This window comes from Gemmatimonadota bacterium (genome assembly GCA_016712265.1).
Taxonomy (GTDB): Bacteria; Gemmatimonadota; Gemmatimonadetes; order Gemmatimonadales; family Gemmatimonadaceae; genus RBC101.
Window position 1 is genome coordinate 1 of sequence record JADJRJ010000028.1, and the last position, 230,686, is coordinate 230,686.

At 67.4% G+C, this 230,686-nt stretch carries 197 protein-coding genes and 5 pseudogenes (1 of these 202 cut by a window edge); 96 read left to right on the top strand and 106 right to left on the bottom strand.

All coding sequences use genetic code 11. The annotated features are described in order from the left end of the window. Positions 1 to 467: 467 nt before the first annotated feature. The 3 genes and pseudogenes from IPK85_06920 to IPK85_06930 all read right to left on the bottom strand — a co-directional run bounded on the left by IPK85_06920 (position 468) and on the right by IPK85_06930 (position 4,740). The gene (locus IPK85_06920) at positions 468 to 623 is read right to left on the bottom strand and encodes a hypothetical protein (protein MBK8247110.1); all 156 of its coding nucleotides are present in this window, start codon (positions 621 to 623) and stop codon (positions 468 to 470) included. Between the two features lie 1,512 nt (positions 624 to 2,135). Continuing rightward, positions 2,136 to 2,339, bottom strand: a complete 204-nt coding sequence (locus IPK85_06925; protein ID MBK8247111.1) for a hypothetical protein — start codon at positions 2,337 to 2,339, stop codon at positions 2,136 to 2,138. Between the two features lie 1,281 nt (positions 2,340 to 3,620). After that, positions 3,621 to 4,740, bottom strand: a pseudogene (locus tag IPK85_06930) (IS3 family transposase). A gap of 1,435 nt (positions 4,741 to 6,175) precedes the next feature. On the opposite strand from IPK85_06930, the gene IPK85_06935 reads away from it, so the two are divergent. Continuing rightward, entirely contained in the window at positions 6,176 to 7,219 is a 1,044-nt protein-coding gene (locus IPK85_06935) for an AAA family ATPase (protein MBK8247112.1), read from the top strand. Further along, positions 7,216 to 8,982, top strand: a complete 1,767-nt coding sequence (locus IPK85_06940) for an AAA family ATPase (protein ID MBK8247113.1) — start codon at positions 7,216 to 7,218, stop codon at positions 8,980 to 8,982. Before IPK85_06935 ends, IPK85_06940 begins: the two co-directional genes overlap by 4 nt. Positions 8,983 to 9,022: 40 nt before the next feature. Here the strand turns inward: IPK85_06940 and IPK85_06945 are convergent, their stop codons facing one another. From IPK85_06945 to IPK85_06955, 3 genes are all read right to left on the bottom strand, one after another. Next, the gene (locus IPK85_06945) at positions 9,023 to 9,655 is read right to left on the bottom strand and encodes a hypothetical protein (protein ID MBK8247114.1); all 633 of its coding nucleotides are present in this window, start codon (positions 9,653 to 9,655) and stop codon (positions 9,023 to 9,025) included. Positions 9,656 to 9,775: 120 nt separating this feature from the next. Then, on the bottom strand, positions 9,776 to 10,186 hold the full coding sequence (locus tag IPK85_06950) for a hypothetical protein (protein ID MBK8247115.1): 411 nt from the start codon (positions 10,184 to 10,186) through the stop codon (positions 9,776 to 9,778). A 115-nt stretch (positions 10,187 to 10,301) separates the two neighbouring features. Further along, a complete protein-coding gene (locus IPK85_06955) occupies positions 10,302 to 10,718 on the bottom strand; it encodes a hypothetical protein (protein MBK8247116.1) in 417 nt (138 codons plus the stop codon). Between the two features lie 715 nt (positions 10,719 to 11,433). Here IPK85_06955 and IPK85_06960 point away from each other — a divergent pair. The 8 genes and pseudogenes from IPK85_06960 to IPK85_06995 all read left to right on the top strand — a co-directional run bounded on the left by IPK85_06960 (position 11,434) and on the right by IPK85_06995 (position 19,397). Continuing rightward, complete coding sequence (locus IPK85_06960) at positions 11,434 to 12,354, top strand: hypothetical protein (protein MBK8247117.1); 921 nt, start codon at positions 11,434 to 11,436, stop codon at positions 12,352 to 12,354. A 583-nt stretch (positions 12,355 to 12,937) separates the two neighbouring features. Then, on the top strand, positions 12,938 to 13,414 hold the full coding sequence (locus IPK85_06965; protein MBK8247118.1) for a hypothetical protein: 477 nt from the start codon (positions 12,938 to 12,940) through the stop codon (positions 13,412 to 13,414). A 202-nt stretch (positions 13,415 to 13,616) separates the two neighbouring features. Continuing rightward, a complete protein-coding gene (locus IPK85_06970) occupies positions 13,617 to 13,868 on the top strand; it encodes a lipocalin-like domain-containing protein (GenBank protein MBK8247119.1) in 252 nt (83 codons plus the stop codon). Continuing rightward, positions 13,753 to 14,022, top strand: coding sequence for a lipocalin-like domain-containing protein (locus tag IPK85_06975; GenBank protein MBK8247120.1), 270 nt, complete (start codon positions 13,753 to 13,755; stop codon positions 14,020 to 14,022). The genes IPK85_06970 and IPK85_06975 overlap by 116 nt, the downstream gene beginning before the upstream one ends. Positions 14,023 to 14,165: 143 nt before the next feature. Beyond that, positions 14,166 to 16,311, top strand: a pseudogene (locus IPK85_06980) (S9 family peptidase). 222 nt (positions 16,312 to 16,533) lie between these two features. After that, complete coding sequence (locus tag IPK85_06985; protein MBK8247121.1) at positions 16,534 to 17,043, top strand: AsnC family protein; 510 nt, start codon at positions 16,534 to 16,536, stop codon at positions 17,041 to 17,043. Positions 17,044 to 17,066: 23 nt separating this feature from the next. Further along, complete coding sequence (locus IPK85_06990; GenBank protein ID MBK8247122.1) at positions 17,067 to 17,744, top strand: hypothetical protein; 678 nt, start codon at positions 17,067 to 17,069, stop codon at positions 17,742 to 17,744. A gap of 159 nt (positions 17,745 to 17,903) precedes the next feature. Continuing rightward, the gene (locus tag IPK85_06995; GenBank protein ID MBK8247123.1) at positions 17,904 to 19,397 is read left to right on the top strand and encodes a peptidase S10; all 1,494 of its coding nucleotides are present in this window, start codon (positions 17,904 to 17,906) and stop codon (positions 19,395 to 19,397) included. Between the two features lie 55 nt (positions 19,398 to 19,452). On the opposite strand, the gene IPK85_07000 is transcribed toward IPK85_06995, so the two are convergent. Together IPK85_07000 and IPK85_07005 are read right to left on the bottom strand one after the other, a co-directional pair. Next, entirely contained in the window at positions 19,453 to 20,616 is a 1,164-nt protein-coding gene (locus tag IPK85_07000) for an ATP-binding protein (GenBank protein MBK8247124.1), read from the bottom strand. Between the two features lie 126 nt (positions 20,617 to 20,742). After that, positions 20,743 to 23,499, bottom strand: coding sequence for a right-handed parallel beta-helix repeat-containing protein (locus tag IPK85_07005; GenBank protein MBK8247125.1), 2,757 nt, complete (start codon positions 23,497 to 23,499; stop codon positions 20,743 to 20,745). A 299-nt stretch (positions 23,500 to 23,798) separates the two neighbouring features. Here IPK85_07005 and IPK85_07010 point away from each other — a divergent pair, with 299 nt between their 5' ends. Next, a complete protein-coding gene (locus tag IPK85_07010) occupies positions 23,799 to 24,977 on the top strand; it encodes a hypothetical protein (GenBank protein ID MBK8247126.1) in 1,179 nt (392 codons plus the stop codon). Between the two features lie 170 nt (positions 24,978 to 25,147). Then, the gene (locus IPK85_07015) at positions 25,148 to 25,390 is read left to right on the top strand and encodes an antitoxin (protein ID MBK8247127.1); all 243 of its coding nucleotides are present in this window, start codon (positions 25,148 to 25,150) and stop codon (positions 25,388 to 25,390) included. A gap of 133 nt (positions 25,391 to 25,523) precedes the next feature. Here the strand turns inward: IPK85_07015 and IPK85_07020 are convergent, their stop codons facing one another. The 3 genes from IPK85_07020 to IPK85_07030 all read right to left on the bottom strand — a co-directional run bounded on the left by IPK85_07020 (position 25,524) and on the right by IPK85_07030 (position 28,386). Then, a complete protein-coding gene (locus tag IPK85_07020) occupies positions 25,524 to 25,673 on the bottom strand; it encodes a hypothetical protein (GenBank protein ID MBK8247128.1) in 150 nt (49 codons plus the stop codon). A gap of 66 nt (positions 25,674 to 25,739) precedes the next feature. Further along, complete coding sequence (locus IPK85_07025; GenBank protein ID MBK8247129.1) at positions 25,740 to 27,119, bottom strand: serine hydrolase; 1,380 nt, start codon at positions 27,117 to 27,119, stop codon at positions 25,740 to 25,742. A gap of 91 nt (positions 27,120 to 27,210) precedes the next feature. Next, entirely contained in the window at positions 27,211 to 28,386 is a 1,176-nt protein-coding gene (locus tag IPK85_07030; GenBank protein MBK8247130.1) for an ATP-binding protein, read from the bottom strand. A 154-nt stretch (positions 28,387 to 28,540) separates the two neighbouring features. Here IPK85_07030 and IPK85_07035 point away from each other — a divergent pair, with 154 nt between their 5' ends. Both IPK85_07035 and IPK85_07040 read left to right on the top strand, forming a co-directional pair. Beyond that, complete coding sequence (locus tag IPK85_07035; GenBank protein MBK8247131.1) at positions 28,541 to 29,017, top strand: (2Fe-2S)-binding protein; 477 nt, start codon at positions 28,541 to 28,543, stop codon at positions 29,015 to 29,017. Positions 29,018 to 29,037: 20 nt separating this feature from the next. Beyond that, a complete protein-coding gene (locus IPK85_07040) occupies positions 29,038 to 31,254 on the top strand; it encodes a xanthine dehydrogenase family protein molybdopterin-binding subunit (GenBank protein MBK8247132.1) in 2,217 nt (738 codons plus the stop codon). Between the two features lie 236 nt (positions 31,255 to 31,490). On the opposite strand, the gene IPK85_07045 is transcribed toward IPK85_07040, so the two are convergent. The 5 genes from IPK85_07045 to IPK85_07065 all read right to left on the bottom strand — a co-directional run bounded on the left by IPK85_07045 (position 31,491) and on the right by IPK85_07065 (position 35,721). Further along, positions 31,491 to 31,934: a PIN domain-containing protein gene (locus tag IPK85_07045; protein MBK8247133.1), complete on the bottom strand. Its 444-nt coding sequence runs from the start codon at positions 31,932 to 31,934 to the stop codon at positions 31,491 to 31,493. After that, positions 31,935 to 32,162 (bottom strand): ribbon-helix-helix protein, CopG family, encoded by a 228-nt coding sequence (locus IPK85_07050; GenBank protein ID MBK8247134.1) that lies wholly within the window; start codon positions 32,160 to 32,162, stop codon positions 31,935 to 31,937. A 241-nt stretch (positions 32,163 to 32,403) separates the two neighbouring features. Continuing rightward, on the bottom strand, positions 32,404 to 33,324 hold the full coding sequence (locus IPK85_07055; GenBank protein MBK8247135.1) for a pyridoxal-phosphate dependent enzyme: 921 nt from the start codon (positions 33,322 to 33,324) through the stop codon (positions 32,404 to 32,406). Then, entirely contained in the window at positions 33,321 to 34,235 is a 915-nt protein-coding gene (mmuM, locus tag IPK85_07060; protein ID MBK8247136.1) for a homocysteine S-methyltransferase, read from the bottom strand. The genes IPK85_07055 and mmuM overlap by 4 nt, the downstream gene beginning before the upstream one ends. Before the next feature lie 4 nt (positions 34,236 to 34,239). Next, entirely contained in the window at positions 34,240 to 35,721 is a 1,482-nt protein-coding gene (locus IPK85_07065; GenBank protein MBK8247137.1) for an aminotransferase class V-fold PLP-dependent enzyme, read from the bottom strand. A gap of 43 nt (positions 35,722 to 35,764) precedes the next feature. Between IPK85_07065 and IPK85_07070 the strand changes: the two genes are divergently transcribed. From IPK85_07070 to IPK85_07100, 7 genes are all read left to right on the top strand, one after another. Further along, positions 35,765 to 36,334 (top strand): MFS transporter, encoded by a 570-nt coding sequence (locus tag IPK85_07070; protein ID MBK8247138.1) that lies wholly within the window; start codon positions 35,765 to 35,767, stop codon positions 36,332 to 36,334. 181 nt (positions 36,335 to 36,515) lie between these two features. Further along, complete coding sequence (locus tag IPK85_07075) at positions 36,516 to 37,346, top strand: hypothetical protein (GenBank protein ID MBK8247139.1); 831 nt, start codon at positions 36,516 to 36,518, stop codon at positions 37,344 to 37,346. A gap of 95 nt (positions 37,347 to 37,441) precedes the next feature. Further along, positions 37,442 to 39,352, top strand: coding sequence for a hypothetical protein (locus IPK85_07080; GenBank protein MBK8247140.1), 1,911 nt, complete (start codon positions 37,442 to 37,444; stop codon positions 39,350 to 39,352). A 164-nt stretch (positions 39,353 to 39,516) separates the two neighbouring features. After that, positions 39,517 to 39,954, top strand: coding sequence for a hypothetical protein (locus IPK85_07085; protein ID MBK8247141.1), 438 nt, complete (start codon positions 39,517 to 39,519; stop codon positions 39,952 to 39,954). Between the two features lie 134 nt (positions 39,955 to 40,088). Continuing rightward, on the top strand, positions 40,089 to 40,256 hold the full coding sequence (locus tag IPK85_07090) for a hypothetical protein (GenBank protein MBK8247142.1): 168 nt from the start codon (positions 40,089 to 40,091) through the stop codon (positions 40,254 to 40,256). Positions 40,257 to 40,271: 15 nt separating this feature from the next. Next, the gene (locus IPK85_07095) at positions 40,272 to 41,684 is read left to right on the top strand and encodes a phosphoribosyltransferase (protein ID MBK8247143.1); all 1,413 of its coding nucleotides are present in this window, start codon (positions 40,272 to 40,274) and stop codon (positions 41,682 to 41,684) included. Positions 41,685 to 41,709: 25 nt separating this feature from the next. After that, on the top strand, positions 41,710 to 44,319 hold the full coding sequence (locus IPK85_07100) for a serine/threonine protein kinase (protein ID MBK8247144.1): 2,610 nt from the start codon (positions 41,710 to 41,712) through the stop codon (positions 44,317 to 44,319). Positions 44,320 to 44,335: 16 nt separating this feature from the next. Here IPK85_07100 and IPK85_07105 read toward each other — a convergent pair whose 3' ends face one another. The 3 genes from IPK85_07105 to IPK85_07115 form a co-directional block, all read right to left on the bottom strand. After that, on the bottom strand, positions 44,336 to 44,866 hold the full coding sequence (locus IPK85_07105; GenBank protein MBK8247145.1) for a sigma-70 family RNA polymerase sigma factor: 531 nt from the start codon (positions 44,864 to 44,866) through the stop codon (positions 44,336 to 44,338). A 175-nt stretch (positions 44,867 to 45,041) separates the two neighbouring features. Continuing rightward, entirely contained in the window at positions 45,042 to 46,418 is a 1,377-nt protein-coding gene (locus IPK85_07110; protein ID MBK8247146.1) for an Ig-like domain-containing protein, read from the bottom strand. A gap of 73 nt (positions 46,419 to 46,491) precedes the next feature. Further along, positions 46,492 to 47,952 carry a PQQ-dependent sugar dehydrogenase gene (locus IPK85_07115; protein ID MBK8247147.1) on the bottom strand — a complete coding sequence of 487 codons (1,461 nt, stop codon included), beginning with the start codon at positions 47,950 to 47,952 and terminating at the stop codon, positions 46,492 to 46,494. A 149-nt stretch (positions 47,953 to 48,101) separates the two neighbouring features. On the opposite strand from IPK85_07115, the gene IPK85_07120 reads away from it, so the two are divergent. The 7 genes and pseudogenes from IPK85_07120 to IPK85_07150 all read left to right on the top strand — a co-directional run bounded on the left by IPK85_07120 (position 48,102) and on the right by IPK85_07150 (position 56,621). Then, positions 48,102 to 50,522 (top strand): TonB-dependent receptor, encoded by a 2,421-nt coding sequence (locus IPK85_07120; GenBank protein MBK8247148.1) that lies wholly within the window; start codon positions 48,102 to 48,104, stop codon positions 50,520 to 50,522. Between the two features lie 36 nt (positions 50,523 to 50,558). Continuing rightward, positions 50,559 to 50,756 (top strand): hypothetical protein, encoded by a 198-nt coding sequence (locus IPK85_07125; protein ID MBK8247149.1) that lies wholly within the window; start codon positions 50,559 to 50,561, stop codon positions 50,754 to 50,756. After that, positions 50,753 to 50,968 (top strand): hypothetical protein, encoded by a 216-nt coding sequence (locus tag IPK85_07130; protein MBK8247150.1) that lies wholly within the window; start codon positions 50,753 to 50,755, stop codon positions 50,966 to 50,968. Before IPK85_07125 ends, IPK85_07130 begins: the two co-directional genes overlap by 4 nt. Positions 50,969 to 50,993: 25 nt before the next feature. Next, a complete protein-coding gene (locus IPK85_07135) occupies positions 50,994 to 53,084 on the top strand; it encodes a DUF2723 domain-containing protein (protein MBK8247151.1) in 2,091 nt (696 codons plus the stop codon). 585 nt (positions 53,085 to 53,669) lie between these two features. After that, positions 53,670 to 54,122, top strand: a pseudogene (locus IPK85_07140) (lamin tail domain-containing protein). 690 nt (positions 54,123 to 54,812) lie between these two features. Then, positions 54,813 to 55,253, top strand: a pseudogene (locus tag IPK85_07145) (lamin tail domain-containing protein). A gap of 33 nt (positions 55,254 to 55,286) precedes the next feature. Then, positions 55,287 to 56,621 (top strand): lamin tail domain-containing protein, encoded by a 1,335-nt coding sequence (locus tag IPK85_07150; protein ID MBK8247152.1) that lies wholly within the window; start codon positions 55,287 to 55,289, stop codon positions 56,619 to 56,621. 44 nt (positions 56,622 to 56,665) lie between these two features. On the opposite strand, the gene IPK85_07155 is transcribed toward IPK85_07150, so the two are convergent. Next, a complete protein-coding gene (locus tag IPK85_07155) occupies positions 56,666 to 57,256 on the bottom strand; it encodes a hypothetical protein (protein MBK8247153.1) in 591 nt (196 codons plus the stop codon). 181 nt (positions 57,257 to 57,437) lie between these two features. Here IPK85_07155 and IPK85_07160 point away from each other — a divergent pair, with 181 nt between their 5' ends. Beyond that, a complete protein-coding gene (locus tag IPK85_07160; GenBank protein MBK8247154.1) occupies positions 57,438 to 57,842 on the top strand; it encodes a DoxX family protein in 405 nt (134 codons plus the stop codon). Here IPK85_07160 and IPK85_07165 read toward each other — a convergent pair. Together IPK85_07165 and IPK85_07170 are read right to left on the bottom strand one after the other, a co-directional pair. Next, positions 57,839 to 58,264, bottom strand: a complete 426-nt coding sequence (locus IPK85_07165) for a DoxX family protein (protein ID MBK8247155.1) — start codon at positions 58,262 to 58,264, stop codon at positions 57,839 to 57,841. The genes IPK85_07160 and IPK85_07165 overlap by 4 nt on opposite strands. A gap of 171 nt (positions 58,265 to 58,435) precedes the next feature. Beyond that, positions 58,436 to 59,227 carry an AraC family transcriptional regulator gene (locus tag IPK85_07170; protein ID MBK8247156.1) on the bottom strand — a complete coding sequence of 264 codons (792 nt, stop codon included), beginning with the start codon at positions 59,225 to 59,227 and terminating at the stop codon, positions 58,436 to 58,438. A gap of 100 nt (positions 59,228 to 59,327) precedes the next feature. On the opposite strand from IPK85_07170, the gene IPK85_07175 reads away from it, so the two are divergent. Together IPK85_07175 and IPK85_07180 are read left to right on the top strand one after the other, a co-directional pair. Then, complete coding sequence (locus tag IPK85_07175) at positions 59,328 to 59,921, top strand: hypothetical protein (protein MBK8247157.1); 594 nt, start codon at positions 59,328 to 59,330, stop codon at positions 59,919 to 59,921. Continuing rightward, complete coding sequence (locus tag IPK85_07180) at positions 59,918 to 60,256, top strand: hypothetical protein (protein ID MBK8247158.1); 339 nt, start codon at positions 59,918 to 59,920, stop codon at positions 60,254 to 60,256. The genes IPK85_07175 and IPK85_07180 overlap by 4 nt, the downstream gene beginning before the upstream one ends. Before the next feature lie 32 nt (positions 60,257 to 60,288). Here IPK85_07180 and IPK85_07185 read toward each other — a convergent pair. From IPK85_07185 to IPK85_07215, 7 genes and pseudogenes are all read right to left on the bottom strand, one after another. Further along, positions 60,289 to 60,908 (bottom strand): annotated as a pseudogene (locus IPK85_07185) (YdeI/OmpD-associated family protein). A gap of 39 nt (positions 60,909 to 60,947) precedes the next feature. After that, a complete protein-coding gene (locus tag IPK85_07190; protein MBK8247159.1) occupies positions 60,948 to 61,604 on the bottom strand; it encodes a hypothetical protein in 657 nt (218 codons plus the stop codon). A 35-nt stretch (positions 61,605 to 61,639) separates the two neighbouring features. Continuing rightward, a complete protein-coding gene (locus IPK85_07195; protein MBK8247160.1) occupies positions 61,640 to 62,224 on the bottom strand; it encodes a DinB family protein in 585 nt (194 codons plus the stop codon). 42 nt (positions 62,225 to 62,266) lie between these two features. Then, on the bottom strand, positions 62,267 to 62,752 hold the full coding sequence (locus IPK85_07200; protein MBK8247161.1) for a nuclear transport factor 2 family protein: 486 nt from the start codon (positions 62,750 to 62,752) through the stop codon (positions 62,267 to 62,269). 61 nt (positions 62,753 to 62,813) lie between these two features. Continuing rightward, positions 62,814 to 63,551, bottom strand: a complete 738-nt coding sequence (locus tag IPK85_07205; protein ID MBK8247162.1) for an FtsX-like permease family protein — start codon at positions 63,549 to 63,551, stop codon at positions 62,814 to 62,816. A gap of 66 nt (positions 63,552 to 63,617) precedes the next feature. After that, positions 63,618 to 65,477 carry an ABC transporter permease gene (locus IPK85_07210; protein ID MBK8247163.1) on the bottom strand — a complete coding sequence of 620 codons (1,860 nt, stop codon included), beginning with the start codon at positions 65,475 to 65,477 and terminating at the stop codon, positions 63,618 to 63,620. Then, on the bottom strand, positions 65,470 to 65,817 hold the full coding sequence (locus IPK85_07215; GenBank protein MBK8247164.1) for a PadR family transcriptional regulator: 348 nt from the start codon (positions 65,815 to 65,817) through the stop codon (positions 65,470 to 65,472). Before IPK85_07215 ends, IPK85_07210 begins: the two co-directional genes overlap by 8 nt. A gap of 140 nt (positions 65,818 to 65,957) precedes the next feature. On the opposite strand from IPK85_07215, the gene IPK85_07220 reads away from it, so the two are divergent. The 5 genes from IPK85_07220 to IPK85_07240 all read left to right on the top strand — a co-directional run bounded on the left by IPK85_07220 (position 65,958) and on the right by IPK85_07240 (position 69,934). Beyond that, complete coding sequence (locus tag IPK85_07220; protein MBK8247165.1) at positions 65,958 to 66,572, top strand: bifunctional phosphoribosyl-AMP cyclohydrolase/phosphoribosyl-ATP diphosphatase HisIE; 615 nt, start codon at positions 65,958 to 65,960, stop codon at positions 66,570 to 66,572. Between the two features lie 141 nt (positions 66,573 to 66,713). After that, complete coding sequence (locus tag IPK85_07225) at positions 66,714 to 67,556, top strand: serine/threonine protein kinase (protein MBK8247166.1); 843 nt, start codon at positions 66,714 to 66,716, stop codon at positions 67,554 to 67,556. Next, positions 67,525 to 68,643 (top strand): hypothetical protein, encoded by a 1,119-nt coding sequence (locus IPK85_07230; GenBank protein ID MBK8247167.1) that lies wholly within the window; start codon positions 67,525 to 67,527, stop codon positions 68,641 to 68,643. Before IPK85_07225 ends, IPK85_07230 begins: the two co-directional genes overlap by 32 nt. Before the next feature lie 138 nt (positions 68,644 to 68,781). Continuing rightward, positions 68,782 to 69,228: a hypothetical protein gene (locus tag IPK85_07235; protein MBK8247168.1), complete on the top strand. Its 447-nt coding sequence runs from the start codon at positions 68,782 to 68,784 to the stop codon at positions 69,226 to 69,228. Continuing rightward, the gene (locus tag IPK85_07240) at positions 69,221 to 69,934 is read left to right on the top strand and encodes a zf-TFIIB domain-containing protein (GenBank protein ID MBK8247169.1); all 714 of its coding nucleotides are present in this window, start codon (positions 69,221 to 69,223) and stop codon (positions 69,932 to 69,934) included. The genes IPK85_07235 and IPK85_07240 overlap by 8 nt, the downstream gene beginning before the upstream one ends. 109 nt (positions 69,935 to 70,043) lie before the next feature. Here the strand turns inward: IPK85_07240 and IPK85_07245 are convergent, their stop codons facing one another. Then, positions 70,044 to 70,625: a sigma-70 family RNA polymerase sigma factor gene (locus IPK85_07245; protein MBK8247170.1), complete on the bottom strand. Its 582-nt coding sequence runs from the start codon at positions 70,623 to 70,625 to the stop codon at positions 70,044 to 70,046. A 60-nt stretch (positions 70,626 to 70,685) separates the two neighbouring features. Here IPK85_07245 and IPK85_07250 point away from each other — a divergent pair, with 60 nt between their 5' ends. Continuing rightward, positions 70,686 to 72,464, top strand: coding sequence for a serine/threonine protein kinase (locus IPK85_07250; GenBank protein ID MBK8247171.1), 1,779 nt, complete (start codon positions 70,686 to 70,688; stop codon positions 72,462 to 72,464). After that, positions 72,380 to 73,387: a tetratricopeptide repeat protein gene (locus IPK85_07255; GenBank protein MBK8247172.1), complete on the top strand. Its 1,008-nt coding sequence runs from the start codon at positions 72,380 to 72,382 to the stop codon at positions 73,385 to 73,387. The genes IPK85_07250 and IPK85_07255 overlap by 85 nt, the downstream gene beginning before the upstream one ends. Before the next feature lie 61 nt (positions 73,388 to 73,448). On the opposite strand, the gene IPK85_07260 is transcribed toward IPK85_07255, so the two are convergent. The 3 genes from IPK85_07260 to katG form a co-directional block, all read right to left on the bottom strand. After that, the gene (locus IPK85_07260) at positions 73,449 to 75,692 is read right to left on the bottom strand and encodes a hypothetical protein (GenBank protein MBK8247173.1); all 2,244 of its coding nucleotides are present in this window, start codon (positions 75,690 to 75,692) and stop codon (positions 73,449 to 73,451) included. Between the two features lie 165 nt (positions 75,693 to 75,857). Further along, positions 75,858 to 76,877 (bottom strand): hypothetical protein, encoded by a 1,020-nt coding sequence (locus IPK85_07265; protein ID MBK8247174.1) that lies wholly within the window; start codon positions 76,875 to 76,877, stop codon positions 75,858 to 75,860. Positions 76,878 to 76,988: 111 nt separating this feature from the next. Continuing rightward, positions 76,989 to 79,190: a catalase/peroxidase HPI gene (katG, locus tag IPK85_07270; GenBank protein ID MBK8247175.1), complete on the bottom strand. Its 2,202-nt coding sequence runs from the start codon at positions 79,188 to 79,190 to the stop codon at positions 76,989 to 76,991. 161 nt (positions 79,191 to 79,351) lie between these two features. Here katG and IPK85_07275 point away from each other — a divergent pair, with 161 nt between their 5' ends. After that, positions 79,352 to 80,125, top strand: a complete 774-nt coding sequence (locus tag IPK85_07275) for a LysR family transcriptional regulator (GenBank protein MBK8247176.1) — start codon at positions 79,352 to 79,354, stop codon at positions 80,123 to 80,125. A gap of 175 nt (positions 80,126 to 80,300) precedes the next feature. Here IPK85_07275 and IPK85_07280 read toward each other — a convergent pair whose 3' ends face one another. Both IPK85_07280 and IPK85_07285 read right to left on the bottom strand, forming a co-directional pair. Beyond that, a complete protein-coding gene (locus tag IPK85_07280; GenBank protein ID MBK8247177.1) occupies positions 80,301 to 81,686 on the bottom strand; it encodes an insulinase family protein in 1,386 nt (461 codons plus the stop codon). After that, on the bottom strand, positions 81,683 to 83,071 hold the full coding sequence (locus IPK85_07285; GenBank protein ID MBK8247178.1) for an insulinase family protein: 1,389 nt from the start codon (positions 83,069 to 83,071) through the stop codon (positions 81,683 to 81,685). The genes IPK85_07280 and IPK85_07285 overlap by 4 nt, the downstream gene beginning before the upstream one ends. Before the next feature lie 120 nt (positions 83,072 to 83,191). On the opposite strand from IPK85_07285, the gene murB reads away from it, so the two are divergent. Then, complete coding sequence (murB, locus tag IPK85_07290) at positions 83,192 to 84,139, top strand: UDP-N-acetylmuramate dehydrogenase (GenBank protein ID MBK8247179.1); 948 nt, start codon at positions 83,192 to 83,194, stop codon at positions 84,137 to 84,139. 48 nt (positions 84,140 to 84,187) lie between these two features. On the opposite strand, the gene IPK85_07295 is transcribed toward murB, so the two are convergent. Further along, positions 84,188 to 85,774: a PDZ domain-containing protein gene (locus IPK85_07295; protein ID MBK8247180.1), complete on the bottom strand. Its 1,587-nt coding sequence runs from the start codon at positions 85,772 to 85,774 to the stop codon at positions 84,188 to 84,190. Between the two features lie 195 nt (positions 85,775 to 85,969). On the opposite strand from IPK85_07295, the gene IPK85_07300 reads away from it, so the two are divergent. Next, positions 85,970 to 87,163, top strand: a complete 1,194-nt coding sequence (locus tag IPK85_07300; protein ID MBK8247181.1) for a hypothetical protein — start codon at positions 85,970 to 85,972, stop codon at positions 87,161 to 87,163. 58 nt (positions 87,164 to 87,221) lie between these two features. Here the strand turns inward: IPK85_07300 and IPK85_07305 are convergent, their stop codons facing one another. Then, positions 87,222 to 87,833, bottom strand: coding sequence for a hypothetical protein (locus IPK85_07305; protein MBK8247182.1), 612 nt, complete (start codon positions 87,831 to 87,833; stop codon positions 87,222 to 87,224). 278 nt (positions 87,834 to 88,111) lie between these two features. On the opposite strand from IPK85_07305, the gene IPK85_07310 reads away from it, so the two are divergent. The 3 genes from IPK85_07310 to IPK85_07320 all read left to right on the top strand — a co-directional run bounded on the left by IPK85_07310 (position 88,112) and on the right by IPK85_07320 (position 90,688). Beyond that, complete coding sequence (locus tag IPK85_07310) at positions 88,112 to 88,876, top strand: response regulator transcription factor (protein ID MBK8247183.1); 765 nt, start codon at positions 88,112 to 88,114, stop codon at positions 88,874 to 88,876. Then, complete coding sequence (locus tag IPK85_07315; protein MBK8247184.1) at positions 88,873 to 90,006, top strand: histidine kinase; 1,134 nt, start codon at positions 88,873 to 88,875, stop codon at positions 90,004 to 90,006. The genes IPK85_07310 and IPK85_07315 overlap by 4 nt, the downstream gene beginning before the upstream one ends. Positions 90,007 to 90,130: 124 nt before the next feature. Then, entirely contained in the window at positions 90,131 to 90,688 is a 558-nt protein-coding gene (locus IPK85_07320) for a pyridoxamine 5'-phosphate oxidase family protein (protein ID MBK8247185.1), read from the top strand. Positions 90,689 to 90,704: 16 nt separating this feature from the next. Here the strand turns inward: IPK85_07320 and IPK85_07325 are convergent, their stop codons facing one another. After that, a complete protein-coding gene (locus IPK85_07325; GenBank protein ID MBK8247186.1) occupies positions 90,705 to 91,715 on the bottom strand; it encodes a hypothetical protein in 1,011 nt (336 codons plus the stop codon). Between the two features lie 78 nt (positions 91,716 to 91,793). On the opposite strand from IPK85_07325, the gene IPK85_07330 reads away from it, so the two are divergent. The 6 genes from IPK85_07330 to IPK85_07355 are packed head-to-tail and all read left to right on the top strand — an operon-like array spanning position 91,794 to position 96,304. Further along, positions 91,794 to 92,081, top strand: coding sequence for a hypothetical protein (locus IPK85_07330; protein ID MBK8247187.1), 288 nt, complete (start codon positions 91,794 to 91,796; stop codon positions 92,079 to 92,081). Continuing rightward, on the top strand, positions 92,081 to 92,641 hold the full coding sequence (locus IPK85_07335; GenBank protein ID MBK8247188.1) for an AraC family transcriptional regulator: 561 nt from the start codon (positions 92,081 to 92,083) through the stop codon (positions 92,639 to 92,641). Before IPK85_07330 ends, IPK85_07335 begins: the two co-directional genes overlap by 1 nt. A 17-nt stretch (positions 92,642 to 92,658) precedes the next feature. Beyond that, a complete protein-coding gene (locus tag IPK85_07340; GenBank protein MBK8247189.1) occupies positions 92,659 to 93,093 on the top strand; it encodes an SRPBCC domain-containing protein in 435 nt (144 codons plus the stop codon). Beyond that, entirely contained in the window at positions 93,090 to 93,506 is a 417-nt protein-coding gene (locus IPK85_07345) for a hypothetical protein (GenBank protein MBK8247190.1), read from the top strand. Before IPK85_07340 ends, IPK85_07345 begins: the two co-directional genes overlap by 4 nt. 54 nt (positions 93,507 to 93,560) lie before the next feature. Further along, positions 93,561 to 94,160, top strand: coding sequence for a GNAT family N-acetyltransferase (locus IPK85_07350; protein MBK8247191.1), 600 nt, complete (start codon positions 93,561 to 93,563; stop codon positions 94,158 to 94,160). Between the two features lie 56 nt (positions 94,161 to 94,216). After that, positions 94,217 to 96,304 (top strand): hypothetical protein, encoded by a 2,088-nt coding sequence (locus tag IPK85_07355; protein ID MBK8247192.1) that lies wholly within the window; start codon positions 94,217 to 94,219, stop codon positions 96,302 to 96,304. A gap of 5 nt (positions 96,305 to 96,309) precedes the next feature. Here IPK85_07355 and IPK85_07360 read toward each other — a convergent pair whose 3' ends face one another. Genes IPK85_07360 through IPK85_07370 form a run of 3 tightly spaced genes read right to left on the bottom strand, consistent with a single transcriptional unit; the run spans position 96,310 to position 100,970 of the window. Then, complete coding sequence (locus IPK85_07360) at positions 96,310 to 97,095, bottom strand: RDD family protein (protein MBK8247193.1); 786 nt, start codon at positions 97,093 to 97,095, stop codon at positions 96,310 to 96,312. 21 nt (positions 97,096 to 97,116) lie between these two features. Continuing rightward, a complete protein-coding gene (locus tag IPK85_07365; GenBank protein ID MBK8247194.1) occupies positions 97,117 to 99,582 on the bottom strand; it encodes a hypothetical protein in 2,466 nt (821 codons plus the stop codon). After that, a complete protein-coding gene (locus tag IPK85_07370; GenBank protein ID MBK8247195.1) occupies positions 99,579 to 100,970 on the bottom strand; it encodes a toll/interleukin-1 receptor domain-containing protein in 1,392 nt (463 codons plus the stop codon). Before IPK85_07370 ends, IPK85_07365 begins: the two co-directional genes overlap by 4 nt. A gap of 227 nt (positions 100,971 to 101,197) precedes the next feature. Between IPK85_07370 and IPK85_07375 the strand changes: the two genes are divergently transcribed. Continuing rightward, positions 101,198 to 102,646: a hypothetical protein gene (locus IPK85_07375; protein ID MBK8247196.1), complete on the top strand. Its 1,449-nt coding sequence runs from the start codon at positions 101,198 to 101,200 to the stop codon at positions 102,644 to 102,646. Positions 102,647 to 102,812: 166 nt separating this feature from the next. After that, the gene (locus IPK85_07380; protein MBK8247197.1) at positions 102,813 to 104,480 is read left to right on the top strand and encodes an Ig-like domain-containing protein; all 1,668 of its coding nucleotides are present in this window, start codon (positions 102,813 to 102,815) and stop codon (positions 104,478 to 104,480) included. A gap of 64 nt (positions 104,481 to 104,544) precedes the next feature. Here the strand turns inward: IPK85_07380 and IPK85_07385 are convergent, their stop codons facing one another. Both IPK85_07385 and IPK85_07390 read right to left on the bottom strand, forming a co-directional pair. Further along, a complete protein-coding gene (locus tag IPK85_07385) occupies positions 104,545 to 105,114 on the bottom strand; it encodes a DsrE family protein (protein ID MBK8247198.1) in 570 nt (189 codons plus the stop codon). Positions 105,115 to 105,279: 165 nt separating this feature from the next. Next, positions 105,280 to 105,687 carry a hypothetical protein gene (locus IPK85_07390; protein ID MBK8247199.1) on the bottom strand — a complete coding sequence of 136 codons (408 nt, stop codon included), beginning with the start codon at positions 105,685 to 105,687 and terminating at the stop codon, positions 105,280 to 105,282. Positions 105,688 to 105,771: 84 nt separating this feature from the next. On the opposite strand from IPK85_07390, the gene IPK85_07395 reads away from it, so the two are divergent. Continuing rightward, positions 105,772 to 106,224: a helix-turn-helix transcriptional regulator gene (locus tag IPK85_07395; GenBank protein MBK8247200.1), complete on the top strand. Its 453-nt coding sequence runs from the start codon at positions 105,772 to 105,774 to the stop codon at positions 106,222 to 106,224. 142 nt (positions 106,225 to 106,366) lie between these two features. Further along, positions 106,367 to 106,861 (top strand): DinB family protein, encoded by a 495-nt coding sequence (locus tag IPK85_07400; protein MBK8247201.1) that lies wholly within the window; start codon positions 106,367 to 106,369, stop codon positions 106,859 to 106,861. On the opposite strand, the gene IPK85_07405 is transcribed toward IPK85_07400, so the two are convergent. The 4 genes from IPK85_07405 to IPK85_07420 all read right to left on the bottom strand — a co-directional run bounded on the left by IPK85_07405 (position 106,862) and on the right by IPK85_07420 (position 111,715). Next, positions 106,862 to 108,412, bottom strand: coding sequence for an ATP-dependent DNA helicase RecQ (locus IPK85_07405; protein ID MBK8247202.1), 1,551 nt, complete (start codon positions 108,410 to 108,412; stop codon positions 106,862 to 106,864). It lies immediately after the preceding gene. Between the two features lie 354 nt (positions 108,413 to 108,766). After that, positions 108,767 to 109,057: a type II toxin-antitoxin system prevent-host-death family antitoxin gene (locus tag IPK85_07410; protein ID MBK8247203.1), complete on the bottom strand. Its 291-nt coding sequence runs from the start codon at positions 109,055 to 109,057 to the stop codon at positions 108,767 to 108,769. Positions 109,058 to 109,325: 268 nt separating this feature from the next. Then, complete coding sequence (locus IPK85_07415) at positions 109,326 to 110,459, bottom strand: hypothetical protein (GenBank protein MBK8247204.1); 1,134 nt, start codon at positions 110,457 to 110,459, stop codon at positions 109,326 to 109,328. A gap of 86 nt (positions 110,460 to 110,545) precedes the next feature. Then, positions 110,546 to 111,715, bottom strand: coding sequence for a pyridoxal phosphate-dependent aminotransferase (locus IPK85_07420; protein ID MBK8247205.1), 1,170 nt, complete (start codon positions 111,713 to 111,715; stop codon positions 110,546 to 110,548). A 112-nt stretch (positions 111,716 to 111,827) separates the two neighbouring features. Here IPK85_07420 and IPK85_07425 point away from each other — a divergent pair, with 112 nt between their 5' ends. Together IPK85_07425 and IPK85_07430 are read left to right on the top strand one after the other, a co-directional pair. Beyond that, positions 111,828 to 113,126, top strand: a complete 1,299-nt coding sequence (locus IPK85_07425) for a dicarboxylate/amino acid:cation symporter (GenBank protein ID MBK8247206.1) — start codon at positions 111,828 to 111,830, stop codon at positions 113,124 to 113,126. Continuing rightward, entirely contained in the window at positions 113,123 to 114,220 is a 1,098-nt protein-coding gene (locus tag IPK85_07430; GenBank protein MBK8247207.1) for an alpha/beta hydrolase, read from the top strand. The genes IPK85_07425 and IPK85_07430 overlap by 4 nt, the downstream gene beginning before the upstream one ends. A gap of 55 nt (positions 114,221 to 114,275) precedes the next feature. Here IPK85_07430 and IPK85_07435 read toward each other — a convergent pair whose 3' ends face one another. Next, a complete protein-coding gene (locus IPK85_07435) occupies positions 114,276 to 114,533 on the bottom strand; it encodes a DUF2191 domain-containing protein (GenBank protein MBK8247208.1) in 258 nt (85 codons plus the stop codon). A 189-nt stretch (positions 114,534 to 114,722) separates the two neighbouring features. On the opposite strand from IPK85_07435, the gene IPK85_07440 reads away from it, so the two are divergent. Then, positions 114,723 to 115,511 (top strand): methyltransferase domain-containing protein, encoded by a 789-nt coding sequence (locus tag IPK85_07440; GenBank protein MBK8247209.1) that lies wholly within the window; start codon positions 114,723 to 114,725, stop codon positions 115,509 to 115,511. Between the two features lie 157 nt (positions 115,512 to 115,668). On the opposite strand, the gene IPK85_07445 is transcribed toward IPK85_07440, so the two are convergent. From IPK85_07445 to IPK85_07460, 4 genes are all read right to left on the bottom strand, one after another. Beyond that, positions 115,669 to 116,850 (bottom strand): hypothetical protein, encoded by a 1,182-nt coding sequence (locus tag IPK85_07445; GenBank protein MBK8247210.1) that lies wholly within the window; start codon positions 116,848 to 116,850, stop codon positions 115,669 to 115,671. Between the two features lie 57 nt (positions 116,851 to 116,907). Continuing rightward, positions 116,908 to 119,097, bottom strand: a complete 2,190-nt coding sequence (locus tag IPK85_07450) for a hypothetical protein (protein MBK8247211.1) — start codon at positions 119,095 to 119,097, stop codon at positions 116,908 to 116,910. A 103-nt stretch (positions 119,098 to 119,200) separates the two neighbouring features. Next, on the bottom strand, positions 119,201 to 119,755 hold the full coding sequence (locus IPK85_07455; GenBank protein MBK8247212.1) for a TVP38/TMEM64 family protein: 555 nt from the start codon (positions 119,753 to 119,755) through the stop codon (positions 119,201 to 119,203). 204 nt (positions 119,756 to 119,959) lie between these two features. Continuing rightward, positions 119,960 to 121,486 (bottom strand): peptidase S10, encoded by a 1,527-nt coding sequence (locus tag IPK85_07460; GenBank protein MBK8247213.1) that lies wholly within the window; start codon positions 121,484 to 121,486, stop codon positions 119,960 to 119,962. Here IPK85_07460 and IPK85_07465 point away from each other — a divergent pair. After that, positions 121,485 to 122,675, top strand: a complete 1,191-nt coding sequence (locus IPK85_07465; GenBank protein MBK8247214.1) for a hypothetical protein — start codon at positions 121,485 to 121,487, stop codon at positions 122,673 to 122,675. The two genes, IPK85_07460 and IPK85_07465, sit on opposite strands and share 2 nt — an antisense overlap. 126 nt (positions 122,676 to 122,801) lie before the next feature. On the opposite strand, the gene IPK85_07470 is transcribed toward IPK85_07465, so the two are convergent. From IPK85_07470 to IPK85_07485, 4 genes are all read right to left on the bottom strand, one after another. Then, on the bottom strand, positions 122,802 to 123,338 hold the full coding sequence (locus IPK85_07470) for a fasciclin domain-containing protein (protein MBK8247215.1): 537 nt from the start codon (positions 123,336 to 123,338) through the stop codon (positions 122,802 to 122,804). A 304-nt stretch (positions 123,339 to 123,642) separates the two neighbouring features. Continuing rightward, on the bottom strand, positions 123,643 to 125,058 hold the full coding sequence (gene argH / locus IPK85_07475) for an argininosuccinate lyase (GenBank protein ID MBK8247216.1): 1,416 nt from the start codon (positions 125,056 to 125,058) through the stop codon (positions 123,643 to 123,645). A 4-nt stretch (positions 125,059 to 125,062) separates the two neighbouring features. After that, positions 125,063 to 126,319, bottom strand: a complete 1,257-nt coding sequence (locus tag IPK85_07480; protein ID MBK8247217.1) for an argininosuccinate synthase — start codon at positions 126,317 to 126,319, stop codon at positions 125,063 to 125,065. Between the two features lie 84 nt (positions 126,320 to 126,403). After that, a complete protein-coding gene (locus IPK85_07485) occupies positions 126,404 to 126,862 on the bottom strand; it encodes an arginine repressor (GenBank protein MBK8247218.1) in 459 nt (152 codons plus the stop codon). A gap of 144 nt (positions 126,863 to 127,006) precedes the next feature. Between IPK85_07485 and IPK85_07490 the strand changes: the two genes are divergently transcribed. The 4 genes from IPK85_07490 (at position 127,007) to IPK85_07505 (ending at position 130,808) form a co-directional block, all read left to right on the top strand. After that, on the top strand, positions 127,007 to 127,966 hold the full coding sequence (locus IPK85_07490) for an N-acetyl-gamma-glutamyl-phosphate reductase (protein ID MBK8247219.1): 960 nt from the start codon (positions 127,007 to 127,009) through the stop codon (positions 127,964 to 127,966). After that, entirely contained in the window at positions 127,963 to 128,727 is a 765-nt protein-coding gene (argB, locus tag IPK85_07495) for an acetylglutamate kinase (GenBank protein ID MBK8247220.1), read from the top strand. Before IPK85_07490 ends, argB begins: the two co-directional genes overlap by 4 nt. Positions 128,728 to 128,758: 31 nt before the next feature. Further along, positions 128,759 to 129,943, top strand: coding sequence for an acetylornithine transaminase (locus IPK85_07500; protein ID MBK8247221.1), 1,185 nt, complete (start codon positions 128,759 to 128,761; stop codon positions 129,941 to 129,943). A 199-nt stretch (positions 129,944 to 130,142) separates the two neighbouring features. Further along, the gene (locus tag IPK85_07505) at positions 130,143 to 130,808 is read left to right on the top strand and encodes a nitroreductase family protein (GenBank protein MBK8247222.1); all 666 of its coding nucleotides are present in this window, start codon (positions 130,143 to 130,145) and stop codon (positions 130,806 to 130,808) included. Here the strand turns inward: IPK85_07505 and IPK85_07510 are convergent. Beyond that, on the bottom strand, positions 130,805 to 131,407 hold the full coding sequence (locus IPK85_07510) for an outer membrane beta-barrel protein (GenBank protein ID MBK8247223.1): 603 nt from the start codon (positions 131,405 to 131,407) through the stop codon (positions 130,805 to 130,807). The two genes, IPK85_07505 and IPK85_07510, sit on opposite strands and share 4 nt — an antisense overlap. Positions 131,408 to 131,480: 73 nt before the next feature. Beyond that, positions 131,481 to 133,157 carry a hypothetical protein gene (locus IPK85_07515; GenBank protein ID MBK8247224.1) on the bottom strand — a complete coding sequence of 559 codons (1,677 nt, stop codon included), beginning with the start codon at positions 133,155 to 133,157 and terminating at the stop codon, positions 131,481 to 131,483. A 147-nt stretch (positions 133,158 to 133,304) separates the two neighbouring features. Between IPK85_07515 and moeB the strand changes: the two genes are divergently transcribed. The 6 genes from moeB to IPK85_07545 all read left to right on the top strand — a co-directional run bounded on the left by moeB (position 133,305) and on the right by IPK85_07545 (position 139,006). Beyond that, positions 133,305 to 134,441 (top strand): molybdopterin-synthase adenylyltransferase MoeB, encoded by a 1,137-nt coding sequence (moeB, locus tag IPK85_07520; protein ID MBK8247225.1) that lies wholly within the window; start codon positions 133,305 to 133,307, stop codon positions 134,439 to 134,441. 408 nt (positions 134,442 to 134,849) lie between these two features. Then, positions 134,850 to 135,422, top strand: a complete 573-nt coding sequence (locus tag IPK85_07525) for a hypothetical protein (protein MBK8247226.1) — start codon at positions 134,850 to 134,852, stop codon at positions 135,420 to 135,422. Between the two features lie 27 nt (positions 135,423 to 135,449). Continuing rightward, positions 135,450 to 136,010 (top strand): hypothetical protein, encoded by a 561-nt coding sequence (locus IPK85_07530; GenBank protein MBK8247227.1) that lies wholly within the window; start codon positions 135,450 to 135,452, stop codon positions 136,008 to 136,010. A gap of 8 nt (positions 136,011 to 136,018) precedes the next feature. Then, the gene (locus IPK85_07535; protein ID MBK8247228.1) at positions 136,019 to 136,744 is read left to right on the top strand and encodes a hypothetical protein; all 726 of its coding nucleotides are present in this window, start codon (positions 136,019 to 136,021) and stop codon (positions 136,742 to 136,744) included. 85 nt (positions 136,745 to 136,829) lie between these two features. Beyond that, the gene (locus tag IPK85_07540) at positions 136,830 to 137,399 is read left to right on the top strand and encodes a hypothetical protein (protein MBK8247229.1); all 570 of its coding nucleotides are present in this window, start codon (positions 136,830 to 136,832) and stop codon (positions 137,397 to 137,399) included. After that, positions 137,399 to 139,006 (top strand): hypothetical protein, encoded by a 1,608-nt coding sequence (locus IPK85_07545; protein ID MBK8247230.1) that lies wholly within the window; start codon positions 137,399 to 137,401, stop codon positions 139,004 to 139,006. Before IPK85_07540 ends, IPK85_07545 begins: the two co-directional genes overlap by 1 nt. Here IPK85_07545 and IPK85_07550 read toward each other — a convergent pair. Next, positions 138,994 to 139,428, bottom strand: a complete 435-nt coding sequence (locus IPK85_07550) for a hypothetical protein (protein ID MBK8247231.1) — start codon at positions 139,426 to 139,428, stop codon at positions 138,994 to 138,996. The two genes, IPK85_07545 and IPK85_07550, sit on opposite strands and share 13 nt — an antisense overlap. Positions 139,429 to 139,683: 255 nt before the next feature. On the opposite strand from IPK85_07550, the gene IPK85_07555 reads away from it, so the two are divergent. Continuing rightward, entirely contained in the window at positions 139,684 to 139,962 is a 279-nt protein-coding gene (locus tag IPK85_07555; GenBank protein ID MBK8247232.1) for an oxidative damage protection protein, read from the top strand. Positions 139,963 to 140,125: 163 nt separating this feature from the next. Then, positions 140,126 to 140,434: a hypothetical protein gene (locus IPK85_07560; protein ID MBK8247233.1), complete on the top strand. Its 309-nt coding sequence runs from the start codon at positions 140,126 to 140,128 to the stop codon at positions 140,432 to 140,434. A gap of 55 nt (positions 140,435 to 140,489) precedes the next feature. Here IPK85_07560 and IPK85_07565 read toward each other — a convergent pair whose 3' ends face one another. From IPK85_07565 to IPK85_07625, 13 genes are all read right to left on the bottom strand, one after another. Continuing rightward, positions 140,490 to 140,696 (bottom strand): cold shock domain-containing protein, encoded by a 207-nt coding sequence (locus IPK85_07565; protein MBK8247234.1) that lies wholly within the window; start codon positions 140,694 to 140,696, stop codon positions 140,490 to 140,492. A gap of 668 nt (positions 140,697 to 141,364) precedes the next feature. Further along, the gene (locus tag IPK85_07570; GenBank protein MBK8247235.1) at positions 141,365 to 141,595 is read right to left on the bottom strand and encodes a hypothetical protein; all 231 of its coding nucleotides are present in this window, start codon (positions 141,593 to 141,595) and stop codon (positions 141,365 to 141,367) included. A gap of 6 nt (positions 141,596 to 141,601) precedes the next feature. Continuing rightward, the gene (locus tag IPK85_07575) at positions 141,602 to 142,636 is read right to left on the bottom strand and encodes a paraslipin (protein ID MBK8247236.1); all 1,035 of its coding nucleotides are present in this window, start codon (positions 142,634 to 142,636) and stop codon (positions 141,602 to 141,604) included. A gap of 9 nt (positions 142,637 to 142,645) precedes the next feature. Then, a complete protein-coding gene (locus IPK85_07580) occupies positions 142,646 to 143,704 on the bottom strand; it encodes a PD40 domain-containing protein (protein MBK8247237.1) in 1,059 nt (352 codons plus the stop codon). A 9-nt stretch (positions 143,705 to 143,713) separates the two neighbouring features. Beyond that, positions 143,714 to 145,285, bottom strand: a complete 1,572-nt coding sequence (locus IPK85_07585) for a S41 family peptidase (protein MBK8247238.1) — start codon at positions 145,283 to 145,285, stop codon at positions 143,714 to 143,716. Between the two features lie 216 nt (positions 145,286 to 145,501). Continuing rightward, complete coding sequence (locus IPK85_07590; protein ID MBK8247239.1) at positions 145,502 to 146,398, bottom strand: replication initiator protein A; 897 nt, start codon at positions 146,396 to 146,398, stop codon at positions 145,502 to 145,504. After that, entirely contained in the window at positions 146,395 to 147,093 is a 699-nt protein-coding gene (locus tag IPK85_07595; GenBank protein MBK8247240.1) for an SDR family NAD(P)-dependent oxidoreductase, read from the bottom strand. Before IPK85_07595 ends, IPK85_07590 begins: the two co-directional genes overlap by 4 nt. Further along, positions 147,090 to 147,635 (bottom strand): hypothetical protein, encoded by a 546-nt coding sequence (locus IPK85_07600; GenBank protein ID MBK8247241.1) that lies wholly within the window; start codon positions 147,633 to 147,635, stop codon positions 147,090 to 147,092. The genes IPK85_07595 and IPK85_07600 overlap by 4 nt, the downstream gene beginning before the upstream one ends. 77 nt (positions 147,636 to 147,712) lie before the next feature. After that, positions 147,713 to 148,108 (bottom strand): response regulator, encoded by a 396-nt coding sequence (locus IPK85_07605; GenBank protein MBK8247242.1) that lies wholly within the window; start codon positions 148,106 to 148,108, stop codon positions 147,713 to 147,715. A 58-nt stretch (positions 148,109 to 148,166) separates the two neighbouring features. Beyond that, entirely contained in the window at positions 148,167 to 149,669 is a 1,503-nt protein-coding gene (locus tag IPK85_07610; GenBank protein ID MBK8247243.1) for a PAS domain-containing protein, read from the bottom strand. 76 nt (positions 149,670 to 149,745) lie between these two features. Further along, positions 149,746 to 150,435, bottom strand: a complete 690-nt coding sequence (locus IPK85_07615; protein MBK8247244.1) for a hypothetical protein — start codon at positions 150,433 to 150,435, stop codon at positions 149,746 to 149,748. Between the two features lie 164 nt (positions 150,436 to 150,599). Beyond that, positions 150,600 to 152,099: a PAS domain S-box protein gene (locus IPK85_07620; protein ID MBK8247245.1), complete on the bottom strand. Its 1,500-nt coding sequence runs from the start codon at positions 152,097 to 152,099 to the stop codon at positions 150,600 to 150,602. 158 nt (positions 152,100 to 152,257) lie between these two features. Beyond that, a complete protein-coding gene (locus tag IPK85_07625) occupies positions 152,258 to 153,049 on the bottom strand; it encodes a zinc ribbon domain-containing protein (protein ID MBK8247246.1) in 792 nt (263 codons plus the stop codon). Positions 153,050 to 153,118: 69 nt separating this feature from the next. Between IPK85_07625 and glnA the strand changes: the two genes are divergently transcribed. The 4 genes from glnA (at position 153,119) to IPK85_07645 (ending at position 155,950) form a co-directional block, all read left to right on the top strand. Then, entirely contained in the window at positions 153,119 to 154,462 is a 1,344-nt protein-coding gene (gene glnA, locus IPK85_07630; GenBank protein MBK8247247.1) for a type I glutamate--ammonia ligase, read from the top strand. Positions 154,463 to 154,930: 468 nt separating this feature from the next. Next, positions 154,931 to 155,137 (top strand): DUF2892 domain-containing protein, encoded by a 207-nt coding sequence (locus IPK85_07635; GenBank protein ID MBK8247248.1) that lies wholly within the window; start codon positions 154,931 to 154,933, stop codon positions 155,135 to 155,137. Then, positions 155,119 to 155,700, top strand: coding sequence for an RNA polymerase sigma factor (locus IPK85_07640; protein ID MBK8247249.1), 582 nt, complete (start codon positions 155,119 to 155,121; stop codon positions 155,698 to 155,700). Before IPK85_07635 ends, IPK85_07640 begins: the two co-directional genes overlap by 19 nt. Then, positions 155,687 to 155,950 carry a zf-HC2 domain-containing protein gene (locus IPK85_07645; GenBank protein MBK8247250.1) on the top strand — a complete coding sequence of 88 codons (264 nt, stop codon included), beginning with the start codon at positions 155,687 to 155,689 and terminating at the stop codon, positions 155,948 to 155,950. The genes IPK85_07640 and IPK85_07645 overlap by 14 nt, the downstream gene beginning before the upstream one ends. A gap of 46 nt (positions 155,951 to 155,996) precedes the next feature. Here IPK85_07645 and IPK85_07650 read toward each other — a convergent pair whose 3' ends face one another. Beyond that, positions 155,997 to 156,389: a gamma-glutamylcyclotransferase gene (locus tag IPK85_07650; protein MBK8247251.1), complete on the bottom strand. Its 393-nt coding sequence runs from the start codon at positions 156,387 to 156,389 to the stop codon at positions 155,997 to 155,999. A gap of 107 nt (positions 156,390 to 156,496) precedes the next feature. Between IPK85_07650 and IPK85_07655 the strand changes: the two genes are divergently transcribed. Beyond that, positions 156,497 to 158,590, top strand: a complete 2,094-nt coding sequence (locus IPK85_07655) for a S9 family peptidase (protein ID MBK8247252.1) — start codon at positions 156,497 to 156,499, stop codon at positions 158,588 to 158,590. 16 nt (positions 158,591 to 158,606) lie between these two features. Here the strand turns inward: IPK85_07655 and IPK85_07660 are convergent, their stop codons facing one another. The 7 genes from IPK85_07660 to IPK85_07690 form a co-directional block, all read right to left on the bottom strand. Beyond that, positions 158,607 to 159,467 carry a sulfite exporter TauE/SafE family protein gene (locus IPK85_07660; GenBank protein MBK8247253.1) on the bottom strand — a complete coding sequence of 287 codons (861 nt, stop codon included), beginning with the start codon at positions 159,465 to 159,467 and terminating at the stop codon, positions 158,607 to 158,609. Between the two features lie 136 nt (positions 159,468 to 159,603). Further along, the gene (locus IPK85_07665) at positions 159,604 to 160,029 is read right to left on the bottom strand and encodes a nuclear transport factor 2 family protein (protein MBK8247254.1); all 426 of its coding nucleotides are present in this window, start codon (positions 160,027 to 160,029) and stop codon (positions 159,604 to 159,606) included. Positions 160,030 to 160,058: 29 nt separating this feature from the next. Next, positions 160,059 to 161,003, bottom strand: coding sequence for a serine hydrolase (locus tag IPK85_07670; GenBank protein ID MBK8247255.1), 945 nt, complete (start codon positions 161,001 to 161,003; stop codon positions 160,059 to 160,061). A 102-nt stretch (positions 161,004 to 161,105) separates the two neighbouring features. Then, positions 161,106 to 162,575: an amidohydrolase family protein gene (locus tag IPK85_07675; protein MBK8247256.1), complete on the bottom strand. Its 1,470-nt coding sequence runs from the start codon at positions 162,573 to 162,575 to the stop codon at positions 161,106 to 161,108. Continuing rightward, entirely contained in the window at positions 162,572 to 162,958 is a 387-nt protein-coding gene (locus tag IPK85_07680; protein MBK8247257.1) for a DUF488 family protein, read from the bottom strand. The genes IPK85_07675 and IPK85_07680 overlap by 4 nt, the downstream gene beginning before the upstream one ends. A gap of 173 nt (positions 162,959 to 163,131) precedes the next feature. Next, entirely contained in the window at positions 163,132 to 164,250 is a 1,119-nt protein-coding gene (locus IPK85_07685; GenBank protein ID MBK8247258.1) for an esterase-like activity of phytase family protein, read from the bottom strand. Between the two features lie 359 nt (positions 164,251 to 164,609). Further along, on the bottom strand, positions 164,610 to 167,921 hold the full coding sequence (locus tag IPK85_07690) for a glycosyl hydrolase (GenBank protein MBK8247259.1): 3,312 nt from the start codon (positions 167,919 to 167,921) through the stop codon (positions 164,610 to 164,612). Between the two features lie 247 nt (positions 167,922 to 168,168). Here IPK85_07690 and IPK85_07695 point away from each other — a divergent pair, with 247 nt between their 5' ends. Next, entirely contained in the window at positions 168,169 to 170,166 is a 1,998-nt protein-coding gene (locus tag IPK85_07695) for an Ig-like domain-containing protein (GenBank protein MBK8247260.1), read from the top strand. A gap of 117 nt (positions 170,167 to 170,283) precedes the next feature. On the opposite strand, the gene IPK85_07700 is transcribed toward IPK85_07695, so the two are convergent. Next, on the bottom strand, positions 170,284 to 171,627 hold the full coding sequence (locus tag IPK85_07700; protein MBK8247261.1) for a hypothetical protein: 1,344 nt from the start codon (positions 171,625 to 171,627) through the stop codon (positions 170,284 to 170,286). Between the two features lie 99 nt (positions 171,628 to 171,726). Between IPK85_07700 and IPK85_07705 the strand changes: the two genes are divergently transcribed. From IPK85_07705 to IPK85_07730, 6 genes are all read left to right on the top strand, one after another. Continuing rightward, positions 171,727 to 172,404, top strand: a complete 678-nt coding sequence (locus IPK85_07705) for a TetR/AcrR family transcriptional regulator (GenBank protein ID MBK8247262.1) — start codon at positions 171,727 to 171,729, stop codon at positions 172,402 to 172,404. 1 nt (position 172,405) lies between these two features. Continuing rightward, positions 172,406 to 176,872, top strand: coding sequence for a serine hydrolase (locus tag IPK85_07710; protein MBK8247263.1), 4,467 nt, complete (start codon positions 172,406 to 172,408; stop codon positions 176,870 to 176,872). After that, positions 176,869 to 178,461 (top strand): D-aminoacylase, encoded by a 1,593-nt coding sequence (locus IPK85_07715; GenBank protein ID MBK8247264.1) that lies wholly within the window; start codon positions 176,869 to 176,871, stop codon positions 178,459 to 178,461. Before IPK85_07710 ends, IPK85_07715 begins: the two co-directional genes overlap by 4 nt. 96 nt (positions 178,462 to 178,557) lie before the next feature. Further along, complete coding sequence (locus IPK85_07720) at positions 178,558 to 180,120, top strand: M28 family peptidase (protein ID MBK8247265.1); 1,563 nt, start codon at positions 178,558 to 178,560, stop codon at positions 180,118 to 180,120. 39 nt (positions 180,121 to 180,159) lie between these two features. Next, positions 180,160 to 180,564: a hypothetical protein gene (locus IPK85_07725; protein ID MBK8247266.1), complete on the top strand. Its 405-nt coding sequence runs from the start codon at positions 180,160 to 180,162 to the stop codon at positions 180,562 to 180,564. Beyond that, on the top strand, positions 180,558 to 181,337 hold the full coding sequence (locus IPK85_07730) for an HTTM domain-containing protein (GenBank protein MBK8247267.1): 780 nt from the start codon (positions 180,558 to 180,560) through the stop codon (positions 181,335 to 181,337). The genes IPK85_07725 and IPK85_07730 overlap by 7 nt, the downstream gene beginning before the upstream one ends. A gap of 186 nt (positions 181,338 to 181,523) precedes the next feature. Here the strand turns inward: IPK85_07730 and IPK85_07735 are convergent, their stop codons facing one another. The 6 genes from IPK85_07735 to IPK85_07760 form a co-directional block, all read right to left on the bottom strand. Next, on the bottom strand, positions 181,524 to 182,486 hold the full coding sequence (locus tag IPK85_07735) for a glycosyltransferase family 2 protein (protein MBK8247268.1): 963 nt from the start codon (positions 182,484 to 182,486) through the stop codon (positions 181,524 to 181,526). Between the two features lie 10 nt (positions 182,487 to 182,496). Continuing rightward, entirely contained in the window at positions 182,497 to 184,017 is a 1,521-nt protein-coding gene (locus tag IPK85_07740) for a glycosyltransferase family 39 protein (protein ID MBK8247269.1), read from the bottom strand. Between the two features lie 158 nt (positions 184,018 to 184,175). Continuing rightward, the gene (locus IPK85_07745) at positions 184,176 to 186,227 is read right to left on the bottom strand and encodes a response regulator (GenBank protein MBK8247270.1); all 2,052 of its coding nucleotides are present in this window, start codon (positions 186,225 to 186,227) and stop codon (positions 184,176 to 184,178) included. A 147-nt stretch (positions 186,228 to 186,374) separates the two neighbouring features. Then, positions 186,375 to 186,995 (bottom strand): hypothetical protein, encoded by a 621-nt coding sequence (locus IPK85_07750; GenBank protein ID MBK8247271.1) that lies wholly within the window; start codon positions 186,993 to 186,995, stop codon positions 186,375 to 186,377. A 186-nt stretch (positions 186,996 to 187,181) separates the two neighbouring features. Further along, positions 187,182 to 187,682, bottom strand: coding sequence for a paraquat-inducible protein A (locus IPK85_07755; protein ID MBK8247272.1), 501 nt, complete (start codon positions 187,680 to 187,682; stop codon positions 187,182 to 187,184). A 100-nt stretch (positions 187,683 to 187,782) separates the two neighbouring features. Continuing rightward, on the bottom strand, positions 187,783 to 188,808 hold the full coding sequence (locus IPK85_07760; GenBank protein MBK8247273.1) for a hypothetical protein: 1,026 nt from the start codon (positions 188,806 to 188,808) through the stop codon (positions 187,783 to 187,785). A gap of 90 nt (positions 188,809 to 188,898) precedes the next feature. On the opposite strand from IPK85_07760, the gene IPK85_07765 reads away from it, so the two are divergent. After that, complete coding sequence (locus IPK85_07765; protein MBK8247274.1) at positions 188,899 to 190,116, top strand: GGDEF domain-containing protein; 1,218 nt, start codon at positions 188,899 to 188,901, stop codon at positions 190,114 to 190,116. Positions 190,117 to 190,122: 6 nt separating this feature from the next. On the opposite strand, the gene IPK85_07770 is transcribed toward IPK85_07765, so the two are convergent. The 4 genes from IPK85_07770 to IPK85_07785 all read right to left on the bottom strand — a co-directional run bounded on the left by IPK85_07770 (position 190,123) and on the right by IPK85_07785 (position 194,640). Then, positions 190,123 to 191,172, bottom strand: a complete 1,050-nt coding sequence (locus IPK85_07770; protein MBK8247275.1) for a methyltransferase domain-containing protein — start codon at positions 191,170 to 191,172, stop codon at positions 190,123 to 190,125. 283 nt (positions 191,173 to 191,455) lie between these two features. Continuing rightward, entirely contained in the window at positions 191,456 to 192,493 is a 1,038-nt protein-coding gene (locus IPK85_07775) for an amino acid dehydrogenase (protein MBK8247276.1), read from the bottom strand. Continuing rightward, positions 192,490 to 193,407 carry a creatininase family protein gene (locus tag IPK85_07780; GenBank protein ID MBK8247277.1) on the bottom strand — a complete coding sequence of 306 codons (918 nt, stop codon included), beginning with the start codon at positions 193,405 to 193,407 and terminating at the stop codon, positions 192,490 to 192,492. Before IPK85_07780 ends, IPK85_07775 begins: the two co-directional genes overlap by 4 nt. An 18-nt stretch (positions 193,408 to 193,425) precedes the next feature. Continuing rightward, positions 193,426 to 194,640: an amidohydrolase family protein gene (locus IPK85_07785; protein ID MBK8247278.1), complete on the bottom strand. Its 1,215-nt coding sequence runs from the start codon at positions 194,638 to 194,640 to the stop codon at positions 193,426 to 193,428. A 322-nt stretch (positions 194,641 to 194,962) separates the two neighbouring features. On the opposite strand from IPK85_07785, the gene IPK85_07790 reads away from it, so the two are divergent. Further along, positions 194,963 to 196,057, top strand: a complete 1,095-nt coding sequence (locus IPK85_07790) for an alpha-hydroxy-acid oxidizing protein (GenBank protein MBK8247279.1) — start codon at positions 194,963 to 194,965, stop codon at positions 196,055 to 196,057. 94 nt (positions 196,058 to 196,151) lie between these two features. Then, complete coding sequence (locus IPK85_07795; GenBank protein MBK8247280.1) at positions 196,152 to 197,255, top strand: hypothetical protein; 1,104 nt, start codon at positions 196,152 to 196,154, stop codon at positions 197,253 to 197,255. Here the strand turns inward: IPK85_07795 and IPK85_07800 are convergent, their stop codons facing one another. Beyond that, on the bottom strand, positions 197,256 to 198,428 hold the full coding sequence (locus tag IPK85_07800) for a membrane dipeptidase (GenBank protein ID MBK8247281.1): 1,173 nt from the start codon (positions 198,426 to 198,428) through the stop codon (positions 197,256 to 197,258). A gap of 2 nt (positions 198,429 to 198,430) precedes the next feature. Further along, on the bottom strand, positions 198,431 to 200,350 hold the full coding sequence (locus IPK85_07805; GenBank protein MBK8247282.1) for a S9 family peptidase: 1,920 nt from the start codon (positions 200,348 to 200,350) through the stop codon (positions 198,431 to 198,433). Positions 200,351 to 200,598: 248 nt separating this feature from the next. On the opposite strand from IPK85_07805, the gene IPK85_07810 reads away from it, so the two are divergent. Beyond that, positions 200,599 to 203,550, top strand: a complete 2,952-nt coding sequence (locus IPK85_07810) for a SusC/RagA family TonB-linked outer membrane protein (GenBank protein MBK8247283.1) — start codon at positions 200,599 to 200,601, stop codon at positions 203,548 to 203,550. Between the two features lie 5 nt (positions 203,551 to 203,555). Continuing rightward, the gene (locus tag IPK85_07815; protein MBK8247284.1) at positions 203,556 to 204,989 is read left to right on the top strand and encodes a RagB/SusD family nutrient uptake outer membrane protein; all 1,434 of its coding nucleotides are present in this window, start codon (positions 203,556 to 203,558) and stop codon (positions 204,987 to 204,989) included. 156 nt (positions 204,990 to 205,145) lie between these two features. On the opposite strand, the gene IPK85_07820 is transcribed toward IPK85_07815, so the two are convergent. Next, positions 205,146 to 207,005 (bottom strand): amidase, encoded by a 1,860-nt coding sequence (locus tag IPK85_07820; protein ID MBK8247285.1) that lies wholly within the window; start codon positions 207,003 to 207,005, stop codon positions 205,146 to 205,148. A 38-nt stretch (positions 207,006 to 207,043) separates the two neighbouring features. Then, positions 207,044 to 207,775: a helix-turn-helix transcriptional regulator gene (locus IPK85_07825; protein ID MBK8247286.1), complete on the bottom strand. Its 732-nt coding sequence runs from the start codon at positions 207,773 to 207,775 to the stop codon at positions 207,044 to 207,046. Between the two features lie 94 nt (positions 207,776 to 207,869). Here IPK85_07825 and IPK85_07830 point away from each other — a divergent pair, with 94 nt between their 5' ends. From IPK85_07830 to IPK85_07850, 5 genes are all read left to right on the top strand, one after another. Beyond that, positions 207,870 to 208,043 (top strand): hypothetical protein, encoded by a 174-nt coding sequence (locus IPK85_07830; protein MBK8247287.1) that lies wholly within the window; start codon positions 207,870 to 207,872, stop codon positions 208,041 to 208,043. A 125-nt stretch (positions 208,044 to 208,168) separates the two neighbouring features. Next, a complete protein-coding gene (locus IPK85_07835) occupies positions 208,169 to 208,687 on the top strand; it encodes a hypothetical protein (GenBank protein ID MBK8247288.1) in 519 nt (172 codons plus the stop codon). A 142-nt stretch (positions 208,688 to 208,829) separates the two neighbouring features. Further along, entirely contained in the window at positions 208,830 to 209,171 is a 342-nt protein-coding gene (locus IPK85_07840) for a PadR family transcriptional regulator (protein ID MBK8247289.1), read from the top strand. Beyond that, complete coding sequence (locus tag IPK85_07845; GenBank protein MBK8247290.1) at positions 209,168 to 211,855, top strand: ABC transporter permease; 2,688 nt, start codon at positions 209,168 to 209,170, stop codon at positions 211,853 to 211,855. Before IPK85_07840 ends, IPK85_07845 begins: the two co-directional genes overlap by 4 nt. 45 nt (positions 211,856 to 211,900) lie before the next feature. Beyond that, a complete protein-coding gene (locus IPK85_07850) occupies positions 211,901 to 213,649 on the top strand; it encodes a cation:proton antiporter (GenBank protein MBK8247291.1) in 1,749 nt (582 codons plus the stop codon). An 89-nt stretch (positions 213,650 to 213,738) separates the two neighbouring features. Here the strand turns inward: IPK85_07850 and IPK85_07855 are convergent, their stop codons facing one another. The 3 genes from IPK85_07855 to IPK85_07865 all read right to left on the bottom strand — a co-directional run bounded on the left by IPK85_07855 (position 213,739) and on the right by IPK85_07865 (position 217,665). Further along, entirely contained in the window at positions 213,739 to 216,432 is a 2,694-nt protein-coding gene (locus tag IPK85_07855; GenBank protein MBK8247292.1) for an ABC transporter permease, read from the bottom strand. A 12-nt stretch (positions 216,433 to 216,444) separates the two neighbouring features. Continuing rightward, positions 216,445 to 216,789, bottom strand: coding sequence for a PadR family transcriptional regulator (locus IPK85_07860; protein ID MBK8247293.1), 345 nt, complete (start codon positions 216,787 to 216,789; stop codon positions 216,445 to 216,447). A 132-nt stretch (positions 216,790 to 216,921) separates the two neighbouring features. Then, complete coding sequence (locus tag IPK85_07865; protein ID MBK8247294.1) at positions 216,922 to 217,665, bottom strand: c-type cytochrome; 744 nt, start codon at positions 217,663 to 217,665, stop codon at positions 216,922 to 216,924. Positions 217,666 to 217,902: 237 nt separating this feature from the next. Between IPK85_07865 and IPK85_07870 the strand changes: the two genes are divergently transcribed. Together IPK85_07870 and IPK85_07875 are read left to right on the top strand one after the other, a co-directional pair. Next, the gene (locus tag IPK85_07870) at positions 217,903 to 218,313 is read left to right on the top strand and encodes a VOC family protein (GenBank protein ID MBK8247295.1); all 411 of its coding nucleotides are present in this window, start codon (positions 217,903 to 217,905) and stop codon (positions 218,311 to 218,313) included. Between the two features lie 195 nt (positions 218,314 to 218,508). Beyond that, on the top strand, positions 218,509 to 219,384 hold the full coding sequence (locus IPK85_07875) for a DMT family transporter (GenBank protein MBK8247296.1): 876 nt from the start codon (positions 218,509 to 218,511) through the stop codon (positions 219,382 to 219,384). A 46-nt stretch (positions 219,385 to 219,430) separates the two neighbouring features. On the opposite strand, the gene IPK85_07880 is transcribed toward IPK85_07875, so the two are convergent. The 6 genes from IPK85_07880 to IPK85_07905 form a co-directional block, all read right to left on the bottom strand. Then, entirely contained in the window at positions 219,431 to 219,892 is a 462-nt protein-coding gene (locus IPK85_07880) for a hypothetical protein (GenBank protein ID MBK8247297.1), read from the bottom strand. Between the two features lie 19 nt (positions 219,893 to 219,911). Beyond that, positions 219,912 to 220,568: a hypothetical protein gene (locus tag IPK85_07885; protein ID MBK8247298.1), complete on the bottom strand. Its 657-nt coding sequence runs from the start codon at positions 220,566 to 220,568 to the stop codon at positions 219,912 to 219,914. 87 nt (positions 220,569 to 220,655) lie between these two features. Further along, positions 220,656 to 221,531, bottom strand: a complete 876-nt coding sequence (locus IPK85_07890; GenBank protein MBK8247299.1) for a hypothetical protein — start codon at positions 221,529 to 221,531, stop codon at positions 220,656 to 220,658. 418 nt (positions 221,532 to 221,949) lie between these two features. Further along, positions 221,950 to 222,303 (bottom strand): hypothetical protein, encoded by a 354-nt coding sequence (locus IPK85_07895; protein ID MBK8247300.1) that lies wholly within the window; start codon positions 222,301 to 222,303, stop codon positions 221,950 to 221,952. 76 nt (positions 222,304 to 222,379) lie between these two features. Further along, a complete protein-coding gene (locus IPK85_07900) occupies positions 222,380 to 223,273 on the bottom strand; it encodes a DUF4097 family beta strand repeat protein (protein MBK8247301.1) in 894 nt (297 codons plus the stop codon). Between the two features lie 152 nt (positions 223,274 to 223,425). After that, positions 223,426 to 223,857, bottom strand: a complete 432-nt coding sequence (locus IPK85_07905) for an Hsp20/alpha crystallin family protein (GenBank protein ID MBK8247302.1) — start codon at positions 223,855 to 223,857, stop codon at positions 223,426 to 223,428. 216 nt (positions 223,858 to 224,073) lie between these two features. Between IPK85_07905 and IPK85_07910 the strand changes: the two genes are divergently transcribed. Both IPK85_07910 and IPK85_07915 read left to right on the top strand, forming a co-directional pair. Continuing rightward, on the top strand, positions 224,074 to 226,137 hold the full coding sequence (locus IPK85_07910) for a TonB-dependent receptor (protein ID MBK8247303.1): 2,064 nt from the start codon (positions 224,074 to 224,076) through the stop codon (positions 226,135 to 226,137). Positions 226,138 to 226,142: 5 nt separating this feature from the next. After that, entirely contained in the window at positions 226,143 to 226,754 is a 612-nt protein-coding gene (locus IPK85_07915) for a hypothetical protein (protein ID MBK8247304.1), read from the top strand. A gap of 162 nt (positions 226,755 to 226,916) precedes the next feature. Here IPK85_07915 and IPK85_07920 read toward each other — a convergent pair whose 3' ends face one another. Together IPK85_07920 and IPK85_07925 are read right to left on the bottom strand one after the other, a co-directional pair. Further along, entirely contained in the window at positions 226,917 to 229,853 is a 2,937-nt protein-coding gene (locus IPK85_07920) for a hypothetical protein (protein ID MBK8247305.1), read from the bottom strand. An 82-nt stretch (positions 229,854 to 229,935) separates the two neighbouring features. After that, positions 229,936 to 230,686, bottom strand: the end of a protein-coding gene (locus tag IPK85_07925) for a beta-lactamase family protein (GenBank protein ID MBK8247306.1). It continues 752 nt past the right edge of the window; only the last 751 of its 1,503 coding nucleotides appear in the window; the start codon falls outside the window, past its right edge; the stop codon is at positions 229,936 to 229,938.

Consider the following 230,686-nt stretch of genomic DNA (forward strand, 5'->3'; position numbering starts at 1 on the left):
GCGCAGTTGCTCCAGCTTCCTCGAGGAGCGCAAGCAACCTGCTCGGTTGCTCATCGAGAGTCTGGACGAACAACCGGAGTCTGACCTCAGTGGATCGCCGAGGTGACCCGTCGCGCCGCCGAACTGCGAGAGGGACGCATCGCCGGGGTCCCTCCCGCCCAAGAGGTCTTTGACGCCGCCCGCCGTAGTCTGGCGGCGGGGACGCGGAGTACTATGACCCGGCCTCGCGCGGTCTTGGGGCGGACTTCCTGAACGAGCTGTAGCGTGATGTCGATGGCCGGGCGCTCGTTCAGGCCCGATCAGACGAACGCTGTCCCCCGAACCGCTGGAACGATCAAGTCATCATACTCGTCCGCGATCCGCGCCACACCAACGACCGTGAACATCAGCGCATCGCCTGTCAGCCCCTCGCCGACAATCGCGTGGGTGAACATGATGTCGCCCGCCCCGTCGATGGCTAGCGCCCCTTAGCGCACTGAGAGGTTCGCTTCCAGCAGGAACTTGTGCAGCTCACCGGACTGCTCCGCACCGGTCACAACCCAGCTGAGCGCGCGGACGACGCCTCGCGCGTCGCCGATCCGGTCTTCATGCACCTGCGTCATCGCGGACCCGGTGCGCAACATGAACAGCGGGCGCTCCGGATGCGGCGTGGCCTGTTTCGAACTCGTCGCGGAGAACGGTCGCTACGCGCTCAGGTCGCGCGCTGGGGTTCGGTCTCAAAGAAAGGTGATCGCCATCGCGTGGGGTTCCTATGCGGTGGAAGTACCGCGGTCTGGGGAAGGTGACTCTCAACGACCTGGGCTGGCTGCCATCCATCCGCACTCGGCGCACGCGCCAGTTGGCGAGTGGCACTCGGGAAGATGGCGAACCAGCCGTGCAGCAGCGTTCCTGCTCGATCAAACGCTCCACGGACTCCAGGTTCACGGCACCACCGTTCGGCTTCGCGAACCACGTTGCCACCGGCGCCCCAGCGCAGCTCAACACGATGCTCGGCGAGCCGTCCCGCAGCCGATTGAGCGTGCGCTCGACTATCGGGCGCGCCGGTGGCGGGTTCCCGGTGGGCGAGGTTGCGCACCACCAGGTCAACGGATCCTGCCAGCCGCGCCGAACAGCGACGCCGCCAAGTCGTCGTCCTGGCTGTTTCGTCCCGTCGATGTCTCGAACGAGTGGAAACTCCACCTGCGGGCGATCGGCTTCCACGGACTCGGCGGTGAGGACCACAATCGTGTCGGCGAAGTGCATCCGACGCCCGCGATAGTCCGTGAGCACGGCGCGCGCGCGTGCGTGGCGAACGCACCACGAACGGCGGGTGGGCCGCGTCGATCCGTTCGCAAAGCACGACGGTCCAGGGTTCTCTGCGACGCCACACGAGGGCGTGCTGATCGAGTAGCCGACGCACGAGGGCGGGGAACCCAGGAGGCTCCTGAGCCCGGGCCTGGCCGACAAACGGGAGTAGTCGATGCGTACCACGCGATTGGCGTCGCTGAATACGTGCCGCGTGAGTGCTTGCGCGTGACCCTCATGCGGCCGCCTCGCGGCATCGCCAGCGAGCGCCACGATGAGGTTGGGGCGCGACGCCTGAAGATCGAGGCCGCGCATCGTGAAGCCGAGTCGCTCAACTACGGACTGCACTGAGTCCGCGTCCAATCCGTACTCATCCACCAGGTCGGCGGCGAGCGCCGCGAGAGCGCGTCCGATGGAGCGCCGCTTCCGCCGAGGAGGCGGTCCACGACTTCCGTGGCTGCCTCGACGTCTACCGTCGTGAGACCGGCCGCCAATGCGTGGGCAACCACATGATCCAACAACAGGTCCACCGTTCGTCCGGAAAGCGCCGGTTGGGCATGCGGCGCTCGGCCGTGGTGACTGAAATAATGCCAGGACGTCATCGCTAACCTGGATCCTTTGCGCTTCTGCGTAATAGCCGGAATCCCGCATAGCACATCGAGCGCCATCGTCGGAGTCATCTCGGTGATCCGATCGGCTGAAAACGCCGCGCGAGCGCCTTGTCGCTCTCGATGAAACGGCGATATCATCGTCCGTGGTCGCTGCGATACAGGCACGGCTCCAGCGAGCGGCCAGCGCGGGCTTCAGCATGCTGGCCATGCCGCCCGTGCCCTCGCGACCGCCGGCACCGATCAGCGCGTGCACCTCATCAATAGCACAGGATCACCCCAGGCTGCCATTTGCCTCGGCGACCACCGCTTCCGCATTCGTTTGTCAAGTTCGCCGACCACGCCTGCGCCAGCCACGAGCGCCGAGGGCTGAAGGAGACGATGCGCGCCTGCCAAACGCGGAGGAACAGCGCCGGACGCAATGCGCGCCGCCAACGCCTCGACGATGGCGGTCTTTCCGGTGCCAGCCGGTCCGACGAGGAGGGGGGTTCGGCTTGGTGAGGCGGCAAGGTGAGGATCATGGCATCAACTCCTCATTGCGACCGACGACGAAGCCGAGCTGGATCTTCCCGGGCCGCACGGGTCAAGTCGCGGCCATACCGATCGAGGGGTCGGCGTCGGCCGCCGATGGCGCCGTGGCAGGGCCTCTGGCCGCACGCCTGGTGCTGCGGGCTTGGCGGACGGTTTCCCGGATGGTCGGAATGACCCCAGCGCGCGCTCAGCACCACGGCGAGCAGGTCACGCTCGGTGCCAAGCGCCTTCCTTGGGCGGCGTGTTCACTCGCGCGGTTTACGAGTTCATCTGCCGGGGGAGCGGCAGTCCGGTCCTCCGCGTGCGACGGAGGCGCGGAGCGCGAGCGTCGCCTCCGGAGGTCGAGAGGTGACCCGCACCAGCGACTCAGCCATCGGTCCGTAACGCTCCAGGAGGGCGACGGTCAGACATTAAGTCCGGGGTGCCGCCGTGGCTGGCGGAGAGCTTCAACGAACGCGCGAGAGCGGCAGGGGATAGTGTGGACACTGCGGTGGCCCAGTGAGAACAGGGGTGGAATGCGTCCGAATTTGCTGTTGGACGCGGGTGGCGGGAAGGAGGGATAGATTCGCGACTAACAGCGACAGCCTGGGGGTCCGCAATCAGGTCGAACACTGACAGCGCGCGCGGTGCGGAGGGCCTAACCTGCACGATGAAACTCAGAATCATCATGGGGTGTCTGGCGAACGGGCGGTGCGGTGAACCTTCGAGTAGCCGGATAGGTGACCTCAATTTGTCCGGCGAGCGCCATGCCGGTGTGGGCCCTGTGGAAGCGACCGCCTAACCTGCGTGACATGACCGAGACAACGATGGCGGCTCTCCGTGACGAGAGAATTGGATCGGGACTTCTCTTCGGCAGCTGGTGCGTGGCGCCACAGTCGGGCATCGATAACGGTCGCTCGAGGGCGCATAGAGCCACCACGAGGTGGGTCGCCGGTGGGTAGCGTACGGTGAAGACATTCTCGACCGTGAGCAGGCCGGCCCCTGGGTTGGAGGGGCGACACTCTGCCTCCCTGATGGGTAGTAGACGTACTACGCTTCGTTTGCCCAGTGCCGATACCAGTGGGCCGGGAGGGTGCTAGGTTGCGGGCGATCCCGACGCGGCACATACTGGTTCAGTCCAATTACACGTCTCCGTGCCATCCGCGACTGTTCTGACTCACATTGTTCGTGACGTGACCCCCAGAGTTGGTCCAGACCTTATGTCAGTCCGGTTGGGGTGAGTGATGAATCTGTCCTGCGTCCCAGGGACAACGCAAACTCGCTCGGGGTGCAGTCGTGCAGGCTGCTATGGGGGCGGACCCCGTTGTACTCCACGCGCCACTGCTCAATGATCTCCTGCGCATCGGCCAAGCTCACGAACCAGGACTCGTTCAGGCACTCGTCGCGGAACGTGCCGTTGAAGCGCTCGACGAAGGCGTTCTGCGTCGGCTTCCCTGGGTCAATGAAGCTCAGGGTCACGCCGTGGGTGTAGGCCCACGCGTCCAGCGCGGCGCTCACGAACTCGGGGCCGTTGTCGCACACAATGGCCTGCGGTACGCCCCGCGTAGGCACCAGCCCCTCCAGCACGGCAGCGACCCGCGCGCCCGGCAACGAGAAGTCGACCTCGATCGCCAACGCCTCCCGCGTACAATCATCGACGAGCGTGAAGGCCCGGAACGCGCGCCCGTCGCCCAAGGTGTCGCGCACGAAGTCCATGCTCCACCGTTCGTTGGCGCGAGTCGGCACGGCCAAGGGCGTGCGCGGACCTGGCGCGATGCTTCCGCCGGCGCCGCCGGACCTGCAGTCCCTCCTCCTGATACAGCCGCTGCACGCGTTTGTAGTTGAGCGGGGGCCCCGGCTCGCGCCGCAACACGCGCGTGAGCTGCCGGTAGCCCCATCGCGGCTTCCGCCCCGCGAGCTCCGTCAGGCGCGCGCGCAGCGCGGTGTCGGGCCGCCGCTGCGTCCGATAGCGCTGACTCGAGCGCGCGAAGCCCGTGAAGCGACAGGCCCGGCGCTCCGAGATCCCGGCGGTCTGCGTGGCATGGGTGACGGCCGTCCGCCGGTGCTCGGGCGTCACCACTTTTTTCCCAGCAGATCCTTCACGACCTGGAGATTCAAGGCCTGGTCGGCGACGAGGCGCTTGAGCTGGCGATTCTCCTCCTCGAGGCTCTTGAGCCGCCGCGTCGTGCACCTGCAGTCCGCCGTACTTCTTCTTACAGCGATACAGCGTCACCTCCCTGACGCCGTGCTGCCGGACCAACTCGCTCACCTTGGCCCCCGCCTCCCAGGCGTGGAGCACCTTGATGATCTGCTCGGTCGTGAAGCGACTCTTCCGCATGCCGTCCTCCCGGCGCTCGCCGTGTCGAGGACTGACATAATACCTGGCTCAGCTTTCGGGGGTCACGTCATTCGGGTTACCGCATCCTCAATGCGTGCTGCATTCCGCAATGCCACCGCCTGTCTTGCGGTTGTAGCAGTTTCCGGGTGCGCGACAAACCCGGCGCGCTTCAGCCCTGACATTCCCATGAGATACGTCCTTGGCTCTCGCAGCGGCTGGTGGAAGCAGAGGCCATGATGAAGGACATTGAGAAGGCCCGTGGACGATTGCGTGGCCACCACCACGCGGGGGCGAGTCCCTGAGTTTTGAGTTGCAGAACGCCTACATACGCGCGTACGAGACTCTGGCGGCTGAACTGGAATGGCTGCGTGGGGCGAATGGTATCGGGCCATATCCGTCAGAGCTTCCGACGCTGATCGCCCAAGCTTCGGGTATGGCGACGACGATTCTCCAGAGTGAGCGTACAGCGGCCGCTCGGCCAGCCTCTCGCCCAATGGGGGCTCCGCCGGCGGAACGCGACCAACGCCTTCAGCAACTGAGGGACGAGGTGGCTCGGGCGAAGGGCATGGAGCCGACGCTTCGGTCTCATCAACGTGCGGTACTGGACGCATTTCTAAGCGCAATCGGGCGGCCGACATCCGACGAGATGGTAGCGGAGATGGACGCACATCGTGCACGCGTGACAGAGGCGGACAGGCAGCGTCGCGCACGCTTGGAGCGCGACGGTCCGATGGTCGCGCTCTTCTTCACGGGTTTGCTTGCTGCCTGGTTCTATTCGCAGTCGCGTCTATCGCCCGCAGAGGCACGCCGGCAAATTGACCAAGCCAACGCCGCGGCACGCGCGCTCTGTCCCCCCGGCCGATTCTGGCAACCGAGTGACTTCGCCGTAGGATCGTGCCTGCCATGAGGCAAACCTGCCGATTGGCCAGGCTATGGCATTGGACGCTGGTTCTTCTGCCTGCCTGCGTGTCCTTGCATGGACGTCCATTCATAGGAGAGTCGAAGTCGCGCCAGTGCGCGGCACTCGACAGCTGGCTGGCAAGGATGTACGCCCTAAATCCAGGAGTGGCGTTCAACAACGTCCATGTCAATCTCATCCCAAAGATGGTTGGCCCTGCGTTCAATGATGAGGTCTTTGTCCCAATATTTGGAATCACATTTCAGAAGATGTCGCGGAGTGAGCGCCGAGCGATCGCCCGCCGCCTTCGCGACTGCAGAGTTCAGGCCTGGGCGCAGTACGTGCTGCCTGGTATGCTTGGCGAGAAGTAGGGGTGCGGCGCAGTCCGCCCCGTGTATGGGGTTCGCTATTCATGAGTATCAGCACCCAAACTGGCGCCGCTGCTTTGTTGCTGCGTAACCGGAACGCGTGCGCAGCGCGCGTCAACCTGCGCCGAACAAGGCGAGCGTGCTCGGACACCGCCAGAGCACAGAAGTCGTGAGCGATACACCTACACTTGCCGACCAGCTCGCCGCATACGGCACCGTCCTGACCGACCCCCGATACCTCCCGTCCGAGGTGTTCGTGGACGGACGGGAGGAAACGCTGAGCCAGATACGGACTGCCCTCGGACGACGCGAGGGACCCAGGGCCGTATTGCTTGTCGGCCCATCCGGCGCAGGGAAAACGGCCCTCGTACACGCGCTCGCGCATCACTACCGCAACGAATATCCCGACGAAGCGCACATCGTGCAGCTGAGTGTCACCACTCTGACGAGTGGCACCATGTACGTCGGCGTATGGGAGGAGCGGCTGGCCAAGCTCGTCGAACTGGCCGCCAGAACCTCAACCGTTCTGTACGCGCCGTCACTCGCAGACCTCGCGAGCGCTGGCCGCTGGTCAAAGTCCGACCATAACATGGCAGCCGCGCTCGCCGAGCCGCTCGCGCAGCGCAGGATCACGATGATCGCGGAGAGTACCCCGGAGGCCTATCGCCTCCTGTTGGGCCGCGACCCATCACTTGTCCGTCTGTTCGAGGTCATCCAGGTCCCACCAGCTACGGCCGCAGAAACGCGGCACATTCTCTCAAAGGTGGCCGAACGCGAGGAGAAGGACATCGCCTCCGACGTGATCGATCGTGCCGTTGAGCTGGCAGGTGAATTTCTGATCGGGAGCGCGATGCCGGGAGCCGCGGTGGACTTGCTGCTCCGCGCCATCAACGCGGTGCCGGACTACGAGCCCGCGATCGTGGCGTCGGACCTGCTCGTGACGCTGTCGGCCTCCACCGGCCTTCCGCGCGACTACCTCGATGATGCCATCCCGCTGGACCGCGCGTCGGTACGAACGTTCCTGGAGGCACGGGTCATGGGGCAGCCCGAGGCGGTCGACGCCGCAATGGAACGCGTCGCCCTCATCAAGGCGGGCTTGACCGACCCTGAACGACCCTTTGGTGTCCTGATGTTTGCGGGACCGACCGGGGTGGGAAGACGGAGCTCGCCCGCGCCCTTGCTGAGTTGCTCTTTGGCGACCCGAACCGGATGATCCGCCTGGACATGAGCGAGTTCGCCAAGCCGGACTCGTATGAGCGGCTCATCGGCACGCACTGGCAGCCCGGCGTCCTCACGGATCCGGTGCGCTCGCAGCCCTTCTCCCTCGTCCTCCTCGATGAGATCGAGAAGAGCAGCCTGAATGTCTTCGATCTGTGTCTGCAGCTCTTCGATGCGGGACGGCTTACCGATGGAAAGGGGATCACAGCGGACTTTCGCCGCACGCTGATCATTGTCACCACCAATGTCGGCGCCGTTGTCTCGCGGAAGGGGGCGGTCGGCTTCGTCGAGTCGGCAGCAGCCGCACCGGACCGCGGAGACGCGATCCACGCGGAACGCGAATTGTCGATGGTCTTCCGCCCGGAGTTCCTCAACCGCTTCGACCACATCGTCCGCTTTCGTCCACTGGACGAGCAGGTGGTGGCACGGATCGCGGAGCGCGAGCTGCGCAAGGTGCTCGAGCGTAGCGGGATCCGGCGACGCGGGCTCACGCTGGATGTCGATCCCTCACTCCTGGCCCTGCTGCTTCGCGAGGGATACTCGCCCACGTTTGGCGCCCGCCCACTCAAGCGCGCAGTCGAACGTAAGGTGCTGCTCCCGGTCGCCTGGGCGCTCGCGCGTGGTGAAGCATCCCGTGGCTCGACGATGCGCCTGTCCGCGGTGAGCGGCCAGGTACGCGTGTCGATCGCCCCGCCGGAGGCGCAACACGCTGAGCAGGAGGCTCCCGCGATCGACGAGCTGCAGGAACGCGGGGACCTGCGGCACGCGTCGGCGTTGATGCTCGCCGAGGTGGATGAACTGGTCGAGGCCTTCGCCCCGATGCAGTCGCGGCTGTCGGCGCGGCTCATCGAGAGCTCGTCACCGGGGTTCTACAGCGACCCATCAAGATCCCGCGCCGTGTTGGACGAGATCTACCGACTGGACGGCGCACGACGTGAAGTGCACGAAGTACAGGCAGCCATCGCAGCCTTTGACGAGCGGATGCATCGCGGCGTGCGCGACGAGCGGGAGTTGGCCGTGCTCAATCGGCGTGCCCGCACGCTCGAAGGTCGCCTGGATCACGTGCGGTTCATCGTGTCTTGCGATGACCTCGAAGCACTCGGCGACGCCTATGTCACCATCACGCGACTGCGCAGCAAGGAGCCGTCACTCGATGGGGTCTTCCGTCTCGCGGGAATGTATCGGGCGTTCGCCGAGCGCCGCGGGTTGACCTGTGAAGTGGTGGACGATCGCGCTGATGAACCATCCGGGGAGGAGACGGTCTCTCTCCTCGTCTCCGGGTGCGGGGCCTATGCCTTGCTTCACGGTGAGAGCGGCCTCCACAAGTTCCGTGACGGCGGATCGCCACGCGACGTTCGCGAGACCGTCCGTGTTCTTGTGCAAGGGTTGCCTCTCGCTGCACCCAACCCGCCAGCAGACGCGGTGAGTATCGAGGTGCGGAAGACCGCGCGACCCGGGCGCCTCGTCCGCGCCGTGACACTGGAGGTGCGCCTGCTGCATCGCGCTTCCAAGACCAGCCTGCGAGCAGACTGCGATGGAAGCCGCGACTGGGCGCTCGAGCGGCTGATGCCGCTGCTGTTCGTGCGTGTCGCCGAGTCGTCCACGAACGAGGGGCGAGAGGATCAGCTCGTGCGTCGCTATTCCCTTGGCCCGAATCAGCGCGTGCGCGACATCCGGACCGGATACTCGACCGGACGGCTCGACCGAGTGCTCCGTGGTGACATCGAGCGATTCCTCACGGGGCATCGACGCCGATAGGCGGCGCATCACCGACGCCGGGAAGGGGCGATGAATGTGGCTAGCCTTCGCTCCCTCCGCGACGCTCGTTGCGCGATCGCCATCGGAACCAAAGCGCCGTCGCCGCGCTCGCCAGGACCGCCGCCGTCCCGGCTGCATTCGCCGCGTTGCCGGGTAGCCAATACGGCTGCGTATTCGCCGCCGCCGCGGCCGCAACCGCCAGGTGCACCAGGAGAACGAACCCTCCGACGACCTGCGCGAGCGGTACCTTGACCAGCCGCCCAACAAGGAGATACACCGCCCCGAAGAACACCCCTTCGACGACTCCCTGGTAGTGCCAATAGTCGAACGGAAGGCGGTTGGCGAGCTTGGTGGAGATGCTCACCGTTGGGTACAGGCAAAGGGCGAGCACCCCGTACCGAGCCAATCGCGAGAGCCAGGTGCGCTCCCTGCCGTCGAGGTGCCACCACGCCGTCGGCGCCTTGTCTTTCCCTTCGTGCAGGCTCGCGTGGTCCTCGCGGCGTTCCATGATCTCGACGAAGGCCCGGTCGACAAACTCGGGATCAACCCCGACCTGCTGCGCCGAATCCCGGAGGTCGGCGAGCGTCGTCGATGACCCGAGCTCCTCGGCGAGTTCGATGGCTCGCCGAAGGAGGCGGTCGGCAGTTGCATCCGGGAAGCGAGGAGACGACATGTCGGGATGCGTGCGGGGCGGGGCAGGAGTGTGATGGAATGATGCGCGGGACGTTACCCGACGCGCTATCTCGACGACACACGTTCATCTGGATGGCGCGCGCGAGGCGCCGAGGCCGGACTAGTCGTGCGGGCCAATCAGGAGAATCGGCGACCACGATGTCCGCGGTTCCCCGCCGGATGGGTACTCGCGCCGCAGCACGTATCGCCCCGCAGCCGCGGCCTCGATCGTGGATTCGCTCAGCCCCTCCCCTTCGGCATGCAGCGTGGCCTCCTCCTGCGCCGAGATGGGGGCGAGGTACCACTCCTGCGGGTCCTCGCCGTTGTCCCAGTCGATGCGCTCGGTGAACACGGCGACAAAACGTTGGTTGCAGACGGCGCAGGCGAGGATCCGCACGCGGTAGTGCGACTCGTCGATCAACACGTGCTGCTCCACCATCCGGCTGCGCGCTTGCCACGCCGCGTCCAGCGACGGAGGCCAGCAGGCTTCGCAGCGGATGCCGTGGCGGAGATGCTCAGGAAGGATGTCCATACGCGGGTGCTGTCGGGTCGCAGGTGTTAAGCTGGAGGAGCCGTCTCGAGTGGCTTGTCACAACGCGTGACGCCTGCGTTCAGGGCGAGCGGCGGGCGCCTTCCCCCGGGCTCCGTCAGGGGCTCGGCGCTCCGCCTTGCGTCGCGAGGGTGAACCAGAGCGCGGTGGCCCCACCGGCCAGCGCAGCCGCGATGGCCGCAGCGATCGGCGCACCATCATACAGTCCGTAGCCGCGATCATCCCGCATGGTGGTGATCAAGAGGGCGAGGTGGACGAGGACCAGGTACGCAGAGACCACCTGCGCGACTGGTGCCTTGACGATCCGCGAAACAAGCAAGAGCAGGGCGCCGAAGGTGAGCCCCTCGACCGAATCGTAGTACTGCCATGGGAACGTGAACGAGAAGCGATTCGCCATGGCCAGTGCGGGAATGGCGCAGAGACCCACCACGGCGTGGCGCGCCAGCTGGATGAGCCAGCGATGGGACGACGGCGCAGACTCCGCGCGCTGGGCCGGCGGGGGCGCAGTCGCCACTCGACCCTCCAGGGCCTCCTCCACCGCGCGGTCGACGTACTCGGGCGGAATCCCCAGCTGCTGCGCGGAGTCGCGGAGGTCGGTCAGGGTCGTCGACCCGCTGCGGGTATCGGCGAGCCTCGATCGCTCGCCGGAGGATGCGGTCCGCCGTCTGGTCCGAGAATCGAGGCGATGTCATGCCGTGGGCCTGGCCGGAACCGGGGGTGAGGGGTCAACGCGTCGAGCGCCCCGAAGTCTACTGGATGGCGACCCTGCTGCAGACGCCGGAAACAACTGGCTGTGCCTGGTCTCCCGGTGACCCAGCGGGGGTGCGCACTCTCTGGGGGCGCAGTCTATCGCGGCTCCCATCCGACCATGACGCCAAGCGGAAGACGCCACAAGATCAGCCAATTCGTTATTGCGCAATGACTTACGATCCAACCTCCCGGGAACGATGTAACTTGGTATTGAATTCGAGCGTCTTGAGGTCTAGAGAAATAGACTTTAAATTGCAGAGATGCTATCCAGGCTACTCCTCGAAGACGCACTCTCCCGTGTCGGTGAACGCCTGCACGCCGAAGCCCTGTCGGTCCGGGTGGTCGTTGTCGGCGGGGCGGCGCTCAGCCTCCTCGGCGTCATCAGCCGCTCCACTTCAGACGTCGACATCTTGGCGTGGCAAATGAGACCCTGTGGCCGTTCGTCGAACGTGTTGCGGAACGGCTGAGGGCAGCCCGACATGGATAACATCACGCGGGAACCAGGCACCGCCGATGCCGCCCAGGCGGTGGATGCGCTTTGTGGTGCCCTTGTGGACGTCTGCTGGCGACAATGGGGATCTCTGGGCCGGGCGGCCGCGCCGGCAACGCGGACCATCGTGGATCTCGAGGCCCTGCTGCTCGCCTCCCGTTGGTTCGCGGAGGACGAGCCGCGGCTCTCGTCCGCAGCGACGGACTGGCTCGCCTCGTGGGAGGCGCTGGTCTCGACCCAACGGCTGCGGAACCTCGCCGCCCGGGTCGCGGAGTGGTCGCTCGACGGGCTGGAGGAGCGGGCCCCGCTCGGTCGCGTCGCCGAGCCCAGGCCCCGCGTCCCCAGCGTGCGCGCGAGGCGCGACGCCACCGTGGCGCCGGTGGGGCGATCGGCCGCGACGTTGCAGCTGCGGCTCCGCCTGCTGCTGGGAGTTGGAGCAAAGGCGGACTGCGTGACCCTGCTGCTGGGTCGTAGCGGGGACGAAGCCCTGCCCGACTGGTGCCTGGAGCAGGAGACCGCGTACGGGTCTCACGCCCTGCGCAAGGTCACTCGTGACCTGGCGTGGTCGGGTGTCCTCGCCTCATCGCGTGATGGGCAGCACGGGTTGCGCGATCGGGACACGTGGTGGTCGTTGCTTCAGCTCAACGCGCCGCGCCGGCAGGTGTGGGTGAGCTGGGCGACGGTCTTCTCGTGGGCGGCGGCGTGTCGTAGGGCGATCCGGGGAGCAGCGGCTCGCGACGTGTCGGCGTACGGTCTGGGAGGGCTGCTGGATCACTGCACCGCGGTGCTGGGGGATCCGATGCCGTGGACTGCGCCGCTGCGGATGCTGCCTACGGAACAGCTGACGGGCATTGCAGGGTTCATCGCGCGATGTGTTGAGCTGCAGCAAAAGGTCCGCGACGACGGGTAGGGAGCGGCATGGCGCAGCGCCGCAACGGCGTGGGCGGAGAAGGGGGCATCATTCCCTGTTCCATCCCCGAGCTGGCCAAACACATTGGTCCCCCAGCACGCGAGACCCGTCGCATTTCATGGGGTGACTAATTGACACCGACCGCTTCCTGCTCGTCCAGCTCCCGGTCACGCTCACGGCCGGGCGATTGGTGTGTAGCTCTTCTACGTCGAGCACCAGTATGAGGACGCGTATTGGCGCCATCGCGAGGCGTGGAACTACTACGCGTCGGGGCTGGAGGGGGCGTCGCAGCTTGTGATGCCAGAGTTTCTGCAGTGCTGCACCGCCAACAGCCTCCAGGCGGGGGCGGCTATCGGCCACCAAGCCACACTCGGTTTCGGCCACCAGGCGCTAGACTCCCTCCCGAGGCGCGCCACACTGATTCATCGGGAAGGGCCCATTGACGCAACCGGCTGATATTGAACGCGTCCTTCGCACGCGCCTGGATGACTTGTGCGCCGAAGGGTGGGCCATATTCGAACGTTTCGACCTCGAAGTGCGGGACCACCACTTTCATCCGTTCATTGCGTCAGAGTATGAGGTGGTGCTCGACGCGCTGATGCAATACCGAGGCCAGGGGGTGCGGTTCCTCGAATGGGGATCGGCCTCCGGCGTCATCACCATCATGGCCGACCTGCTTGGCTACAGTGCCAGTGGAATAGAAATCGACGCCTCGCTCGTGCAGACGGCACGGACACTTGCCGAGCAGTTCGATTCAGGCGCGCGGTTTGTGGTCGGCAGTTTCCTGCCGACGGAATATCGATGGCAGCCGGCCAGCGGAGACGGCCGAACCGGCACAGTGGGCAGCGGGCCTTCGGGGTATTCCCAACTCGGGCAGGCGCTGGACGATTTCGACGTGGTCTTCTGCTATCCGTGGGGAGGTGAGGAGCCCATGATGCTCGATTTGATGAAGCGTTATGGCTCTCCTGACGCGGTGCTGCTCATTCATGGCGTGAACGACGGCGTCAAGGCATCTCGCGGCGGGCGTGAGCCGATAGGAGTTTCAATCGGGGTCGGTTGACTCTTCGCCGGGACTACATCGCGATCGCCGACCGCGCGAGGCCCCGACAGGCGTCGGTAGCGGATGTGCAGCGTCAAGCTGCGGCGCACCAACGTGGCCTTCTTGGCGAAGACCTGACCGGTGTGATTTCTTCTCCGCCGGCAGCTGGGCGGGTAGCGTCGAAGCCCAGCGCGCGCCATCCATCGTAGGCAGCTGGCGGCTGGTGTCGATGGCCAGCCCGGACTCCTCAGGGCGCCAACGCCCGGCGTGGGATGAACAGCCGAGTGGTCGCATCATGTACACGGCCGACGGACACATGGCGGCGCAGCTCTACGATACGCGAAGGGCGAAAGTTAGGCTTGAACGTTCCCCAGGCGTCCGCCGAGGCGGCGCGGGCCACGCTGGCGGGCCTCTTCGCCTACTTCGGGCGATACACCATCGACACGGTCACGCGACGGGTTTCGCACCAGGTTGAGGGGGCGTTCCTCCAGGACTGGGTCGGGGCGACCTTGATCCGTGAGTATCGTTTCATCAGCGACAACCTGGTCGAGCTTCGCGTCGTGCACGACGAAGCGGGGCGTACGCCGGCCAACCCGACGGTGCTCGTCTGGGAGCGCGTGGGGCGATGAGCCAAGGCTCAACCCGCGCCTGGTACGTGGGTCGCGGCGCGTTCAACCTCGAACCGCGCCCATCGAGACGGGGCTGCTGCGCGAGACCTGACAGCTCGCGGTTCCTGAGCTACCATCGAGATCTCCATCCAGCCCGCGTGACCATGCTCTCCCTACTCGCCCGCCCCCGGCGCCTCGCCATCGTCGCCGTCGCCGCCGCGCTCGCCACCCTCCCGGTGCGCGCCCAGGGGGCCCTCACCATCGACCAGGTGATGAGCCCCCCGTTCCCCACCAACCTCACGGCCTCGGGGGAGCGCCTGGCCTGGACCCTCAACGAGCGCGGCCAGCGCAACATCTATGTCGCGGAAGGGCCCGCGTTCACAGCCCGACGGCTAACAAACTATCAAGTGGATGATGGCCAGGAACTCTCGGCCGTCACCGTCTCACCCGACGGGCGATGGGTGGTCTACGTGCGCGGCGGCGACTTCGGCTCCAACTGGGACGACGCCCTCCCGGTGAACCCCACCGGCACGCCGATGCCGCAAAAGGTGGAGATGTGGGCGGTCCCGTTCGCGGGAGGCACCCCCATCTCGCTCGGCGACGGACTCAATCCCGTCATCTCGCCCAAGGGCGACATAGTGATCTTCGAGCGCGGTCGCCAGCTCTGGAGCATCGCGATCGATGGAAGCACCCCGGCGCGCAAGCTGTTCGACCAGCGCGGTTCCGCGGGGGACGCGCAGTTCTCGCCGGACGGCAGCCAGATCGCCTTCGTGTCGAACCGCGGCGACCATGCGTACATCGCCATCTATAAGGATGCAAACACGCCGATCCAGTACCTCGCGCCCACGACCAACCGGGACGGCAGCCCGCGCTGGTCGCCGGACGGGACGCGGATCGTCTTCGTGCGACGACCGGGGGCCGGCGGGCCGCCTCCTGGGGACCTCGCCATCCAGCCGAGTCCATGGGCCATCTGGGTTGCTGACGTTCGGACGGGCGAAGCGCGGGAGCGCTGGCGGAGCGAGGCCTCGCTGCGCGGCAGTGTGCCGAGCACGCATGGCGGGACCAACCTGCACTGGGCCGCTGGGGATCGCATCGTCTTCATGTCGATGCAGGACAACTGGTCGCACCTCTACTCGATGACGGCGGGTGGGAGCGATACGCCGATCCTCCTCACCCCAGGGGATCACATCGCCGAGCATGTGATGTTGAGCGCGGATCGTCGCCATCTGTTCTACTCGGGGAACACCGGGACCACGCCAGGAGACATCGATCGGCGCCATGTGGTGCGCGCGGCGGTGGACCGAGTATCGATGGAAGTTCTCACCCCCGGCACGGGGCTGGAGTGGACGCCGGTTCCGCTCGCATCGGGGCGGATCGCGGCCATTGGGGCGACGGCACAGCGTCCCCCGGTGCCCTACGTCTCCGGATGCATCCGTTGGTTCGGCGCGCACCTGGATGGGGGCGGATCGGGTGCCGGCGGAGTTCGATGCGAATCGTTTGGTAACTCCGAAGCAGGTCGTCTATACGTCACCCGATGGCGTGAAGGTCTACGCGCAGCTCTTCGAGCCGGCGGGAGGTGCCGGTGTGCGGCGCCCGGCAGTCGTCTATGTCCACGGCGGGCCGCCGCGCCAGATGCTGCTGGGGTGGCACTACGGTGACTACTACTGGAATGCCTACGCGATGAACCAGTACCTCGCCTCGCGTGGCTTTGTCGTGCTCTCGGTGAACTACCGACTCGGCATCGGCTACGGCCACGACTTCCAGCGGCCACCCAGGGCAGGGATCGCGGGGGCGAGCGAGTACATCGACGTGAAGGCCGCCGGCGAATGGCTACGGCGCCAGCCCGGGGTGGACCCGGCGCGGATCGGGATCTATGGCGGCAGCTACGGCGGGTACCTCACCGCGCTCGCGTTAGGCAGGAACTCCGACCTCTTCGCCGCCGGCGTGGACGTGCACGGCGTACACGACATGACCAGCGAGGGCGGGAGCCGCTTTGGCGGGAACGCCTGGCGCTTCGAGCGTCCCTCGGACATGGTCGATGCGATGGGCAAGATCGCCTGGGAGAGCTCCCCGGTGAGCAGCGTGCCGACGTGGCGGTCGCCGGTGCTGTTCATCCATGCCGACGACGACCGCAATGTGCGCTTCAGCCAGACGGTGGACCTCGTGCAGCGGCTGCGTGCGCGTGGGGTGGAGCTGGAGGAGATCACGATCGTGGATGACACGCACCACTTTATGCAGCACGCGAACCAGAAGCGGGTGAACGTGGCGGTGGCGGGATACCTCGAGAAGAAGCTGAAGCCGGCGATGTGAGGCGGCGGCACGGTGCCGAGCCGAGCGGAGACCACCCGCGGCAGGTCCCGGAGTCCGGTGCGATCCTGGCCACCCCGCAAAGGGAACAGGCGGTTGGCGACATCATGTAAAGCCATCTGCACCAATACGTTACATCGTTCAGCTCGTCTGGAGGCTGGCGCGTGCCCAGCGCTCGCCTCCGATCGTCGTATGGTGTATTCTTCTTTTTAGAATGCGCCACAAATGCGACTAGCCCCCCTCGACCTCGTCGTCGCGCTTCGCCTCCTGCAGGGTGACGCGACCTACCAGCGCCTCGCGCAGGAACTCGGCGTCGCGCCGAGCCAGGTCCATCAGGCCGTGGAGCGACTCCGTATGGCACAGCTCCTTCATCCGGATTCCAAGCGGGTCAATCGACTCGCCCTGGAGGAGTTCCTGCTGCATGGCGCCCGCTACGCCTTTCCTGCGGTCCTCGCGGCATCGGCGCGGGGCGTCCCGACGGCGCACGCCGCCGAGGCACTGTCGTCCGTCTTCGGCACGAGCGACCCCTATGTCTGGCCCTCGCCCGACGGCGAGATGATGGGGCAGGCACTTGAACCGCTGTATCACGGTGCGCCGGGGCTTCGCGAGCGCTCGCCCGAGACGTACCGGCTCCTCACCCTGTTCGACGCGTTCCGCGTGGGTCAAGCGCGGGAGCGCAACGCGGCGCGCGAGCTGTTGCGCCAGGCGATCAAGTCGCCATCGGTCGCCGCGTGAATTCCTCCCACCGGGATGAGGCGGTGCGGCAGAGACTCGCGCGCGTGACGCGGGCACTCGGGCCACTCGCGCAACGGGTGGTCCTCATCGGTGGCTCCATTGCGCCGCTGCTGCACACTGTCTCTCTGATCCGGCGGCCTCGTCCCACGGATGACGTGGACGGTGTGATCGACGCCGAGAACTACGTGGCACACGGTGCGTTGCAGGAAGCCCTGCGTACTGCCGGGTTTTCCGAGGAGATCGCATCGGGGCATTTGGCGCATCGCTGGCGTAGTCCTGATGGCGATCTCATCGATCTTGTGCCCGCGGGCGGGCAGTTCGGCAGCACCGGACAGCCATGGGACGCCATCGCGCTCCGCGAGTTCGACGAGATGGAGATCGCACCAGGGAGCTGGCTGCGGCACGTCCGTGCGCCGGTTCTGCTGGCGATGAAGTTCGCGGCGTTCAGGGACCGCGGCCGCGCGGATCCGCTCTATAGCGCGGACCTGGAGGACATTTGCGCCCTCCTACTGTGTCGCCCCTCTCTTGTCGAAGAGGTTCGCATGGGAAATCCCGACGTCGCGGAGTATGTGGCTGACCAGGTGAGGCTCCTCCTCAAGGAGTTCGCCATTGAGGACCTCGCTGCGGCGCACCTCAACCATGCGTTTGCTCCTTCGGACGCCATACGCCTCGTCATCGAGCGATTGCAGGCCCTGAGCTGAGTGAACACGAACGTCGCCGATGCTGGGCGCTTGCGGTGATTGTCGCGATGCCGATCAGTTCCGCGATCGAAAGCATGTGGTAAGAATGCCGCGTAATTTTACCGCATGCGTTCACGACACCTGGAGCCCATGTTTCCACGCCCCCAGCGCCCCTTCCATATGAAAGCCCCCCAGCGCCTCCTCGCCGCCCTCACCATCCTCGCGATCCCGGTCGTCCTTTCCGCCCAGGAGCCCAAACCGGCAAACTGGACCACACGCCACACCATCCAGGTCGGCGGGCAGGCCGTGGAATACGACGCCACCGTGGGCAGCATCATCCTGCGGGACACAGCCGAGAAGGCGACGGGCGAGCTGTTCTTCACCAGCTACGCTCGCACCAACGCGCCAAACCGCGCAGCGCGTCCGGTGATCTTCTCCTACAACGGCGGCCCGGGCTCAGCTTCGTTCTGGCTGCACATGGGGATCATGGGGCCGCGGCGCGTACGCACGCCGCTTGTTGGGCAACAGGCGCCGCCACCGTACGAGATCGTGGACAACGCCTTCACGCTGCTCGACGTGGCCGACATCGTCATGATCGATCCCATTGGCACCGGTTTCAGCAAGCCGGTGGCGCCGGCGCGCGGCGCGGACTTCTGGGGGCTGGATGAAGATGCGGCGTCGCTCGCGCAGTTCATCCGCCGGTACTTGAGCAAGACCCAGCGATGGAACTCGCCGCGTTACCTCCTGGGCGAGAGTTATGGCACCACGCGGTCTGCCGTGCTCGCCGGCCACCTACAACGCGCCAACATCGACCTCAACGGCATTGTGCTGGTCTCCTCGGTGCTGCAGTTCAACACGCTGCAGTTTGCCCCCGGCGACGACCTGCCGTACATCGTGAACTTTCCGTCATACGCCGTAACCTCGGAGTACCTCGGCAAGCTCCCCGGCGGGAAGCGGAGCGACCTCAAGGCCTTCATGAAGGAAGTCGAAGACTGGTCGTTGACCGAATACGCGACCGCGCTGCTCGCGGCCGGCACGCTCGACCCGGCGCGTCGTCGACAAGTGATCCAGAAGATGCACCAGTACACGGGGCTCGACCCGGTCTTCCTCGATCGTGCGGATCTCCGCGTGACCGCGCCGCAGTACGAGGCGGAGCTGCTGCGCGACAAGGGGCTCGTAGTCGGTCGCCTGGACGCGCGCTTCACCGGGCCAGCCGGCGATGTCCTCTCGCCCAACCCCTCACACGATCCGCAGTCGACCGCACTCTCCTCCGCCTACACGTCGGCCTTCAACGCCTACCTGCGCACCGAACTCGGCTACGACGGCGAGCGCGAGTATGTGCCGAGTGGGGCGACGCCGGGGTGGCGGTGGGCGCGGTCCGGACCCGGCGTGTCGTTCGGGTTCGCGTCGCCTAACGTGGCGCCGGACCTGGCGATGGCGATCCGGCGGAACCCGAAGCTCGAGGTGCTGCTGATCAACGGGATCTATGACCTGGCGACGCCGTACTTCGCGGCGTCGTGGACGATGGACCGGATGGGGCTGCCGCCCGACCTGCGCGACAACATCACGCGCGAGGACTTTCCGGCGGGGCACATGATGTACGTGGAGGAGCCGCTGCTCAAGCAGTGGCGCGAGGTGCTGACGCGCTTCATCGCGCGGACGTCGAAGCGGTAATGCTGCCGGGTCGGGCGGCCAGGTGCGATACTGGTCGCCTGGGCGCGCGCGGGCGTTATGCCGGTCGCCGAGGTACGGCGTCGACGCCGGGGCGCAACTGCCGGAGAAAGGTGTCCACGGGCCAGCAGGGGATGCCGCCAATCTCCAGCTTCTCCTGCCCACGATACAGGAGCATGGGCCGGCATTCCGGGTACTCGGTGACAAACGACCGGAGGCCGCTCAGGTCGGCGGTGCGCACGCGATCCGCGTGCTTGACCTCGAGCGCGAAGAAGTCGCTCTCGCCGTATACCACGAAGTCCACCTCTGTCCCCCCGCGAGTCCGCCAGTACGAAAGATCGAGCGACGTTCCCGAGTAGGCGATCCATGCGCGGAGGTGTTGCGCGACCAGTCCCTCCAGAGCCGCCCCCTCGATCTCGGCTGGGCGATCCAATGGTCCGGATGGGCGCAACGCCCGGAAGACCCCTGCATCAAAGAAGTAGAACTTCGGGTGCGAGACCGTGGCCCGACTGGCGCGCCGGCTGAACACCGGCAGGCGAAAGGCCACCAGGAGGTCGTCCAGGATGTCCACGTAACCTTCCACGACCTTGCGACTCACCGCGGCCTCTCGCGCGACGTTGCTGAGCGTCAGCACACCGCCGTGCGAGAAGCTGATCGCTTCCAGAAATCGCGAGAAGTCGCCGACGTTCCGGACCAAACCCTCGGCGCGCACTTCCTGGTCGACGTACGCTGCGACGTATGCGGACAGGGCGTCGGCCGGGTCTCCCGCACCAACAACCAACGGGACCAGGCCGGTGCGCAGGCGCTCCTCCAACGAGAAGGTGGGAAGCTCCGCCGCGAGGAACGGGTGCATCTCGCGCATGGCCGCACGACCGGCGAGGAGATTGACGCCCCCACGTCGGAGCTTGCGGGCACTGGACCCCGTGAGCACGAACCGCGGCGGGTCGGGCTGTTCGAGCAAGTCGTGTACGACATGGAGCAGCTCCGGTATCCGCTGCACCTCGTCCACCACGACGTCCCGCCGTTCACGGTTCCCGCGCACCAGCTCGCGCAGCCTTTCCGGCCGCGCCGACATCTCCCGGAAGGTCTCCGGCTGGAGGAGGTTGACGGTTAGTGCTTCGGGGAACCGCTGCCGCAGCCAGGTGGTCTTCCCTGTGCCTCGCGGCCCGAGAAGGAAGAAACTCCCGTTCGGCGGGTCGATAAATCTCCCTAGCGGCTCCATAATGAGTCGCAATTTTCACCAGACAGGCACAAAATGCAACTGTCGATCGACTCGCGTCACGTTCCTGGGTCGCCAGCCGAGCTCGATGGGATCAGCTCGGCTGGCGTCACCGTCCGTCCCGTCGCCCTAGTCCGGGCGCCGGTTCGATCCTGACCCGCTGCCGGTCCCGCTGAACTCGAAGGCGCCCTTGTCGCAGGGGCCCTGGCGGGCGTTGCCGCGCTGGTCCGTCGCGGGACACGCGGCGGCAACGGCCGTGTTGATCGCCGGGCTGCCAGTGAGCAGCGCGTGGGTGGGTGTGGGGCCACCGTTCCCCTTGAGCTCCGATTCGACGCCGGGAGCCACGCCCACCTGGTCGGTGGAGACGCTGAACGCGCCACATGAAGCATCGGATGCGAGGTTCCCACCGCCAGATGTCATGGTGCCGGTGCCCAGCAACCCGCAATTCACGGAGGCGCTCCCCACCGTGTTGGCCGCGACGATCGTGTTGGTCACGGTCGTCGGTCCGTTCCAGCTGACAATGCCGCCCCCAGTGGAGTCGGCGGCGTTGCCAAAGAAGGTGCTGTTCACCACCGACGCACTATTGATCGCAAGCAGGCCACCCCCCGCGTGCCGCGAGGTGTTGCGGGAGATGGTGGAGTTCGAGAGCACCAACGCGGCTCCCTGCGTGTTGGTCGCGACGATGCCGCCCCCGCCGAGCGCGGCGATGTTACCGAAGACGGTGGACGACCGGATGGTGGTGTTCCGGACTGCGGCCACACCGCCGCCCTGCCCGGCCGTTGTCTCGTTGCTGTCGACCATCACTTCCTCCAGGAGGACGGCGCCACCGACCAAGAGGAGTCCGCCCCCGGCGCCCGTCGACCGGTTCTTGGTGAAGCGACTCTTCCGGCTCGTCACGGTGGCGGTGAACGCGACCAGGACGCCTCCGCCCGGCCCTGAGGTCACGCGGTTGGACGACACCGTGCTCTCCGTGAGGGTGAGGTTGCCCCCGTCGACATTGAGGGCGCCGCCCTGCGAAACGCCGAGGTTGTTGTGCAGCGTGGACTGCGTGAGGCTCACCTGCACGCCGTTGGTTGCCATATGACCGGCGCCGCCCCGGGCCGCCTGGTTGTCCTCGAGCCGGACGCTGGTCATGGTGAGCGATGCCTGGTCAAACGCGGCGAATCCGCCGCCGAGCCCCGAGGTGCGATTGCCGCTCACCTGCACGTTGGTCAACGCAACGACCGCGGAGTTCTGCGCGAAGAATCCACCGCCGCCGAAGGTCCCGGCGGTGTTCCCGCGAATCGAGCCACCGGTCATCGTGACCCGGGCGTTGCCCCACGCGAAGATGCCCCCGCGACCATTCGTGCTTGAGGTGCTGTTGCTATCTACGCGCGTGCCGCTCAACGTGGCCGTGCCCGTGGTGGCGACCACCAGGCCACCGCCGAGCTGCGCGCTGTTGGAGCTGATCACCGAGTTCACGAGGTCCAGGGACACACTGCCCAGGACGCGCACGCCGCCACCCTCACCGGTCGGGGCGGAATTGCCCCGGATGCTCACGCCGGTCATCGAGACCTGGTCGACCAGTTGCGCCGCCGCCGATCCCTGCCCGGCCGTGAGGTTGGAGGCCGCCGCCTGCAACAGGACACCACCACCCCCGGTGGCGCCGGCCTGGACCTGGTTGTTCTCGATGAGGGTGTTGGTGAGCGCGACGGTGGGCGCATTCAGTGCGTAGATGCCGCCGCCCCAGCCATTGGTCACCGTGTTGTTGCGCACGGCGCCGCCGAGCATGGTGAGCGTGCTCGCTGCCGAGAGGGCGATGCCTCCGCCGGAGACATTCGTGCCATCGGCGATGTTGTTGGCCACCACGACGGTATCGAGCCGCACCTTGCTGGCTCCTCCCACGACGAGGCCACCGCCGCTGGATGCATCAGCCCGATTGTTCTCGATGATCACCTGCTGCAGCGCGACGGTTGCCCCTGCGTCGATGCGAATGCCGCCGCCGGCATTGGCGACGGACCCGTTCCGGACGGTGAGGCCGCGCACGGTCACTGCGATCGCGCCGGAGATGTCGAGTCCGCGACGGCGATTGGCCACGGATCCTGCGGCGTCGAGGATGGTGAGCGATGGCCCGCGGCCGAGCAGATAGATCTCGGTGGTGATGCCAGGGAGCGAACCGCCGAGTCGGATCTGGTCGGCCGTTGTCCCGGTGGCGGACGGGCCCTGGACGAGGATGGTGTCCCGCCCCGCGCGCGCATTGGCGAGTTGGATCGCCTCGCGCAGGGAGCAGTGGCTCCAGCTGCACGCCCCGTCATCGGCGTCATCGGTGGCGCGTACCAGGAGCTCGCCGCGCACGCGGACCTGCACCGTGGCGGTCTTGCTGGAGTCGGCCGCGCTCGCCACCGTGACGGTACAGGTCCGACCGGTGTCCGGTGCGACGTAGGCGACGGTGTTGCCGCTGCCGGGGGTGACGGCGCCGCAGGTCGTGGACCAGAGAATCCGGGTGGAATCGGTCCCGGCCACGGTCGCGGTGAAGGTGGCGGGCTCGCCGCGGAACAGGGTGTCCGACGTTGGTGAGACGGAGAGCGAAACCCCGGTCACGGTCGCCGTCGCACTTGCACTCTTGGTCGGGTCCTGGCTGCTGGTGGCGGTCACGGTGTAGGTGCCACCTGCTGCCGGGGCCTGCCAGGTGACCGTGCTGCCGGTTCCGGCGATGGTCCCGCCGGTGGCGGTCCAGGTGACGGCGGTATTGGTGGCGTTAGTGACGGTCGCCGTGTAGCTCTGCACCCCCCGGGCGCCGAGCGACGAGGTGGTCGGTGAGACCGCCACCTGCACCGGTGGAGGCGGCGGGGGGGGTGGGGGGGCGGCGCTTTCGCCTCCGCCGCAGGCGATCAAGACGGAAGCCATGACAAAGGTGCTAAAACGGATCGGGCTGGGCCGCATTGAGGTGCTCCGGGATTGGCGGGGTCCGGATACAGGCGCAATCAGATGAAAAAGGGCTCATCCGGCGCGGCCAGACGTCAGGGGCCTCGACGTCGCGGGCGATCGCCAGGACGTCCAGGGGCGCCGCGCGGAACCCGACGGCGTGTGCGGCATTGCTGGATGGACGCCGACGGGGAGCGGCCCGGCGGTCAGTAGTGATCCTGGCTACAGTCAGAGTGCCAAGGGCGTCCTACCCTTCGCCTCGTGTCCTCCATCACTCCCGCATGACTCGTCGCCTCCCCTTCCACTACGCCCTCGCCGCCACCATCGCCCTTGGCGGCTGCGATGTCGCCCTGGATGCGCCGCTTTCCCCGGTAGGGCCAAGCGCGACGACCCCCACGGTCGCCGCCATGTTCGAGTTGATTGGCGGGTACCGCCTGGGCGTGGACTACGCGAGCGAGGGACTGGCCATTGTCCCCGATGCCCAGGGGTTCGCGCAAGCGCTCGTTGGAGGTGCCCATGCGCACCAGCGTGGTGTGCATTTGTATGAACTCCCGGGCGCGCCGGGGCCTGGCAACGACGTGAACGCCTACCCGCTCGTGGTCCCGACGCGCACCTGGTCGGTTGCCACGCTCTACCCACGCTGGATGGACGGGCAAACGCTGCGTGACCTGGCGGTCGTTCCGGCGCCCGGTGGCTTCGCCCTGGCCGGGATCGGACGGGTATTCTACAACACCAGCCCGCGAGCCGTCACACAGATCAACGTCCGCGAGATCCGTGCCGTGGACTACGCGTTAGGCGGCACACGCGAGGTGGCGGTGCCCCTGCCGGAGCAGGAATTCACCGGCTTCATCAAGCACGAGGATCGCACCCAGGACCTCCTGGCCATCGGAGGTGGCGCCTACGACTCCGGCCAGGGCTCGGTCGGTGGATTGAGCTACGCGGTGCAAGGTGCGGACGGGGTGTGGCGCCGGCGACTGACGCCGCCATCGTTCGGCGACCTGGCGTCGCCGAGGCTGCCGCGGGACAGCGCGTACTCGTGTCCGGAAGGGCCAAGCTGGGTCTGCATCCCGCCGGCGAATGGGAAGGGGGTCTGGTCCACCGAGCGCATCGGCGGGGGCGGGGTCCGCATCGGGAACACGATCGTCTTCATCGCCACACTCGGCTACGGCCCGCGCACGTACGCGCGCCAGAGCTACACCTTTGGTGATCCGGCGCAGGACCGCGCGGTCGCGTACTTCTTCCAGCAGGATCCCGCGACGCAGGCGGTGACGCTGGCTGCATACGATCGCTGGACCTTTGCGCAGCCGGGCGAGCTGGTGATTGGTGTGGCGCGCGGCCGGTTGCGAGGGGTGAACGAGCCAGTGCTCTTTGTGGCGACGTCGATGGCCTGGGCGCCGAGTGCGGGCGCGGGGAAGGTGGGTACGGTGGTGCACGCGTTCAGGATCACGGCGGGCGGATAGCGTTCGCTCGGCTCCGGAATGAGTCGCGTTTCTCCCCAGGCAGGGGGAAAATGCGACCTTGAGTTCCAGGGCGTACGGGAACCGTCGTGGTGTGGCACCGCGTCATCTGTGCTGTGCACGTCAGCCAGCGACCGCTGACATCTGATGCGTGATGCGATATCATCTGATGCATGCGCACCACCCTCGACATCGCCGACGACGTGCTTCAGGCCGCCAAGGAGCGGGCCCGCCGGGAGAACAAGACGGCGGGTGAGGTCGTCTCGGAGCTGTTGCGGCAGGCACTGACGGTGCCGACATCTGGCGTGGTTCGTGAACCCAAACCGGTGTATGGACTCAAGCCGTTTGCGCGCCGCGGTGGCATCGTCACGAACGAGTTGATCGACCAGCTGCGCAATGAGCCCAACGGTGTGTAGCCCCCTGACGGTGATGTACGGCGGTCGGCTGGTCACCTTCGATGGGGCGATTCCTACCTCAGCGGTCGTCGGCGCCAAGCCCAGGCACCTGTTGAGCCTGTAGCACCCCGGCGCGACATCCGCGTCTCCTACGTCATGGTGACGCCTTCTTCCGTGCCGTGACTGCGCCCGACTTCGCGGGCGGCCGACCCTCTCCCTTGTCCATGACCAGTCGTCGCGCCTTCACATCCACCCGGTAGGCGACATTCGGGTCAAACCGGAACGTTGCCGGCGCATGCAGCACGCGCAGCTTGGCGACCTTCGCGCCGTGATTCCGGCGGGGCGGGAGCGCTGAGGCGCTCCCACCATCCTAGCGCCGGGTGGCCTTCTGCTGCTGTCCGCCCTGGTCCAGCGTGAGCGTCATCGCACCGGTGGAGTCGGCGGCAAACCGCACTTTCGCCGGCACCACCCGCAGGTAGAAGTTTGTCGCCGATTCGGGCCAGAGTCGGAATCGCGGCTGGCCGGTGAGCTGGACGTAGAGCTTGCCTCCGACCTCGCTGATGGCGATCAGGACGCCAGGGGCGAGGGCGTACGACCCCACATATCCGCGCAGTGTCTCGGCGGGCACGGCCACGTTGGCCCGGGCCGGCGTGGGCATCAGCGGGACCGTCGCGTCGACCAGGTGGAGGCCGAGGTCGTCCACGCTGTTGGCCGTGTTAGACCACACCATGGAGTGCGCGCCGGTGGCCGGATCGAAGCCGAAGAAGGTGCGAAAGCCGCCGGTGCCGCCGTTGTGCCAGACGATCGAACGCCCGTTGGCCTCGCGGACGTGCCAGCCGAGCGCGATGCGCATGTTGGGGATCGTCGTTGGGCGGCGTGGTTCGATGGAGAAGGCGATCGCCTTGCCTAACGGCCCGCGGTCGCGATGCGTGACGGCGTCGGCGAACTTGAGCATGTCGCGCGTGGTCGAGCGAAGCGCGCCCGCGCCGGCCATGGTCGGAATGTCCCAGGGGGAGGCTTCCTCCAGGTCGGCGTCGTGCGGGACGGCAAAGCGCGCGGCCTTGTCGGCCGGCATGACGATGAAGGTCTCGGTCATGCCTAACGGCGCGAGCACGCGCTCACGCAGCAGCGCTTCATAGGACTTGCCGGCGCGCAGGCCGAGCACGTGCCCAAGGAGTCCCATCCCGATGTTGGAGTACTCGTAGCGCTCGCCCGGGTCGCGCCGCAGCGTGTGGGCCGACAGGAAGTCGTACATCTGTTGCACGCTGTAGTCGGCATACGGGTTCCGGGGGTCCTTCGGCGTCATGTTGTTGCCGACCGACGGAAGCCCCGAGCTCGCCGTGGCCAGGTCGAGGAGGGTGATCACCTTGCCGTTGCGGCTGGGCATCGTCACCCCGGCCGGCAGGAACTTCTGCACGGGGTCCTCGAGCGCGACCTCGCCCTTGAGCACCATGTCGGCCAACAGGATGTTGGTGAAGACCTTGGTGATGGAGCCGATCTCGAAGAATGATTCGCCGCTGACGGGGCGGCCGTCGCGCTGGGGGCCCCCTGCGGAGACGATGCGATCCCGCTGCCCCTCGCGTACCCCGACCACGATCCCGGTGGCGTAGCCGTTCGCCACTCGCTCGGTGATCCAGCGCTGGATGGCGCTGTCGGCCGGCGGCGACTGTGCCGTCCCAGGGGCTGCCGCGAGCGTCGACAGGACGGCCAGGGTCGTGGCGAGCATTCGGCGAGAGGAGAGAAGGCGCATCGATCGGATGAAGAAAGGGGAGGCAACCGGAATACTAATGAGAACTGACATCAGGCCCGGCGCCGGAGCTGACGGTGTCTGGCCGTCGTGCTCAGACAGTGCTGAGGTCCTGCACCAGTTCTGGCAGCGAGATCGCCGTCACCCCATCACCCATCGGCCACCGGGCCTCCCCGCCATGAACGACGTACGCGGTGCGGGGCGAAAGGTCGGCACACGCGTTCCGAAAGCCGCGTGACACGACGGGCGCATTCGATCGCTTGATCTCGACCACGACGTCCACCGTCCCGCCATGTTCCAGGACGAGGTCCGCCTCCGCGCCCTTCTCCGTCCGAAAGTACATCGGGATGCGATGGGGTCCGGCGGCGGCGATCAGTTGCTCCAGCACAAACCCTTCCCAGCTGGCTCCGGCCACCGGGTGCGACAGGACGTCGTCGATGGTTGTCAGGCCCAGCAGGGCATGGAGGACGCCGCTGTCGCGCAGGTACACCTTGGGGGCGCGCACGAGGCGCTTGCCGATGTGGCCGCTCCATGGTGGGAGTCGACGCACCAGGAGCAGGTCGGCCAGGAGGTCGACGTACCGCGCGACGGCCGGTGCGGATACCTCGAGGCTGGCCGCGAGCCGCGCCTTGTTGAGCTGTGTCCCGTGTGCATGGGCGAGCATTCCCCACAAGCGTCCCACCATCGTCGCCGGCAGGCGCGGGGCAAACATCGGGACATCACGCTCGAGATAACTGCGCACGAAATCGAGTCGCCACTGAAGGCTCTCCGCAGCGTCGCCCGCCAACAAACTCTCCGGAAATCCTCCGCGAACCCAGAGGAGGTCCGTGGCCGGTCCTTCCGGCGGCAGTTCCGTGTTGAGGATCGGCGTCAGCTCCAGGTACGTCGCGCGTCCAGCCAGCGACTCGCCTGCCTGGTGTTGAAGTTCGAGTGACGCCGATCCGAGGAGGAGAAAGTGGCCCGCCTTGTCGCCGGCCGCGCGCCGGTCGTCAATGATGCCCCGCAGGGTCTCGAACAACCCGGGCATGCGGTGGACTTCATCGAGGATGACGAGCTTTCCGGCTTGGGCGCGGAGGTACGTGTCCGCGGTGTCGAGGCGTCTTCGGTCCGCTTCGCGCTCCAGGTCGAGGTACAGGGCACGGTCGCCACGCTCGGCGGCGAGCGCCTTGGCCAGGGTCGTCTTTCCGACCTGCCGGGGGCCGAGCAGGACCACGGCGGGGGTGGCTGCGAGTCGCGCCCTCGTGCGCTCGTGCAAGTCGCGACCAATCATGTCGTAAATGTAACGCCAGACGTTCGATTTACGCCATTGGTCGTGGTCGGCTCTCGGCACCCGGAGCGCCATGGACTCATCGGAAAGACGGTCTGGTCGTCGCCCCGACCCACCGGTAGAGTACGGAGTAGCTCGCCACCCACTCCACGCCGTCATGAAAACCAAGCTCACCGTCAACGGACGGACGCACGAGGTCGATGCGGATCCGGACACGCCCCTCCTCTGGGTATTGCGTGACCACATCGGGCTTACCGGCACCAAGTTCGGCTGCGGGATCGCCCGCTGCGGCGCCTGCACGGTCCATGTCGACGGCCGCGCAGTGCGCAGTTGTCGCCAGGAGCTGCAGGCGGTAGCGACCACGGCCAAGATCACGACGATCGAGGCGTTGGAGCAGGAGGCGCGGGGCAAGGCGCTGCAGGAGGCGTGGATCGAGCACTCCGTCCCGCAGTGCGGCTATTGCCAGAGCGGCTTCCTGATGGCGGCGACGACGCTGCTCGCTCGCACGCCGAACCCGACGGACGCCGAGATCGACACGGCCATCACGAATCTCTGCCGCTGCGGGACGTATCCGCGCATGCGTGCAGCGATCCACGCGGCAGCTCGCCGCCTCACTGCTTCGGAGGCGCCATGAGCACGAAGATCCGGACTCCAATGGACGAAGCCGTGGCCGCGACAAACACTACCGTGCCGCCTGAGGCCAGCAGCGCCACCCCGACGCCTCCGTCTCGCCGCGCCTTCATTACAACCGGCGGGACCGCCCTCGTCCTCGGCTTCGTCGTTCCACGCCTCGCCCGCGCGGAAGGACTCGCGGCAGCGGCCACCGGGGTCATGACGCCCGACGCGGCAGCTGCGGCCGGCGTGCAGCTCAATGCCTTCGTGTCCATCGATACGATGGGGAAGGTGACCCTCGTGACCCATCGCGCCGAGATGGGGCAGGGGGCGTATTCCGTCGTTCCGCAGATCCTCGCCGAGGAGCTGGAGGTCGATATTGCCGCGATTGCCATTGCGGTGGCCGACGGGGACCCGCAGAAGTACGGCAGCCAGATGACCGGCGGGAGTTCGACCGTGCGTGGCGGGATCACGCAGTTGCTCAAGACGGGCGCGACCGCGCGGGACATGCTCGTCCGGGCCGCTGCGGCGAGGTGGAACGTGGCCCCCGATAGCTGCAAGGCGCGGTTAGGCCAGGTGACGCATGCCGCCAGCGGTCGCACGCTGGCGTACGGGGCCCTCGTCGAGGACGCGGCGAAGCTGGTGCCCAACAAGGACGTGCCGCTCAAGGACCGGAAGGACTGGACGGTGATCGGGAAGCCGATCCCCCGGCAAGACACCCCGCTCAAGGTGAACGGCTCGGCCAAGTTCGGGATCGACGTGCGCCTTCCGGGGATGTTGTACGCCGTGGTGGAGCGCTCGCCGCGCTTTGTCGGCAAGGTGAAGCGCTTCGACGCGACGAAGGCGTTGGCGGTGCCAGGGGTCAAGCACGTGGTGAAGACCGAGCGCGACATCTTCGGCAAGATGCGCGAAGGGGTGGCCGTCGTGGCGACGAGCACCTGGGCCGCCATGAAGGGGCGCCGCGCGCTGATCGTGGAATGGGACGATACGGGGATCCCGGAGGTGAGCAGCGCGTCACTGACGGCGGCGATGAAGAGCTCGCTCGCGGGGGCGCCGTTGAGCGCCAAGACCAAGGGGGATGTCGCCGCAGCGTTAGGCACGACCCCGGCAGTGGACGCGACCTACGAGACGCCCTACCAGGCGCATGCCTGCATGGAGCCGATCAACTGCACGGCGCACGTGACCGACACGTCGGCGGAAATCTGGGGACCGGTGCAGGCGCCGGACTGGAACCGCGGGCACCTCGCCGGTGCGCTCAAGCTCCCGATGGACAAGGTGAAGGTGAACATGACCTTCCTCGGCGGCGGCTTTGGCCGGAAGGCGTTCACCGACTTTCCGCTGGAAGCAGCGCTCGTGTCGCGCGCCGTGAAGGCGCCGGTGCAGGTGGTGTGGAGCCGGGAGGACGACCTGAGCGTGGGTCCGTTCCGCCCAGGAGCGATGTACCACCTGCGTGGCGCCCTCAAGGACGGGAAGATTTCGGCCATCGAGGCAACCATGGCCGCGCAGAACCTGATGGAGCAGGAGCCGGGCGACACGCCGAAGAAACCGAACGACAACGTGACCGAGGGACTTCCCGAGACGTATCTCGAGACGATCCCGAACTACCGGTTTGGCGACATCCCGTTGGTCGCACCGGTGCCGGTGATGTGGTGGCGTTCGGTGTACTCGTCGACCAATGGGTTTGCGTACGAGAGCTTCCTCGACGAGATGGCGCGGGCCGCGAAGATGGACCCGATCGCGTTCCGCCGGCAGCACTTCGATTCGCCGCGCCTACATGCCCTGGCCGACAAGCTGGAGGCGGTGAGCGGGTGGAAGCAGCGCAAGGCCGGTGAGGGCTTCGGGATGTCGCTCACCTACTGCTTCAGTTCGTGGGCGGCCCACGTGGTGAAGGTGTCGAAGGCGAGGAACGCGATCCGCATCGAGAAGGTGTGGACGGTGATCGACTGCGGCGTGGCGGTGAACCCCGACGTGATCCGCCAACAGGTGGAGGGGAGCATCGTCATGGCGTTAGGCGCGGCGACGACGCACGAGGTCGCGTTTGCGGCCGGCAGTGCGACCAAGAAGAACTTCGACACATATCCGCTGCCGCGGTTGCGCGACATCCCGCCCATCGAGGTCCACATCATGGACAACGGAGAGGCGGCTGGTGGGGTGGGTGAGCCGGGACTTCCCGGTTTGACTCCCGCGCTCACCAACGCGATCTACGACCTCACGGGGACGCGGATCCGGAAGCTGCCGTTCGACCTGGCGAAGGTGTAGCCGCACGCCGGAATACCATGAAAATCCTGCACGTGATGACCGATGTTCATGGTGTTCCACGGGCGTGATCACCAGGACTGCCCTCCCTGAGCTCATCCGGGCGGGGTTGCCTGATCCCGAGTGGTCCTTGTTGACTGCTCCCCGAGTCGGACCGTCCCGCCATGCCCAAGCTCGCGCTCGATGCGGTAGCGGCCGGGCCGGGCGGCGGTGCGCTGGTCGGATCCGATCGACCTCCCCTAGGGATCGGCCACGAGGGGGTCCACAACCTCAAGGAAGGAAAACCGGTGGAAATCCGTGTCGCGCGTGCAAATGCGCCGGATACCATGCTCGCGCATGAGCACGGCGGTCTCCGCATCGTGCCAGAGATTGCCCGTCAGCGCCGGGATCGTGGCGGCCAGATCGCTCAGGATCTCGCCATGCCGGTCACCAGGCACCAACATGGACACGCTCGGTGCGGCCGTCAGCGCTCGCAGGAACTCCGCCGCGGCGCGAGACTCCCATGGCTTCCGGAGCACGCGCGGGTGCGTGACCACCCGCAGGAACTCGTAGCAGATCCCCCACGTCAGAAACCACGCGCCGCGCCCCGCGCGCCATTGCTCGATCAGCGCGCGACATCGCGTGTGTTCCGGCGCGTGCTCGTCCGATGCGTACACGAGCACGTTGGTGTCCACGACGAACACCTATCGACCTTCCATCGCACGATACAGCGCATCCCGATCTGCGATGTCCACCAGCGCGCCACCGCTGTTGAACGTCGGCAGCGGCGGCAGTTCCGTGCGTTCGGGGCGAGACCGGAGCAGGTCGCGGAGCGCCGTTTCGACAAGTTCCGACATCGTGCGCCCGGTGCGCGCGGCTTCGCGCTTGAGGCGCACCATCACCGAGTCGTCGATGTTAAGCGTGGTCTTCATATGGTTTACCATATCGGCGATATGGGTGCACGTCAAGGCGCGACGGCGAGGGTGAACCCTGCCCGCACAGTGACGACTTCTTCGAGGAATTGCGTCGCAAGGTGGGCGGATGACCACGTCCTCGCCCATGATCAGTCGCAATGCCGCCGCAGGCGCGACCTCGTGCGGCGCAGCCCGTCCCTCATCTAGCCTGTGCGTTGCGCCCCAGCACGTAGGGTCGTTGAGAACGGCCCGGAGACCACTACAGCTCGTCGGACCACCGCTGCAGCTGCTGCACACTCACCCCGGCGCCACCGCACACGATCACCAACGCGGACTCGTAGCGCGGCATTTCCGGCGCCCGGTCGTAGAGCACGGCCAGCGACGCCCCACAGGCTGGCTCGGTGACGATACGGTGGTCTGTGATGAAGCGCTGGCACGCGCGCACGGCGGCCTGGTCCGACACCACAAGGCTGGTCACCGGGTGCTGCTGCGTGTAGCTGAACGCCTGCTCGCACACCTGCAATGCGCCGAGCGTGGTCGCGATGCTGGTGATGCGCGCCAGCTTGATGCGTTCACCGGCGGCAACAGACTGGGCGAGCGAGTCGGCACCGACGGTCTCGACGGCAACCACGGGAACGTCGGTCCAGCCATGCCGGTGCAATCCCTGAATGACACCGCAGAGCAAGCCGCCGCCACCAACGGACAAGATGATCACCCCGGGTCGCACGCCGGCGCGCACGATCTCGTCCACCATGGTGGAGTGGCCCTGCCAAAGGAGCGGGTCGTCGAACGGATGAATGAACGCATCGGAGGCGGAGACCATCGACTGCGCCAGTACGTTCGCCTCGTGCCACGACGCACCATGCACGCGCACCTCGGCGCCTTCCTGCAGGATCAGCCCTTTCGCGGTATCGCTGGTGCTTTCCGGGACGATGACCAACACGGGAATGCCGAGCTGGCGCCCGGAGTAGGCGACAGCAATGCCGGCGTTGCCACCCGAGGAGGAGATGAAACGTCGCGCGCCGCGTCGGGCGTACGCCTGGCAGGCGTGGCCGATCCCGCGAAGCTTGTAGGAGCCCGGTGGCTGCACGGCCTCCAGCTTGAGCCAGGTGGGGCGGCCGGCAGCATGGCTTAACGCGCGCGACGCGACCAGCGGGGTTTCGATGTGCAGCGGGTTCATGCTCGTGGCACCGATGCGGGAGCACGAGCGTCGACGACCTCGCGGACCCGGCGGATGTCGGCGGGGGTGGTACGGCAGCAGCCGCCGAGCCACGACGCGCCGGCGTCGAGCCACTCGTCGAGGTACGTGGTGAAGCGGGTCGCTGTACCTTCCCAGCATTGGGCGCCGGCGTTCCACACCTCACCGGAGTTGGGGTAGACGACGATGGGTTTGTCCGTACCCGTGGCGATGGTGCGCACGAGGGAGGTCACGAGCGCGGGGTCCACGCAGTTGATCCCGATCGCCACCACCTGCGGTTCGGCGTCGAGTTGGCGCGCGCAGTCGACGATCGGATCACCGGCTGAGGTGTGCGCGCCGTCGCGACAGGTGAAGGTTACCCACGCCCGAGAGGCCGGGTGCTCATGCAGGACACGCACGATCGCGCGGGCTTCCTTCAGGGAAGGAATCGTTTCGCAGGCGAGGAGGTCCGGTGCAGCAGCGAGCAGCGTGGTGAGGCGCGGGCGGTGAAAGTCGGCGAGGGCGCCTTCGTCCAGCGTGTAGTCGCCGCGGTACTCCGATCCATCGTGGAGGGTGGCGCCGTACGGGCCGATGGAGGCGGCGACCATGAGCCGGCGCGTGGAACCCGGGTGACGCGCATGAAAACTGTCGCGCGCGGCGCGTGCCAGGGCGACCGAGCGCTGCAAAAGGCGATTGGTCTCGTCATGTGAGAGGCCGCGCGCGGCGAAGCCCTCATAGCTCGCCTGGTAGCTCGCCGTGATGGCGATGTCGGCGCCGGCCTCGAAGTAGTCGAGGTGCACCGCCTCGATCGCCTCTGGGGCGTCGGCGAGGAGCCGGGCCGACCAGAGGGCGTCCGCGAGGTTGAAGCCGCGGGCATCGAGTTCGGTCGCGAGCCCGCCGTCCAGGACAATCACACCCTCAACCCAACGCGCCCGCAAACCAGCCGGACACCCGCTGCTTGAGCACGGCGTCTCCGAGGCGATGCGAATACTCGTTGGTGCGGGACGAGTACTCGTAGTCCGCAGCCCAGGTCGCCCCATGACGCCTGACCGCTTCGACGGCGTCCATCGCGTGGGTGATGTCGGCCATGGTCGTACTCGGGTGAAACGACAGTCGCACCCACCCCGGCTTCTCCGACAGGTCCCCGCGATCGATCCGGTCGGTGATGGCCCGGGAGCGCGCGGGATCCACGTGCAGCAGGTAGTGTCCGTAGGTGCCCGCGCAGGAACAGCCGCCCCTCGCCTGGACGCCAAATCGATCGTTGAGCAGTCGTACGACGAGGTTGTAATGCAATCCTTCCGTCCAGAAGGAGACCATGGCGAGCCGATGGCGCACGGCGGGAGCGAGCACATGGACCCCGGGGATCGCACCCAGGCGGTCCATGACGTACGGCACGATTGCTTCCTCGCGCTGCAGCATCGCCGCGGTGGTCATCGCGTCCTTGAGGGAGACGGCCAGTGCAGCCTTGATGGCCTGGAGGAACCCCGGTGTGCCGGCATCCTCGCGTGCCTCGACGTCCTCGACGAAGGCGTACTGTCCCCACGGGTTGGTCCACGCCACGGTACCGCCCCCCGCCTCGTCAGGCACGGTGTTGTGATACAACGCGCGACTAAAGACCATCACCCCGGACGCTCCTGGTCCGCCAAGGAACTTGTGCGGCGAGAAGAGCACCACGTCGAGCGCGGTCTCCGGATCGTCGGCGGGATGCATGTCGATTGGCACATACGGCGCCGAGGCGGCAAAGTCGATGACCGAGATGCCCCCGGCTCGGCGCATCCGCTTCGCCATCTCGTGGTAGGGTGTGAAGACGCCGGTGACGTTGGAGCAGGCACTGAAGGCGCCGATCTTGACCGGACGGTCCCGATACGTGTGCAGCTGCTCCTCGAGCGCGTCGAGGCTGACCACGCCGTCAGCGTTCGGTGGAACGACCACCACATCGGCTAGGGTCTCGTACCACGAGGTGTGGTTGGAGTGGTGTTCCAGGTGCGTGACGAACACCACCGGGCGCTCGGACGACGGCAGGTCAACGTATCGACGCAAGCCCTCGGGGGTCTTGAGCCCAAGGATGCGTTGCAGCTTGTTGACCACGCCCGTCATGCCCGAGCCGCTCGTGATGACCAGGTCATCAGGTCCCGCGTTCACGTGGCGCTTGAGCCGCGCGTGGGCCTCGTGATACGCGAGCGTCATCGCCGTACCGGTAACCGAGGACTCACTGTGGGTGTTGCCGACAAACGGGCCAAACTGGCCGATGAGCGTGTCCTCGATGGGGCGATAGAGCCGGCCGCTGGCGGTCCAGTCGGCATAGACGAGCCGCTGCTCACCGTAGGGGGTCACGAACGTCAGGTCGTTCCCGACAGTGTTGGCGCGAAACGGCGCGAAGTGACGTTCGAGGTCTTCCATATCCTCATAAAATGGCCCTTCTTGGCGACAGGAGGAAGCATCAATGCCATCGCCCCTGAAGTTGCTGCTGGTCGCGTCCAGTCTCTGGTATTTCAGCGAAGGATTGCTCGGCCCCCTGTTCGCCGTCTTTTCCGAGCAGATCGGCGGGGATGTGCTCGACATCACGGCCGCGTGGGCCACCTACCTCATCGTCAGCGGCCTGGCCTATCCGGTGGTCGGCAAGTTGCTCAATCGGTCGCGCTGGAAGTTCCGGATGATCGCGGTCGGGTATGCGCTGAACACGATCTTCACCTTCGCCTATCTCCTCGTGCGCGACACGACGGACTTGTTGTTCGTGCAGATCGGGTTGGGGATCGCCGAGGCGGTGTCGACGCCGTCGTGGGACGCGTATTTCGCCTCGCAGCTTTCGGAGCGTGACGACACCTTCGCCTGGGGGATCGCGAGCGGGCACACGCAGTTCGTCTCCGGGGTCGCGATCGCGATCGGGGGGCTGATCGCGAACTTCGTGTCGTTCCAGGCCTTGTTTGTCCTGATGGGGTGCCTGAACCTCGTGGCCACAGTGGTGCAGGTCCGGCTCTCCTGGTGGGAGGAGCGGGCAGCGGCCGGGGCGTAGCCTGGGGGGCTGGATCCCGGCGGACCTGAATGGGGGGCCATGGAATCCGTCGGCCCCAACTGCGATGCGCCACAACGGCTGGGAGCGCCCGGGATGGCGCCGCGCCACACCACCGAGTGAGACGCTGGCCGAATGACGTCGTACAGCCATGGGAACCCGTTTTCGTTCCCGGCTGGTCTCCATGGCTTCCCGCGCACTCGCGCGTCTCCTGTTTCCAAGCGTCCTCCTCCTCTGCGCCGCCGGCTCACTCGGCGCGCAGCTGGCGGTGGACCGCGCCGTGCCACGCAGTTGGCGCGACTCCACTCAGATGGCGCACGGGGCCTTCTGGGCGGAACTCCTGCACGCGCCCACGTCCGCGGCAACGGAAGTCGCATGGACCTACAAGCTCGGTGCAGACCTTCCGCTGGTGCGCCTCCCACGGAACCTCGCGTTACACCTGGAGCTGGGTCATGAGATGGTCGCGACGCCGGCCAATGCCATCGGGTTCGACCCGCGTGGGGCGGTGTGGACGGAACAGCTCACCCTGGCCGGGTTCGGTAACGATCGCTGGCAGTGGAGCGGCGGGCTGTTCCTGCGATGCCGGCACGATATCGATGTCGGCGCCCTTCCGGACTCGGTTGACGTCCTCGGATCGCAGCGGATCGTCGTGGTCTCGGGCTCGCAGCTGCATGTGCAGCATCGTCCGATCGTGCGCGCGGGGCTCCGGGTGGACCTCGGGAGCAGCGCCGAGTGGCTGACGGGAACCGGCGATCGACGCACGCCGGCCAGTCGTCGCACCCCGCGGTGGCAGGATGCCCGCGGGGTGTGGTCCGTCTCCGGACGGGTGACAGGCCAGCAGGACCCGGCGCGGGTCGTCCGGTCGTCGCGCAGGGTTGGCAGGCGACCGTGCTGTTCCGCGAGCCGTCGACGTCCTGGCGCACCAACTACCGACTGGAAGCCGGCGTGCAGTTGCCCGGCGCCCAGCGCGGAACGGAGCTGCTGGTCGCGACCGAGCGGCAGTTCGATGACATGATGCTCCCGGCCCCGCGCGCGTCGCGGGTCCTGTTCCTTGGCGCGCGGTTTGGCTCACGCGTCGTTCGTTAAGCAGCCCTCACCTGAGTGGTATCCATGCGACGACGTCACACGCTATTCCCCGTTGCGCTGCTCGGCGCCTTCCTCACCGGCTGTTGCGACGTGGCCACGCTCTGCGGCGAAAGCGAAAGCGAAGCGCTCGTGACCGGGCTCCGGTTGACCGCCGACAGCCTTGCCGTGCGCGTGGCGCCCACCACGTCGGGGATCATCACGCTGTCCCTCACCAGCAGCGAACCCACGGCGCATACCCTGCAACTGCTCCAGCCCAACGGCGACATCACCGCCAAGCTGGGTACGACGTCCCTGGTTCCGGGAGGGACGACGTCCCTGCAGGTCTCCGCCTTGTCGACCGCGACGCCGACCAGTCGGGCGTTGCTCCAGGTCGTCGCCTCGCTCCGGAACGCCGCCGATACGTTGACGATCACCACCGAAGTGATTCCGCCGTTCACGCTGGGCGTCAGTGGCACGTTCACCGACACGGCGGGGTCGCGATTCACCGGCACGGCCACCATGGATCGTGTGCCGGGTTTTACCGATCCGGTCAGCCTGGCGATCACCGGCCTCCCGGCGGGCTGGGTCGTGACGCTCCCGTCAAGGGCGACCACCAGTGTGGTCCCGTTCACCCTGGCGAGCCCGCCTAACGCCAACCCCGGCCTCTATCTGGTGCAGTTGACGGCGACCTACGGCGCCACCACGATCCAGCGCCAGTTCACGCTGCGGATCACGCAGAACCTTCCCCCGCCGGACATCGCCCTCTCGCTGCAGCCTGCCGGGTTGAGTGTGGAGCAGGGGCAGGGTGGATCGTACCTCGTGTCGATCGCCCGCACCGCGCCCGGGATCGGGCTGGCCACGATGGGAGTCACCGGGCTTCCGGCCGGTGCCGCCGGTGCGTTTACCCCCGCCGCCGCCAACGACACCACGCGGCTCGCGATCACGACACTGGCGACCACGCCACCTGGTACCTACACGCTGACAGTAACCGGCGTTGCCGGCACCATCAGCCGACAAGCCACCGCCACACTCACAGTGACCGCGGCGCCGCCGCCACCTTCGCTCGCGCTCTCGGTTGCGCCCACCGCGCTGACGGTCGCCCAGGGGGCCACAGGTCAGGCGGCGGTCACCATCACACGAGCCAATGGCGCCGGGAACCCGACCCTGGATCTGCAGGGGTTGCCGGCCGGTGTCACGGCAGCCTTTCTCCCCCCGGTGTCGCCGACGGCCGCCACGCCGCTCGTCCTGTCCGTCGGTGCCGCGGTGGTCCCGGGCACCTACGCGCTCACGGTGCGTGGTGTGGCCGGCGCCCTCACGGCGACTGCTCCGCTGTCCCTCACCGTGACGGCCCCGACATCCAACTTTACGTTGCAGCTGCCGCCGACGATCACCATCCGCACCGGCGAAACGGCGTTGATCCCCGTGACCATCTCCCGGACCGGCGGGTTTGTGGGCGTGCAGATCCAGGTCGGGATCAACTCCATCCCGCTCGGTGGGAACGCCTGGGTCGGTCCGACGACGACACGAGGAGACACCACCACCTTGCAGGTGATCGGTGGGATCCCCGGCACACACCTCGTCTCCATCATCGCGTCGGGGGGAAGCCTCATCCGGACGGCGGCGATGCAGGTCATAGTGGTGGCGTCCACCACCCCTGATTTCGCGCTGGTGCCTCAGGCGAAGGAACTGACGGTGCCACGCGGGCAGTTCGTGCCGGCCGTGCTGTTGATCAACAATTACAACGGCTTCAATGGCCCGATCACACTCTCGGCGATCACCGACACACCGGGCAACTATGTGGTGGACTTCACGCCGAGTGTGCCGGCGGGCTTCTCCAGTGTGAACGTGCAGATCTACGCGAGCCCGAACATCGCGCCCGGGCCGCACCTGATCGTGTATCGCGGCGTGTCCAACGGAGTCGAACGGCGCGCGGTGCTGACGATCTTCGTGCAATAGAACTGGTGAGCGGGCTGCCATGGCCCGCCAGGGACGTATCGAGAGGGGGCGTGTCGGGAATCGACCGCCCCTTCCGCTTGCCATCCCAGCACGGGATGCGTGGAACGGTCCCGGCGAGCCCGGGGCACCCTCGGGCACTTCTCACTTTCCCGAGGATGGATCCGATGCGTTGGCACTCTGTGGTATTCGCCGTGGGAGCCTTTGCCCTTTCGCTCGCAGGTTGCTCTGACCAGACGTCGGCCATCGTCAGCGGCGACGCCGAGCGCGAGCAGCTCGTCCAGCGCACGATGGCGCTCCAGGCGAGCGTCGTTGCCACGGGCCAGATCAACGCCGAACAACGCCGCGAGCTCGAAGAGATCACGCAGGATATCGTGGAATGGCAGGGACGCACCGGGCGATCCGATCTCTCGGTGTCTTCGTCCCGTCCTGCCCAGGGCGACGGAACCGCGGCCCTCATCTCCAAGGGACCGACGCCGACACCGTGCCCGTCGTGCCCGCCGGTCAAGGTGGACGCCACTCACATCTGCTTCCTGGTGCAGGGCTGGTGTTCCCCGAAGGACGGCCTCATCAGGGGTTGTGTGTACACCTGCATCTCGATCTGACCGGTCCGGGTTCTCGCGGTGTGCCCGGATTGGCTGGCCGTCGCGAGAGCTGTCGGGTTTGGGAGGCCGGTTCCGCTTACCCAGTGACCGGCCGAGGGCGGCCGGTGCATTCACACTCCCTTTCGGAGGACACCATGAAGGCCGTCTTTGCCGTCGTTGCTGCAGCGCTTACGCTCACGGGTTGTTCCAGCGCCACCGGACCGGTAGATCGCGAGGCCGCAAATCGCGCGGCGATCGCCAAGCGGAACCTCGAGGCCGCGACGAAGGTGCCGGAAGTCTCGAAAAGACTCGCCGCGAACTAGAGCGGCGTGCCCGGCGTGTCGATCGAGCCCCTGTTTCAGGATCGGCATGCCGCTGGCGTTGCTCTCGCCAGCCGGCTCCTGCGCAGTGCTTGGGGCGCGGACGCGGTAGTCCTGGGCATGGCGCGAGGCGGCGTTGCGGTCGCGGCGCCGATTGCGAGGGCCCTCAACGCACCACTGGACACCGTTGTCGCCCGCAAGCTCGGCGTACCGGGGATCGAGGAGGTCGCTTTTGGCGCGATCGCTGAAGGCGACCACCAGCCCGTCCTGGACGGCGTCCACGATTTCATTGGACTCCCGCGTGCGGTGGTGGGTCTGACCACGGCTCGCGAACGCCGCGAGGTCGCGCGGCGCGTCGATCAGTATCGCGATGGCCAGCCGCTTCGCAACCTCGCGGGTCGCACGGTGATCGTCGTGGACGATGGGCTGGCGAGTGGCGCGACGCTTGTGGCCGCTGGCCGCGCGCTGCGACGCCACCGACCACGGCGATTGGTGGCCGCGACTCCCGTTGCATCCAAAGAGGGACTGCAGGCCGTGTGTCCCACGTTCGATGAGGTCGTTGCCCTCGCCACTCCCGAACCGTTCGGCACGGTCTCCGATTGGTACCGCGACTTCTCGCCGGTGGACGACGCGGCGGTGCGCGCCCTCCTTGGTCGTTCGCCGTTGGTTCGAACCCATGACGTCGAGCCAAGTGCCAACGAGGTGGAGCAGCCGGTCACCATCCCCACGGGGGAAGCGGGTGACGCCATGATTGGCGACCTCGGTGCACCACGTGGCGCACAGGGGCTCGTGATCTTCGCGCACGGGGGTGGGAGCAGTCGAGGGAGCTATCGCAATCGCTACCTCGCGGCGCGCCTGAGGCTCGCTGGATGGGCCACGCTGCGCGTCGACCTGCTCCTGGACCGCGAACGCCAAGCCGACGACGACGGCGACATGCGATTCGACATCGAAAGGATCACGGGGCGACTCCTCGCCGCGACCCGCTGGTGCCGTGTCACACGCGTCACCGGGTACGGACGCACCGTGTTGTTTGGGGCGAGTACCGGCGCTGCCGCGGCGATGGGGGTGGCCGCCGTCATGCCGCATGACATCGCGGGGGTGGTGGCGCGCGGCGGGCGCATCGACCTGGCCGCAGCATCGCTCACCCACGTCCGTGCGCCATCGCTGCTCGTCGTTGGAGCTGCCGACACGGAGACCCTGCAGCGCACCCGCGGCTGTGCCGGGCAGCTCGGAGGGTCGGTCACGTGGCGCACCATCCGCCACGCGGGCCACACCTTCGAGGAGATCGGCGCCCTCGGAAGGGTGGGGGAAGTGGTGACCTCGTGGCTCGCCAGTCGGCAGCGGCGCTATCGCCTGCACCGATGGATGAACGCGCACCACCTCTGGCCGGGCATGACCCGTGGTGGTAACGTCGCCCAACAGCGCGCCTGACGCTCGCCAACCAACGGGGAACGCCGTGCCTCAGATCGATCCCGCCCTGTGGGCTCGGCTCAGCCCACTGCTCGACCAGGCCATCGACCTCACGTCCGAGGCGCGAGCCGCATGGCTGCAGGAGCTCGCCACGCGGTCCCCGGAACTGGTCGCACCGCTCACCGAACTTCTCTCCGCCGACGCGCGCGCCGACGCCCGCGGCTTTCTCGCCGCACCGCATGGGGCGACCCTGGCCGGGCGCGTGGTGGGACAGTACACCCTGGTCCGGCCGCTCGGGCATGGCGGGATGGGATCCGTGTGGCTCGCGCAACGCACCGACGGACGGTTCGAGGGGTACGCCGCGGTCAAGCTGATGAGCCTGGCCCTGATGAGCGAGACTGGCCAGGAGCGGTTTCGCCGCGAGGGCACCGCCCTGGCGCGCCTGGCGCATCCTGCTATTGCTCGTTTGCTTGATGCCGGCGTCGCGCCATCGGGACAACCATACCTCGTCCTGGAGTATGTGGACGGGAAGCACATCGATGCACATGCCACGGCGTTCGGGCTGTCGGCGACCGCGCGCATCAACCTGGTGCTGCAGGTGCTCGATGCCGTGGGACACGCCCACGCCAACCTGATCGTCCATCGCGACCTGAAGCCGTCGAACATCCTGGTCACGGCGGACGGCCAGGTGAAGTTGCTCGATTTCGGCATCGCGAGGCTGCTTCACGGTGAGGGAGATCCATCGCGGTCGGCGCTGACTTCGGATGGAGGAAGCGCGTTCACGCCGGACTACGCCTCGCCGGAGCAACTCAAGGGGGAGCCGATCACCACGGCGACCGATGTCTACGCGCTCGGCGTCTTGCTGTACTTGCTGCTGTCCGGCCGCCACCCCACGCGTGGGGAGAGCCCCACGCCGGCGGAAGCGCTCCGCGGCGTGCTCGAGGTCGAGCCGCGTCCGCTGGGGCTTGGCGACCTCGATACCGTCATCGCGAAGGCGCTGAAGAAGGACCCCGCGGAGCGCTACGCCACGGTGGCGGCGTTTGGCGACGACCTGCGGCGGTACCTGGGTCACGAGCCGGTGAGCGCGCGGCCCGATGCGTTCAGCTATCGCGCGCGCAAGTTCCTGCGACGTCACCGTGCGCCGGTGGCGCTCGCGGCAGGTGTGATCGCCGTCCTCGTTGGCGCGACGGTGTTCAGCGTCCGTCAGGCGGGGCACGCGGAGGCCGAGCGCGATGCCGCGGTGCTCGCCGAGCGGCGCGCGACGGCGCGCACCGAACTCCAAGCCGTTCTCGCCAGCGACCCACGCGGTCCCGACGGTCTGCCGCTCAGCAGCGCGCAGCGGATCGCCCTCGCCGAGGAGGTGCTCGTCAGGCAATTCCGCGACGAACCCTGGCTCGTGTCCGAAGTGATGTCGGACTTATCCCAGCGCCTCGGCGAGTCGCTGGACCGCAACGGCCAACGGGCAATGCTCGCGCGTGCCGCGCGGATCGCCAGTGAGGGCGACGGTGCCCCAGCCCAGCTCGCCCTCGCCCACTGCCTGCGCGCGACGAGCTTCTGGGATGACGACCTGGTGGACTCGGTGCGCGCCCAAGTGTCTGTTGCGCAAGCCGCGCTCGCGCGGCTCACGGGCCCGATAGATCCGACGCTTCGTGCCCTCTGCCTCGAGGCGGAAGGCAAGTTGCTTCAGGCGAGCGGGAAGGGCGACACGGCCGTCGCGCTGCTTTCCCAGGCCGTGGCACTCCTCAAGGACGCCGATGTGCGCCGCTTGTCCCTGGCCGTCGCGCTCTCGGATATCATGCGCCTCGCGGGTCGGCAACGAGACGCCGTGGCCGTCCAACAGGAGCAGCTCAACGCCATGGTGCGGGTCGGTTACGCAAACACCGAGGCCTTTCCCAACGTCGTCACCTACCTGGATCGCACACTCGCGGATCTCGGCGAGTTCCACCTCGCCGATTCGCTGGTGGGCCAGTTCATCCGGGAGCGCGAGGCGAGCGCCGGGGTTGGTCGGGTGCCACTCCTGCTCGCTTTCATCTTCGGGATGAACAAGCAACGACTCGGTGAGGTGGACTCCGCGGATCAGTGGATCACGCGGGCGACAGCGGGTGAGTGGCAGCAGGGGGGGACCATGACCAACTGGCTACCATCGACCCTCGCCCTGGTTCGGGCCAGTCAGGGCCGATTGGCCGAGGCACGCGCTGCCGCCGCGCAGCTGCCGGGAGGGCTGAGGGGTCGCCGCGCGACGGCGGCGATGGTGCGCGCGACGCTCCTCCGCGCCGAGGGACGCTCCGCGGCTGCGGTGCGTTTGTTGGAGGATGAGTTGGCCGCGCTCTACGCGGAAGCACCCACGACGCTGTCACTGTTCACCCTCCCGCTCGTGACCGCCGGGGAGTGGCGGCTCGCGGCGGGCGATGCGCGTGGCGCTGATTCCCTCGCGCAACTCGGCTGGCGGGCTGCGGTCCTCGACTCGCTCGCGCCACTCCGGAGCGGACTCGCGGGCCGCGCGGACCTGTTGCGGGCCCAGGCATTGCGAGCGCGGGGTGATACGACGGGGCTCCGGGTGGTGGCGAAGCGGTCCGTGGTCGCCCTCACGAATGGGTACGGTGCCACCAACGCGTGGACGCGCACCGCCATCACACTCCGCGACTCGCTCCGCTGAGGCTGATCGACCGTCGTTAGGCCAGGTCGCCAAGCGCGTGCTGCAGCAGCAACCTCGCTTTTCGCCAGTCGCGCTGAACGGTGCGCTCGGACGCCCCGCGCAGCTCGGCGATCTCGACAAAGCTGTAACCACAGAAGAAATGCAGGTCGACCAACTGGGCGAGCCGTGGTTCGATGCGGGCGAGTTCATCCAGTGACTCGGAGAGTCGAACCAGCTCCGTGGCCTCTCCTGGTGCCATCGGGTTGGCGACCGCGTGTGCGCCACCCAGGGTAATCTCAAAGGCGCCGCCGCCTCGCTTCTGGGCCAATCCGCGGCGCGCGTAGTCGATGATGATGTTGCGCATCGCGCGCGCCGCGTACCCCATGAACTGCCCACGGTCGGGGAACTGGACCTGGTCCCGCGAGGCGAAGTTGAGGTAGGCCTCGTGCAGCAACGTGGTCGCGCCCAGCGAGAGGTCGGAGCCCACACGCCGTAGCTGGATCGACGCCAGGCGGTGCAGCTCGTCGTAGAGCGCGGCGAAGAGGTCGTTGGACGGTGTTTCGGTCATTGCAGCGCCCGGGCTGTCTCTGGGAGCTGCAAAGGTACGGCGAGATTCGCCCCCTGTCCGCACCCATCCGTGATCGAGCTCAGCCCCCGATGTAACGGCCGCGGCTGCTGCGCGCCAGCTACCGAGTGTCGACGCTGGCCGCGTCACAAGCTGTGGGCCAGCGTCCCGGGCACGGTCACTGCGGAGTGAAGATCTCGGCGCTCGTCGCTGCCCCGACCCCCTGTCCGCCGGCGACGAGCACCTTGCCGTTGGCCAGAAGGGCCGCGGCATGGTTCGACCGCGGCACCTGCAGGTCACCGGCCGCCACCCAGCGCCCAGTGGCGGGATCAAACAGTTCTGCGCTCCGCAGCACCGAGTTGCCGCCGCCGCCAGCCACCAGCACACTCCCGTTGGGGAGGACCGTCGCGGAGTGCGAGATGCGTCCGGTTACCATCGCTCCCGCGGCCGTCCACGCTCCCGTCGAGGCGTCGTAGAGGTCGGACGCCGGAAAGACGGTGGAGACGAAGTCGCTTCCCCCCGTCAAGAGGACGCGTCCGTTGGGGAGCGCCACGGCCCGGTGGTACCCTCGGGCGAGGGGCACACCACCGGTCGCGGACCACACCCCGGCTACTGGGTCGAACACTTCAGCGCTCGCATGCAGTATCGGTGCGCTGAACGTTCCCGACCCGCCGCCCACGACGAGGACCTTCCCGTTGGGCAGGGTCATGATGGCGTGGCCCGCCCGGGCGACCGACAGGTTCATGGCCGGACTCCAACGTCCCGTAGCAGGATCGTAGATCTCCGCCGTTGCGAGGGCATTCAGGTTCGTGCCTGCGCCCGACCCTCCAGCGACGAGCACCCGGCCATCCGCAAGGAGGGCCGCTTCGGCGATGTTGCGCGGCTCAGACATGCTTCCGGTCGCACTCCACGTGTCCGTTGCCGGGTCGTACAGCTCGGCGCTTGCCAGTCGGGCTGACAGCTCAATGGAGTAGCCCCCGGCGACGAGGACCTTGCCGTCCCGGAGGCGAATCGCCACATGGTTCGCGCGACCGGTCGTGAGGCGGCCGGCGGAGCGCCAGCGGCCCGTGCCGGGATCGTACAGCTCGCTTTCCCGAACGGTCTGGAAGGGCGTCCCCAGCACCTGGCCACCGACGGCCAGGACGCTCCCGTTGGCGAGCACCGTCAACGAGTGCAGCGTACGCCCCGTGGCGAGCGAGCCGGTCAGGCTCCACGGTTGTGCCCGGACCGTGACGGCGACCTCGGCCGTCTGTCCCTCCGCGGTGGCGCGAATTTGCGCCGTCCCGGCGGCAACCCCGGTCACCAGGCCGCTCGTCGAGACCGAGGCCACAGTCGCCGCGGTCGAACTCCACGAGATCGCCCGACCCGAGAGTGCGATTCCCCGGGCATCGCGTGCCGTGGCCGTGAGCTGGGTGGTGAGCCCGACCAGGAGCGGCACGGGGGGGCCACCGTCGATCGTGACCGACGCGACGACGACCGGCGGTGGCGTCAGCGCCGTCTCGCCACCGCCGCCGCATCCAACGCTGACGATGGCCAACAACCAGGGGTATCGCATTCGTCTCTCCTGCGGGCCGGACACGGCCCGTCACTCTGGAGAGCGGAATCCCCGGCCCGGAGGCGACAGGCAGTTAGCGCTCGATGACGCGGATGACTCCGTCGGCCTTGTTCAGCAGGAAGACCTGTCCGGCGGCGTTGCCGTCGAAGCGCAGGTCGGCGCGCGTCGCGACTGGCTTGCCCTGCGCGCGGTTCTTCTCCTGGATGATGGCCAGGAAGGTGCGCGGAGTGGCTGCGGCGTCGGTCTTGAACAACACGCGGCGGATCGCGTCCTGACCACCCGCGGGCAGTTCGTCGGCGCTCACATGGAACAGCTCCCCGCTAGGCATATCCCCGAACAGCAGGCGACCATTGAGCTGCGGGACACGATTGCTCCGATAGACGAGTGCCCCAACGGAGGCGGAGGAGTTGCTCGGCAGGAGGATCGGGTCGAGTTGCCCCCATTCGACGATCGGGTACGTGACCCCCGGATCGCTGCGCGGCGCCTCGGTACTGACGGCGCGCTGGCTCACGAAGCGATAGCTGCCCTCCCAGGTGTTCCACCCCAGGTTGGCGCCGGCCGTTACGGGACTCACTTCCTCCACGATGTTCTGCCCGATGTCGGACATGAACATCGCGCCGTTCCGCGCATCCCAGCCGAAGCGCTGCGCATTGCGCACGCCGTAGGCGTAGATCTCCGGGAGGGCGCCGGCGGTCGTGACGAAGGGGTTGGTCGACGGGACGCCATACTTGCCACCACGTGCGGTGCGGCCGAGTGGATCGATGCGGAAGATTTTCCCAAAGGCGGAGCCCAGGTTCTGGCCGACGGCGAGCGGGTCACCGCCACTGCCGCCATCTGCGATCCCGATGTAGAGGAGGCCAAAGTCGGCGCTGCCGGCGCGGGCGGTCGGGTTGAACGCTAGCGCGCCGCCATTGTGGTTGGCGAAAGGTTGCCGCAAGCGGATCAGTTCACGCGGGGCACCACCGTCATAGGTGTTGGCGCTGGCGGATGCGGTCGTCCACTCGAGCAGGACGGTGTCGTGCGTGGAGTTCGCATTCGACGTGGTGAAGTCGGCAGTGGACTGCTGGTTCGACACATCGGTATACGTATAGAACTTCCCGAAGCCCGGTGTACCGGCCTGCGCGAACTGCGGATGGAGCGTGAAGCTCTGCATGCCGCGCTCGCGACCCTGGGATTGCACGCCGATTCCCCACTTGGCGTCGCGGAGGTCGAGGTACGGCGTCACGGTGCGGCCATCGGCACTGAGCACGTACAAGACCCCCCGCATGTCGCTGACAAACAGGCGCGGTGTCGCTGGCTCCTCGACGAGGGTCATCGCGCGTGCGGCGACGCCGTCGATCTCAGGCAGCGACGCGAACTCGCGGAGCGTCACCACGATCACCCCCTCTGTGCTGACGATGGGCTGCGGGAACGGGTCGTTCGTCTGGCCGGCGGGGAGCGGATCCTGGGAACCGCGGCCCTGGGCCACTGCGAACGACGCGGACAAGAGCGTGAGGGCAGCGCAGGCTGCGGCGGGATATAGGCGTCGGGTCATGGGCTCCTCCTGCGACGGTTACGTCGGCGAGCCGGAAATAGTTGATCGTTGGGGAAACGAGCGGTCTGGCTCCCGGATGCAAGTACTCCAGGGATCACCGTCGGCGCCACACTGACGCGAACCGCCACACGCGGATAGCGTTCCAATCGATGAAACGCATCGGGATCGTCCTGTTGTTGCTGTGGCTTGCCCACGCGCCGAGCGTCCACGCGCAGGCCGCCGGCGGCGGCATCACCCTGTTCGGGAGGGTCCAGGGCGCGCAAGCGAAGGCACCCATCCCGTTCCTCACCCTCCAGCTCCGTACCGAGAAGGACAGTGTCTTCGTAGCTGGACGGCTGACGGACGAGACCGGTGCCTTCACCTTCGCCGGGCTCAAGAAGGGGGTCTACCTGCTGGAAGCCCGATTCATCGGGTACCAGCCGCTGCGCGAACGGGTCCTCGTGGGGGAGCTGAGCCCGTTCCTCGACCTCGGTGTGCTGCAGATGGTGGAGGTCACGCAGACCCTCGATCGTGTCGTGATTGCTTCGACCGTCGAGGGGGTGTCGGCGGCGATGGACCGGAAGACCTTTACTGTCGCGGACAACGTGAGCCAGGCTGGTGGCTCCGTCCTGCAGGCCATGGCGAACCTGCCCGGCGTGACGGTCGCCCAGGATGGGAAGGTGGAGCTTCGCGGGAGCGACAAGATCGCGATCCTGATTGACGGCAAGCAGACCGCGCTCACCGGGTTCGGCTCACAGAGTGGCCTCGAGAACCTGCCAGCCTCCGCCATCGACCACATTGAGATCATCAACAACCCGACCGCGCGCTTCGATGCCAATGCGAGCGCCGGCATCATCAACCTGGTGCTCAAGAAGCAGGACCAGGTCGGCGTGAGCGGCCGCGTCGGCTTTACCGGCGGCGCCGGGGCGCTGTGGGTAAAGCGGGAGAACCTCCCCGGCGTCCGGCCGCAGTACCAGGCGACGCCCAAGCTGAACCCATCGTTCGCCGTCAACCACCGGCGCGCAGGCACCAACACGTTCGTGCAGGGCGACTGGCTCTACGCCCCGACCCTGAACAAGAACGAGTTTTCGACGCGCACCTACGACGATGGCTCGGTGATCCAGCAGCAGGTCAAGCGCAACCGTCGCACCGACTATGCGACGATCCGGGCCGGGCTGGACCATGTCATCGACCGCCGGAACACCTTCAGCATCTCAGGACTGTTCAACCGGGAGAAGATCCTGGATTACGGTGACAACCCGTACTTTGCAGGTTCCCTCGACCAGCGCTACCGCCTGTGGCAGTTCAAGGAGGACGAGGTCAAGTACACCGCCTTTGGCACGGCAGTGCTCACCCATCGGTTCCCACAGCCGGGGCACACGCTCACCTACACGGGCACGTATTCATTCCACCGCGAGGACGAGCAGTACTTCTTCACCAACACCCTGCCCACCTTCACCGGAAAGGACGCCTTCAAGCTGCTGTCCGACGAACACGTGGTGGACGCCAATGTCGATTACGTCCGGCCCCTCCGGCAGGGACGCGTCGAGGCCGGCTTCAAGGGGAGACACCGCTCGATTCCCGTCGACATGCAGTTCTTTCCCGGGACCAACTCGCCACTCGACGTTGGGGCGGGTGGCTGGGCGACCTATCGCGAGCTGATCCCCGCGGTGTATGGGAACTACGTGTTCGAAAGCCAGCGGGTGGAGCTTGAGGGCGGGCTACGTCTCGAGACCGTGCACGTCGACTACGACGTGAACCCGACCCACAACACCTACAAGAGTGATGGCTACCAGTACCTCCAGCCGTTCCCCAACGTGCGGGCGGCCTGGAAGTTCGACGACAACAACAAGGTCTCGCTGTTCGTCAACCGGCGCGTGGACCGGCCGAACGAGGTCGACATCCGCATCTTCCCCAAGTACGACGAGCCGGAGTTGATCAAGGTCGGCAACCCCGGCCTGCAACCGCAGTTCACCACGTCGGCCGAGGTCGGGTACAAGACCAACTGGTCGCAGGGCAGCGTGTACGCCGCGGCGTATCATCGGGTGGTCGAGTCCACGATCACGCGGATCGCGACGCAGGCGCCGGGGAGCGTCCTCCTGTACAACGTCTTCCAGAATGCCGGCCGCAGCTGGGCCACAGGGTCAGAGGTCGTCTGGCAGCAGACGGTCTCGCCGCGCGTTTCGCTCGGCGTCAACGCGAACATCTATAAGAACACGGTCGCCGCGTTTTCTGGGGTCAACCGGTATCCGGTGCCCACGCCGTACGTGGCCGAACGACAGGAACTGACATCGGGCAACCTGAAGGTGAATGCGGCGCTCCGGCTCCCGCGGGACTGGGATGGCCAGGTATCGAGTGTCTATCTCGCGCCGGACCTCCTGCCGCAGGGGCGGATCGGGAGTCGCTACTCGCTTGATCTCGGAATCAAGAAGGGGATCCAGCGCGGCAAGGGAGAGATCGTGGCCAATGCCACGGACCTGCTGAACACCATGCAGGTCCGGCGGACCATCCGGGGATCCACCTTTGACCTCGTGAGCACAGATTACCTGGAGACGCAGGTGATTCGCGTCGGCTACAATTGGAAGTTCTAGTGTGAGAAGTCGGCTAGCCGTTTCCGAGCCCTGTCCATGACCCTTCGTCGCATTGTCGCCCTCGCCAGCGTCCTCGGCATCGCATCCGTGGCCCGAGCCCAAGGGGCGCCACCCTTCGCGGCGCGTCCGCTCCCGACGCTCGGCGTGACGTCCTTCACCTACCAATCCCCCTCGAAGGGGGTGACGTACGACGTCTCGGTGTGGGTGCAACGTCTTCCGGATCGCTCGAGATGAGCGACCCGATGCTGGAAGGAGTGGGACACATCGTCAGCGGGCACATCCGGTTTGGGGCCGCGCTGACCTCACGGAAGTACCCGGGGCTCAAGCTGGCGAGCCACATGCTCGAAGGGCTCGGCCATGGGGATGCGGCGGGGACGGCCCTGGTGCGCGGGATGCGATTCCTGTACGGGACCGGGGCCGCCGACAACTACGAACTCAAGAAGTAGGGGGCAGGCGATCGTGTCCGGAGAGGTGGCACGCGCCGACGCTGACGGGTCGCTTGGCCGAAACGATCGACGGGCCGCGTGGATGGTCGTCGTCGTCGCGCTCGCGGTCTACTGGCGAACGGCGTATCCGACGATCGCCTGGTGGGATTCGAGCAACTACTCCCACGCGGCCGCAACACTCGGCGTCACCGGGTCACCCGGGTCGCTGCTCCTGACGCTGATTGGCTACCCTTTCGCGCGACTCCCGCTCGGGCTGCCGCCGGCCTACACCCACAATCTGCTGGCAGGGGCGCTCGCTGCGCTGACCGTCGGGCTGGTGTTTGTGGCTGCCCGGCGCGTCGTGATCGCCACTGCCACAGGATCGGGGTCCGCGTCCAGGCCGACCACGGCAGGGGCCGCGTTAGGCGCGCTGGGGGTGGCCTTTGCCGCGACCCAGTGGGAACACGCCATCAAGTTCACCCCCTACATCCTGACGGTGCTGTTCACCGGGCTGATCCTCTACGCGATGCTGCGCTGGTGGGAGGCCGCGGAGCACCCGGACGGATGGCGCTGGCTCCTGGTGATGGGGCTGCTCTTTGGACTGGACCTGAGTGTGCACCGTACGAACGCGCTGCTCCTCCCCTCGGCGCTCGCCTGGATTCTCATTAGGAAGCCGTCGACGCTGGCCCGCGGACGTTCGTGGCTCGCCGGAACGGCGGGGCTCGTGGCCGGGCTCGCGGTGCACCTCCTGGTCATCCCGATGGCGCGTTACACCTCGTCCTCGCTCAACATGTACGAGCCGACGACGTGGCGCGCCTTCTGGGATTACCTGAGCCTGGAGAGTCGGGGCGGGGGCTTCCTGATTAAGCTGTGGCCGAGGAATGCTGACCTGTTCCGCGTGCAGGTGGCAGACTTCGTGAAGGTGTTCGGCGAGAACCTCGCGCACAGCGCGTCGGCCCTGGGCGTCTTGGGGTGGCTACCGCTCGTGGCGGCGATCACCGGATGGGTGGTGTTGCGCGCACGGGCCCAGCGCCTGGCCGGTGCTCTTGCCGCGGTGATCGGGCTGCATGCGGTCATGACGATCGCGTACTTCAACATCCCGGCCAACTACTTTCGCCCGTTGGATCGACACTACCTGCCGGTGATCGTGATCGTGGGGGTGCTGGTTGCGGTGGGCACGGGGTGGGCGGGTGGGTTGGCGGCGACGCGTTGGCGCGAGGGTCAACGGCTGGTCGCCACCGGTGCTGCGGGATTGATCGGCCTGGTGCCGCTCGTGCAGTTGGGGTCGCAGTGGACCGCACACGATGCCTCGCAGCGCTACTTCACGCGGGACTTTGCGGCGAACGCCCTGGAGGGGTTGCCGCCGAACGCCATCTATTTCACGGTCGGGGACAACGACACCTTCCCACTCTGGTACCTGCAGGAAGTGGAGGGGGTGCGTCCCGACGTGTCGGTCGTCAACCTGAGCCTGCTCAACACGCCGTGGTATGTCGCGCAGCACCAGCGGCGCGATCCAGAGTTTCCGGTGTCGCGAGTGTCCGTGCTCACCGACACCACGGCGGTGGACTCGGTGGTGACCGTGCCGATCACCCAGGATGCGTCGCACTTTGCGTTGCCGGCAGGGAGCGTCCTGCCGAGCACGTTCATCGGCAGGCCGAGGCCCACCTATGGGACCGACTTCTCCGCCGCTGATCGCGCGCTGGTGGATATGGTGCGCACCAACGTGTGGCGACGTCCGCTCACCTTTGCGGTGACCGGTACGGAGGGCGTGCTCTCCTGGTTGGCGCGGAACGCGCGGCTAGAGGGGCTGCATTGGCGCATCGTGCCGGTGGATACGCCGGCGATCAACGCCGAGGCACTGCGTAAGCGGTTGCTCGAGGCGTATCGCTATCGCGGGTATGCCGATTCGTCGGTGGTCATGGACCCGGTCTCGCGCAACATCGCGCAGCTGTACACTGGTAGCGTCATGGCGATGTTGCAGGCGTACCGGCGGGATGGAGCGATCGATGCGTGTCGCGAGGCACGTGCGGCCTATGTGCGCATGATGCCGCCGGCCCGCACGGAGATGCCGGCGGAGGGTCGCGCCGCCCTCGCGGCTGCGTGTGAGGAACCAGGCGCGGCCCACCCACAGCCGTGACTCGAGCGTGACCCAATAGGGCGCGGACAGTGACACTGCGCCAACAAGCTGGGATTCACGGCGACGCGCCCGTGTCGCTCGCGGCTGACTCCTGCTCCCACGTCCGTGTCCCCATCCCTCCGCCGCGCGCTCGCGGCCAGTTTCAGCGCGCTCGTCGTCGGCTGTTCCAACGACCTGACCTCGCCCCGCGGGGAAGCGCCGCTGCCGCTTCCCGCGATTCTCGATGGCGCGCGCGGTGGCACGCCGGAGTTCTTCTGGCTCTCGCCAACGGTGGGATCTCCTCCGTCGTTCTCCGGTGCCTTTGACGGTGGCGCCCTGACCAGCCTGACCGTCGAGGTGTGTGCCCTGAATGAGGCAGCGACGGGGTGTGCCGGCCCAGTGCTCGAACGTTTCACGAGCACGTCTGTGCCGGTAGCGAGTCGACTCCGCGTGGATCCGGTCAACGAATTCTACGAGGCCAGATGGAATACCAACCGAACCGGGGCGCGAGCCGGCCAACGGTACCGCGTGCGCGGACTGCGGGGTTCGGTCGACCTGGGACACGTCGATGTTCGTTTCGTGCGCCTTCCCGCCGATCGCGCCCGGATCGACTCATCGAAGTTCACGCCGGCCGTGCAGGGCGAGGTGTTCGCCGTGCGATTCCGACTGGAACAGCCGACGGTCGCCAATCGCGTTCGCATCAACGAGGTCGAGTCGAATCAGGGCATACCGGGCGACTGGGTGGAGCTCTTCAACAGTGCGCCGGCCCCAATTGACCTCAGCGGTCACGTGTTTCGTGACAACGACGACACGCGCGGCTACGTGATTCCCGCGGGGACGCTGATTCCCGCGCAGGGCATGCTGGTGCTGGACGAGGCGCAGTTTGGCTTTGGACTTGGCAGCGGAGACCAGGCGCGGCTCTTCGCGCCGGACGGCACGACCTTGCTGGATAGCTACACCTGGACGGCGCACGCCAGCACCACGTACGGTCGCTGCCCGGATGGCACGGGCGCCTTCGCGACCACCAGTCTGGTCACGCGCGGCGCGCCCAATGACTGCCAGCCGCTCGCGTCGATCAACGAGGTCGAGTCGAGCGGCGGGACACCGGGTGATTGGATCGAGATCTATAATCCGAATGCCACGGCGCTTGTGCTCGACGGCCACGTGCTCCGGGATAGCGACAACGCCAGCACCTACACGCTGCCCGCGAACACCACCCTGGCGCCGGGCGCCTTCCTCGTGGTCGATGAGTCGAGCCTTGGCTTTGGCCTCGACGCTAGTGACGCGGTGCGCTTGTACCGACCGGGCGGGACGCTCCTGGTCGACAGCTTCACGTGGACGACCGAGCCGCCGCACACCTATGGCCGCTGCCCGGATGGAGCGGGTGCCCTCGTCGCGACCGCTGCCCCGACGCGCGGCGCCGCGAACGCCTGCATCACGGTGTCGATGGACATTCGCATCAATGAAGTCGAGTCCAACGGTGGCTCGCCGGGCGACTGGGTGGAGCTCACGAACATCGGGACCGCGCCGGTGGACCTCTCCGGGTACGTCTTCAAGGACAACGATGATACGCACAGCTACACGATCCCGGCCGGGACGACGATTGCCCCGGGCGCGCTGCTGATCCTGGATGAACTGAACGGCACGGTGGGTCAGTTCGACTTCGGGCTGGGGTCGAGTGACCAGGCGCGGCTGTTTGGCCCAGGTGGCGCGACCCTGGTGGACAGCTACACCTGGACGGCCCATGCCGTGACGACCTACGCCCGTTGCCCGGACGGTACCGGGGCGTTCGTCACCGCCACCAGCTCAACGCGTGGGACCGCGAACGACTGCGCCATTGCGGTGCGCATCAACGAAGTCGAGTCAAGTGGCGGCGTGCCGGGTGACTGGGCGGAGTTGTACAACGCGGGACCCAACGCCGTCGACTTGTCCGGCTATCTCTTCCGCGACAATGCGGCGGCCGGGTACGTCATTCCGGCAGGCACGACCCTCGCCCCGGGAGGCTACCTCGTCCTCGAGGAGGCGCAGTTCGGCTTTGGGCTCGGTAGCGCCGACGAGGCCCGATTGTTCGCCCCCAACGGGACGACGCTCATTGACTCGTACGCCTGGACGGCGCATGCCGCGACGAGCTACGGCCGTTGCCCCAACGGGACCGGTCCGTTTACCACCACCGGCGCGCCCACGAAAGGCACGCTGAACAACTGCGGCAGCCTCGCGCTCACCGTGAAGATCAACGAGGTCGAGTCCAGCGGTGGTGTCCCGGGTGACTGGGTCGAGTTCTACAACACGGGGACGGTCGCCGCGGACATCTCCGGGTACATCTTCCAGGACAACGGGACCAGCCCCTACACCTTGCCGGTGGGGTCCGTGGTGCCGGCCGGCGGCTTCCTCGTGCTCGATGAGGCGCAGTTCGGCTTTGGACTCGGCAGCGGGGACGACGCGCGCCTCTTCGCGCCGGACGGCACCACGCTCCTCGATTCCTACACGTGGACGACGCACGCGGCCTCGACCTATGGCCGCTGCCCCGACGGGACCGGTGCCTTTACCACCACGGGCAGCGCCACGAAGGGTGCGGCGAACGCCTGTCCACCTCCCGTCACGTTTGACCCGTGGCCGGGCAGTGCGAGCATCACCGACGCCGACGGGGGTGGCAGCTTCTTTGGCGGCAACATGAGTGGGCTGTCGTATGAGTCGTCCGGGTCGGCCGCACCGGGCGTTCTCTGGGCATCGCGCAATGGGCCGGGCGCCCTCTTCCGCCTCGTCTGGAACGGGACGACGTGGGTGACGGATACGCAGGATGGTTGGAGCTCAGGCAAGCTCCTGCGGTATACGGATGGGCTGGGTGACGTGGACGCCGAGGGAGTCGCTCGCGTTGGCAGTTCGATCTATGTCGCTTCGGAGCGCAACAACGGCAACAATGGCGTCAGTCGCAACTCGATCCTCCTGTACGATGTATCGGGCACCGCGACGACCCTCACTGCCGTGCGGGAGTGGGACCTGACGGCGAGCCTGCCATCCAACACGGCGAACACTGGTCTCGAGGGGATCACCTTCGTGCCGGATGGTTACCTGGTTGCCCAGGGACTCCGCGATGAGGCCACGAACCAGCCGTACAATCCTGCGACGTACGCCAACCACAACGGCGGGCTGTTCCTCGTTGGGGTCGAGGCGACCGGCACGATCTACGCGTTTGCCCTCGACCACGCCGCGGGCACCTTCACCCGGGTCGCCACGATCGCGAGTGGATTCGCCGCCGTGATGGAGTTGTCGTTCGACGCCGAGCTGGAGCAGCTCTGGGCAGTGTGTGACAACACCTGCTCGGGTCGCATGACGGTCCTCGAAGTGGACGGCAACACGAGCTCGGCCACCTTCGGCAAGTTTGTCGTAACGCGACGCTTTGACCGCCCGACCGGGATGCCGGACATCAACAACGAGGGATTTGTGGTGGGGACGCAGTCGGAGTGCGTGGGCGGGGTGAAGCCGGCCTACTGGTCGGACGACTCCCAGACGGGTGGGGTGTCACTGCGCCGCGGAACGGTGAGCTGCACGCCATTCTAGCGCGGTGACCCGAGGGGCCGCGCCGGAAAGGCGCGGCCCGAGGGCTACGGCATTCGGTCGACCAGACCAAGCCAGGCGCAGGCCGCATCCAGCCTCCACTCTCCCCGACCGCTCCCGAGTACCGCGATCAGCTGGGTGTTGCCCAGGACGTCTCGCGAACAGACGTTCACACTGCGAACGACCACCGCCACGGCGTCAGGGAGCAGCGCCACACTGCCGAGCACCACACGGGCAGTGGTTCGCGGGTCAGGGGGCATCCCTCCCTGCACGCTCAGGTACTCCTCGTGCCGGGCCTGGGCCCAGCGTATCAGGAACTCGCTTGGGCTGAGTGCGACGGCCTCCTCAAGGGTCGAGATTCCTGCGAGCTCGTGAAAGGTGGGGGGCCCAGGAGGGGCAAGCTGCAGGAACCCGACGAGCTCGTCAGGGAAACCAGCAGGCACCTCCCACTCGTGCATCCACGACTGGCGCTTCTCCTCGAGGAATCTCTGTCTCAGCTCCTCGAGTGAGTCGCGATCCGTGAGGTCTACGAGAAGCGACCACTGCTGCTGTTCGTACGCTGCCAGGGCCGCTGCGACCACCGCTTCGGCCCCGGGCACACGGTCCCCAATTTCCGGGAGCTGGTCGGCCTCAGGCATGGCGTGGCAGTAACGGTGACATGCGGCTTCGGATGAGACGTGCAGGCGCAAGGTACTTGCCCGCCACTCCCACTGCGAACGACCGAAGGGCCCCTACGGACCCTTCGTCCCACACCCCTGCGCGATCTGGCCGCGGCAGTGCGACGATGCCCTCAGCCGGCGCCATCTCGCACCTTCCCGCATGACTCCAGCATCACGCCCACGTAGCCTCCTCTTCCTTCGCGTCGCGGTCGCGGCCCTGCTCGCCGCCCATGGATGGGCGCGTCTCCTGTCCGGCGGCGTGGCCCCCTTTGGGGAGTGGCTCACCTCGCGCGGGCTCCCCGCCGGCGCGATGATCGCCCACGGCATCACCTGGTTCGAGATTCTCGGCACCCTGCTGCTGGCCGCCGGGCGAGGAGTGCCGCTCCTCAGCGTGGCGTTCGCCGGGATCTACGCCACGGGGATCGTGATGGTACACGCACCCGAGGGATGGTTCGTGGTTGGCCTGGGGCGCAATGGCGTTGAGTACAGCGTGTTGCTGCTGGTGTGCCTGGGATACCTTGGCTGGGAACACCGCGTGCGCACCAACACTCCACACGACGCCTAGGTCGCCGAGCGATCAGCGGGGCGCAGTAAATAGTTAGATTGGTCCGCGTCGTCCGCTGCGACCACGAGCAGCATCACGAGCAGCGCCACGCTGTACTCGCTTCCACCGGTGCCATGCTCGCCCACCCACCAGCCGAGACTGGCGTGGATGAGCACGATCCCCGTGGCCCCGATGACAAAGAGCGCGGCGGCGCCCCATCGCACGCCGCGGCGGGTGATCATGGCGAGCCCCGCGGTGAGTTCGGTGGCGGTGACAAGCCAGACGACCGCGGCCGGAAACGGCAGCCCGCGCGTATCCAGGAAGGCGGCAAACTGCGGGATGGTCCCCTTCACGATGCGGGTGACAGCGTGCGCCATGAACAGCGCTGCCGTTGTCACGCGGAGCAGGTCGAGGGCGAGGCGGATGGAGACGGTCGGTGGCATTCGGGACGCGGCGTGGCTCGAAGGACGCCGGCATGAATGCCGTGTGGCTCGAGCCGCGGCAAATCGCCGGGGACGAGTGGAGCCGACGACGGGACTAACGCCGTGCGGACGCGCGCGAGCGACGGCGACCGCGGGGTCTCGCCGGTCGAGAGTGTGCGCGCCCCGGGGTCATCACCCGCGGCGCAGCGCCGTAAAGAGCCGCGTGAACTCGGGCATCCGCGCGAGCAACTCAGCTGGTGCGCCGCCACCCAACTCGACAAAGTCCCGCACCAGGTGTGCCTGGTCAAAGTATCCGCAGCTCACCGCAACCCGGGCCCACTCGCCGGGCGTGTCGCGCCAGGTCGCCAGGACCCGGTGAAAGCGTCGCATCCGCGCGAGCAGCTTGGGGTTGATCCCGACCTCCACCTGGAACCGACGCTGCAGCTGGCGCAGCGTGGTCGAGAGCTCGGCCGCGACTTCGGCCATCGGGACCGCGCCATGGCTCTCCTCGATCCGCGCGATGGCCCGGGCCACGAGGGGGCTCGGGGATCGACCGTTCGCGACGAGGTGTGAAAGGGCGTCAGCGAGGGCGGTGCGCACCGACGGGATGTGCAGGTCGTCGCCCGGAACACCAGGCAGGATGTCCGTGACGTCACGCCAGCGGTCGGTGATCGAGGACATCGGGCGGTGCAACAGGCTCGCCCCTGCCGGGGTGAATCGGGCGGCGACGAGGGCGACCGTCCCCGTGGGAGCGACGACGAATGGGCGCGTGACCTGGCCGACGAGCATCACCATCGGCTGCCGCACTACTGCGCCGTCCGGGGAATGCGCCTCGAACAGATCGCCGACGTTGATGATCAGCTCGGGGCTCCCATCGGGGAGCGCGGGCTCCGGCGCACCGCTGCCGGCGGGCGCCTCAAGCGTCCAGAAGCACCGCACCCAGGGTGCGAGCGGTTGTGGCGGCGGGTACTCCGAGTACTCCATCAACTCCCCGGTATGGATGCGACGCCGGGAATGTCGCTTTCTTCCAATTGGGTGGAAGGGGACCCTGCCATCTTTCCCCTTCCCCTCATCCCAATCCCGTATGCGCCGTGCTGTTGCTGCTCTCACCGTCCTCATGGTCTCAACGGTCCTGGGGGCGCAAGCGCGACCGGCCCTCACCGGGACGTGGAGCTACCAGCAAGGAGCAGCGCCCGCCGCCTTGCCGGCCGCACCGAGCGGCGTGCTCGGCGCACGCTTCGGCTTGCAGGTGGACGGGAGTGCGGTGATCGTGAAGCGTGTAGTGCGGGAGCGCACGGTGGTGACCCGGTTGTCGCTCGACGCCACGCGCGCGACAACCCGCATGCCCGGTCGCCTCTGCGAAGGCGAATCGCAGCTCCATGAGACAGCCGCATGGGAGGGCGACGCCCTCGCCTTTGTGGTGGTGGGGCAGACGCCCGCCGGCGGCGGGGAACCCCGCACGACCAGCACGCGTCGCCTCCTCCGGCTCGAAGGCCCGGACCGCCTCGTGGTTGAGGGGACGATGATGCAGGGCGGCCAGCCGAAGCAGGTCGGCTCCGTCTACGTTCGCTCCAACGATCCCATGCCGGCGGAGGAGGTGGCGTCGAGCGGGCGGCTGCCACGATCGACAAGCTCTCGTGGCTCGGGACGACCTGGGTGGGGACCACGGGGCAGGTGACCACGGAGGAACGTTGGACGCCGGCCGCCTCGGGCGGGATGATGGCCGTTGCCCGCACCCTGCGTGGGACGGCACTCGCGAGCTTCGAGTTCCTGTGCATCGTGGAGCGCGCCGGGACCCTGGTGTACGTGGCGATGCCGGAGGGGCGCAGCACACCGACCTTCTTCACCCTCACCGGGATCACCGACGGCAGAGCCGTCTTCGAGAATCCGGCGCACGACTACCCGAAGATGATCCGGTACACGCGGTCGTCCGATGGCATGACCCTGGAGACCATGATTGGCGGGACGAATGGCGCGCGGCCGCAAACGGTGTCCCTCAAGCGAGTGCCGTGACGGGCGACAGCGCCGGGTGATGGCGGAATAACCTAACGCTCTAGTGCGCCCTTGCCGGCGATGATCTTCTCCCGGAACCCGGCGATACGACTCACCCGGGTCTCCGACTTCTTCGCCCCGTTGAGGTTAATCACGTAGCTCCGCTGGCGCCCGGGGGTCAGGGCGTAAAATGCCTCGGCGAGTTCGGTGTCCGAGGCCAGCGCCTCGGCCAGTTCCTCGGGCAGGTCGATGGTGCGGTCGTCCTTTGGCGGCTTGATGCCGGCCTCTGCGTACCCCATCGCCTCCTTGAGGTAGGCACGAATGGTGCGCTCCATCGCCGCCACGCCGGCGTTATCGGTGAAGCGAAGCATGTCGGGGTACCGGGTGTTCGGTCCCTGCTTCTCCAGCACGCCATCCGGGTCCTTCATCAGCGCCGCATTGAAGAAGCTGAGTCGGTAGTCGCCGCGGAGGGCGCCGATGATCGCGATGTTGCGACCGTGGTGCGTGTAGCAGGGATGCGCCCACTTGACCGTCTCGACGAGCTGCAGGTCGAGGCACAGCCGTCGCAGCGCCTTCAGTCCCCGATCCACTGGCGGGTGGAGCAATCCGGAGTGGCGAATCGCTCACAGCGGCCACATCCCAGCGAAAAGAAGTCCTCGATGTCCGTGATCATGTTGCGCTCCAGAATAGTCGGGAATCGCGCTCGCCGCTGCTATCTCTTTCCGGCTCGCCGCCGGGAGGTCGTCAAGGCCCCGGTGTGCACGAGGAGGGCCTCCCCGATCGCCTCGATCCCCGTGCGATAGGCCTGGATCACCCGCGCGATGCCCTGCCCGGTGGCTGACGTGTAGGGTTCGCTGACACGATGCGCCAGGATCGTGCCGCCGAGCACCAGGACCACATCCGCCCAGCGAAGGTTCGTCATGGCGTCCGCCTTGCGGTGCTTGTCATCGCCGGGAACGATCCGCAGCTCAATGTCGGACGGCCAGAGGCGCCGCAGCTCCTGGTGCAGTCGCGGAGCTCCGCCGACAATGACGACGCGACGGATGCCAGCGCCCCGGCATGCATGCGCAGCGTCCGTCACGGCGCGCGCATTGGGCGAGCCGTGACACTGGTCGCATTCCAGCTTGTGGCCGACCGGCACGACGATCCGGGGGCCATGGTCGATCTCCAGGCATCGCGTGCAGCGACGGACGAGCGACCGGGTCAGCACCTCCCGGCAGCGCTCGCGCTTGGACGCGACGATCCCGGTCTTGCGCGGCGTGGTGAGTCCGGCCGCGACGAGTACGTCGACCGCCGCACGCTGGGCTTCGGGATGCGAGTAGCCGAGTTCAGTGAGCAGGGCCGCGCGATCGAGCACTACGTCGGACATGCGGGCTCCTGAACGTGAGGCACGGGAGGAGGAAACTACTTCCCGGAAGCGGCGGGTGGTCTGGTGCGGGCGGACGCAGCGGGGAAACGGACCCCCGCTTGGTCGCCAAGGGCGCGCCGGATCTGGTCGACGTGCCCGAGTTCGTGGTCTGCGATGCGCAGGGCGTAGCTGTAGACGGTGGCCTCGCGTCCAGCGGTCGTTCCTGTAAATGTGGCCCCGCGCGCCCAGTCACGAGCGCCTAACGTACGGAGTGTCTTGAGGAGGGATGCGCGGTCGCTGGTAAAGGCGCGGAGCGAATCCGGGAAGGTCTGCTCAAGGAAGTCCGTCTTCCGGATCCAGCCCCTCGGCGACACATACCGAATGGTCGGATCTGTCTCCGCGAGCATCCGGTGGATGCTGCGTCCCCACACGTCGGCACAGGCACGCAAGTGGGCCACAACATCACGGGCCGACCAGGCGTCCGGGCCGGGAGGACGGTGGAGCAGGGCGTCGGGGCGGCCACGCGCGAGTCGCGCGATGGCCTTTGGCGTCGCGGCCAGCGCCGCGAGCACCGATTCGACGTCGGTCGATCCGGTGGTCCGCGCCTCGCCGCGCGAGGTCGTTGTCTTTCCGGGAGCCATTGCCTTCCTCCCAATGCGTCGGTGATCCGCGGTGAAGCGCGGTTATCGAGGAAGTGCGTTCCACGCCGATTCGGTCACGGCGTCCAGCTGTCGCTCCATGAGGATCACCCAGCGCCCCTGGCGCTTCACGAGCAAGGTCTCCAACTGCCGATAGCTTGGCGTGGCGGTCCCGGCCTTGTCGAACACCGTGTACTTGAACACGCCGGTCTCGAACGCCGTCTCGGCGTAGTCCTGTCGCTTGGAGAACCGAAACTCGACCGTGGCCCGGTTGCCCTTCGCCTTCTCCTCCACCATTCCCTTGCCCCATCCATCGAGCGCCGCGCTGATCGACTGTGTGCCGTTGCCAGAGACAAGGACCGCATCCGTGTGATACACACGCCCCATGGCGACGATGTCGCGATTGACCACCGAGGCGGCCACCGGCTTCCAGACGTCAGCGTCGATTGCGGCACTCGTCGGTTGCGCGGCGCGAGGCGGGACGGTGGTTGCGATGAGGCCGAGGAAGAGGGCCAAGGTCAGGTGAGACATGCGGGCGCTCGCGGTGGAAGGGGAAGGGAGAAGGCGAGTCAGGAATCTACGCGCAGGAGCGTTAGCTGCTGCGTAGGGCCTGCACCGGATCAAGTCGAGCCGCCCGCCACGCCGGGATCGCGCTTGCCGCCGCGGTCACCACCAGCAGCAGGAGCCCGACCACGGTGTACGTGCCAACGTCCGTGGGTTGCGTGTCATACAGGATGGACCGCAACGCCCCGGCCACCCCCAGCGACAAGGCACCACCAATCACGACGCCAAGAATGCCAAGCCGCAGCCCGCTGGACATCACCTGCCGCACGACCTGGGACGGGGCCGCGCCTAACGCCATCGTGACCCCGATCTCCCGCGTGCGCTGGCTCACGGAGTAGGCCACGATGCCGTAGAGCCCAACCGCCACGAGCACCAGCGCGGCCACGGCGAAGATGCCGAACACCATCGCCGTGAGCCGCGGCTCGGCGGCCTGCTGCCTCACCAGGACCTCCATCGGCTGCAGCTCTGTGATCGGCAAGGTGCCGTCCATGGCTTGAAGTTCGCGGCGCATCGCCGCCCCCACGAGGGACGCATCGCCATCGGTCGTGACCGTGAACCACATCGACTTCCAGGGGAACTGCGCCTGCGTGAAGTACATCGTCGGACGCGGTAACGAATCCAGAGTCAGGTGCCGGGTCGCCCCGACCACGCCGATCACCGTCATGAAGGCGCCGTTCCCCAGCGAAAGACGCTTGCCCACGGGATCTTCGCCGGGCCATGCCTCGTTGGCGAGCAGGTCGTTCACCATCACGACGCGATCCGCCACGACGTTCGGGTCCTCGGGAAAGCGATCCTCCCCCGCTGAACACTCGACCCCGCAGGAGCGGGATCTTCATCGTCGTGAAGTACCCCGAGGTGACAACGCGCCAGGAACCGCTCCGGTAGGACTCTTGCTTGCCGTCGCACGCTCAGCGGGGGCGTAGTCCATGGCGGTGTTCCCGCCACTGAACGGCACGAGGTTGGTTGCACCGGCGGCACGCACGCCCGGGAGTCCCGCGAGTCGTCGCGTCGCTTCCTCCACGTAGAGAATCGCACGCTCCTCGTCGTACGCAGAATCGGGGAGTGTCACGTTCGCCACCACCACCCGCGATGGGGCGAATCCGGGATCCACCGACATCAACCGACGGAACGAGGTCCCCACCAGCCCCGCACCGATCAGGAGCATGGTGGCGAAGGCCACCGACATCACGATGAGCGCCTGTCGCGAGCGCCCGGCATCGGCCACACGGGTCCCGCTGCGCAGCAAGTCGTGGATGCGATCGCCAGTTGGCGCACCCCGCAGCAACCGCGCCGCGGGGGCGAGCCCGAAGAGCAGGCCGGTGCCGACACAGATGGGAATGGCGACGGCGAGGACCCGCCAGTCGATCACCAGCCCGGCGAGACGCGGAATGGCCTCCGATCCGGTCGCGCGAATGACCGGCACGAGGGCCGCGGCGAGCGCGATGCCACCGGCAGCACCAATCACGGAAAGCAACAACGATTCGGTGAGCAGCTGGCGCACCATCCGCCAACGGCCGGCGCCGAGCGCGGCGCGCACGGCCATCTCACGCTCGCGAGTCGCGGCCCGGGCGAGGAGCAGGTTGGCCACGTTCACGCAGGCCATCCCCAGCAGCAGCGCCACGGTCGACAGCAGCACGAGCATGCGGGCGTTGAGCTGTGGCGAGACATACCACTCCCGGAACGGACGCACCGCGGAGGACCAGCCTGCGTTCTCCTGGTATTCGGTGGCCAGCTGGCCGGCTACGCCCTCGAGGTCCTGCCGCGCCTGCTCGATGGTGACGCCGGGCTTGAGGCGCGCCACTCCCTCGTTGCGGTGATCGCCACGGGGGTACTCCGGAATCGGAACGAGCGGCAACCAGACGTCCGTTCGGCCGGGGAAGTCGAACCCCGCGGGCATGACACCGACGATGCGGTGCGATCGCCCGTCCAGGTCAATCGAACGCCCCAACACGCCGGCATCCCCGCTGAACTGACGTTGCCACAGGCCGTGCGAGATCACCGCGACGCGCACGTCGCCGCCGCGTCGGTCTTCCTCGGGCAGGAAGGTCCTGCCTAACGCGGCCGCTACCCCGAGGGTGGGGAACACGGTGTGGGTGGCCACGGCCCCCCGCACCCCTTCCGGGCCGGCCGGGGTGCGCATCGCCATGCGCCGTCCCTCGAAGATGGCGGCCGACGAGAACGAGGACGCCCGCGCCTGCCAGTCGAGGAAGTTCGACTCCGAGATCGCAAACTCCTGCCCCGACGGGTTGCGCTCGCTGATGAGGAGGAGCCGATCGGCGTCCGGGAACGGGAGGGGACGCAACATGACCGCATGGGCGATCGCGTAGATGATCGTCGCGGCGCCGAGGCCAACGGCCAGGGTCGAGATCGCCACGAAGGCAAAGCGCGGCGCGTTCGCCAACTGGCGCCACCCCTGCCGCAGGTCCTGCGAAAGCTCGGCCCGCCACTCGAACCGGCGGCGCTGGACGTCCCGGGCCTCACCCTCCGCGACGCACTCCGCCGCCACCCGTTCGACACTTCCGAACCGGGCCCGGGCCTGCGCCCGCGCCTCCGCAGGCGCCACCCCCTGGGCCACGAGGTCGCGCTCGAGCATCTCCATGTGGTAGGCCATCTCCGAGGCGACCTCATCCTCGACCGCCGGCTTCCAGAGGCGGGCGCGCAACTCGCGGGCGAACCTGCCGAGTTCAGGCATGGGTCGGCTCCTGGGTCGGGAGAAGGACCTTGGCCACCGCTGCCGCAAAGCGTTGCCACTGAAGGGTTTCCACGCTGAGCCGAGCCCGTCCGTCGTCCGTCAGGCGGTAGACCTTCACCTTGCGCTTGGTGTCGGACAGTCCCCATTCCGCCTCGATCAGCCCGCGTCGCTCGAGGCGATACAGCGCCGGGTAGAGCGACCCCTCTTCAATAAGAAGGGCGTCGTCCGTGGTGCTCGCGATCCACCGGGCGATGGCGTAGCCATGGCGAGGCCCCCAGGCGAGGGTCTTGAGCACGATCGTGTCGAGGGTGCCGTGGAGGAGTTCGGAGGATTCGGCCATGGAGGCGTGATCTCGGGGGGAGGTGATACCCAGACTATCAATGCCTACGTAGTCTAATGCTGCCGGTTTCGCGCCGCGTCGCTGGCAGGTCGTTACCATGCGGGAGGACCGCAGCCCAAGCCCCTAATCGCGCCCGCACCATGGAGTTACTCTCGCTCTCCTCCCTCGACTTCTCCCGCGGCGATGGCTTCGTCACCGTCATCGCGCAGGACCATCGCACCGGGGCCGTCCTGATGGTGGCCTGGGCGGACCGGGAGGCGATGGAACGCACCATCGCCACGGGGGAGATGCACTACCACTCCCGCACCCGGGGCCTGTGGCACAAGGGCGGGACCAGTGGGAATGTCCAGAAGGTCGTGAGCCTGACCCCGGACTGCGACGGCGACGCCGTCCTCGCCCGGGTGATTCCCGCCGGGCCCGCGTGCCACAACGGGACCACGTCCTGCTTTGGCGAACCCGGTCGGGCGGGCGACTTCGTCGGGGTGCTCCAACAGACGATTGCCGAACGGTTGGGCGCCATCGGCCGTGGGGAACTCGCGACGAGTTACACCCAGAAACTCCTGTCGGACCGGAACCTCCGGCTCAAGAAGCTGGGAGAAGAGGCCTCCGAGCTGGCGGTGGCGTGTGCCGACGAAGACACGGCGCGGGCCGTCGAGGAAGGGGCGGACGTGGTCTATCATACGATGGTCGCCCTGGCCGCCCTCGGCGTGACCTGGGATGACGTCCGGTCCGCGCTGCACGCCCGTCACAGCTGAACGGGTCGATTCCAGCGGGAATCCTCCCCCGGCGTGGACGGGCGAGCGGCACCGTCAGCTGATGTGGCGTCACGTTAGCCTGTGCGTCTTTGCAGGGTAGGCGTCGGGGTGCCCGGCGCCCGAGCACGGACGCCGCGACGCATGACGCCCAAACCACCCGCCACAGACACGCTCTTCCTCGATTTCCAGGAGGGAGTCGCTGGTCGGTACTCCATCGACCGCGAGCTGGGTCGTGGCGGGATGGGTGTCGTCTACCTGGCGCGTGAGGTCCACCTGGATCGGTTGGTGGCGATCAAGCTCCTGCCGCCGACCCTGGCTGCGCGACCGGAGCTGCGCGAGCGATTCCTGCGCGAAGCGCGACTGGCGGCCAAGCTCACGCATCCGCACATCGTCCCCATCCATGCGGTGGAGGAATCTGGGGCGTTCGTCTTCTACGTTATGGCGTACGTGGACGGCGAAACGCTGGCGGACCGTGTGGATCGGCGCGGGCCGCTCCCGGCCACCGAGGCGGCGCGCGTGCTCCGCGAAGTCGCCTGGGCGCTGGCCTTTGCCCACGCCCAGGGATTTGTCCATCGCGACATCAAGCCTGACAACATCCTGTTGGAGTCGTCGACCGGACGCGCGCTGGTGACGGACTTCGGGATTGCCGCCGCGATTGGTGATGCCCTCGAGGATCGCATCGTCGGCACGCCGGAGTTCATGAGCCCCGAGCAGGTGCTCGGCCAGGCGCTCGATGCCCGGAGTGACCTGTACGCGTTAGGCGCGACGGCATTCTACGCCTTGTCTGGTCGGCTCCCGTTCGAGGGAGAGACGCCCACCGAGGTGATGGCGCGGCAGGTCAGCGAGACGGCGCCGGCCATTGCGTCGACGGGGGTTAGCGTGCCACGGAAGCTGGCCGCGCTGGTGGATCGGTGCCAGCCAGGACCCTGCCCATCGTCCGGCGACCGCGCAGGTGCTGGGGGAGCAGCTCAACGCCGCCCATGAGCAGCGGCGTGAGTTGCCGGTCGCCCTGCGCGCCTTTGTGCGACGTCACTCGCGCCTGGATGGCGGTGGGACGCTGTTCACCGGACTGGGACTCCTGATTGCTTCGTCGGTCGTGTCAACAAATGCTGGCGCTACGTGGGGCGGTGCCACATTCCTGTACGGTGCGATCACCCTGCCGGCCATCTACTTCATCACGGCAGCGCGTCGGCTGGCCGAACTCGGCTTCGCACATCAGGATCTCGCCCCGGCGTTCGCATCCGAGATGGAACGCGCCCGCGAAGAGCTGCAGGTGGCGCACGCGCACTCTCGCCCGACCATCGTCGAGCGACTCCTGGGCGGCGCCGCCTACCTGTCGGCGCTGGTGGTGGCCGCGACGGCCCCGATCGTGCTCCTTGGTGACTACTGGGTGTTGAAGGACTTCTTCGGTCCCATGGCCATGGGAGTCGCCACCGGCATCCTGACGGGGGCCGGATGGCTCTCGCTGCTCCAGCGCCGTCGCGACCTGGACACCACCTTCTGGTCGACGCTGTGGACCGGACCCATCGGGCGCGGCTTGTTTGCGATCGCGCGTCGCACCCTCGGCAGGGTAACGTCCGCGAGCGCCGTCACGCACCGCGCCACCGAACTCTCGCTGGGCCTGGCCGCCGCCGAGTTGTTCGAGGGGCTTCCGCGTGCCACCCGTGCGACGCTGGGAGATGTTCCCGATGTGTTGCGTCGCTTGCAGCAGGACGCCAGCGTCCTCCGGCAGAAACACGATGACGTCGCCGCCGCGCTTGACGCGGCGGGACAGGATGCCACGGACGAGCGGTACGCACCTGTACGCGCCACGCGGGATGAGCTCAGCGCGCGGCTCAAGGATGCAGTCAGTGCCATGGAGACCATTCGCCTGCAGCTCCTGCGACTCCATGCCGGCGCCGTTAGCCCGCACAGTGTGACGACACACATCGGGCTCGCGCGCGACGTGTCCGACCAGGTGGCGCGCCTCATCGCGGCGCAGGACGAGGTGGAGCAGTCACTCGCCGGGCGTCGCCCCATCCCCCCCGGGCGCCGCGTGGAACTCGCCGCGACCCCAACCAGCCCCTGGTAGGACGCGGCAGTCGCCCGCTGTCACGCGGGCGGGTCCCCTCGTGCCTGACGGCGGCTCCCCCGATCGCCCGCGCCAAGGCGCGGTGCCGATAACCGATGGGGGGCGATAGGATTCAAGGACGCAACCGAGGGAGAATCCATGTCCGGGCGCAGGTTCGGTGGCATCGCATTGCTCGTGATCGCCGGCTTCATGTTGCTGGGTTTCCTGCGCGTCGGGGCTGGCCTGGCTTCGCCCACGGCGCTGTTCGCCGTCTTGCTGACCGCGGTCCTCCCCGCGGTCGTGGGCTTCAACCTGCTGCGTGGCACGCGCACCTCGCGCGAGCGCATCGACCAGTTGCGGGACCAGACCATCGAGTCCGAGCTGCAACGCCTCGCCCGGCAGCACAACGGTCGCTTGACCGTGAACGACGTGGTCGTCGCGCTCGCCCTGCCCGCGGCGCAGGTGCAGGAGCGGCTCGACGCGATGGTGCGACGCGAGGCCGCCGATATCGACTTCACCGAGGACGGCGTGATCTACTACACCATCCACGTCGGGCAGCTGCCAGCGACTCCGTCCGACGCGCCGCGACGGCTCACCGATGGCTGATGTGCCGGTGGTGTCAGCGACACCTCGTCGCCCCGTGGAGGCGCGCTTTCCTTGTCCGGTCTGCCTTGGCGTGCAGATGGAGAAGGTACAGCTCAATGGGCGTAGCGGCGGGCTCACGCTCGATCACTGCCCGCGGTGTGGCGGTGTCTGGTTCGAGCGCGGTGAAGTGCAGCAGCTCACGCGGCACCTCCCCGCCGAGCTGTGGCGGCTCATTCCGCCGCGACGATCTGCGCCAAAGCCACCGTGCCACGGATGTCACACCCCGCTCGACCGCGACGCGCCGCGGTGCGAGGTGTGTGGCCGCAAGAACGAGCTGGCCTGTCCGGTGTGCGACCAGACGCTCGCGCGACGGCAGCATGGACGCCTGACGCTCGACGTGTGCGCGAGCTGCCGTGGCGTGTGGTTTGACCACGCCGAGTTGCGGAGTGTGTGGTCGCTGTCGGCGGAGCTCAGCGTGCCCCGCGGGAGTGTGGCCGGGGCCGTCGCCGGGGATGTGTTGTTGCACACACTCTTTTGGGCACCTGATGCGGTGATCTACACCGCTGGTGCCGCGGCGCATGGGTTGGGCAGCCTGGCCGGGGCGGCGGCGAACATCGGCCCGGAAGGGGCCGCTGAGGCGGCGATGGGTGCGGTCGATGCGGTGGGTGGCGCGGCCGAGGGGGTATTCGCGACGATCATGGAGATCATTGGCTCGCTGTTCGAGTGAACAGCGAGGGGTCGATGCTCAAGTAGGCAGTGAGGGATCGCTGCTCCTTACACAACGAGCGATCGCGTGCGAGTAACGAGCGAGGCCGTCCAGGGGCCGGGCCGGCCGCTCAACGGTCGAGCGCGCCGAGGTCTCCGTCGATCTCCTTGCGCAACCACGCCCGGGCGACCAACCAGTCGCGTTGCACGGTCTTGAGCGACACGCTCAGCGTCGACGCCGTCTCCTCCAGGGTCAGCCCCGCAAAGAACCGCAGCTCAACAACGCGCGCCCCTCGCGGGTTGAGCGCGACGAACCGATCGAGCGCGTCGTCCAGTGCGACCAGTTCATCCGCGGCCCCGTCGGTCATCAGTGACTGGATCTCGTCCAACAGCTCCACCTGCATCCCCGACCCGCGCTTGAGTCGCTTGCGGGCGCGCGCATGGTCAATGAGGATGCGCCGCATCGCCTGCGCGGCCATGTTGAGGAAATGCACGCGGTCGGCTGGGGCGAGCTGGGCGCGCCGCGTGAGTTGGAGGTACGCCTCATGGACGAGCCCGGTTGGGCCGAGGGTGTGGCCCGTGGCTTCGTGCGCCAGGTGCGCTCTGGCGATTCCCTTCAGCTCGTCATAGATCAGGGGGAAGAGCTCGTCGAGCGCCGCTGAATCCCCGGCGCGCAGCCGGGACATCGATCGGGAGATGGGGTCGTCGGACATGAAAGGCAGGGGACGGCGGCGCCTGGCAAGAGCTACAGCACACGGGGCGGGGAACGCAAGATGAGTGCAACCAAGGTCGAACGCTGGGCGCAGGTCGAGTCCATCTTTGTGCGCGCGGTGGAGCTTCGTGCCGAGGAACGCGGAGCCTTTGTGGCCGCGTCTTGCGGAGGCGACGCGACGCTGCAGCGCGAAGTCCAGGACCTCCTCGCCGGCCATGACTCGGCAGGCGGTGACGCCTATCCCGACCGCTTGCTGACACCCTCGGGTCACCTGCCATCCGACGGCCGCATCACGGGCTCGCGCCTTGGCCCCTGGGCAATAGACGAGCTGATTGGGCGCGGAGGGATGGGCGACGTGTACCGCGCCCACCGTGCCGACGCGCAGTATGAGCAACAGGCGGCCGTGAAGGTGATGCGCGCGGGACGCGACCCCGACGCGATGCTGCAGCGCTTCCGCAGCGAGCGACAGATCCTCGCCCGCGTGCAGCACCCCAACATTGCGACGCTGCTCGACGGCGGCCTCACCGACGACGGCACGCCGTGGCTGGCCATGCAGTTCGTCGACGGGATCACGATCACGGAGTGGGCCCGTGAGCACGCCCTGGGGCTGCGCGAGCGACTCGCGCTGTTCCGCACGGTGTGTGAGGCCGTGCATGCCGCCCACGGCCACCTCGTGATTCACCGTGACCTCAAGCCGAGCAACATTCTGGTCACCGCGGACGGTAAGGTGCGGTTGCTCGACTTCGGGATCGCCAAGGTCCTCGATGCGTCGGCGACGTCGCCAGAGACCGGGGACCTGCTGCTCCTCACCCCTGAACATGCGGCCCCGGAGCAGTTTCGCGGCGAAGCGGTGACGACGGCCACGGACGTCTACGCCCTGGGCGTCCTGCTCTACCAGCTTCTTGCAGGAAGCCGGCCCTATCAACTGACGCCCACCACCGCACTGGCACACGCGGTGTGCGAGGACGATCCCCCACCCGCGAGTATTGCCGCGGCCGACGCATCGCGCCTTCAGGCGGTCGGCCTTGCCACATCGCAGGTGCCACCCGCGGCGATCGCGGGTGACCTCGACGCGATCGTCGGCAAGGCGCTGCGCAAGGAACCAGGGCGCCGGTACGGGTCGGCCTCGGAACTTGCCGCGGATGTGCGCCGCTATCTGGACGGCTTTCCCGTCGAGGCGCGACCCGAGACGCTTGCGTACGTGGCCCGGCGCTTCGTGCGCCGCCATCGGGCCGCGGTCGCAGCAGCAGCCGGTTTGTTCATCGCCCTCGCCTCGCTGGTGGTGGTGTCCGTGCGTGCGGCGCGCGTCAGTCGAGCCCAAGCCGCCGCGATTGCCCTTGAGCGTGACGTGGCCCTGCAGGTGTCCGGCTTCATGGAAACGCTGTTTCGTTCACCGAGTCCCTTCGCCGCGGGCGTTGAGCGACGGGACACGTTGCGCGCGCGCGACCTCATGGTGGAGAGTGCCACCAAGGTCCGCCGCGACCTCGCCGCACAGCCACTCCTCCAGGCACGCCTGCTACATCTCCTTGGCCGATCCTGGGCCGATCTCGGCGACTATCCCGCCGCGGAACAGTTGTACAACGAGGCGCTGGCGATCCGCCGACGGGTGCTGGCGCCGGGCGCTACCGACATCGCCGCGACCGAACTTTCGTTAGGTACCGTGGCGTGGCAAGCGGGACGCGCGGCGACCGCGGAGAGCACCCTCCGCCGTGTGCTCCGCTGCTCGCGCGAGATACCGCAGGCCGCAAGGATCGTGTGCGGGCGCTCACCACGCTGGCGAACAGCGTCCGCACGCAGGGCCGTCTGGCAGAGGCCGAACCCATCTACCGCGAGGCGCTAGCGCTGGCGCGCGAAGTGCACCCCGACGACGATGTGGAGGTTGCAGATCGCCTGTCGGACCTCGGCTCGCTGTTGGGTAACCTCGCGCGGTTCGCCGAGGGCGAGTCCCTGCTGGTCGCGGCGATCGAGATGGCGCGGGCCGATCTCGGATCACAGCACCCTCGGGTGGCCGGTCCCATGAACAACCTGGCCACGCAGTTGATGGTCCAGCGCAAGTTTGCGCCTGCGGAGACCTTGCTGCGTGAGATCACGGCTATCGTGGAGGCGGCACTCCCGGACCCGCATCCCCTGCTCGCGGTCACGTTGAGCAACCTGGGTGCCAACCTGTACGAGCAGCAACGGCCGGCGGAGGCCGAGCCGATCCAGCAACGTGCGCTCGCCATGCGTCGCGCGACCCTTGACCCGTCGCATCCGAGCATCGGCATCACGCAGCTGAATATTGCGTCCACCGTGGAAGCCCTCGGCCGCCCTGGAGAGGCGCTGCGCATGAAGCGCGACGCCGTGGCGTTCTTCCGCCGCACGGTCGGCCCCGGACACCCGCTGGTGGGCGACGCCCTGAACGCGACCGCGGCCACGCTGATCAACATGAAGCGCTATCGCGAGGCGCTCGTGGAGTACGCGGCTGCCGTGCAGGTGCGGACGGCGGCATTGGGGCCCAACCATCCGTCGACGGCGGCGTCATACGGTGGGATGGCGCGTAGCTACGCCGAGTTGGGCAACCGCCCGGAGGCGGTGACACACTACGAGAAGGCGCTCGCCGCCCTGGGCAGCAACCCATCGCGCGCACCGATCATGTGGAACGGGACGATCGACCGGCTCGCCGCGGTGTATCGCGCGCTCGGGAAGGGGGAGACGGCCACTGCGTGGGAAGCCAAACGACTGCCTGCGCCCCAGCGCGCCCCCGTGGACGCGCCGCGTCCATAGCCACCACGGGGACTCGCCCGGGGACGGGCCTGGGGCGAGTCGGCCGAGATGCGGGCGGCACTCAGGGGACGGTAAACATCCACGCCGCCGAGTTGTTCGTGCTCACGTGGTCATAGTCACTGCCGCTCACCTGTGCCGTGTTGGTCCAGCTGCCCGACGTCGACGCCCTGAACACGATGACGAACTCCAGGCTCGCCCCGCTGGCCAGGGCGCCCGCCGTGCAGGTCAACGTTCCGGCGGAGGTTGTACAGGTAACCCCCGCGCCGGCGGATTGGTAGGTCACGCCCACCAGCGAGGGAATGGAGAGGCTGGATCCAGTCGAGGCGCCGGGACCGTTGTTGGTGATGCGATAGCGTGCCTCGGCAACCTGGTTCAGGTTGACCACCGACGGAGCGGAGACCAGGGTCAGCGCGAGGTCGACCGGCGGATCATTGTCATTGACGTACGCCGGAACACTCCGTGTATAGCCCTGATAGGCGGGATCCGCGCTTGTGAGTGTCTGGGACAGCGAGTCGAGCACCTGGCCATCCGCGCGTGCATCATCTACCGCGCTGACCGTGACCGGGACGGGCAGTCCCCAGGTCGCCACGTTGAACGTCACCTGGCTTGGTGACATGGTGAACTCGCCGAAGACCGACGCGAAGCTGGCGTGGACCGGGGCGGTCGGGCCCGTTCCGCCCAGGCAGACGTGGCCGGCGATTGGCGCTGCTCCCTCAATGAGCGCGCCACTGCTCCGCGCGGAGACGAGCGCGCTGGGGTCGTGCCCAACGGCGAGGATCGTGTCCCCCGCCGGCCATGCCCGCCAACCGACCCCAGGATACTGGCTGCCCCCGGGAGTGAAGGCTCCGGAGGACAGGGCGGCCGGCCGCACGATTGCCGGGAACACCTCGCCACATCGACCGTTGTCCGTCGCGGGCACCAATGAACCGGCTGCACTCAAGGCACCTGCAACGACAAGTTGGTCAAAGTCGGAGGCGGCGGAGTAGCTCAGGCTGACAGTACTCTGCGAGTCCAGGGCGAGCGATCCAACCTGAAGAACCTTCTGGAGGACACCTCCAGGAGCGACGGTTCCCCCGACTACCTGCACGTCACCCACTGTGCCTTCGCCCTCCAGGCGCGCACCGGCCCGGATGGTCATCGGGCCGAGTTGCGCACTCGCCGATGAGCCCACATACGTCCCGGTTCGCAGGTCGAGGTGGCCACTCGTGACGTTCAGCGTATCGTAGTTCGAGAGAAGGGCGCCAGAGTAGACGACGCTGTCGGTGACCGTGATCGATCCGTAGGCGCGGAGGCTGCCGATCACCCGCAGCGGCAGTGGAGCCGTCGTGCCCAGGGTGTCCCCCAGAAGCAAGGCACCACTCACCCGGATTCCTCGAGCGTTCCCCGGTTCCTCGGCCAGCTCGACGCGTCCGCCCGGGTCCGCCCAGGTTCGCAGGCTCGTCCCGTACTCAACGTCACCTGTGACGCGAACAATACGGGCGCCAGAGGCAACGTCGATCGCCCCGTCGTTGAGAATTGAGTTGAGGTGGAGATCGGACTCGCTCACCAACACCGCGGCACGCCCCGTGTCTGCCGGCACTCGTGATGGCAGGGCCGCACCGCGCCACTCGACGACGGGATGCCGTCCTCCCTGAGGTCGCACGTGAAGATGCGCGGACGGATCCGTCTTCGCGATGTCACCAGCCAGGACAGCGCGGTTGGCAGAAATCCACTCCGCCAACCCCACGAGGCGCACCGTTCCATCCGTCTCGAGTGAGTCGAACACCAACTTTGCACTGCGCACGAGCTGCTGCATGACCATGGTGCCGTGGTTCTCCACAAAACCGGCGTGCACGCGCTCGGCAATCGTGAGGCTATCGCGATTCACGAGATGATCGAACTCGAACACAGTCCCCAGCGGTTGCGGAACCTGTGCCACCAGGTGCAACGCCCCTCCGGATGGCACTTCAGTACGCCCGCCGACGCGTAGGCCGGAGTGGTTGGCCACCGCCAGGGTGAGCTGCGTGGAAGGACCGAGGTCGAGGTCGCTGAGGGTGTGTACTCCACCATCCACGTTGACGATGTACGTCCCGGGTCGATCAATGCAGACCTGGCCAGATGAGGGAACACCGCTCGGGGACCACTTGGTGGTGTCTGTCCAGTTGCCGCTGACGGGTTGGCGCCAACGCCACTGACACGGGGTGATACTCGGACCCATGCTCCCCTGGACCGCCCGGGCTGGACGTTCGGGGTCCTTCGGTGGCTGGGTTGGCTCGCGGCAGGCCGCGAGGGAGGCGAGGGCGATGAGTACGAGGAGCGAGCGCATCGGCGCGTGGGTGAGACGACCTCGTCCATGAGACGGGGTCGCGCAGGTTCACCCGGGTAGCGTCGCCCGCCGCCGGAACTGGACATGGCACGCGCAACCGCAAGTCAGGCACCGCAGCGGCCGCCGTCCTTCCCCCGGTCGACCGTGCGGGCCCGACCTCTCAGCTTAACAACCCGGATCCCACAGGGTGGGGACGTACACGCCCCCGACCACGGAGATGCCGACGACAAAGCCGCAGTTGTTCACTGCCACCGCTTGGGCACTCGCGGTGCCCGGCGGGGCCGTGGGGTGCGGCAGGTAGGTGATGGTGCCGGCCCGGTCGCCGATCCATGGGAGGAACACGCCAGTCGGGTTCAAGACCGTACCGACGGCGATGCCCCACCCGTTGACGTCATAGGCCGCACTCCACGGGCCCACAAAGGCACCCTGGAGCTGTGGACTCCCGAAGACGGCTTGCTGGCTCCCGCCGGCAACGGACTGCGTGCCGACCACGCCGAGGCCGCCGTCGATTCCCGTCACCGAACTGAAGCCGGTCAGTCGGGTGATGGAGTAGCCGGACGCCGAGGGCCGCCACACTACCGGACCAAAGCCATCCACGCTGCCGATGATCACGTTGTCGTTGTTGATGTCTTCAGCGTACGAGTTTACGGTGCCTTTGGGGATCGGAAGGCGGTCAAAGACGCCGGACTTGACGTTCCAAACAAACGCTCGCGTGACGCCAGCGGTCGGGCGATAGGAGCCCACGGCCACCTGCAAGTCGTTGAGCCCGTAAGTCCAGCCATCCACCGGGTACACGGTGGGTCGAGTGGCCGACGCCAGCCAGACGGTCGGTGAGGGGACGGAGTTCACGTCGCCCACGAACCCGCCGATGTCGCCGAAAGCGTTGATCGCGCGGCTCTGTGCGGCGAACCAACCACGCCGTGGCAACACTCGTGTGGTCGCCGAACGCACGTCGTGCAGGTACGCGTCGAGTCCGTCCCAGCCAGTGACCTGGAGCTTGTCGTTGACGTCGGAGAGATAGCCCCCCAGCCCCGGAAGGACGGCACGATACGCCTTGGCGGGTGGCACCACGTTCGGCGACGGTGCCCCCAAGGCGGCGGGCGCGAGGGCGCGGTCAGTGGAACAGGCGCCGAGGGTCGCGAGGGCACCGAGTCGCAGGAAGACAGAACGAAAGAAGGGAGACATGCACGGGGATGGAGGGCCGCTCCATCAACGTGCATGTCTCCCCGATTTTCTCACTCTCGCGCCATCCGGGCTTCGTGAAACACCACCGGCGTCACGGGTGGCCGCGACCGATCAGGCCAGGTCGAACCGATCCAGCTCCATCACCTTCGTCCATGCCGCCACGAACGCCTTCACGAAGGCCTCTTTCGCGTCGGCCGACGCATACACCTCGGCCAGCGCGCGCAGCTGCGAATTGGAGCCAAAGATCAGATCTACGCGGGTGCCCGTCCACTTCACGTCGCCCGTCGCGCGATCCTTGCCCTCGAACAGGTCCCCGGCCGCGGACGCCGGTGACCAGGTGGTGCCCATGTCCAGCAGGTTCACGAAGAAGTCGTTCGTGAGCACCTCGGGCCTGGTGGTGAAGACCCCGTGCCGGGACTGCCCATGGTTGGCATTGAGCGCGCGCAGGCCTCCCACGAGCACCGTCATCTCGGGCGCGGTCAGCGTCAGCAGCTGCGCCTTGTCCAGCAGCAGTTCCTCCGCCGGGACGCTGTACGCCTTCTTCTGGTAGTTCCGGAAGCCATCCGCCATCGGCTCCATCACCTCGAAGGACTCAACGTCCGTCTGGGCCTGGGTGGCGTCCATGCGGCCGGGCGTGAACGGCACCTCAATATTGACGCCGCCGGCCTTCGCCGCAGCTTCGATCGCGGCACAGCCACCGAGCACGATCAAATCGGAGAGGGAGATGCGCTTGCCACCCCCCTGCGATGCGTTGAACGCCTCCAGCACCTTGGTCAGGACCTCGAGCGCGCGCGCGAGCTTCGCCGGCTGGTTGACCTCCCAGTCCTTCTGCGGCGCGAGTGCAATGCGGGCGCCGTTGGCACCACCGCGCTTGTCCGACCCACGGAACGTTGAGGCCGAAGCCCACGCCGTCGCCACGAGCTGCGAGATGGGGAGGCCACTCGCGAGGATCTTCGCCTTGAGGTCGGCGATGTCCTTTGCGTCGACCAGCGGGTGGTTCACCGCAGGAATCGGGTCCTGCCAGATCAACACTTCGGCCGGGACGAGCTTGCCGAGGTAGCGGGCGCGAGGGCCCATGTCGCGATGCGTGAGCTTGAACCAGGCGCGCGAGAACGCGTCGGCCAGTTGGTCCGGGTTGGCGTGGAAACGGCGCGAGATCTTCTCGTATGCCGGGTCCATGCGCATCGCCATGTCGGCGGTGGACATCGCGGGGAGGACCTTGCGTCCCGGCACGTGCGCGTCCGGAACCGTTGCGGCCTTCACCTTGTCGGTCGGCTCCCAGATCCACGCGCCGGCCGGGCTCTTGACGAGCTCCCACTCCCACCCGAACAACGTGTCGAAGTAGCCATTGTCCCACTTCGTCGGGTTAGGGGTCCACGCGCCCTCGAGTCCGGACGTCGTGGTGTGCTGCCCCTTCCCGGTCCCCAGGCGGTTCTTCCAGCCGAACCCCTGCTCCTCGATCGGCGCGCCTTCCGGCTCCGGGCCGACGAGCGCGGGGTCGCCTGCACCGTGCATCTTGCCGAAGGTGTGGCCGCCTGCCACCAGCGCCACCGTCTCCTCATCGTTCATCGCCATCCGCTTGAACGTCTCGCGGATGTCCCGCGCCGAGGCGAGTGGGTCCGGCTTGCCGTTCGGTCCCTCGGGGTTCACGTAGATGAGCCCCATCTGCACAGCGGCCAGCGGGTTCTCCAGCTCGCGATCACCCGTGTAGCGTTTGTCGCCGAGCCACTCGGCTTCCGCTCCCCAGTAGATGTCTTGTTCCGGTTCCCACACGTCGGCGCGACCACCGCCGAAGCCGAACGTCTTCAGTCCCATCGATTCGATGGCCACGTTCCCCGCGAGAATCATCAGGTCGGCCCACGAAAGCTTGCGGCCATACTTCGCCTTGATCGGCCACAGGAGGCGACGCGCCTTGTCGAGGTTGCCGTTATCCGGCCAGGAGTTGAGTGGGGCAAACCGTTGTGTGCCGGAGCCCGCGCCACCACGTCCGTCCGCGGTGCGATAGGTCCCCGCGCTGTGCCAGGCCATGCGGATGAACAGGCCACCGTAGTGGCCGAAGTCCGCCGGCCACCACTCCTGCGAATCGGTCATGAGGGCGTGCAGGTCCTTCACGACGGCGTCGAGGTCCAGGGTCTTGAACTCGGCCGCGTAATCGAAGCCCGCGCCGTGGGGATCGCCGGCTGGGGGATTCTGGTGGAGGATGCCCAACTTGAGCTGGTTGGGCCACCAATCACGGTTGGAGCGGCCACTTCCTGCGGTGTGGGCGCCGTGGTTGACCGGGCATTTGCCGGTCCCTTCGGTGGGGTGCGACATAAGGCGTTCTCGAGGCGTTTGGGGTGGGCGGACAGCGCGCGAATCGGCCGGAGGGGCCCCGAGAGCGTCCGACTCGCATAGCAATCTCATCCTACGGCGCTGAGTCATAGCCAACAACGGGTGCGTGGCTATACCAGCCATAGTCAGTTACTATGGAGCGCATGGACAGCACCCTGTTCCGGGCGTTCCTGAAGACGGTGGACGAGGGGTCACTGAGCCGCGCGGCCCGGGCGCTGGGGATCTCGCAGCCTTCGCTGACCCTCCAGATCCAGCGGCTGGAGCGGCACTTCGGCGCGCCACTCTTTCGGAGGCACGGCCGCGGGGTCGCCCCCACGGACGCAGGCACGGCACTCATCCCCCGGGCTCGCCGGATCCTGGAGGAGTTCAGGGAGGCGGAGGACGCCGTTCGCCAGCACGACGAGGCGCCGGCGGTCTTGCGGGTGGGGGTGATCCCGACGGTGGCGCCCTACCTGGTGCCGGACGCGTTACGCCGCCTGCGGGACAAGCATCCGGCACAGCGGGTGTCGATCCACGAGTCGCACAGCGCAGCGCTGATGCGAATGCTGGCCGACGGCGAGCTGGATGTGGCGATTGCGGCGCAACCGTATCCCTTTGATCCCTCCCTCGTGGTGGACGCGTTAGGCGCCGATCCGCTGGTGGTCGCCGTCCCGACTCACCATCCGGCCGCGCGCGCCGGAACCATCACCCTCGCGGAACTGCGCGATGCGCCGGCGATTACCCTCGACGCCGTACATTGCCTGAGTGACCAGGTCGCGGAGTTCTGCAACCGGCAGGGCATTCAGCTGGATGTGGTATGCCGGGGAGCGCAGCTGGCGACGGTGCTCGAACTCGTGGCCGCGGGGGTTGGCGTGTCCATTGTGCCAGCGATGGCCGCCGCGCGGCATCGGGGAGCGCCTGTGTGTTTGTGCCGGTGACGGAGCGGGCGCTGACGCGCGAGATCGTCGCCGTATGGCTCGCGCGTGGGGCGCGACCTTCGGCGGCCGGCTCCCTGGTGGAGTCCCTGCGCACGGTGGTCCGCGGCTGGTAGTACGCCCTGTGGTTCGTCGGTCCGCGCAACACCCGTGCGTGTTGCCGTCTGCCGTCTATTCCCTACCAGCGCTCCATGCTCGCCTTCGGCAGCTTGGACACATCCCCGATGTAGGCCCACTGCACGTCCTTGATCCACCGCTGCGCCACGCGCTGGATGTCGGCCGGGGTAATCGAGCGCAGCATCGCTTCCAGGTGCCCGGCCGCCTGGAGATCTCCCTCGAACAGGAAAGACTTGGCGAGGAAGTCCGCCTGTGCGCCGAGGGTCTCGTTCTCCAGAAAGAACTGCGTGATGAACTGCTGGATCAGCTTGTTGAGCGCCTCGGGGTTGACGGTGCTCGTGCGTACGGCCGCGAGTTGCTGTCGCATCACGTCGATGGTGACCTGCGGCGAGACCGTGCTCACGTACACCCCGCCCCCGCTCACCGCACGATCGATGTAGGGCGCGTCCACCGCATAGGTCAGGTTGCGCCGCGACCGTACTTCGCCAAAGAACTGGCCCGAGAGGATCGCCGTGGCGATGCGGAGGGCGTACGCGTCCTTCGTGCTGGCGTGCGGGCCGGCGTACCGCCCGAGGATGTAGTTGGTCGGGAGGTCCCGCTGCAGGCCGTACGCGGCGGCGCGACGTCGCGGGAGCGTATCGGGGAGCGACCAGGTGTACGTGCCGGCCGGCAACTTCCCCAGCGTCGAGCTCACCAGGCGCGTGATCTTGTCGCGGGTCACGTTGCCCACCACCACCACCAGCATCCGTGACTTCACGACCTGCTGGGCGTGATACGCCTTGAGGCCCGCCTGGGTAATGCTTGCGACGCTGGTTGCGGTGCCCGACGGAGGCACCGCATACGGATGACCGTCGTACGCGAGCGAGTCGGCCAGGAACTCGGCGAGGGCATCCGGCGAATCCTGGCGCTGCTTGACGGCGAGCAGGAACTGCTGGCGCACGACCTCCAGTTCCCCCGGGTCGAACGTGGGTTCCACCACGCGGCTCGCCATCACGGCCCAGGTGGAGTCAAAGGTCGCTCGGGTTGCGCGTACCCCTATCGACGACCAATCGGTCTCGGCGTCGATCGATATCCCGGTGCCGAGCCGGGTCATGAGCCGGCGGAGCCGCTCACGGGAGTAGGTACGCGTGCCGTTCTCGCTCGCGGCGAGCATGAGCAGCTCAATGCCAGCGTTGTCCCAGGAGATCTGGCGGACCCCGCCGAGCAGGTAGAGGTTGGCGACGACCATGTCGCCGCCCGCCGGGCGGTGGATGACGCGGATGCCGCCCACGTCGAACGTCGAGGTGGAGTCGGCCGCGGTTTGTGCGCGCAGTTCCGCGGGTCGTAGCGTGCCGACGACCATCGCTGCCACCATCATGACGATGGCGCCGAGGCGCCGTCTGCCGTCTGCCGTCTGTCGTCTCAGCGTTCCCATCATCCGTCTGCCGCCTGCCGTCTGGGAGTTCATTGCACCACCCGCGGCAGCAGGTCCGCCTTGGTCAACCCGAGCGCCTTGCGCGATTCCGGGTCGATCAACACCCCGGTGATCCGCGGCTTCCCGATGATGTACTTCTTCGCATAGGCTTGCAGGTCCTGCAGCGTCTGTTTGGCCATGTTGTCGATGTAGCCCATGTAGTACTCGAGGTCCGCGACCGACCACCAGAAGCCCAGGGTGTGGGCGAAGTCGCTCGCACGTTCCATCCCGAACGCCGTCGACACGGCGCGCTCCGCCTTGGCCGCCTCCAGCTGGTCCGCCGTGATGTAGCCTGGATCGCCGAGCTGCGTGATTTCCTTGTCCAGCGCGGCCAGCGCAGCCTTGAGCTTCTCCGGCGTGGTCTGCCCCTGGATGGAGATCGGGCCGACCTGGTCGAGCGTGTAGTAGTTGAACCCCACCGACTGGAAGAGCCCGGTGTCCGTGAGGCGGCGCTGGAAGGTGGAGAGCGATTGGTTGATCACATCGGAGAAGACATCAGCGGCAAAGGTCGCCTGGGGATCCTTCCGCACACTCGGACCTTGCCACGTGACCCAGACCGTCACCGCGTTCACCGGTTGCTCGGTGATCACCACCTCGTTCCCCTTGAGCGGCGGGATCGGGGGGATCGGGTCGAGCTTGAATGGATCGGGCCCGGGTTTCCAGTCACCAAATGCGGCTTCGGCAAACCCGAAGATCTCGGCCGGCTTCACATCCCCCGTGACGATGAGCACGGTGTTGTTGGGGATGTAGTACTTCCTCTGGATTTCAAAGAGCTTCTCGGGCTCGACCGTGCGCAGGATCTCGCGATCCCCGATGACGTTCTTGCGGGAGTATTGCCCGGGATAGAGGGCGGTGTTCAGGTCGCGCTGGAAGGCCCAGTGTGGATTGGATTCCTGGCGATCGTATTCGCCGAGGACGACTTCGCGTTCGCGCTCGAGTTCCTCCTTGAGGAACATGGGGGTGCGCATCGCGGCGGCCATGAGCTTGATCGCCCCCTCGACCGAGTCCTTCCGGAGCGTCATGTAATAGTTGACGCGCTCTTCCTGGGTGGTCGCGTTGAACACTGCCCCAAGGTCCGAGGCCCGCGACACGAACTCGTCGGGGTTGGGGGCCGCGTCGTTCGCCTTGAAGAACATGTGCTCATACAGGTGGGCGAGTCCCTCGTAGCCCTTACCCTGGGTGAAGGACCCATTGCGCACATTGAGTTCCACGGTCGCCAGCGGGACGCCGTGATTCTCGAGTACGACGATCTCCATCCCGTTGGGGAGGAGCTTCTTCGAGAGGATCTTCTCCAGCTCGGCGCGTTGCGCGATGGCCAACGCGGGAAGCAGGAAGAGACCGAGTACAACGGGGGTGAGGCGGCGAAGCAAGCGAGCCAAGGGAATTCCTGTGTTGATGTGCTGTTGTGACCGCGACCTGGTGTCCAGGTCCCCACCGCGAAAGCCGGGGACGGCCACCTGACGCTACCGCCTTCGGGTCCTCCACCTGATCTTTCCCTGATGCCAAGCCCGCTCGATCGTTTCACGACTGCGGTCCGGTCCTTTCTGGACCTGGACCGCCTGCGCACCGGCGTGCCGCTGGCTCCATACACCACGTTCCGTATCGGCGGTCCGGCGGACCTTCTATACGATGCCACCTCGACCGACGACCTGGCAAACGCGGTCATTTTGGCGCGGGAACTGGGCGTGCCCCACTTCGTCCTCGGGTTGGGGGCGAACATCCTGGTGGGCGACAAGGGCTTTCGCGGGCTCGTCATCCGGAACGTGGCCCGGCACTGGCGGCAGGTCGACCCGACGCACCTGTGGGCCGAGAGCGGGACGACCATCAAGGAGCTGATCTTCGCCGCGATCGGCGCGGGCCTCAGCGGGCTGGAGCACTACATCGGTATCCCGTCCACGGTCGGCGGCGCCGTCTGGCAAAACCTGCATTTCCTGTCCCCGGCACCGGAACGCGCGCGGACGATGTTCATCGCCGAGGTGGTAGAGTCATGCGAGGTGCTGACTGAATCCGGCGAGCGGAAGATCGTGGGGCCGGAGTATCTCGCGTTTGGGTACGACGACTCGGTCTTTCACCACGCGAAGGACATCGCGCTCGCGGTGACGTTCGCGCTGCAGCCTGGTGATCCCGCGGCCATGCATCGGATCCTGCAGGAAAACCTCAGCTGGCGTGGTGCCCGGCACCCCTGGCTGGAGATTCATCCGAGCGCGGGGTCGATCTTCAAGAAGATCGAGGGCGTTGGCGCAGGGCGATTGGTCGATCAGTGCGGGCTCAAGGGGCACCGCATCGGCGACGCGCAGATCTCACACATGCATGCCAACATCATGGTCAACCTGGGGGCAGCGACCGCGGCCGACGTGCGTGCGTTGATCGCGCATGCGCAGGCCGCGGTGCAGCAGCAGCATGGGGTTCAGCTGGAGCCGGAGATCGGGTTTATCGGGGAGTTCTGAGCCCGCCGTGACGCGCGCGCGGGCGTCACGGTCGTGCGGGATGCCGGCTTACTTGATCCCCGGGATGAGGCTAAATGCACGCAGCGCCTCTCCAATCGCCGGATCAGCGCGTGCCGCGACGCGATACACGCCGGCCTCACCCCACCGGACATAGGCCACCTGTCGGGCGAGGTGTTGCGCCAGCTGCCGGTCGACCGCTTCGCCGTCCGGCACCTCCACCTGGTGTTCCTTCGCCAGGGCCCGAAAGCCCGACACGGCCGAGGCCGGGAGCGACGGGCTGTCGGCGAAGGCCTCCATGGTGCGCGAGTCGGCATTCGTGCTCACGTACTGGTTGGCCCACTTGAGGGGCAGGTCGTCGTCCAGCGCGTCGATGTACCACGCGGGGGTGGCGTCGTGTGCGGTGAGGCGCACATCCGGGAAGATCCCGCCGCCGCCATACAGCGTGCGTCCACCGGCCGAGCGGCAGGTGGGTCGTCCCACGGTGTCTCGCGCGGTGCGTGCTTCTCGGTAGTAGGCCCGCAGGCTGACATCGCGATAGGCGCGCTGCACGATGCGCCCGCACGGCGTCCGGATGCGCCCAACGACCAACTGCATCACCGAACCATCCGACAGGGGCATGCCCAGCATCATCAGCGACTTGCCAAAGCTGGGTTGGCCGACGACCACGGCGCGATCATGGTCCTGCAGGGCCCCCGCGACGAGTTCCGACGCACTCGCGGTCCCCGCATCGATCATCACGACCAGTGGGTAGGGGCGCTCCGACCGGAAGAAGGAGCGCCGGACGCGTCCCGTGTCGGCCGTGCTGGCACGACGCCCTTCGGCCGTGTAGACAATGCTCCCGGCCGGCAGGAACTCCCCGGCGACCGCGGCGGCCTCGCGCACGCTGCCGCCCCCGTTGCCCCGCAAGTCGAGGACGAGGCGTTGCATCCCGCGACCCTCGAGCTGCTCGACCGCCTTCCGCAGGTCGTCCGCCACGCGTGAGTTGGCGAACGTGGTGATGCGGATGTACCCCGTCGCCTGGTCCAGGAGCAGCGCGGTCGGCACCGCCGTCTCTTCGGCCGGCCGCTCCCGTCGCACGTCACGGAGGAACGATCCATAGGTGCCATCCGAGCGCCGCCGCTCAAAGGTGAGGGAGACCGTGGAGTGCTTGGGCCCCGAAAGCTCGATGTCCAGCTCCTCCGCGCTTTCCGCGCGAAATGCCTTGCCATCGACGGACACGAGTTCGTCGCCGGGGAGGATGCCCTGCTGGCTGGCGCGCGTGCCGGAAGCGACCTGCATGACAATGGCTGCACCGCCAGACACCGCAAACACTACCGGCACCGGGTAGAGCTTGCCCGTGCGCAGGAGCTCCTCACGGCCCGGCTCCAGGCGGAGTGCGGGAATAACATATGAATGCGGGTCTGCCGCCTGCACCATCGCCTGGATGGCGGCCATCAGGATGCGATGGGAGTCCACCGAGTCGGGATGGTTGACGCGAATCTGGTTGAAGACCTGGGTGAAGAGCTGCAGGTCCTCCGCAGCCGTGCGCGGTCGCGTTGGGCCGACCCCGGTCGCCTGGGCTGCCGCGGGGGCAACCCCCAGCGTGATGAAGAGGCAAGCCGCCGGAAGCAGCCGAAGCGTGCGGGTGACGATCATGGGGTGATGCCTCGTTCACGAAGGGCGACGGCTCGTGTCCATTCCTCGCACGGACGGTACAAACATGCGCAGGGGGGGCGCAGCCCGCCACCGTGGGGTCGTCGGGCACGCTGCGGGTTCCCAGGGGACGCGGCGCGACTTGCCCGAGCGCACGGCTGCTGCCAACATATAGACGCCTTATCAACCGGAGCGGATATGCGGACCTTGATCCTGTGCGGCCTCCTGGCCGCCAGTGTGGTGGCTGAGGCCCAGAAGGGCGGGAACCTGCCAAAGCGCCCGCGCGATGCGGCGATCGCGGACACCAACGACGCCCGGGGCTATGCGGAGTTCGCACGCCTGAACCTCGTTGCCAAACCCGGGATAGCTGCCGACGCGTACTTCTGGGCGTCGCGCCTGGATCCCATGCAGGGCGAGTACTTCTACGGCTATGCGATGGGGCTGGTCCTCAAGTCTCCCAGCCTCGTCCGCTCATACCTGCGCTCGCGGGCCGGCCAGTCGAAGGACCTGCGCCAGGTCGATTCGCTCCTCCTGAGGGCCCATACCATCGACCCATTCCTCTTTCGGCGGTTCGACCGCGACCTCTTCTTCGAGAGTGTCCGGTTCGCCGCGATGCAGGATAACCCGCAGGTCAGCGTGCCGGAGCTCAACTTCGCCCTCACGCAGTACCTCAGCGGCGCCGACGTGGAAACCCGGGCATGGATGGCCTATGCCAACGCCGACTTCCAGCAGGCGCTCAAGCTGTACGGTGAGGCTATGAAGGGAAAGAAGAACGCCGCCGGGTATCATATCGAGCGTGGACGTATCCAGGCGCGCATCGGACAAGCGGACTCGGCGATCGCGTCGTTCGAGGCGGCCCTCAAGGAACTCCGCGCCCGTGAGCAGAAGGATGTCGTCGTGATCTACAATTCCAAGGCCGTGCTCGAGCACAGCATTGCGACGCTCCAGGAGCAGCGTGATAACGCGGAAGGCGCCCGGGCGGCCTATGGGCGCGCGCTCGAGGAAGACCTGTCGTATCATCCGGCACACACGCGGCTGGGCCTCCACGCCCTTGGCCATGGGGATACCACCGCCGCGTTGTCCGAGCTCGAGCTCGCGGTACAATTGGCGCCCAACGAGGCAACGCCACGTTTCATGCTCGGGAGCACGCTGCTGGCCGTTGGCCGGACCGATGACGCCACCGAACACCTCACCCAGGTCATCACCCTCGAGCCATGGTGGGCCACACCCTACGCCATCGTGGCCCAGGCCTGGGAGCGCAAGGCTGACGGACCGAAGGCGCTTGCGGCGTATGAGGGATACATGGCACGCGCCGCGCTCACGCACCCGTTGCGCCCGCAAATGCAGCAGCGGCTCGCCAACCTCAAGGAGACCCTGGGCATCAAGCCCTGACGTTCGCCAGCTCCCGCTTGCTCTGTGCGACCGGTGTTCGCCGGTCGCACTAGGGCGTTCACCTGATCGTCAGGCCAAACATGACGCCGTTGGCCCCGCTCGATCCCCCTCCGCCGATGTACGACCCCCGCAGTTCGGCAAAGGCGCGCACGCGTCGCCACTCCGCGGTAACTCCGATGCCCGCCGCGCTGGCCTGACCCCATCCGGCGTCGTCCGTCGGCTGCTGAAATGCGCCGAGGACACACGTTCCCGACGGGCAGCTGCCAGGGCGGAACTCGGAGCGACCACGAAAAATTCCGGTCCCGAGGTACGCGTACGGACGCAGCTGCCTCCCAACGCGACGCTCGTACACCCAGTTCACCATCGCGCCCCACGACGTCCCGCCATACCGCGTGGACGTGATGCAACTGTCGCACGTGACGCCAAACGACGACGAACCGCTCTGCGCGTCTCGCGCCAGTTCGAAGCGCAGGCTGTGCCGGGGAGCAATCGGCCGTTGCAGCACCAGCGCGGTGTAACGCTCGGTGCCACGCTGGACGTCATCGTCGAGCTTGCGGCCACCGCCAAGGACACCCCAGGTGACCCCCGGCGTTCTCGGCGCTTGCGCGTGGGCGAGCGCCGAGGCGGCAAAGACGGAAAGGAGAATGATCGGACGGTACGCCGCGGCCATGGTGCCTCCTGACGGGATTGCCCTGGTAGACACGCGCCATGAGCCCCGGCGTCTCGCCGTGGTGATGATGCGCGCGCTAGTCCTTTGAGTGGCAGTGTCACAGGATGGGAGGCGAATGACCGGTCCCGCGGAATCCCGGTTGCCGGGCACGGCCCGGACACACCCGGCGCCCCCTGAACCGCCGACACGCGCCCTGTCCCTCTCCTCTTCCAACCATCCCGGGCGGCGACGACACTTCGGGTGCCACCGCGGCGCCGACCTGCATCCTCTCTCCGACCGTGTCCACCACCTCCGTCCTCATCGTCGACGACGAAGCCCTCGGGCGTGATTGCATCCGCTTCGCGCTCGACCCGGTGCCGGGGTACCAGGTGGTGGGCGAAAGCACCTGCGGCGAGGATGCCATCCGCGACATTCGACGGTTGGAGCCGGACATCGTGGTGCTGGACATCCAGATGCCCGGCCTCTCCGGCCTTGACGTCATCCGCGAGATCGGGCCGGCACAGATGCCCCCCACCGTGTTTGTCACCGCGCACGACCAGTTTGCGCTGCAGGCCTTTGAGGTCGAAGCCGTGGACTACGTCCTCAAGCCGTTCGACGACGCCCGCCTCCTGCGGGCACTCGAGCGCGCACGGGCCAGCGCCGCGGGGCATGGGGGCCGGCTCGAGGCGCTGCTGGCCGCGTTAGGCAACGTCGCGCCCGGGGCGTCCGCCCCACGCTACACCCGGCGCATCCTCGTGCGCGCCGGCGAGCGCTACCAGTTCGTCCCCGTGCAGGAGATCGACTGGATCGAGGCTGCCGGCAATACCCTGCGCCTGCATGGTCCCGGACGGCTGCACGAGATCCGGATGACCCTCCAGTCGCTGATGGCCTCGCTCGACCCCGCGGCCTTTGTGCGTATTCATCGGTCGACGGCCGTGCGGCTGGCCGCCATCAAGGAGATCCAGCCCTGGTTCAGCGGGGACTACCTCGTGATCCTCCACGACGGCAAGCAGCTGCGCCTGAGTCGCAGCTACCGGGAACAGGTCCTGAAGGTCTTTCATTGAGCACCTCCGCCGCCGGCACCACGCGGCAGTTCCTGCTCAATCGCTGGACGGCCGTCGGCGTCACCTGCTTCCTGGCGTTGGACATTGCGCGCGAGGTGCTGGTGTCAACGACGCGGCCCCCCAACGCGCCATGGGGGGTCCTGCTCTTCCACAACGTGGCCTGGTGGATCCCGTGGCTCTTGATCGTGCCGGTCGTCGGGGCGGTGTCGCGACGGTGGAGCGTGCTCGGTCCGCGGCGCTCACGCGCGATCGTCGCGCATGTGGCGTTGGCCTTCGTCGCGACCGTCGTCCATGTGGTGGCCGTCGCGCTGCTCATGGCCCTCGCACCACCGGCGCCGGGACGCTGGCCGGGAGTGCTCCCGGTCGCCGCCAACCTGCTTGCCGGGTATGTGATCCTGAACCTGCTGACCTACCTCGCGGTGGCGTCCATCTGGCACGCGGTCGACTCGTCCCGGGAGGTCACGCGGCGCGTGGAGGAGGGCCGAGCCCTCGCCCTTCGCACGCGCGAACTGGAACACGAACTGACCGGCGCGACGCTGGAGGCATTGCGCGCCCAGCTCAATCCTCACTTCCTGTTTAATGCCCTCAACGCCATCGCCGGCCTGGTGCGCGGTGGGGATCGCGAGCGCGCCGTCTCGGCCATCGCGCAACTCGGTGACCTCCTCCGCGAAACGCTCGACAAAGACGCGGCCCAGGAGGTCCCACTGGCCGACGAGGTGGCCCTCGTCCGTCGCTACCTGGCGATCGAGGAGATGCGGCTTGCCCAGCGACTGCAGGTCGTCGTCGAGGTCGCCCCGGGGGTCGCGCACCTGCGGGTCCCGTCGTTCCTGCTGCAGCCCCTGGTCGAGAATGCGATTCGCCACGGCATCGCACGCTGGCCCGAAGGAGGGACGGTAACGATCGAGGCGCAGCAATTCGGCCCGCAGCTTACCGTGTCGGTGCGCGACACGCCACGGCAGCCGCGCCCCACCCTGCCGGGTGCGCCGCTGCGCGAGGGAATCGGGCTCGGGAACACCCGCCGTCGGCTGCAGCAGCTGTATGGCGGGAGGGCCACGCTGCGTGTTGCGCTACGCGCGGACGGTGGGTGCGTGGCCGAGGTCGTGCTCCCCGTCGACGCTGCGGTCCTCTGATCCTCGCGGTAGCTTCCCGCTCACGAGCGATTTCCCCGTCACCGACCGCACTCGCGTCCGACGCCTCCCCGAGCGGGGGAAGTACGATGCGGAAACTGTCCACCGGATCGTCGACGCGGTGTTCGTGAGCCACGTGGGCTTCACCATCGATGAGCGCCCGTTCGTGATCCCGGTGTTGCACGCCCGGGACGGCGAACGCCTGCTGCTGCACGGGGCGTCGAGCAGCCGGTTGCTGCGACACATCGCGGCTGGCAACCCACTGTGCGTGTGCATCACGGCCATTGACGGCCTCGTGCTGGCCAAGACCGCCTTCAACCAGTCGGTGAACTACCGGTCGGTGGTGATCTTCGGACAGGGCACCTTGCTCGAGGATGCGGATGAGAAGCTTCGTGCCCTCACCACCCTCACAAACCGTCTCGTGCCGGGCCAGTGGGACCACGTGCGCCACCCGACTGCACAGGAACTCAAGGCGACGTCGATCGTCGCAGTGCCGATCACGGAAGCCTCGGCCAAGGTGCGGAGCGGGCCGCCGAAAGACGACGCGGATGACCAGGGGTTTCCCGCCTGGGCCGGCCTGGTCCCGATCACGCAAGTGATGGGGGCACCCATTCCGGCCGCCTACACGGAGCCGACGCTGTCCGTCCCCGCCCACATTCAGGCGGTCGTCAATCGCCCAGCCTGACCGGGGGTGCGAGGACCTAGGGCGGTTCCTTCCGGAACTTGAGCGTCTCCACAGCTACCCGTTGTACCACGGCCGGCAACCCCCACTCCTCGCCTGCCGCAGGCGATGTGCGCCACCAATACGCAATCGTGGTGTCCGGCACCTGGATGAATGGTGAGGGCTGGCGGAAGGTCGTATAGCCCTCAAAGCGCCGCGGGCCCGCTCGCCCCTGCACGCGCAAGCGAAACTCCACCTTGCGCAGGGCGCTCGTCGCCGAGTCGAGAAAGGCCACGCCGCTCCAGTCCGTGGTGCCGACGTGCCGCGCGGGAACAAAAGAGAGTTGCACCACGCGAGTGGAATCGACGGTGCTCACCTCGGCGCGCTCGGCGCAGTGGTGATCCCAGAACGCCGAGTCGCCCAGCGTCGCGAGGAAGAGGATCGGAACGCTGAAGCCGAGCGGTCCTTCCTGGACGACCATCCCGCGCTGGTACCGCTCGCCCCAGCGTGCCGAGGAGACCCGCTCGCGGACGTCGCGCACGCGTTCCTGCTTGCTGCGCGGCGCCGACACCGTCCGTCGCATCTGCGTGACCTCGAACGGGTACGCCTTGCGAAACGACTCATACCGTTCGGCGCCTTCGCGCAGCTGCGAGAGCGCCCAGGTTTCCAGTGCGCCGTCGGTTGGCGTGATCCCGTCGCACGCACTGGCGGCCCGGGTGCTGACCGTGGGGAGTGCAAACGGAATGGGGACCAGCCGCACCTCAACGGTGTCCGCGGGTGGGATAGCGACGTCCCGAAACGCAAAGCCGATCTGGCGCACGCGCAGCATCCGTGCGGTCGAGGCGATGCGAAGCACGGCGACGCCGTTGGTGTTGGTAAACCGCCGATCGTTTGTGCCGGTGACCATCACCTCCGCGTTCTGCAGCGGTCGGGCGTCGGCGTCGGCCCGGACGACGACCACCAGCTCGCGCGCCTGTGCACGCAAGAGCGTTGGCACAAGCGTGACATAAAGCAGGGCGAGGAGGGCCCACGGCATGCCGGAAACTGCCATGGGTGCGCCCCGCCCGCCACACGCCGTGTGGTGGCGCGCTGCGCACCCGATACCTTTCCGCGACCCCCTCCGCACCCGATGTACCGACTTTCGCAGCCCGCACCTGAACTCGCGCCGTTCATCGAGTCCTATTGGCACGTCGATGCCACACCTGAACGCCCGTTTGCCCTGTCCGTCGACGTCTTTGTCGACGGTCGCGCCGACCTGGTCTTCAATTTTGGCGTGGGCTACACACGAACAGTGCCGGGCGCCCCGCCGCGGCTGTTGCGTCACGGCAACCTCGACGCGCAACGCCTGACGCCGATTCGCATTGAACAACATGGGGCGGTACAGATCGTGGGGGCGCGCTTTCACGCGGGGGACTGATGCCCTTCGTCCAGCACTCCCTCCACCGATGGACGGGTGCCGTCGTCGGACTCGGCGAGGCATTCGACGGAAGCGTCGAACCATTGGAAGCGGAGTTGCGGGCACGGGCTGGCGACGCCGCTGCACAAGCGGCCGCGCTGGATGGTTGGTTCCTCGCGCGCCTGGCGATGTCGCCGGCCAAGCGGACTACGCACGAGATGGTGCGACGGGTCGTCGAAACGCGAGGGAGCGAGAGTGTGGAGGGACTGGCGCGTGGTGCCGGCCTCTCCCCGCGCACCGTGGACCGGCTCTTTCGTCGGCACGTTGGGTTCACCCCAAAGGCCTGGGCGCAGGTCGTCCGTTTCCAGCGGGCACTGGATCGGCTCAAGTCCGAGCCGGGGTGCCCCCTGTCGCAGGTGGCCGCCGAGCTGGGCTATTACGACCAGTCGCACCTCGCGCGGGAGTACCGGCGCTTCTCGGGGAGCACGCCTGGCCGACACGCAGGCTACTTCCCAATAGAAGCGCCCACCGACTTTGCCCCCAACGTTGTCCGGTTCGTACAAGACGCCGCTGGCCCGTAGGCCGAGGTTGTGCGGCTATGCCCGCCACCACAACGCGTCGCTTCTTCTCGCGTGAGACCAGCGTCTCCGTCGACATCTCCGCCACCGCCGACCGCGTCTGGTCCCTGCTGACAGACGTCGCCGGGATCCCGAAGTGGAACTCCACGGTCGTCTCGCTGAGCGGTGAGCTCAAGCCGGGAGGACGGATCGCCCTCGTCTCGACCCTCGATCCCAAGCGGACCTTCAAGCTGGCCGTGAAGGGGTTCGTGCCCGGGCGTCGGCTGGTCTGGGGTGACGCCATGGGCACGCGGACCTACGAGATCTCGCCGCGTCCTGGAGCGGGGGTGACGGTCACGATGCACGAGAAGATCGGCGGTCCTGTCTTCCCGTTGTTTGCCCGCATGATTCCCCCATTCGACGCGGCGTTCGACCAGTTTGCCGCCGACCTCAAGCGCGCCGCCGAGTCCACATGAAGATCCCCGCCGTTGGCACCAAGGCGAAGCCCCGTGAGCTGTCCACACCTCCCGGGACGTCGACCTACACGATGCATACCGACACGATCGAGGGACGGGAGGTCCTGGTCTGCACGGTTGGCAAGACGGTGCTGCACTACGATGCGCGCTGCCTCCAGGACCTGCATGCCATGCTCCTCGCGCACGGCGAGTGGATGGAGTTGGGCAGCGCCGACGAGCAGAAGCCGCCCAAACCCGGGACGATCGAGGCGTGGGGGCGCTCGCCGAAGAACCCGGTGGGCGGCTGGTACGGCCTCAAGAAGGGGCTCCGCGGCCGGTTCGGCATGTACATCCCGCCGTTGATGGAGGCGCTGGGGCTCGCCGAGTTGACCCATGAGGCCAAGGGGAACAAGATGCGCGCCCTCAAGGGCTGACCCCGCCAGCGGGGAGGCATTGCCGCGGGCGTCGGCACGCGGCACACTTCCGGCATGATCACTCTGGCGCCGATCACTCTCGAAGGGTACGACGTTCGCCTCGAGCCCATGACCGCCGCGCATGCCGACGGGTTGGCGCAGGCTGCGGCGGATGGCAAGCTCTGGGAGTTGTGGTTCACCTCGGTTCCGGCGCCCGACCAGGTGTCCACCTACATCACGACAGCGCTCGACGGCCAGCAGGCCGGTCACATGCTCCCGTGGGTCGTTCGTGACTTGCTCACGGGACACATCGCCGGCTCGACCCGGTACCACGACATCGTCCCCGGGGTTGATCGCGTGGAGATCGGGTGGACCTGGTACGCGGCCAGCTACCAGCGGAGCGCCCTCAACACGACCTGCAAGTTGCTGCTGCTCACCCATGCCTTCGAACAGCTGGGATGCGCGGTGGTGGGGCTGCGGACCGACAACTTCAACTTCCGGTCGCAGCGCGCGATCGAGGCTATCGGCGCGAAGAAGGACGGGGTGATCCGGCACCATCAGGCGCGGCGCGACGGGACGGTGCGTGACAGCGTGATGTACAGCATCCTCGCGGCCGAATGGCGGGACGTGAAGCGCCACCTGGAGTTGCGCCTCAACCGACTGCGAGCGCTCTAGGCCGGCCGCACCCCGCCAGATGGACGGGGCAGCCGCCGACCGCCAGAATTCCCTCCATGGTCCAGCCACCACCAGCGAAGACGCCGTCCGCCGTCCCGCCGCTCCCCCGGCTCACGTTTCGCGTCGCGATCGCGGGAACGCGGGAGCTGACGGACGCGGGAAGCGCGCACCTCGTGGGTGGCTGGGACACCATCGCGTCGACCATCGTCGCCGAGCTGCGCCGCATTCATGCCAGTCGCACGGGCGCGCACATCGCCCGGTTCTATCATCCGGACCTTCCCGTGCTGCGGGTGACCACCGGACTGGCGGAAGGGGCAGATTCACGTATCGCCCGCGCCGCCGTTGAGCTGCGCGCCCAGCTGCGCGACGTCCATGTTGAGGTGGGCGCCGTCCTCCCGACCGATGCCGCGACGTACCGCGACTCGCGGGAGGCCGCGCACCGGCCGGTCTTCGATGCGCTCGTATCCGAATGCGCCTATGTGATTGCTCTCGACGGACAGATGGCGCGGCCGGAGCCCGATACGTCCTTCGCCAAGGTGCGACGCGGTCGCGCCTATCGCGCGCAAGGCGCTCTCCTGCTGCGACACGCTGACCTCCTCGTCGCGGCGGCCGACAGCACGCAACCGGGACGCACGGGCGGCTCCATGGAAACCGTGCGCGCGGCGCTGGAGCGAGACCTGCCCGTCGTATTCATCGACACGGCGCGTGGTGGCGCCTGGTTCATCCAACCCTTTCACAACCTGGCCGCAGCGCTTGCCGCCGACCCACCGGGTCGCGAGGCGTTGGTCGAGGCGATCACGGCCCACCTGCACGACGTCCTGATCGACCCCGACAGCGGCGCCACGGCGCATGCGCATGACGAAGGGCTGCTCGAGGAGTATTTCGGTGCGACAGGCCATGCCGCGACGCACGCCACCATTCCGCCGGTCAACCCCGCGGGGGAGCGCCGCCCAACCCGTCGCGAACGATTGTGGCGCTGGTTCGAGCGGCGATTCCAGGGCGACCATCACCCACTCGCGACCGATGTTCCGCTCGAGCCGGTGCAGCCGTGGCGTGCGCGCGCGACGTCGCTCAACTACCACTACGCCGGGCTGTATCGCGGGGCGTACCTGCTCAATTACACGCTGGCGATCCTCGCGGTCACCCTGGCCGCCCTGAGCCTCGTGCTACTCGGGCAGCAGCATACGCCACAGGTGGCCGCGATCACCGGCGAGGAAGCGGCGCTGCCGCCTGGGTCCCCGCTCCTGCCCGTGCTCCTCGCCCTGGCTGTACTCAAAGGGCTGATCGTGGTGACGATTGCGCGCAATACGCACCAGGCGACGCACGGGAGCTGGAACGATAAAATGGTGGACTACCGATATCTTGCCGAACGGCTCCGAGCGATGTACTACCTGCCGCTGCTCGGGAGTTTTGAGCCACCCTCAGCGGCGCCGCCGCAATACGCCTCCCGCGTGGTGCGACAGAGCGCGGTGGACTGGCTGTTCGAGGCGATCGTCCGCTCGATTCCACCGGCCGCCTTCACGCACACCGTGACGATCCCCGGGACGGCGGGCGCTTCCGTGACACTACACCTCCTCCAGCCGGACGCGCGGTCAGGGCTCGCTCGGCTCCAGGCACAGTGGATCGTGGCGCAGGCCGAATATCATCGACGCTTGGCCCGCACGATGGACCGGCTGCATCAATTTCTCGACACCTGGGGACGGCGGCTAAACATCGCCGTGATCGCCTTCGTGGCGATCGATATCGCACTCACCATCGGCGAGTTGGCCCACCTGCTTCCCGCGCCGGTGGCGGAGTTCGTGAGCGCCAACCTGGCCTGGCTGGTTTTCCTGGCGGCCGTCCTGCCCGCCGTCGTCGCGGGACTCAATGCCGTGCGCTTCCAGTCCGAGTGTCGGCGGCTCGCAGATCGCAGTGCGGTCATCCGCACGATCCTGCGGGGTCCGGTGGGGGTCGCGTCCGGCGGACGCCTGCTGGCGGCGGAGCAGCTCAACGAACGGATGACCTTTGCCACCGCGCATCCGGACAGCGATCCCGGGTCTTGGGTGGCGGAGGTCCTGCGCCAGACAGAAACAGTGGCGCGCGACATGGCCGAGGAAGTGGGCGAGTGGTCGGTCCTCTACGCCAAGGAACTGCCGGAGCCCTAACGGGGCTACCGACGCACGACCCAGGTACCTCCGGCGAAGTCGTGCAACGCCCGCCGGTCGCGGAGCCACAGCGAGATCGCCGAGAACGCGAGCAGCGGTACGGTCGCGGCGACCCACACTTCATCCGCGTTCCGGATCCCGCCATTGGCCACACTCATGGCCGCCACCAGCAGCCCGAGCACGCCCACGCCGCGCACCAGCGAGCGGATGACGATGCGCGTGGCGAACGGGGTCTCGCCAAAGGCATCCACCACGCGGCACTTCAGGAGCCGCTTACCTAACGATGCTCCCCAGTACGACTCGGTCGCCACAGGATAAAGCAACAACAGCACAAACGCGGTCAGTGCAAAAAGGTCCGACTGTTCGACCTCCGGGCCGTTGAGCCCCGCACGTTGCAGCGCCCAGAGAAAGGTCCCGCCGATGGCGAGTGTCAGCACGAACAACACCATGAGGTCGATCGCCAGGGCCAACGCGCGATGCCACGGCGCAGCCGGCACGAGCCCCAACCGCTTGACCGGGGATGCTGGCCGCGACCGCGCGAAGATGGTGCCCTTGAGTGGGGGAGGGACGGCCAGCCCTCCCTCGATCACATCCGCAGGCGCAAGGGCGGCGTCGCTCGTGCCAAAGAGCCACGGAACGTCGCGCGCGGCCAGCCACCCATCAACGGCCGGGGTCCACACACGCCCGGCGGGCGTTAGTTCGCGACGACGCGCGGCCGCGAGCAAGGCGTCCCATGTGACGGGGCCACCCGCGCGGTCACCATCGGCAAAGAACCAGACGGTCCGTGACATCTCAGGAGCCTCCGATCTGTCTCATCGTGGTCGCGCCTCGAAGAGCGCGGCATATCGGGCCAGGTCCGGGTGCGTCAGACGTGCCTCGCGAAACGCCTGCAAATCCGACAGCGCCGCGTCCCGATAACTGCCGGCTTGGTTGGTCAACGTCGCGTTGTACCACCGACGCACCAACGGGACCACTTCATCGTAGCGACCGAGAAACACCATTGCGTGATGTCGGTTCTGCTCGATCCAGTTGGCCGTGGGATCGACTTGCAATGCGTAAGTCGATTGCCGCAGCGACTCCTCGAACTTCCCGGCGAGCAGCGACCAATAGCCGAGGTTTCCGTAGTCAGACGCCAGCCGTGTCCGAAGTCGCGCGCTCGTGCTGTCGCGCGCGAGCGCCACGTGACTGTCGTCCACCTTGAGCTGATAGCTGCTGACGACCAGCTCGTGCAGGGCCCGCACGGTGGCTTCTGAGGCGCCCGGCAGCTGGCGCACCGTGGTGGCGAGCGCACTGGTCGCCCTGGTGAGACTGTCGAGGATCGCCCGGTCCGGCGACGACTCCCCGAGTCGGGAAAAGCCGTGCATCGCCCGTTCCAGCAGTTCCTGCTTGGTCGCGGGGTCGCGCTGAAAATAGGACAACTCAATCGCCGCCGCCGCCGCCTGCTCGCGATTGAAGTCGGCGATCGTGCGCGCATCCACCAAGGCTGCCCGGTGCTGCAGGAAGATGTTGGCCCGGCCAGGGTTCCCCGTCTCCCGAGCCGTGATCGACGCCAGGCGATAGGCAAACTCCGCGACGCTGGGCTCGGCATCGACCCCAGGCATGCGCACGAGGGAATCCGCCAGCAACAACACCGTATCGGCCGACGCGCGGGAAATGCCACTATCGGCCATTGCGCGGGCGAGGAGGTACGTGAACTGGACCTCGTGAGCGAGCAGGCGCACGTCGCGCGGGAAGGTGCGACGCAGGTCGCGGGTGGACGCCCGCAGCCCACGCACGGCCTCGCGCACCGAGGGGCTCAACGGCCGCTGGCGTACCAGCTGCAACATCCCCTCGTAGGCATGCCGTTGCGTCTCCTGCCCCCACTGCGCCAGGAGCCGGGCGTTCGCCGCCTCGCGTTCGCGGAGCCACGCAAAGGCCGAGACCACCGTCACGATCACGGTCGCCAGCACGACCATCAGGCCGGAACGCCGTCGTCCCACCGCGGCGCGCTGCCGTTCCGACAGCGTGCGCAGGCGCGCCACCGCGTCGCGTTCCTGGCCCAGGCGCTGCTCCCGGTAGCGGAGCATCACCGGACCAAGAACATCGTGCGTGACCTCAAGGCGCTGCGATCCCAGGTGTTCCTCCCGCCGCACGAGGCGCGCATCGACCAACTGGTCAACGATCGCGGGCGTGATCCCGTCCAGGCGGACTGCCTCGGCGTACGGGAACGGGGTGCGGAACCCGCCTTCCGTCAGCAGCCGGTCCTCGAGGAATGCCGAGACGCGTGGGTCAAACCCACCAATGCATCTCTGGTAGTACTGCGAGAGGATCTCGTCGCGTGATCCCGTGAGCAGGTCACCGGCGATTCGCGCGGGTACCGGGCGTTGCAGTAGCCGACGTTCGTTGAGCTGCTCGCACACGAGCGATAGGAGCCAAGGCTCGACGTCCAGCTGCTCCAGCCCCCGCGGCGGGTCTCCGGTGTCGCCCGCGACAAAGCGCACGATCGCTTCCGCCATCGGGGCATCGACGAGGTGCCCGCCCGTCCCCCGGACGGACTCGCAGGCACCGACCCCCGACAAGTGCTCCAACATCAACCGGTTGTGCGGGTTGATGCGCAGCTTCTCGCGCAGTTGGTCAAACTGCGGAAGAAAGTCCTCGCGAAAGGAGAACAGGACGGCATACCGCGACGCGTCGTAGTCGAACGCTTCCACCTGCTCGGGACGTGCCTCGAATGCCGCCCGTTGGGTCGCGCCCGGTCGGGCGGTGGTCAGCTCCTGCAGCACCTCGATCGTCTCGAGCGAACGCGTGCGGAGCGAGGCGCTTGATTGTCCGAGAGTGAAGATCTCTTCGAACTGGTCAATGACCAGCACCAGCCGGAGCGGATGGTTGCGAGCACTCCACCACTCCACGTCGCGTCGGTGCAAATACCCCCACAGCGTGTCCGCGCTCGCTGGACGAGGGCCATCAATGGCGGCGGTTTCCAGGGCTGCGGTGATTGCCGCGAAGATCTGCGCCGTCGCGGATGGGGCGCCCTCCGCATGGCTCAGGCGAACATAGACCGGGAGTCGATCCCGCTCGCGCAACTGCGGGAACAGTCCCGCTTGCAAGAGGGATGTCTTGCCCAAGCCGCTCTTGCCGTACAGGAAGGCAATCGGTTCACTCTCGACCAGTCGCAGCAGCTCGGCGACTTCCACCGAGCGCCCATGAAACAGCCGCGCCGCCGCCTCGGGAAATGAGAGCAGTCCCGGCCACGGTCGCTCGGGATCAATGGGCACCTTGCCGTATTCGCCGGTCTTCATGCGGACTCGGCGCGACGCATGGCGCGGTAAGCCTCGCGAATGTCAGCGAGTACGAGTTCACCCGGTGCGCCGCCGGGCGCCTTGCCCCACGTCAGTTCGCGGAAGCTTGCGGGCGTATCCGACGCGCTGGCCGCGACGCCATCGATCGTGACCGGCACGATGAACCGGCGCCGGTTGCCGAGTCGGTGGGTGCGTTCATCCGCGAGGCGCCATTCGCGCCGGAAGTACCCTTCATCGCGCGCCTCGGTGGCGCGCGAGATAATCGGGACAAACAACACGCATTCCCGAATGGCGTCCTCGATCACGCGATCGTAGGCGGCGCCGGCATCGAGTCGTTGGGTGTCCATCCAGACGTCGATCCCGCTGTCCACGAGTACGTCGCGGATCCGGATGGCCGCCGCGCGATCCTCGGCGGCGTATGAGATGAAGACACACCCGGTGGCGCGCCCCAGGGGGCGGGTCGGCCGCTCGGGAGTGGCTGGCGCCATCGGGACCGGGGCGGGCGCTGGTGCCGAGGCGAGCCAGCGTTGGTGCAACGCGTCGACAAAGGCGGCGCCGTCCCCCGGGTACACGTAGGTCTGGTAGCTGAAGCGCTGCAAAAAGCTGGCGAGACGCGCGTCGGCAATCACCACCGTGTCGGCGACGACCTCCATCTGGTCCCGTTCGGCCGAGAGGCGCGTCCGCTTGAGCGTGCGCAGGAAGAAGCGGGAGAGCCAGTCCGGGAAGTCACAACCGATAAACAGCAGGTTGCTGCCGCGCACCACGTCAAACAGGCGCCGTGGGCTCTGGTGATCGGCGTGCATCGCGACGAGGAACTCCAGGACATCCTCGTCGCAGATCGCATAGTCGGGCTCCACGCTCATCCGCCCGAACAGGTGATACACCAGCGGCGACTGCTGTGTCGTTCGCTGCCAGGACGGGTCGAGGTCGTTGGCCTGGCGCGGCGAAAAGGCGAGCTGACGCGCTCCCGACGCGAGCGGGTGTGGCGCGTTTCGCACGGCCTGGAACAGCAGGTCGTCGAAGGTGGTGGAGAGGATCAGCGGAAAGTCGCTGATCTCGGCGAGTTGTTGCAGCGCGCGCGGCGGGGTGAACTGAGCACCGGACAGGGCCTGGTGCACCCGACGGTAGAGCTGAACGCGACGCTTGTCCGGGAGGCGGAGGAAGGCCTCGGTGAGGTCGTTGAGGGAGAAGCCCGTTCGGGCGGGCGGTGCCCCGAGTCCCAGGGGCCCGGCGAGTTCGCGTCCGATCCAGTCATGCAGGTGGATCGCGCGACCGTCGGCGTCGGTGACCGTGAGGAGTTCGGCGCCAACGACGGGTACGACATTGCCGGACCGGATCCGGCCAATCAGGAGGTCGAACTCGTCCCAGGCGCCGAGGGGGTCACTCATGGCCGCGAGACGTTACCACGTGGTGGGGCGGGGCGGGAGGAGCAGGTCGACCCCACGGATGCGGTTCCGGCGAACTCTCGAGCGTGGAGCAGCCAGGGTGATCGTCCGCCGCTGCGGGCCAGGGAAGGCGAGCGAGGAGCGCCGCGCGGAGCAACCCGTTGGCGTCGACGGGCGTCCAAGGAAACACCGGTTGCCGACAGGCCCGGGCCGGACTCCCTGGTCTCCCCATGCGACACGTCTTGCACCGCTTCTGCATTGCCGCGACAACCGTCGTTGCACTGGTCGCACCGGCACTGTCGGCCCAGGCCCCGACCTGTGCGCTCACGCTGGATTCGCTCGATGCGAAGCTCAGACAGAACTATGCGGGGTTCCACCTGGAGGTCCGTGGCCCGCGGCGCGCTGCGTATGACGCGATGCGTGCGCGGCTGTCCGGCGCCAGCCGGCAACAGGCGCTCGATGGCTGCTTCCCGCTCCTGACCGAATACACCGCATGGTTTGGGGACCCGCACCTGTTCGTCTTCCAGAACCAGGCGCCGGACACCGCCGAGCGAGCCGCAAATCGTGCGGCCGTGCTGCGCCGGGAGGTCGACGTCGACGCGCTGCGTCGTGAGTGGGTCGAGCGGCGTGGCGACCTCGACCCGATCGAGGGGATCTGGTACGACGGCTCGACCGAACTCGCCGTGGTGCGTGCCTCGCCGGAGACGCGGACCCACTTCGTGGCCGTCCTCACCCGCGGGGATACCGCCGGGTGGGACGCGGGCGACGAGCGGGCGCTCTTCATCCGGCGCGCCGACGGCGGCTACGATGCGACGCTCCTCACACGCGGTTTCGCCAGGCTCGAGCTCGTGGCGCGGATCCATCGCGGCACCGTACTGCGTCTCTCGCCGGGGATGTGGGGCAAGCGCTTTCCCATTGCAGCGACAGACAGCGGGTATCTCGACACCACCGACGTCCACCGCCCACGGGTGGTCGTGCGCGAGCGCTCCGTCGTGGTGTCGTTGCCGTCGCACGATCCACGCCATGCCTTCGCGTTGGATCGCGCGCTTCGTGCCGCCGACACCGCCATTCGCGCCCGTCCTCTCCTGATCGTTGACCTGCGAGGCAATGAAGGCGGCGGATCGATGATGTCCCGGGCCCTGCATCCCTACATCACGACAGCAGAAGCGCGGCCGACGCCATTCGACAGTGGCGCCCCGGTGATGTGGTCGAGCCCCGCACAGGTGGCCTATGCGCGCCGGGCGTTCGGGCCGGACACGAGCGCGTTCGTGCGCAGCCTCGTCTCGCGCCTGAAAGCACGTCCAGGGACCCTGGTACCCCTGGAAGAATCGCCCGCGCGGTCGGTGCAGGAGCCATCGCACGCGGGACCATGGAAGGTCGCAGTCCTCGTCGACGGTGGGACGGTGAGTGCGGCGGAGGTGCTGGTGTTGCGTGCGCTCCGGAGCAGCCGTGCCGTCGTGATCGGTGAACCAACCGCGGGGGCGCTCGACTACCAGAGTGTCTCGATCGTCGGGCTGGGGACCGGGGATCGGCGCTGGGCGCTCGGGTACCCGACGATCGCCGCCCACGCCGAGTTGCCCGCGCGTGGGATGCGCGGGCAGGGGATCCAGCCGACGATTCCACTGTCCTGGCCGACCGTCGGAGATGCCTACACTGCGGTAGAGCGCCTCCTGCGCTGAGGTCAGCCTCGGTCGCGTTCCAGGGGCCCTTCGCCGCGTCGCGAGCGCCCTTCGCCGCGTGAGCGGCACCGGTTGCGACCGGGGAGCGCACCTTGAATGGACCCGCTCCACGTCCGGCCACCACCCGAAACCCGGGTACGGCCGTTCCCTCCCCATCGGTGGTCCAATGCGCCTCTCTCGTCGGACTCGTGGCCTCCTGACCGTTCGGTCAGCCGCCATCGCCATCCTCGCCGCCTGCGGTGGCGGCGACTCGTCCGGGCCACCCCCGGATACCACCCCTCGCGTGACGTCGGTGTCGGTTACCCCGGCGACCGTCACCATCGCGGTCGGCGAGCAATCGCAGCTGTCCGCCAACGTCTCCGTCACCAATGGCGCAGCGACGACGGTCTCCTGGGCTTCTTCGGCCACGGCCGTCGCCACCGTCTCGGCCTCGGGCCAGGTGGCCGGGGTCGCCGTCGGGACAGCAACCATTACCGCGACCAGCACGGTCGACGCGACCAAGTCGGCCTCGGCCAACATCACGGTAAATCCGCGACCGGCGGTTTCTGCCGTGGCTGTCACCCCCGGCACCGCATCGGTAGCCGTTGGGGCGACCGTGGCCCTCACGGCGAACGTGACCGCCGTGGGTGGTGCCGCGACGACGGTGACCTGGACCTCGTCCGCGCCCACCGTGGCGTCGGTCAGCATCACGGGCGTCGTGACTGGTGTTGCCGTCGGATCGGCAACGATCACCGCTACCTCAACGTTTGATCCCACCAAGTCGGCGACCGTCCAGGTGACGGTCACGCCGCCGCCCCCGTCCGTCGCGTCCGTCACGGTGACCGCGCCCTCGAATACCCTCGTGGTCGGGACGACCCTCGCCCTCACCGCGACCGTCTCGGCTGCGGGCGGCGCGCCGACGACGGTGACCTGGGCCTCATCCAGTGCGGGCGTCGCCACCGTGTCGACGACCGGCGTGGTCACGGCCGTGGCGCCAGGGAGTGTGACGATCACCGCCACCTCAACGTTCAACACCGCGCGTTCGGGTTCGGTCGCGCTGACGGTGACTCCGCCGCCGAGTGTACAGTCGGTGACCGTGTCATCGCCGGAACCCGCCTTGATCGTGGGTACGAGCGCGCAGCTGACGGCGACGGTGTCGGCCAGCGGTGGGGCGCCGACTACGGTCAGCTGGAGCAGCAGCGCGAACGCGATCGCGACCGTGAATGCGACTGGTCAGGTGACGGCCGTTGCACCGGGCACCGCGACAATCACCGCACGTTCCACCTTCGACACCACGAAGAGCGCGTCGGCCAGCATCCGGGTGGACGCCGCAGCCAGCGTGTTGTCGGTCTCGGTCGGTCCGGCCTCGCTCACCCTTCAGGTGGGCAATCAGGGGCAGTTGACCGCGACCGTGACGGTGGGAAACAACGCGTCGAAGCAGGTGACGTGGAGTACGTCGAATGCGGCGATTGCCACCGTGGACCAGACGGGGAAGGTGACGGCGGTCGCCGCTGGCGCCGCCACGATCACGGCGGCGGCCCAGGCCGACGCGACGAAGGTGGCGACGGCGGCCGTGACGGTGTCAGCGCCGGCATTTCCCTCGACCGCGACGGTGCAAGCCGGTGCGGATTCCCAGTTCAATCCCAACTCGGTGGACATTGCCGTGGGCGGGACGGTGTCGTGGGTGTTTGCCGCACTCGCGCACAACGTGACGTTCCAGAGTGGGACCGGGGTGCCCGCGAGCATCGGGAACAGCTCAAACCAGACCGTCAGTCGGACCTTTGGTACGGCCGGGTCGTTCCAGTACACCTGCACGCTGCACGCGGGGATGGACGGGACGGTCGTCGTGCACTAGCGGTTGGAAACGGGCGCGACCCCGGGCTCGTGTGCCGGGGTCGCGTTCGTGCACGGCGGCACGCCTACCAGGGATTGAACTGGTATCCCTGCGACTGGAAGACGTTGAACGCGGTCATCGCCGAGATGGCCAGCTGAACACCGGGGAGTAGTTCCTCGCGCTTCACCCCGCGAAAGCCAGCCGTCTGGCCACAGAGCACCAGCTGCACGTTGTTGGCCAGCAGTTCTTCGACGAGGCGCTTGCTGGGGTTGGGCTTGTCGCCAAACAGGGCGCCGTAGGCGGAGTCGGAAAGGATGGCCATCCAGCCGCTGCCGTGGAATACGGCCGCCGCGTGGACCCGCTCCTTCGGGATGCCGTGGCGCGCATGCAGGTTGAGGTACCGCGCGACGGTGGTCAGCTGCTGGTTGGAGGCGGTGGTGTCGCCTTCATTGATTTCGTAGACGGCCTTGAACACATGCCCGTCCGGGATGACGAAGGTGGCGTTATCCACCTTGACGGTCTGGCCGGTGCTCTGGACTACCGGGCCGGACGGCATCATGCCGGGAATGGCCCGCGGGCGCTGTTGGGCGCCGGCCGTCGCGGCCGTCATGAGGGAAACAGCAACGAGGGTGGTGGCGTGACGCAGTCGCAACATGGTGTCCGTTCCCGAGGCAGGTTGCGTGAAGCATCGACTACCGCGTGGCAATCCGTCAAGGACGCGGCGCACCTTAAGGCGGCGAAGCACGGCCGGCGGTGGACCGGGAGGTCAGGACGGTCCGCTGGCGCGACGGGCCCGCGGCCCAGCGCTCGACGGCCGGGCTTACCCCTGCCCGCGCCAGGCCAGGGCGATGAGCGGGCCTGTGATAGCGAACTGGACAATGGTGAAGGCCGTCTCCAATTGGATGAACCCACCCACCGAGGCCATGCGGTACTTCGCCGCGACCGGCAGTGTGGTGAACGACCAGGCCAGCACCCCGACGAGTGCGGCAAAGGTCAGCCCTTCGCGCAGCCAGCGATCTGGTGCCGTGCTGAAGAGCCGCGGATACAGCCAGGCAAAGAACAGCGCCTGGATCAACATCGAGGAGAGTCCGAGCGGGATGATGACCGCGTCCCGATATAGTTCGAGCCGATCGTAGGACGCCTTGAAGGTCTTGAGGTGCCAGAAGTACCCGAGCGGGAAGGTCGGTACGAGGTACGCAGCGACGGCGAACCAGAAGGCGCGGGGCATGGGCAGCTGGGCGGGAAGGTCACTTGCAACGCGCAAGCGAAAGTAAACGTTGACTTGCATTACGCAAGAGGGTTCTGTTCTCCCATGACACGCACCGCCCGATCCCGCCGTTCCGGTTGCCCCATCAGTATCGCATTGGAGCTGCTGGGGGATCCGTGGTCCCTGCTGATCGTGCGGGACCTGATGTTCAAGGGGATCCGCACGTTCTCCGGGTTCCAGCAGGCGGGGGAGGGGATCGCGACGAACATCCTGGCCGAGCGACTGAAGCGGCTCGAAGCCGCCGGGATCATCACTCGGCGCCCCGATCCGGACGACGGTCGCCGGGCGATTTACGCGCTCACGCCTCGTGGGATCGACCTCGCGCCGATGTTGGTGGAGATGGTGATCTGGTCCGCGCGGCACGAGGAGACGGATGCGCCGCCAGCGACGGTGCGGGCGATGAAGCGCGATCGGGATGCGTTCGTGCGCGAGGTTCGCGCGCGCCTGACCGGTCAGGCTGTCAGCGCCAGTCGGGGCGAGGACCCGTCGGCGACATGAACTCCCCACATAGCAGGTGGCTGATGACGTGCGATGGCGGTCCACGGACGCTGGGACAATTCAGCAGGGCTGGCTTGGTGAATCGAACGAGCGCTCGCGATCGTAAGGCACGCCTTGGCTTCACGGCCACAGGTGCACGCGGATGGTAAACGCCGACATGAATTCCTTGCTCGCCGCCCTCCTGGACGGCTGGGAGCGAAACAACGTCGTCCTGCACAACCTGCTGCGCGCCCTCCCGGTCGCGGGGCAGATGGCCCGTGCTACCCCCACAAGTCCCACAGTCGGCCAGATGTTCACCCATCTATGCCATGAACGCCTCGTCTCCGTGGAAGAGAACGCTCCGGAGCATGCCGGATCACGTCCGGCAGAGGAGTGGGGAACACCGGCGGATCCCGAAGACCTCCATGCGCTGCTGGACCATAGCGCCGAGCGTGTGCGAACTGCGGTGGTGACCCGGATGCGGGAGGGGCGTAGCCTGGATCGGTCCTTTGCCCATCCGGCGCAGTTGATTCAGTTCCTGATCTTCCATGAGGCATACCACCATGGACAGATCAAACTGGCCTTGAAGGTCGCGGGGACCCCGCTGTCCGATGACGAGACGGGCCCAATCACGTGGGATGTGTGGCGGCGCCGCTGATCAGCTGTGTTTCGCGATGACCTCGAGGAACTCGGCGCCGTACCGCTCCAACTTCGCTTGGCCAACCCCGGGAACCTGCAGCATCTCACTGGAGCTCCTCGGGCGGCGCGCGACCATCTCCAGCAGGACGCGATCGCCGAAGACGATGTACGCCGGCACACTTGCGCGGTCGGCCAGCTCGCGCCGTAGCGCGCGCAAGTGATCAAACAACAATCGCTCGTCCGCATCCAGATCCAGCGCATCACTTGGTCCGCGCGCCGTGCGCCCCCCGGCAGACTTCGACCAGCCTGGCTGCCGGCTGCGTTCCTTCGTGGCGACCTGCGACAGCCGTTCCTCGATCGACTCACCGGTGCAGTGGTCGCAGGAACTCCCGCACTCCTCGATGGTCTCGTCGAAGTGGGCGACGAGCGCCTGGTGCCGACACCGCGCCTGCTCCACGAGATCAAATAGCGCCACCGTTGCGGCGCGCGTGCGCTTGCGCAGCACGGCATCGTCGAGACGGTCGAGAAACCGCTCGTGCTGCTTGACGTCCGCCCACGAGTAGAACAACACGCAGTCACTCGCAAGTCCGTCGCGTCCCGCGCGCCCGATCTCCTGGTACCAGGACTCGATGTCCTTCGGCATGTCGCGGTGGATGACGAAGCGCACGTTCGACTTGTCGATCCCCATGCCGAAGGCCACCGTCGCAACAACCACGTCAATGTCGTCGCGCTGGAAGGCGTCCTGGTTCTGGGCACGTTCCTCGGGGTCGAGCCCGGCGTGGTAGGCGCGCGCACGCACGCCGTGTTGCACGAGGAAGGCGGCGGTCTGCTCAACGCCCTTGCGGCTCTGGCAATAGACGATCCCGCTCTCCCCTTCGTGTGACTGGACCAGGGTCAGCAGCTCGCGGCGCGTGTTGCCACCCTGGCCCTTCTTGCGCACAGCAATCCGCAGGTTGGGTCGGAGGAACGATCCCTTGAACCCGGCCGGCTTCTGCATGCCAAGTTGCCGCAGGATGTCCTTGGCGACCGTGCGCGTGGCCGTGGCGGTGAGGGCGAGCACGGGGACGTCGAGCTGTTCCTTGAGGCCCTGCAGCCGTCGATATGATGGGCGAAAGTCGTGTCCCCACTGGCTGATGCAGTGCGCCTCGTCAACCACAAGCAACGAAATCGGGCATCCCTGGACAAACTCGCCGAGGTATCCGTCGAGGGCCTCGGGTGCCAGGTAGACCAGTTCGAAGGCGCCGTCGCGGAAGGCCGCGAGTCGTTCGCGGCGTTCGGCGGCGTCGATGGTGGAATTGATGGTGGTGACCTTGTAGCCGAGTCCAGCCACGGCATCCACCTGGTCCTTCATGAGGGAGATGAGGGGCGAGATCACGAGCACGGTGCCGCCGAGGAGCCGTGCCGGGAGCTGGTAGGTCAGGGACTTGCCCGCGCCCGTGGGCATGAGGGCGATGCAGTCGCGCCCGGCGAGCACGGCGTCGATGACTTCGCGCTGGCCGGGGCGGAAGGCGTCGTAGCCGAAGACGTCGCGGAGGACGGACTCGGGGGTGAGGGGCGGGGCAGCGGTCACGTGGTGCGAACGATCCGGGTGCGCCTGACGAGTGAATCGACCAGTATAGTCGGTTCCCGTCCTACGGCGTCACGAATCCTTCGCGCTGAGCGGCGTCACGGAGGCGTTCGTCGAAGGTGATGAAGGCCGCTTCGCGCGGCGATCCTGCCCATTCCAGCGCGGCGGCCGCCGGGGGGGGGGGGGGGGGGGGGGGGGGGGGGGGGGGGGGGGGGGGGGGGGGGGGGGGGGGGGGCGGGGGGGGGGGGGGGGGGGGGGGGGGGGGGGGGGGGGGGGGGGGGGGGGGGGGGGGGGGGGGGGGGGGGGGGGGGGGGGGGGGTCGAGCAGCAGGGACGATTGCGGAGGAATCCCAGAACCTCACCAGCCAGACTCCCGTTCGCCCAAGAGGGCCTCGAGCGACTGGCCGTCGGGATCCTCCGGTCGGCGTCGGGTCCAGAAATCCTTCGGGAGCGAGGCCGTCGGTGCCCGGAGACGTCCGGTCTTCAATAGAAGGTCTCGGCGGCTCTCCTCGTGCTGGTCGCCGGTGACGGGGGCCAGACGCGCGATAAGGCGCCCGCGGTCGGTGACGAGCACTTCGTTCCCCTGTCGCACGATGTCGAGGAACGCGCTCAGGCGCGCCTTCAGCTCGGAGATCGAAGTGGTCGTTATCGACTATAATAGTCATCTTGGCTCCCGTCAATAACGGGAGCGGTCAAAGCGCCTGCCAATGGGTAAACCCTACCGCGGCGCCGCCCCCGTGTAGAGCTCCATGCGCTCCTCCACGTGCACCCAGCCGCGCGACACGTCGCCCGGGTCGAGCCGGTCGAACATGTAGGAGGCGAGCCGGAGCTCCTTCGACCGATTGAGCACGGCAATCGACTCCACCCACGCGCCGCGACCTGTGCAGACCAGGTACAGCGACGCGCCGCCGTGCTGATCATGTACCGAGTCTACCCGGACGCGGCTCCCGAGCAGGTTCGCGACGCGCGATGGCAAGCGTGGAGGCGGACATGGTGGAAGGGCGAGCGGTCGCATAGACCCGCACCTCCATCTGCCAGTTCCCGGGCTCACCGTCGAGGCGCGCCACCTGGATGGTGCTGAATTGCTGGGAGCGCCGCCACGCGGCCAGGGTGCGCGCAAACGGATCGGTGGATGTGGCCATCAGGGGACAGGCGAAACGCACGCCCCACGCGTGACACGTCGCCCAACTCCGCGCCGGTTGCGACCAGGGGCGCACGATCCCAGCGATCTCGCCGGGTGACCAAGTGGAGACCATCCCATCCCCTTCACGCCCGATCGGGTACTCCGCTGCGAACGGTCCTGCCCACGGCCGCGGCTCGGGGGTCGCCACTGCCGGGGCCGCGGGGGCCAGGCGCGACCACTGATGCATCGTCCAGGTGCCTAACGGGATGCCCGCATTGGTTTCCGCCCACAACCCGAGCTTCACGGCCTCGCGATACCGGGCCTCGAACACCAGGTCGCCCGCGCGGTTGCTCGCCATGCGAACCTCGCCGATCACCGTGTCCCGGGGATTCCCGTCGCGGTCGCGGTACCACCCCTCGAGGAATCGCTCGCTCACCACGCGCCCTGCATCGCACTCGTAGTCCCTGCCACGGGTCAAGACGTAGCGACGCACGGGGGTGAGGGAGAGCTTCGCGAGGTTCGCCGCGTACTCCTCGTCGGTCATCGCGAAGAAGCTCCCCTCCCGCCACCGGACCGCGGCGTGCCGCAGCTTGCCCGCCTCGTACTCGCCCGGGTCCCCGTGCTCGCGGGACCAGGCCCGTTGCGCGGCGATCAGCGAATCGCTCCGGCGCGTAGTGATCACCAGGGAGTCGTCAGCCTCTCCCTCGACGGTGATCGTCTCCCAGTTGAAGCGGGGCCGCCGGCGCCCGATGGACCGTCCGAGGCTCGACTGGACGAACTCGCGCGCGAAGTCGACCCGCCACGTCCCCGAGAGCTCGGGGCAAGCGCCACCCGTCAGGGCGGCGACGGCGCCGGGCATCGAGGCCCACCCCTCCGGGTAGCCGTCACCACAGGCTCCGGCGACCACCAGGGCCGGGAGCAGCAGCATGCGTTGGAAACCCCGCTCGATTCGATGCATCCATCCCGGACGCCGGAGCGGGACCGCCGGTCACAGGCGCGTGGGGCGCCCGGGGATCATCCCGCGAGGTACCCGCGCATCGCGGAGAGTCCTTCCTCGAGTTGCGCCATGCTGGAGGTATAGGACATCCGGATGAACTCGTTCGCGCGATGCTCGCCAAAGTCCTTGCCCGGCGTCACCGCGACCCCGGTGGCCTGCAGCAATCCCATCGCAAAGCCCCAGCTGTCCCGCGAGTGTTCCGTGATGTCGGCGTAGACATAGAAGGCCCCATCCGGCTCGCACGGCACGCGCAACCCCATCTCGGCCAGGGTCGGCAGCAGGAAGTCGCGTCGCCGCTGCATCTCCGCACGCTGCACTTCATAGATCGCCGTACTCTCCGGCTCCAGTGCGGCCACACCGGCCCACTGCGCCGGCGCCGCGGGGCAAATGTAGAAATGCGCCTGCATCCGGCTGATCGCCTCCAGTGCCCAGGGCGGCACCACGAGCCAGCCGAGCCGCCACCCGGTCATGCAGTAGTACTTGGAGAACGAGTTGACGACAAAGACGTCGTCGCCTAACGAAGCGGCAGACGGCGGTTGGTGGCCATACGTCAGGCCATGATAGATCTCGTCGACGACCAGCACCCCGCCGCGTGAGCGCACCACCTGGTGAATGGCGGCGAGTTCGCCCGGGTCGATGCTGGTCCCCGTCGGGTTCGACGGCGACGCAATCATCACCCCGCGGGTCCGGTCGCTCCACTCACGGTCGACCATCTCCGCCGTCAGCTGGTACCGCGTCTCGGCGCCGACCGGAACCAGCTGCGCCGACGCCCCGCAGCCGAGCAAGACGGCGCGGTTGGACGGATACGCCGGGTCGGCCATCATGATCGCGTCACCGGGTTCGGCGAACGCCATGAAGGCAAGCATCAAGGCCCCGGACGCGCCCGCGGTCACCACGATCCGCTCGGCGTCCACGTCCACCCCGTACCGCGTGGCATAGTGCTGCGACAGGGCACGGCGCAGCGGCGGAATGCCGAGGGGCTGCGTGTAGTGCGTCTCACCGCGGAGGGCGGCATCCATCCCGGCCCGAATCACCCGCTCCGGCGTGTGAAAGTCCGGTTCGCCGACACACATGAGGATCGTGCGCCCCTTCTCCGCCAGGACTAGGGCCTGTCGATAAATGTCGACGGCGTAGAACGGCTGGATGAGCTGGGCGCGGGTCGCGAGACGAGGGGCGGACTGGTGCATGGTGGGTGTAAGGCGTCGAGCAAAGCTACTCTGATGCCGACGGTTGACGGGCGCAGCGGCGAGGTGCACCGTCCCGCGCGTCTGCCGTCTGCCGCTCCCCACCGTCCCGGCCTTGACCCTCACCACCCGCGTCCTCATCGCCCTCGTCGCCGGCTTCGCCGGGGGGTTGGCCCTGAGACCGGTCGCCAGTGCGACCGGGGTCAGCCAGTTCGTGGCCACCCTCGAGGTCATCGGGTCACTGTGGGTCAACGCGATCCGGATGACGGTGGTCCCCCTGGTCGTCTCGCTCTTGGTTACCGGGGTTTCCTCGGCCGCCGACGCCCGCGTGGTGCGCAGCGTCGGCGGGCGGGCATTTGCATCGTTCATCGGACTGCTGGGGCTCGCCGCCGTTGTGGGGCTGCTCATCGTCCCCCTCCTCTTTGCGGGACTCACGATCGACCCGGCCACCAGCGCCAGCCTGCGCGAAAGCGCAGTCTCGGGCGCGTCAGAGGTCGTGAGCGCGACGAAGGCGGTGCCCACCTTCTCGCAGTTCCTCACCAACCTCATCCCGATCAACCCGGTCAAGGCCGCGGCTGATGGGGCGATGTTGCCGCTGGTCATCTTCTCCGTGTTGTTTGGCTTCGCGCTCCTGCGCCTGTCGACCGAGCAACGGGCCCCGGTTCTCGCATTCTTCAAGGCGTTAGGCGACGCGATCCTCGTGCTGGTGCGCTGGATCATCAGCCTGTCGCCGGTCGGCGTCTTCTGCTTGATGCTCCCGATGGTATCGCGCACCGGGCTCGACACGGCGAGCGCCCTCACCTACTACATCGTCGCGATGGCAGCGGCGAACGTCATCCTCATCATCCTGCTCTACCCGACGGTGTGGATCGTCGCGCGGGTGTCCATGGCGCGATTCGCCCGCGCCGCGCTGCCGGCGCAGGCCGTCGCGGTGAGCACACGTTCGTCGCTGGCCTCGCTGCCGGCGCTGATCGAGGGGGCGGAAACACGCCTCGGACTCCCGGAGTCGGTCACCCGCGTCGCGTTGCCCCTCGCGGTCTCCACCTTCAAGATCGGGTCGCCGGTGGTGTGGACGGTGGCGTCGATCTTCCTGGCACGCCTGTACGGCGTGGACCTCACCATGGCCGATCGCCTGACCATCGCGGCGACGGCGGCGCTGTCGTCCTTTAGTGTCCCCGGGGTGCCACACGGCTGGCTGCTCCTCCTATCACCACTCATTGCCTCGCTGGGGATCCCGGTGGAAAGCATTGCGCTGCTCTTCGCCGTCGACGTCATCCCCGATACATTTGCGACGACCCTCAACGTGACAGCGGATATGGCGAGTGTGGCGATTGTGGCGGAGGGGCCGGGGGCCGAACCCCACGGACGAGGCACGGGCGGTACGAGCAGCACGGGCAGTACGAGGGGCACGTGAAGCACGCGACCGGAGTACTCCACGCCATCGTGCTCGGCCTCCTCGTCGGAGGATGCACCCCCGACGTTTCGGAGCGCACGGCCGTCGTCGCGCGGGTCGCCGACCTGGTGAAGAACACGAACCCGGAAGGGATAGACACCCTCGAGGTCGTCACCATCGGCGGTACACGCCAGGCCATCACCATTCGTGGTCGCGACCGGACGAATCCCATCCTGTTGTTCATCCACGGCGGTCCCGCCAATCCCACCATGCCGATCAGCTGGGCCTTCCAGCGGCCGTGGGAGGACTACTTCACGGTCGTGCAATGGGACCAGCGCGGGAGCGGCAAGAGCTCGTTTGCACCGGCAGACCAGGAACGCATGGCACCGACCATGACGCTGGACACGATCGTCACCGATGGCCTCGCGATCGTGGATCACCTGCGCCGTCGGCTGGGACAGGACAAGGTCATCGTGATGGGGTGGTCGTGGGGGACCGCCGTCGGCGCGCGCATGGCCCTGCGGGCACCGGAGAAGTTCCATGGCTACATCGGGCTCGGCCAAACAGTAAATGCAGCCGCCGAACGTGCGGCCTACGAGGGCGCGCTCGCCCGCGCGCGAAAGGCGGGAAATGCGGAGGCCGTGAAGGAACTCGAGGCACTCGAGCCCTATCCTGGTGAGCAAGGCGAGCGGATCCTGCCCGGCGCCGGCACGGTGCGAAAATGGGCACGCATGTACAACGGCGGATGGTACGGACGGACGGACCTTGCGTTGTACGACGCGTTAAACGAGTGGGCACCGGAGTACAGCGACGCCGAACTGGCCGCGCACGCGCAGGCCGGAAATTGGGCGCTGCCATTCCTGATCCGCAGCATGATGCAGCGAGACCTGCTCGTCGAAGGCGCGACCTTCCAAGTGCCGGTGCTGTTCCTCATGGGGCGCTGGGACCTGCACACCCCCCTTGAACCGGTGCAGGCGTACTACGAGCGCGTGACGGCACCATCAAAGAAGCTGGTAATCTTCGAGAAGAGTGGGCACTTCTCGATGTTCGAGGAGCCCGGTCGGCTGTTGGTCACCCTGGTCCAGGAAGTCCTCCCATGGGTGTCAGGGCGATGACTTGATCCGCGTTCTCGACCAGGTCGCACGCCGTGAGAGTCGAGTCGGACTTCGATCAACTGCCGCGTTCGTCCCCTCTTTCGCCGACCCGCTCCCAGCGGCCGAACTCAACCCCGGGCTGAAGTCCCTGCCCGGAAACGCTGGCGTCGCGCAGCTTGAAGCCGCGTTCACGTCCGCGCTCTCCGGAAAGCACCGTCCGTAGCCCCTGCTCAATGAGCTCACGGAGTGTGCAGTTGTCGCGCGCGGCGGCAGCCTTGGCGGCCTCCAGAAGTGCATCAGCAATCTCGATGGTAATCTTCATGGTGCGTAGCACTATCGTCCTGCTCGGGTGGGCGCGCAACCGGAAGCGTTGGCGTGGTGGCCCTGGGCGGGGCGACTCGTGCAGGGGGAGCCGGTGCGACTCCGCGCTGCGCGCTCGACCAGCGGTCGAAGGGCGCCGCCGAACGGATGCCATCGCTCGCATCATCTGACTATCCTCCGCGGTCCACTCCCCGGTTTCGCCATGGACCATATCGAAGCAGGCCGCTACTGGAACGACAACGCCGAGGTGTGGACGCAGCTCGCCCGCGGTGGGTACGACCTCTATCGCGACAAGCTGAACACGCCAGCGTTTCTGGCCTCACTCCCCGAGGTGCGCGGGCGAGAGGGGCTGGACCTGGGTTGCGGTGAGGGGCACAACACGCGCCTCCTCGCGGACCGCGGCGCGCGGATGACGGCGATCGACATTTCCGAGATCTTCATCTCACACGCACGTGCCGCCGAAGCGGCCCGGCCGCTCGGGATCACGTACCAGGTCGCAAGTGCTGTCGAACTCCCCTTCCCGGATGAGGCCTTCGACTTTGTCGTCGCCTTCATGAGCCTGATGGAGTTTCCGGAGACCGACCGCGCACTGGCCGAGGCGCGTCGCGTGCTCCGTCCGGGCGGGTTCCTGCAGTTCTCGATCGAGCACCCTTGCTTCTCCACGCCGCACCGCCGCCAGCTGCGTGACGCGAACGGCATGACCTACGCGATCGAGGTGGGCGGTTACTTCCAGCGCCCGCACGCCGCGATCGAGGAATGGATCTTTGGTGCGGCACCAGTCGAGGTGAAGGCAGGGATGCGCAAGTTCCGCATCCCGCGTTTCCCACGCCCGCTGCATGAGTGGGTCAACCTCCTGGTGGAGGGCGGCTTCACGATCGAACGGATGGAGGAGCCTGCGCCGAGTGCCGAGACGGTGCGCGAGGTACCCTACATACAGGATGCGTCGGTTGTGCCGTACTTTCTGCACATCAGGGTGCGCAGGGACGCCTGAAGGGCAAAGGGCCAGGGCGCAGCACGAGAGGCACGAGCAGCCCGGGCTGCACGGGTGGCACGGGACTCGTGCTGCTCAACTCCCGTGCGGCTCGTGCTGCGCCATTGCCGTATCTGCTCCAGATCACGGCGGTGGCCTGGCGCCCGAAGGCCGCCGCCTAACGAATCGGATTGATCGCGCGGATCCCGGCCCACGTGCCGCGGAAGGGGACCACGGCGGTGATATAGGTGAGCCAGGTTTCGTCCGTGGAACTCGCCAGTCCCCACGCGCCCTGGTCAGGGTCGGCGGAGAGGAACTGGCCTCGCAGGGTCGGCTGACCGGGGGCCGACACGTCGACCGCCACGAGCTGACTGGCCCCCGCCGAGAGATACACGAGCTGCCGGGCGGCATCGAAGTGGAGTTGGTTGGTGTGCCCGCCGCTGTTCAGCCAGATGTTGGAAGCGGACTCACAGGACCACGGATTCCACCAGCCCAGCAACCGTGGGGTCGACGGCGTGGTGACGTCCACGATCTCCAGGCCGCAGTAGTCCACCGCGAGGTAGGCGCGACCATTGGCGACCTGGACACTGTTGTAAGCCTGCGGCTTGTTGCGCACGCCAGGGTTGATGAACCGGCCCAGCTCCACCGGGGCCCCCAAGTCGGCGATGTCGACGATCCGGAGACCTCCGGCATCGTTAGCCACAAAAAGACGCGTGCCATCAACGGCGAGTCCCCGCGCATTGGGATGCTCCGTGGCCGATGGGTTCGGCTTGGGAAAGTTCGGATCCGGCAGGATGGTGGCCAGGAGCGGTGTGGTATCGCTGCGCGAGATATCAAAGGCCAGGACGCCATGTCGCTTGGCGGCCAAAAAGAGCCGACTCCCACTTGCCACGAGCGCCGTGGTGCCGCTCATGACCGTCGACGAGATCCACCGCGCCGTCACGCGCGGACTGGTGGGGTCCGAGACGTCGAGCGTGATGAGGCCGGTCCTCGACCCCTGGCTGCTGAAGAAGTCACCAATGCCGAGGTAGAGGACGGTGCCTCGCTGCAAGAGCGCGGTGGCGTGCAGTCCGCCGAGGGCGCTGATCCCGACCGTGGCCACTACGACCGGCGCGCTGGTCCCGTTGCGACGGAGCACGCTAAGGCCGCCCTCCTTGGTCGCCACGTAAAGGAACGTGAGTCCCCTAGCGTCAGGCGCGACGGCCAGGGGAAGTCCACCAGGGAGCGGCAACTCCCAACGCAGGGTCCCGGCGACCGGCGCGGGTGTTGGCGTCGAGGGTGCCGACGTGCCCGCCAGCTGGCATGCAGCGGCGAGCACGAGCCAGGCTACCGAACCCCACGATGTGCGACGACTTGGCATGCGGTCAGGGCGAGATACAAAATCGACGTCCAATGGGAGGTGACGTCACGGCGCCGCCTATATGACCTGCCCAAAGTCGACGCGCAGCTTCCACGGTCCTGACCGATCCGTGGCCCGCGCCGCGCCCACGCCGATCGCACCACCAAAGAACCGCAGCCCCACGGTGATCGATGTCCGGATGCCGTCGGTGGCGCGCGCCACGGGGACGACAACGCCGAGCGGCACGGATCCATCGACAGGTGGCGGCTGCTCAACGCGCGTCGCCAGGCGCCAGTTCGCCTGCTGCGCTCCCGTGCCGGACAGCTCCGTCACTGCGGCCTGCGCCCCGAAGGCGAGCGCCGGCGACAACCCCGGGAGCAGGAAGCGACCAAGGGGAATGGGTGCCTCGAGCACGGGGAGCCGGTACATGGTGAGGCCGCGCAGCATCGCCGCCCGGTCGCCGACAAACTCCTTGTAGCCGTATCCCTGCAGTCGCTGGTTTCGCCCGACCTCGAAGAGCTGCTGCGGAGGTACCGAATCGCCGAACAGGAGCCCAAGGTCGCCACGTGCGACGAGTGTGAGGCGCCCACGATTGCTCCGGGCCATCACCCGTGCGTCGAGGCGGGTGAAGCGCAGGTCGCCCACGCCATGCTCCACGTTGACCAACCCGCCGATGCCCGTCCGCATGAACTCGGCGTTCACGTCCGGATGAAACTCGAACGAGGCCCAGGTGCGCCACCAGGTGCCGGGGTCGACGCCGCGGTTGTCCCGGAATCCGGAATCGCCGCGAAACAACCCGCGTGACAGGTGAGGGACCACGTGCGCGTCGCGCACCGGGCCGGTCTCCATGCGCAGCGTGCCGAACGCCTGCCCAACGCGACGGTGCACACCAACCGCGGCCAACCGGCGGTCCACGTAGTCGTAGTCGTCCACGCCAAAGACCGCTCCGAGCGTCGAGCCACTGTCAAACGCGCTGCGGAAGTCGTTGGTGATGTCGAGCGACCGGCCGGCACGCACGAGCGTGGTCCACGCCCCGCGCTCCAGCTGTGCGGACGCGCGCCCCCGAACGACCTGCTCGCTCCACGCCCACCCCGCGGTGCCCTGTAGCACCAACCCCGGAAAGGCGTCTCGAAAGCGGTGTTGCACCCCCCATCCGGTGAACGCTCCCTCGATGCGATTCACGCGCAGGGCGTCCATCACGCGCGGCACCCGAAAGTCGGTACGCGGCGCCCCGGTGGGCCGCCACACGTCGGGCGCGAGGTCGTCGAAGTCATCGCTGTGGACGCCACTCGTGAGATCCCCCAGGTCCCGCCGCCACTCACGAAATGCAGCCAGAGACTCGGCAGCCACACGGGCCAGGCGATAGGGGGACGGCACCAGGGAGTCGACGCGCGCCACGATCACGGTGTCGTTGACCTGGTGCTGGCGGTAGCGCGAGACGATGCGAAAGATGTTGCGGGCATCAGTCGCCGCCGTCCACGCCGCCTGGGCTTCCCATCGCTGGTAGGTGGGCAACCAATAGCGTCCCTCGAACTCGCCGTTCTCCAGCTCAACGAACGCAATGGCCTGGAAGCCACTGAGGGCAAACGCGCGCAGTGCCAGGTTAGGGCGCGCTGGCCGCGGGGCGACGAAGTACCCTCGCATGCGTACCAACTGGTGGCGCGTCGCGTCCAGGTCCAGCTCCCCGCGAAAGACCACCGTGCGTGGGGGGAGGTCGGTGCGTGGTTCGACCGTAACTCGCACGATCGGCAGCTCCCGGTCGCCAACCCGCATCGTGATGACGGTGTCACCCCCGGAGAAGCGATACACGCGATCGCGATCCGCGGCGAGCGGATGGATCGCACTCATGGGTTCACGCTGCTGTCGGCGCACCGTGCGACGCGAGGTGTCGCGTCCGAACAGAATCGAGAGCCGGTTCCCGTAGAGGATCGGCACCGTCCAGGGCGACGTCATGAACCCCAGCGACGAGAACTGCAGCCCCAGCGATTGGGATCGGTACCCGATGACCCGTTGCTCAAAGTCGCCCGGTACCCGCCAGCGCACCTCGTTCTGCACCTGCTCCAGCGAGACGACTCCCTCCATTCCCTCTGCGCGACGACCGACGATCGCAATCTCGCTCTCGACGGTGGCCCGGTAGGCCGTGAGCCCGGCCGGAACGTCGCGATTGCGCCGTGACGCCTCCGCGACGAAAGCGCGAAGCTGTTCGCTGGTGTACGAACTGTCGGGCGTGATGGCGCCGAGCTGGGCGATGAGCAGGAACGCGAGCATGTCGAGCAGTACGCCTTGGGCGGGGGATGAGTTCCGGCGGTACGGTGGTCGAGCGGAAGCCCGGGCTCAACCCGACCCAGTCGTCGTCGGCCTCGCCGCCTCGTTAGCCGCGCCGTCGCAGGCGCCAGCCGACCAGCACGATAACGAAGACCAGGGCACCCCACTTCACCGCGGGATGCGACATCCAGTGCGCCACGGCCATGCCGCTTGCCGTGAACGCGAACACGCCCGGGACGATGCCAAGCGCCGTGGTCCACAGGAAACGTCCCGCCGGAATTCGCGCGATCCCGGCCGCATAGTTGACCAGGTGAAAGGCCACGATCGGGGTCAGGCGCAGGACGATGAGTTCCACGACCCCGGTTCCCTGGCCAAGGGCCGCAACCCTCTCCTGTCCCCGGGCCCCGAGCCAGCGCTGGCCAAAGCGCTTATGCAGCCATCCAGCCCCGCGAAAGGAGATCCAGGCGCCGCACATTGCGCCGCACCAGGTCACCGCCGAGCCAGTCCAGAGACCAAGCACGGCACCATTCAGCATCGCCGGCAGCTCGGCGGGGATCGGGACGACGGCACTCACCGTCATCAGTACCAGGCAGGCCGGGATGGCGAGCCAGCCGAGTTCCTGCAGGAGGGTGATGAGGGCGTCCGGGGACGGCAGGCTCATGGAGGCGGAGGGGCGATGCCGAGGAGGACGAGGATGGCGAACGATCAACAAAAAAGGCGAAGCACGAGAAGCACGGGCGGCCCGGGCAGCACGCGCGGCACGACGGTGGGCCGCGCGTGCCTCGCTCGTGCTTCCCGGGATGCGTGCGGCGCGTGCTGCTCGTGCTGCTCGTGCTGCACGTGCTTCATCTGTTTGCAGTCCCCGCTACTCTTCCGTCGTCGCCCCCCGCGATCCTTCGATGAAACTCGCGATGTCCCGCTTGAGCTGCCGCAGCAGGGGCGGGACGATGTACATCATGTGGCCACCCTCGTAATACGTCAGCTTCACGCGATCCTTGTACGTCTGCTCGTAGCCGAGGTGATCGAACGTGTACTCCGTCCCACCGAACGGCGTGGCAAAGTCGTAGTACCCGTTCGCGACCAGCACCTTGAGGTACGGGTTCTTCGCCATCGTCGCGCGCAACGACTCGACGAGGTTCAGGTACCGGTTCTGGAACGGCATGTAACTCCACGGTTGAACCTGTCCGCTCGTGAAGTACGGCAGCTCGGTGGTGTACCCGAGGTCGCGCCGGACGTAGTCGAGAAACAGAGCCGTGTACGGCCCGCTCAGGGCATGGTTCGACGGGTCAAACTCCTGCGTCTCGCCAGCGTCATCGGCGTCCAGCGCCGTGTAGCGACCGTCGAGGCGCCCGATCATCAGCCCGCGGTCGCGCAACAACTCCTTGCGAAAGCGCTGGTCCGAGACACGCAGGTTGGCCTGCTCAATGAACTCCACCGACAGGCCGCTGTACCGCGCGACCTTCTGCGCCACGGCACGCCGCTCCTGCGTCGTTAGGCGGTTCCCCTTTACCAGGGATGCCAGGTACTCCCCAAAGGCGAACTGCCGGCTCTCGTCCACGGCCTTCGCCAAGGGCATCGCCTGCAAGTCTGCCGGGAGCTTCTTATGATACCACGCGCTCGCGGTGAACGACGGGAGGAAGTTGGCGTACGGGTAGTCGTTCCCGGCGACGTACCCTTTGGTCTGGTAGTCGAGGATCGAGGAGACGAGGACGATCCCGTTGAGCTCGATCCCATGCCGGTTCTGCAACTCCTCCGCGACCCCGGCGGAGCGCATGGTGCCGTAACTCTCCCCGAGCAGGAATTTCGGTGAGCGCCAGCGATCAAACCGCACGAGCCAGGTGCGAATGAACGCCGAGACACTCTCGATGTCACCGCGCACGCCGGTGAACTGGCTCGCCGGCTCGCCTTCCGCGGGGCGACTGAATCCGGTGTTGATCGGGTCGATCATGACGATGTCGGTCACGTCGAGCGGCGACTGGTCGTTGTCCACCAGTTGGTAGGGCGGCGCTGGCTGGAAACCATCGGCCGCCATTTGCACGCGCTTGGGGCCCATGAGCCCCATGTGCAGCCAGATCCCAGGGGACCCGGGACCGCCGTTGTAGGTGAAGGTGACGGGCCGCGTCTTCGGGTCCATCCCCTCACGGGTGTAGGCGACGAAGAAGAAGTGACCCCGCGCCTTGCCGTTTGGATGACGGAGCGTCAACCTCCCGGTGGTGGAGCGGTACTTCACCTCGGTGCCGCCGATGGTGACGGACCCGACGTTGCTCGAGAACCGGTCGTCGCTGGAGGCCGCCGCGGCCTCCAGCGCCGGGGCAGCGGTGGCCGTAGAAGGACGTGCCTGCGCCGACAAGGCCAGGACGGGGGACAACAACACCAGGAGGGAGGCGCGCATGGCTCTTTCGCGTTGGCGTGAACTGGTGGGGCGTCGGAAAGGAAACGCCGGGCGTCGACTCCTGCTACCGGCCGCGGCGATCTCGGCCGTGATCCTCGTGGCATCGGTGGCGGCGAGCGAGGCCCGCGTGGCCGCCCCGATCCCGGAGCGCCTGAGCGATGCCGAGTTCTGGGCATTGAGTAGCGACCTGTCGGAACCTGCCGGGTACTTCCGCTCCGACAACCTCGTGGGGAACGAGGTCACGATGCAGCACCCCATTCCCGCATTGGTGGACGCGACCCCGCGGGGTGGCGTGTACCTCGGCGTCGGTCCAGACCAGAACTTCACCTATATCGCGGCGATGAAGCCGAAGATCGCGTTCGTGGTGGACATCCGCCGCCTGAACGTGATGCAGCACCTCTACTACAAGTCGTTGTTCGAGTTGAGCGCAACACGCGCGGACTACCTCTCGCGCCTCTTCGCGCGCCCCCGTCCGTCCGGCCTGGATACCACCACGTCGATCGAGGCGATGATGCTCGCCTATCAACAGGTGCCGGCTGATTCGGGCCTGTACCTGCTTACGATGCAGGAGCTGCGGGAGCACTTGCGTACCACGCACGCGTTTCCCATGACCGATGCGGAGTACGCCGGCATCGAGTATGTGGCGACCGCGTTCTACACGGCGGGGCCGGAGCTGACCTACAACTTTGGTTCGGGTCGAGGGGGGCGTGGCTTTGGCGGCGGTCGCTACATGCCTACATATGGGCAGATGATGGCTGAGACCGATGCGCAGGGAGTGCCGCGGAGCTACCTGGGGAGCGAGGAGAACTATCGCACCGTGCGCGAGATGCAACGCCGGAACTTGATCGTGCCGGTCACCGGAGACTTCGCCGGGCCCAAGGCGTTGCGCGCCGTCGGCAACTGGGTGCGTGCCCACGACGCGACGATCTCGGCGTTCTACACAAGCAATGTGGAGCAGTACCTCTTCCAGTCCGACGTGAACTGGCGCGCCTTCTTCTCGAACGTGGCGACCTTGCCGTTGACCCCACAGAGCACCTTCATCCGGGCGTTGTTCAACATGGGGGGATACGGCCCGTCGCCCGGACCACGCTCCGTGACGATGCTCTGCCCGATCGAGCGTCATGTGGCGGCGTACCATGCGGGGACGCTGTCGTCGTACTATGACGTGGCGGGGTGCCCGGCGCGGTAAGGGCGAACTGCCACGGCGAAGCACGAGGGGTACGGGCAGCCCGAGTAGCACGAGCAGCACGGGACGCGTGCTGCTCAGGCCCCGTGCTGCCCGTGCTGCATCGGTTCGCTCTTGGCCGGTTCGTTCCTACTTCCGAAGTACCACCGCATCAATCACGTGCACCATCCCGTTTGACCCGCGGACCGAGGCGAGGATCTTCGCGTCGTCGATGTAGGTGTCCTCGCCCTTCTTGCTGATCGTTGCCTGGCCGCCATCGGCCATCCCGAGGACGAGGCCGTCCGTGAGCTGGGCAAGCTCGAAGGCTGACACGGTGACGTGATGGTGCAGGATGTTGCGGAGCTTGTCTTCGTTCTCAGGCTTGAGCAGATCTTCTACCGTTCCCTTGGGGAGCTTGTCGAACGCCGCGTTGGTCGGCGCGAACACGGTAAACGGGCCCGCATTGGAGAGCGCGTCGACCAGCTTCGCGGCCTGAACCGCAGCGACCAGGGTCGTGTGGTCCTTGGAGCCTACCGCAATCTTCACAACATCCGGCTGCGACTCGCTGTCCTTCACACCTGACTGTCCGGTGAGTTGGGACGGGTCCGCCCCGGCGGCGGCACCCTGCTGTTCGGCGGGCTGGCATGCCACCAGGGCGACCAACACGGTTCCAATGAATGCACGCATTGCGAGATCCTCTCTCCACAACCCCGGACGGGGCTGGCTGGGGCGCACCCCTGACGGCGCACCGGTGAACTACGGCGGGCCGAAAATGGGTACTCCCAATACCGCTTTCTGTAGGACCGCTCCCTAGGCGGGCTCAGGGATTCGGTGACGCGGTGTCAGCGATAGCGGCTACAGCCACATCGAAGCACGAGAGGTCGGGGCAGCACGCGCTGCACGCGACCCTACTGCGTGCCGCCCGTGCTACCGTGCTTGCTCGTGCTGCTCGTGCTGCTCGTACCGCTCGTGCTTCGTCTTGGCGGTTCGCCTACCTCAGCAGCGCGGCTCTTGCCTCGCTCAGCTGCCGCGCCACCGAGTTCGGTCCCGTCCCGCCCGGCACGTCGCGTCGCCGCACCGAGGCCTCTGCTGACAACGCGTCCATGACATCCTCGCCAAACGTCGGATGGGCCGCGGCGTACGCGGCGAGCGGCAGGGTGTGCAACTCGCGACCGCTCACCTCGGCCTCCCGCACGATCGCGCCCACGGCCTTGTGCGACTCCCGGAACGTGACACCACGGTCGACGAGGTAGTCGGCCAGGTCGGTCGCCATCATCACGCTCGACACGGCCGCGCGCATCCGGTCGCGCTGCCAGGTCAGCTCGGCGAGGGTGCCGGCGACCCCTGGCAAGACGAGCAACATCGCATCCACCGACGCAAAGAGCGCGCGCTTGTCGTCCTGCAGGTCCTTGTTGTAGCCGCTGGGCAATCCCTTGAGCGTCGCGAGGAGAGAGACCAGCTCGCCCAGGAAGCGACCGCCACTCCCGCGCGCAATCTCCAGCGCGTCCGGGTTGCGCTTTTGCGGCATCATGCTCGACCCCGTCGTGAACGTGTCGCCGAACTTCACGAAGCCAAACTCACTCGTGCCGAACAGGATGAAATCTTCGGCGATGCGCGAGACATGGCTGCCGAGCATGGCGAGGGCGAACAGCATCTCGACGATGAAGTCGCGGTCGGCGACGGCATCAATCGAGTTGGCGGACAGCCGAGCGAATCCGAGTTCGTCACGCAGCAGGTCGCGTGGGACCGGGAACGCGCAGCCGGCAATCGCCCCGGAGCCCAGGGGGAGCGTGGCAGTGGTCTGCGCGACATGCGCGAGGCGCTCGCGATCGCGCTGGATGGCCCAGAAGTGCGCCAGGACCCAGTGGGCCGCAGACACCGGCTGGGCCCGCTGCAGGTGGGTGTACGCCGGCATTATGTCGTTGACGAGCCCGTCCGCCTGCTCCAGTAACACCTGTTGCAGGTCCCGGACGGCCTGATCCACCGTGCGGCACGCCTCCATCACCCACATGCGGGCACCCGTGGCCACCTGGTCGTTGCGCGACCGTCCGGTGTGCAGCTTGGCCGCCGGGTCGCCAACGATGCCGTGCAGCATCCGGTCGACCATCGTGTGCACGTCCTCGTCGGACGGGTCCGGCTGGGCGCCCGCGGCCAGCCGCCGCGCGACCTCGTCGAGGCCGGTGACGATGGCGTCGCGCTCCGCTGCGGTGAGCACGCCGGCCACCTGCAACGCACGCGCCCACGACTGGGACAGCTTCACGTCGTGCGGCCACAGGCGATAGTCGACGCCAATCGACTTGTTCACGGCGTCCAGCGCGGCCGCCGTCTGTGCCCCAAAGCGGCCGCCCCACAAACGGTGCGAGGACGCCGGCTGGCCCGGCGTCCCCGTCGTGTCGTTGGTGCTCACGTGGCTAGGTCAGCTCGACCGTGGACTCGCTCGGTGCCTCGAGCTTGCCCTCGGCGATGAGCTGCTTGTCCTTGAGGGCACGCACCCGTTGCGGCAAGCCGAACAGGCGAATGAAGCCCGCGGCATCACTCTGCTGGTAGACGTCGTCCGCCCCGAAGGTGACGAACGCCTCGTCGTACAGCGCGTGGTCGCTCTGGCGCGAGACGATCGACGACGTGCCCTTGAACAGCGACAACCCGATTGTCCCCGTGACCCGCGACTGCACCACGTTGATGAAGGCGTCGTAGGCCTTCTTTTCGGTGGTCCACCAGCGTCCTTCGTAGACGAGGTCGGCGTAGCGCGGGGAGATCGCATCCTTCGCGGCGATCGTACGGCGATCGAGGACGAGCATCTCGAGCTCGGACAGCGCCTGGTAGAGCAAGGTGCCGCCCGGGGTCTCGTACACTCCGCGCGACTTCATCCCGATCAACCGGTCCTCGACGATGTCCGCGCGGCCCACGCCATGTCGGCCGGCGATCTCGTTGAGGCGCATCAGCAACGCCACGGGATCGAGCGCCACACCATTCACGCTCACCGGCGTTCCCTGTTCAAACCCGATGGTGACGACCTCGGCCGTGTTGGGCGCGTCGGCCGGATCGGTGGTCAGCAGGAAGAGGTCCTTCGGAGGTCCCTGGCCCGGATCCTCGAGCACGCCGCCCTCATGGGAGATGTGCCAGAGGTTGCGGTCGCGCGAGTAGATCTTCGCGGCGCTCGCCGCGACGGGGACGTTGTGCGCAGCGGCGTACTGCAAGGCGTCCTCGCGGGAGCGAATCTTCCACGCCGCTTCGCGCCACGGCGCGATCACCGGGAGTTCCGGCGCAAAGGCCATGTAGGTGAGCTCAAAGCGCACCTGGTCGTTCCCCTTTCCGGTGCAGCCATGGGAGAGGGCATCACATCCCGTGGCGCGGGCAACATCCACCTGGCGCTTCGCGATGATTGGGCGGGCGATCGACGTGCCGAGCAGGTACTTGCGATTGTAGATCGCTCCGGCGCGCAGGGTCGGGTAGCAGAAGTCCTCGACGAACTCGCGGCGCATGTCCTCGACGTAGCACTCGTCCGCTCCTGACGCGATGGCCTTCTCCTTCACCCCACGAAGTTCGTTCACGCCCTGGCCGACATCAGCCGCCACGCAGACGACCTTGGCGTCGTAGTGCTCCTTGAGCCAGGGGACGATGACCGACGTATCAAGCCCGCCTGAGTAGGCGAGCGCAATCTTGCGCATGTTGGGACTCCGAGACGGAATAGGTATTCAGAAGGGCTGCATAATCTACCACATGTGCAACCCGAGTCAACCGGGTGCGAGCGTCTAGGCTTCGGCGATGCGGCGCAAGCGCTGCGCGACGGCTTCGCGCGCGGTATGCGACCGGCACACGATGAGAATGGTGTTTTCTCCGCCGATCGTGCCGATGACTTCATCCCATCCGGCATCATCAATTGCCTCGGCGACCGGCTGCGCCCCGCCATAGATGGTCTTGAGCACGAGGAGTTCGCCCACACCATCAACTGAGGAGAAAAACTGCGGCAGGACCTCTTCCACCAGGGTGCGATCGCCGGTGTCGGCGCCAAGCGCCTCCGGTGTGACGTACCGCGGACCGTCGGGCGTCGGCAGGCGCGCGATGCGAAGCTCTCTCAGGTCACGTGACAAGGTGGATTGCGTCACGTCCCACCCGGCTTCATGCAGCAGGACGCGGAGGTCCTCCTGCGACGCCACGACCTTGCTCGTGATGAGCTCACGAATGGTCTGCTGTCGAGTGCGCTTTGACACGGGGGTCGGTGCGTAGGAGGGAGATCAACGGGGCGGCGGGACGATACGCCGGACCGGGGCGAGGCGGTAGGCGCACACGCATCCGCCATCACATTGGCTCCCCGATGCCTTGACATAGGCCGTCTGCAACTATATGCATTATTGGTGCATAAGATCCCCGTTGGCGTATTCGGGGCCAGCGGGTACGCTGGCCGCGAACTCTGTGGTCTCCTGGCCGACCACCCGCACTTCTCGTTAGCCTTCGCGACCGCGAACGCCCAGAGAGGGGAACGTGCGTTTATCGGTGGGCGCGAAGTCCGCTTCATTGCAACGGATGACGCACCACTCCGGGGGGCAGAGCTGATCTTCAGTGCGCTCCCACACGGAGCCTCGGCCACCTGGGTGGAGCGGGCACAGGAGCATGGTGCGCGGGTGGTCGACCTGTCCTCCGACCTGCGGCCGGGCCACACCTCGCTGGACGTCCCCTATGGCCTGACCGAGGTGAATCGTGCGGCCCTCTCCGGGGCGGAGATCATTGCGAACCCGGGATGTTATCCCACCGCGATCCTTCTGTCGCTGCTCCCACTGCTCGAGGGCGGACTGCTGCGCGCGGAGTCCACCGTCGTGGTGGACGCGGCCTCCGGGGTCACCGGCGCGGGCAACTCGCCAAAGCCGGAATTGCTGTTTGGTGAGGTCACGGAGAACTATCGCGCCTACGGAGTTGGCAATGAACATCGCCACCTCCCGGAGATGCGAGCACTCGTCCAGCGCCACACCGACGCGGTCGATCTCCTCTTCACCCCGCACCTGCTCCCGGTGGCCCGGGGCATCCTGGCGACGGTGACTGTGCAGCTGAACGCTCCAATCGACGACCCGCTCGCCCTTTGGCAGTCCCGGTTCGCCGGCGAACCATTCGTTGAGGTGACGGATGCGTTGCCCACGCTGCGGGATGTGCAGCACCGCAACGTCGTGCGCATGACCGTCCGACAGGCGGCGCAGATGCGCACGCCAACGCTCATCCTGCTGTCGGCGATCGACAACCTGGTGAAGGGCGCGGCTGGCCAGGCCATCCAGAACGCCAACGTCTCGTTTGGCTTCAACGAGACCGCCGGCCTGCCTCGATGACGCGCGTGATCAAGATCGGTGGTCGCGCCCAAGGTGACGCGGCCCTGGCGCCGGCTCTTGTCGCTGCCTTTGCCAAGGGCGAGCCGCTCTGCGTTGTGCACGGTGGTGGTGACGAGGTCACCGCCCTGCAACGCGCCCTCGGGCAGGAGCCGGTGTTCGTCAACGGACGTCGTGCGACATCGCCGGAGGAACTTTCGCTTGTGCGGATGGTGCTTTCGGGCACGGTGAACAAGCGCCTGGTCGGCGCATGGCTCAATGCCGGCCTGCCGGCGGTGGGTCTCTCCGGTGAGGATGGCGATCTTCTCGTCTGCGACGTATTCGGCGACGGGTCGCTGGGGGCGGTCGGCCAGCCGAGATCTGCCCATCCTGCCGTGCTGCGTGCGCTGCTCGACGCGGGCTTTGTGCCGGTCATCTCGCCGGTCGGGCGCTTTGCCCACGACGGCAGCGGCTGCAACGTCAATGGTGACGACGCCGCGGCGGCCATCGCCGGTGCCCTCCAGGCCAGCGAATTGTTGCTGGTCGCCGACGTGGACGGCTTTCGCGATGCCACGGGTGCCACGGTGGCCGCGCTCGACGCCGGGACCGCCGCGGCCCACATCACGAGTGGCGTGGCGACCGGTGGAATGATCGCCAAGCTGGAGGCCGCCCTTCGCGCCCTCGAATATGGCGTGACCCGCGTGCGCATTGGTGGCGTCGCGGCGATCGCCGATGCGACCCGCGGCACCGTCATCACGCGCGCCCCGCTCGCGGCGACGTATTAACACTTCCCATTGTGCCACGCCCATGTCTGTCATGACGCCTCCCGTGAACACCGCCGTCACCCCGTCCCTCCTCCCGACGTACAAGCGGGCCCCCATGGAGTTCGTGGGTGGTGAAGGCGTTGAGCTGATCGACAGCGACGGCAAGCGCTACCTCGACTTCACCAGCGGCATTGCCGTGAATGCGCTGGGGTACGGGGATGCCGGCCTGCAGCAGGCGATGAAGCAGGCAGCGGACGGCCTGGTCCACGTCTCCAACCTGTTTCGCACGGCCCCTGGCGAGCAGTTGGCGGACGCCCTCGTCCAACTGTCGTTTGCTGATCGCGTCTTCTTCTGCAACTCCGGGGCGGAGGCGAACGAGGGGGCCTTCAAGATCGCCCGTCGGTGGGCGCGCGGAATCGGCGGTCCCGCGAAGCATGAGATCCTTGCGTTCCGGGGGGCGTTTCACGGTCGCCTCTTTGGCACCCTGGCCGCCACCGATCGCCCCAACTACCGAATGCCTTTCCGGCCGCTGGCGGGCGGGATCTCGATCATGGAGCGCGACCTCGAGGACCTGGACCTGGCGCTGAATGCGGAGACCGTGGCCGCAGTCATCCTCGAACCGATCCAGGGGGAGGGCGGGGTGCGCGTGCTCGACACGGAATTCGTGCGTCGCGTGCGTGAACTCACGAAGGCGCGCCAGATCGCCCTCATCTTCGACGAGATCCAATGCGGGCTGGGCCGGACCGGGCAGGTCTTTGCGTACGAACACCTGGGGGTCACGCCGGACATCATGACCCTCGCCAAGCCGCTTGCGGGGGGGCTGCCCATGGGTGCCATCCTTGCCACCGAGACGGTGGCGAGCGCCATGCAACCCGGCGACCACGGAACGACTTTCGGTGGCGGTCCCTTCGTTGCCTCGGTTGCCCTGCATGTGGTGGGCCGGCTGTCCGACCAGACGATGCTCGCGCACGTGCGCGCCATGGGCGCGTTGTTGCACGACGGGCTCGAGGCCATGATGGAGCGGACGGACCGGATTCGTGCGATCCGTGGACGTGGGCTGATGCTCGGGATCGACGTGACCGAACCCGCCGGCGAAGTGATCGCGCGCGCGCGCGATGCGGGAATGCTCCTGGTCTCCGCGGGGGATCACACGATCCGGCTGCTGCCGCCCCTGGTCATCACGGCGGGCGACATCACGCGAGGGCTGGCGGTTCTGGAAACGGCGCTGGCAGGGTAGAGCTGTGACAAGAGCCCACTGATGAAGCACGAGCAGCACGAGTCTGGAGCAGCACGCGTCCCGTGCCACGCGTGCCGCCCGGGCTGCTCGTGCCGCCCGTGCTTCGTTGTGGCACGTGCACATGAAGCACGAGTCGTGAGCCTCCGGTTGCTTCGCGCCGCTGGTTGCCGCGTCTCCCGCCTGACTCTATACTCGCCGCATGCCCGACTACCCCTTTGTCCCGCTGCAGCACCAGCGGATCCCGATCGAGGAGTCGCTCCAGCGGGGCCGTGCGTTCCATGCCGAGATGGACCGGCGGCGCACCACGCGCCACTTCTCGACTGATCCCGTGCCGCGCGAGGCCATTGAGCTGGCGATCCGCACGGCCGGCACGGCCCCCAGTGGAGCCCACCAGCAGCCCTGGACGTTTGTCGCCATTGCCGATCCGGAACTCAAGCGGCGCATCCGGGAGGCCGCCGAGGCCGAAGAACACGCCTTTTACCACGGACGCGCGCCCGAGGGCTGGATCGACGCCCTCGCCCCGTTAGGCACGGACGAACACAAGCCGCACCTCACCGACGCGCCCTGGTTGGTGGTTGTCTTTCGCCAGGCGCACGGCGTCGGGCCCAACGACGAGAAGATCACGCACTACTACACGCAGGAATCGGTGGGCATTGCCATCGGGCTGTTCATCGCGGCGATCCATCGCATGGGGCTGGTCTCCCTGACCCACACCCCCAATCCGATGGCGTTCCTTGCCGAGTTGCTTGGGCGCCCGGCGAATGAACGCGCGTACCTCATCATGCCAGTCGGCTACCCCGCGCGGGATGCGCGCGTGCCGGACATCCACCGCAAGCCGCTCGAGGCGATTGCGGACTTTCGCTAGAAGACAAACCCGAAAGTGACCGGGATTGTGCGCAGGTCCTTGAAGAAGGCCTGGGTGTCACCCGCCGGCACGTTGTTGAACCGGGCCTCGATCAACCCCGAAATGCCGCCCATCCGGACCCGGAAGCCGGCGCCGAAGTTGAGCGAGGCGTTCACGTCGCTGAACGACAGGGTGGACGCGGTCGCGTCGCTGGCCACTTTCACAGCACCCACGCCGGCAAGGAGGAACGGCTGCACCCGACCCGAGCCAAGGGGAAGTTCCAGGTTGGCGAACCCGCCGAGCAGGGTGGTTACGGCATCGGAGTAAGCGTCGCGCCTTGCCCCGGCGGCGGCCCCACCGGGGGCGCCAGCGAGTCCGGTGAGCACCTCGGACAACTCCTTGAAGCCGAATCGTGAGTAGCTCAGCTCGGGCCGGAGTCGAAGCGCGCCCGTCTTCAGCTGAAGGCCAACGTCGGCGTGGACGCCGTAATCGTGATAGTCCGCGAACGAGCCGGTTGGCAGCTGCAGGCCCCCGGTGACGACGAGCCGAAACGGGCGTTCCGCTCCCTGTGCCCTGGCGGAGAGTGGCAGGCAGGCGAGGACCAGCAGCAGGCGGCGCATCTTGAGTGCCTCAGGTGAAGATGGGTCGAACCAGATGGAAACGACCCGACACCCGTGCAATTCTCACCCCGCGCTAAAAGCCAAAGACGGCGATGACGAGGGCGATCAAGGCGACCAGGAGGGCGGCGGACGCCAGCAGCCCGCGCAGACGGCGCGGCTGCGGAGGCGGTGGCGGTGGAATCGGCGTGACGCGCAACGCGGGGACGCGGATCCCGGCTCCTGGACGCGCACGCGGGGTCTCAACGTGAGCGCTGATGACCGCAGGCTGCTCGGGCGAAGGCCCCGGGACCTCATGTTCGAGCGCGACGGCCGGGTCGAGCCCAGCCGGCGCCACATCGGGGAGTGGTTCGACGGTTGCGACCGGTGGAGGCTCTGTCTGGGTGGTGATGACCGGCGTCGTGGGTTCCGGCCCGGGGGTGACCGGCGGTGGTGCGGCGTCGCTCACCGGTTCCGCCGACGTCGCCAGCTCTCGCACTGCCGGCTCGCGCCGCACGGCCGCAAACGCACGAGGGACTGCGACCCCGTGGTCGCGCGCCACCCGCAGGCTCGCCCGGGTTCGCGCGATGCGATGCAAGCCGTGTACGGCCGGGGGCGTTGGGGGGGGAGGGGCCGGCGGAGGCGACGGTTCGGTGCGTCCGACCGGGTCGCGGCGCACTGCCCCAACGATCGGCTGCGGTGCGGGTTGTCGCCCCTCTCGTGACGCCATCACGGCCACGCCAGGGGGTGTCACGGCCATGGGTCGGCGGGTCGCGGTGTGGCGCGGGGACTCCGTCGGTGTCGCTTGCTCCGCATTCCGGCCGGCCACGGGTGGTTGTGGCAGTGGGATCACGCCTTCGAAGGCCGGAACTGGCGGGACCTCAACGACGGGCACGACCGCCGGCCCTGCGGCGGGCGCTTCCATGGGACGGGCGACCGCCGAGCCCCGGGAGAGGACCAGTCGAGGCCGAAACTCCACATCCACGACGATATCGGCGTCCAGCACCGGCAGCGGCGCCCGCGGCGGCTCCAGGGCCGTGACTTCCTCCCGCGACGCACGCACGCCGTGCACCTCAACGCGGCCCGCGCAAGCGCAATGCAACGCGTCCGCGAGGTCGAGCAGGACGGGCGATCCCGAGAGGAGGCCTTCGACCAGCTCCTGGGCGTACGCGTCGGGTCCAACAAAATGCAGCTGGCGATCGCTCGCGTGCTGCGCGAGGGCTTCGGGGGACGGACAACCTCCGGGAAGCGACCAGTATCGGCGCCGATCCGGCGGGATCACATCGCGGAACGCCACGGGAAGACGGGCCGCGTTGATGCCCCCCGCGTCCAGTCGCGCCAACATCTCGGCCGGGGTGATTCGCTCATCGATGGCGGGATCGTCCGCGCCTTCGCATCCCCCGATGTAGACGATGCGCAACGCCTGGTCGGGCCAGGCCATTCGGAGGTATCGGGCGGCCGCGACCGCGGGAGCCACCAGACCGATGAGGTGAGGCGCGAGTTCGTCACCCGCAGCCAGCAGGCGCTTCCGGATCCGCGGGCAGGCGCAATACACCTTGGGGCGGGAGTCGCCGGAGAGCATGTGCCGCACCGCATGCTCGGCCAGCAGCTCGTCACCCCAGCTGGCCGGCACGACGAGCGAGAACCCTGCCGCCAGGAGAGCGTGCGAGAGCTGGACCGGTCGCGCTGGGAGCGCCGCCAACAGCATGTCGCTCCCCACGATGGCAATCTCGTGGGCAGGGCGGTTGCTGTATTCCGTGGCGCGTGCGGTCATTCTGGGAGATTCAGACGGGCTCTACGGTAACAAGAGCAAGCCCGGTACCACGACGCTTCGCGCCAGGGAGTGCTGTCGCATATTGTTCCATGACAGGCAGTTACCGCGTCGATGCGACCGGCATGCCCCCCCCGTTCCATCTCCCCAATGCCGCTGTCCGCCGAGGAGCTCCGCCGATACAGCCGACAGATCATCCTCCCCGAGCTGGGGGTGGAAGGTCAGGAGCGCTTGTCGCGCGCGCGTGTGCTGGTGGTGGGGGTGGGAGGCCTGGGGGGGCCGGTCGCGATGTACCTCGCGGCGGCAGGAATCGGGGAGTTGTGCGTCGTCGATCCGGACCAGGTGGAGTCCAGCAACCTGCATCGGCAGGTGCTGTTCCGGACCGAGGACGTGGGGAAGGACAAAGTGCAGGTCGCCGCGCAGAACCTCCAGAGCCTGAATCCGAACATTCAGGTGCGCCCGGTGCGCGCGCGCCTCGATGCGGCAAACGCCATGGAGCTGATCGCGCCGTATGACCTGGTGCTGGACGGCACCGACAACTTCGCCACGCGGTACCTGGTGAACGACGCTTGCGTGCTTCTGGGCAAGCGCAATGTCTTCGCCAGCGTCCTGCGATTCGATGGGCAGCTCACGGTGCTCGGCGACCCGGACGGTCCGTGTTACCGATGTCTGTATCCGGAGCCTCCCCCGGCGGGGGTCGTTCCGTCGTGCGCCGAAGCGGGGGTCCTGGGGGTGATGCCCGGGCTGATGGGCATCCTGCAAGCCACGGAAGCCCTGAAGCTGATTGCGGGGATCGGGACCCCGCTGGTGGGCCGCTTGCTCCTGGTCGATGCGCGCCGCATGGCATTTCGTGAGATGCGCGTCGTGCGGCGGGCGAGCTGTGAAGCGTGCGGGACGCGCACCCTCCGTTCACTCGTTGAGGTGGATGCGGCGTGCGCGGTGCAGGCCCCGGTTGCTCCGGCCGGCGGCGTCGGCCAACTCGCGCCCCACGAATTGCAAGCGTGGCGTGCGAGGGGGCGGAGTATTCAGCTGGTGGATGTGCGGGAGCCCTGGGAATACACAGCCGTGCACCTCGACGGGGCCGTGCTGGTGCCACTCGGTGAGGTGGTCGACCGCGTGCAGGAGCTCGACGCGACCTGTCCGACCGTGGTGTATTGCCACCACGGTGCGCGGAGCCAGGCGGCGGCCACCTGGCTCGCCGGTCAGGGGTTCCGGGAGATCTGGAATCTTGAAGGTGGGATCGATCGCTGGTCTATCGAGGTAGATCCTGCGCTGCCGAGGTACTGAGGATCACCAGCGTCTTGGGGCAGAAGTCCGGTCAGCGAGCGAAATGCCAGACCGGCCGTCCGTGACCTCTGTCACCTATTCTCGCGTCGCTTGAGGTTCCGGTGAGGTAGGTCCGGCGTGGAGGATGAACGAGGGCAGGCGTAGGAACATATGGCGACGCTGGAGTGATCACGGAGTATGTAATCTGTTGTTGAATAACAGGTTACATGGTCACCAATGACCTCATGGAACCCCCGACGGGCGGGGAGGAAGTGGCCCCAAATCATGGAGCGTGGGGGCGGGTAACCAGGGTGTAGCGAAACGAATCACTGATGCGCAAGGTGACTGAGGCACGGAAAGTTCGTCCGAAGGGGGGTTGGAAGAACCACAGAACGCCAACCCGAATCCCGCTCAGGACGGATATCCCCGATGCTCTCACGCCGCCATTTCGCCGTCGCCGGCCTTCTCGCCGTCGCCTATGCCACCACCGCCCAGGCGCAGGGCGGAATAGTCTCCAACACCCCGACCGTCGCGCTGAGTGCGACGAAGGTTGCGTCGCTCACGGTCACGATCAACTCGGGTGCCACGCAGACGTTGGCGACGATCACCGATAACGCGGTGAACAACTTTGCGAGCCCGGTGAACATCACCACTGCGTGGGACATCAATCCCAGCGCCTCGGCGGTGGTCTTGGTGGGCTACTTCAATACGCCAGCGTCGGCCCTGCAAAACGGCACCTTCAACATTGCCTCGAGCCTGGTGAAGGGTCGTCTCGGGACCTCGGGCGCCTACAACGCGTTTACCGGCGGCGTCGTGACGGGTGGCGCGACGAACATTGGCGTGGCGGGTGGCACGCTGCAGTTGTTCTCGCAGGCGATCACGGGTGTGAACCGCAACGCGAACCGCACCGACGACCTGTACCTGCAGCTCGACCTCACGGGTCAGTCCACGGTGCCTGGTTCGTACACCGGCACGCTCAACCTGCGCGCCATTACCCAGTAAGCGACGGCGAACGCCCGGCCCCCCACCATGCGTCGCACGTTGGTCACCGGCATTCTTGCGCTGGCACCCCTCGGGGTGTCAGCGCAATCCGGCGTGGTCTCCAGCACGGCGACGGTCCTGCTCAGTGCGACGAAAGTCTCGCAACTCAGCGTCACGGTGACGTCGGGCGCCACGCAAACGCTCGCGAGCATGACCGACGGGGTCGTGAACGCCTTTCCCTCGCCGGTCACCATCACCACGGCGTGGAACCTGAGTCCGTCGACCTCCGCCGTTGTCCTGGTGGGGTATTTCACCGCCCCAGCGGCTGCGTTGAGTAACGGAACCAACACCCTGCCGTCGAGTCGTGTGCTGGGCCGGCTGGGCACCAGCGGCGGCTTCGCGCCGTTTTCGGGCGGCACCGTAAGCGGCGGCGCCAGCACGATCGGTGTCGCTGGCGGTACGCTGCAGCTCTTCTCGCAGGGGATCTTTGGGTTCAACCGCAACGCCAGTCGCACCGACGCCCTGTACCTGCAGCTCAACCTGGCCGGGATCACGACCGTTCCCGGCACCTATACCGGCACGCTGAATCTGCGCGCCATCACCCAGTAGGCCTCGCCATGCTCCGTTGTGCGCGCTTCTGGCGCCTTGTCGTCTCCGCGTCCCTGTGTGTGGCCGCGTCGGCGAGCGCGCAGACCATCCGCCCCGCGGTGACCGAGTATCCGCTCCAGGCGCGCGGCAAGTTCGACCTGGTCAACGAGACGTTGTTCCCGATGACCGTGGTCCTGGAGCCGCGTGGCTTTCGCGTGGACGAGGCGGGCGACCTCGCCGACACGCCGTTCGACAGCGCCAACGTCGAGCTCAAGCTTTCGGCCATGAGCTTCCGCATTCCGCCGCTGGCGTCGTACACCGTGCACTACGAGGCGCGGGCGAAGCAGCTGCCGGCGTGGTTCATGGTGTTGAGTGCGATGACCGGCGCGCGCACGGCCACCGGCCTCAACGTACGTATTGAGCTGCCGCACGTCATCTATCTCCTGCAGAAGGATGCCCTGCGCAAGGAGGCCGTAGCGGTGCGCGGTTTTGCGTATGACAGCGCCGCGGGCAAGGCCATCGTGGACCTGGAGAACACCAGCGGGTCCCTGGGGCGCGTGCTCGCGTCGGAGTTGTCGGCGGGTGGCAAGGGGAAGACGCCCTTCGGTGGGTTCCCGCTGTTTCCCAACAGCAAGCGCCGCGTCGAGGTGCCCTGGGAAGGGCCGGGCACCCCGGACAAGGTGATGCTCCGCTTTGCCAACTTCTCCGTTGAGGAGCGTCGGACCCCGTTGGCGGCGACCATGGATCGCCCCTGACGTGACTGCTGTCCCCGGCAGGACGACCAGCCAACGGAGGAGCGCCGACACGCGCTGCCTCCGTGTTGTCGTGGGTCTCCTTGCCGTGTGTGGTGTCTCCGCGCAGGGTCGCGCCCAAGTCAGTGCCGTGGGCACCTCGATCCCGACCCTGTCGGCCGTGGCGGCGTGGAACGTCCGCGCGGATTCCGGCGTCAGCGCGCAGGCCAACAGCATCACGCTGCTCATCACGTCGGGCGCGACGCAGTCGATCGGGGGCCTGGTCGATGGGGCGATCAACACCTTTGCGTCGCCGGTGCGCCTCAGCACGCAATGGTCGGTGACGTCGCTGATCACGTCGGTCGACCTGGTCGGGTACTTTGCCGCGCCGGCGTCGGCCCTCAGCAACGGCTCGACGAACCTCGGTTCGAGCCTCGTGGAAGGGCGGATGACGACGGGACGGGTGAGCACCTTCACCCCGTTTACGCAGGGGCCTGTGGGTGGTCAGGGGGTCGCGGGCGGCACCTTGCACCTCTTCCGCCAATTGATCATCGCCCCGTTCAATGGCGTCGGGCAGCGCAACGACCAGCTCGATCTCCGGCTGAACCTGCAGGGACAACCCGTGCTCCCAACCGGGACCTACCAGGGCACGCTCACGCTGCGGGCGACGGTCTACTGATGCGCGCGCGACTCGTCCTCCTCACCCTGGCGCTGGCGGGACGCGCCGACGCACAGGTCTTCCAGGTCCAGGGCGGGGGGTCGTCGCTGTTCGCCGGGTACGGCGGCCTGCTTAACGTGTGGGGCAACGGCTACGAAGCATCGTTAGGTGTGGGGTACCTCGATGGCCTCAAGGTGGGTGTGTCCGCCCGCCGCCTCCTGGCCCAGCGCGACACCCTGCGCCTCGGGAATGACTTGCTGCCGTTGGCGCTGGAGACCGACGTGTTCGCTGGTGGCGGCGTCGTCTTTGTCCAGGGGGCGTCGATCCAACGTCGCCGCGGACGCACGCAATCCTGGATCTTCGCCGGGGCGAGTGCCACGGCGATTGCCGCTCCGTCGTTTGGTGCGCAGCGGCCCGTGCATGCCATGGGCTATGCACGGGTCCGGCATGACGTCTCGCGCCAGTTCTACGTGACCGGTCACGCGGTGACGACGGACCGGCAGAGCCTGCTGGGTTCGGCGTCATGGACCCCCGTCGCGGGAATGCGGACCAGTGCGACCGCAGGCTTCGGGAGCAACGCGCCGTATGGTGCACTGGGGCTCGACATCCAGCGACCTACACTCGAGGTCAAGGCGTCGTTGGCCGGGCTCGGTCGCCACTTTCGGCGTACCTCCGCCCCGATGCCGTTGCAGACCGAACTCGAACGTGAGAACGCCGTTGTGCTCTGGAAGCCACGGGACGGGTGGTCCCTGGGTGTGGGACGCCAGCATTTTCGCCAGGACTCGGCATTTGTCGGGATACCGCAACGCGCCACACTCACCCAGCTCACCGCGTCTGCGATGGTGGGCGCGACAACGCTCTCCGGCGGCCACATGTGGTCGGCCGCCGGTGGCCGGCCCAGCGTGAGCTCCTACCTCACGACGCGCCAGACGGTGGGGTCTCGCCTGCAGGGCGAATTGTACCTGCTCCGCGTTTGGGAGCCCCGTCCGTCACGGGGGACCACGCCGGTACTGTTGCTTCGCGAAACGATCACCTCGGAGCTCTCGCTGTTGCAGACCATCACGAGGGACCGCGGTCGCACCGCCGTGAACTTTGGTGGGATGATGTCGCGCGGGCTGAGCGCGCTCAGCGTGGACTACCAGGTGGCGCACTCGCCCTACCTCACGAGCAATCCATTCATCCAGACCATGGGGATCAACGCGCGACTGCATGTGCGCGGGCTGTCGTTCTCGGTCGGATCGTTCGTCACGCCCGATGGGCGGGTGCACTACTCCGCCCAGGGGAACACCTTTCTCTATCGTGGTAACGCCGGTCTGGGGGCGCCGGACGCTGGCGCGACGCGCGTGAAGGGATACCTGGCGTCGGGTCGCGTGGTGGACGAGGGGGGCGCCCCTGTGGACGGGGCTGCCATGGAAGTGGGCGGCGAGTTGGTGTACACGGACTCACGCGGCCGGTTCTTCGTCCGTCGACCCTCCCGCGATCCCGTGTTGGTCCGCGTGATCGTGGATGACTTCCTGACGGGGGGCACCTGGGAAGTGGTGGAGGCGCCCGCGGAGCTGCGGCCTGCGCCGGACGATCGGGCCGTCCCTGCCGTGTTCGTCGTGCGGCGGCTGCCTCAGCGCGGCTGAGTCGCTCGTACGTCGATCTGGCGCCACTCGACGCCACGCCGCCGGAGCACCACGCGCCACGTCGCGGTCGCCGGAACGCCGGCAGGATCGACGATTCGGAAGAGCACCTGCGGGCCATGGACCGGGACCCCGTCCTCGCCTAACGACACCAGACGCCCGGAGGCGTCCCGCACATACAGCACGCGCCCCGGCGGTCCATCGGCCAGGTGAACAGTCAGCGTAGTGTCGCCGCCCGTGCCCACATCCACGGCGACATCACTGGCCTGGCGCGGGGGGTCAGGCAGTCGGGTCGCCACCAGGGAGACGCTGGTCGTCGTCGACCGCAGTCCCTGGCCGTGTGCCGTCAGGGGGAACCACCAGGCCAGCGCCAACAACCCCAGGGCGATCCACCAGGCCACGGGACGCGGTGCCGCGCGACCCACGACGCGTGGCCGACGCGGCGGGTGCCGTTCGCCTGTGGCGCGTCGACGTCGTCGGCGGCGGCGGAGAGTGTGAAAGGGCTCCATGGTGGCGAGTCTCGTCACCGCAGGGGGAGAAACTGCAGCGCGAGGTGGTGGCGAACGTGCGGGAGGGGAACGCCCCACGGAAGGGGAGGGGACAATGTGACGGCCACCGCCGTCCATCAGGGTGATCGTCGCGGCGCATTATCATTCGACTGCCACCCGCGCCGACCGATCATGCCCGATATTGCCTGTTCCCGCTGCCAGCAGACCCGCGCCGCGTTCGAGCGCCCGCCGTTTCCTGGCGCCATTGGCCAACGTGTGCTTGGGGAGATCTGCCAGACCTGTTGGGGTGACTGGCTGAAGCAGCAGACCATGCTCATCAACCATTACGGCCTGAACGTGATGGACCCCGAAGCACGCACCTTCCTGACCAGGAACATGCAGGGTTTCCTGTTCAAGGCGGGAGGAACGGAGGAGGTCGATACGACCAGGAAGGGGACGATCAATTGGTGACGTGCTGCGGGTGACGGATCGCCCACTCCTCAACGTCGGAACGGGAGTCCTACAAAACCGTTGAGATGTCCGCGCACGATCGAGCCACTTTCGTGACGGAAACAATGTTGACGGGTCCGGGGTATGGATGGCAGCATGTGTTGACCCTGGCGAGGACCCTGCCGTGCTCGCATTTCTGGAGGCACTTCGCGATGCGCTGATCGCGCGTGATGGTGACGCGATCCGACGCTTGTTGGCCCACCCGCTCGCGGGGATATTGCCCGACGGCGTCCGCGCCGAGGCCGATCGAGTCTTGAAAGGCCAAGCGTCCCCCATGGCTGTGCCCATCGCCACGCTTCAGCTGTTTCACCAGACCGCACACTGCCTTGGCGTGGTTCGGGAGGCGCGAGGAGCGGGGTCGGAAGAGCTGCCCCATACGGCGCGGCGTCGCACACCAACCGCACAGATCGAGCTTCCGTTACAGGTCGCGTGAACGGGCACAAAAAAAGCCCCCGGGGATTCCCCGGGGGCTTTCTGTTTCTTCGAGATCAGGGTTTGGTGACGTCAGCGGCCTGTGGGCCCTTCTGTCCCTGGACAATCTCGAACTCGACCTGGTCGCCTTCCGCGAGGGACTTGAAGCCATTCGACTGGATTGCGCTGAAGTGAACGAAGACGTCGGGGCCTCCCTCACGGGAGATAAAGCCGAAACCCTTTGCGTCGTTAAACCACTTCACGGTGCCTTGGATACGTGCCATCGTGCCTATCCTCTTCCCTCTGCGGGGCGAAACGGTGGAGCAGGAACGAGGACGCCGGCTGCGGACGCCCTCAGGTGCAAGTACCGGGTGTTACCCCGGACCCAAGAAAAAGCTCGTGCCCTCGAAACGACCGAGTGCACGAGCACGAACGATCGAACAGGACCCGACCTTCTAGGCAGCGCCCGCAATATAACGAGCCGTGCGACCACACGAAGCGCAGGTCAGGGTGACGTGCGACCGTGGCGGGGGTGGAACGTGCATCGGTTCGCGTTCAAAGGCACCGGACCCGCACGAGGGACAGCTCAGTGGCGATCCGGTGCGGTCTGACGCGATGAGGTGAAGGGCCTGGGCGGGGTTGTACGTGGCCGGACGGGGCTTGCGCATCAAAACCTCCCTTTCAGAAAGCGGTCCCAACACGGCGGGCGGCACCACCGGGCGGTTCCGTCATCCTGTGCAAATCCAGCTCTGCCAACCACTTGGAGCACAGTTCGTCCGTCCAGTCGCGCTGCTCGACATTAACGAGTGAGGGACGGGGAACCAACCGGAACGCCGTGGCCGGTAACGCCGTCTCGCACTGTCAACGCGCGGCGCCACGGAAGTGTTGTGCCGACAGATGTCGGCTCGTTCGCGCGTGGGGGACGGCGGTTGTCAGGAAACCGACGGTGAGGTTACCCGCCGTACACGATCTCGCCTTCGGAGTCGATGCCGAGCTCCTGGTCGAGGCCGCAAACGCCGCACACCCTGGTCACGATCCAGTGGGTCTTGAGGTCCTTCTTGTGGGTAGTAGGGGCGCGTTTGACACTGACCTTCTTGAACGAATACTCGAGGCAGTGGGCGCACGCATGGCCCCGCGCCACCTTTCCGGCGCGATCCTGGGAAATGGCCTTGGGCGCGGTCATTACCGCCTATCGATCTCCCCCCGTGAGGGCTTTCGGGGCACCGGGCCGGGTCGCGGCGGGTGTTGGGCTTTCGGTGCCGCTGGACTGGAGGAGTGCCCGCAGGCCACCGAGGGCTCCCATGACCCCGGAGGCCTCGCTGGGGAGGAAGATCGTCGAGCCCTTGCCCTGCGCGAGCAGGGGGAGCGCATCGAGGTACTTCTGGCTGAGCAGGTACATCGACGCTTCGCCTTCAGGCAACGATGCAGCGATTCGGCGAATGGCCTCGGCCTCGGCTTCTGCCATGGCGAGGCGTGCTTCGGCGAGGCCCTGGGCACGGAGGACCGCGGCGTCACGCTCGCCCTGGGCACGGAGCACCTGGGATTCGCGGACTCCCTCGGCCTCGAGGATCGCGGCCCGCTTGGTGGCTTCCGCGTTGGTGACCGAGGCGCGCCTTTCCCGTTCTGCGCGCATCTGCAATTCCATGGACTGCTGGATGTCCTTGGGCGGCTCGATGGCCTGCAACTCAACACGAGTGACATCCACGCCCCAGCCGAGGGAGGCTTCCTCGATGACCTCGCGCATGCGGCGGTTGATCTCGTCGCGCGAGCCGAGGGTGCTGTCCAGCTCCATCTCGCCGACGATGTTGCGCAGGGTGGTACGGGTCAGCGTTTCCAGGGCATAGGGGAGGTTCTGGACCGCGTACGTCGCCTTTTGCGGATCGGCGACGCGATAGTAGAGCACGGCATCAATATCGATGGTCACGTTGTCCTTCGTGATCACCGGCTGGCTCGGGAAGTTGAGCACCTGCTCGCGCAGGTCGATACGCTCGGTCGACCGCGCGGTCACCTTCTTGAGGCCGCCGACATCAGACTCGAAGAAGCGCACGTCGAGCGTACGCGGGCGTTCGATGAACGGGATCAGGATGTTCAGCCCGGAACGCGCGACCCGGTGGAAGCGTCCCAGGCGTTCGACGACGATCACCTCGGCCTGGCCGATGATCTTGATCGACTTGACGAGCAGGAGCGCCGCAATGACGGCGATGATGGCGGGACCGAACAGCATGGTGCCTCCTTACTTCCAGTCGGCGAGGAAAAGGTTGGTCTCGTTCGGCTTGTCGTTATGCCGGTTGGAGGCCCAGAGGAGCCTGGTGCCGTCCGGGCTGAACATCGGGAAGCCGTCGAACACCGGGGTGAAGGTCACCTGCTCGACCTGTGATGGTCCGGCCTTGTTGGCGTTCGCATCAACGAGGAAGAGGTCGAAGTTTCCGCTACGGGGACTTTGGTGGTTGGACGAGAAGATGATGCGCTGGCCGTCGGGGGTCCACGAGGGGCCGAAGTTTGCGCCGCCCAGGGCCGTCACCTGGCGCTGGTCGCTGCCGTCGGCGTTCATGACGTACAGCTCCACCTGCGATGGGCGGATCATCTTGCGGGCGAGCAACCCGCGGTAGGCTGCCAACTGCGCCGAGTCCGCCGGGTGGTGCGCGCGGTACACGATCTTCGTGCCGTCCGGCGACCACCACGGACCGCCGTCATAGCCGGGGGTGAACGTGAGTCGCTTCACGTTCGTGCCGTCAGCATTCATCGTGTAGATCTCGAGGTCGCCGTCCTTGAGTGACGTGAAGACGATGGTCTTCCCATCCGGCGAAAGCACCCCCTCGGCGGTATACACATTGTAGTTTGTCAGGCGCTGCAGGTCGGTGCCGTCACGCTTGACCGTGTAGATGTCGAACTGGTCGAGCGGCCAGACGTAACCGGCCGAGGGATCCGGGCGCGCTGGGCAGGTCGCGTCGTGTGCGTGCGAGGACGCGAAGAACAGCCGGTCGCCGCCGGGGAAGAACCACCCGCAGGTCGTCTTGCCGAGGCCATTGGACACACGAACCAGCCCACTACCATCGGCGCGCATGACGTACTGCTGGTCGCAGGTGCGGCCGTCGCGCGTGGACTGGAAGGTGATCCACTTGCCGTCCTTGCTGAAATACGCCTCGGCGTTTTCGCCGCCATTGGTCAGCTGGCGGAGGTTGGACAAGTGGCGTTCCGCCGACTCGGCGGCGACCACGGGCAATGGCGTGGCCCGTACACACGAAAGCGCCGCCACGAGGGTCGTGGCGGCGAACGTCATCAGGACTCTCATGCCCTGAACTTACTTGGTGGTCGGTCGGGCGGCGAGCGCGATCAATTCCTTGGTGGACGGCCCTGACTTGAGGATCGCGATGGCGCGCTGGAGTGGCGGATCGTCGGGGAGGGCGCGGCGTCGAGCCGTGGAATCGCCGAAGGCCGCGCGGGCAAACCGGTTTTCCATGTCGCGATCGATGTAGCGCTGGCCGGCGTCCCATACGGCGCGATCAATCTCGACGCCGCGCTTCTTGAGTCGGCCGTAGAGCTCCTCGCGCCACGCCGGAGCGACCTGGAAGTCGGGCTTGAGCTGCGTCTTCATTTGCACCCCGTAATCGTACAGGGTGACGTAGTACTCGGCCCGCTTGGGGGCCAGGGCACGGATGAGCTGCTGCTCGGCGGTCGTGAACGTATCCGGGCGGACGCTGAGGTCCGGGGTGATCGCGCCGCCGCCATACAGCATCCGGCCAGCCGTCGACTTGTAGGTCGGGCGCGCCTTTCTGGCGCTATCGGACTCCAGCGAGTCGGGGTGCACCTCCACGAACTGTCCGTCGGGCATGAGCTTGCGCTCCTTCTGGATCGAGCGCCCGGCCGGCGTAAACCACTTGCCGGTGGTCATCTTGAGGGCATACCCACCGTCCAGGTTATAGACGGTCTGCACGAGCCCCTTCCCGAACGAGGTGTTGCCGAGAATGAGCGCGCGATCGTGGTCCTGCAGCGCACCGGCGACGATTTCGGCGGCCGATGCGGAGTATTGGTCGATGAGAATGACAATGGGGAGGTCTGGCGCCATCGGCCGTTCGCGCGCCGCGTACACCTGTGGCTCAGCTCCACGTCCGCGCACCGACGCGATCTCGGCACCCTGTGGGAGAAAGAGGTTGGAGATCGACAACGCCTGCTCCAGGTAACCACCCGGATTGCCCCGCAGGTCCAGGATGACTCCCTTCACCTTCTGCGCCTGGAAGTTGCGGATCGCGGCGGCGATGTCGCGGGTTGACGACTCGTTGAAGTTGTCCAACGGGAGGTAGCCGACGCCGTCGAAGGTGATGGCGTATCCAACCGCGGGCACGCGGATGACGCGGCGTGTGAACGACGTCTTGATGGGCTCATTGACCCCCGGGCGCGCAAAGGTGACCGTCACCTTGGTGTTGGGCGTCCCGCGGAGTGAGTCGGCGACGCGTGCGTTGCTCCACCCGCGAGTCCCCAGGGTGTCGATGGCGACGATCACGTCACCTTCCGTGACCCCATTTTCCTCCGCGGGCGTGTTGTGGAACACCCGTGCGACGACCGCGCCCTTGCCGGGCTGGTTTTCGATCGACATGCCAAGCCCGCCGTAGCGTCCGCCGGTCGTGGTGTTGAACTGCGTCATCTCCCGCGGGCTCAGCAGCTCGGAGTATGGGTCCTGCAGCTGGCTCACCAGCCCCCGGGCCGCCTTCTCGTAGAGCATGGCTTCGTCCACCGAGTCCACGAAGCGCGACTGGACCAGGTCCAGTACCTGCCCGAGGAGGCGTCCTCCGTCCTGCGTTGCCCGTTCCTGGGCGATAAAGCCGCCGGCCACCAGCGGGGCGACGACGATGATGCCAAGGGCGGCTTTCCTCATGCGGTTCATGCGGGAAATTCCGGAAGGAGGGGTGTCCTAATACTGCATCGAATACGCCCGGAGGGCAGGGTAGTTCCTGAATTCGGACTGATGCGAGGGGGGAAGGTCACCGGGGAAGAGCAACTGCCAGGGCGAAGCACGGGGAGCACGGGCAGTACGGGCAGCACGGGGGGCACGGGGGGCACGGGTCTCGTGCTGGCTCGTACCGCTTGTGCTTCATCCGTTCGCTTTTTCCCGCGTCGCCAGGACGTAGTCTACGTACCAGACCTTGTCCACCTGATGCACCTTGGCGTCCCGAACCAGCCCGGCGGCCAACAACATCTCGTGGGCAGGCTGCAAGACGCGCTGCAAATGGGACGGGTAGCGTTGGACGAGGGGCATCTGCTCTGCCAGGGCTTCCAGGCCGATACGCCAGGTCACGGTGTCCTCGGCCCGAGCGACCTCCAGCAGACGGTACAACCGCCGTGCGACCGGGGACTGGAGCGCGGCGTATTGGGACGCGACAAGCGTCGTTACGTGGCCGGACGCGAGATTGCCGCGCACCACATGCGATAGGACGACCCGGGCATCTCCGGGCTCCGACGTGGTGACATTGGCAAAGAGGGCGAGCTGGTCGCGATCGGCCACCCGGCGGCGGTCGATCGAGACGGCCTGGAGAACGGTAAAGCGACCCTGGATCGCATGGCCGGCGGCGGCGCTGTAGTAGGCCTCGTGCGACTCCAGCCCGGTACGCTCCAGCCGGTTGAGCGCCGCGCGCAGTTGTTCATACGTGCGCCCGTCGGCACGTCGGCCAATGGACCGAAGAAAGGCGTGCAGCGTGAACGTGATCACGCCATCCTCCGGGGAGCCGGCATCCAGGAAACGACGGCACAATTCGACGTACACGTCCTGGTCGAAGGTGCCAGGGAGTCGGTCGCCAGGTGCGGGGAGCACGCGCCAGCGCCCACCCGACGGCGGGGTAAAGAGGATCGACGACTCCTCGGCGGAATCGCTCAGCCTGAAGACCGGCAGCGATTCGAGGGCGCGGTCGAGGAAGATGTGCTTTCCTGGCGGACGCCGGTTGCCCACCGGGGTCCGGGCGCCACGACGCTCGGGCTGTGGCACGGCGCTCATGCGAGGCGGATCACCTGGCCGGTCATGTTCGACGCGGCCGGACTGCAGAGGTGTGCGATCCAGCCGGCGACGACTTCCCGGTCCACATACGCGATGCCAGTCCCCATGCTCGCTTCGTTGGCGGCGGTGCGGATGCTCGTGGGCGCGACCGCGTTGGCGCGGACCCCGGTCGCCTTTTCCTCCTGGGCCACCGCCTGCATCAACGCGAGGAGGGCGGCCTTGGAGGCGGCGTAGGCGGAGAGGTCGGCGACGCGTCCACCGGGAAGCGCAGCGGCAGACGCGACGTAGGTGATGGCGCCGCGCGCCTCGCGCAGGAGCGGCAGGAAGGCGCGCGTGGTGCACCAGGCCGTGGTCGCGTTCAGGCTCCACATGCGTTCCCACACGGAGAGCGCACTGTCGGCGATCGGGCCGGAGGCGGCGAACCCACCGGCGAGGCACGCCAGCGCGGCAATGCCGCCTCCTTCCGCCGCGACCTGCTCGGCGACGGCGGCAACCGCGGTCGCGCTCGTGAGGTCACAGGGGAAGCCGATGCAGTCGACGCCCCGCGCGCGCTGCTCGGCCACCCGCGCCGCCAGCTCGCCGGCATCGCGGTCGACGAGGCGCAATCGGGCTCCCTGTGCGGCGAAGGCGTCGGCGACCGCTTCTCCCAGTTGGCCGCGGCGTCCCACCCCGGTGATCACGACCGTTCCGGTCATGCCGGGTCCACGCGGCCGAGGGCCGTGCGCAGCGCTTCGCGCAAGGTCGTCACGCCGTCGTCGGAGCCGGCGGCCGATCCCTCGCGCACATGCAGCTCAACACCGTCCGCGACGAGCACGCGCCGCCAGCGAAAGGATCCAAGCTCATCATCCTTGACCGCGTGCGGCACGGCCGCGGCGAGGGTGCTGCCGAGCCAGGTGGCAATCCGCCGCTCGAGCGCGTCCCCGGTGACCGACTTCATCTCCTTGCGGATCGCGTCGAGGTTGAAGCCCTCGCGCTGCCGGATCTTGATGCCGAGGAGCTGCAGGAAGTGTCGATAGGTGTAGGTCGCCGACGTGCCCGCGCCTTCGGGGCGATCCATCAACTGGTGCGCGACATAAAAGCGCACAGCGCGCGCGGACGGCGTGGCGCGCGCCACGGCGTTGGTCGGACGTACACCGACCGCGTCCACGAGTCCCGCGACGTGGGACGCGAGTCCGCGGGCGTTCCACGGTGCAAAACGCGCATGTGCGCGCAACAGGGCCACAGGAGACTCCGCCATGGCGGGAGTTTACCCGGCACCGGGTGGCGCGCGCCAGACGAGCGGGCGAGCAACTCGTCAGGCGTGGAAAACCGGCCCTAGGTCGTCGGCGTCGGGTGGATCGTGGACGCCACGCCGTGTTTGGCCGCGATCCCGGCGATCACCACCAGGTCAGCCGGCTTCTCCAGAAAGTACGTCGCCCCGAGCCGCAGGGTCGCCAGCCGCACCTCTTCGTCCGGGAAGGCGGTCAGCGCGATCACCGTCGCGTCTGGCGAAAGCAGGCCCGACGCCGCCATGACCTGCAACCCGCCGTCGCGCTTTCCGCCCAGCCGGATATCCGAGATGATCAGGTCGAAGGGTTGGAGCGCGAGGGCGGATTGGGCCTCGTCGAGGGTACCCACCGCGGTCACCGTGGTCGCAGTGACGTCGAACAAGTCGGTCAGCGAGTCGCGAATGGACTGCTCGTCTTCGATGATCAGGATCGGACGGGGCACGGGCGGATTCCGAAGGGACACCGGTTGAACGGAGGAACCGCCGAAAAGGTTCGCGCGCTCAGCCCGGCTCCGCCCCGGGAGGGAGGACGGGCAGGGTGACCGTGAGGGTTGTCCCCGACTCCGCGTTCGAGGTGATGGTGATGGTTCCCTCATGTTCTTCGATGATGCGCTGACAGATCGCGAGCCCGATCCCCGTGCCCTTCTCCTTGGTCGAGTAGAACATCTGGAACACTCTCGCCAGCACGTCGGGGGGAATGGCGGGGCCCAGGTTCGTCAGCTCGCAAATCCACTGGCCGCCCTGAACGGAGGTGCGGAGGCGCAGCGCCGTTCCGGGCGGGGCATGGTCGGCGGCGTTCATCAGGAGGTTCAGGAATACCTGGCTCAGCTGCTCGGCCTCCAGGTGTACGCCGACTGGCTCCACCAGCCTATCGTGCACCAATCGCAGACCGCGTGCGTCGAGCAGCGGTCGCTGTGACTCCAGCACCTCGTCCCAGACATGGTCGGGGTTGCCTGTCTTGAACGTCACGCGCTTGGGACGGCCAAAGTCGAGCAACGACGTCACCATGCGGTTGAGCCGTTCCACTTCCTTGAGGATGCGACCGACAATTCGCTCGACGACGGCATCTTCCCGGGCCCGGAACTGCAATAGCTGGGCGGCGGCCGAGATCCCGAAGAGCGGGTTCCGCAGTTCGTGCGCGATGCCGGTGGCGACCTCCCCGATGGCTTCCAGTCGATGTTTGTGGCCCACCTGGTGCACGAGGTCGACGCGATCGAGTGCGGCGCCGGTTTGTGCAGCGAGCGTTGCCAGGACGCGGTCCCCTTCCTCCTGGTCCTGCCGAGAGGTCAGGGCTCGCGAGTAGAGAGCCATCGCCCCGCTGAAGTGGCCCCCGGGGTTCATCGGTGCGGCCGTGATCCTCGCGCCGTCCAGGTTGATCGACACCACCCGACCCTCGGTCAGAGCCAGCAGGGCAGCCTCGCCCAGGGTGCCACCGGAAGGGTCGATCCCCGCTGCCATGGTGGAGTGCGCGAGGACCGGGGCGTCCCCAGGGCGCTGCACCCAAATGACGAACCCTTCATTTGGAATGGCCCGTTGGACCTGCAACCCCACTTCGTGAAACACACGTTCCAGATCCACGGGTCTGGCGAGCGCCAACCCCGTATTGATCAGTGCCTCCCGGGACTTGTGGCTAGGTGTGATGTCGACCGTCGAGAAGACGAAACCGCTGGGCTTATGGGCTTCGTCTCGCAGCATGGTGACCTGCAGCAGGAACACGCGTTCCTCGGTGGGCGAACTGCAGGGGAATTCCCAGGCCACTCGCTGCACGGTGCCCGTACGTAGCTGCGCCATGGCATCGCGGACCTGGGTCGCATAGCCCGGCTCGGCGAACGCGGACCACAGCGACGAGCCACAGACCTGCTGCTCGGTGACGAGCTCTGGCGCGCCATTGTCCGCCGCGAACCGCGACCAGCTCCGGTTGGTGCTGGTGATTCGTCCCTCGAGATCCGTGGTGTAGATCGTGAGCGGGAGAGCGTCGAGGACCTGCCGAGAAAAGTCGTCCATAGGTACCTCATCAACGACGACGGGTGACCAGCGGTTCGCTGGTCACCCGTGTGGACATGATGCGCGGGGGCGGTTCCTACTTCTTGCCCTTTGGTGCTGCCTTCTTGACGGGGGCCTTCTTGTCGGCTGCGGCCTTTTTCGCTGGGGCCTTGGCCGTCTTCTTTGCCGCCGACTTCACTGCCTTCGCAGGCTTCGCCGATTTCTTGGCGGCCGGGTTCGACTTTGGGGCGGCCTTCTTTGCCACCTTCGGCGGTGGGGACGCCTTTTTTGGTGCAGCCTTGGCGGGAGCTGCCTTGGCCGGAGCTGCCTTGGCGGAGGTCGCCTTTACCGGAGCGGCCGCCTTGGCAGGAACTGCCTTTGCTGGTGGTGCTGACTTCGCCGCCTTCGCCGGCGCTGCTGTAGGAGCGGGGGCGGAGGTGGTGGCTGGTGCCGCAGGTTCAGAGGGCGCAGCAGCGGCAGGTGCGGGCTTTGGAGACGGAGGACGCCCGGGCCGACGGCGAGCGGGGGCTGAGCCGAATTCCATGTCCTCGTCCTCGAGCGGCTCGTCTTCCGGGCCATCATCCGCGACTACTTCGGCCTCTTCCTCTTCCTCCAGGGCGGCTTCGTCCGGGTCTTCCCAGAGGGAGTCGTCGCGCTTGGTGGATCCCCAGCCGTCGTCTTCTTCCTCCTCCTCGTCATACGACCCGCCGCCTCCGTAGCCGACATCGTCCATCTCGTCTTCGTCGGACAGGCGCCAGGGGCGCTCGCCACTTTCACCGCGGGACATGTATTCCTCCGTCGAATTGGTGTCGGCTCAGGTCTCGGTTCCGCGCACGCACACGCGGTCACACCTTCTACAATTGCGTACGAAATCCGTCAAGCGGGGAGTTGCACGGCTCGTCACGTTTTGGCGGCGTGCGACCCGGAGCGCGGCAGCCTCCAGGGTCCATCCTACGCTGCGGTCGTGGCGGCCACGGCCTCCATGGGGAGTGTCACACGAAAGGTCGTCCCGGCACCGGGACTGGACTCCACGATAATCTCGCCGCCGTGGGCTTTCACGATGCCGTAACTGACGCTGAGGCCGAGTCCGGTACCTTCACCCTGCGGCTTGGTGGTGAAGAATGGCTCGAAAATACGGTGCTGGGTTTCGGCCGGGATACCGGCGCCGGTATCACTCACCACGATCATCACGTGGACGTCACGTCGCTCGGTCCGTACGACCAAACGACGGGTGTCGGCCCCTTGCATGGCATGTTCGGCGTTGACGACGAGGTTCAGCACGACCTGGTGGAGGCGCTGGCCGTCGCCGGCCACGGCGGGCAGTGCGGGGTCCAGGTCCACCCGGACGTCGATTCCATTGGAGCGCAGGCTGTAGCTGCGCAGGCGCAACGTGTGCTCCACGATCTCGTTGACGTTCACCGCGCCTTGTGCCGGACCGCCCTTTCGGGAGAAGAAGAGCAGGTCGCGGATCACGGCGACGGCGCGGTCGGCCTCGCGCTTGATGAGGCGGACCGACTCGGCTTGCTCCGGGTCGAGGGGGTCCTCGAGGAGCAACTGGGCAAACGCTGAAATGCCGGCGAGCGGGTTGTTCAGCTCGTGGGCCACTCCGGCGACGAGTTCGCCAAGCGCGGCCAGCTTTTCGCTCTGGCGCAAGTGTTCGGCGAGGCGACGTTCCTCGGTCAGGTCCCGGATGACCACCACGAGGCCGACAGGCGCATCGCCGGTATCCCGGATGTAGTCCACGTGCACGGACGCGGGAAAGGTCTGCCCATCCTTCCGGCGATGGGCTTGCTCCGTGAGCCATACCCCGCCGGCCGGGGCTGGCCCGGACTGGGTGAACCGCCGGTCTAACGATGCGCTGGCGACCAGGGTTTCCAGGGGGCGTCCCTCGAACTCCGCGGCGTCATAGCCGAACAAACGCACGGCAGCGGGATTGGCGTAGCGCACCTGGCCCTCGAGAGACACCAGCAGGACCGCTTGGTCCATGGTGTTCACGGCCGCGGCGAGCATCGCCTCTCGCGCCCGGTGCGCCACTGCATGCACGGCGAGGGCGAGCGTGGGCACCAGCTGCCCCAGGGCGTCGTGGTCGACGTGCTCACGCCCATGGGTGGGGATGCGCCAGAGGGCGCCCACGTCCTGCCGGTGCAGCGACAGCGGGTAGCGCATCGCGCCATGCAGGGCCCCGGGGAGGGCGCGCGCGTCGAGGGTCGTGCCCAGCAAGCCGGTGAGCGTGCCCGTGGCCGCGACGCACTCCAGTGCGCCATGCGTCGGATCGGCGAGACCCAGGGCATAGCCCTCGGACCCGATCTGGTTCGCGATCGCCTGGAGCACGGCGGGCAACGACTCAGCCTCCGCGAGGGCGGCGGCGGCGCGCGCCACCGCGCCGAGGGGTCGCGAAAGGTCATCCGGCGTCGATTCGGCGGCGCGCGGCGACGATGAGGAGTCGCTCACCGGATCGGGTGGACGTGTTGAGCTGCCAGACGCATGGACACACGATGGGGTCTCGACACCAAAAACTCAATGCGTCCCATCGGGATTCGTTCCCTGGCGCCCCGCGCCGGTCCGGCGTGTGCCCGGCGCGGGCCGTTTAGCAGGAGGCGCCGGGCCGGCTATGGTCGCACGAGCGCCAGCGCCGCGTCGATGTCGCCCCGATGACGTTCGTACTCCTCCAGCGCCTTGGCGCGCTCGGTGGTTTCCACCTTGGCCAGGCGCTGGAGCCGCTGGCGCCCCCCGGTCGAGTCGCCGCGGGCCATCACCACCCGGGCGTCGAGGATGATCCCCAGGAGGTGATCGGGCTGTTCACGCAGGATCGTATCGGATTGGGCGCGTGCGGTGGCCAGGTCGCCGGCCATCTCGGCCATGCGCCCCATGTCGTAGCGCTGGTCGGCGGAAAGCGGCGCCAGGCTTTCGTAGGCTCCAACCGCCATGGAGGCAAAGAAGGCAGCAGAATCCGGCTTTCCCTCGGCGGCGAGCTTCATGACGCGATCGTAGAGCCGGTCGGCGCGCTCCTGCGGCGACATCTGTGAGATGTCGGGCGCTCGGACGGCCCCGCCACCCCCGGCGAATGGCGCGACCATCCCTTCCGGCGCTGCGGCTGACGCCGTGGTGCTGGACTGCTGGTTCGCGACCATGATGACCACGGCGAGGAGCGCGGCACCAGCAACGACCCAGGGCACGATGCTGCGAGAGTCCGATCCCATCGCCGCGCTGGCGTTGGCGCGCGCAGATCCGCGACCCGACGCGACGGTCCCTCCGCATCGGTGGCAAAACTGTGCCCCCGGGGTGAGCAGGGTTTGGCAGGAGGTGCAGCGGGCACCGATGAGGGCAGCGCCGCAGTCGGAGCAAAATTTTCCCGAGGCGGTCGCGCCACAGCCGGGACAGGTCGTCGTGGAGGCAGTCATGGCCCGAAATGTAGGAGATTGCGGGCCGAACCGGTGTCATCCCGGCCCCGGCTCGCGCATCTTCCCTGCATGCGGAACCAGTTTGCCGGGGCCTCCCCGCAGGACATCCTCGCCTATGCGGCCGCGCACGACGTGCGCTTCCTTCGGCTGCAGTTCACGGACATTCTTGGCGTCAACAAGAATGTCGAGATCCCGAGGTCGCAGTTCGAAAAGGCGCTTGCCGGCGACATCCTGTTTGATGGGTCCTCGATCGAGGGGTTCGTGCGGATCGAGGAGTCGGACATGCTGCTGGTGCCGGATCTTGCGACGTTCCGGGTCTTTCCGTGGGGCGATCCCGAGCAGCGTGTGGCGCGACTGATTTGCGACATCGCGGCGCCGGATGGTACGCCGTTCGAGGGGGATCCGCGCCGGGTGCTCAAGCAGCAGATCGCGCGCGCGGCGTCGCATGGGTACACGATGAATGCGGGGATGGAAGCGGAGTTCTTCGTGTTCAAGTCGGCGCGTGAGGGGGAGCCCGCCACCGCGACGCACGACGTGGGCTCCTACTTCGACATGGCGCCGGCCGACCTGGGCGAGGATGCGCGGCGCGCGATGGTGTCCACCCTGGAGCAGATGGGCTTTGAGGTGGAGGCGGCGCACCACGAGGTGGCGCACGGCCAGCACGAGATCGACTTCCGGTACGCGGATGCCCTGACGACGGCGGACAACATCGCGACGTTCCGGTTTGTCGTGAAGTACGTCGCGAACCAGTTCGGGCTGACGGCGTCGTTCATGCCGAAGCCGATCTTTGGGCAGCCCGGGAGCGGGATGCACACGCACCAGTCGTTGTTCAAGGATGGCGTCAACGCCTTCTGGGACAAGGGTGCGCAGTGGGAGTTGAGCCCGGTGGCGCTGCACTACATCGGCGGGATCCTCAAGCACGCGCGTGGCTTTTGCGCGATCACGAACCCACTGGTGAATTCGTACAAGCGCCTGGTGCCAGGGTACGAGGCGCCGGTGAACGTGGCGTGGTCGATGCGCAATCGGTCGCCGCTGGTGCGCGTGCCGGCGCGCCGTGGGACGGGGACGCGTATTGAGGTGCGGGTGCCGGATCCGTCGGCCAACCCGTACCTCGCGCTTGCCGTGATGCTGGCGGCCGGGTTGGATGGGATCGAGACGAAGGCGGACCATCGCGAGCCGGTGGATACGAACATCTTCGAGATGTCGTTCCGCGAGAAGCGGCGCCTGCGCATCGACGACCTGCCGCACGACCTGAACGAGGCGTGTGATGAGCTGGAGAAGGACGATGTGATCCTCACCGCGCTGGGTCGGCACATCGCGACGCATTTTCTCGATGCGAAGCGGCAGGAGTGGCGGGACTACATCACGCAGGTGCACCAGTGGGAGCTGGAGCACTACCTGCTGAAGTACTGACTGATGCAGCACGAGAAGCACGGGCGGCACGGGAGGCGTTTGAAGTACTAACTGATGCAGCACGGGAAGCACGGGCAGCCCGAGCGGCACGTGAGGCGCTGCCCCGCCGTGCTCCTCGTACCGCGCGGGCTGCTCGTACCGCTCGTGCTTCGTAGTGGCTTTTTGCCTTCCGTGGTTCCTTTCCTCATTCCAAACGCGGTACCAAGGAGAGAGGCGGCGTGGTCGGAACCGATGCAGCACGTGAAGCACGGGCAGCCCGAGCGGCACGTGAGGCGTGCCCCCCCCGTGCTCCCCGTACCGCCCGGGCTGCTCGTACCGCTCGTGCTTCGCAGTGGCAGTTTGCCTCACCTCGTCGTCCCTTCCCTGACACCGCGCTTCCCTGTTCCCTGAACTTCGCGGCGCCCTGAATCCTTTCGGTGTGATCGCGTCTCTCTCCTGGTGAACCCACTATTTCACCGGAGACTCCCCATGGCTGCCACTGCATTCTTTGCCCGCAACGAAGGAACCGTTGACCGCGCCCTTCGCGTCCTGCTCGGCGTTGCCCTGCTGTACTTCGCGTTCAGTGGACGCGGCGTGTGGGGGTACATCGGCATTGTGCCGCTGGTGACCGGCCTGGTGGGCAGCTGCCCGCTCTATTCACTCCTCGGCATGAATACGTGTCCCGTGAAGCGGTGAGTGGTGCCGAGCAGGGGGTGGATGCCATCCTGCTCCAGCGGACGGCAGCGGGCGACGACGGCGCGTATCGCGACTTCGTCGCCCGGCACGAGGCGGGGGTCTGGCAGCGTGCGCGCACGCTGACCCAGAGCGAGGCCGACGCGGAGGATCTCCTGCAGGAGGTGTTTCTCGCGGCGTGGCGCGGGGCGAGCACGTACCGCGGTGGATCCGCGCGTGCGTGGTTGCTGACGATCCTTGGGCATGCGTGGTCGCGGATGCGACGACCATCGCGCCAAGTGGTGTTGGAGGACGACGAAACGCTGGAGTCCCTGGCCCTGCGCGCCGGGTGGGGGACGGTGGGTCCGCTGGTTGAGGACGAGGCGTCAGCCACGATCGCGGAGGCATTTGCCCGTTTGTCCGATGAGGATCGGCGCATCCTCTCCCTGCGCGACATCGATGGGGTGAGCGGGGAAGAAACGGCGGCGATGCTGGGACTCACCGTCCCGGCGATGAAGAGCCGACTGCACCGGGCGCGCTTGCGCCTGGCGGCCGTCTACCAGGAGGTGCGTGATGGATCCCCTTGATGTCGTGGTCGCGGGGCTGTCGTGTCGCCAGGTGCTGGGCCATCTGGGCGATTTCCTCGATGGCGACTTGCCCGGTGAGACGCTGGCGGCGGTGCAGCAGCATCTCGCGGGTTGTCAAACGTGCGAACGGTTTGGCGGGCGTGTGGCCACGGTGGTGGCGGCCTTGCGCGAGGTGGCGGTCGCTGCCGCCGACGTCCCGCCTGGGGCGCACACGCGTCTTCTTGCGCATCTCGCGGCGCACCGTCCGTGACTTGTTCCAGGTCCGCTCGATGGCTGCCGCGTTCGAGCGAGGGTAGTCAGCGCGTCGGCCCCGGGAGCGGCCCCGTCTCGCGAGCTCCCCAGTCGCCATCGGCGACGAGCGTCGCCGTCGCCGGATCGCCGCGCCAGGTGTAGGTCCGGGCCTCGAGCTCCTCGAAGGTGTTTAGCTGGGCGCGGACGGCGGTCAAGGCGAACATGTCACCCTCGTAGTCATCGAGGGCGGCGAGCGCCGCTTCGCTGCCCGCCGGAAAGCGGAAGAGCTCCCCGTGCACGCGCCCGGCGGTCGCGTCGAGGATGAGCCCCGGGTGCCAGGAGACGCGATAAAGCCGGCCGGCGACGGTGGCCGCGCCGATGAATGACGCCGTCGCCATCAACGGGTGCGGGAGACCGGCGGTGTCCCGCCGCAGGGAGCCATACACGAAGAGGTTCACCGCCGAAGGCTAGTGTTGCCGACGGCAGCCGTCGAGCGGCGCGCCCTTCACGGCGTGGGGTCCGGGGCTCAAGTTTGGCGCCGCCTCCCCACCGACCGAGGAAATCCATGCGAACGCTTCCCCGCCTGTTGCTGTCCGCTGCCCTTGTCGCGTGCGGGGGGAAAGGGAGCCCAGGTGCCCCCGCTACCCGGATCTCCCTGGTGGTGGACACGCTGCATGGAGTGGCGGTCGAGGATCCGTATCGCTGGCTCGAGGAGCAGGGAAGCTCTGAGGTACGCGACTGGATTGCGGCGCAGCAGCGGTATGCGGACTCCGTCATGGGGCCGACGTCGCCACTGCGGGATTCGCTGATGCAGCGCCTGACGGAGTTGATGGACGTGCCCAACGCCAGCGCGCCGCGGCGTGCAGGGGCCCATGAGTACTTCACCCTGCGCAAGCGAGGGGAAGCGACGGCCGCGATCTACCGACGTCCGGCGCCCAAGGAGTCGGGGCCGGTGGATGTCGAGGGGACGTACGAGAAGGTGGTTGACCCGCTGGCGATCCGGGATGACGGGACCACGAGCGTGGAAATCATTGGGTTCACTGGGGACGGTCGGCGGCTGATGTACTCGGTGCGCGATGGCGGGCCGGATGAGATCACGGTGAAGGTGCGCGACCTCACGACCATGCAGGATCTCCCGGATTCCTTGCCGGCGGCGCTGTACGCGAGCTTGTCGTTCGCGCCGGACGGCAAGGGGATCTACTTCGTGCACCGTTCACGCACGGACGGGCCGCGCTTCAAATACCACGCGTTAGGCACAGACCCAGCGTCGGACTCGGTGCTCTTCGGGAACGGTCTGGCACCGACGGCCTTCCTGAACGTGACGTCGGCCGAAGGAGGGAAGTACCGCCTGATGACCGTTGGTCACGGGTGGGCCAGCAATGAAGTGTTTGTGCTGGAGACGAAGACGGGGACGCGTTACGAGATCACCGAGGGGGTGGCCGCCCACTTCGCGCCGCAGTTCGTGGACGGGAGCCTGTGGATGCGGACGGACCTGGACGCGCCGCGCGGGCGCGTGGTGCGGGTCGACCTCGCGAATCCGGCGCGGGACCAGTGGAAGGAGGTCATCGCACAGGGCGACCAGGTGCTGGACGGCTTCCAGGTGATCGACTCCCTGGTCTGGGTGACATGGATCAAGGACGTGGGGCACCAGGTGACCACCCACACCAAGGCCGGGGTCGAAGTGGACCGGATCGAGGTGCGCCCCGGAAGCTCGGTGACGCTTCGTGGCGGTCCAAAGGGAACGCTGTACCTCACCGAGACGGGGTTCGACCGGCCGAGCGTGACGTACACGGTCGATCGCGCAACAAAGGCGCGGGCGATGCACGAGCCGTCGAAGGTCCCATTTGACAGCGGGACCGTGGAGGTGACACAGGTGTGGTACACGTCGAAGGACGGCACCCGCGCCCCCATGTGGGTGATGTCGAAGCGTGGAGCCGCACGGAGTGCGACCACCCCGGCGCTGCTGAACGGGTACGGCGGATTCGCCCTCAGCCTGCTGCCGCGTTTTGACGCACGCGCCGCGGCGTGGGTGGAACGCGGTGGGGTCTACGCGCAGGCGACCTTGCGCGGCGGCAACGAGTTCGGGGAGGAGTGGCACAAGGGTGGGATGCTCCTGAACAAGCAGAATGTCTTTGACGACTTCAACGCGGCGGCGCAGTACCTCGTCGATAGCGGGTACACGAGCCCGGCACACCTCGCCATTCGGGGCGGGAGCAATGGGGGGCTGTTGATGGGGGCGGCGATCACGCAGCGCCCGGATCTCTACCGCGCGGCGTTCGTTGGCGTGCCAGACCTGGACATGGTGCGCTTCTACACCTTCCGGACGCACAACAACATGCCCGCCCTGCTCGAGTACGGGGACGCGTCCCGCAAGGAGGAGTTTGCCGCCATCATCAAGCACTCGCCGTACCAGGCGGTGCGCGATGGCGCGAGGTACCCGGCGGTGTTCGTGCAGACCGGGATCAACGACACGCGCGTCCCACCGTGGCAGGCGCGTCGCTTCACGGCTCGGCTCCAGGCCGCGACCGGTTCACGCGAACCGGTGATCCTCTACCATGACTTGCGATCCGGCCACGCCGGGGGACGCTCGAACGCGGGCGGGATCGAGCTGGCGACGAAGGAACTCGAGTTCCTGTGGAGCCGGACGGCGAAAGAGTGAAGCTGAGCGGACGCCGTCAGGCGGTGGTGGTTGACGTTCGCTGCATTCCCGACCGGAGCAGTGTCGCCGCCGTGTAGACGATCACGACGAGCACCACCCAGCGGAGCGTCGTCAGTGGCAGGGTCTTCACGATGAAGGCGGCGATGAGCACCGCGGGGACGCTGCCGACCGCGAGGCCGAGCGCTGCCTTCATGTCGAAGCCACCGGTGCGGAGAAACCGACCGCTGGCCACCGGCATGAGGAAGGCACACGAACCCATCATGATCGGGAAGGCGGCCTGCACGTTCATCCCGAGCAGGCTGACCAGGATCATGCAGGGGGCATACAGCCCGATGCCAAGGGTCATCAGGGCGCCAAGGACGAAGTTGCCGCCTAACGCCATGGCCAGCTTCGCGCCGGACACGCCGAGGGCCTCGCCGCCGGACGGGGTGATGCCCATGAGCGACGTGAAGAGCAGGATGGCAGCGCCGAGGAGCGCCCCGCCCATCCCCAACTGGATCTTGCGCCGTGAGAGTCCCGAAACCACGCCGGCGCCGAGCCACGATCCCGCCATCGCGGCGATGATCATCGGGATGAGCGTGGTGGATTCGACCGGGACGATCTTGGTGAAGATGTAGGTCTGGATGATGACGGCGATGGTGTGCCCGACGTTCAGCGTGCCCGGGATCTTTTCGTCCGGGATCGTCTTGAGTGCGCGCCACGCGGCGGTCGTGGTGGCATACGACCCGATCCCCAGGGTGTCCAGGAAGTTGGTGACGAACCCGATCGCGAGTCCGCTGGGGGTTGGGGTGACGTTCTCCGTCGCGCGTGCCTTGATGACCCCTCGCACGAGCGTCACGAGGTAGTAGATGCCAACGACGGCGAGTGCGACCAGCAGCCCGGTCTTGGCGAGGTCAGCGGGGGCCGCAGCCGCCGTTGACGCGGTGGAGAGAGAATCCTGCATGTGGGGGGGTTGGGGTCAGCGCGGGCAGAACATGCGAGACGGTTCCGGTCTCAGGAAGGCCCAGCTGGCCTCAGGGTAGTCGAGTCGCCTGAAAGGCTACCAGCTGCCAGCGACCGTTCCGACGCACCCAGGTATCCGTGAAGCGGAGGGTGTACGGGGCAGGCTGTGCCGTGAGCTTGACCTTGAGCAGTCCGGTCACGACCCCCGTCTCTCCGTAGACCCTCGCCGCGAGTGAATCCGGGGTCGAATAGTCGAGCGCGTACGGTCCCCCGGCGCCGACCAGGGCAAGCACCTCGGCCTTCGTGTGTCGCACTCCACTCGTGCGACCATAGGTCAGGTCGGGCGCGAGGAGGGAATCGAGCGCGGCCTTGTCGGCCTTGAAGTCCGCCTCAAAGCGCCAGCGGGCCACCCGAAGGAGCGATTCGGTGGAGGCCGGTTGCGCGTCCGTTGCCGTGAACGGCAGCAACGCGAGTACGAGCTGGAGTGTGCACTTCATTTGAGGACGTGTTTGGGAGCGCGGATGGGCTACTTCCACGTATCGACAACGCGTTCCGCGATGCGACCGAGGGTGGCCTCGAGTTCAAAGAAGTCGCCCGTGTTCTGGTTGGTGAAGACGCTCACGATCGACGGGCCGCCGGGGTAGAAGATGATGCCGACATCATTGCCGGCGATCGGTGGCCAGTCGCCCGTCTTGTGCGCGACTTGTGCGCGAAAACCGATGCGCTGCGGCAATCGTGACGCGTAGAACTGGCGCCGCAGCATCCCGACCATGGCATCGCTCGACTGCTTCGAGGCGTACTTCGCGTTGAGCAGACCTTCCAGCATCACGGCCATTTCGCGGGCAGTGGTTCGGCCGAGCCAGCGGGTCGAGTCGCCCTCGAGCTTGAAGCTGCGCGCCGATGCCTGCGGGTCGCCGGGGAATCCGCGCGTGAACACCTCGCGATCTGTCATCGTGGCGTTCTTCGCGTCCGCGCGGATCCACACTTCGCGGAAGAGGTCACCGGTGGTGCGGAGCAAGCGCGTCTCCTTGAAGCCGAACTCGGCCAACATGGCGTTCACCCGGGCGAGCCCCACCGTTCGGATCATGATGTCTGTCGCGGTGTTGTCGCTCGTGATGATCATCTGCTCGATCAGGTCCCGGTACGTCGGGTTCAGTCCCACGTCGAAGTTCTGGATGAGCCCAGAGCCCCGCCGCAGGTCCTCCGGCTTGATCACGTGGCGGTCCGTCAGCTTGAGCTTGCCGGCTTCGGCGTCCCTAAACGCCAGGATCATCACCGGGATCTTGATGACACTCAACGTGTTCATGGGCGCATCCGCGCGAATCGCGACGGTACGGCCGGACGGCAGGTGCTTGGCGTAGAGGGAACTCTTCGCTTTCAGGGCATTGAGCTGCGTGGTGGAAAACGACTCAACGTCCTGGGCCTGGAGGGCGGCGCCCGTAAGGCACACGAGCAGCGTGGAGAAGCGCATGGCGGTGGGTGAAGGCCGGAGGGAATATGACCCTGGGGTCCTTCCCGGCAACCAATGGGAGAGGCGCGAGTTGGTACCCACGCCAGCCCGTCCGTCAGGCGGTCAGGGCCGGGCCGCGGGGGTGCGACGCGCCAGGTGTCCGCTTCCCGGCGCACCGCGCAGCTGGCCGTCTGCGAGGACGACTTCCCCGCGGCGCAGCACGGTGACGGGCCACCCCGTGACGGACCAGCCTTCGTAGGGCGAGTAGTCGGACTTGCCGTGATCGTCTTCCGCGCGGACCGGTCGCGTGAGTCGTGGGTCCCAGATGGCAATGTCGGCGTCAGCGCCTGCCCGGATGACGCCCTTCTGCGGGTACAGGCCGAAGATCTTCGCGGCATTCGTCGACGTGGCCGCGACAAATCGTTCGAGCGAACAGTTCCGCTTCCCCACTCCCTCGGAGAAGAACATGGGCAGCATGAACTGCAGGTCGCTGGCTCCCGGTCGAACGCGCGCAATGTTCAGCTGCGGATCCATCTTCTGCTCGCGCGTCCAGGGGGCATGGTCCGTCGCGAGGATGTCGATGCTGCCGTCGATCAACCCACGCATCATTGCGTTGACGTCAGGACGCGGGCGGAGGGGGGGCTGCCCGACGAAGAGCCGGTGGTCCGGTCCCCGCAGCTTCGATTCGTCCAGGTGAATGAACAGCGGGCGCGTCTCGATGGTCAGCGGGGCACCAGCGGCGCGGGCCGCGCGGCAGGCGTCGAGGGCGCGGGCGGACGACATGTGCACGATGTGCATCGCGGCCCGGGTGTCCTCGCATAGTCCCGCCGCCTGTGCCGTCGCGGTCACCTCGGCAACGACGGGTCGTGATTCAGGATAGTGCTCCAGTGACGTCTTGCCGGCGGCGGTCAGCCGGCGCACGGCGGCCGCCAGGAGGGCGCCGTCCTCGCAGTGGATCATCGTGACGACGCCGGCCGCACGCGCGGCCTCGAGGGTCTTGATGACCATCTCGAGGTTCGCCCCCCAGTCCGTGCGCACCATGTAGAACTTGATGCTGGGTTGGCCGCGTTCCACGAGCTGCGGCAGGACGGCGATCAGCTCCGGGGTGGGCGGCCAAACCGAGGCGTGCAGGATGACGTCGGCAATGGCCTCGCGCCCGACGGTCGCCTCCAAACGCGACAAGGCGTCGAGGGCCGACTCGCCGCGCGCCGGAGTGGCAAAGGTCCCCACCGTCGTGATGCCGCCGGCGAGCGCGGCCTGTGATCCGCTCGTCAGGTCGTCCGCAAAGGAGGGATGCAGGTGGGTGTGTGGATCGATCCCGCCGGGAAGGACGAGCTTGCCCGCGGCATCGATCACCTGTGTCCCCGCAGCCGGACGCAGGTTTCTCCCTACCTCTGCAATGCGCTCGCCCACGATGCGAACGTCGGCGACGGCGGAGCCCTCCGCATTCACGACGCGACCGCCGCGGATCAGCACCTCGCGTTCCTGTGTCCCGGCAGCCATCCCCAGGCGCGGCGCAACCAGGGCAGCGCCCGCGGCCACGCCGACGCGAATCACGTCGCGACGAGTGGGGTGGCGGCCGGGAGGAGTCATGGGAGGCGCGCGCCCTGTTCTGCGAGCACCTGTCGGAGGATCGTACGGTGACAGCGGGCTTCGTCCTCGCAATAGCAGCCCACCGAGAAGGTGGTGCGATGGGAGAGGAGGACGAGGAGGCCGAGCACGTGGGCTGCGGCCGGTGCGGTCAACTCGCGCCGGTAGCGCTTCTCGAACGCGGCCCACTGCTTGGGGGTGTTCGCCGCGAGGGCGACCTTCACCAGAGCATCACTCGGCGCGAGCTCGGGGAGCCAGGTGTCGTACCAGTTCCCGGAGGCGTAATCGGTCTTCTTTACCCCACGCGGCGGGCGGCGCACGGTCCCGATCCGCACTCCTTCACCGGGAACGCGTGGGGTGCCGAGCCGGACAACGTGAATGGCCATGAAATCGAGGGTGGTGGAGGGTAGTGTAACCTGCCACCGATTCCGCGCGCGGGCCATGAGGTGGCCGCAATTCCCTGCCTCGTCGTGTGTGAGCCGCGGTGGTGGGGGGTACCTTCATGCAGCAGGCCCCGACCTGTCTGGCCGGGGCCTGCTGTCACGCATGCCTGGACGGCTTAGCGAAGGGGCGGGGAAACCCGCACGGTCCAGAGCGTGTTGAAGTCCACGCGACCGTTGGGCAGCGTTTTCGGGATCAGTGCACCGGCGGCGTCGGTCACGCCAAAGTCATCGTCGTTGGAGATCACGATCCGGTCGTTCCCGATGACCGCGAGCCCTTCCGGCTTGTCGTGCGGATACCCGATGACATCGGTCAGCAGGTCAACCACCAGTTCCTTGGAGACCGGGACGATGCCGGCACCGGGGAAGTCGGTCACGGCTTCGAGGGTCGCGCCAAAGGCGCCATACGACTTGCCCGTGGATCCGTTGGCGAGATCGGATTCGTCCGTGGCACCCACCAGGCTGATGCGATAGATGCGCTTGACCGCCGCCGGTGGGAAGTTGCCGTCGCGTTCCAGCACGAGGAAGGTGGTCTCGTCGAGGGCAACGATCTCGCTCGAGAGCAAGCTGCTGCCCTCGAGGAGGTACACGTACTGCTTCGTGGCCGCCGGCGTCGGGTTGGCGGGGTCAAGGACCACGATCCGCAGGGCCCTGGAAGCGCGGCCGGCAGCGCGCGGGTTGTCGAGCGGTGACTGCATCATGCCGACGATCTTGCCGCCGGGTGTCATCGTCAGGCCTTCCATGCCGCGGTTGGCGCGACGCGTGAGGAACACGGCGGGGAGGGCCTGGGTGATTCCCGCACCGGCGCACGGGCCGTACCGCGCAATCTGCCGGCCCTGGGCATCGAAGCGGACGATGAACGGCCCGTACTCATCGGAGATCCAGAAGTCGCCGTTAGGCGCCACGGCGAGTCCCTCCGAGTCAATACCGTTGGGGTCGCTGACGGTGAACACGCCCGAGGGCTCCACGAGGTACCCTTTCTCGTTCGTCGAGCCGCAGCTTCCCAGCGGCAGCGGGAGGCCGGTGAGCGGCTTGCCTGACCCGAGGGCCAGGTTGATCGCCCGGGTCAGGCGGAGCGCGGTGCCGTTGGACGTGAACAATCCGAGGCGAGGGGCAAACCGCGGTGCAGGGAAGAGTTTCCCGTCCGGGTTCGTTCCCGGATAGTCCACGTTCGGCCCCCGATCCGTGAGGAACCAGTAGCTGCCAGGGGTCGGGCCGAGGGCAACGGCCGAACCCATGCCGCTGTTGAATACGCGGACCGAGGGCTGCCCGGGAATTGCGTGAAGTTGGTGAGGACCGACCGAGGCGTGAGTTCCTGGACGGACTCCAACGTGACCGAGTAGCTGCCCGCAAGTGGGCTGATCTCGCTCGTGGCTGCGGGAGCGATGGCGGTGGGTGCCGGTGCGTCCGCGCATGCAGCGAGGACGACGGCGACGGTGAACGGGGAGAGGACTCGACGGGACATTGGGCTCGGTCGGGGGAAAACCGAACCTCGGAACTGCCCGTCTCCCACGGATCACAGTCGCGCCACGGCGGTGTCACGTCGACGTGCGCGGATGCCGCGACGAAGCGCGGCATCCGGTCGATCGGAGTGGCGTTACCCCGATCCGATACGTCGTCCGGCGGTGTACGGTACCCCGGCTTCCTCCAGGGCCCGTTCGAGCGCGGGCACGTCGGTGTCGACGAGCTGCCGGAGCTTGCCCAGCTCAACACCCAACAACTCCTGCGCGATACGGTACTGTTCCGCCGCGGTCGTCGTCGGGGCCTGCAGCGTCCGGCCGAGCGAGCCTGCCGCCGCCTGAATGCGTTCGTTGATCGAGGCGGGTTGTGCATCCGAGCGCGAGCCCAACGATCGATCGCCAGACAGGGCGCGCTGGATCTCGGTGAGTCGGCGGGCGTACTCCCGCACGCGTGCCGCGTTGATCGCTGGGGCCCATGGCGCCTGATCCAGCGCGCGACGGATTTGGTCGAGTTTGGTCGCCGTTTCGGTGGCGACCTGCGTGGTGCTGTTCATGCGCCGCTGCAGCTCGCGTACTTCCGTTTGGAAGCGCCCGCGGGCTTGGTGATCCGCCAGCGTGAGGCCGCCGGTCGGGTCGAGCGTGACGTTGAAGGTCACGGGACCAGCGACCTGCGTGACGACGCCGCCCACGCGCTGGGCGAGGGTCACCGCGTACTTGCCCGGCACTACGTAGGGGCCGTTGCCACCGCCGCCGAAGCCACCACCGCCCTCGTCGCCCCCGGCGGGTCGCGCTGCGGTGAGTTGGTGCGAGGCGTGTCGCAGGTCCCAGGCCACGCGGTGCAATCCCCGTGCGGTCGGCCCGGTTACCTGCCGGATCGCCTTTCCCGACTCATCCATGATGGTCAGGATCATGGTGGGTGCCTCTTCCGCGGCTTCCGCGCGCAGCTCGTCAGCAGTCGGGTACTTGACCGGTTGCCCCGCACGCTCGGCGGCACGTTCCGCTGCTGTTCGCTTTTGGCGCAGCGTCTGGATGCCGTCCTTCAGTGAATAGGTGAACCAGGCGCCATACGTTGGATTGTCGCCGGAGTAGAGCATCTCGCCCTGGAAGGCGTTGCGACCGCCGCCATACCGCTGCGTTGGCACATACAGCAGCGCGTCACGCACCGGCCACATCGTCGCGGCGGCGGCGACGGTGGTGGCGTTCATCTGGCGCCACGCGGTGTAGTCATCCACGATCCAGATCCCGCGCCCGAAGGTGCCGAGGACGAGGTCGTTCTCACGCTTCTGGATCGCGATGTCCGCCACCTTGATCGTGGGCACGCCCGGGATCTTCATCCAGTTGGTTCCGCCGTTCTTGCTCACCCAGGCGGCAAACTCGGTGCCGAGGAAGAGGAGCTGCGGGTCGACGTGGTCTTCGTTGATGGCGAAGACGCCACCCCGCGCCGGCAGGTCGCCGGTGATGGAGGTCCAGGTGCGGCCGAGGTCAGATGTTTTCAGCGCGTAGGGCTTGAAGTCGCCGTTCTGGTGGTTGCTGAAGGTGACGTAGGCGACGTTGGCGTCGTGGTTCGACGGGCGGATGCGCGTGACGTACGCGTCCGTCGGCACGCCGGGGAACGACTCGATCTTGCGCCAGTTGGCGCCACCGTCCTCCGAGACCTGGACGAGGCCGTCGTCGGTGCCGACCCAGAGCAGTCCTTCCTTCCGTGGCGATTCCTGCAGCGCCGAGATGTTGGAGTAGTCGGCGGTGGAAGTGTTCTTGGCGACCGCGTCGGGTCCCCAGATCTTCCCCATCACCGCCAGCTTGTTCCGATCGACTTTGCGGGTGAGGTCGCCCGAGATCTTGCGCCACGTGTTGCCGCGATCGTCGGAGCGGTAGACCCACTGCGCCGCGATGTAGAGACGCTTGCTGTTGTGCGGCGAGATGATGTAGGGCGTGTCCCAGTTCCAGCGGAGCGCCGTGTCGCCCTTCGCTTCCTGCGGCTGGATCCCGATGCGCTCACCGGTGCGCTTGTCAAAGCGCGAGATCACGCCGTGCTGTGACTCGGAGTAGATGGTGTTGGGATCGTCCGGGTCGACGCGGGCGACAAAGCCGTCGCCGCCGGAGGTGACGAACACATCCTCGTTGAGGATCCCATGCTCGCTCTTCGTGCGGGACGGAAGCCCAAGCGAGTTGTTGTCCTGCAGACCGCCATAGACGTTGTAGAAGGGGAGGGCGTTGTCGGTGTCGACGTCGTAGTACTGGGCGAGCGGGAGGTTCTCGAAGAAGGTCCAGGTGGCCCCGCGGTCCCACGAGCGATAGAGCCCGCCGTCGTTGCCGACGAGGTAGTGGTTGGGGTTCTTCGGGTCGACCCAGATGATGTGGTTGTCGACGTGCATGTAGCGCTGGCCGAGGGCGCGCATGGAGCGGCCGCCGTCATCGCTGACCTGGAAGTTGACGTCGGGGATGTAGATGCGGTCGAGCTGGTGCGGGTCGGCGAAGACGTCGCCGTAGTACATGGAGCCCTGGTTGTAGTCCATGCGCCGTTCCCAGGTCACGCCGTTGTCGGTGGAGCGATACATGCCGCCCCGCCGGTTCGCGGCCTCGACCACGGCGTAGAGAATGTCCGGGTTGATCGGTGAGATCGCGAGCCCGATGCGCCCGAGCTCTTCATTGGGGAGCCCGGTGTTGACCTTCGTCCACGTCTTGCCGCCGTCGGTGGAGCGATGGAGTGCGCTCTCCGGCCCGCCATCGATGAGGGTGAAGAAATGGCGCCGGCGCTGGTAGGCGCTGGCCACGATCACGTCCGGGTTGCGTGGGTCGATGACCACGTCGCTGACGCCGGTGTGCTCGGAGATCTTGAGGACGTTCTCCCAGGTCTTCCCGCCATCTGTCGTCTTGTAGAGTCCGCGGTCGCCGCCACTGCTCCAGAGCGGGCCCTGCGCGGCGACGTAGACGATGTCCGAGTTCTTCGGGTGCACGACGATGCGGCCGATGTGCTCCGAGTTCTTGAGGCCGACATGCTTCCAGGAGCGGCCGCCGTCCTCGGACTTGTAGACGCCATCGCCGTAGGCCACGGAGCGCTGCGAGTTGCGCTCGCCGGTGCCGACCCAGACCACGTTGGGGTTCTTTGGGTCGAGCGTGATCCAGCCGATCGAGTAGGAGCCTTCCCGATCCATGATCGGGGTCCAGGATGCGCCGCCGGAGACCGACTTCCAGAGGCCGCCCGAGGCGGTGCCTACATATATGATGGCCGGGTTGTCCGGATGGACGGCGACCGTCATCACGCGCCCGCTGGTCATCGCGGGGCCGATGTCGCGGGCACGGAGCCCACCGATGTGCTCGGCGGTGATCGCCGGGCGTGGGGCGGCAGCGGAATCGGTGCGCGCGGCCGCCGGGCGGGCCGGGCGCTGTGCGAGGAGCGGGGACGCCAGGAGTACGCTGGCGACAAGGAGCTTGAGCGGCTGGATCATGGGTTGGTTCTGGTGGGGCAGGGTTTGGCTCGGAAGAAACGGCGAAACGCACGGGTTGGGGAGGGGCGCGGCGCGAACGTATCTCCGGTCGCGCTGACCTGGTCTTGATGCCCTCCCCTGTGGTTCCGTTGGGGTGGCCGTACGCGTCCGTCACATGGCGATCGCGGCGGCCGGTCGTCCGGGTGAGCCTCGACCGGGCTGTTTGGCGCTTGTCAGGTCGGACCCCTTTCAGAGAGCCCGCACCGCCATGCGCTCCCACCGCGTCCTCATAGCCGTCCTGGTCGTCACCGCCTGCGGTGGCGGAGGAGAGCAGGCCGCCGCCCCGCCGCCGCCGGCTCCACCGCCACCCGCGCCGGTTGCTACCGTGTCGATCACGCCGGCGTCGGTCACGTTGCGCCCAGGCGGGACCGCACAGTTGAGCGCTGCGACCCTCGACGCGGCTGGCGCACCGTTGACTGGACGCACGGTGACGTGGCGTAGTGGCACCCCGGATGTAGCCACGATTGGCGCGACTGGGCTCGTCACAGCGGTGGCGGCTGGAACCACGCAGATCACCGCGGAGTCGGAGAGCAGGACCGGAACAGCCACGGTGATCGTACAGGCCGCGGTGGCGCGCGTGGCGATGGACACCAGCGCGGCCTCCCTGGTCCCCGGGCAAACCATTCAGCTGCAGGCCGTCGGTCTCAGCGCTGCTGGCGACTCGCTGAAGGATCGCACCATCGCCTGGGCGACCGACGTCCCAACGGTTGCATCGATCAACGCGAGCGGCCTTCTCACGGCGGTTGCACCGGGGAGCGCGGTGGCCACGGCAACCGTTGAAGGAAGGACAGCCACGAGGCGCATCACCGTGAGGGACGGCGGGATCGTGTCCGGCTTGGGTCCGACCGTCATTACGGCCGCCGGCGGCGACGTCCGCCTCGAGATCCCGGTCGGCGCGGCGCCGGCCGGGCTGACGATCTCCGTCGCACCCGAAGCCACGCTCCCGGCCGCGCTCCCCGAACGCAACTGGCATCTAGGGCAGCCCCTGTACAAGCTGGGTCCCGACGGGACCCAATTTGCCAGCCCGGTCAAGGTCACGCTGAAGTACAACCCCGCGCGGCTCCCCGCGTGGGTGCTCCCCGGCGACATGGGGATCCAGCGATGGGATGGTACGCGGTGGCATGCGCTCGCCAACGTGACCGTCGACACGATCAACAAGACGGTCTCGGGGACGACGATGGGGTTCAGCACCTTTGGCTTCATCGGCCAGTTGCCGCCCGCCGTGATATCACCAACTCCCGGGAGCGTGAACTACAACCAGCGGTTCGTGGACTTCACGGCCAGCGTGCCGGGCCATCCCGACTCCTTGTTCCAGTTCGCATGGACGACCACGGGGTCCAACGGCTCCATCATCACGTCGTCGGGCAATACGGCGCAGTACTTCAGTGCGAGCCCCATTCTCCCGGGCGGGGTCCTCGACCTGGTCTTCGTGGATATCAGCGCCCCGATCCTCCGTGGGGGGCCGATCCTCCCGATGTTGCAGGCGACGACGCAAGTGGATGCCAGGCTCACCCTGACGTTCGAGCTCCAGCCCGGCTCGCAAAAGGTGGGATTCGGCGCCACGGCGAACCTGCAAGCCATCGTGCGCAATCCGGACGGCACGCAGTACCAGAGTACTGACCTGTTCTATGAGTACGTATACACGACCAACGCGGGTGATGTGAGCCCGCCGCAGAACACGCGCGTTCAGGTTGATCGGCCGGTCTACACCAGCTGGCCGGCGAAGCGACAGGTGAAGACTCCGCCGCGCGGTGAGAAGGTGACGGCGAAGTTCATCATGCGGGAGTGGGACTATGTCGGCCTGACGCGGACCGTGCGTGGGTTCCGCCAGATTGGAACGGCGGACGCCTTCCTCGAGATCGGCAAGGACACGCATGTCGGCCGCTTTCAGGTGGTGACCGTACCGAGCGGGTCCGGTGGGTGCGTCTCGGCCAACGTGTATGCGCCCAAGGTGAGCCCGGCGCCGGCGAGTTATACGATAACGGTCAAGTCGATCAGCGACCCAGGTGGGGTCGGCACGCAGTTCGTGAAGACCTTCACGGGTCCCACGGCATCGGGCCCGTTCCAGGTGGTGGACAGTGGGTCGGAGTATCGGATTACGCTGGCCTCGGGGTGCGCGCAGTCCCAGAGTGCCGTGGCCTTCCGGCAGAATCTCTACGCGACAAACTTCGGCAACGCGGATGTGGAGGTACTGATCGTTCCATAGTCGGATTCAGCACCTCTCAGGAGGCGCGAGGGCTGCGCTGACGACGTGATCGGGCGTGTCAAACGTTTGTGCGGCGCGGTGATACGCTCGACGCCCGCCCGCGACGATCCGTACGCCTCAGGCGCCCACGAGGTTCTTTCGGGGATCGATGATGCGCAGCACGCCGTCGATGCCGGGCTGGTTGAACCCCTTGAAGCCGTCGTTCCGCTCGAGGTTCTCGAGGTGGGAGCCAATGGCGCCATTGAGGCGGAAGTCCTCCGCCTGCTCCGCGGTGATCACCCCCGCGCGCTCCAGGGCGTCGACGCGCGCCGGGTCCACGGCCCACCATTCCCCCTCAGTGAGTGCCTGGTAGAGGTGCGGGAAGTCGGAGAACGGTTGCATGAACGCGATCCCCGCCGCCTCGAGCTGCGACTGCATCCGCGTGTGGTCGTACATGCACTCCAAGTGGTTGATCCCGGCCTCCAGCATCGACTCGCCGTGGAGGGCACACCAGAGGCCGGCCCGCTTGAGGAAGGGGAGCGGCCGCAGGTGCAGGTGCGCGAAGTCGATGTCGAGTTCGTCGGGGGCGAGGTCGATGTCGGCGAAGATGACGGCGCCTAACGCCGGTTGCTCGAGGATCTGCGAGCCCCACCCGGCGGCGTGTCCGGCGTAGAACAACTCGCGGCACTCGAAGCCCAGCGCCTCGAGGACGCCCACACAGCGATGGAACCACTCGCGCGAGCTGTCATAGGTGTGGTGGTCCTGGTTGGCCCATCCGATCCCGTGGGCGTCCTGGCGCGCCTTCTGGACGCGGCCGGCGTGATTGCGACGTTCCCAATACTCACGCTCGGCGCGGAGCCAGAGCCAGCACGCCCAGTTGCGCCCGAGGTCGGCGACCGCACGCGCAACGAGCGCGTCGGTGTAATCGTAGCCCGCGCCGATCGCGTCGAATTCGCGTCGGCGTGCACGGAACGCCTGGAGGTGGATCCGGGCGGCGCGCAGGGTGGCGGCCGGTGGGTCCGCGGGCTCGAAGTCGGTGGACCCGCGACGCTCGATGGCATCGAAGGCGACGCCGTCCGCGGCGGCGAAGCGCACGCGGCGGAACGGGGCGTGACGCGCGCCCTCGATCCGGGTCGTGAGCCGCTGCGCCGCCACGAACTCGTCGACGTACTCGACCTTGAACGCGACCGTCAGGCCCGTGTCGCCGGTGACGATCGCCGGGAAGAGCCCGGTGGGATTTCGCCAAACACCGGATAGCAGCGGGTCCGCCGTCCACCCGGCCTCGGCGAACTGGCGCCGGAGCCCGTCATCACTCACGCGGAGGTGATCGAGGATGTCCACCAGGCGGACGCCGATGTCGTCGCGGAGTCGGGTCGCGAGGGCAGCGGCGGCCGGCACGCGGGCGAGGGCCTCGTCGAGCACTCGCGTCACGAGGGCCGCGGCGTGCGGTTGGGTGGTCCAGGTGCGATCGTGTCGGGTCATGGTCGGCGCGATGAGGGGGCGTCTCTGGTGGCGGTGCCCCGGGCGGCGTGTTACCATAACGGCCGTTATGAAAACTGGCAACCAGAGGGCCATCCGCCCATGAGCCGCCCCCGGGGCGACCACGACGAACGGCGCGAAGTGATCGGCCTGGCGGCCGCCGAGGTCATCGCGACCCGTGGCCTCGCGCAGCTCACCCTGCGCGACCTCGCGGCCGAACTCGGCGTGACCACCGGGGTGCTCACGCACTACTTCCCGTCCAAGGACGCGCTGGTGGCCTACACCAAGGAGTTGGTCTTCGACCTCCGCTTTGTGCGCGCCCAGCAGGCGGCTGAGGGGCTGGAGGGGATCGAGCGACTTCACGCCGTGGTTGCCGAGATGCTCCCGGTGGACGCGGAGCGTCGCACGGGATGGCGGGTCCTCGTCGCGTTCCAGGGCAGCGCGGTTGGCTCGGCGCCCATGCGCCGTGCACACGACCGTCGCATGCGCCGGTGGTTTGCCCTGTTCGATGACCTCGTGGCTCCCCTGGAAACCCACGCGGCGCAGGGTGGCATGGCTGTCGCGTTCCTGGTGGAGGGGATGGCCATTCACCTGTCGATGATGGAGCCACCGATGCCGGCCGCGTGGCAGCTTGCCTTCGCGCGCGAGCAGGTGGATCGGCTGGTGGGCGCGCGCTCGCCCGGCACGGCCCGCCGCGCCGCCGCTCGCCCCCGAGGGGCACGCCGCACCCTGAACACCCGGCGCACCACGCGATCCCCCGACGTCTCGCCGACCTCCTGACATGACCTGCGCACCGCTGCGACGCCTCGCCACGTCGATCGCCCTCCTGCTGTCGGTCCCGTGTCCATCGACCGCCCTGGCCCAGGACCCCACCAGTGCACGCACCGTGTCGTTCACGACCAGCGAGGGGACGTGGATCTCCCTCGATGTGAGCCGCGACGGACGCATGCTGGTGTTCGAGTTGCTGGGGGACCTGTACACCCTGCCGGTGGACGGCGGCAGCGCCCGCCCGCTCATCACGGGCCGGGCCTTCCAGTCGCAGCCGCGCTACTCCCCGGATGGCCGGCACCTCGCCTACATCTCGGATGCGACCGGCGCGGACAACATCTGGATTGCTGCCGCTGATGGCACGGGCGCCCGTGCGCTCACACGCGTCCCCCGCTCGGGGATGCTGTCACCGGCCTGGTCGGCCGACGGGCGATTCATCCTGGTGACGGTGGCCGACTACTTCGCGTCGCGCGCGGCCGAGCTGTGGCGGTATGACGTGGCCACCGGGGCGGGGGAGCGCCTCGTCGAGAACTCCAATGGACCGCCGTCCCTGCTGGTCTCGGCCCCCGCCCCGGGGATCTACGGCGCCTCGCCTTCTCCCGATGGTGCGAGTACCTGGTTTGCGTCGGTCACGCCGCGATCGCACCTGGCACGCAGTGGGGCGGCCAGCGTGCTCATGCGCCTGCCGGCGTCCGGCGGTGCGGCGGCCCCGGTGGTCGTGGAGGGGACGCCGGCGATGAAGCCCCTGCTGTCCCCGGATGGAGCGCGGCTGGTCTACGGCACAGTGCGCGAGGGGCGCACGGGGTGGAAGGTCCGGGAGCTGGCGACTGGCGCCGAGCGGTGGCTCGCCGGTGACGTCGATCGCCACCAGCTGGAGTCCCGGGCGTCTCGCGACGTGATGCCTAACGTCGCCTTCTCACCGGATGGGCGGTACCTCTTTGCGGCTTATCGGGGGAAGATCCATCGACACGGCGTCATGGACGGCTCGGATGTCGTGGTGCCGTTCACCGCAAATGTGCAGCTGCAGGTGGAACCGACCCTCCACACGGCGCACCGCGTCGACACGGGCGCGGTACGCGCACGGCGCCTGCAGCATGTGGCAGCCGGGCCGATGGGTCGCGTGGCGTTCTCCACGCTGGGCCGCCTGTGGAGCATGGACGGCGAGGGGCGCGTCCCCCGTCGCGTCACCGGGACCGCGCGTGCGCGCGAGTTCATGCCGGCATGGTCGCCGGATGGGCGCTGGATCGCGTTTGTCACCTGGGATGAAACCGGTGGCGCGGTCTGGAAGGTGCGAGCGGATGGCCAGGGCGACCCGGTGCGCCTGACGGAGGCGCCCGCATACTGGATCGATCCGGCGTGGAGCCCGGATGGCGCGACGATCGTCGCGTTGACGGCGCCATTGCGCTCGACGCTCCAGGCACCGCCCGGCGGCTTCCCGCCTGACCTGCAGCTGGCGGTGATCCCGGCCACTGGTGGCACCCTGCGCATGGTTGGGGCCGCGATGGGGATGCGCACGCCGCACTTTGTTGGAGGAGACAACGGGCGGGCGTGGCTCAGCGCCCCGGTCGGGCTGGTCTCGGTGGGGCTGGCCGGCGGGGACCAACGGGTGGAGGCCCGCCTGGGGGCCGCCGCTCCTCCCGGTATTCAGCTGCGGGCGAACCCCACGGGAACGCAGGTCGCTGCGCGCACCGGGCGGCAGCTGCTCACGGTGCCGCTGCCGGCTACCGCGGCGCCCCGATCCATCAGCCTGGCGCAAGGTGTCGTGGCCACGGATGGGGATCCCACGGACTGGGCCTGGTCCGCGGACGGGGCCGGACTGACGTGGGTCAATGGCGCCACGTTGCATCGAGCACGGACGGGTGCTGCGGCGACCGCTGCCCCCGTGCTGGTGTCGTTGCCGCGCGCCATCCCCGGTGGGAGCGTCGTGCTGCGCGGGGCCACGGCGATCACGATGCGCGGCACCGAGGTGATCCCCGACGCCGAGGTCGTGGTGACCAACGGGCGCATTGCCGCGTTGGGGGCGCGCGGAACGGTGACGCTGCCAGCGGGTGCACCGGTGATCGATGTGCGCGGCAAGTACATCGCGCCGGGGTTCATTGATCTGCATGCCCACTGGAGCCCGGCTGGTGAGCTGCTGCAGCCGGAATCCACGAATGGGCTGGCGAACCTCGCGACGGGAGTGACGACGGTGCGAGATCCGCAGGTGACGCCCGAGGTGTTCGGCCTCGCGGACATGATCGAGGTGGACCAGGTGCCGAGTCCGCGACTCCTCTCCACCGGTCCGGGGGTCTTCAGCTCCACCAACTTCCAATCGGACGACGACGCGCTCCGGACCCTGCGACGGTATCGCGACGAGTACGGCACCGCCTACATCAAGTCATACCAGGTCGGGACGCGGCAGCAGCGGCAATGGGTCGTGCAGGCCGCGCGCACCCTCGGCCTCATGCCCACCACCGAGGGGGCCGCCGATACCAAGGAGAACCTCACGCATGTGATGGACGGCTTCTCCGGCCTCGAACACTCGATCCCGGACGCGCCCGCCTACGACGACGTCATCCAGGTCTTTGCGCGGACCGGGATCACGAACACGCCAACGCTCGTCGTGGCCTTTGGGGCTGCGCTCCCGGTGCATCGGTTGCTCGCGCAGGAGCGGCCCCACGAGGATGAGCGCGTCAACCGCTGGTTCCCCGACGGCGCGCTCTTCCAGCGCACCTCCGCGCGGCTCCTCTGGATGCCGCCCGAGGAACACAACCTCAAGGATGCCGGCGCCCTGGCCACGGCCGTGCTGCGTGCGGGCGGGCGCATCGGGCTGGGTGGCCACGGCGAGGTGCAGGGGCTCTCCAACCACTGGGAGATGCGGCTCCTCGCCGAGGGCGGGATGACGCCGCACGAAGTGCTGCAGGTCGCCACCCTCCAGGGCGCGCGTGCGCTGGGGCTGGAGGAAGACCTCGGGTCGCTCGCGGTGGGGAAGGTGGCGGACCTCGTCGTGCTCGACGCCAATCCCCTCGTCGACATCCGCGCCACGCGCAGCATTGCCTACGTGATGAAAGCCGGGACCCTCCGGCTCGGGACGACGCTGAACCAGGTATGGCCCTCGCCGGGGCCGGTGCGCATGCCCTGGTCCTTGCAGCGCGAGGCGCAGCCGGTGGTTGGGGCCGTGGATGCGCTGGTGCGTCGCACGATGGAGGCGGCTCGCATCCCGGGGATCGGCCTGGCGGTGGTCCGGCGCGGCGAGGTGGTGGTCGCGCGTGGGTACGGGGTCGCGGAGCTGGAGCATCGCACCCCCGTCACCGACGAGACGATGTTCCTGTCGGGGTCGATGGGGAAACAATTCACTGCTGCCGGGATCCTTGCCCTCGTCGAGGACGGTCGCCTCGGGCTCGATACCTCGATCCGGCGATACCTCCCGGAGGCTCCGGCCACCTGGGAGCCGATCACGATCCGGCACCTGCTCAGCCACCGCTCCGGCATCCCCGACTACACCGGCGACAACTTCGACTACCGCAAGGACTACACGGACGCGGAGTTGCTGGCGATGTCGGCGGCGCTCACCCTCGAGTTTCCTGCCGGGTCACGGTGGAACTACTCGAACACGGGGTACGTGCTGCTCGGGATCGTGATGACGCGGGTGACCGGCAAGCCGTACCACGCATTCCTGCGCGAGCGCATCTTCACGCCGGCGGGGATGCCCACCATCCGCGTGATCACGGAGTCGTCGGTCGTCCCACACCGCGCCCGGGGGTACAACCTCGTGCCCGGGGGATGGGAGCATGCCGCATGGGTCGCACCGCAGCTCAACACCACGGCGGATGGCTCGATGCTCCTCTCCCTTCGTGACATGATCGCCTGGAACGAGGTCGTGCGGACGCGACGCATCCTCCGCGCCGAACACTGGGCACTCATGATGTCGGCGACCCCGCTCAACAGCGGGCGCACCTACCCCTACGGGTTCGGCTGGTTCATTGGCGAAGCGGGGGGGCAGGTGGTGCAGGAACACGGCGGTGCCTGGCAAGGGTTCATCACGCAGTACACGCGCTTTGCCGACGACGACCTGGCGGTGGTGGTGCTGTCCAATGCGCGGACCCCCGTGCCGCCAACCCTGGCCATGGAGGTGGCCGCGCTGTTCAACCCGCGCCTGGCGCCGGTGCCCGCCCCATCCACCCCCATCGCGGATGGAGAACCCGCCGCCACCGCCTACGTGCGAGGGATCCTCGTGAAGGGTGCCAGCGGGGAACTCGACCTCGCTGACTTCGAGGTGGTGCGGCAGACGATCTTCCCACGCATTCGTGCGGCCCTCACCGGCGCGCTGCGCGGCAAGGCAACGCCGACGCGTCTGGAGCTGCTCGCCCGACGCGAGGTGGGGGACGACGTGGAGCGGCAGTACTTCGCCTGGTACGGCACCGAGCGATTTCGCGTGATCGTTTCCATCGGTCCCGCGGGACGCCTGACCGCAGTGCGGGTGACACCAGAGGCACCATGAGCCACCAGCGGTGGGGATGGGTGGTGTGTGCGGCGAGCGCGCTCGCCCTGGCCACGGCGTGTGCGCCGGCCCCGGCGTACGACCTGGTGCTCACCGGTGGGACGGTCGTTGATGGCACCGGCGCCGCACGGCGTACGGCCGACGTTGCAGTGCGTGGCGGTCGCATCGTCGCCGTGGCTCCCGACCTCTCCGTGAAAAGCGCGCAGCGCGTGATCGACGTCTCCGGCCTCGTGGTGGCACCCGGCTTCTGGGACAACCACGCCCACCTCGTGACGCTCGCCGAGCATCCACTGGCGGAGAACTTCATCCGGCAGGGGATCACGACGGTGCTGGCCCCGCAACACTCACAGGACCAGCCCTTTCCGCTCGACGCCTACCGGGACAGCGTGCGGATGGCGCCTAACGTGGGGCTGTTCGCCGGGCATACGTGGACTCGGAAGCGCGTCATGGGACTCGCGAACCGCGCGCCAACCGCGGCGGAGCTGGCGTGGATGGAAGCACTCGTGGATTCGTCGATGCAGCAGGGCGCGCTTGGGCTGGCCACCGGACTGGAGTACGTGCCGGCCACGTATGCCGGCGTTGACGAGGTCGCCGCCCTCGCGGCCGTGGCCGCTCGCCACGGCGGCATCTACGTGACCCACATGCGGGACGAAGGGGCCGCGGTGATGGAGTCCCTGCGTGAGACGCTGGAAGTGGGGCGTCGCGCGGGCATTCCCGTGCAGGTCAACCACCTCAAGGTCACCGGGGCGGCGCAGTGGGGGTGGAGCGAGCGGATGCTCGCCCTGCTCGATTCCGCACGTGCCGCGGGGCAACCGGTAGCCTTCGACGTCTATCCCTACACAGCGTACAGTACCTACTCGGACCTGATGTTCCCGGCGTGGGCGCTGGCCGATGGCCCCGCTGCCTTCCGCAAGCGGGTGGCCAACCCCGCGACGCGCCAGCGCCTCGTGCGCGAGATGCGCGACCTGTTCCCCCGACAGACCGGTGCCGAGCCGTCGTCGATCCAGTTCCGCGAGGTGACGCACGACTCCACCCTCGCCGGCAAGACCCTGCATGACTACCTCGTGGCGCGTGGTCGCCCAACCACCGTCGTGGCCGCGGTTGAAGCCCTCATTGAGCTGCAGGTCGCTGGCGGGTTCATCGGGATCTTCCACGGGATGGACGAGCGCGACGTCGTGCGATTCCTCGCGCACCCGGCCACGATGATCGAGACCGACGGCGACCTGGTGGTCCCCGGACGCGGGCATCCGCACCCACGCACCTATGGCTCGTTTCCACGCGTGCTGGGGCGCTACGTACGCGACAGCGGGGTGATCACGCTGGAGGCGGCGGTGCAGCGGATGACCTCCCTCCCGGCGCAGTGGCTCGGCATCGCCGATCGTGGCACCCTGGCAGCAGGGAAGGTGGCGGATGTCGTGGTGTTCGACCCGCGGACCATCCAGGATCGTTCGACCTACCTGGATCCACACCACTATCCGGAGGGCATCCACCACGTAGTGGTCAACGGCGTCCTTGCCCTGGAGGCAGGTGCGATGACGGGGGCGCGTCCCGGGGTCTTCCTCTCTCGGGGACGAGCCGCGGCGCGTTAGCGTGCGCCTTGCCGGGCGCCCGGGCACGGGGGCAAGGCTTAGCTTTCGGCGGGGCGCCGCGCTCGCGGTGCCTGAGACCTCCAGCGTTGCCCTCCTGTGTCCCTGCGTCCCTTCGTCCTCCTTCTGGCGGCTGCAGCCGCTTGCGGCACGCCCGCTGCCACCGTGCAGACGGCACCAACCAGCTCCAGCATCTCGCCCACAGCAGAAGAGCTGCGGCGCGACATGCTCGTCTTCGCCTCCGATTCGTTCGGCGGTCGTGAGACGGGTACCCCGTACGCCCACAAGGCGGCCGTGTGGATTGCGGACCGCGCGAAGGCCCTCGGCCTCGAGCCCGGTGGGGACAGTGGGTACTTCCACCGCGTGCCGATGCAACGCGCGCAGCTTACGCCGGGGACGCTAACGGTCACTCCCCCTTCCGGGGCAGCGACCAAACTCGCCTTCGGCCCCGACCTGGCATTCCTTACCGCGCTCGGACCCGGTGCGCCATTGCCGAAGAACAAGGCCGATGCCGAGATGGTCTTCGCCGGTTATGGCGTCGTCGACACTGCCCTCAAGCGCGATGACTATGCCGGGCTTGATGTGGCCGGGAAAGTGGTCGTTGTCGCCGCACTTGTTCCCCCCGAAGTGCCTGCCGCGGATCGCAAGCGATGGGAAGATCCGCAGGCGATCTTTAATCGACTCGGCCCTGCGCTCGGGCGCGGACCGGCAGCCATTGTGCTGCTCCTCCCCGACTCGGTCTACGGACTCGCGGCCGGCCAGTTCTCCGGCAACCAGATCTCGGTCGGCTCGGCCGCCGCCGAGGCGCGGCAGCCGAATCGGGTCTTTCCGCTGATGGCGTTCGCCCCGTACCGGGACGATTCTCCGTTTGTGCCCGCGGGATGGCGGACGGCAGGGAAGTCCCAGGCCATGCCCGGGTCACGCTTCGCGGCGAGCTACGAAGAGGCCCAGTCCAACTTCAACGGGTATAACGTCGTGGCCATTGGTCGTGGGAGTGATCCTGCGATGCGGAACACATACGTCGCCTTTGGTGCGCACTACGACCACATCGGCGTGAGCAAGGGCGTGCGCGGCGACAGCATCAACAACGGCGCCGATGACGACGGGTCGGGGAGTGTCACCCTGCTCGCGATTGCGCGGAGCTGGATGCAGGGTCCCCGTCCCAAGCGTTCGGCGCTGTTCGTCTGGCACATCGGGGAAGAGAAGGGGTTGTTCGGCTCCGAGGTATTCACGAACCACCCGACCGTGCCGATCGACTCCATTGTGGCGCAGCTCAATGCCGACATGATCGGCCGCAATCACCCCGACTCCCTGTACATCGTGGGCCCCGGGGCGGCACCCAATGGCCAGAGCGCCATGCTGGGGAGCATCGTGGATTCGGTCAACACGGCCACCTCGGCCCCCTTCCGTTTCAACCGCGAGTGGGACACGACAACGCACCCGGAACGCATCTATTACCGGAGCGATCACTACAACTACGCGCGGAAGGGGATCCCGATTGTCTTCTTCACGACCGGGTTGCACGGTGACTACCACAAGGTCAGCGACGAGGCGGCGCTGATCGAATACGACAAGATGGCTCGTATCGGGGACCTGATGCTCCGGACCGGGGTGGCGCTCGGGAACCGCGCGACGCGTCCGCTCGCGGGCAAGGTGCAATAGCGTCCGCCAAAGCGCTTGGCGACGCCCCACGCACGCACGATGCTGGCGACCCTGCTCAGGCTGTTCGTTCCGTCCTGGCGTTTCTTCGACGCAACGACGTCGGGGATCAGGCTTCGGGTGCGGGTCACGAAGCCCGCCACGGGAGCAGGGCCGTGGGTCGACGTGCTGGCACCCCGAGCGCGACGGGTGTGGCACGTCGTCTGGAACCCGGAGGGCAACCGGACGCTCGCCGCGTATGGCCTGCTGGAGCGGTTGCTGCTGGACGCGGCGGATGGGGATGAAGGATCGCTACGCACGTCCCTCGCGCTGGTCACGGAACTCGCGCGGGGTGAGGCACAGCGGCTGGGGCTCGTTGCCGCGGGTGGTACCCTGGAGTTCGCGATTGTCGACGCGGCTCCTGACGCACCTGCGGAGCTGGTGCGCTCCGAGGTGATCGTGTGCTGACGCTGCCACCGGAATACGTCGCCTTGCGCCGCGTTGAGGTGCTGGCGTCCGTGGCGATGCTCATCGGTACGATGGAACTGCTCGCGGTACGCGCACACTGGGGCGACCGTGGCACGTGGCGATGGTCCATCTTGCGGGACGAGCTGGGGTTCGCGCGCTGGGCTCTCGCGACGCGTCCGTTTACCACGTTGCTCCTCGCGCGACTGCTGGCCGCGGCGTGGTTGCTCAGGGAACCGTCGCTGGTGGCGATGGCCGTGGCTTGGGTGACCTCCCTCGCGGTCAACGTGCGGTTTCGCGGAACGTACAACGGCGGGAGCGATCACATGCTGATGATTGTGCTCAGCGCCCTGCTGATCGGCCGAGTTGGCGATGCATCCTCCATTGTGGTGCGCGTGGCCGTGGTGTGGATCGGCGTCCAGGCGATCTTCTCATATACGATTGCCGGCGTGGCCAAGCTGCGCGATGCCCAATGGCGCAGCGGGACGGCCTTGCCGGTCCTGCTGGCGATTCCAGCCTATGGCGTCCCGGCGCCGATACGGGCGCTGCTCCAACGTCCCGGCATCGCGCGAGCCGCGACCTGGGGTGTGTTGGTGTTCGAGTGCGGCTTTCCGCTGGTGTTGCTCGGGCCGCGGGCGGCAGCGGTCGGGATCGTCGTGGCCGCGGTGTTCCATATCGCGAATGCGTGGGTCCTCGGGCTAAATCGATTCCTCCTCACCTGGGCAGCGACCTGGCCGGCGTTGGCATACGTCGCGGGGATCACGGGTCGAGGGTAGCGGCATTCGGAAGGTGGCATCGCGGGGAGGTGGCGCCACCTCCCCACAATGCCGGGACTTCATGCCGCGCGAGTGCGCGCTTGCTCGAGGTGGCACAGCGTTCGCCAGAGGCCCTCCAGGCGATCGCTGCGCGAAGGAATGCCTAACGGCCACTGTGCTCGGTACCGATCACAGCTGAAGGAGGGACTACGCCCGATCCGCTGGCGGTGCCTCGATCCCGATCCGCTTCTTTACCAGGTAGATCGGGCGACGCTTGGTCTCCTCGAACAGCCGCCCGATGTACTCGCCGAGGATGCCGAGGCAGATCAGCTGCACGGCGGACGAGAAGAGCAGGACGAGGATGATCGAGGTCCAGCCGCGCGACTGGTGCGGGTTGTAGCCGGCGATGGGAAAGTTGCCGATGTACTGCGCGAGCACCACCAGTCCGACGAGGATGGCCAGCGCGGCGACCACAAAGCCGAGCAGCATGATCGCCTGCAGCGGACGATAGCTGAAGTTGATGATGCCGTCGCTGGCCAGCTTGAACAACTTGCGCAGCGTGTACTTGGGCTCGCCGGCAAAGCGGGCCGCGCGCTCGTAGGCGAGGCCGGTCTGGCGAAAGCCGACCCAGGTCCGCAGGCCGCGGATGAACCGGTTCCGTTCGGGCAGCTGGTTGATGGCCTGGACGACCTCGGCGCGCATCACGCAGAAGTCGCCGGCGTCGAGCGGAATGTCGAGGGTGGCCAGCCGCTTGAGCAACCGGTAGTACACGTGGTACGCGATCCGCTTGAAGAGCCCTTCCTTGCGCTTGGTGCGGATGGCGTAAACAACGTCCATCCCTTCGCGGACCTTGTTGATGAAGGGGAGCAGTTCCTCCGGCGGGTCCTGCAGGTCGGCGTCGATGACGCAGACAATGTCGCCGCGCGCGTGGTTGAGCCCGGCGGTCACCGCGGGCTGGTGCCCGAAATTGCGCGAAAGTGAGATGACCTTGACCCGCGGATCCCGGGCGGCGATCCCCTCGAGGATTTCCAGGGTCCGGTCGCGGCTGCCGTCATCCACGACGATCAATTCCCAGTCCTCACCCCAACCCGGCGCCGCACCTGCCACGCGGCGATGCAACTCTTCGAGGCCGTCTTCTTCGTTGTAGGCCGGGACGACCAGCGAGATCATGGGAGGGCAGTCATGGTGTCGAGGTGCTGTCCCGCTGGAGCAACGTGAACCGCCCCATCGGGCGGGCGCCCTGCAGCTCGGGGACCAGCGAGGCCGGACTCCCCGGATAGTAGTAGTCGAGGCTGTCCGTCGGGAGCAAGACGACCGAGCCCTGGTAGCGTTCCATCACCTGCAGCAGCTCGGCCTTGCCGGGATACGCCGGGGACATCGCGCCGCGGCCGGTGTGATACGTGAAGAAGTAGGGGACCTGGGTGACCGCCCGGGTGCCCGAGGGCATCGCGGTCGCAGCGGCATTCATGGCCTCCCGGAGCGCGGCGTGGTCCGCATTCACCTGGGGTAGCGAGCGCAGCATGCGGAAGTCCTGGGGGATCACCCCTATCGCCAGGTACAGCGCGACCGGTGCGAGGTACCACCAGCGGCGGGTCGCAGTGGTGCCGGGCACCGCAGCGACCAGCAGGATCGAGAGCAAGGCGGACCCCACGCTGAAGTACCTGATCTCGATGCTGTTCCCTCGAATCGCGAGGGTCCCGACCAGGATCAGCCAGAGCAACCCACCGGCCGCCAGTTCCGGCAGCCACGCCGAGCGTCGCACGGCGAACGCACCCACGCCGAGCGCAGCAAAGAGGGCCAGGGCGACCAGCTTGTCCCACTCGGCGAGGCCTGCGCCGATGCGATACAGCACGACGGGGAATCCCGTCGCGGCCGATCGCGCGACGCCGACCGGGTCCTGGCGCATGACCTCGCCGGTGCTTGGCGGGGGCTGGAGACTGCGATAGAACTGGTCTTCGTCGCGGCCCGTGCGTTCGGCATGGTACCGCAGCAGCAGGTAGTACGACGCGTCCGACGCGAACGGGCTTCCCCGCACTTTCGCGGTGTGGACCAACCACGGGAGCATGACCATCGCTGCTGTGCCGGCGACCAGCAGGCCCCGTCGGATCGAGGTGCCCCAGCCGTGGCGGGCGAGAGACCAAAGGGCAACTGCCGGCAAGGCTACGGTCGCCGTGGAGCGAACGAGCCAGGCCAGGCCGAACAGGAGCCCGGCCGCCACCCAGTGCCAGGTGGCGCGGGCATGGAGGAGCACGGCGAACAGGCACAACACGAGCCCGGTGGCCAGTGCGTCGGGGAGGCCGACAAACGACAGACGCCAGTTGGCCGGAAAAAGCAGCGCACTCGCGCCGGCCAGGACCGGGAGCCATCCCTGTCGATCCTTGACCACATGACGGGTGATGCCCCATGCCCCGATCGCGATCAGCCCGGCGCCAAGGATCGACACGACCAGCATCGCTCGCGCTGCATCGAGGCCGGCGAGGGCCATCACCCCGGCCGTGGCCGTCGGATATCCCGGATTGGCGTTGTGGAAGTACATCGGGAGCTGTTCCGGGTTCAGGAACAGCAGCCAGTTGGCGTCGTTCACATAGCCGTGGCCCGCCAGCAGGTTGCGGGCGACGATGCCGATGTAGGCCGAGTCATGGAGGAAGCCGCTCGAGATCGACGCATCAGTCGGGATGAGCACCAGACGCGCCGCCAGCACGACGCCAAGAAGCAGCGCGCCGGTGGCCGACGGGGTAAGGCGTGAGCGGGGAGGGCGATCCAGTCGTCAGGCTCCAGGATTCGAGACGTGAGCTGAGGACAAGCTAATGACGGCCAACACTCGCGGGCTGTGACATAACCCCAGTGTAAACCGCCAGGCTACTTCGGCGACTGGACCAGGCGCACCATGTCCCGAAGCTCGTCCGCACTGTACGGTTTCGCGAGAAAGCCGGCCGCACCTCCAGGGACGGCTTCCGCCGACTCCTGCGAGTAGCCGCTCATGAGGATGACCATCACCTCGGGGTCCAGCAGGCGAAGTTCGCGGAAGGTCTCCCACCCGGAGAGCTCGGGCATCGTGAGGTCCAACAGCACGAGGTCAATTTCCGGTCCGCGTTCCGCGTAGACATCGAGGGCCGTGCGCCCGTTGTTCGCGGTCAGCACGTCGTAGCCATCCCGGCGGAGCACGCGCTCGGCCACGGTGGTGGCCCCCGGGTCGTCGTCCACGATGAGGATGGTTGCCGGTGTGCTCGCGGGGGAGGGCGTCACCAGGGAGGGTTGGCCTGGGGCGGCCGGCAGCAACACCGATACGATGGTCCCGCTGTCGGGCTGCGAGGCGACGCGGATGGCTCCCCCATGTCCGCGAATGATTCCCAACACGGCGGCCAGGCCGAGTCCCCGTCCGGGTCCCTTGGTGGTGAAGAACGGATCGAACAGTCGTGAGAGCGCGGTTGCCGACATGCCCGTCCCCGTGTCGGACACCTCGAGGACGAGGTAGTCCCCCTCCGGGACGTCCATCCCGACATGCGCGCCGTTGAGCCAGGCGCGGGTGGCGAACATGCGCCGCGTGCGAATGGCAATGGTCCCCTGGGCGTCGCCCAGGGCATCGGAGGCGTTGGTGATCAGGTTCATCACCACCTGGCGGAGTTGTGTGGCGTCGGCGCGCACGGGTGGGAGGTCGTCGCGCAGGTCCGTGGTGACCTGGGCCTTTTTGGAGACGACCGCCGTGAGCAACCGGCCCATCTCGCGCACCAGGCTCGAGAGGTCCACGGGTTCGATGACAAACCTTCCCTTGCCAGAGTAGGCCAGGAGCTGCCGCGTCAGCTCGGCAGCCCGTCGCGCGGCCAGCTGCAGGTCGTTGAGCAACGGCACGGCCGGGGAGTCTGGCGGCAGATCCTCGAGGGCGAGCGAAGCGTTGCCCAGGACCCCCACCAGGAGGTTGTTGAAGTCGTGGGCTACGCCGCCGGCCAGCACACCTAACGATTCCAGCTTCTGGGTGTGGCGCACCTGCTCGGCCACGCGTGCGTGTTCTGCCTCCGCGGCACGGCGTTCCGTGACGTCCACGAGGTACCCCAGGAAGTGGGTCGCCTCGCCGTCCGCGTTGCGCACCACCTTGGTGAAGTCGGTGACGATGCGGGTCCGTCCGTCGCCATGGGCCAGGCGATACTCCTGCTCGAACCAGGTCGCGCCGCGCGCCACGTGTTGCTGCACTTCAGCAGCGACCCGGGCCACGTCCTCGGGTGCCACGATGGATACGTAGGGGATGCGCCCCGACAGCAGTTCGGCCGGGGGGTGGCCGAGGACGGCCTCCACGTTCGGCGAGACGTATTCGACCGGCCATCCGTCGCTGTTACGCCACTTGAACACGACTGTTGGGCCGGCCGCGAACAACTGGCGTTCTTCCTGGAGCTCGCGGTCGTTCTCGCGCCAGTCGAGGGCGGTGGCGATCTCCCGGACGATCAGCTGGGCCACGTCCACTTCCTCTGGCGTGAAGTGCCGCGGCATGCAGGTGTAGATCATGAACTTGCCCCACACCCGCTCACGCCCAACCAGCGGCAGGAACAGCATGCCACGGATTCCCTCGGCGCGGATCGAGTCGATGTAAGGCGCGAGGGTAGGGTCGAGGTCGACGTCCGGGGACTGGATGGGCTCTGCGTCCAGGTCGCGCGGCGTCCACGGGGAATGTCCGTCCACGGCCGCGCGGTACTGATCCGAGACGCCGCGCCATGCGACGAACCGACACACCTCGTGGTGATCGAACAGGAGCATCGAGGCCCGTTCGACCTGCAGCGCGGTGGCTAGCGCGTCCATGGCGTGCGAGTACAGCGCCTCGAGGGACGACTCGCGCGACAGCGCGGCCACCACGTGCGCGATGAGGTCCCGCGGGTGGGGGAGTGGCGTGCGGTCGGGACCGGAAAGCAGCGCGGAGGACATGGGCGTCGACAGGTGCGGGCTCGCGTTGCACAAGCTGAGAGCCGCCGCCCACGCGCACAAGCCACGGACCGTTAGACCTTGCTCATGCGCCCTGCCAGGGGTGAGGCGATCGAGCGCATCCCAGCCGCTCGATCGCCACGGGGAGGCCTACTTCTTCACCAACTGGTCGACCATGACGTCGAGCTGGTGGTTGATGCGCACGCCCCAGATGCCATCGGTGCGGGCGGTGTACCCTGCCTTGGGGGTGGAGTGGACCATGGTGCCGTTGATGTAGTAGTCGATCTTGTCTCCACCCACGCGCACTTCCAGCGTGTTCACCGACGATCCCGTGCCTTCGGGCTTCTTGATCGCGTCGTGCGGGGTGCGGCCCTGCACATCGTGCGTTGCCGCGTTGCCCCCGCGGTGCTTCACGATGTACGTCCCGTTCTGGCCAATCAGGAAGTAGACGTAATTCTGTGTGGAGTCAGCGAGGTTCGCCCCGCCAAACACGAGCCCGTAGTAGTTGTTGTGGCCGCTGGGCTTGTTCAGCATGAAGCGGCCGGACAGCGTGTAGTTTCCGCTCGCCTTGTTGTCATCTTTCCAGAGGACAGCGGCGGGGCCTCCAACGACGTGAAATCCCCCTCCCATTGCCATGACCTTGACGTCGGGCGTGTTGTCGGGATCGGAGGCGCTGGTGCTTCGGTCCAGGCGCATGTGCCAACCGGCGGGGGCCTGGGCGGCGAGGGGGGCGGCGAGCAGGGTCGCCGCAACGGCGAGACGATGGAACATGAGGGGGCTCCGGTGAACGGCCACGGGGGCCGGTGAGTGGTTCAGGGTGGAACATGACGGGAGGGCCGTGGGCTGGCTAGCCGCTGCCCATCTTGCGCGAGGCCACTGGCTTGCGCACCCATGAGGCCGTCTGCCGTCTGCCGTCTGCCGTCTGCCGTCTGCCGTCTGCCGTCTGCCGTCTGCCGTCTACCTCGTCGCCTCGGCTCCGTCCAGCTCGAGCAGCTGGAACGCGAGGTTCGACACCAGGCAGTAGCCCACGAAGTAGTAGAACCCGGAATCGATCACTGCATTGAGGTTGTCCGTGGCGACGGCGGCCAGATAGGCGATGAACACGCCCACCACAAAGACGTCCGCCATCGACCACTTGCTGAGCGAGCGGACCGTCAGGTACAGCCGACGGCGGCGCGCGACGTCCTTCATGGTCAGTATCACGAAGAACGCGATCGCCTTGAGGAACGGGATCGTCACCGAGAAGAGCAGGATGAGCCCGGCGACGAAGGCGTTGCCCGAGTTCCACAGACTGCGCACGGCCTCGATGATGCTCTGCGTTTGGCGGAAGATCTCCCGCGTGTTACCGAGCAGGGAGATCGAGGCCGTGATGGTCATCATCGGCTGCAGCAAGCCGGGGATCAGCAGTGCAAGCGAGACGATCGTGAGGGTGATGGCGATGCGGTTGCGCGTGCTCATGGCGACGGGAGGAGGGGCCACCAAGCATAGCATCTCCATGGGGGGACAGCGATGGGCGGCGACCTCCAGCGATCGGCGCCCACAGCTGTCGCTGCCGGCGTCAGAACGTCGGGGCGCCGACGTCGCAGGTCGCCTTCGTCCACAACACCCCCCTCGGCACTCCGTTCACGTCGACGGCGGCGAGTACGCTCCCGCAGGCGTTTACGGCGATGGCCGTCGAGCGCGTTTCTCCGGGATAGCGCAGGGTCGTCCCGACGCCGTTGAACGAGGTGTAGGCGGTCGGGACCACCACCCGGTTGATGATGGGGCCCAGGTAACCCACGGCCCGACCGCCAGCGCCGACCGCCGTCAGGTGGAAACTGCCAGCGGAGAACGGTCGCGTGATCGGGGCATGGGAAGACCAGATCTCCCCTCCACTCAGGATGACCGCGCCGCCCGGCGTCACGCCAATGCCTTGCTGCCCGGGTCGTGAAGACAGCACGATGGGGGCGCCGCCAAAGCGGGCCCACGGATACTTCACACCGTTGACCATGGTGTATCCGGACGTGTTGCGTTGGATGCCTACGCCGGAGGCCTTCGTCTCACGCAAGGACCCACTGGTACTTCGAAGGCTCCCGAGCCCTGGCCACCACTCGAAGGCCTGATAGACACTCGAGCTGTTCTCCGAGCTCCCAACCACAATGCCAGAGTCATTCACGTCTGTCGGGAACTCCCGCTTTCCGCCAAAGCTGGGGAGCTGAATGGGAATCGCCTGAAAGCTGTCCCAGTACGCGCCTCTCAGCACGAAGTGGCCGACATGGAAATGTCCCACGACGCCACCCCGATTGTTGATGGCCGTGGGCCAAGTGGATTGGGCGCCATTCGGTGTGGGCAGGCGTCGCAAGGTGGAACCTTGTTGCACGTACGCATTCAGGTCTCCATCGCGACGGCCGATGACCGCACCAGCGTCGTTCATGTCGTACGGGTAGTCGATCTGCAACACCGTTGGGGTGTAGGCATTGGGATCGAATGCCAGCGCCGCGGGCGCGGCGGGGGTGTTTCGGGCGTGCGGACTGGTTGATGCGTCGGCGCAAGCGGCGACCACGGCAGCGGTCGCCAGGGCGACGCATCGGGCGGTTCGGGACATGGGTGGCTCGAGGTAGGTGACACTCCCTCATCGGAATTCGTCCCTGATGAATGACACAGGACGCCCCATGGGGGTGTCCCCGACCAGCCCATGGCCTCTCCCTCGCCCACCTCCCTCCTGCGCATCGACGCCGCGTCGCCGTCCCTGGCGGAGCGTTGGCGCCGCTTCTGGGACCCGCCCGAGCAGTTTCTGCTCGACGCCGGCAACGAGGGAGAGGCGCTCATTGGTCGCATCCGGATCGGGCTCACCGGAGTCCTGCTGCTCATCCCGCTCACGAGCATCATGGTGGCGCCGCGCTCGGAGTGGCACGAGCACATCATTGGCTTTGTGGTCACGCTCTTCGCGTTTGTCATGGCGATCGCGGTCTACTTCATGATCCGGCGCGACCTGCGCCAGCCATGGCTGCCGATGGCGACGTCCCTGTTCGACGTGACCCTCATCAGCGCGGCCAACCTCTCGTATGCCTTCGTCGCCGACCCGCACCAGGCCACGAACAGCAAGGTCACCTTCGATACGTACTTCATCGCGCTGGGGGCGACTTGCCTGCGCTATGACAAGCGCGTGGCGGCCGTCGCCGGCGCGACGGCCATCGTCCAGTACGCCGCGAACCTTGCGTTCATCTACTCCAACTGGTCGATGCAGACGTCCATGTCGGCCGGGAACATCTTCAATCCGTACGGCCGGTTCCAGTGGACCGACCAGGTCTCCCGGATCATCCTGCTGTTGACGGCCACCGCGCTGTGCGTGTTCATCGTCGGCGGCATCCAGCGACAGCGTCAACTCTCGAATGCGGACTCCCTCACTGGAGTCTTCAACCGCCGGTTCTTCGACGACTACTTCGCCGCCGAGATGGAGCGTGCGATGCGCTTTCGGGGGTCCGTGGCCATCGCGATGATCGACGTCGACCACTTCAAGCAGTTCAACGACCGGTTCGGCCATGCCGCCGGCGACGTAGCCCTGCGCGGGGTCGCGCGGTCCCTGCAGCTCGCCGTTCGGCGCAGCGATCTCGTCGCCCGGTACGGGGGAGAGGAATTCGTGGTGCTCTTCCGCGAAGCGTCGCTGGATCAGGCGGTTGAGCTGGTGGAGCGGATTCGCCAGGAGATCCAGTCGGTGCCGCACACCATTGGGGACGCTCGGCCGGTGCATGTCACCGTCAGCGCGGGCGTGGCCTCGTGGCCGGAAGACGGGCCGACCACTGGCGACATCCTCGCCACCGCCGATCGGCGACTGTTCATGGCGAAGGATGCCGGGCGCAACCGGGTCATCGGTCGGACCAGTGCCCCCGCGGCCGCCGCGCGCTTCGCCTAGCGGGCCCTAACAGCAGCTCGACGAGGGAGTCGTCCCCGTCGCGAAGGGCAAGCCGCCTCCACAGCCGGCGAACACGCCGTAGTGGCGCGAGAAATCTCCGATGAAGGCGAAGTGCGACGCAAACCGCGTCTCCCGCAACATGCGCCAGGTGTTGCCGCACACGGGAAAGACCTTGCCGGTCTCGATGTCGTGGTGCTTGTCGAGGATGAACCGGTCCTGGCTGCCCTCGATCGTGCCCCGGTAGATCACGGCCTGGCCGTAGTCCTCGCATTGGCTCTCGAGGGCGTCGATTTTGAAGAGCCGGTAGGTCGCCGAGAAAAAGCGCAGCGGCCCCACTCGGGCGGCGAGGGCGGTGTCATCAATGGAAAGCGGGCGATCGGCCACCAGCCGCGGGTCGCGGAACCCTGCGTCCTTCGCGGCATCGAGGAAGTCGTTCCAGTATTGGGCCCCGCCCAGGCACTCGCCGTACAACAATGGGTCCTGACGCACGGCTTCCGGCACACGGCGATCCGCATAGACATCGGCGAAGTACATCTCACCCCCCGCGCGCAGCAGCCGCGCCGCGCCGCGCAAGACGGCCCCCTTGTCGGTCGCGAGGTTCACCACGCAGTTGGAGACGACGACATCGAACGACCCGGGCCCGAGCCCGAGCTGGTCGAGCGACTCGATCTGCCCATCCACAAACCGGACATTCGATCGCGCAAAGCCGAACTGTTGCCGATGGAACTCCTCGTGCTCCCTGGCCACGGCCAGCTGGCTCGGTGTCATGTCGACCCCGACCACTTCTCCTTCGGGGCCCACGAGCTGGGCGAGCAGGTACACGTCACGGCCAGATCCGCAGCCGAGGTCGATCACCCGTTTGCCTCGCAACTCGGTTGGGGCGACCAGCCCGCAGCCGTAGTACCGGGCCGTGACCTCCGGGTGGATCCGGCCGAGCATGGCCTTGAGGTAGTCCGGCAGCACCTCGGGGTCGCAGCAGGCGGAGGTCCGGAGGTCGGCCGAGGACTTGAGCTGCTCGCCGTAGTAGTCGCGGACGATGTCGTGGGTCGGGGTCATGGGGCAGGCTGACAAGGGGACGGAGAGCGCCTGAGGGCTACGTCGCTCGCGCACCCCCGGATTGGGAGTAGCCGTGAGAGGGTTCGCGGGTTCCCGAGCGACCCGCGGGCGCACAACGTGTCTCGATGGAGCTGGGGCAGGTCCCGTCCAAGAACGGATGCAGCATGACCAGCACGAGCAGCATGAGCAGCACGAGCAGTACGAGCGGGCAGCACGGGCAGCAGGGAGCACCGGTCGCTTGCGTCTCGTCTCCCCGGACGCTTGACCTGCTCGCGCCTGCCGTCTACCCCTCGCGCAGCCTCGCCTCCGCGTACCGGTCTGCCGCCTCGGCCGTCGTGACCCCATCGCGGCTGGCCAGGTCGAGGACGGTCAGCAAGGTGTCGTGGATGTTGTGGACGCGCGCCGCCATGCCGTCCGGGGTCTCGCCGAGCAGCGCGATGCTGCCGCTGATCACCCCGCCAGCATTCACAATGTAGTCAGGAGCGTACAGAATGCCCCGCGCGGCCAGCGCGTCCGCGTGGTGCGGTGCCTGCAGTTGGTTGTTTGCCGCTCCGCACACCACCGCGACGCGCAGTCGCGGGATGGTGACGTCATTCAGGACCGCCCCGAGGGCGCAGGGGACGAACATGTCCCCGGGCTGGTCGTAGATCTCGTCGGGGAGCACGTTGGTGCCGTCCACGGCAGACGCTGTCTGGGCGGCCCGCACCGGATCGGCGTCGGTCACGACCAGGCGCGCCCCAGCGGCGCGCAACAGCTGCGCCAGGTGGCTGCCGACGTTGCCGCATCCCTGCAGCACCATCGTCCGGCCCGTGAGGTTCGCGTGGCCCCAGCGGTGCATGGCACACGCTTCGATGCCGCGCAGCACTCCCTGCGCCGTCCAGGGTGAGGGATCGCCGCCCTTGCCATCGATCCCGGCGATGTGCCGCGAGACCGTGGCCGAGACCTCGAGGTCCGCGGGCGAGACCCCGACATCCTCCCCGGTGATGAAAGTCCCACCGAGGCGATCGACAAAACGCCCGTGGGCGCGGAACAGGTCCGCGCGCCCCTCCTGGCGCCGCGGGTCGCCGATGATGACGGCCTTGCCACCCCCGAGCGCGAGGCCGGCGGCAGCATTCTTGTAGGTCATCCCGCGCGACAGGCGCAACACGTCGAGCAGCGCGTCAGCAGTGGTCGCGTAGGGCCAATATCGCGTGCCGCCGGTCGCCGGGCCAAGCGCCGTGCTGTGCACGGCGATGATGGCGCGGTAACCGGCGGCAGGGTCCTGACAGAAGACCACCTGCTCGTGCCCCATCTGGGGCACGAGGTCAAGCGGGTGGGTCATGCGCCGGGGCGCTGGCGCGGCGGCGCGGGCAGGGTGCCCTTGTTCGCAATTGCCTTGTTGATCGCCTCAACCGTGATGGTCGCCCGGAACTCCACGATCTGCTTCGCCCACTCGGTGGCCTTCTTGCGATCGGCGAGCGAGACACCATTGATCGTCGCCTTCCCCGCCTTGACGCGCTCGTCGTAGCGGATCGACTTGGGGTCGTCGATGAACATGTTGAGGGCAATCACCGGGTCGTCGTGCAGGTTGTCCGAAGCGCCATCGACGAGGCCCTTCGTCTTCATGTGGGCCTGCGCGCCAGCATAGTCGTAGTACTCCTGCACGTGGGCGACGACGGGTGCGCCCTGCCAGATCTTCGTCAGCGAGTCGGCCACAGAGCGCTGGCCGCCCTGGTTGCCGCCGCTGTCGCCGATCAGGATGATGTTCTTGAAGCCATGCTGCTTGAGGCTGGCGACCACGTCCGTCAGTACGGCCCGAAAGGTGTTCTCGCGGAGCGAGATCGTCCCCGGGCTGGTCATGTGGCTCGACGGCGGCTCGATGTTGCCCTCCGGCACCAGCTTGATGATCGGCGCACAGAGCGCATTGCCCAGCTTGCGGGCAATGGCCTCACAGTTCGTGTGCAAGACGTAGTTGTGCTTGCCGGTCACAAGCCACGGGCCGTTAGGTTCCTGGCCGCCCGTCGGGATGATGATCGTGGTCTTGCCTGCCTTGATGGCGTCGCGCACGTCCATCCACGTCATCTCCTCGAGCCAGATCGACGGATTCGGCGGGAGGGGGTTGGGCGCGTCGGGGCAGTTGTACGGGTTCTGGGCGCACTGGCCGCCGCCCATCGAGGGCGGGCCCTGCGGCTGACGTTGCTGCGCACCGGCGGTGGTCGCGACGAGCGCGACGGCGGCGAGGACGATCCGTTTCATGAGCGTGGGGAGAGGGGGTTAGCGCGGCACGCGGTTACCGGCGATCCATACGGCTGAGATCCTCCGGACGTTCGAGATGTCGGTCAATGGGTTGGCGTCCAACACGAGGAAGTCCGCCCACTTGCCCGCTTCCAACGTGCCAAGGTCGCGCTCGACACCCATGCAACGTGCGGCCGTTCGGGTGGCGCTCGCAAGCACCTCGGCCGGGGTCAGCCCCGCCTTCGCCATCAGTTCGAGCTCCATCAGCTCGAAATAGCCCTGAAAGCGGGCGGCGGGACCGGTGTCGGTCCCCATGGCGATGGCTACGCCGGCGTCGTGCAGGCGCTTGAGGTTCCGGCTCGCGACCTCAAGGGCGGCCTTGTATCGCTGGGCGGCGGAACTGGCTCGCATGGCCTGTTGTCGGCTGGGGTCCAACAGCCCGGGCACCTGGCCAATGTCCGGATGGATCCTGAACAGGGGATCCTCGAACCAGGCCGGCGCGGACTCGTACACGAAGGTCGAGACCTCGCGCATCAGGGTGGGCACGACGCATGTGTTGCGCGCCTTGAGCTGGGCGACCAGCGCTTCGTCCACCTCGCCATCGCGAATGCTGTGCGCGACCAGGTCGGCGCCGGCGGTCAGCAATCCCTTGGCGTCGGCCAGGTAGAACAGGTGGGCCGCGACGCGGCTGCCGCGTCGGTGTGCCTCCTCGATCACCGCACGGTACACGTCCGGGGGCATCTTCTTCGCCGTGCCCAGGTTGTCGTCCACCCGGATCTTCACGAAGTCTACCTGTTGGCCGACGACGCCAGCGACCTGGGTCCGCGCCTCGTCCGGCGTGTTGGGCGTCAGCACCGGGCCGGAGACAAAGACGCGGGACCGATCGAGCGACCGGACGTTTTGTGTGCGTCGGGCCTCAAAAACATCAGCGGCCTCTCCGCCGAGCGAAAACACCGTGGTCGTCCCGTACATGGCGTAGGTCCGCAGTTCGCGCGCGGCGTTGACATGCCCGTGGGCATTGACCAGGCCGGGGATGACGAACTTTCCCGCGAGGTCCACGCGCTCGGCCGTCGCTGGGATCGGCACGCGCGCTCCAGCGGCCACGATCCGCCCGTCGCGCACGAGGACGGTGGCGTTGGCCACGGCCGGGCGTCCCGTGCCATCGATGAGGGTCGCGCCAGTGAACGCACGATCCTGGGCGCCGAGGAGGAGTGGGAGAAGGGCGAGGAAAGCGAGGAGAAGGGCGCGCGGCATGGGGATGGGAAAGGGAGCGAGCCACAAGCATCGTGCCGCGGACGGTCGGAGGCAATGATGGGCGAGGCCAGCGGGATCGTGAGTCGGGGCGCCCTCGCCCTCGTCAGCCCGGGTCCGGCGACGTACACTCCGATGCTCGCGCTCGACCCGTCCTCCCGACGCCCGTTGGGTGGCCCCGACGCGCGCCACGACCTTCACTCGCCTCAGGCCCTCACGTTAGGTGTATCCCTCGTACCGTATCACGAGCGCGGCGCGCTCGCTCGCGACCTGCCACAACATCGAGGACCTGCGCCGGCTGGCGCGGCGCCGGTTGCCCGCGCCGATGTTCCATTACATCGACGGCGGCGCCGACAACGAGTGGACCCTGGCGCGCAACACGACCGCGTTCGACGACTACGAGCTGGTCCCGCACTACCTGCGCGACGTCAGCACGATTGATTGCTCTACCCGGCTGCTCGGGCAGGACGTCAAGCTCCCGTTCTTCCTCGCTCCGACCGGGATGTCACGCCTCTTCCATCACGAGGCAGAGCCGGGGGTGGCGCGGGCGGCGCAGGCAGCCGGGATGTGGTATACCCTCTCGACGATGGGCACCACGCGCATCGAGGAGATCGGCGCCCTGGGCGCCGGGCCCTGGATGTACCAGGTCTACATCCTCAAGGATCGTGAGTTGACGCGCGAGTTCGTGCAGCGCTGCAAGGCGGCGAAGTACCAGGCGTTGTGCCTGACCGTGGACACGCCACTCGCCGGCAACCGCGAGCGTGACCGCGTCACCGGGATGATCCTGCCGCCGCGCTTCACGCTCAGCAGCTTCCTGTCGTTTGCCATGCACCCGCGATGGGCGTTTCACCTGCTCCGCAACCCGGACTTCCAGATCGCTAATGTCACCCATCGCGTCGACGTGCTCTCGCGCTCGACGGTGTCCCTGATCGACTACGTCAACAGCCAGTTCGATCGCACGGTCACCTGGGACGATGTGGCGTGGCTGGCGAAGGAGTGGGGTGGGCCGTTCGTCCTCAAGGGGATCCAGGCGCCGAGCGATGCGAAGCGCGCCGTGGACGTGGGGGCAACCGCGATCATGATCTCCAACCATGGTGGCCGCCAGCTCGATGGTGCCCCCGCCCCGGTCGACGGTGTCGCCGCGATGCGCGAAGCGGTCGGCGATGCGCTCGAGCTCATCGTCGACGGCGGCATCCGCCGCGGCACGCACATCCTCAAGGCGCTCGCGCTCGGCGCCAACGCCTGCTCGATCGGCAAAGCGTACCTCTATGGTTTGGCAGCGGGTGGACAGCGTGGGGTGGAGCGGGCGATCGCCTTGCTCAAGGCCGAGGTGGAGCGCGACATGGCCCTGCTTGGCGTACGATCGCTGAAGGAACTGGGAAGACATCACGTGCAGGCGCTGCGCCGCGGCGCTTCCTGACGTCATACCGGGCCCGGCACCCTGTCGGGCGTTTTCCCCTTCTCGTCCAGACCGTCGCGTCGCATGCATGAGGGGGACCGGAGGGAGGACCAGCGTGCGGATTGCCTTCGCGACATTTCTCGTGTTACACGGAGCCATTCACCTCCTCGGCTTCGCGAAAGGCAGGGGCTTGGCCGCTGTCGAGCCGCTCCAGGTGCCGATCACGGCGCGGGGCGCGTGGATGTGGCTGGCGGCGGCCCTACTCTTCGTGTTCACCGCCGCACTGTGGCTGGCGTCGTCGCGATGGTGGCCGTGGGTCGCGCTCCTCGCCGTCGCCCTCTCCCAGATGCTGGTGGTCCAGTCGTGGCGTGACGCGAAGGTCGGGACGCTGGCCAACCTCCTCGTCATCGTCCCCACGCTGCTCGCGCTCGCAGACCTGCGCCGCACCAGCCTGGCGTCCACGTTCGCGCGCGAGGCGGCTCAGCTGGTACAGGCGAGCGCAGGGGCCACGGCCCCCGTCGCGGATGCCGATCTCGCCACGCGGCCCCCGATCGTGCAGCGCTACCTGCGGAGAGCGGGCGTGGTCGGGCGGCCGAGGGTCCGCAATTTCCACCTGACCTTCGACGTGCAGATGCGCGGAGGGCCCGACGAGCCCTGGTTCCACGGGACGGCGGAGCAATATGAGGCGTTCCACCCACCAATACGTCTCTTCTATATGAAGGCGTCACGGGCCGGGCTCCCCTTCGACGGGCTGCACCGCTACGTCGGCGACGCGGCCACGATGGACATTCGCCTCCTTGGACTCTACCGCGTGCAGTTCCTCGCGGGCGCCGAGATGACTCGGAGCGAGACCGTCACCCTGCTCAACGACATGTGCCTGCTCGCGCCGGCCGCACTGCTCGAGGTCCCCGTGGTGTGGGAGCCCATCGATGAGCGCTCGGTGCGCGCGCGATTCACCAACGCCGGCCACACCGTTGAGGCCATCCTGACGATCGACGCCCAGGGCGACCTCGTAAACTTCACCTCGGAGGATCGCTCCCGGGCGATCGATGGAGGCATGGTGCGTCTGCCGTTCGCGACCCCGGTGCGGCGCGTGGGCCGGATGGCCGGGGCGCGCGTGGTGGTGGACGGGGACGCGACCTACACCGAGGATGGCCGCGAGTGGAGCTACGGACGTTTTGTGCTCACCTCGCTGGCCTACAACGTCACGCCCCGCTGATCAGCCCTTCCAGATCGACGAGAGGACGCGCACGGCGTTGCCCCCCAGGATGCCCTTGATCTGGTCATCGGTGTAGCGCCGGCGGATCAACCCTTCCGCGAGGTCAAAGGTGCGCTTGGGGTGGTCGAGGCCCTTGATCGTGAGCAACCACTCGCCGCTCGAGCCAATGTGCAGCTTGTAGCGCTCGAAGTTCGGGGTGGCGGGATTTCCTGCACCCGGCCCATTCACGGGGTTGGGATTCCCGACCAGGTCCATGTCACTGCCGACGGCGAGATGCTCGACGCCAACGAGCTTCGCGACGTAGTCGAAGTGGTCAAGCACGTGCTCGACGGTCACGGGTTCGTTGGCGTGCACCATCATCCGCAGGAACGGGATCCCCATCACACCACCCGAACGCGCCATCTTCTGGATGGCTTCGTCCGTCTTGGCACGCGCGTGGTCCGCGACCAACCCGCGACAGCTGGCGTGGGAGAAGACCACCGGGCGCTTCGAGATGTCGAGCGCATCGAGCGTGGTCCGGTCGGCGCAGTGGGAGACATCCACGGCCATCCCCACGGCGTTCATCCGTTCCACGATCTGCCCGCCAAACACCGTGAGCCCGCCGTCGCGTTGCTCCAGGAACCCGCTGCCGATGCGATTCTGGTAGTTGTAGGTGAGCTGCGAGAGCCGCTGCCCCATCGCGAAGAACGTGTCGACGTCGGCTGGTGAGCGGAAATGATCCGAGTTCTGGAAGGTGAGCATGATCCCCACCTTTCCGTTGCGCCGCACGGCCTCGAAGTCACTGGCGTCGTCGATGCGCATGAACCAATCGCTGTACTCAGCGAGGAAGCCGTTCCACTGCGCATGCCACTGCACGGCCTGCGCGTAGTCATTGGCGCCGTGGCCGAGGGCGATGACCCGGTACCCGCTCGTGCGATACGCCTCGTAGTCCGCTGCGGTCATGGAGCGCGCTTTCGTAAGCCACAGTTCGCTCTTTGGCGGTTTCTCGCTGAAGTCGGCGAAGCGGAACTGGTTGAGTAGGTCGACGACGGTCGTCTCCTGCACCAGCCGGATGGCGCGCGCGGAGTATTCCTGACCGGTCGCGAAGAGGTCAAAGCGGCCGCGGAGGATGGCGGGAGCGGCGAGCATCCCGACCCCAAGTCGGCTGACCGCCTGGCGACGTGTGAGGTCCATGCTCACGGACTCCCGGCGGGGGCGGCGGCCGTCCGACCATGCTTGAGGTGCTGGTCGAAGTAGCTCGCGATGTCGCCGTACATCGTGATAAGGTTCTCACGACGGCGGACATAGTAGTTCTCGTTCGGATACGTCTTGTAGACAAACGGCTTGTAGGCCATTTCGAGTCGCTCGGCGAAAATCCGCGACGCCTCCGATCGCGGGAGTGGAATGCCGGTCCCGTGCAGGAGCATGATCGGCGTCTGGATGTCGCGGATGTTGAAGATCGGCGACGAGGCCCGGTACACGGCGTCCGCCTGCGGAAGCGGCCCGAACTCGTACTCCACCAGCTTCAGGTGCCGCATCTCCTGCTCCTGGATCATGTGGAACCAGTCACCATAGCCAGAGACCGCGACTGCGGCCTGGAACACGCCCGGAGCGAAGGCCGCCGCAGCAAGGCTCATGCAGCCGCCGTAGCTCGTCCCTGTGATGCCCATCCGTTCGCCGTCAACGTAGGAGAGCGTGCGAAGGAAGTCGGTCCCCGCGGTGACATCGACCAGGTCGCATCGGCCCCAGCAGGCGTTGTTGGCATCCTCGAACGCCTTGCCGTAGCCCGAGCTGCCGCGAATGTTCGGCAACAACACGGCGTAGCCGCGCATCGCAAGGTACTGGACCTCCGCCTGGTAGGTATCGCTGAACTGCGCCGTGGGTCCGCCGTGGATATAGAGGATACCGGGCGCCTTCGCGCCGGCCGCGAGCACCGGCTCGTAGAGGTAGGCCGGGATCGTGAAGCCGTCTTTCGTCTTGTAGGTCACCTTTTTCGGGCGGATCAACGCGTTGGCGATATGCGCGGGTCCCGCGGAGCGGGTCAGCTGCCGAGGCGTTCCGCCGGTCCGCGCCACCACAAAGAGGTCGGCGGGATCCACCGGGGTTTCCAGCGTGTAGCTGATCTCCAACCCGTTCGGCGACCACTCGGCATTGTTCACTAGCCCCATCTCGGCGGGCTTCGCGATGACCTGTGGGGTGCCGCCAGCGGACGGCACCACTCGGAGGTCCTGCATCCCGTTAAACAGCGACAGGTACAGCACCGACTTGCCGTCCGGCGCAAATCGCGCCCCGCTTTGATTGGCGGCCTCAGCAGCGAGCCGGCGCGGAGTGCCGCCACGCATCGGCACCGACCAATAGTTTACCCACCCGCTGCGATGCGACCGGAAGAGGAGCTGCGAGCCGTCAGGCGAGACCAGCGGGTACCCGAAGGTGCCCCCCGCCTGGTAGTCGAAGAAGTCGGTGTCGGACACGATCAGTCGTGGCGTGCCGCCGCCCGCTGCAGGGAGCTCCAGCACGTCGTGATCGAGCCAGCGTTCGTCGAGGCGGACGTACACCACCGAGCGACCGTCCGGGGTCCAGGCGGGGAAGACCTCGTAGCGGGTATCACTCGTCAGGCGCGTGATCGCGCCCTCGAGCGAGGCGACCCAGATGTCGAACGACCCATACTTGTCACCCGCGAGCGCCAAGCGACGACTGTCCGGTGCCCAGGCATAGGAGTTGATCCGTGCGCCGAGACGCGTGACCTGCGTGGCGCGCCCGTTCGCTACCGACCGCACGAAGAGTTCGGTCGCGTTCTGGCCCTGCGCCAGGTAGGCGATCCACTGGCCGTCCGGGGAGAACTTCACCTGGTTGGACTGCAGGAAGGCCGTTTCGCCCAGGCGGGCACTCAGTGACTGGGGAAAGCCTCCCGCTGCGGGGATCGACCACAGGTCGGATCCGCCTAACGCGCCGCCAATTAGCAGGCGCGACCCGTCGGGGTACCACTGCGCGATCCCTCCGACAACAGACCGGATGGAGGTCACCTCTTCGGCACTGAGGACCGGGCGGGGCGACTGGCCCTGCGCCACGGTGGCGGCCAGGGCGACGAGCAGGGCGGCGCGACTCATCAGCGTCATCGGAAACTCGGGGAAAGGCGTCTCCTAACGATACGCCGAGGCGCAATTTTCAGCGAGCGACATATAGGGATCCTGCGCGCCAGCCATCACGGAAACGCGCGATTCAATGCCTTAGAGCCGGTTTCGCGCCTGCGTTTCGGGCCGTCCCGTCCCCAAGGCTTGCAAGGCTGTCCCGTGATGGGCCACCTTCTGTGTGACAACTTCCTGACATGCAGGGAGTTGCATCTCCACCCCAGGGAGGTCCACGCATGCTGTTTCGTTTGCATCGGTGGCGATCTGTGCTCGCCACTCTCACCCTCATTCCCGTTGCACTGAGCGCGCAGGAGCGGCGCGTGACGGGAACGATCACCCGACAAGGTGTCGGGACACCGCTTGACGGTGCGGAGGTCGCGGTCATCGGCCCCACGCGCGGACAGACGGTTCGCAGCGACGCCGAAGGTCGGTATGCCATCCAGGTGCCTGCCGGTGAGGTCCGGCTGCAGGTGCGCCTGATCGGTTACAAGCGGGTGGAGTTCACGTTGCCTGCCGGCCAGGCGACCGCTGACTTCAACCTCGCCCAGGACATCTTTAAGCTGAACGAAGTGGTCGTGTCCGGTCAGGCGACGACGATCGAACGACGCAGCGCCACGACCTCGGTGTCCCTGGTCACGGCGGATGAACTCAAGCGCGTCCCGGTGCCGACGGTCGAGGCCTCGCTGACCGGCAAGATCACCGGCGTCAACCTACAGTCGAACTCTGGCGCCCCGGGTGGCGGTATCCAGATGCAGATTCGCGGCAACAACACGGTGCTGGGCGGCTTTGATCCGCTCTACGTCGTGGACGGCGTGATCTACTCCAACGCCGTGGTGCCTGGCGGTCGCGGCTTTACCAACAACGCAGCGAACGCCGCGCTCGAGGCGGACGCGGTCAACCGCCTCGCCGACCTCAACCCGAACGACATCGCGAGCATCGAGGTCCTCAAGGGTGCCTCGGCCTCGTCGATTTACGGGTCGAAGGCAGCGAACGGCGTGGTGGTGATCACGACGACCCGCGGTCAGAGCGGGGCTCCGCGCTTCAACGTGACGCAGCGCGTCGGGCGCTTCGATCCCCTGCGCCTCATGCAGCACCGCCGCTGGACCCAGGATTCTGCCGTGGCGCGATACGGCGCCGGCGTGGCGCAGTACTTCGCCGGCAACTCGAGCCCGTTCTTCGACAATCCGGCCGCCATCTACAGCAACCGCGACCCGTCGTACGAGACGGTGGTCGACGTGAGCGGTGGCAACGCCAACACCAAGTACTTCATCTCGGGGAACTGGAAGAACGACGAAGGGATCGAGCTGAACACGGGCGCCGGCAAGCAGGGGCTCCGCGTGAACGTCGACCAGACCTTCGGCTCCACGGTGGACTTTCGCGTCTCCAGCGTCTTCAATCGCAACACCAACCAGCGTGGCTGGAACAACAACTGCAACAACTACGGGTGCCACGGCTACGCGCTGACCTACATCCCGAGCTTCATCAACCTCGCGGCGCGCAACCCGGACGGGACGTTCAACCCGGTGGGGATCGGTCCGGCGGGCAACTCGAACACGCTCTTCCTGTCCGAGATCGGGGTGAACGATGAGGAGACCAACCGCTTCACCGGCGGCGCCTCCTTTGGGTGGACGCCGAACATCGGTGGGGGCCAGACCCTCCGCTTGGTGGCGGGCGGCGGGATTGACGCCTTCGACCAGCGCAACAATGTGTGGTCGCCAAACGACCTCTTCCACGAGCGCGTGCAGGCGCTCCCCGGCGAGTCGGTGGAGAGCGGAGGTCGCAGCAAGTTCTTCAACTACAACCTGAACGCGATCCACACCGGCACCTTCTTCGGCCTGAACCTGACGACATCGGCTGGGTTCCAGTACGAGGACCGGCAGCTCAATACCTTCAGTATCCGAACGCAGAACCTCCTCCCCGGCCAGCGCAACGTGAACCAGGGGACGAACATCACCGCCACGGAGAACCTCACGCAGGAACGGACGATCGCGGCCTACGCCAGCGAAGAGGTCCGCCTCCTCAACGAGCGCTTGCTCGTCCGAGGTGGCGTGCGCGCCGAGCGCAGCAGTGTGATGGGTGACGTGGATCAGTACTACGTGTTCCCGAACGTCTCGAGCTCGTATCGGTTCGAAAACGTCTTCGGACCCGGCAGCGACGTGAAGCTCCGCGCTGCCTATGGGGAAACCGGCAACCAGCCGTTGTTCGGCCAGAAGTTCACCAACCTCCTGACCCCGCAGCTGGGTGGCCAGCAGGGGATCGCGGTGTCGACCCTGGCCGGCTTCCCGGGTGTTGAGCCCGAGCGGCTGAAGGAGATCGAGGGTGGCGCCGAGGGGTCGCTCTTCAATGAGCGCTTCACCTGGGAGCTCACCTATTTCAATCGCAACACGACCAACCTCCTCCTGAACCGCGTGCCGGAGCCGTCGTCTGGGTTCGCGACCCAGGTCTTCAATGGCGGCAAGATCCGCAACTGGGGCTACGAGGCCGGGATCGGCTTCACGCCGATCCAGACCGGCACGATGACCTGGGTCAGCCGCACGACCTTCACGCACTACGACAGCAAGGTCGAGGACCTCGCCGGTCTCCCGCCGTTCTTCCCGGCGGCGTCCGGCTTTGGTAACCTGGGCCGTACGCGCGTCGAGAAGGGGAAGCAGATCACCGCGATTGTCGGCTTTGACTTCGACGCGCAGGGGAACCGCGCCGCCGCGATCTCGCAGCTTGGCAACTCGGCGCCGGACTTCCGGATGGGCTTCTCCAACGACCTGTCGTGGAAGCGGTTTTCGCTCAACACGGTCGTCGACTGGCAGCAAGGGGGCAGCGTCATCAACCTCACCGAGTACCTCCAGGATGACGGCCGCACCTCTGAGGACTGGGGTTCACCGGCCTGGGCCAAGCGCTACGATGGCTATCTCAAGGGGGTCATCGCGCCCTACATCGAGGATGCATCGTTTGTGAAGGTGCGCGAGATCTCGGTGAACTATGACCTCCCGCAGTCCGTGTATGGGCGTCTCAATGGGGTGAAGAACGCGCGGATCGGCTTTGCGGCCCGTAATGCCTTCATGTTCGCCGGGTATCGCGGGCTGGACCCGGAGGTCGCCAACTTCGGCTCGGCGGCGATCCGTAACAACCTGGACATCACGCCGTACCCGCCGTCCCGCAATCTCCTTCTCAACATCTCGCTCGGCTTCTAGACCCCATGCGCATCCTGACATCACGCATCGCGGGCCGTAGCCTCCTGGCTCCCCTGGCCCTGACCGCAGCCCTGGGCTGCGGCGAACTCGACATCCTCAATACCAATGCCCCGACGCTCGAGACGTTGACGGGCGCTCCCACCCGCGCCGTCCTCGCGCGCGCGGCGACCGGGATTTTCTCGCAGGCCTACAACGATGTGGCAACCGAGGTGACGGTCTATGCGCTGTATGGGCGCGAAGGCTACAACCTCCTCGGCAACGACCCGCGCGAGACGCAGGAACAGTTCCGCGGACCGCCAGACCCGACCGGGCGGCACTCGGCCAACTGGATTGGACCCTACCAGACCATCCGGACGGTCAACACCTACCTCAAGGCTCTTCCTGCCGCCGCGGGGATGACCCCGGCCGAGGTGAAGGCCTCGCAGGGCTTCGCCAAGACGGTGAAGGCCTGGATGCTGCACCGCGTCGCGGTACGCACCGGGGCATTGGGGGTTCCGATCGACGTGGACCAGGAACTCGGTGGTGCGCCGGCCCCCTTCGTGAGCTTTGCGACCGCGCTGCAGGCGGCGACGACGCTCATGGACGAGGCGTACGCGGACCTCCTCGCCGGCGGGGCGGCCTTCCCGTTCACGGTGGCGCCCGGGTACACCGGGTTCAACACCCCGGCGACCTTTGCCCGCTTCAACCGCGCCCTCGCGGCGAAGATGTACGTGCACCGTGCGACGTTCGTGAACTGCACCGCGTGCTGGGCGCAGGCCTCAACGGCGATGGGACTCTCGTTTGTCACCGATGCCGGGCTCCCGGCGTCACTGGCGACCGGGGTGCTCTATCAGTACTCGACCGCCGCCAACGAGCCGACCAACCCGGTGACCGAGCTGCTGACGTCGCAGCGCTACTGGGTGCACCCCTCGATCGTCAATGGGGCGCAGTCCAATGCAGGGGTTCCGGATCGCCGACTCACCACCAAGGTGCGGGCGGCGGGCCGGACGCTCAACCTCAATGACCTCGTCGGGACGCACAAACCGGTCATGTACAACTCCGCGACTGACCCGACGCAGGCGAACCTGGGTGCGGCGATCCCGTGGATCAACAACGAGGAGCTGCTCCTGCTCCGCGCCGAGATCCGCTGGTTCACCGGCGCGCAGGCGGGCGCGGTGTCCGACATCAACCTCGTCCGGCAACACGCGGGTGGGTTGGGTGCCGCCGCGGTGACCGCTGCCAGCTCGAACGCTGACTTCATCACCGAGCTGCTGTACAACCGGACGTACTCGCTGATGTGGACGCAGGGCACGCGCTGGATCGACGCCCGCCGTCACGGGCGCACGACCTCGCTGCCGCTCGATCGTCCGGGGGACATCATCTACCCGAACATGATCGTGCCGGCCGCGGAGTGCGATGCACGCCGTCTGCCAACCCCGTGCACGCCGCTCACGAGCTAACGCATCGCCTCAAGCATGGCAGGAACAAGACGCCCCCGCGTAGCGGGGGCGTCTTGCGTTTCCGGCCGGATCCAACACGACCGGATGGTCGCTCGCAGGCCAGGGAACGACCGCGGCGTTCCCGAGCGAGGATTCGCGCCTCGGCGCCTCCTCAGGTCAACGCAACCGCAGCGGCGACTCCTGCATCCCGCGTGACGTGAAGAGGGCGACGGTGAGGGCGCCGCGCTGGAGGGCGGCCCGATCCTGCCCCGAGAGCGGGAACGAGCCAGAGGCCGAGAGCATCCCGGGGCCCGCCATCCGGTGAATGACCGGTGCACCGGTCGTTGTGCCACCCGTGCGCCGAACGACCACAGCCTGGAGGTCACGGGTTGCCAGTCCGGTCACCTGCACATCGTACCGCAGTTGGTTTGTTGTCGCGTCCCAGGTAAAGCGCGTCGTAGCCAGCGCTCCGTTCGATCGCACGGCAGTCGTGGTCGTCACCGGCGTCGGGGCGCGGCCGCCGCGCAGCGCCGGGGTCGTCGACGGGGCCTGTCGGCTGGACCGCAACTGCTCCAGGGCGAAGGCCAGGCCGACGAGCCGCACATCCGCGCGAGGGCGCCCGAGAAACTCGATCCCGACCGGCAGTCCGTCGTTGGTAAATCCCGCCGGCGCGCTGAGCGCCGGCAACCCGGTCACCGCACTGAGCAGGCAGGTGCTCCCGGGCTGGGCATCGCCCACAAACACCGGGCGACGCCGGCTCGTGGGATAGGCGATGACATCGACGCGCAACGAGTCCATGAGCGCGATCATCCGGTCGCGCAGCACGCGCTGTCGGGCGAGGTTCCGCGGATAGTGCGATGGGTCGCCATTGCCGGTCGTGTCCATCGCGATGATGCGACCGGTCATCGCGTCGTGGAACAACCCGCGATCGAGGATCCCGCGCGCCGTGAGGGCCGGCGCACCGGGGGTGCCGCCCAGGTAGGCCCGCAAGTCATCGTCGGTCTCGAAGTTGATCACACTCGTGTTGGCCGTGATCGAGTCAAAGTCGGCAATACGCACGTCCACGATCACGGCGCCGGCGGCTTGCATCGCGCGCGTCGTGGCGCGCACCGTGTCGCGGATGTCGCCCTCGATGTCCCCGGTCATGTAGTTGGTGAGCACGGCGACGCGTGTGCCGCGCATCGGGAAGGCACCGAGGGAGTCGGTGAACGCCGTGCGGCTCCAGCCCTCGGCCCCGCGTGTGGTCGCATCCGCCGGATCGTACCCGAAGGTCACGTCCAACGCGATCGCGAGGTCGCGGGCGCTACGTGCCAGGGGACCGGGGACATCCTGCGTGTGCGAGAGCGGGACGATCCCATCCCGGCTGGCGAGCCCCTGCGTCGGCCGCAGCCCGACGAGGTTGTTGAACGCCGACGGGATGCGAATCGAGCCGCAGGTGTCCGATCCCCAGCCGACGGCAGCGAAGCTGGCCGCGATCGCCGCCCCCGTGCCGCCGCTCGACCCCCCGGGACAGCGCATGGGGTCGTACGGATTGCGCGTCTGGCCGCCTAACGAGCTGATCGAGGTGATCCCGGCGGCCAGCTCGTGCATGTTGGTCTTGCCGAGGATGATCGCCCCGGCGTCGCGCAGCCGCTTGACGACAAAGGCGTCGTCTGGTGGTTGGAGCCCCGCCAGGGCAAGGGAGGACGCGCTCGTTGGCAGGTCGAAGGTGTCGTAGTTGTCCTTCAGCAGGACCGGAATGCCGTGCAAGGGACCACGCACGGCGCCCCGTCGTCGCTCGAGGTCCAGCCGGGCGGCGTCGCGACGCGCGTTGGGGTTCAGCCGGATGATCGCATTCAGTCCGGGGCCGCGCTGGTCGTAGGCCGCGATGCGCGCGAGATAGGTGTCCACCAACTGCGCGGCGGTCCAGCGCCCCGAGCGCAGGCCGTCCTGCAGGGTGGTGATGGAGGCTTCATGGACGACGTCGACCATGGCCGCTCGCTGCGCTGAGGCGAGGGAAGGCACCAGCACCAGCAGCAGGGAGGAGAGGGATCGCATAAGAGGGGACCGGGTTCAGGAAGCCAACGACAGCAACACTAAGCCTCAGGCGCGCGAAAGTAGCGCCCGGGAGTGGTTCCCGTCGCGCGACGAAAGGCAACCACGAACGCACTGGTGCTGCCATACCCAACCGCGAGGCCCGTCGCGGTGACCGACATGCCATCGGCGAGGTGGGTTAACGCTCGCATGATGCGGGCCCGTTGGTGCCACGCACCCAGGGAGACGCCCGTCTGCTTCTGAAAGAGTCGCTCCAGCGTCCGCAGGCTGGCCCCGGCCTCCCTCGCCAGCGTGGGCCCAAGGACGAAACGCCCATCGCGCATCCATTCGGCCGCGCGTCGCGCGCGCGGGTCGGTGGGCATAGGCAAGAGCAGGGGTTGTACTCCCTCGATCGTGAACTCGTCGAGCAACACATCCATCAAGTGACGCTCGGCGGGAACACGTCGATCGAGCGTTCCGATCCGGTGGATCCGGCGGAGGATCTCCCGCAGCAACGGCGAGAGTGCGACCACCCTGGCCACGCGGGGGAGATGGCGCGCGTCCTGGACGTAGATCCGTTGCAGCGTCCCGCGTCCAGACATCACGACTTCGTGGGACGCCGCCGCCGGAATCCACAGCGCCTGATGTGGAGGAACGACGAAGTGCGCCTCCCCGATTCTCACCCGGATCATCCCTGGCGACGAACGAATCAGCTGCCCCCATTCACTGGCGCTCGCGCGCCACCGGTAGCCGGACGAGAAGCCGATAGCGACCGCACGAAGGTGTGGAGCCACGGGGCGTCGGGATTTCGACATTTCGTGGCAATCTGGCACGTAGCTGCCACCACCGGCAGGGCGTACGTTCGCGAGACCATCACCGCGTTGCGCCATGCCATCGACTCGCACCCCCGCTTCGCCCGTTCGTCATTTCGCTATCAATGCGGACGACCTGCCACGCGCCCAGCGCTTCTACTCGCATGTCTTTGCCTGGCGATTCAATGCGTGGGGCCCGCCGGGGTTCTACATGATCGAGACCGGTTCGGCGGATCAGCGTCCTCGATAGGACACTCCGCCACACGGCCCGCGTCGCCTCGCGGCGGCCCGACCACCAGCCGCGCGGCTCATCCCACGAGGTGACCGCGCGTGCCGCACGGGGCCACAGATTGCGGGAACTCATCACCCGCTGCCATGTCGTCCGGATTCCGCGTAGTGTCGCTCCTCGCCCTGGTTCTCCCCCTCGTTGTCGATGCCCAGGCACCGACGCCGACCCCATGCACCGCCCCGGCCTATCGGCAGCTCGACTTCTGGATCGGCGAGTGGCGGGTGATCGGCCCGCAAGGCAAGCATGTCGGGGACAACACGATCTCTCCGCAGCAGGGCGGTTGCTTCGTGCGGGAGCAGTGGCGGTCTAGCGGCGGTTCCAACGGCGAAAGCATGAACTTCTTCAACCCGTCCACGCGCTCCTGGCACCAGGTGTGGGTCGACAACTCGGGCGGCGTGCTGATGTTCACCGGGACACCGGAGACCAACGCGATGGTGTATCGCGGGCAGACGGGGAATGGTGACCGTGCCCAACGTCATGTCCTGTCGTTGCGCCTGCAGCCTGACGGCACCGTTCGGCAACTCTGGGAAACGTGGCCGCTGGCCGATTCCAGCGCGGCGGCGCGCGTCGTCTCGTTCGACGGCATCTACCACCGGGTCAAGTAGCCCGTCGGCCACGTCGCGCGCCGACGCTGGCGAGGGACGCGCCCACGCCACCGCACGGCGACACGCGTCAACCTCGGCCGCTCCCCTTGACGGTCTGGAGAAGCGCTGCAATGCTTCCTCCAGATCATCGAGAGAAGAGGCCATGGCCGACCGGAGTGAACTCCTGCAAGGGACACTGGATCTGCTGTTGTTGAAGGTCCTGTCGCTGGAACCCATGCATGGTTGGGGGATCACCCTGCGCATGGAGCAGATGTCGGGCAGTGTGCTCCTGCTCAACCAGGGATCGCTCTACCCCGCGCTGGAGCGGCTGCGCGACCGGGGCTGGATCCGCTCGGACTGGCAACTCACGGAAAACAACCGTCGCGCGCGCTACTACAGCCTCACCGCGGCAGGCCGCAAGCAGCTCGCCGCCGAACGCGCCGCGTGGAAACGCGCTTCGGCGGCCGTCAATGCCATCGTCGATTGGGCAGGGGCGCTCCCATGAAGCGACTCCTCCATCGCGTGCGCACCTGGTCGAGACTCCCGCAGGATGACGCGGAGCACGTCGCCGAGGTCGAGTTCCACCTGGAGCAGCTGGTGGCGCGGCACATGGCCGGTGGTGTGGCGGAGCCGGAGGCCCGACGTCGCGCACGGCTCGAATTCGGATCGCGCGACGACGTGCGTGAAGCCGCACGCTCGGCGCGGGGCGGGGCGATCCTTGACGATGCCTGGCGCGACGCCCGCCATGCGGTCCACCAACTGCGAAGCCAACCGGGGTTCACCCTGGCCGTGATGACGACCCTGGCCCTCGCGATTGGCGCGGCAACCGCGGTCTTCAGTGTGGCTGACCATGTCCTGCTCCGGGCTTCGCCCTACCGTGACGCAGCATCACTGGTCGTGGCCTGGGAGACGGATCGCACCAGCGGGACCACGCGTGAGCCAGCGGCCCTCCCCGATTGGCGCGACCTGCAGCAACAGGTTCGCACCCTTGCGTCACTGGAAGCTGCGGTCGGAGCCGTGGCGACGTGGACCGTGGCTACCGGGGAGCCGCTCCGCGTGAGTGCCATGCAAGTGTCGCCGGGTTGGCTGGGCCAGCTCGGCGTGGCGCCCCTGCGGGGACGCGACTTTACGGAGGTCGAGGGGACGCCAGGCGGGGGTGCGGTTGCCCTTATCAGCGAAAGCATGTGGCGTTCGCGCCTGAATGCGCGGGAGGATGTCCTCGGCGCCACCCTGCGCCTCAACGATGTGGCCACGCAGGTCATTGGCGTGGTGCCGGACGACGCCGACCATGGACTTGACCAGCTGCACGCCCGGGCGGCGTATCACGGGACCTATGAACCTGTGGGGCGCATCGATGTTTGGTTGCCACTCCAGGCGACCGAGGCCGAGCTCAGCCGGGATACGCACCCGCTGCTCCTGGTCGGCCGCCTCGCACCGGGAAACACGGCGGGAACGGCTCAGGCAGAGGTCGCCGGCGTGATGGCGGACCTCGAGGCGCGGTATCCACGCAGTAACCGCGGCCGCGGCGCCTTTGTGGAGCCGCTGCAGGAGGTCGTGCATGGCCCGAGCCGTCCCCTCCTCGTGACGCTCCTGGCAGCGGTTGCCCTGCTCGCGGCGGTGGCCACGGTGAACGTCGCCGGGTTGCTGCTGCTGCGCGGCGCGGCCCGGGCGCGCGAAGTCGCACTCCGGACCGCGTTAGGCGCCACGGCGACGCGGCTTTCCCGGCAGTTCGCCGTCGAATCGGCGGCGCTGGTGGGTCTTGGAGCGGCCGCCGGGCTCGTGGTCGCCTGGGCTGCCGTTCGGCTGGTGCGCGCGATCGGACCGGTAGACGTCCCACGGCTCCAGGAGGCCGCGCTGGACCTGCGCAGCATCGCGGTGGCGATCGCGCTGGCCGGGGTCATCGGCGTGATCTTCTCCTTGTTGCCCGCGCTCACCGCCGGGCGTGAGGACCCTGTGGCAGCGCTCAAGGGGGAGGCTGGCACGACGACGCTCAGCCCGCGGGGGCTCCGTCTCCGCAATCTCCTGGTCATGACACAACTCGCCTTGTGTGTGTCGCTCGCCATTGGAGCGACGCTCGTGCTTCGGAGTTTTCGAGCGGCCAGTCGCGTGGATCCCGGTTTTGACGCCGCGCAGGTCGTCAAGCTGCAGTATGAGTTGCCGGCCTCGCGATACCCACGGGACTTCGCCCGCTTCCCGGACTTCACCGAGATCACGCAGTTCACCGAGCGCACGCTTCAGGCCGCGCGGCAGCTCCCTGGGGTGGAGGCGGCCGCTCTCGCGGCGGCGCATCCTCTGGACGAGGGCTTCACCAACTCCTGGCGCGTGGTCGGGCGCGAGGCCGAGGGGGCCGACTGGCCGGAGATCTCGGTGCGGGTGACGAGTCCCGGCTACGACGCCACTATGGGGCTCCGCCTGCGCAGCGGCCGCGTCATCACCGACGCGGATGGGGGCACGGCGCCGTCGGTCGCGCTGATCAACGCGACGGCCGCCACTCGCTTCTTCAGTGGCACCGATCCGATCGGCCAGCAGCTGGCCTTCTGGGGGATCCCGCGGCGGATTGTTGGAGTCGTTACTGACGAGCGCATTCACGGCGTCGACCAGGCGGCGCCGCCGGCGGTGTATGTGCCCATGGCACAGGCGCCCGGGTCCAGCGGGGTGTTGCTGGTGCGCAGCGCACGTGAACCGGAGGCCTTGCTCGCGGAGTTGCGCCGGGTGATCGCCGGGGTGGATCCGCAGCTCGCTGTGTACGGCGCCGAGCCATTTGCGCGCACCGTCGCGGCGACGCTGGGCCAGCGACGCTTCGCCATGATGGTCATGGGGGCGTTCGCCGTGCTCACGGTGCTGCTGGCCCTGGTTGGCGTGCACGGGATGGTGGCGTACAGTGCGCGCCAGCGGACGCGCGAGCTGGGGATCCGACTGGCGTTAGGCGCTCGCCCGCCGGAGGTGGCGGCGCTGGTGCTCGGTGGAGCGCTGCGGTTGTCACTGGCCGGGGTCGCCCTGGGCACCGTCGGGGCCTTCGCCGGGGCGGGACTGCTGGCCCAGTTGCTCTTTGGCGTCTCGCGCCACGACCCGGCGACCTTCATAGGGATTCCACTGGGTGTGTTGTTGGTCGCCCTCCTCGCCGGCCTGGGACCGACACGGCGCGTCCTGCAAGCGGCCCCGGGGGCGGCACTCCGCGGTATCGGGTGACCCGCCGGGCTCCGTGCCCTCGCGTTCGGCGATTACCCTTGGGGGATGCACGGCATTCCGATCCTGCGGGACCTCGTCGTCCTCGTGATGATTGCGGTCCCGGTCGTCCTCCTGGCCAACCGGTTCCGGGTCCCCAGCCTGGTGGGCTTCCTGCTCACCGGGGTGGCGATCGGACCGTCGGCGCTGGCCCTGATCTCGGCGCCGGACTCGGTCAACGGCCTCGCCGAGGTAGGGTCGGTCCTGCTGCTTTTTGCCATTGGGCTGGAGCTGTCGCTGTCCCAGGTCGCCAAGCTGGGCGCCGTCGTGTTGCGCGGCGGGCTCGCCCAGATGGTGGGGACGATTGCGGTGTTTGCCAGTCTCTCGAAGCTCTTCGGCAGCCCCACCAACACGGCCATCCTGTATGGGGTGCTGGTGGCGCTGTCCTCCACGGCGATCATCCTCAAGGTCTACGCCGGCCGCGGCGAGCTGGATAGCGCGCACGGGCGCATCGCCGTCGCGATCCTGCTGTTTCAGGACCTGTGCGTCGTGCCCCTGATGTTGCTCCTCCCCATCCTCGCGGGCACCGGGCAGGGAGGTGGCGCGGCCTTGCGCGGGATCGGGATCACGATCGTCGTGACGGGCGGGATCATTGGGTTGGGTCGTTACCTGGTCCCGTGGATCCTCGAACGCATCGTGCACCTGCGCAACAACGAGATCTTCACGCTCACGGTCCTGGCGATCGGGTTGGGCGCGGCGTACGTGACGCAGGCTTTCGGCCTCTCGCTCGCGTTAGGTGCCTTTCTCGCCGGCCTGCTCATCGCCGAGTCCGAGTACGGCCTGCAGGCGCTCTCCGACGTCCTCCCGTTCCGGGATACGTTCAGCGGGATCTTCTTCACCTCGGTGGGGATGCTGATGGATGTGCGGTTCTTCGTCCAACACGCTCCCACCATTATCGGGTTCGCGGTGGCGATCCTGGTCCTGAAGACGGCGATCAACTACGGCGTCGTGCGGATGGTGCGGCGGTCGCAGCGCGTGGGGCTCGTCGCGGGGATCGGACTGGCCCAGGTCGGCGAATTCTCCTTCGTGCTCGCGGGCTCGGCGCTGGGGTATCAGCTGCTCACGACCAGCGAGTACCAGGTATTCCTTGGCGCCGCGATCCTGACGATGCTCGCGGCGCCGTTCCTGACGAATGCCGCCGCCGACATCGCCGACTGGGCGTTCCAGTTCCGGGCGATGCCCACCATGGAGTTCGCGACGCGTGAGGTCAGGGCGGCGAAGCCGCTGGACGCGCACGTGATCATCGTCGGCTACGGGCTCAACGGGCGGAACGTCGCCCGCGCGCTGCGGCGGGCACGCATCCAGTACGCGGTCATCGAGTCCAACGGGCAGGTGGTGCGCCAGGCGCGACTCGATCGCGAGATCGTCTTCTTTGGGGATGGGACGCGCGGTGAAGTGCTGGAACGGGTGGGCATCGCCCGAGCGAAGGTCGTGGTGTTCTGCCTCGCCGCGATCGGGGACGAGCGGCGTGCGGTCGCGGTCGCGCGCCACCTCAATCCGGACGTGCATATCGTCTGTCGGACACGCTACGTGGCCGAAATCGCCGAGCTGCAGCGACTGGGCGCCAACGAAGTCGTGCCCGAAGAATTCGAGACCTCGCTGGAGATCTTCGCGCGCGTGTTACGGACCTATGGCGTGCCTGACGAGACCATTCGCGACGCGGCCGCCAGCGCGCGCAAGGACCACTACGACATGTTGCGCGAACGAGGGGCGACGCACACTCCCGTCGACACCCTCGTGGGTCGCGCCCTCAAGTAACCGAGTCGTCGCGCGCAAGAGGCCCTACCCCGCCCGCCCCGGTGGCCTCGGGACCGCGTGAACGACCCGAGGCACAACGTCGTGGCGACCTACTCAGCCCGGATCGCCGTTGCGGGCGCCACGCGCGAGGCCCGGCGGGCCGGTAGGTAGCTCGACGCAAAGGCGACCACGCCAACGATGAGCAGCGCTCCCCCGAAGGCCAGGGCGTCCAGGGGCGAGACGCCATACAGGAGCGACGACATGCTGCGCGTGAGCACGATCGCAATCGCCAACCCGGCGGCGATCCCGGTGCCGCAGAGCACCGAACCCTGGCGAAGCACCTGTCCCACGATGGAGCCGGCGCTCGCGCCAAGGGCCTGCCGAATCCCGAACTCCCGCGCGCGTTGGGCCACGGTATACGACAATACGCCGTAAAGACCAACCACGGTTTGCAGTAGCCCGAGGAGGCCGATGGCCGTCGCGAGGGTCGCGCCCATGTTCACGAAGAACAGCGCGATGCCGTGGTCGAGGTGCGTGGCCATGGAGCGCGTGCCCGAGAGCAGGATGCTCGGGTTGATCTCGGTCACGACCCGACGCAGGTCCGGGACGGCGGCGAGGGGGTCGTCGGGCCTGGTCCGCACGAAGATGAACGTTTGCTGGCGATACGACTGCCGGATCGGGAAGTACGCAAAGGGACGCGGCGCTTCACCAAGGAGCAGGTACTGCGCATTCTCGATCAGCCCGACGACCTCGACCTCCGGCCCCTGTTCATCGAGGCGGAAACGCTTGCCGAGGGCCCCTTCGCCCGGCCACAGCGCCTCGGCCAGGGCCCGGTTCACGACGGCAACCCTGGGGGCGGCGTCATCATCGGTGGGGAGGAGGTCGCGACCTTCGCGCAACCGCAATCCCAGGGCGGGGATATACCCGGGTGAGACCGTGGCATAAAACGTCTGGAACATCCCCTGTGGCGCGGCGGTCGGCCGCGTGTCCAGGTAGAGGTTGCGTCCATAGTTGTTGCCGCCGAGGGGAATGTGCGAGCCGAGCCCGACCGCCTCGACGTTAGGCAGGGCGGCCAGCCGCTCCAGCAACTGGTCCTGCGTCCGCCGCGTCTGTACCGAGTCCAGCCGGTGCAGGGAGAGATCCATCTGCGACACAAGGAGTCGCTCGCGACGGAAGCCGATGTCCAGGTTGGCGGCGCCCCGGGCGCTGCGCATGAAGAGGCCGCCGGACACGAGCAGGACGAAGGACACCGCCACCTGGGCGATGACGAGTCCGTTGCGAAATCGCGCGCGCCCCTTGCTGCCAGCTCCCGATCGCCCGCTCTCCCGCAACACCTCGCTCACGGGCGCGCGTGACCCCATCACGGCCGGTGCGAGACCGGCGATGACACCGGCGGCCAGCGAGATCGCTGCGGCGTAGCCAAAGACGCGCCAGTCCATCTCGAGGCCAAAACTGATCGGGACATCGATCGCGAGGTCGAGGTTGTTGAACCATTGGATCGAGAACCGCGCGAGCAGGTAGGCGACCCCGAGGCTCAGGATCCCGATCACCACACTCTCCGTCAACAGGAGGCGGATCACGCGCCCCCGGGCGGCGCCTAACGCCGCCCGCACGGCGATCTCCGACCGTCGCGCCGCCGCGCGCGCCAGGAGCAGGTTGGTCACGTTGGCGCACGCCACGAGCACGGCGAGGCCGACCATGCCAAAGAACACCGCCGCGATCCATGGCACGATGCGCGAGACCGAGAGGTCCGGTCGTGCGCGTGTCTCCGGTGCGGCGACGACCTTGGAGTCGAGCATCTCCCGGGGATACCGCTGTTCGAGGTCCGCCGTGTATTGCCCCATCGCCGCTTCGAGCTGCGCCGGAGTCACGCCAGCCTTCGTTCGCGCGAGGATGCGGAAACTCCCCCAGGACATGTCGTCCATGTTGGCCGCGATCGCCGGATAGAAGCTCGCCATCGACTCCACCGGCATCATCAGCTGCGGCACGATGAGGGGCTGCGTGCCCGTGAAGGCGGCCGGGAGGACGCCGATCACGGTGAATGGGACGTCATTGAGGTAGAGCGTGGCACCGACGGCCGCGGGAGCGCGACCGAATTCCCTGGCCCAGTAGGAGTCCGTGATCACCACGACAGGGGCGCGTGTCGCCGCATCCGCCTCGGTAAAGCCGCGGCCGCGGGCGACCTGCACACCGAGGGCCGTGAGGTAGTTGCCGCTCCCCGCAAGGACGAAACCCTTCTGCGTGTTGCCGTCGCGGCGAAGGGCGACCTCCCATCCCAGCCAGCTTACGGCATCCTCAAACACCGGCAGCGCCTTTACCTCGCGGTACAACGGGTACGACACGCTCCCCGTGATCCCGTCCTTCTTGAACATGGTCGCAACGACCATCTGGCGATCGGCGTCGCGCACCGGCAGGGGCTTGAGCAGGAAGGCGTTGACGGCCGAGAAGATCGCCGTGTTGACGCCGATGCTGAGGCCGAGGGTGAGGACGGCCGCGATGGTGAAGAGTGGCTGCCGCATCAGGGAGCGGCGCACGAAGGTCAGGTCGCTGCCCCAGTCACGCCACATCTCAAGGCGCGCCGCGCGACGGGACTTCTCGCGCTCCATCCGGCGCATCTCTGCCTCCACCCGTGTCCGATCGCCGAAACGGCGCCGTGCCTCCTCCCGCGCCTCCGCGAGGGGAAGCCCACGGGCGGCCAGTTCCTGCGCGCGTGCCTCGAGGTGAAAGGCGATCTCGTCCTCGACGTCGGCGTCGGGGCGCGGCCCAAAGAACTGCAGGTATCGGCGGCTGCGGTCCTGTTGCATGGTGACCTCGCGTCAGGCTGGGGTTGGGGTCACGTCGAGCGCGCGAAAGACCGCGAGCGCAAAGCGGACGAACTCATCGACCTCGGTCTCCAGCTGGGCGCGTCCCTTGCGCGTGAGCTGGTAGAAACGTGCCCGCCGGTTGTTCTCCGAAAGGCCCCACTCGGAGGTGATCCAGCCACGCTTCTCGAGTCGATAGAGGGCGGGATACAGCGAGCCCTCCTCGATGCGCAGTTCGTCGCCCGTCGCTCGCTCGATCCAGCGCAGGACCCCATACCCATGGGTGGTCTCCACCTTGAGGGCCCGGAGGATCAGGAGGTCCAGGGTCCCGCGCAGCAGCTCGAGTGACTCGTTTCTCACAGGTGTCGTTGCTCCCCTAAGGTTTCTATGGGAAGATGAATCGGCTCCCTAGATACGCAAGGGGAAGCCCGGGAGTTTCGCAGCTCCCGGGCCTGGGCGACGGATGGGCCACGCGGCCCCCTGCTTCGGGCGTTAGCGCGGCTTGAGGCGCGTGAGCAGGTCCCGCAGGAACGCGCGTTGGGGATTCAGCGCCAGCCCGCGTTCAATCGAGAGGATGGCGGCGGCGGTATCCCCCATCGCCGCCTCGAGCTGCCCCAGCTGCTGATAGGTGAACCACGACGCCGGGTGGTACTCCAGGTTGAGCCGCATGAGTCGCGCGGCGTCGGTGCGGCGCGACTCATGCTCGGCAAGGCGATCGGCCAGCGTCGGGACGGGGAGTTCCGAGAAGTCATACGCGCCCGTGCCAAGATGCTCCCGCCGAAGCTCCCGATACCGCGCGATCGTCGAGTCGATGCCCGCTCTTTCGTAGGTCAGCCACAGTGCTTCTTCCAGCGGAATCGGTCGCACGATCCCGCGGTGGCACGTGGCGCAGGTGACGCGAGCCAGTCCCGCTACCGGCCGACCGATGGCCGGCAGGTGACGACCATTGATCGTGTCGACCATCTGCCACATCACCCGCGCGACGCGCTTGGGCTCCAATCCATCGAGCGCGAATTCGTCCGCGGCCGGCCGCCCACCGTTTGCCGCCACGTGGCAGTGGGTGCAACGTACGCCGAGGGCGCGGGTGAACCCTCCCATGATCGACAGCAGGCTGTCGGGAGTGATGTCGCGCGGGAGCACGCGGAGATTCGTGAAGCGCGAGGGGAGTTGCGCCTCACCAGCGCCAAGTGGCGCGAGTGCGAGGCCAGGCGCAAAGAGCCATACCCAGGCATTCATCGGGATTCTCGAACGGAGCATCGACCAACCTGCATGGTGCTCCCTCTCGCGATACGCCGGATTGGGATGAGTGGAGCGGGGCCGGGGTAGGTCGCGGCCACGGGCCAGACTCGGCGCCTGATATGAACGCGCCAAGGCCTCGGAGTGTCTGTGCAGTGGCGTGGTCCTCCGCAGAGGCGTAGACTCCCGCCGCCTCGGCTGACCCAGCCGAGTTTCCCCTACCAACTCAGGCCAGCAATGACGAACTCCTCGGCCGCGATCAACGCGACCACCCTCGGCTGCTCGATTACCTGCAAGGACCTCGACGCCTCGATCCGCTTCTACCGCGACGCCATCGGATTTGGCGTGGCACAGACCTATGAACACGAGGGCAAGGTCGTGGCGGCCGTCGTCGGGGCTGGCAATATCAGCATCGTCCTCAACCAGGACGACGGCAAGCTGGGGTGGGACCGGATCAAGGGGCAGGGCTTCTACCTACAGATCAACGTCGCTGGTCCCGCCGATGTCGACGCGGCGGCCGCGCGCATCAAAGCCGCAGGTGGAGCGCTGTTGGGTGAGCCCGCGGACCGTCCGTGGGGTGCCCGGATGTTCCAGTTCAATGACCTGGACGGCTTCAAGCTTGGGGTGTCGACTCCGCTCCAGGGATAGTGGACCGAGGCCGCGGATGCGCCTGATCGGTCCGCGGTGCACCACGCCACCCGCAGCGCCAGCCGGTGCTGCGGGTCGACACGGCGGCATCGCTCCTCGCAAGCCATGGATCGCCGGGCTCGCCTGCCCCCCCCGCTGGGGTCGCTAGCTTGAGCCGCTGTGAACGCACCCGTTCTCGCCCGTAGTCCCCGCGCCTTGTCGCCTGGCATCCGTGCCATGGCGCTGGGCGCGTTCTGGTTTTCCATCATGGGGTTGCTCGTGCGCCTTGCCGGCGCGCGACTGCCGACGCTGCAGGTCATTGTCCTGCGGTGCGCGATCACCCTGGTGTTGAGCTACGCAGCCTGCCGACAGGCCGGGGTCCGCGATGTGCTGGGCACCAATCGCCGACTGCTCCTCCTGCGCGGCACGCTGGGCGCGCTTGGGCTGCTCGGCTTCTTTCACTCGTTGGTGCGGAACCCGCTGGCCGAGGCGAACCTGCTGCAGTATACGAACCCCATCTTCGCCATCCTCATTGCCGGGGTCTGGCTCAAGGAACGTGTGGGACGTGCGGAACTGGTGAGCCTCGCCGTGTGCATCGTCGGCGTGGTGTGCATCACGCGGCCGGCATTCCTGTTCGGGATCCACGAACACGCGCTGCTCCCGATGAACGTGCTGATCGGGGTGACCGGGGCATTGTTCAGCGGGTCGGCGTACGCGGTGGTACGTCGGATCGGGCATTCGGAGCATCCCACGGTGGTGGTGTTCTACCTGCCGCTGATGGGGCTGGCGCTCTCGCTCCCGCTGTCGCTTGGGGAGTGGATGGCCCCAACGGGTCGGGAGTGGGTCCTGCTGCTCGGCACGGGGATCACTACCCAGGTCGCGCAGACCTACATGACCCGTGGGTTGCGGTTGGAAACCGCGGCGCGGGCCACGACCACGGGATACCTCCAGATCGTCTTCGCGACCGCGTGGGGCGCCCTGGTGCTTGGCGAGTGGCCGTCGGGCTGGACCCTGCTGGGGGCCGGGTTGATCGTCGGGAGTGCGCTGTGGTTGGCGTTAGGCAGACAGCGTGGGGGCGTTGGGGACGAATAGCGACGTCGGGAATGGGGGCCAATGTGCTGGCCCCCATCCCGCCCTCTTAATGCCTAACGAGCTGAATGTGCACTGGAAGTGGCATGGCCTGCGCGTCGCCGAGTCCCGGTATGCTGACGTTCGGGGCGTCACGCAGCAGCTTGAGGTCTCGCGCTGCCGCCGCGAGCGCGCGCCGGCTCGGCCGTGTGTACCGGATGCGGCCGGGCTCGATGCGGGCGCGCTCCTCGCGCGACAGGAGGTCTCCCCGAGTGCGTCGGGCCTGAATGACCGCAGCCATCGCGAGAGCGAGGTCCTCGGCGGCGGCATTGCGCCGTACGAGGACTACGTTGGTTGGAGCCGTGGGTCTCCGAATCACGATTGCCCTCGCGCCGGACATGGTCTCGTCCGAGGCAATGGCGACCACAACGACATCCGACGTTGCAGCATATCCCCGGGTACGGTCGTCCCGCGGTTGCGCTTCTGCGATGTTCACGAGGCAGAGCGTCAGAGAAAGCATGAAGGTGCGCATGAGTAATTGAAGGAAGGGGTTAGGTGGCGAGGCATGGCGTCGGCGCGGAGCACACCCAGGCGCTATCGACCTCTTCATTGCCGAGGTACCAGGTCCACTCAAGGCAGAGCTGGCACTGGTCATCGTACGGATTCTCGCCGCCGCCTCCCGGTGGTGGGGGCGGTGGGCACTCAGGTTGGTCGGCGCGTCCGTCCCGACCGGCCTGGGCAGACCAGAGGGTAATCAGGCCGGAGCCGCCGCTCTGCAGTGCGCGAATCTCGCTTCGGCCAGAGGCTTGCGCCTGCGCAGCGAGGCCGCACGCCTGATAGACCGGGATCACAATCGCATCCTGCAGCCATCCCGGCGTCGGAAAGAATCCGGAGACCTCCTGGGGGACGGTCGAGCGACTGACAACGGTTTCGTAGCCCCGAAGCACATCAAGGGTGAGGGACAACTTCACGAAGTTGGCGAAGTACGCAAGCGTTGCCTCCGCTCGCGCCTCGTGATCATCTATCGTGACGTGGAGAGTAGGGACGATGAACCCCTGGTCCTTCACGTGCGCGAGTTCCGAGTCCAGTGGATACTGGGTGAGGTTCGGCTCGCTGGGTCGCCCGACGGCATCCGGGCTAGTTGTGTCTGAACAGGCAATGATGGCGATGGCCGCGAGGGCCACGCCTGGGTGCCAATGGCGATACATGGTTACTGTCCTCGGAGAAGGCGAGATGGAATTGCCGAGGGACAGCGCGCATCGGCGGAGTTGATGGGATCCGGCGTATGCCGGAAATCAGCACGCGAGGCGCAGGTGCGTCAGGTAGGCGGTGGCGAGGTCTTCGTCTGGACCGGATCCGAGCTTGGTGGAGATCAGGTAATACTCCGACGGCCGGAGGGGGATCAGTGTGGGGACAACGATAGCTGGCTCGATGGCAAGGGGGGGAAGCGCAACCATTTGGTGAGGTCGGACGAGGATGCTCTGCAGCTGATCGTTCCCGAGCCACGCGATGATCGCGGCATCACTGCCATGGGGGACAACGGTGAGGCCTCCGGCGCTGCCCAGCTTGCGAGGTGGCTCAAGGACGACGGTGTCGCCTGAGGTTTGCGCATAGCGGGCCCACATGGTCTGGTCGAAGAGCTGCCATGACAGAAGCCAACGGCCATCCGACAGCGGCTGTATGTCGGAATGCGACACGGCACCGGATTTCAGGGAAGCGAGTCGCCAATCGCGGACCGACGGGACGCGCCGGATGTACACCTCGCTCTCCTTGTATCCAACCACCGAGTCAACGCGCACCAGAACGGCGACCGAATCGCCAGCGCGGCTGGCGATTCGTGCATGACGCACCGTGGGCCCGAGCCGTACGGTGTCAGCGGTCCAGCGCGCGTCACGGCGCGCGAGGCGAACGATTCCTGCCCATGGACCTGGCTGCATCCGTGGCTGGAAGATCGAGTAGTCAAACACCGTGGTGCTGCCCTCGCGACGCAAGCGGCTCCCGGTGTGAGGCGCGAGGGAGGCCTCGCGCACCTCGTGGATTCGCTCAACGTTCCGCCACTGGCCCCTGACCCACTGGCCGTACCACAGCTGCCCCCGTCGGACGACCTCTGCGAGGAAATCGCGATCATCGTCGGATCTCTCAACCCAGATCGCCTCAATCCCGCCTGGCATCGCAAGTATCCGGGGGAAGACCGGGCGACGCCCTTGATGCGGGGCGGGGATCAGGGATACCTGGCCTGTGTCGTTTGAGAGAACTCCGAAGAGGGAATCCTGTACGATCGTGTCGCGGACAGGCCAGGGAAGCACCGGGTGGCCAGCGATGACTATACCCTCGGATGTTCGAGCGACATCCATTCCCGCGACGAACACGGCGCGACCCGAGGCGGCCTTGAGGGGGAAGCTTGATCGCTTCTCCCAGGCACAGGATGATGCCTGCGACTGCGCAGGAGTGCTCATCACCAACTGCATGGTGAGAACACAAGCGAAGCTGAAGCAAGAGGGCAAAGTCATCGGGCGACGAGAGACGAGGTCGACCGAAGCTTAACCGGTCGCGTCAGCTCGCCGTCACGTCGTCGCTTCGACCCGAGCGCTAGGCCGCGTCGATTGCCTCCACCGCCCCGGACGCGCTCTCGATCAACAGCGCCGGCGGAAGCTCCCGGGTCAGCTCGATCCCCATCATGCTGCGCGTCGGGTCGCCCTGGTATGGACTGTCAAAACGCACAATCCGCCCCGAACTCTCGAAGGTGCCCCCGGACCATCGCAGCCGCACCACGATCTCCTCGCCCTGCACGGCGTCCAGCTGCAGCGGGACATGCATCAGCAGTCCGTAGCGACTCAGGTTCACGGTCTTGGACAAGCGTACCAGCTTGGGATAGTCGTCGCTGTCCTGGATCGTGACGTCCAGGACGCGATTGACTCGATGTGAACGCACAGGATCAGGCATGACGCACGACTCCCCGAGAGAGGATTCCCCCGGGGAGTATCGGCCGGCCGGTCCGACGATTTAATGCCTCGTCCGCCTAGCGCCGGCGCAGTTCCATGCTCCCGTTGCCGGTGGACATCCGGAGCCGCCGGCCGCCGTCACCGATCGTCCCGCGCAGCCGCGACCGGGTCAGTCGCCCGGAGACCTTGATGGGGAAGTCCGTCGTGATGCGTCCGCTACCGGTTGTCGCGTCGACCTCGGCCGAGAAGTCCGAGGGCAACGTCACCTCGATGCGCCCATTGCCGGACGAGAACTCCATGTCGCCATCTCCGGAGATCCGGTCCATGGTCACCAGGATGTCGCCGTTGCCGGACGAGGCATTCACCGGGCCCGAGATCGTTCCGATGGACACGTCCCCATTTCCGGTCGATGCCTTCACCTCGCCGGTGACGTCCTCAACGGTCACGCGACCATTCCCGCTGGATGCCGTGACCCGGCCACGTACCCCCGACACGCGCACGCGGCCGTTGCCGCTGGCGACACGCGCTTCGGTGGCCGCCGACGCCACGGAGACATCGCCATTCCCAGACCCGATCCGCAGTCGCATGCCGCGCGGGACCGTGACCGTGATGTTGGCCCGGGCGCGGTTACCCACGTTGCGCCAGCGACGCCCCTCGCTGCGCACGCCGTCATCGGAGCATTCGTCGTCCGAGTCGTAGATGGCGCAGATGGTGAGTCCGCTGCCCCGGCGCACGACAAACCCGATATCGTCAACGTCCCCGCGTTCCTTCTCCGCGCGGAACTCGACGGTACTGCCGCTCCCCTCGGTCACGGTGATGGTGCCCTGCCGGGCGAAGATCCGGACGTCGTCGCCCGAGCCGACGCGTTCGGTCAGGGTGAACACCCGTTCGCGCCGCCCGAGGACTTCCTGGGCGGGGAGGGTGGTGGCGGACAGGAGTAGGAGTGCGGTCAGTCGCATTGGGATGCTCATCGGAGCGGGTTCACTGGGGTAGACAGCCCCGGCGCGTCGGTGGTTTGAACGCGCCTGAGGCGTCGCGCGCACCGGGTGGCTCCCGTGCGCGCGACGCCTCGTGGGGGAGGGTCAGCGCGCGGCCAACCGGAGCCCGCGCGCTGCGCCTCCGCTTACCGCACCGCGTCTGCCTGCACCGAAATCTTCCGCGGCCGCGCGCTTTCGGCCTTTGGCACGGTGATCGTCAGGACGCCATGCCGGAACTCGGCGCTGATCTTCTCGCTATCCACGTGTTGTGGGAAGCGGAGCGTGCGTTCGAAGGCGCCCATGGCACGCTCCCGGATCCCCGCGCGCGACTTCTCGCCATCCACGCGCTGGCGGGTACCGCGCACGGTCAGGGCATTGCGGTCAAAGACGACGTCGACGGACTCCGGGGCCACGCCCGGGAGGTCAATGTCCACGACCCAGCCGTGCTCCGTCTCGCTGGCATCGAGCGAGGGGGCCCAGGTGGGATCGCCGTTTGTGGAGCCGACCGCATCATCCATGGCGCGCGAGAGGGTGACCATCCGGTCGAAGACGTTGCTGAGGGGCGAGATCGTACGCATTGAGGTGTACTCCTGCACGGGAGAGGTTGAGTGACGGCGGCATCGACCGCCTGATGGTCCCGGGAAGAGGCAGGGCACGTACCGTCCCTGATCGGCCGCGGCGGCGCGCTTTGGCACCCCGGGCCGGCACGGGCGGCAGGGCGTCCGTCGGAATGGCAGGGAGGGTGGGGGGGCGACGGGATTCCGCGCGGCCCGCCGAGCATCCAGTTTGTGGCCATGCGTGCTCGACTGATGGTATTGGCGACCGCCGCGGCCATTCCGGTCGCGGCCCAGGTGGACACGGCGGGGACCCGTCGGCTCGCGCCGGTCAGGGTGACCGTCACCCGGGACGCTCCCCGCTCGAGTCTGGAGCTGCCCTACTCCCTGGCGCGCCTGTCCATGGATTCCGCCCGGACCGGGGCGCGGCGGGGATCGCTGACCGACCTCCTGATTGCGGTGCCCGGCCTGGTCTCCTCGAATCGGCACAACCCTACCCAGGACCCTAGGGTCAGCGTGCGGGGATTTGGGTCGCGGTCCGCGTTCGGCATCCGCGGCCTCCGGGTGATCCGGGACGGGATTCCCCTGACCCTGGCCGATGGGCAGGCGGCGATCGACTTCGTCGACCTGGAGAGTGTTGGGAGCGCCGAGGTGTTGCGGGGGGCCGCGGGGGCCCTGTACGGCAACGCGTCGGGTGGGGTGCTCGAGTTGCGCAGTGAGCCCCTCCCAGCCGACGGCCTCACCTGGCGTGGGCGAACGACATGGAACGAAGACGCGCAGCGTTTCTCCGGTCGTGCGGCCGGTGGGAGTGGCCCGTGGGGCTGGCAGGGGACCCTCACACGAAATACCGCGGATGGCCCGCGCGACTATGCACGCTTTCGATCCACCGGGGCACTGGCCGACCTGACGCGGCGCCTCGGCGCGTCGACGCTCCGCACCCAGCTCACCTGGTATGATGCGCCACTGGGTGAGAACCCGGGCGCGGTCACGGCGGCCGAGCTGACTGCGACACCCATGGTGGCGGATCCGCTGAGTGTCTCGCGCAAGGCATCGAAGACCGTGTCGCAGACCCTGCTGTCCCTGATTGGCGAGCACCCGTGGAATGAGGGTCGCGGCCAGGCCACGGCAAGTGTCTTTGCCGGGCTGCGCGAACTCTACAACCCGCAAGCCTTTGCGATCGTGGGATTCGACCGGCGGGTGGTCGGCGCTAACATGCGTGTGCAACAGGGGGGCGTATTTCGTCGGCATCAGTGGCGTCTCGCGGTCGGCGCGGACCTGCAGTCGCAGCGTGATGACCGCCGCAACTTTGCGAACTGCGCGGGAGTGACCCCGCGCCCGGCGGCGACCTGTCCCGGGACTGCCGACCAGGGGACCGAGACCATCCACCAGCTGGAGCGGGTCACGGCCGGCGGGGTCTTTGTCCGGGGCGAAGTGACGCGATCGGTCTTGTCGGTGACGGGCACGCTGCGCGCCGACAACACCAACTTCACGGTGCGCGACCGGCGATCGACGACCGGGACGATCCTCTCGCGCACGATGGGCGCGGTGACGCCAATGGTCGGGGTGACCCTTCGGCCACGCGCGGGAATGTCGGCGTACGCCAACATGGCGAGCTCGTTCGAGACACCGACCACCACGGAGATGGCGAACCAGCCGAATGGACAGGGGGGGATCAACCGCGAATTGCAGCCCCAGCGTGGTCGCACCCTGGAGGGCGGGATCAAGGGATTGCTTGGTGGCCGCGTGTTGTACGACGTGGCGCTGTTCCGCATCCGGACCAGCGATGAGTTGATTCCATTCGAGATCCCCAACTCTGGTGGGCGGCGGTACTTCCGCAATGCCGGGGAAACCTCACGCACTGGCGCCGAGTTGGGGGTGACCGCTTCGTTCGGTGCCGTGGACGTTGGGGCCGCGGTGGCGCGGCTGAACTATCGCTACGAGGAATTCCGCGTCGGGACCACGGTGCTTGATGGCAAGCGGGTGCCCGGTGTGTCGCCGACGACGGCGTCGTTGTATGCGACCGGGCGCAAGCCGTGGGGTTTTGCGACGCTCGAAGTGCAGCAGGGATCGCGCGCCGCTTCCGATGACGCCAATGCGACGTGGGCACCGGGGTGGGTCGTGTGGAACACGCGCGTCGGCCTTACTGGTGCCGGCATGCGGGGTTTCGAGCCGGTGATCGGGGTTGAGAACCTCCTGGATCGAACCTACGTGGCAAATGTGGTGACCAACGCAACGCGCGGTCGATTCTTTGAGCCCGGAAGCGGCCGCCGTGTGTACCTGGGGCTGGGGCTGAAATCCCGTTGAGTCAGATGAGACGAATTCGCGCGGCAGGGTTGGTGGTGTTCCTGGTTGGGTGCACGGCGGGGGACGGGCGTCCCGAGCGTGATCCGGCGATCACCGCGCTGCAGATCGAGCTGCTCGAGCGTGTCTCGAAAGACCAGGCGATCCGCGACAGCGCCGTTCGCCCCGGTGTTGGCCTCGACTCTGCGCTGGCCGCGGAGATGGGGAGGATCGACCGGGACAACGCGGCGTGGCTCAAGGGGGCGATCGCCAGGCACGGATGGCCGTCGCGTGACAAGGTCGGGGAGCGGGCGAGTGAGGCCGCGTTCCTGATCGTGCAGCACGCGACGCACGACCCGGCGTTTCAGTCATCGATGCTCGACACCCTTACGGAGGCGTGGGCGCGGAAGGAGATCGATGGGGAGTCCTACGCCCTGCTCTTTGATCGGGTGCAGACCGAAGCGGGTCGCAAGCAGCGCTACGGCACCCAGGCTTCATTCGTGAAGGGCAGCATCGTGATCGATCCGATGGAGGACTCCGCCAAGGTCGATTCGTTGCGACAGACCGTGGGACTCGGCACGCTCACCGACTACCGCCGTGTGCTGGACTCCGTGTACCGCGCGACGGCGACGAAGAAGTAGTCCCCCCCAAAGACGAAGCACGGGAAGCTTCGGGCCGAGCCGCACAATTCCCGTGCGGCTCGTGCTGCCCGTGCTGCCCGTGCTTCGCTCTGGCCGCCTGCCGCGGAACGGCCAGCCGGCGCCGGCTCGCGACGATGCCGACTGCCGACTGCCGTCTCGTTCCTAGTTCATCCAGATGTCTTCGAGGACGGTGACGGTCTTGGTGTACTCCTTGCCGTCGACCGTGAGCGTCACCAGGTAGGCCCCTGGTTGGGCGAGGGTGCCCACGCGAGGGGGGCCGCCCTGTCCACCACCGCCGCCGCCGCCCCCGCCGAAGCCACCACCGCAGCCGCCGCCACCACCTCCGCCGCCGCCACCAAAGCCGCCGCCCTGACCCGGCTGCACCTGCCGGAGGTCCGAGCACAGGTTCCACTGCACCCGGTTGAGCCCCGCGGTCTTCGGCGCGTCGAAGCTGCGCGCAAACGATCCGTTGCCAAGGTCACGAATGGTCAGCTTGACGTCCGACGCCGAGTTCTTGAGGTAGTAGGCGATCGCCGTGCCGGCGGGGGCGTTCTCCCCTTCATAGTTCTTCTGCCCGGTCACTGACCGGCGCATGCGAATGTCGTCCTTCCAGCGGATCGCGTTGCGCGGCTCGAAGAGCACGGCGTCCTGTTGCATCACCGCGGGCGTCATCTGCTGCAGGGCGGAGATGTCGTCCATGATCCAGACGCTGCGCCCGTGCGTCGAGAGCACGAGGTCGTTGTCGCGCGGGTGGACGATCACGTCATCGATGCGCACCACCGGGAGGTTGGTCATGAACTTCTTCCAGGTCTTCCCCTCGTCGAGCGAGGTGTAGAAGCCGTACTCGGTGCCCGCATAGAGCAGGTTGGGGTTTCGCGGGTCCTGCCGGATGGAGTTCACGTTCCCGAATGGCGGGAGGTTCGACGAGATCGACGTCCAGGTCTGGCCGTAGTCGCGCGTCATGTAGATGTACGGCTTCAGGTCGTCGTGGCGGTGGCCGTCCAGGGAGACAAAGGCCGTCCCGCGATCGAAGTACGACGGCTCCACGCGAGAGACGTAGTACTCGCGCGTCCCGCCGGGGATGTTCTTGCCGACTTCCGTGAAGGTCTGGCCGCCGTCACGCGTCACCTGGATGTTGCCGTCGTCGGAGCCGACCCACATGATGCCGGCCTCGATGTGCGACTGCGCCACGGCGATGATCGTGCCGTAGAACGAGACGCCGTCGTTCTTGGCGTTGATGCAGGTTCCGGCGCGCTGGCGGTTGCAGGAGGGAAGTGACCCCTTCAGCCCCATAATCTCGCGGTCGTCGCGGTTGACCTGCTTGGTCAGGTCACCACTCGTCCACCAGGTCTGGCCCTTGTCACGCGAGATGAAGAGGCGGTTCGCCCCCGTGATGATCGTCGACGCGTCGTGCGGGGAGATCTGGATCGGCGTGTTCCAGTTCCAGCGCAACACCGACCCAGGCTCCAGCGGCGGGAAGACGTTAGGCGCCCCACCACCGGGTCCGCCGAAGTTCACGCCGCCGTCCGGACCACGCTGGGGTGCCCGTGGACGGATGCTCGTCGACGTCCCCTGCCGCAAGTCGAGTCGATTGATGTTCCCGTTCTGCGACTCCGAGTACATGATGTTCGGGTCGGTTGGGTCCACTTGCGTGTAGAAGCCGTCACCGCCGCCGACGCGATACCAATCCTGCAGGAGAATGGGGCCGGAGCGCACGGAGCTCGGTCCACACCAGGAGCCGTTGTCCTGCAACCCCGTGCAGACCGTGTACGGGCGCTTCATGTCCACCGACGCATGGTACGGCTGGCCCATCGCCCAGTTGCGTGGTGCTTCCCAGGTGGCGCCGCCGTCGTACGAGATGTCGATCGAGCCGTCGTTGCCGTACATCACGTGCTGGCTGTTGGCGGGATCGATCCAGATCGCGTGATGATCGACGTGTCCCATCCCCTGCAATCCTGTGAATGTCCGCGCACCGTCCGTGGACTTCTGCGCGTTGACTCCGCCGACAAACACCACGTCCTCGTTGTTCGGGTCGACGCGGATCTGCGAGAAGTACATGGGGCGCTGGTTCTGGTTGCTGCGGAACTGCCAGCTGCGCCCCCCGTCATTGGAGCGCCAGATCCCGCTCACCTGGTCGTCCGGGGGCAGGTTGGCCTGGTTCCCAAAGCCACCGCCGCCGCCACCGCCGCCACCCTGCGCGCCGGTCGAACGTGCGCCGGCCTGGATCGGCTCACCACTCGGCCCCACTTCCATCTGGGCGTAGATCACGTTGGGGTTCGAACGCGACCAGTCGAGCGCGATGCGCCCAGTCACGCCACGCGGGAGCCCGTTGCCACTGACCTTGCTCCACGTCTGCCCGCCGTTGGTGCTGCGATAGATCCCGTTGTCCGGTCCACCCGACGCGAACCCCCACGAGGTGCGCCGGCGCGTGTACATCGCGGCATATAGGATGTTCGGGTCACGCGGATGGATGATGAGGTCGGTCGCGCCCGTGTTCTCGTCGAAGTAGAGAACCTTGTTCCAGGTCCGGCCGCCGTCTGTCGTCTTGTAGACCCCGCGCTCGGCGTTGGGGCCGAACAGGTGGCCCACGGCGGCGACCCAGACCGTGTTCGCGTCACGAGGGTGCACGATCACGCGGGCGATCGATTGCGTCTCGCGCAGCCCGATCTGGGTGAAGGTCTTGCCGCCATCGGTGGTCTTGTACATCCCGTCACCGAACGACGAGCTCTGTCGATTGTTGGGCTCGCCGGTCCCTACATAGATGATGTCCGGGTTGGACGGCGCGATCCCGATGTCGCCCACCGAGTGGGTCGAGTAGGAGTCGAAGATCGGCGTCCAGGTCGTGCCGTTGTTCACCGTCTTCATGATGCCGCCCGTGGCAAACCCCACATAGAAGGTTGTGGGATTGCCCTCGACGGCCGCGATGTCGTTGACGCGCCCGCCCTGGCCTACAGGTCCGATGGAGCGCCAGCGGAATCCGCGAAGCAGGGGATCGTCGGCCTGGTTGACGAGGGCAGCAGGGGTCGCCGCAGCCTGGGCCAGGAGGCACGGCGTAGCGCCGAGGGCCAGGATGGAGGCGGAGAGAAGCCGGTAGTACATGGGCGCTCCGGTGGGTGTTGGGACGGGGTCGTAAGCAAAACGACATACGTCCGGGAACGCCGGAGCGCTAGATCGAGCGCCCCTACTTACCTTGGACCAGGGTGAAGGCGCCCTTGAGTGGTGACCCGGCGGACCACGGTTCGAGGCCGATGGCGTGGGACTCGGTCGCGGGAGGGCCACGCGGGCGCCGTGGTGCGGCCGGGGCGGGGGGACGGCGTCGCGGATTGGCGAGCCGGGCTCTCACGCCGCCCAACTGGGTGTCCCACTGGAGCACTGTGTGTCTGCCTGACCCAGTAAACCGCAGGGCGGCGTCCAGGCCAGGCACGTAGTGCAGCCCGGGTTCGACGAGAAAGGCGTCGTATTTGACACCGGCGGCGGTCACCACCATCGCCTCTCCCTGCTGGTGGATGGAAACCGCGCCGATGCCGGGCACCTGGTAACTCCCGCTGGGGTCGCCTGCGTAGGCCCTGTGGTCGCGAGGCACCAACGGCTCGGGCTGACGGCCGTCCACGAGGGCGAGCAGCGCCCGGGTCAGTCCCACCTGCAGCCAGAATGGGGGGGCATCATTGGCCACCCAGGCCAGGCTGGTGCCGGTTGCTTCATCGATATAGGCGATGCTGAAGAAGCCGTTGTGGTGGCCTGAGTAGTAGCGTTGGCGCCCGTCGCGTGCGGCATACCAGCTGCCGGGGGTGATGCCGGTACGGCGGCCATCGTCCAGGCGGCCCGGTGCGAGCGCCGCACGGAAGGCTTGCGGGCGGAGCAGCCGGCGATACCCCGAGACCCACCGGTGCAGGTCGTTGGCCGACAGGTAGATGTTGTCCGCGCCGTAGAAG

Bases quoted from the DNA above. Each gene is read 5' to 3' on its own strand.
- IPK85_06920 (MBK8247110.1), bottom strand. From the start codon at position 623: ATGTTGCGCACCGGGTCCGCGATGACGCAGGTGCATGAAGACCGGATC.
- IPK85_06940 (MBK8247113.1), top strand. From the start codon at position 7,216: ATGATCCGCCTGGACATGAGCGAGTTCGCCAAGCCGGACTCGTATGAG.
- IPK85_06945 (MBK8247114.1), bottom strand. From the start codon at position 9,655: ATGTCGTCTCCTCGCTTCCCGGATGCAACTGCCGACCGCCTCCTTCGG.
- IPK85_06950 (MBK8247115.1), bottom strand. From the start codon at position 10,186: ATGGACATCCTTCCTGAGCATCTCCGCCACGGCATCCGCTGCGAAGCC.
- IPK85_06960 (MBK8247117.1), top strand. From the start codon at position 11,434: ATGGATAACATCACGCGGGAACCAGGCACCGCCGATGCCGCCCAGGCG.
- IPK85_06985 (MBK8247121.1), top strand. From the start codon at position 16,534: ATGCGACTAGCCCCCCTCGACCTCGTCGTCGCGCTTCGCCTCCTGCAG.
- IPK85_06995 (MBK8247123.1), top strand. From the start codon at position 17,904: ATGAAAGCCCCCCAGCGCCTCCTCGCCGCCCTCACCATCCTCGCGATC.
- IPK85_07000 (MBK8247124.1), bottom strand. From the start codon at position 20,616: ATGGAGCCGCTAGGGAGATTTATCGACCCGCCGAACGGGAGTTTCTTC.
- IPK85_07005 (MBK8247125.1), bottom strand. From the start codon at position 23,499: ATGGCTTCCGTCTTGATCGCCTGCGGCGGAGGCGAAAGCGCCGCCCCC.
- IPK85_07010 (MBK8247126.1), top strand. From the start codon at position 23,799: ATGACTCGTCGCCTCCCCTTCCACTACGCCCTCGCCGCCACCATCGCC.
- IPK85_07015 (MBK8247127.1), top strand. From the start codon at position 25,148: ATGCGCACCACCCTCGACATCGCCGACGACGTGCTTCAGGCCGCCAAG.
- IPK85_07025 (MBK8247129.1), bottom strand. From the start codon at position 27,119: ATGCGCCTTCTCTCCTCTCGCCGAATGCTCGCCACGACCCTGGCCGTC.
- IPK85_07030 (MBK8247130.1), bottom strand. From the start codon at position 28,386: ATGATTGGTCGCGACTTGCACGAGCGCACGAGGGCGCGACTCGCAGCC.
- IPK85_07035 (MBK8247131.1), top strand. From the start codon at position 28,541: ATGAAAACCAAGCTCACCGTCAACGGACGGACGCACGAGGTCGATGCG.
- IPK85_07040 (MBK8247132.1), top strand. From the start codon at position 29,038: ATGGACGAAGCCGTGGCCGCGACAAACACTACCGTGCCGCCTGAGGCC.
- IPK85_07050 (MBK8247134.1), bottom strand. From the start codon at position 32,162: ATGAAGACCACGCTTAACATCGACGACTCGGTGATGGTGCGCCTCAAG.
- IPK85_07055 (MBK8247135.1), bottom strand. From the start codon at position 33,324: ATGAACCCGCTGCACATCGAAACCCCGCTGGTCGCGTCGCGCGCGTTA.
- IPK85_07065 (MBK8247137.1), bottom strand. From the start codon at position 35,721: ATGGAAGACCTCGAACGTCACTTCGCGCCGTTTCGCGCCAACACTGTC.
- IPK85_07070 (MBK8247138.1), top strand. From the start codon at position 35,765: ATGCCATCGCCCCTGAAGTTGCTGCTGGTCGCGTCCAGTCTCTGGTAT.
- IPK85_07075 (MBK8247139.1), top strand. From the start codon at position 36,516: ATGGCTTCCCGCGCACTCGCGCGTCTCCTGTTTCCAAGCGTCCTCCTC.
- IPK85_07080 (MBK8247140.1), top strand. From the start codon at position 37,442: ATGCGACGACGTCACACGCTATTCCCCGTTGCGCTGCTCGGCGCCTTC.
- IPK85_07085 (MBK8247141.1), top strand. From the start codon at position 39,517: ATGCGTTGGCACTCTGTGGTATTCGCCGTGGGAGCCTTTGCCCTTTCG.
- IPK85_07090 (MBK8247142.1), top strand. From the start codon at position 40,089: ATGAAGGCCGTCTTTGCCGTCGTTGCTGCAGCGCTTACGCTCACGGGT.
- IPK85_07105 (MBK8247145.1), bottom strand. From the start codon at position 44,866: ATGACCGAAACACCGTCCAACGACCTCTTCGCCGCGCTCTACGACGAG.
- IPK85_07110 (MBK8247146.1), bottom strand. From the start codon at position 46,418: ATGCGATACCCCTGGTTGTTGGCCATCGTCAGCGTTGGATGCGGCGGC.
- IPK85_07115 (MBK8247147.1), bottom strand. From the start codon at position 47,952: ATGACCCGACGCCTATATCCCGCCGCAGCCTGCGCTGCCCTCACGCTC.
- IPK85_07120 (MBK8247148.1), top strand. From the start codon at position 48,102: ATGAAACGCATCGGGATCGTCCTGTTGTTGCTGTGGCTTGCCCACGCG.
- IPK85_07125 (MBK8247149.1), top strand. From the start codon at position 50,559: ATGACCCTTCGTCGCATTGTCGCCCTCGCCAGCGTCCTCGGCATCGCA.
- IPK85_07130 (MBK8247150.1), top strand. From the start codon at position 50,753: ATGAGCGACCCGATGCTGGAAGGAGTGGGACACATCGTCAGCGGGCAC.
- IPK85_07155 (MBK8247153.1), bottom strand. From the start codon at position 57,256: ATGCCTGAGGCCGACCAGCTCCCGGAAATTGGGGACCGTGTGCCCGGG.
- IPK85_07160 (MBK8247154.1), top strand. From the start codon at position 57,438: ATGACTCCAGCATCACGCCCACGTAGCCTCCTCTTCCTTCGCGTCGCG.
- IPK85_07165 (MBK8247155.1), bottom strand. From the start codon at position 58,264: ATGCCACCGACCGTCTCCATCCGCCTCGCCCTCGACCTGCTCCGCGTG.
- IPK85_07170 (MBK8247156.1), bottom strand. From the start codon at position 59,227: ATGGAGTACTCGGAGTACCCGCCGCCACAACCGCTCGCACCCTGGGTG.
- IPK85_07175 (MBK8247157.1), top strand. From the start codon at position 59,328: ATGCGCCGTGCTGTTGCTGCTCTCACCGTCCTCATGGTCTCAACGGTC.
- IPK85_07190 (MBK8247159.1), bottom strand. From the start codon at position 61,604: ATGTCCGACGTAGTGCTCGATCGCGCGGCCCTGCTCACTGAACTCGGC.
- IPK85_07195 (MBK8247160.1), bottom strand. From the start codon at position 62,224: ATGGCTCCCGGAAAGACAACGACCTCGCGCGGCGAGGCGCGGACCACC.
- IPK85_07200 (MBK8247161.1), bottom strand. From the start codon at position 62,752: ATGTCTCACCTGACCTTGGCCCTCTTCCTCGGCCTCATCGCAACCACC.
- IPK85_07210 (MBK8247163.1), bottom strand. From the start codon at position 65,477: ATGCCTGAACTCGGCAGGTTCGCCCGCGAGTTGCGCGCCCGCCTCTGG.
- IPK85_07215 (MBK8247164.1), bottom strand. From the start codon at position 65,817: ATGGCCGAATCCTCCGAACTCCTCCACGGCACCCTCGACACGATCGTG.
- IPK85_07220 (MBK8247165.1), top strand. From the start codon at position 65,958: ATGGAGTTACTCTCGCTCTCCTCCCTCGACTTCTCCCGCGGCGATGGC.
- IPK85_07225 (MBK8247166.1), top strand. From the start codon at position 66,714: ATGACGCCCAAACCACCCGCCACAGACACGCTCTTCCTCGATTTCCAG.
- IPK85_07235 (MBK8247168.1), top strand. From the start codon at position 68,782: ATGTCCGGGCGCAGGTTCGGTGGCATCGCATTGCTCGTGATCGCCGGC.
- IPK85_07240 (MBK8247169.1), top strand. From the start codon at position 69,221: ATGGCTGATGTGCCGGTGGTGTCAGCGACACCTCGTCGCCCCGTGGAG.
- IPK85_07245 (MBK8247170.1), bottom strand. From the start codon at position 70,625: ATGTCCGACGACCCCATCTCCCGATCGATGTCCCGGCTGCGCGCCGGG.
- IPK85_07250 (MBK8247171.1), top strand. From the start codon at position 70,686: ATGAGTGCAACCAAGGTCGAACGCTGGGCGCAGGTCGAGTCCATCTTT.
- IPK85_07260 (MBK8247173.1), bottom strand. From the start codon at position 75,692: ATGCGCTCGCTCCTCGTACTCATCGCCCTCGCCTCCCTCGCGGCCTGC.
- IPK85_07265 (MBK8247174.1), bottom strand. From the start codon at position 76,877: ATGTCTCCCTTCTTTCGTTCTGTCTTCCTGCGACTCGGTGCCCTCGCG.
- katG (MBK8247175.1), bottom strand. From the start codon at position 79,190: ATGTCGCACCCCACCGAAGGGACCGGCAAATGCCCGGTCAACCACGGC.
- IPK85_07275 (MBK8247176.1), top strand. From the start codon at position 79,352: ATGGACAGCACCCTGTTCCGGGCGTTCCTGAAGACGGTGGACGAGGGG.
- IPK85_07280 (MBK8247177.1), bottom strand. From the start codon at position 81,686: ATGAACTCCCAGACGGCAGGCGGCAGACGGATGATGGGAACGCTGAGA.
- murB (MBK8247179.1), top strand. From the start codon at position 83,192: ATGCCAAGCCCGCTCGATCGTTTCACGACTGCGGTCCGGTCCTTTCTG.
- IPK85_07295 (MBK8247180.1), bottom strand. From the start codon at position 85,774: ATGATCGTCACCCGCACGCTTCGGCTGCTTCCGGCGGCTTGCCTCTTC.
- IPK85_07300 (MBK8247181.1), top strand. From the start codon at position 85,970: ATGCGGACCTTGATCCTGTGCGGCCTCCTGGCCGCCAGTGTGGTGGCT.
- IPK85_07305 (MBK8247182.1), bottom strand. From the start codon at position 87,833: ATGGCCGCGGCGTACCGTCCGATCATTCTCCTTTCCGTCTTTGCCGCC.
- IPK85_07325 (MBK8247186.1), bottom strand. From the start codon at position 91,715: ATGGCAGTTTCCGGCATGCCGTGGGCCCTCCTCGCCCTGCTTTATGTC.
- IPK85_07330 (MBK8247187.1), top strand. From the start codon at position 91,794: ATGTACCGACTTTCGCAGCCCGCACCTGAACTCGCGCCGTTCATCGAG.
- IPK85_07335 (MBK8247188.1), top strand. From the start codon at position 92,081: ATGCCCTTCGTCCAGCACTCCCTCCACCGATGGACGGGTGCCGTCGTC.
- IPK85_07340 (MBK8247189.1), top strand. From the start codon at position 92,659: ATGCCCGCCACCACAACGCGTCGCTTCTTCTCGCGTGAGACCAGCGTC.
- IPK85_07345 (MBK8247190.1), top strand. From the start codon at position 93,090: ATGAAGATCCCCGCCGTTGGCACCAAGGCGAAGCCCCGTGAGCTGTCC.
- IPK85_07350 (MBK8247191.1), top strand. From the start codon at position 93,561: ATGATCACTCTGGCGCCGATCACTCTCGAAGGGTACGACGTTCGCCTC.
- IPK85_07355 (MBK8247192.1), top strand. From the start codon at position 94,217: ATGGTCCAGCCACCACCAGCGAAGACGCCGTCCGCCGTCCCGCCGCTC.
- IPK85_07360 (MBK8247193.1), bottom strand. From the start codon at position 97,095: ATGTCACGGACCGTCTGGTTCTTTGCCGATGGTGACCGCGCGGGTGGC.
- IPK85_07365 (MBK8247194.1), bottom strand. From the start codon at position 99,582: ATGAAGACCGGCGAATACGGCAAGGTGCCCATTGATCCCGAGCGACCG.
- IPK85_07370 (MBK8247195.1), bottom strand. From the start codon at position 100,970: ATGAGTGACCCCCTCGGCGCCTGGGACGAGTTCGACCTCCTGATTGGC.
- IPK85_07375 (MBK8247196.1), top strand. From the start codon at position 101,198: ATGCGACACGTCTTGCACCGCTTCTGCATTGCCGCGACAACCGTCGTT.
- IPK85_07380 (MBK8247197.1), top strand. From the start codon at position 102,813: ATGCGCCTCTCTCGTCGGACTCGTGGCCTCCTGACCGTTCGGTCAGCC.
- IPK85_07385 (MBK8247198.1), bottom strand. From the start codon at position 105,114: ATGTTGCGACTGCGTCACGCCACCACCCTCGTTGCTGTTTCCCTCATG.
- IPK85_07390 (MBK8247199.1), bottom strand. From the start codon at position 105,687: ATGCCCCGCGCCTTCTGGTTCGCCGTCGCTGCGTACCTCGTACCGACC.
- IPK85_07395 (MBK8247200.1), top strand. From the start codon at position 105,772: ATGACACGCACCGCCCGATCCCGCCGTTCCGGTTGCCCCATCAGTATC.
- IPK85_07400 (MBK8247201.1), top strand. From the start codon at position 106,367: ATGGTAAACGCCGACATGAATTCCTTGCTCGCCGCCCTCCTGGACGGC.
- IPK85_07415 (MBK8247204.1), bottom strand. From the start codon at position 110,459: ATGCTGCTGCTCCCGGCCCTGGTGGTCGCCGGAGCCTGTGGTGACGGC.
- IPK85_07420 (MBK8247205.1), bottom strand. From the start codon at position 111,715: ATGCACCAGTCCGCCCCTCGTCTCGCGACCCGCGCCCAGCTCATCCAG.
- IPK85_07440 (MBK8247209.1), top strand. From the start codon at position 114,723: ATGGACCATATCGAAGCAGGCCGCTACTGGAACGACAACGCCGAGGTG.
- IPK85_07445 (MBK8247210.1), bottom strand. From the start codon at position 116,850: ATGCCAAGTCGTCGCACATCGTGGGGTTCGGTAGCCTGGCTCGTGCTC.
- IPK85_07450 (MBK8247211.1), bottom strand. From the start codon at position 119,097: ATGCTCGCGTTCCTGCTCATCGCCCAGCTCGGCGCCATCACGCCCGAC.
- IPK85_07455 (MBK8247212.1), bottom strand. From the start codon at position 119,755: ATGAGCCTGCCGTCCCCGGACGCCCTCATCACCCTCCTGCAGGAACTC.
- IPK85_07465 (MBK8247214.1), top strand. From the start codon at position 121,485: ATGGCTCTTTCGCGTTGGCGTGAACTGGTGGGGCGTCGGAAAGGAAAC.
- IPK85_07460 (MBK8247213.1), bottom strand. From the start codon at position 121,486: ATGCGCGCCTCCCTCCTGGTGTTGTTGTCCCCCGTCCTGGCCTTGTCG.
- IPK85_07470 (MBK8247215.1), bottom strand. From the start codon at position 123,338: ATGCGTGCATTCATTGGAACCGTGTTGGTCGCCCTGGTGGCATGCCAG.
- IPK85_07480 (MBK8247217.1), bottom strand. From the start codon at position 126,319: ATGCGCAAGATTGCGCTCGCCTACTCAGGCGGGCTTGATACGTCGGTC.
- argB (MBK8247220.1), top strand. From the start codon at position 127,963: ATGACGCGCGTGATCAAGATCGGTGGTCGCGCCCAAGGTGACGCGGCC.
- IPK85_07500 (MBK8247221.1), top strand. From the start codon at position 128,759: ATGACGCCTCCCGTGAACACCGCCGTCACCCCGTCCCTCCTCCCGACG.
- IPK85_07505 (MBK8247222.1), top strand. From the start codon at position 130,143: ATGCCCGACTACCCCTTTGTCCCGCTGCAGCACCAGCGGATCCCGATC.
- IPK85_07510 (MBK8247223.1), bottom strand. From the start codon at position 131,407: ATGCGCCGCCTGCTGCTGGTCCTCGCCTGCCTGCCACTCTCCGCCAGG.
- IPK85_07515 (MBK8247224.1), bottom strand. From the start codon at position 133,157: ATGACCGCACGCGCCACGGAATACAGCAACCGCCCTGCCCACGAGATT.
- moeB (MBK8247225.1), top strand. From the start codon at position 133,305: ATGCCGCTGTCCGCCGAGGAGCTCCGCCGATACAGCCGACAGATCATC.
- IPK85_07525 (MBK8247226.1), top strand. From the start codon at position 134,850: ATGCTCTCACGCCGCCATTTCGCCGTCGCCGGCCTTCTCGCCGTCGCC.
- IPK85_07530 (MBK8247227.1), top strand. From the start codon at position 135,450: ATGCGTCGCACGTTGGTCACCGGCATTCTTGCGCTGGCACCCCTCGGG.
- IPK85_07535 (MBK8247228.1), top strand. From the start codon at position 136,019: ATGCTCCGTTGTGCGCGCTTCTGGCGCCTTGTCGTCTCCGCGTCCCTG.
- IPK85_07545 (MBK8247230.1), top strand. From the start codon at position 137,399: ATGCGCGCGCGACTCGTCCTCCTCACCCTGGCGCTGGCGGGACGCGCC.
- IPK85_07555 (MBK8247232.1), top strand. From the start codon at position 139,684: ATGCCCGATATTGCCTGTTCCCGCTGCCAGCAGACCCGCGCCGCGTTC.
- IPK85_07565 (MBK8247234.1), bottom strand. From the start codon at position 140,696: ATGGCACGTATCCAAGGCACCGTGAAGTGGTTTAACGACGCAAAGGGT.
- IPK85_07570 (MBK8247235.1), bottom strand. From the start codon at position 141,595: ATGACCGCGCCCAAGGCCATTTCCCAGGATCGCGCCGGAAAGGTGGCG.
- IPK85_07575 (MBK8247236.1), bottom strand. From the start codon at position 142,636: ATGCTGTTCGGTCCCGCCATCATCGCCGTCATTGCGGCGCTCCTGCTC.
- IPK85_07580 (MBK8247237.1), bottom strand. From the start codon at position 143,704: ATGAGAGTCCTGATGACGTTCGCCGCCACGACCCTCGTGGCGGCGCTT.
- IPK85_07585 (MBK8247238.1), bottom strand. From the start codon at position 145,285: ATGAGGAAAGCCGCCCTTGGCATCATCGTCGTCGCCCCGCTGGTGGCC.
- IPK85_07590 (MBK8247239.1), bottom strand. From the start codon at position 146,398: ATGAGCGCCGTGCCACAGCCCGAGCGTCGTGGCGCCCGGACCCCGGTG.
- IPK85_07595 (MBK8247240.1), bottom strand. From the start codon at position 147,093: ATGACCGGAACGGTCGTGATCACCGGGGTGGGACGCCGCGGCCAACTG.
- IPK85_07600 (MBK8247241.1), bottom strand. From the start codon at position 147,635: ATGGCGGAGTCTCCTGTGGCCCTGTTGCGCGCACATGCGCGTTTTGCA.
- IPK85_07610 (MBK8247243.1), bottom strand. From the start codon at position 149,669: ATGGACGACTTTTCTCGGCAGGTCCTCGACGCTCTCCCGCTCACGATC.
- IPK85_07615 (MBK8247244.1), bottom strand. From the start codon at position 150,435: ATGTCCCGCGGTGAAAGTGGCGAGCGCCCCTGGCGCCTGTCCGACGAA.
- IPK85_07625 (MBK8247246.1), bottom strand. From the start codon at position 153,049: ATGACTGCCTCCACGACGACCTGTCCCGGCTGTGGCGCGACCGCCTCG.
- glnA (MBK8247247.1), top strand. From the start codon at position 153,119: ATGCGGAACCAGTTTGCCGGGGCCTCCCCGCAGGACATCCTCGCCTAT.
- IPK85_07635 (MBK8247248.1), top strand. From the start codon at position 154,931: ATGGCTGCCACTGCATTCTTTGCCCGCAACGAAGGAACCGTTGACCGC.
- IPK85_07645 (MBK8247250.1), top strand. From the start codon at position 155,687: ATGGATCCCCTTGATGTCGTGGTCGCGGGGCTGTCGTGTCGCCAGGTG.
- IPK85_07655 (MBK8247252.1), top strand. From the start codon at position 156,497: ATGCGAACGCTTCCCCGCCTGTTGCTGTCCGCTGCCCTTGTCGCGTGC.
- IPK85_07665 (MBK8247254.1), bottom strand. From the start codon at position 160,029: ATGAAGTGCACACTCCAGCTCGTACTCGCGTTGCTGCCGTTCACGGCA.
- IPK85_07670 (MBK8247255.1), bottom strand. From the start codon at position 161,003: ATGCGCTTCTCCACGCTGCTCGTGTGCCTTACGGGCGCCGCCCTCCAG.
- IPK85_07675 (MBK8247256.1), bottom strand. From the start codon at position 162,575: ATGACTCCTCCCGGCCGCCACCCCACTCGTCGCGACGTGATTCGCGTC.
- IPK85_07680 (MBK8247257.1), bottom strand. From the start codon at position 162,958: ATGGCCATTCACGTTGTCCGGCTCGGCACCCCACGCGTTCCCGGTGAA.
- IPK85_07685 (MBK8247258.1), bottom strand. From the start codon at position 164,250: ATGGGTTCGGCCGTTGCCCTCGGCCCGACCCCTGGCAGCTACTGGTTC.
- IPK85_07690 (MBK8247259.1), bottom strand. From the start codon at position 167,921: ATGATCCAGCCGCTCAAGCTCCTTGTCGCCAGCGTACTCCTGGCGTCC.
- IPK85_07695 (MBK8247260.1), top strand. From the start codon at position 168,169: ATGCGCTCCCACCGCGTCCTCATAGCCGTCCTGGTCGTCACCGCCTGC.
- IPK85_07700 (MBK8247261.1), bottom strand. From the start codon at position 171,627: ATGACCCGACACGATCGCACCTGGACCACCCAACCGCACGCCGCGGCC.
- IPK85_07705 (MBK8247262.1), top strand. From the start codon at position 171,727: ATGAGCCGCCCCCGGGGCGACCACGACGAACGGCGCGAAGTGATCGGC.
- IPK85_07710 (MBK8247263.1), top strand. From the start codon at position 172,406: ATGACCTGCGCACCGCTGCGACGCCTCGCCACGTCGATCGCCCTCCTG.
- IPK85_07715 (MBK8247264.1), top strand. From the start codon at position 176,869: ATGAGCCACCAGCGGTGGGGATGGGTGGTGTGTGCGGCGAGCGCGCTC.
- IPK85_07725 (MBK8247266.1), top strand. From the start codon at position 180,160: ATGCTGGCGACCCTGCTCAGGCTGTTCGTTCCGTCCTGGCGTTTCTTC.
- IPK85_07735 (MBK8247268.1), bottom strand. From the start codon at position 182,486: ATGATCTCGCTGGTCGTCCCGGCCTACAACGAAGAAGACGGCCTCGAA.
- IPK85_07745 (MBK8247270.1), bottom strand. From the start codon at position 186,227: ATGTCCTCCGCGCTGCTTTCCGGTCCCGACCGCACGCCACTCCCCCAC.
- IPK85_07750 (MBK8247271.1), bottom strand. From the start codon at position 186,995: ATGTTCCATCGTCTCGCCGTTGCGGCGACCCTGCTCGCCGCCCCCCTC.
- IPK85_07755 (MBK8247272.1), bottom strand. From the start codon at position 187,682: ATGAGCACGCGCAACCGCATCGCCATCACCCTCACGATCGTCTCGCTT.
- IPK85_07760 (MBK8247273.1), bottom strand. From the start codon at position 188,808: ATGTCCCGAACCGCCCGATGCGTCGCCCTGGCGACCGCTGCCGTGGTC.
- IPK85_07765 (MBK8247274.1), top strand. From the start codon at position 188,899: ATGGCCTCTCCCTCGCCCACCTCCCTCCTGCGCATCGACGCCGCGTCG.
- IPK85_07770 (MBK8247275.1), bottom strand. From the start codon at position 191,172: ATGACCCCGACCCACGACATCGTCCGCGACTACTACGGCGAGCAGCTC.
- IPK85_07775 (MBK8247276.1), bottom strand. From the start codon at position 192,493: ATGACCCACCCGCTTGACCTCGTGCCCCAGATGGGGCACGAGCAGGTG.
- IPK85_07780 (MBK8247277.1), bottom strand. From the start codon at position 193,407: ATGAAACGGATCGTCCTCGCCGCCGTCGCGCTCGTCGCGACCACCGCC.
- IPK85_07785 (MBK8247278.1), bottom strand. From the start codon at position 194,640: ATGCCGCGCGCCCTTCTCCTCGCTTTCCTCGCCCTTCTCCCACTCCTC.
- IPK85_07790 (MBK8247279.1), top strand. From the start codon at position 194,963: ATGTTCCATTACATCGACGGCGGCGCCGACAACGAGTGGACCCTGGCG.
- IPK85_07800 (MBK8247281.1), bottom strand. From the start codon at position 198,428: ATGGACCTCACACGTCGCCAGGCGGTCAGCCGACTTGGGGTCGGGATG.
- IPK85_07805 (MBK8247282.1), bottom strand. From the start codon at position 200,350: ATGACGCTGATGAGTCGCGCCGCCCTGCTCGTCGCCCTGGCCGCCACC.
- IPK85_07810 (MBK8247283.1), top strand. From the start codon at position 200,599: ATGCTGTTTCGTTTGCATCGGTGGCGATCTGTGCTCGCCACTCTCACC.
- IPK85_07815 (MBK8247284.1), top strand. From the start codon at position 203,556: ATGCGCATCCTGACATCACGCATCGCGGGCCGTAGCCTCCTGGCTCCC.
- IPK85_07820 (MBK8247285.1), bottom strand. From the start codon at position 207,005: ATGCGATCCCTCTCCTCCCTGCTGCTGGTGCTGGTGCCTTCCCTCGCC.
- IPK85_07830 (MBK8247287.1), top strand. From the start codon at position 207,870: ATGCCATCGACTCGCACCCCCGCTTCGCCCGTTCGTCATTTCGCTATC.
- IPK85_07835 (MBK8247288.1), top strand. From the start codon at position 208,169: ATGTCGTCCGGATTCCGCGTAGTGTCGCTCCTCGCCCTGGTTCTCCCC.
- IPK85_07840 (MBK8247289.1), top strand. From the start codon at position 208,830: ATGGCCGACCGGAGTGAACTCCTGCAAGGGACACTGGATCTGCTGTTG.
- IPK85_07845 (MBK8247290.1), top strand. From the start codon at position 209,168: ATGAAGCGACTCCTCCATCGCGTGCGCACCTGGTCGAGACTCCCGCAG.
- IPK85_07850 (MBK8247291.1), top strand. From the start codon at position 211,901: ATGCACGGCATTCCGATCCTGCGGGACCTCGTCGTCCTCGTGATGATT.
- IPK85_07855 (MBK8247292.1), bottom strand. From the start codon at position 216,432: ATGCAACAGGACCGCAGCCGCCGATACCTGCAGTTCTTTGGGCCGCGC.
- IPK85_07865 (MBK8247294.1), bottom strand. From the start codon at position 217,665: ATGAATGCCTGGGTATGGCTCTTTGCGCCTGGCCTCGCACTCGCGCCA.
- IPK85_07870 (MBK8247295.1), top strand. From the start codon at position 217,903: ATGACGAACTCCTCGGCCGCGATCAACGCGACCACCCTCGGCTGCTCG.
- IPK85_07880 (MBK8247297.1), bottom strand. From the start codon at position 219,892: ATGCGCACCTTCATGCTTTCTCTGACGCTCTGCCTCGTGAACATCGCA.
- IPK85_07885 (MBK8247298.1), bottom strand. From the start codon at position 220,568: ATGTATCGCCATTGGCACCCAGGCGTGGCCCTCGCGGCCATCGCCATC.
- IPK85_07890 (MBK8247299.1), bottom strand. From the start codon at position 221,531: ATGCCAGGCGGGATTGAGGCGATCTGGGTTGAGAGATCCGACGATGAT.
- IPK85_07895 (MBK8247300.1), bottom strand. From the start codon at position 222,303: ATGCCTGATCCTGTGCGTTCACATCGAGTCAATCGCGTCCTGGACGTC.
- IPK85_07900 (MBK8247301.1), bottom strand. From the start codon at position 223,273: ATGAGCATCCCAATGCGACTGACCGCACTCCTACTCCTGTCCGCCACC.
- IPK85_07905 (MBK8247302.1), bottom strand. From the start codon at position 223,857: ATGCGTACGATCTCGCCCCTCAGCAACGTCTTCGACCGGATGGTCACC.
- IPK85_07910 (MBK8247303.1), top strand. From the start codon at position 224,074: ATGCGTGCTCGACTGATGGTATTGGCGACCGCCGCGGCCATTCCGGTC.
- IPK85_07915 (MBK8247304.1), top strand. From the start codon at position 226,143: ATGAGACGAATTCGCGCGGCAGGGTTGGTGGTGTTCCTGGTTGGGTGC.
- IPK85_07920 (MBK8247305.1), bottom strand. From the start codon at position 229,853: ATGTACTACCGGCTTCTCTCCGCCTCCATCCTGGCCCTCGGCGCTACG.